Below are 187552 nucleotides of genomic sequence, written 5' to 3'. Positions count from 1 at the left end.
CGGAAAACAACGCCGTATTCCCACCGATTCAGTGACAAACCACACGCCGGCGTCTTCGCAAACCGCCGCATTTTCAATCACAGCCCGCTCAGGCTGGTTGATTCTTACGCTTCTTTGGCAAGCGCAGGGCCAGCAGCCCCAGAATCACGGCCAGATAGATCAAGGGCTCAAGCTCCCAGACCTTCTTGACCATGATGAAATGCACCGCGCCAAGCACGACCGCGACATAGGCCAGTTTGTGCAGCTTGTGCCATCTGGCCCCAAGCCGCCGCACGAACCAGTTGTTGGATGTGATTGCCAGCGGCACCAACAGCAGGAAACCAATCATGCCGATGGTGATATAGGGACGCTTTAGAATGTCCGCCCAGATCTGGCTGATGATGCCGACATCGAGAACGAGCCAGACCAGCAGGTGCAGGGCGACATATATAAAGGCAAGCAACCCGAAGGTGCGGCGGAACCGGATCAGGTTCACACCAAGGTATCGCCGCAGCGGCGAGATGCACAGGCCGATGATCAGCAGCTGCAACGCAATCTCGCCCAGCTCATGTTCCAGCGCCTTGATCGGTTCGCGCCCAAGGCCACCCGTTTGCGCCAGATACAGCAGCCAGGGCACCGGCAACAGGTACAGTATATAGACCGCCCAAACCGGAACCTTGCGGGCAAAGCCGTTTATGCGATCAGTGAGCGGCATGCTGGATACTATATACTACAGTCTTTGCTCAGTAGAACTTGGTCAGATCCATACCGGCATAAAGGCCTGCGACCTCTTCTTCGTAGCCGTTGAACATGAGCGTCGGGATACGCGGGGAAAACAAACCACCGCCGATCACACGTTCCGTCGCCTGCGACCACCGCGGATGGTCAACCTCGGGATTCACATTTGCGTAAAACCCGTATTCGCTGGGCTGCAATTGCTGCCACGTATTCACCGGCTCTTCATCCGTCAGTGTAATACGCACGATCGACTTGATCGATTTGAAGCCATATTTCCACGGCACCACCAGACGCATCGGCGCGCCGTTCTGATTGGGAATGTCCCGCCCATATATCCCGGTGGCCATGATGGTCAGCGGATGCATCGCCTCATCAAGGCGCAGCCCTTCGACATAGGGCCAGTCGATGAAATTGCTGCTTTGGCCCCGCATCTCGGAAGGCCGGTAGAGGGTTTCGAAACGCACATATTTCGCCCCCGCCTGCACCCCCGCGAATTCCAGCAGGTCCGCCAGTTCAAAACCATTCCACGGGATCACCATCGACCACGCCTCAACACAGCGGAAGCGGTAGATGCGCTCTTCCACGGTCATCGCCTTCATGATGTCTTCGAAATCGTAATCCGCCGGACGATCCACCATCCCGTCGATCTTCACCGTCCAGGGAGAGGTCGTCAGCGCGCCGGCATATCGGACCGGATCATCCTTGCCCGTGCCGAATTCATAAAAGTTGTTGTATTGTGTAATGTCTTCCCACGAGGTGGGCTCCAGCGTCTCATCCGCCGCGACAGCCTGACTGCTCAGGGCGAAACCGGCACCCGCCGCGGCACCCTTCATAAGTTGCCGCCTGTTCAGGAACAACGCCTCATCCGTCACGTCGCGATCTTTAAGGGTATTCTTCCAGCGAAAGGCCATTTTGTGCTCCGGTTTTTTGCGTGTTGCAGCAGTTGTAGGCGCGCGAGCACGCGCGACCAAATGAATTGCGGAGAGATTTCACGCAGATCACCAGAATGTTTGACGCTGTAATAGTGGACAAACCGCCGTCAGAGACCCAAAAGCCCCGGCAGATCACCCATTGCATAAAAGACATCGTCGCACACCGGTGCCAACAGGGCCGCATCGGTTTCCGCCGCAAACCCAAGGCACCACATGCCCGCCGCCTGCCCGGCGCGCGCGCCATTGGGGCTGTCTTCAATCACGACACAGCGCTCCGGCGCGACCCCCGCATCTGCCGCCGCCTTCAGATAGACATCGGGCGCGGGTTTCGGCTGCGCAACATCTTCGCGTGAATAGATGCGCCCGGCCAGCCGGTCCATCAGGCCCGTTTTTGTCAGGGTAATCTGCATCTTTCGATGCGGGCCATTCGAGCCGACCGCATAAAGAATGCCCGCAGCATCCAGTGCATCAAGCACCGCATGCACACCGGGAATGATCGGGACGGAGGTCCCGAGCGTTTCAAAAATCTCGGCGTAAATCTGATCTACCCAGTCCCTGGGCAGGTCGGCGCCCAGTTCCAGCGCTTTTGCTTCCACCCCCATGATCGTGCCGCCCAGAAACATCGCGCCAAGCTCTGCATGGGTCAGGGCCAGCCCATGCCGCCGCAGATTCGCACATAACACATCCGCCGTCAGCGCTTCGCTATCGACCAATACGCCGTCGCAATCAAACAGAACCATTTCGGGGGGCATCTTCATGGGGTTCGTAGTGCACCTCAGCCCGCCCGTCGTCAATGCTCAGGCGGGAAATAGCGGCAGATCACTCACAGCTTCTGACAAATTCGTTATTGGAAATATTCCCGCACCGGTGCTTAGCGCATGGGCCGCCCCGATCAATGCCAAACCGTTGAAAAACAGGGTGATCCAGATGGCGATCTCATGCGTTTCCCTCTCAATGCCAACGACGGCAGACCTTAACGAAATCAAACAAGTGGGAGAATTCCATGCTTCGTAAAACACTCTTTGCCCTGACTGCCGCAACCGCTCTGGCGGGCACCGCCGCCTTTGCAGGTGCCAAGAAAGACATCGTCGACACAGCCGTCAACGCCGGCACATTCGAAACACTTGTCGCAGCCGTCAGCGCTGCGGAACTTGTGGACACGCTCAAAGGTGACGGCCCCTTCACCGTATTTGCCCCCACGGATGAAGCATTCGCCGCTCTGCCCGAAGGCACGGTCGAAAACCTGCTGAAGCCGGAGAACAAGGACCAGCTTGTTGCGATCCTGACCTATCACGTTGTCGCGGGCAAAGTCATGTCCACCGATCTGACCGACGACATGACAGCAGCGACAGTGAATGGCAGCGACATCATGATTGATCTCGACGATGGCGTGAAAGTCAATGAAGCCAGCGTGGTCACAGCGGACATCGAAACATCGAACGGCGTGATCCACGTCATTGATGCGGTGATCCTGCCCCCACAAAGCTAAAGCGTCCTGTGAAAAACCTGACTCACGTAACGCTGCCTGAAAACAACGGTTTCAACGCGTTACGTGATGTTTGATGTTTCAGGCATTTCGTCACACGCTTTAATTCACAATTGCGCAAAACAATGGCCCGGCAAAACTGATTTGCCGGGCCATTTCAATTTTCAAGGTGGGTCAGTGTACGACCGCTTCATCCGGCTTGGGCCTGTTGGTGGCCGCGACGCGGTCTCCGATCAGCAGCCCTTCGCTGCCGACACTGACCTGAATGACATCACCGTCCTTGACGTCCCCTGCCAGAATCATCTCGGCAAGCGGGTCCTGCAAGGCGCGCTGTATCACACGTTTCAACGGCCTTGCGCCGAACACGGGGTCATACCCTTCATCCGCAAGCCACATGCGCGCCGCGTCATCCAGTTCCAGCGCGATCTTGCGCCCGGCCAGCCGCTTGAGCAGACGCGCCATCTGAATTTCCACGATTCCGTCCATGTCGGCCCGACCAAGGCGATCAAAGATGATCGTCTCGTCCAGACGGTTCAGGAACTCAGGCCGGAAATGGGCGCGCACGGCATCCATCACATCGCGCTTGGCCGCAGAGGCATCCGCCCCGTCGGGCAGCTGGCTGAGCGCCTGCGCCCCAAGGTTTGACGTCAGCACGATCAAGGTTTGCTTGAAATCCACCGTGCGACCCTGACCGTCGGTCAAGACCCCGTCGTCCAGCACCTGCAACAGCACGTTGAAGACATCCGGATGGGCCTTTTCAACCTCATCGAACAGAACCACCTGATAGGGTCTGCGCCGCACAGCTTCGGTCAGCACACCGCCCTCATCATAGCCGACATATCCGGGAGGCGCCCCGATCAGTCGGGCAACCGCGTGTTTTTCCATGAACTCCGACATGTCGATGCGCACCATCGCATTGTCATCGTCAAACAGGAATTCCGCGACCGCCTTGGTCAATTCGGTTTTACCAACACCGGTTGGCCCGAGGAACAGGAACGAACCCAAAGGCCGGTTCTCATCGTTCAGACCCGCGCGGGCACGCCGCACCGCGTTGGAAATCGCCCGCACCGCGGAATTCTGCCCGATCACGCGGCCATGCAACTGATCTTCCATGCGCAGCAGTTTATCGCGTTCGCCTTCCAGCATCTTGCCCGCCGGGATACCGGTCCAACGCTCCACCACGCTGGCGATCTGCTCAGGGCGCACGGCCTCTTCGACCATCACGTCGCCGTCGTCCCGCCCCTCGGCAGCCTCCAGTTGCTTTTCCAGTTGTGGGATCACACCATAGGACAATTCGCCCGCCCGGCCGAGGTTCCCCTCGCGCTTGGCGATTTCCAGCTCCGCGCGGGCGTGATCAAGCTGCTCCTTGAGGTCGCGCGCACCCGCCATCTTGTCCCGCTCTGCCTGCCATTTCGCGGTCATCGCATCACTGCGCTCCTGCAATTCGGCCAACTCCTTTTCGAGCGTTTCAAGACGGTCCTTGCTCGCCGCGTCATCCTCAAGCCGAAGCGCTTCGGCCTCGATCTGCATCTGCAGGATCTGACGGTCGATCGCATCCAGCTCTTCGGGCTTGCTGTCCACTTCCATGCGCAACCGCGACGCCGCCTCATCCATCAGGTCAATCGCCTTATCCGGCAAAAACCGGTCCGTGATATACCGATGGCTCAGCGTCGCAGCGGCAACCAAAGACGAATCCGAAATCCGCACACCGTGGTGCAGTTCGTATTTCTCCTTGATGCCGCGCAGGATCGAAACGGTATCCTCGACCGTTGGCTCCTGAACCATCACAGGCTGGAACCGACGGGCCAGTGCCGCGTCTTTCTCGACGTATTTGCGGTATTCATCCAGCGTGGTTGCGCCGACACAATGCAGTTCACCGCGCGCAAGGGCAGGTTTGATGAGGTTGGCCGCGTCCATCGCGCCATCCGCCTTGCCCGCGCCGACAAGCGTGTGCATCTCGTCAATGAACAGGATGATCTCCCCCGCCGCCTCGGTGACTTCGGTCAGCACCGCCTTAAGACGCTCTTCGAATTCACCGCGGAATTTGGCACCGGCGATCAACGCGCCCATGTCCAGCGCCAACAGTTTCTTGTTGCGCAGGGATTCAGGCACATCGCCGTTCACGATCCGCAGGGCCAATCCTTCGGCAATCGCGGTTTTACCGACACCCGGCTCCCCGATCAGCACCGGGTTGTTCTTGGTCCGGCGGCTCAGAACCTGCATGGCGCGGCGGATTTCCTCGTCCCGCCCGATAATCGGGTCGATCTTGCCCGCCTCGGCCCGCTCCGTCAGGTCCATCGCGTATTTCTTCAACGCGTCATAGCCTTCTTCGGCAGTGGCCGTGTCCGCTGTGCGCCCCTTGCGCACATCATTGATCGCACCGTTCAACGCCTGCGCAGTTACATTTCCTGCATCCAAGGCCGTTTTGGCCCCCGATTTCACCATGCACAGCGCCATCAATATACGTTCGACGGGGACAAAGCTGTCACCGGCCTTCTTGGCCAGTTGCTCCGCCTCGGCGAGAACCTTGGTCGTGGTGCCATCCACATATACCTGTGCCGCATCGCCTGTCACCTTGGGCATTTTACCCAGTGCCAGATCAACAGACTCCAGAACCCGCGCCGGTTGCCCGCCCGCGGCCGAGATCAGATTGCTGGCCAGCCCCTGATCATCGTCCATCAATGCTTTCAGTAAGTGTTCGGCGGCCAGCCTCTGATGGCTTTCGCGCGCCGCTATCGTCTGTGCCGCCTGGATGAAACCGCGCGACCGTTCCGTGAACTTGCTCAAGTCCATGGCTATCTCCTTTTCGTTAAGCGTCCCTTTTGCGCTGCGCCCGGCTTGGCGGCACGTCAGCGTCCTGGACCTTTCCAATTACTTGGGAAGCGGAACCCGACGCTTCAAGAGCGAAGCAGTACCACCTCCGCCTTTCTTCTACTTTAACGCGCCGCAAAACGCCGTGATCCATATCAAAAACCGCAGAGGGAATAGGCCGCCGCCTTTCCCCGTTACCCCTGTCGCGTACTCGCGTAAATTGGCTTCAAGAGGTTTGTGTAGCGCGTGTTCTGTTGAATGGTTTGCCTCTTACGTACGAATAGTGACGAGTTGGCATGGTACGCCACTAACGCATAACAACGCCTGCGCGTCAAAGCGGCCTGCACCGATGAACGACCTGAGGTGGTTTATCCCTGCGCATCATCCTTCCCCCGGATGGGCCGCTTTGGCTGCGCGCAGGCAGTAAATTGATCCTATGCCCGAGCATCGTCCGCCGACTGTGTTCGGGCTTTTTCACACGCATGCTACCGCACCACATAGACAGGATGCACCGCAGCGCATAAAGCATCGCCTGACCCACAGGAGAATGCCCGATGACTGACACCACAACACCCGACGACCGCCTGATCGTGGCACTGGATGTCCCGAACGCCCTCGCCGGGCAAGAGCTTGCCGCGCAGATCGGGGATGCGGTTGGGTTTTACAAGATTGGCCTTGGCATGTTGACGGGCGGCGGGCTGGCCCTGGCCAATGAGCTCAAGCAAGAGCATGGCAAGCGCATCTTTCTGGACATGAAACTCTTTGACATCGGTGCGACGGTCGAAGCCGCCGTGCGGGGCCTTGCGCAATTCGAGCTGGATTTCCTGACGGTGCACGGTGATCCCCATGTGGTGCGCGCCGCGCGCGAGGGTGCTGCCGATTCCGACATGAAAATCCTCGCCGTGACGATCCTGACGTCGCTGGATCGCGGCGATCTGGATCATTGTCTGATCAGGGATGGGGAACTGTCCGATCTGGTGCAGATGCGCGCGGACCGCGCCTTTGAGGCCGGGGCCGATGGCGTCATCGCCTCCCCCCATGAGGCGGCACTGATCCGGGCACTGCCCTCTGCCACCGGACGGTTGATCGTAACCCCCGGTGTGCGCCCTGCGGGTGCTGATCTGGGCGATCAAAAGCGAGTCGCCACGCCCGCAAATGCGATCGCCGATGGCGCGGACCACATTGTTGTGGGTCGCCCGGTCTGGAAATCGCCAAATCCACGTGCAGCGGCGCAAGCCATCCTGAGCGAGTTGCAAAGCCCACAAGCCCACAGTCCAAATCGCTGAAAATCCACTGGAATCCAGATTTATCCACAACCTGAGGGGGAGCATCGCAGCGCCCCTGCGACGCTAAAGACTGTGGCACACAGACAACAGACAACAGGATGTAGCAGAATAACGGTGCCACGGCTTAGGTAAATTCACTCACAAGTGGTAGGGTTAACAGGAGTGATACTCCCCGACGAACCGTTTCTTCCTGAGGTTCGTTACCTCCCCCCGCTTCACGCAGCGGGGGGCTTTTCGATCTGACGGTCGAACAGTCGCTCCGCCGCCGATGCGAATGTAGCATTTTCATGGGTTCCGATCTGACCTATCCTGCCCCTCAAGCGTTCTCCACATAGCTGCGATATGCCAACACTCTGCCGCGACTGTTTTTCCCTATTCGACCACGGGCAACGTTGCCCCGCGTGCAACAGCCCGCGCCGGATCGCGCATGCCGAACTGAACGAACTGTCCATCGCCCATATGGACTGCGACGCCTTTTACGCCTCGGTGGAAAAGCGCGACAATCCTGAACTTGAAGGCAAGCCCGTGATCATCGGCGGGGGACGGCGCGGCGTTGTCTCAACCGCCTGTTATGTCGCGCGCATTCGCGGTGTGCGTTCCGCAATGCCCATGTTTCAGGCCCTGAAACTCTGCCCCGACGCGGTCATCATCAAACCCCGGATGCAGGCCTATGTGGAGGCCTCACGCGCGATCCGCGCGATGATGGAAGAACTGACACCTGCCATCGAGCCGCTGTCGCTGGACGAAGCTTTCATGGATTTGTCCGGCACCGCGCGGCTGCACGGGGCACCTCCGGCGGTCATGCTGGCCAGACTGGTCAAGCGGATGCATCAGGAACTGGGTCTGACCGGGTCAATCGGACTGTCACATAACAAGTTTCTGGCCAAGGTGGCGTCTGACCTCGACAAACCGCATGGTTTTTCGATCATCGGCAAGGCGGAAACCGCCGCCTTCCTGCGCAACAAGCCGGTGCGCATGATCTGGGGTGTGGGCGCTGCGGGGCAGGCCTCGCTTGAAAAGGCGGGGATTCGCACTTTTTCCGACCTGTTGCGCTGGGACAGGCGCGATCTGGGCGCACGGTTCGGCTCCATGGGCGACAGGCTCTGGCATCTGGCGCGGGGCGAAGATCACCGCCGCGTTTCGGCCCATGCCCCGATGAAATCCATCTCCAATGAAACAACCTTTCATGATGATACCTCTGATCCGGAGCTTCTGGACGGGCACCTGTGGCGCATGGCCGAAAAGGTCTCAGACCGGGCCAAGGCCAAACAGCTTGCAGGCCGGGTCGTCACGCTGAAACTCAAGCGCGCGGATCATTCGCTGCTGTCACGCAGGATCAGCCTGCGCGACGGGACGCAGATGGCGGATACGATCTATCGCACCGCCCGCAGCCTGTTTGATCAGGTCGGCGACGAGGGTCCCTACCGCCTGTTGGGCTGTGGTCTGTCGGACCTCATTCCCGAAGACAGTGCGGATCTGTCGGGGGACCTGCTCGACCCGCAGGCACAGCAACGAAGTGCCGCCGAACGCGCAACAGACAAGATACGGGATCGTTTTGGCGCGGATGCCATCCTGAAAGGGCGCTCGCTGCGCTGAACCTACTCGGCAGCCAGCGGCACCGGTTCCCGACCGATCTGCGCGATTTCAGAAACCGCAGCACGCAAGGCCGCGCGCACAGCTTCAAAGTTGGAATTGGGCCGAATGCGTTTCTCATCCATGTAAAGCGCGCGATCAAGCTCCACCTGCACCGCATGTTGACCGCGCTGCGGGCGCCCATATGCCTGCGCGATATAGGCCCCGGCAAAAGGCGCATTGCGCGCCACGCGAAACCCTTGTGCGACGAATGCGGCTTCGACACGCTCAACGACACTGCCTGCGGCGGCCGCGCCGAAGCGATCGCCCAACACGATATCCGGACGCGTCCCGCCGGACCGCGCGACACTTTCTACGGCTTCATGCGGCATCGAATGGCAATCAATCAACACAGCCTGTCCGTGAAACCGATGCGCATCGTCCAACAAAACCTGAAGCTTTTGGTGGTAAGGGTGCCAATACCGGTCAAGACGCTCCTGCGCATCGACCATGGCGATCTTGCCGCGATAAATTGCGCGCCCATTGGCCACGACCCGTGGAATGACGCCCAGCCCGGATGCAACCCTCGGATTGTGCCCTTGGCGGCGTACACCTTCTATCAACGCGGGGTCCAACTCATCCGGGCTGCGGTTCAGATCGACATAGGCACGCGGCGCTGCGGCCTTGATGAACCGCGCCCCAAAGGCGGGCGCGCAATCAAACAGGCGATCCACGAACGCATCTTCGGATGAGCGTATCAACTGGTCATTCAGAACGGTTTTACGCATCATGTCCTTTGGATATGCCGACCCGCTGTGGGGTGAGGCAAAAACCACGCAAGACGTGTCGCGGGCGGGCAAACAGATGTGATAGGCGGTGTGTAACATGCGTAATCCTTCGCCTCATACATAGCGCAGAAAAATTGAAAACCAAAAGCCCTTGATCCCCCGGACGACTCCTTTTATAGACGCCGCTACCGGCGCGTTTTTTCGCGCCCCATTTTTGTATGGGGCAACGGAATGCGCGGCCAAATAGTGGGTGATTAGCTCAGCGGTAGAGCACTTCGTTGACATCGAAGGGGTCACTGGTTCGATCCCAGTATCGCCCACCATGAGATACACTGGTCCGTTTCGGCGGGCTGCCCGAAACCCGGCGCCCCACCGCGCCACAACATGAGGAGAACGACCATGAAGGTTCGCAATTCGCTCCGCTCGCTCAAGAATCGGCACCGCGACTGCCGTGTTGTGCGCAGGAAGGGCCGCGTCTACGTCATCAACAAGACGCAACGCCGGTTCAAAGCCCGTCAGGGTTAAACCAAGCAAATCACGAAAAAAGGCCGCCCCACCCGGGCGGCTTTTTTTATGCGCTCAACAGGGAAATGCGCGCACCTCATAGGCGGGATCGGAAAAGTAGGGCGCGAAATCCGTTGGAATCACCGGATCATCCGTGCCGGCGGACAAGCGATCAGGTGCAAAACGGTTCGGGAATTGCACCAACTCCCCCTCCTGCGTCAACCGCGTGGCATAGCCCTCCAGATCGTCAAACGGCGGCTGTGGTCGTGCAAACTCTGCGACGCTGAACCGCTGACAAATGAACTGAGCCTTCACCATGATGGCGTCGTCACTGGCAGTGAAATCAATCACGTGCCCCAGTTTGGTCGCAAAATCCATCACGGCAAAGCGCAGCGGCCCATCCAGAACGAACAGCGTCGTTTCATCCTTGCCGAATAACTCCGCTTCGCCGCGCCACTGCGCACCGGTTGCAAATCGCACGTCATATTCCCCCGGCGGCACCAGCACCTTGAAGAATTCCCCGCCCTCGATAAAGGCCGCAAGCGCCGGGGCATGGGTTTGCGCATCCACCAGCGTCATCATGAAATCCTGACCCGGTGCTGTTTTGACCTGCAGCGGAAACACCGCGGGCAGGCCCGTCTTGTTCCACATAAGACCGGCGCGCGGTTCTTCTGCCCCGCCGGATGTCGCCAGAAGGCCCAACCACAAGGCGCTCAGGAGTGTGAATTTCAAGACCGCTTTATGCACCAGATTCCTATACCATACCTTCGGTTTTGATGCGAACCACGGCACCACAGTGCTTGCAGTGTACCGCGTCATGGTCATGTTTGGTCAATCCGCAGGACTGACAGGTATACTGTACCTTGGGCGGCTGGATGATGGCCCGCGCAAGCTGCACAAACAGGGCCACGCCCACCACCATGATCACCACAGCCAGCAGTTTGCCGCCCGTGGTGGTTGGTGTGATATCCCCATACCCGGTGGTCGTCAGCGTGGAGACGGTGAAATAAAGCGCGTTGATATAGCCCTCAAGCCCCGTCCCACGTTCGACAAACAGCGCAAAGACGACCGAGGTCGTGAAAAATACGAACACAAACAGGTTGATGGCCGCGATGACGGCCCCTTCATGTTTGACAAAGAACGGACTGACACGCCGCAGATCACGCAGCAGGTGATAGGAGTGGATGATCCGCAGGCCGCGCAGAATACGCAGAAAGGCGAGGTTTGCGTGAATGAAAGGCGCGATCAACAAAGACAGGATCACGATCACATCCGCAATTGTGTAGATTTTCAAAAGCATCTCCCTGCGGTCGCTCGCAATCCAGAGCCGCGCGGTAAAATCCGCCAGAATCAACAGGCCAAGCACAAACCCAAGGGCTTCCAACCCCACTGTCGCCTGGAGAGGCGCAATGGCGATGAACAGGATGATCGTGAACACATCGAATAGTATCAGGCCAAACCGGAACCGCCGAGAACGCTGCTGTGAGCCTGTGTAAAGCTCCGTCATGGTTTGTTTCAGGTCACGCATCATGGCGCACATCAACTCAAAACCCGGCTGGCTTGGCAAGGACAATCAGGGGGCAGAACGTATGACCTCGCGAAACCGTGCGCGCAGAACGGGCTTGCGCTCCGGGCTTCAAGACATAGGTTCACCTGCATACTCGCAAATGGAAGAGGCTCCCATGACCATCGCAACGGAATACACCCCGCCCAAAGTCTGGACGTGGGACGCAGAAAACGGTGGCAAATTCGCCAGCACCAACCGCCCCATCGCAGGCCCGACACATGACAAGGACCTGCCGGTCGGCAAACACTCTTTGCAGCTTTATTCGCTTGCCACGCCGAACGGCGTCAAGGTCACGGTGTTGCTCGAAGAGTTGCTGGCACTTGGCATTACCGACGCCGAATATGATGCATGGCTCATCAAGATCGGCGATGGCGACCAATTCGGCAGCGGTTTCGTCGAGGTGAACCCGAATTCGAAAATCCCCGCCCTGATGGACCGCTCAGGCGATACGCCGCAGCGCGTTTTCGAATCCGGTGCCATCCTTCTCTATCTGGCTGAAAAATTCGGCCACTTCATCCCGGATGATGCCGCCGGGCGCGCCGAAACGCTGTCATGGCTCTTTTGGCAAATGGGCTCCGCGCCTTATCTGGGTGGTGGTTTTGGCCACTTCTACGCCTATGCTCCCGAAAAGATGGAATACCCGATCAACCGCTTTTCGATGGAGACAAAGCGTCAACTCGACGTGCTTGACCGGCAACTCGCCGAACGTGACTTCATCGCAGGTGACACCTACACGATCGCCGATATGGCAATCTGGGCGTGGTACGGGCAACTCGTGCTCGACCGGTTCTATGATGCTGCCGAATTTCTGGACGTGACCAGCTACACGCATGTGCTGAACTGGGCTGAAAAGATCGACGCCCGCCCCGCCGTTCAGCGGGGGACGCATGGTAAACCGCATGTCGGGTGCCCCGGAAACGCAACTGCATGAACGCCATGACGCGTCAGATTTCGAGACACAGACGCAGGACAAGATCGGCGAAAAGTCCTGAGGATTGCGGACCGGGGGCGCGATGGATCACGTCGCGCCCTCGGAACAGGCCGCGCATTACAGGCCCGCGCCGCCCCCTTCGCCGGGCTCTCGCCCTTCGAAAAACGCGAAAACATCGTCAAACACTGGCAAATGTGACGCAAACATCAGATGGCCCTGTCCCTCGTATCCGGTGACGGGAACGCCACCGAGTTGCGCGGCAAAACGCCGGATCTGTTCAGGTGAAAACACCGGGTCCTCCAGCCCATGGAAAAACCGGATGCGCCCCTCTTCAAAGGCAATATCCCTGGGCAGGCGCCAGCGTCGCAAATCGGCCATATGCGCCCGTGGCAAGCCGCCTTCGGGGAAAACAATCCGATCCGCACGCGCTGCGATGATCTGCGCCGCACGGGTGCTGAGCGCCTGATCAGACAGCACCGGCGTGCCAAAGAGCAACAGCCGGTAATACGCAAGCCAGACCCTACGCAGGCGAACCGATCTGACCCGCCACGCAGCATTCAGGATCAATCGCGTGGTGCGGATGGCCGTTTCCGCCCCGCCGCCACACTCAACGGCCGGGGACAATCCGGCCACTTTCACCTCGTTGCGCATCCGCGCGGCAGCCGAGATCGCGATGGGCGCACCTGTCGAAAAGCCAAGCAGGCGAAACGGCGTATCCGGATATGCCGCAGCCAGCCCTGCGATATCACCCGCCGCCTGTTCGATCCTGAGCGCCGGAGACAGCGCGCGACCGTCCAGTCCGGGAAAGCGATAGGTCGCCACCCCATACCCCGCCTCCTGCCAGGGCAGGGCCGGGGCAAAAATATCCCCGCGTGACAAGGCCCCGGGAATCAGAACCGCTATGACGCGCGCCTGCGACAGTGCTTTCGCGTCATAGCTGAGATGCGTCATATTAGTCGTAGCTGCGCTGATCTTCTATGACCACACCGTCCTTGGGCAGGCTGCCCATGGGGACAATTTCCACCGTCGCTTTCAGCTTGAGCGTTTCGACCACCGTTGACGCATAGCGCGTTGCATCCGCGCTGTCGTCTGCCTCGACCTTGACGGTCATCGCGTCCTGCTCATTCGCACGGGTGATGACAACACGGGCCTTTGCGACCTCCTCATGGTGGTCAACAAAGGATGCCACCTGTTCGGGGCGCACGAACATCCCCTTGACCTTGGCGGTCTGATCCGCGCGCCCCATCCATCCCTTGATGCGGCGGTTTGTACGACCACACGGGCTTTCGCCGTCCATGAAGGCGCTCAGATCACCGGTGGAAAAACGGATCAGCGGGTAATCGGGGTTCAGCGTGGTGACAATGACCTCGCCAACTTCCCCCTCTGGCACAGGTGTGCCGGTGCCGGGTGTGACAATCTCAACGACCACCTGTTCATCGAGAATAAGCCCCTCCATCGCGGGCGATTCATAGGCCACGTTGCCGAGATCCGCCGTCGCGTAGCATTGCAGACACAGAACCCCCCTATCGGCATATTCCTTGCGCAACGACGGAAACAGCGCACCACCGCCCACTGCCGCCTTGGTAATGTTCAGCGCAACGCCCATGGCATCGGCCTTATCAAGGATCACCTTGAGGAAATCGGGCGTGCCCGCATAGGCGGTGGTGCCAACGTCCCGCGCGGCGGTGATCTGCAATTCGGTCTGTCCCGTGCCCGCTGGCAACACAGTCGCCCCTACCGCATGCGCGCCGCTTTCAAAAATCGCACCCGCCGGTGTCAGATGATAGCCAAAACAGTTCTGGACAATATCCCCCTTGCCAATGCCGACCGCATGCAGGAAGCGGCCCATGCGAAACCAGTCATGGTTCACGTCAAAGGGTTCGTAGATCGGGCCCGGCGACTGAAAGATATGGCTGAATCCCGTGGCCGGTTTCGTGGTGAAGTTGCCGAACGGCATATGCATTGATTGCGCATCTCCCAGATCGGATTTGCGCAGCACCGGCAGTTTCGCCAATGCCGCCACATCGGTAATGTCGCCTGCGGTATACCCGTTCAGCCGCCCCGCATATCCTTGCAACGCCTGCGCTCTGGCGATCTGTTGCGGCAATATCCGGCTCAGATGCGCGGCACGCTCATCCGCTGAGCGCACTTCCAAGCCGTCAAAAAATAAATCTGAATGCTTTTTCATTGGTTCAAATGATCCCGAGGCCGCTCTTGAAAGCGGCTATAATGTATTCTGGTCAAAAACTGTCATATCCTGCACGGCACGCCTCGCTGCAAATCCGCAGCGGGCTTTTGCAATCGCCAGCGATGGCTGCTTTGTCGTGGGGCCGCGCACTTTGTTCCTCCTTCAGCTGAGCCAACGCTTGCGTCGGCGGTAACTACGCACATCGCGAAAGGACTTTCGCCCCTGTTCAGACATACCCAGATAAAATTCCTTTACGTCCGGGTTTTCCCGCAAATCCGCTGCGGGTCCATCCATCACAACACGTCCGGATTCCAAAATATACCCGTAATGCGCGAAGCGTAGCGCCACATTCGTGTTCTGCTCCGCCAACAAAAAAGTTACCCCCTCGTTTTCATTGACAGATTTCACGATCTCAAAAATTTGCTCAACCAGCTGCGGCGCAAGACCCATCGAGGGTTCATCGAGCAGAATCGTTTCCGGTTTTGACATCAGCGCCCGCCCGATGGCAGTCATCTGCTGCTCTCCGCCCGAGGTATAGCCCGCCTGGCTTTTGCGCCGCTCTTTCAGGCGCGGGAAATAGTCATAGACCATCTCCAGATCACGTTGGATCGCGGCCTTGCCCTCGCGCCGCGTATAGGCACCGGTCAGCAGGTTTTCCTCGACCGTGAGGTGTTCAAAGCAGTGCCGCCCTTCCATCACCTGCACGACACCGGATTTCACGATATCGGCGGGGTCCTGATGCTGGATGACGGTGCCGCGATATTTGATGGAGCCTTTCGTCACCTCGCCGCGCTCAGAGGCCAAAAGGCCCGAAATCGCCTTGAGGGTCGTCGTCTTGCCCGCGCCATTCCCACCGAGCAAGGCGGTGATGCCCCCCTGCGGCACATTCAGGCTCACGCCTTTCAGCACGAGAATAACGTGGTTGTAGATCACCTCGATGTTGTTCACTTCGAGAACGTTCTCGGTCTGGCCCTCTGCTGCGTCGAACATTTCCATCGCTCCTGATCTGTGCGCCGGGCCGCCCCTGTCTGCCCGTTGAACGCCCGCTGGATGCAGGACGTCCGGCCTGTCTCGTGGTGCGTTCCCCGGCGACAGATCCGCCGCCGGGAAACGCGTCAGTGTTTAGTCACACCCCGGTGTGATGTTGTTTTCGGCTGCAAAGGCTGCGGCATCCTCGGCGATCAATGGCCCGATGACATCCTGATCCGACTGTTCGTAATCGGAAATCAGCGTCCACTGGTCATTTGTCCCGCTCCACTGCGCCATGGCGACGAAGCCACCACCGCCGTGGTTTTCGCAGGATACTTCAAACGCAGGACCAAAGCCCGGCAGACCCAGAGCCGCCATCTTCTCTTCGGTGATCTTGAGCGCCTCCATGCCATCGCGCATCATAGGTGCCGTAATCTCGGCCACGCCGTGGATTTCCTGCGCGGTCCTGGCCGCTTCTGCCGCCAACATCGCCGCATAAAGGCCGCGGTTATACAGAACCGTACCGATCTGATCCCCGGCACCTGCGGCCTTGCCTGCATCAACAACGTATTTCTGGATGTCGTCAAACACCGGGAAATCACTGCCGACATTGTGGAAGGCCAACGCTTTGTACCCATCAGCAGCAGCGCCAGCAGGACGCACGTCATTTTCAGAGCCAGACCACCAGATGCCGATGAAATTCTCCATCGGGAAACGGATGTTCGCGGCTTCCTGAATGGCGACCTGATTCATCACCCCCCAGCCGTACATGATGACATTATCAGGGCGTTCGCGACGAATCTGCAACCACTGCGATTTCTGTTCCTGCCCGGGGTGATCCACGGCCAGCAACATCAACTCGAACCCGTGCTTTTCCGACAGTTCTTCGAGGGTGCGGATCGGCTCCTTGCCATAGGCGGAGTTGTGATAGACCAGCGCGATCTTCTTGCCCTCAAGCGATCCGTCGTTCACGTCCAGCAGATGCTTGATCGCAAAGGACGCACCATCCCAATAGTTCGCAGGGTAGTTAAAGATGTTGCGAAACACCGTGCCATCCTTGGCAGAGGTACGGCCATAGCCCATCGAATGAACCGGGATGCCATCCGCCGTCGCCTTGGGGATCAGCTGATAGGTGATGCCGGTCGACAGGGGTTGATAGACCAGCGCGCCCTCCCCCTTGGTGCTCTCGTAACACTCAACCCCTTTTTCCGTGTTATACCCGGTTTCGCATTCCGGCACCCGCGTCATGACACCGCCGATCCCGCCGTCGCGTTCATTCAGCAGCGTGAAGTAATCCGCATAGCCATCCGCAAAGGGGATGCCGTTCGCCGCATATGGGCCCGTGCGGTAGCTCAGCGACGGAAAGACAAGGTCCGCCATCACCGGACTTGCCGCCATCACGGCCGCAACGGCCCAGGTTCCTATTTTGTGTTTCATCGGTATTTCCTCCCTAAATTGTTGTCCGATGCGCCGGCGATCCGGCGTCTTATCAGCAGGCTGCCCCGCCTTTCGTTTTTATGCCTCACCCTAGTGCGGGAAAGGCCACAAGCGTAGCTTTTCCTTGGCCAGTCGCCAAAGCTGTGCAAGGCCGTGCGGCTCAACGATCAAAAACACGATGATCAACGCGCCCACGATCACCAGATTGAGGTGCGCCACGATATCCGTGGGCCAGCCAAACCAATCAACGCCGATCACCTTGAGCAACACCGGCAACAGCACCAGAAATGCCGCCCCCGCGAAAGAGCCAAAGATCGACCCGAGGCCCCCGATGATGATCATGAAGAGCACAAGGAAGGATTTGGTGATCCCAAAGACCTCGCCAACCTCCACAGCGCCCAGATAGATCGCGAAAAACAACGCACCTGAAATGCCCACAAAGAACGAACTGACCGCAAAGGCCGTCAGCTTGGCCTTGAGCGGGTTCACCCCGATGATCTCGGCGGCGATGTCCATATCCCGGATCGCCATCCACTGCCGTCCCATCGACCCGCGCGTCAGATTGCGCGCAATAATGGCGCTTGCAATGGTGAAAATCAGGCAGAACACATAGGCCGCCCATGCGTCCGTATTGGGGCCTGTGATGATGATTCCAAAGGTGTCCCGCTCGGGCGCGTTGATCTGACCCGAGGCCGAATAGTTATAAAACCAGGAAACACGGTTAAACATCCAGACCAGAAAAAACTGCGCAGCCAGCGTCGCAACGGCCAGATAAAACCCCTTGATCCGCAGGGATGGCAGGCCAAACAACACCCCGACCCCGGCCGTGATAACCCCTGACAGAAGAACATGAATGAACATGCTGACCTCCGGAAAAGCGGTCATCAGCTTGTAACAGGCATAGGCCCCCACGGCCATGAAACCGCCCGTGCCAAGGCTCACCTGCCCGCAATATCCAACCAGAATATTCAGCCCGATCGCCGCGATCGAATAGATCAAAAAGGGCATGAAGATCGAATTGACCCAATAATCATTGATTACAAAGGGGATGATGACAATCGCGATGAACAACACCGCATAATAGCGATAGCGGTCAAACCGGATTGGAAAGGTCTGGCTGTCCTCGGGGTAGGTTGTGCTGAAATCACCTGCTTCACGATAGAGCATTACGACCCTCCCTGCGCATTATCAGATGGTTGCTCGCGCCGGATACCCGTCACGGCATCGGCAGTTGTCTTAGTGGTTTTATGCCGCTCAAACATGGCGCTGCTCCGCCCTTGAGAAGTTAACCACGTTACAGAAATTCTCACGATTTCCTAATTTTGCCCCAATTGCACCGGCACAACGTCTTTGGTGGGACGGAGTGGGTGACATGACGGCGGTACTGAACGAAATCAGAAATCTGGATGCGCGGCTGGACCGGGGGGAGATCACCCCGGCGGAGTATGAAGCGGCACGCGGGCAGCTTCTGCAGGACATCGAAGACGCAGAAAGCGATTTCATCGACATCACCCCGGCACCCACGGCCCGCAAGGCGCGACGGCAGGGGTCCTCCGCATTGGGTCTCGGTCTGGTGGTCTGCCTGTTGGTGATGAGCCTGTGCATCAGCCTGACCTTGCTGTTCCTGCCCGATCTCAATCTGGCGCTGACCCTGGGCGTGACGATCCTCGCAGCGCTCAGCGTGGCCTTGTTGCAGGTCAAGGACGACTGACGCTGCGCGCCCCGGTGCGCCCCCATGACGTCAAACGCGCTCAATGATCTTCTCCCCAAAGAGGCCCTGAGGCCGGAACAGCAAGAATACCAGCGCCAACATATAGGCAAACCAGTTTTCCGTGGCGCCGCCAAGGTACGGCTGACCAATCAGAAACTCGAACAGTTTTTCACCAACCCCGATGATCAGACCGCCAACGATCGCGCCGGGGATCGAGGTGAAACCGCCAAGCATCAGCACCGGCAGCGCTTTGAGCGCAATAAGGGACAGCGAAAACTGCACACCCGATTTCGCCCCCCACATGATACCGGCAACAAGGGCCACGAAACCCGCCAGCGACCACACCAGAATCCAGATGAAATTGAGCGAAACACCCACGGACAAGGCCGCCTGATGATCATCCGCCACCGCCCGCATGGCCCGGCCCTGCTTGGTGTATTGCGCAAACAACACGAGGCCCAGCACCAGAATGGCGGCCACGACCGAGGCCACAATATCCAGATTATCGATGAAAAACCCGTACCCAAAGGCCTCGAAAGTCACGGCGTCAATGGTTTCGTTGATGCCCTGCGGCAGGCCGACTTCAAGCGTTTTGATGTCTGAGCCCCACATCAAATCCCCAACGCCTTCGAGGAAATAGGCCAGCCCGATGGTCGCCATGAACAGGATGATCGGCTCCTGCCCGACCAAAAACCGGAAGATGTATCGCTGCACCAGCCAACTGAACAGCACCATGACGCACATCGTCAGGAAAATTGCCGCCAGCGCCGGTACATTCCAGCCGAAATAATGGATCTCCGTGCCGAAAATCGCATTGATCAGATGCGCAAAGGGCACCTGACCATTCATGATGCCGTAAAGCGTCATCGCCGCGAAAAGCGCCATGACGCCTTGGGCAAAGTTGAAAATTCCGCTGGCCTTGTAGATCAGCACAAAGCCCAGCGCCACGAGCGCATAAAGGACGCCCGCCATCAGCCCGTTCAGAAAAACCTCGGCGGTCCAAAGCAGTTGTTCAGGCATCGGAAGTCTCCCTGCGTGAGCGAATGAGAGCGGGCTTGCCGGTTGAAGCGCCGCACCGACGCAATACCGACGTCATACCGACGTGATACCGACGCCCCAAATCAGTCATGCGCCACCCCCAGATAGGCGTCGATCACCGCCTGATTGTTGCGCACCTCGTCCGGCGTGCCGTCGCCGATCTTTTTGCCGTAATCCATCACAACCACCCGGTCTGAAAGGTCCATGACCACGCCCATGTCATGCTCGATCAGCGCAATCGTCGTGCCGAATTCATCGTTCACATCAAGGATAAAGCGGCTCATATCCTCCTTTTCCTCCACGTTCATGCCCGCCATCGGCTCATCCAGCAGCAACAAAGACGGCTCCGCCGCCAAGGCCCGCGCCAGTTCCACACGCTTCTTCAACCCATAGGGCAGCCGGGATACCGGCGTTTTGCGGATCGCCTGAATTTCGAGGAAATCAATAATCTTTTCAGCAACTTCCCGGTTTTCAGTCTCTTCGGCTTCGGCTTTGCCACGCCAGATCGCCTGCCGCCAGATGTTGGTTTTCATATGCGTCAGACGCCCAGTCATCACATTGTCGAGCACTGACATGCCTTCGAACAAGGCGATGTTCTGGAACGTGCGCGCAATGCCCTGACGCGCCACCTGATAGGGTTTCATCGCCGGACGCTGCGCACCTTTGTAAAACACCTGCCCCTCTTGCGGGACATAGAACCCGGAAATCACGTTCAGCATCGAAGACTTCCCGGCCCCGTTCGGCCCGATGATGGCCCGGATTTCGCCCTCCCGGATGTCGAACGAGATGTCCTTGATCGCCTCCACCCCACCAAAGCGCAGGGTGATGTTCTTCATCTCCATCACCACCGGACCGATCCGGCGGCCATCTTCGGTCACGTAGCCGTCAATAGTATCTTTCATTCATACCTCTGATAAACGAGGGGGCACGCCGCGTGCATCATTGCGCTGCCATCCTTGCGCCAACCGGGTGCACCGCTGCCACCCGAACTTCCAGCGTTGCGGAGATTGAGCCCTTGCGCCCGTCTTCATAGGTCACTTCGGTCACAGTCGAGACCTCGGGCGACCCATCATAGAGTGCTGCAATGATATCGGCGTATTTCTCTTCGATGATCCGACGGCGCACCTTGCGGGTGCGGGTCAGCTCGCCATCATCCGCGTCCAGTTCCTTGTGCAGCACCACAAAACGATGAACCTGACAGCCCGACAGCATCACATCCTCGGCGACGGATGCGTTCACTTCTTCGACGTGTTCCTGAATCATGCCCATCACCTGCGGGTGACGCGCCAGTTCCTGATAGGACGCGTAGCCAATGTTGTTCCGCTCCGCCCAGTTACCTACGGCAGTCAGGTCGATGTTGATAAAGGCCGTGCATTCGTCGCGCCCGTTGCCAAACACGACCGCTTCCAGAATATTCGGGAAAAACTTGAGCTTATTCTCGGCGTATTTCGGCGCAAAGAGGGATCCGTCGGCCATTTTCCCGACATCCTTGGCGCGGTCGATGATCCTCAGGTGGCCCGTGTCCTCTTCGATAAAGCCCGCATCCCCCGTGGCCACCCAACCCTCGGCGTCCTTGGTGTCTGCCGTGCTTTCGGGGTTTTTGAAATATTCGACAAACACGCCCGGACTGCGGTAAAAGACTTCGCCATTCTCCGCGATCTTCAATTCAACACCGGGGCAGGTCACACCAACCGTGTCGGATCGCACCTCGCCATCGGGTTGCGCGGTGATGAACACGGTCGCTTCGGTCTGCCCGTAAAGCTGCTTGAGGTTGATCCCGAGTGAGCGAAAAAAGTCGAAAATCTCGGGCCCGATCGCTTCGCCAGCCGTGTACCCCACCCGAATCCGGCTGAACCCCAATGTATTCTTGAGGGGCCCGTAAATCGCCAATTCGCCAATGTTGTATTTGAAGCGGTCCCATTGGTTCACCGGTTGACCATCCAGAATATCCGGCCCGACGCGGCGCGCATGGGCCATGAAATAGTCAAACAGCCATTTTTTGAACCGGCCTGCGTCTTCCATACGGATCATCACATTGGTCAACTGCGTCTCGAAAACGCGCGGCGGTGCAAAGTAATAGGTCGGACCAATCTCACGCAGGTCGGTGTGCATTGTCTCGGCACTTTCCGGGCAGTTGGTGCAAAACCCTGTCCACAGCGCCTGACCGACGGAAAAAATGAAATCCCCGACCCATGCCATCGGCAAATAGGCAAGGATCGAATCCGTTTGCCGCAGATCATCAAATTCCGAGGATGATTTGGAAGTCTCAATCACATTGCGGTTGCTCAGCACCACCCCTTTTGGCTTGCCCGTAGTGCCGGACGTATAGAGCATGACGCAGGTGCTGTCGTAATTCAGCTTGGCCTGCCGGGCCGTGATTTCGGGCAGCAGTTCGTCCCGCTTGGCGCGGCCTGCATCCTGCACATGTGTATACTGGTGCAGTTTCGAATGATCGTATTTGCGCAGACCGCGCGGGTCGAGATAGATCATCTGCTCGAAACTGGGCAGTTGGTCACCGATTTCGATGACCTTATCGACCTGCTCCTGATCGCCCACGATCACGAAACGCGCACCACAGTGGCTCAGGACATAGGCCATCTCTTCGGCCACCGCATCCTGATAGAGCGGAACCGGCACCGCGCCGACCATCTCTGCAGCGATCATTGCCCAGTAAAGCCGGGGCCGATTGCGCCCGATGACTGCAATGAAGTCACCTTCCTGCACACCCAAGTCAACAAGCCCAAGGGCCAGCGCTTCGACCTCTTCCAAGGTCTCGGCCCATGTCCACGACTGCCAGATCCCGTACTCTTTCTCGCGATACGCAGGTGCGTCCGCGAACTCTTTGGCATTACGATGCAGCAGCGCCGGGACGGACTGTGGTCCGTCGACCTGCGTTGGAACAGTATTCAATTTTCGTCCTCCCAGACCTTGCCATTGAAAGGCAAGTGCGGTCGTTTTTTGACCGTCGTGTGCACAACAATGTAAGTTTTCAGATGAAGGTCAACTTTTTAGTTTCATTTGGCCACCGCCTGACTGCGACGGGGCCAGAATCTCGAAGACGCGCGCCAAACCATCGGGATCGAAAACGCTGTCCTCAACATCAATCGCGCGACAGTTTTCAAGCAAGCAAACCCGCAGCGTCGTTCAGCGGGAAAAGCCTGCGATGTGCATCACGCAATCCAAGTGGTCTTTCAACCCGCAACGCAGTGGCTTAATAAAAGCGATACCAAGCAGAAAGAACGCATGTCCCACATTACCCTTATTCGCCACGGTCAGGCAAATTCAGGTGCCACTGACGAGCAAAGCTACGACAAGTTGAGCACCTTGGGCCATCAGCAATCCGCGTGGCTGGGGGCACATCTGAAGGCGCAAAACCAACATCACGCACGGCTTTTCACCGGCACCTTGCGGCGGCACGTCGAAACCGAAGCGGCCATGCAAATGGGCCTGACACCGATCAGGGACGCGCGCCTGAATGAGCTGGAATACCTGACACTTGCGCGTGCCATGGAAAAAGAACACGGGGTTCCCTTTCCGACGGATCAGGCAGGTTTCACGACCCATTTGCCCATGCTCTTTGCCGCGTGGCAAAGGGATGAGATCGCCGGGGCACCGGAACGGTTTTGCGAATTTGAAGCCCGGATTTCGGACGTTCTGCGCGAAATAGCTGAGGGGGACGGACCCGCATTGGTCGTCACCTCCGGTGGGCTGATTGCCTGTGCCATGCGGCAGGTCCTGCGGCTGGACATCGGCGCCATGGCGCAACTCGCGCTCGCCATCTACAATACGTCGCAACATCGGCTGTTCCCCATTGGCGGGCAGTTGTCGCCGACCATGTTCAACGCGATTCCGCATCTGGAAGACCCAAGCCGCCACTTCGCCCAGACCCACGTCTGAAGGAGCTTCCATGCGTCTCTATTATTCGCCCGGTTCGATCGCGGTTGCCGTCGCAATCACCCTTTACGAAGCACAACTGCCATTTGAGCCTGTCAAAGTGAGTTTTGCGGATGCAGAGCAGACAAAGGCACCCTACCTCGGCCTCAACCCCAAAGGCCGCGTCCCGACACTCGACACAGGTGGCAACCTTCTAACCGAAACCGGCGCGATCCTTGAATACATCGCAGCCCTCGCCCCGCAGGCCGCCCTTGTGCCGCAGGACCCGCTGAAGGCTGCACATATGCGCGCCGTGATGTATTATCTTGCCTCGACCATGCATGTGAACCACGCGCACCGCCTGCGCGGCAACCGCTGGGCAGATCACCCCGAAAGCCTCGCGGATATGGCCGCCAGGGCGACGCTGAATATGACGCAAAATGCACGATACGTTGAGGACCATTGCCTGAAGGGCGATTTTGTCACCGGGGATCGTCTGTCCCTCGCGGACCCTTACCTGTTTGTCGTCTGTTCGTGGCTGGAGGGGGACGGAGTGCGTTTGGATGATTTTCCCAAGATCACCGCGTTTGACAAACGGATGCGGGCGCGCGATGGCGTGCGTCAGGCAGTAAAGGCGGGGATGCTACCGGCATGACACATCTTTGGGTACGCGCTGAACAACGCGACAATGAAACGCGCGTCGGGTTGACGCCTGATGGGGCACGCCAGCTGATTGCATCGGGCATCACCCTCACGGTTGAACAAAGCCCGACGCGCGTCATTCCCGATGCCGCCTACGCCGCGACAGGCTGCACGATGGCCCCCGCGCACAGCTGGCCCGATGCGCCGAAAGACGCGATCATCTTCGGCCTGAAAGAGCTGCCCGAGGATGGAACGCCCCTGCCGCACCGTCACATCATGTTTGGTCACGCGTTCAAGGGGCAACCAGCGGGACGCGTTCTGTTGCAACGCTTCAAAGCGGGCGGTGGCACGCTGCTGGATCTGGAATATCTGGTGGATGATCAGAACCGACGGGTTGCCGCCTTTGGATACTGGGCAGGCTACGCCGGGGCGGCGGTCGCGCTGAAATGCTGGGCCGCGCAACAAAGGGGCAGTATCGCAGGCCCGGTCACGCCTCATGACAGTTCCACGCATCTGCTGGCCGATCTGCAAAGCGATCTGCTGGCAACGGGCACGCACCGCCCGACGGCCCTGATCATCGGTGCGCTGGGGCGCGTCGGAACGGGTGTTTTCGATCTGTGCACGGCGATGGGTGTTGCCTGCACGAAATGGGATATGGCCGAAACCACAGGTGGCGGCCCTTTCCCCGAGGTGCTGGCGCATGATCTGTTTTTCAACTGTGTGCTGGCGCGTCCCGGCACGCCGGTTTTCGTCCCTGCACAGACCGCAGACGCTGCGCGACGGCTATCGGTCATCGCGGATATTGCCTGCGACCCGGACAGCGATTTTTCCCCGATCAAGGTCTATGACCGGACGACGACATGGGCAGAACCGGCGCGACGCGTGCATGATCAACCGATGCTCGATGTGACGGCCATCGACAACCTGCCCTCGCTGTTGCCGCTCGAAAGCAGTCAGGATTATGCCGCGCAATTGCTGCCGACGCTGATGTCCCTGAAGGACAATAGCGCTATCTGGCAACGCGCTGCGACGACCTACAGGACGCACCGCGACAGGCTTTAGCGCTCAGGAAAAGATACGGAAATAAAGCCAGTCCGGCAGGAATTGGCTGCCCCGAAACACCCATGAAAACAGCGTCGGAAAACTGTTCTTGAAACGCTTGGTGTTCATGTGACGGAACATGTGATCCGCTGCCTCATCCGGTGTCATGATGAAGGGCATGGAAAAGTCGTTCTTGTCCGTCAATTGCGTCTTGATAAAGCCGGGGTTTGACACCTGCACGTCCACACCGCTGCCGCGCAGGTCCGCATACATGCATTCCGCCAGCGACATCGTACCGGCCTTTGATGCCGTGTATCCGATCGAACCGGGAAGCCCGCGAAACCCCGACAGACTGCCGGTGATCACCACATGGCCCGCGCCTCTGGACACGAATTGCGGCACGATCCGCCCCATCACACGCACCAGGCCGGTGAAATTGATATCCGCCATCGCGGTCGCTTTTTCGGCATCCCACTCCTGTGCCGCAAATGGCCAGTAGACGCCCGCCAGATAGACGACGCCATCTATCTGCCCGATTGCGTTTGCGGCCTGATCGACACTTGCATCATCCGACACGTCAACCACCTGAACCGAAGCCTCATTCGGCAGGTTTTCCGCAACGGCGGCCAGTTTATCCGCGGACCGGGCGGACAGGATGACATGCGCGCCGGCGCGGCTCATCTTCAGCGCGAGCGCCGCGCCCAAACCGTCACTTGCGCCAACAAGCCAGTATCGTTTGCCTTTCCAGTCACGCATTATGCTTCCTTAGGCCGCATCGTCGCGACAAGCTCCGCAACCTTGATGCCGAATTTTCTGAACTGCGAGCGGTTCATGATCGTACCATTCGGCGTCAGATACATCCAGTCAACGGTATTGAGAACATGACCGCCTGACGCCTCCGGAAGGCGAATGTCGTATTTCAACAGCACGGTTGAACCGGATTGCCTGCCTTGTCCTTCCCCGACAACATCGGACGCCAAGGCGCGGATTTTACCGTCATTTCCGAGCGTCAGATGCCATTCGCGATCCTGAACGGTGCCATCGTCATAGACGAACCGTTCTTTCATAACACCCGTGTTGCCTTCCCACGAGGCATCGAAATCAGCGACAAAACGGCTGCTGACACGGCCCAGTGGGCCATAGATCACACCTTCGCACAGGATCGGGCCATTGAGGTGTTCGCGCACGTCGAATGCGGGGTTTTCATCTTCGTAATCCTCCGGGGTCTGCGCGGTGAAACTCCAGAAGGTACGCCGCATCCAGACAAGGGTGAACGCGAGAAGCGCACCGATCAGGATATAGAACCACATATTCACTCTTCAGGCCTCCTTCAGGTCGGTCATCACCAGCAAGGCGATGGCGATTAGTTTCAAGGCACACGGCACCGCCGCGTAAAGCAGCGTCAGCAGTGCCAAGGCCTCCGGCGGGTTTTGCAATGACCCGCTTTGAAAGCCTGCCCGTTCAAGCAGGGGCAACAAAGTGACTGCCGCAAAGGCAAGGGTCAGTTTCGAAACAAACGACCAAAGCCCAAAGCCCTCTGATGCCGATGGCGAGATTTGCGCCATACGGGACGCAAAAATCGCCGGTAACAATGTCAGATCAGCCCCCAGAGTCGCACCGGACGCCAAGCAGATCAGAGCAAACAGCACCCAATCGCCGGGACCGAGCGTTAAGGTAAGTCCAAAAGCCGCGATGGCCAGACCCATCGCAAGCAAAAGTACATTGCGCGGCCCAAAACGCTCTGCCAGAGCGCTCCAGACCGGGGCGGCAAGCGCTGCGGACAAGAAGAAGAGCAACAGCAGTGGCCCCTCGAAACCCGGGGCGGCCAGCTTGCTTTCCACAAAGAACAAAAACAGCGTGGAACTGACGGCAACGGGGGCGGCGTTGACCATGGCGATCAACAACAAACGCCGCGCCAGCGGGTCTTTGAGCACCGTGGCAAACCCGGTGGACGCCGCGACGCCGGCCGTGCTCCATTCCTCTCTCATCGCCCAGACGGCCGCGAGGCCCAGTACACAAAACCCGATGGCAAACCCCGCAAAAGGCGCATTCATCGCCGCCCCCAGGGCAACCGGCGCGACCGAAGCCACGCATACGCCAGTGAGCGCACCGCTTTCGCGCCAACGGGCAAGACGCAGATGCCCTTGCCCGGGCATCGCATCCGCCTTGATCACGCCCTGTGCGTAAAAGTTGATGGTCAGAAAGCTGAACGCTGAAAACACGAACGTCAGGCACAGACCGAACCACACCAGCGGGGGCAGCAAAGGCGGCACCGCAAAAAGCGCAACCATGGCAACAGCCATGATCAGCGCAGCAATGGAGACATAGGTGCGGCGCTGCGTGCGGGTTTTTTCCGCCAGTTTGCCCAGCAGCGGGTCCTGAACCACATCAAGCAGGCGCAGCCCGAACAGCACCGCGCCCAAGGCCGCAAGCGACACACCATATTCATCCAGATAGAATTTCGGCGCGTGGATGTATATCGGCAAACCCGCCGCTGCCAGCAGAGCCGCAAAAAGCGAATAGGCGGGTAACCTCTGCGTCTTTTGCACTATCTTGACACTTCTTTTGATGGCGGTTTGGGACGTCCGCGATAGATGGCCCCCTTGATCCAGAGCTTGAGCGCCTGCCAGTGGATGAGCGCCAGAACGCGGCGCGCGCCAAGAGGTCGGCGAAACGCCGCGCGCAGGATTGCGCCGTTGGTCAATGGTTTGCGATGGCCCGTCAGCGTGGCGATCAAACCGCCATCCGGGCGCGCGTAATCAATCCAGATGCCGATGCGCGCATCCGTCACATCAAAGCGGAACTTGTACCCGCCTTCCACCGGCTGAAAGGGTGAGACATGGAAAATCTTGGTCGCCTGAAGCGTGTCACTCGGTTCAATCGGGCGCTGATCAGAATGCGCGCACAGATAACTGTGCCGGTCCCCGAAGGTGTTCGAAACTTCTGCGATCACCGTGATCAAGGCCCCGTCAGAGCGACGGCACAACCAGAAACTCACGGGGTTGAACACATGCCCCAACACCCGCGGCTGTGCCAGAAGTTCAATCGTTTCCACATCGCGGATCTGATGCTGGCCAAGCACCTCGCGCACCCAAGAGGCACCGCGCCCCTGCCCGGGTGCGCCGCCGTGATCAAGGTCTTTCAGACCGGTGAACCCGCGCCCGTTTCGCGAGAACAACCATGGGGTCTTTACCTCCGCTTCGGCGTCCAGCAGCACGTAATCCACCGAATAGCGAAACGCGTTGCTGATCGCACCCTTGCGGCCATGATACGTCAGCCCGGAGATATGATCGATGCCTAAGGTCACTCGGCCGCGACTTTCATCTGCTCATTGCTGCGCAGCTTGCGCACGACGTCGACCGCGCTGGACAGTCCGTCTTCATGAAAGCCGTTTTTCATCCATGCCCCGCAGAACCACGTGTTTTGTGCCCCGTTAAAATCCGCAACCTCCTTCTGTGCCGTCAAGGCCGCGAGATCATAGACCGGATGGCGCAGCGTGGCCTGATCGTAGATCAACTCTTCGCGGATCGTGCGTTTCGTGTTCAACGTCACGAAATGCGGGTCATCATGCGGGATGGGCTGCAGCGAATTCATCCAATAGGTCAGATCAATCCGGTCGGACAGGGCATCCTTGTCCTCTGTGTAGACCCAGCTCGCCCATGTCTTTTTACGCTTCGGCATGATGCTTGCATCCGCGTGCAGCACAATGTCATTTGGCTGATAGGCGACGGCATCCAATGCGGCAGTTTCCTGCGCGCTGGGGTCAGCCAGCATCTTGAGGGAATCATCCGAATGGGTCGCCATGATCACATGATCGAACGCCTCCTCTTCACCGCCCCACGGACGGATGAACACCTTGCCCCCCACACGACGCACCGATTGAACAGCCGCCCCGAGGCGCATCTCGACACCCTGCGCCAGCAGGGCATTTTCCAGCCGCCGCACATATTGCGTCGACCCGCCCTGCACCGTGTACCATTGATGCTGTCCAGTGGTATTCAACAGCGCATGGTTTTCGAAGAACCGGATCAGCGCATAGGCCGGGAAATCCATGATTTTCTCAACCGGAGTGGACCAGATGGCCCCGGACAGCGGCAACAGATAGTAATCGCGAAACCACGGACCCGTGCCCATCTTGTCAAGGAATTCCCCCAGCGTCAGGCTTTCGTCCTGCGCGACAGTGATGGCATGTTTGTTGAATTTGAAGATGTCCCGCACCATGCGCAAAAACGCAGGATGAACCGCATTTCGCCGTTGCGCAAAAAGCGCATCAAGAGAGGTCAGCGCATATTCCAGCGCACCCCCGTCGATGGATGCGCCAAAGCTCATGTTCGATTTTACGACCGGCACATCCAGTTGTTCGAACAGCGCGGCCATATAGGGATAATTGGCATAATTAAAGACGATGAAGCCGGTATCCACCGGCTGATCCCCCCGCTTGCCCGCCATCTTGGTGCGCGCGTGACCGCCCAGACGATCCTCGGCTTCGAACAGGGTGACCTTGTGGGTCTTGGACAGCATATGCGCGGCCCCCAACCCGGAGATTCCAGCGCCAATGATCGCAACTTTGGTTTGATTTTGAGGAGGTGTGTACGCTGGCAACTCGCCCAGCGTGAGAGCTTCAAACGGCATTGATGTCTTTCTACCTTGGTGACAGTCTTGCAGAGGTATACGCGGCATATTGGTCGCTGGATGAATTGAAAACCATCCTTAAATAAGAGTGATCCAAATTCTGTCGCATGGCGTATCCTTGGTATGTGTGCAAATCTGACCATCCAACCGGACACGGCATCGCCATTCCAGCTCGTCGGGCCGGGTACTTCTGGGCATTTGAAAGTAGTGAAAACGGGACGTGAGCAAGTGACGTCAAGTGAACCATCGAAACGGATGCTCTGGGTATCTCACATGACGCGTATCCGGGATGATCAGGACCGCGCCGCATTCGCGGAGTTGTTTGATCACTTCGCGCCGCGCGTCAAAGGGTTCCTGATCAAATCCGGTGCGGATTCGACCCTGGCCGAGGAATGCACACAGGACGTGATGGCCACGCTCTGGCACAAGTCGCATCAGTTCGACCCCTCGCGGGCCTCTGTCGCAACGTGGATTTTCACCATCGCGCGAAACCGCAAGATTGACCTGCTGCGTCGCAACAGACGCCCGGAGCCGGAAGACCTGACCTGGGGTCCCGAAGCGGAACCGGATCAGGCGGAAGTACTGGGCCTGCAGCAGGAGTCAGAGATATTGGTTTCGGCCCTCGCGGCGCTGCCGCCCGCGCAAAGAGAATTGATAGAAAAGGCATATTTCGGGGACCTGACCCACAGCGAGATTGCCGCACAAACCGGTCTGCCGCTTGGCACGATCAAATCGAGAATAAGACTGGCGTTGGACAGATTACGCCACGCAATGAAGTGATGAAACGATGACTGATACCATTAAACACCATCTCAATGACGCCATTCTCATGGCCTATTCTGCCGGAACGCTACCTGAAGCCTTCAACCTGATGGTCGCGGCACATCTGTCGCTCTGCGACAGCTGCCGTGCGCAGGCGGAGAGCTTTGACGCGCTCGGCGGTGCTCTGCTTGAGCAAAGCGCCGATACCGAAATGGACAACAACAGTTTTGCGAACACCATGGATCTGATCGCGGGTGGCGATATCGATGTGACCATGCCTGCGGCGAAAACGACACCAGGCGTGCTGCCCAAGCCGATACAGGATTACGTGGGCGGCGATCTTGACAGCATCAAGTGGAAGCCAATTGGCATGGGCGTGAAGCAAGCGATTTTGCCGACATCGAAAGACGCAACCGCACGTTTGTTGCTGATCCCGGCGGGCACCGCGATGCCGGATCACGGACACAAGGGCACCGAAATGACCATGGTGCTCAAAGGCGCGTTTCAGGACGATGACGGATATTTCGCACGTGGCGACGTGGAAATCGCCGACAGTGACCTGCACCACACGCCGGTTGCGGACATCCACGAGGATTGCATCTGCCTTGCAGTTGCGGATGCGCCGCTGGAATTCGACCGCCTGCTGCCGAAGATCGCGCAACGGTTCCTCAGGATTTAAGCTGGTTGCACGACCTCAAAGGCCTGCAACCTTTGCCAATCGAACGTCACGCCGATCCCGGATTCATCCGGCGCAACCGCGCGTGCGTCCTCAATCACCAGCGGACGCATCGTGTATCGGTCGATTGGAAAGCTGTGCACTTCGATCCAGCCGGCGTGCGCCTGAGCGGAAACAAGGCTCACGTGCAATTCCTGCATGCCATGCGAACATAGTGCGATGCCGCTTTGTTCGGTCAGCGCCGCAACCTGCAACCACCCCGTGATACCACCGCAATTAGATGCATCGGGCTGGATGAAGCCCAGATCTGACTGCGCCACGGCCATTTCAAACTCGTGGATCGTGTGCAGGTTTTCGCCCTGCGCCACGGCCATGCCCGTCGCTTTGGTGATCTGCGCATATCCGGGGTAATTGTCCGGGATGATCGGCTCTTCAAACCATAGGATATTCTGGTCCTTCACCGCATTGGCGAGGGTGATCGCCTGCTCCACCGTCAACGCATAATTCGCGTCGATCATGAAATCGGCGTCGGGACCGATATGGCGACGCACGGCACGGATACGGGCAATATCGTCTGCCATATCTGGCTGGCCGACCTTGATTTTGACCGCATTCAGGCCCGCATCGAGATAGCCCTGCACATGCGTGAGCAGTTTGGGCAGCGGAAAGGCAAGATCAATGCCGCCGCCATAGGCTTTGCAACTGTTATCCACGCCACCCGCCAGTTGCCAGAGGGGCGCGCCATGCGCCTTGCAGCGCAAATCCCACAGGGCGATATCGACCGCCGAGATCGCAAAGCTGACGATGCCGCCACGCCCCACGTAATGCATATGCCATTGCATCGCATCGTTCAGCGCTTCGACGTCCTGCGCGTACTTGCCGATGAGAAAGGGCGCCAGATCATGCGTGATCATCGCCGCCGTCGCATGCCCGCCGCGCCCGCCGTTATAGGTATAACCCGTGCCCTGACGCCCGTCTTCCAGCGTTATGGTCGCCGTGATGAGGTGAAAGTGGCTGTGACTGCCGTGTTTGGCATCCACCAACACCTCATCCAAGGGCACATTGAAAAGCCGGGCCTGAACCGTGGCGATCCGGCTCATGTCACATATCCGCGCATTCCGGCACCGGGGATACGGTGCTACCATCGGAGAGGTGCTGCAACAGGTTGTCGACGGTCAAAGCCCCCATCGCGGCGCGCGTTTCAACCGTAGCGCTGCCGACATGGGGTAACAGAACGACATTGGGCAGATCGCGCAGGGCCTGCGGCACCTTGGGTTCCGCCTCAAAGACGTCCAGCCCAGCCCAACCAAGGCGTTTTTCCTGCAAGGCTGCAATCATCGCGGCCTCATCCACGACCGACCCGCGGCTCACATTGATCAGCGTTCCCTTGGGCCCCAAGGCGTCCAGAACGTCTTTGTTGACGATCTTGTTGGTCGCTGGCCCACCCGGTGTGATGCAGATCAGACAATCCACGTTGGCCGCCATTTCCGTCAGATCAGCGTAGTATTGATAGGCCACGTCTTTCTGCGTGCGGGAATGATACACGATCGTCGTGCCAAAGGGCGCGAGCTTGTCAGCAATCGCCTGGCCAATGCGTCCAAGGCCCAGAATTCCAACCGTCTGATTGTCCACCGAACGGGTCAGCGGCGCATTGCCTTTCGCCTCCCAATCGCCGGAACGGACCCAGGCATCATCGCGCAACAGTTCACGATAACAGGCCATCATCAGCATCACCGCCGTGGTGGCAACTTCACCGTTCAACACATTCGGCGTATGCGTCACGACGATGCCACGCGCCTTTGCTACCGTGACGTCCACCGCGTCATAGCCAACGCCATAGCAGCTGATCATCTTGAGGTTGGGCAACGCGCTCATCACATCGGCGGGCACACCGTCATGCCCATTGGTGGCAATATGCGTGATCGCCTCCGCCGGGTAGGCGCCGTCGGCCAGCTTGTGGATGGTAAACGCCGCCTCCAGCCTTTCGCGCATGACATCGGTGACACCGCCGATTTGCAACAGGTCCGGCATCTATGCGTCCTCCGTCACGGTCTGCCGCTGCGTCCCCAACCCTTCGATCCACAACTCCATCACATCGCCTTTTTTCAGATAGACGGGTTCGGGCTTTATCCCCATGCCGACACCGGGAGGCGTGCCGGTGGTGATCACATCACCCGGATGCAGCGTCATCAGCCCCGAGAGGTGTTCGATGATCTCGGCCACGGTAAAGATCATGGTACTGGTCGTGCCGGTCTGCATCCGCTTGCCGTTCACGTCCAGCCACATGTCCAGGGCTTGCGGGTCCGCCACCTCGTCACGCGTCACCAGCCAAGGCCCGGTCGGCCCGAAGGTGTCGCAGGATTTACCCTTGGTCCACTGCCCCGTCAGCTGCGTCTGGAAATGCCGCTCGGAGACGTCGTTGATCACGCAATAGCCTGCCACGTGATCCAATGCGTTCTCTTTGGACACATATTTGGCCGTGGTCCCGATCACGACGCCCAGTTCGACCTCCCAATCGGTGTGGGTGGAGCCGCGCGGCATGGACACATCGTCATTCGGCCCCACGACCGCAGAATTGGCCTTGAAGAACAGGATCGGATGCTCGGGGATGGCGGCACCTGTTTCGGCGGCATGATCGGAATAGTTCAGCCCGATGCACATGAATTTACCGATATTGCCAACGCAAGGACCAATGCGCGGGCTGCCATCCACAACGGGCAGGCTGGTCGGATCAATCGCGCGCAGCTTATCAAGGCCCGCGTCGGACAGCACGTCGCCCGCAATGTCATCCACATGGCCCGACAGATCGCGCAACGCGCCTTCTGCATCCAGCATGCCGGGTTTTTCTGCGCCTGCGTCACCGTATCTTACAAGTTTCATGTCTTCTTCCTTTTCGTCTGTGCGCCGCAGCGCCTAGTGGTTGTCGCGCGGCATGAACCGACGCGAGATGTCCTGATATTTGTCGGCATCTTCGAGGATCATTCCCTCGTCAAAACGGCCGACTTTTTCGCGGAAATATTGCTGCCAGGGCGACTGGCTTTCGGGGGCGTCGTAGCCGCCATTAGCCTCGAACAAGCGGGCGCGTTCCGCCAGTTCATCCAGCGGCACGAGGCTGTTGGCGGTGCATTTTTGCAAATCGATGCGCACAGGGTCCCCGTTTTGCAACAGCGCAAGACCACCACCCGCCGCCGCCTCAGGGGAGGCGTTCAGGATCGATGGGCTGCCCGAGGTTCCCGATTGCCGCCCGTCACCCACGCAGGGCAAGGCTTCAACACCCTGTTTGATCAGATAGGACGGGGGGCGCATGTTCACCACCTCAGCCCCACCGGGATACCCCTTTGGGCCTGCACCGCGCATGAAGAGGATGCAGTTTTCGTCGATCGCCTCGGCGGGATCGTCGATGCGGTTGTGAAAATCCTCCGGCCCGTCAAAGACAACCGCACGCCCCTCAAAAGCATTCGGATCCTCAGGGTTCGACAGATATTTGGCGCGAAAACTCTCGCTGATCACGCTGGTCTTCATGATCGCACTGTCAAAAAGATTGCCGGTCAGGTTGATAAAACCCGCCTGCGCTTTCAATGGATCCGCAACGGTCTTGATCACCTTGGTATCCGCGCTGCGCATATCGGCGCAGTTCTCGCCCATGGTTTTGCCATTCACGGTGATCACGTCGGGATGCGGCAACATGCCCTCTGCCATCAACTCACCCACGACGGCAGGCACCCCGCCCGCATGGCTGTAGTCTTCGCCAAGGTATTCACCCGCCGGCTGCAAGTTGACCAACAACGGCACATCATGGCCCAGCTTCTGCCAATCGTTATTGTCCAGCGGAACACCCAGATGGCGCGCGATCCCGTTCAGGTGGATCGGCGCATTCGTCGACCCCCCAATGGCGGAATTGATGACAATCGCGTTCTCGAAAGCCTCGCGCGTCATGATCTGCGAGGGGCGCAGGTCTTCCCAGACCATGTCCACAATGCGCCGCCCGGTTTCATAGCTGATCTGTCCCCGCTCGCGGTAGGGTGCCGGGATCGCCGCGGAACCGGGCAGTTGCATGCCCAAGGCCTCCGCCAGTGAATTCATCGTGGTCGCGGTGCCCATCGTGTTGCAATAGCCCACCGACGGCGCGGAAGAGGCAACAAGCTCCATGAAACCGTCGTCATCAATCTCTCCGGCGGCCAGCATTTCGCGCGCCTTCCAGACGATTGTCCCGGACCCTGTCCGCTCACCCTTGAACCAGCCGTTCAGCATTGGCCCCACCGACAGGGCAATCGCAGGAATGTTCACCGTCGCAGCCGCCATCAAAAGCGCAGGCGTGGTCTTGTCACAGCCGATATTCAGCACAACACCATCCAGCGGGTAGCCAAACAGCGTCTCAACCAGCGACAGATAGGCAAGGTTGCGATCCAGCATCGCCGTAGGGCGTTTGCCGGTTTCCTGAATGGGGTGCACGGGCACCTCGATGCAGGTGCCGCCTGCCGCAATGATCCCGTCGCGTACGCGCTTGGTCAACTCGAGGTGATGGCGGTTACAGGGGCTGAGGTCACTGCCGGTTTGCGCAATACCGATGATCGGCTTGCCCGATTGTAACTCGCCCCGCGTCAGCCCGTAATTGAGATAGCGCTCAAGATAAAGCGCGGTCATTTCCGGATTGTCCGGGTTCATGAACCACTTGCGCGACCGCAAGTCTTCGATACCGATTTTCTTTGTCATTGGCCTGACCAGCCTCCGTCAATGATATGGGGATGCCCTGTGGTGAACGCGCTTTCATCGCTGGCAAGATAGACGACGAGCGAGGCGATCTCATCGGCACTGGCAACGCGCCCCATGGGTTGCCGGGCCACGAATTGCGCCAGCGCTTCCTCCCGGCTGCCCAACTGTTTGCCCAGAGCGTCCACGCGTTCAAGCCAGCTTGGGCTTTCCACCGTGCCCGGGCAGATCGCATTGCAGCGGATGCCCTTGTCGATGAAATCCAGCGCAACCGATTTGGTCAGCCCGATCACCGCAGCCTTGGTCGTGCCATAGATAAACCGGTTTGGCGCACCCATGACCGAAGAGCAGGCAGACGACATATTGACGATCGACCCGACACCGCGATTCAGCATGCCGGGCAGTGCCGCCTTGATGGTGCGCAACATGGAGCGCACGTTCAGATCAAAGGCAAAGTCCCAATCACCATCCGTTGCATCCAGAATTGTGCCGTGATGCACAAAGCCTGCACAGTTGAACAAAACGTCCGGTCTGGCCCGTTCGACACCGGCGGCCACGCTGTCATCGCTGCGGGCATCAAGTTCGAAAATTTCGATATTTTCGTGATTCGCCTCCCGAATCGTTGAAAGCGCATCCATGTCTATGTCTGTCGCAAAGACCTGCGCCCCCTCTTCAGCCATCGCCAATGCACTGGCGCGGCCAATCCCCTGACCGGCGGCGGTTACAAGCGCGCGTTTTCCTTTAAGTCTTTGCCCAGGCATAATATTCTCTCCCTTTATCAGCATGTGTGTTGTCGGCGGATGGCAGGTTTCGACCCGCCTCGCCTTGCACATTTTTTGCTGACTTTCATCAAAAAACCACCGGACGGGCTGGTCCAATGGCTGCTTTAGGTTAGCGTATGACAGCGCAGCCGCTTTGGCTACTGCATAGAAGATCAACCACGACGGGGAAACAGGGCCGATGGCACAATCCAGAAAAATCACACTTATCGGAACCGGCCTGATGGGTGTTCCCATGGCGCGGAACCTTTTGAAAGCCGGGCATGACGTGACCGTCTGGAACCGGACCGCTGCGCGTGCTCAACCGCTTGTCGCCGATGGTGCGAAGCTGGCAGCCGACGCGGTGCAGGCTGTGCAGGGCGCAGAATTCGTGATCACCATGCTGTCGGATGGCTATGCCACCGGCGCGCTCGTGGATGACCCGGCCATTCAGGCCGCGTTAAGCCCCGGCGCGATCTGGATCGACATGTCGAGCACCAAGCCCGAGCACGCCCGCGCGCAGCATGCCACCCTCACAGCGCTCGGTTTTGGCCATCTGGATGCGCCCGTCTCAGGTGGTACCAAAGGCGCGCAGGATGCAACACTGGCCATCATGGTCGGCGGCAAAGCCGAGACATTCGAAGCGGCCCGTGCCGTGTTTGAGGCCATGGGTCGCCCGGTGCATGTCGGCCCCTCGGGCACGGGGCAGTTGTCAAAACTGGCGAACCAGACAATCGTCGCCGTCACAATTTCCGCCGTCGCCGAAGCGATGCTGCTGGTGGAGCAGGGTGGTGCGGACCCCGCAGCCGTGCGCGCTGCCCTCAAAGGTGGGTTTGCCGATAGCACTATTCTTCAACAGCATGGGGAGCGGATGACGAAGGGCGATTTTGAACCCGGCGGGCTGACCAAGTTCCAGATCAAGGACCTGAACAATACCCTGGACGAAGCCGCGAGCCTTGGTCTGACCCTGCCCGCCACCGAAACCGTGCGCGACCGTTTCCAGCATTTCAGTGACGCCATGGGGGGCGCGGAAAAAGACCACTCGGGCCTTTATCTGGAGCTGAAACAGCGCAATGGGCTGGCGACATGACCCGCGTTTTGATCATCGGCGGCGGTGGCATGGTCGGCCAGAAACTGGCACACCGCTTGGCAACATCAGGCCTCGCGGGTGCTCAGGACCTTGATGTGACGCTTTTCGATATGGGCTTTCCACCGACCAGCGCGCCGGGCGTGCAGATCACAGGGAACCTGACGGACGCAGCGGCGATACAGACCCTCGCCACACAGCGTTTCGAGGTGATCTTTCATCTCGCCGCCATCGTGTCGGGCGAGGCGGAAACCGATTTTGACAAAGGCTGGGCCGTCAACATGATGTCCATGTGGCATCTGCTCAAAGCGTTGCGGTCCGAGCATAATGCCACCGGCGGGGCTTATGTTCCGCGGGTGGTGTTCACCTCGTCCATCGCGGTCTTTGGCGGCCCGTTCCCGGACAGGATTGACGACGAATTCCTCTCCGCCCCGCAAACGAGCTACGGCGCGCAGAAGGCAAGCTGCGAGTTGATGCTGAGCGATTTCAGCCGAAAGGGTTTTGTCGATGGCATGTCGCTGCGCTTCCCGACCATTTGCGTACGCCCGGGCAAGGCGAACCTCGCGGCCTCTTCGTTTTTCTCAGGCATCATACGTGAACCGCTGAACGGGCAGGAAGCCATTTTGCCCGTGCCTGATACGGTGCGCCACTGGCACGCATCGCCGCGATCTGCCGCCGGGTTTCTGGTGCATGCCGCAGGCCTTGATACGAACCGTTTAGGCGGTCGTCGCGCGCTCAACCTGCCGGGGATCAGCTGCACCGTTGCCGAACAGATCGAAGCCTTGCGCCGCGTGGCAGGCCAAAAGGTTGTGGACCTGATCGTGCCACGGCCGAACGCGGATATTGCCAAGATCGTCGAAGGCTGGCCGCGCGATTTCAATCCTGCCCGCGCAGAGGCACTCGGGTTCAAGGCCGAAGCCAGTTTTGACGAGATCATCGAAATCTACATTGCGGAGGATTTGAACCGCTGAGCGGCTTGCGCGCTGAATGCACCGCCAAGATGCCGTGCCAGATGGTCGTGGATTTTCTGGCGCGTCAGATCCTCATTGCCATCAAGGGCGGCGACCATGATCGCGTGATGATGCTGGATGTTCTTTGAAATGAAATCAAAACTGCGATCGGCAATCATCAACTGCTGCCGGAAGCGTCGGTAGACCTGCACATGCATCGCCTTGAGCGTGGCAGAGTCGCAGGCCGAAATCAGCGTCTGGTGAAACTCCAGTTCAGCCTGAAACCACAACGGCACCAGATCGGTCGGGTCTTCGCTGGCGTGGATTCGCTTTTCGATATGGCTGAGTTGATGGTGCGCCGCTGTCAGCCGCGCCTCCCAGGCCACCCCGCCCTGCCGGATCGACAGCACCGTGCCCTCGCCCTCAAGCAGGATTCGGATGTGCGTCAGTTCAGCCAGAACCGCAGCCGATTTTTCCGGCACGCGAAAACCGCGCTGTTCCTGAAAATCGACCAGCCCTTCCGTCGATAGCCGAAAGAGCGCCTCACGCACGGTACTGGCGGAGCAGCCGTAGTCACGTTTCAATTGTTCTGCACGCAGTTTTTCGCCATGATCGAAATCATTGGTGATGAGGCGATGCTGCAAATCTGAGTAAATGTCGCGGTCGAACATCCACGTACCTCACGTACTACTTACCCCGACCGTACCAAGATAATTTCAATAATCCATATAAATCTCAAAATTTTCAGAAATATGAAAATTCTATTGCGGGAATGGTCAGCCCCGCATAACGTTCTGCCAGCGTATTCAAAATGAGCGGCCAGCGGCGGCTCAGCAATAACAACGCTTCAACGTCTGGGAGGACAACATGAACCTACTGAAGAAAGCGGCAAGCGTTGCCGCAGTCGCTGCATTGGCGGCAACAACGGCGATGACCGCATCGGCACAAACAACAACGCTGCGCATTCAGACGCATTTTTCGCCTGAACAACTGTCGGGTCAACTGGCGGCGAAATTCATCGACGACGTGACAACCATGTCCAACGGCGAAATCCAGATCGAGATGTTTTACAGCTCATCCGTGGTCAAATCCGTTGAGACGTTCGATGCGGCAGCCACAGGTATCCTTGATTGCGACATGACGGGCGGCGCCTATCAGACCGGTAAGAACCCTGCGTTCCAATTCGCGGGCGACTTGATGGGCGGCTATCAGAATCCCTATCAGCAGATGGCATGGCTTTTGCACGGTGATGGCAAGGCGGCGCTGAACGAGCTTTACAACCCCTATGGCATGGAATTCATCGGCTGGTGGATCCCCGGTCCGGAATCGCTGTCCTCGACCAAACCCATTCGCAACGTCGCAGACTTCAAGGACTGGAAATTCCGCTCCCCTCCCGGTCTGGCCACAAAGGTTTTCGCGAACCTCGGCGCGTCACCCATCGTGATGGATTTCACCGAAATCTTCACAGCGCTTGAAACCGGTATCATCGACGGTGCAGATGCCGCGAACCTGACCAACAACGTGGGCTTGGGTCTTTATGACATCGCCGAGCACACCAACTACCCCGGCTTCCACTCCATGCCTGCCGATCACCTGGCCTGCAACAAGGACGTGTGGGACGCGATGCCCGATCACCACAAGCGCATCATGGAAGTCGCCATGGACAGCCTCGCGCTGCACAACGCGACAATCAACGAAGTGCAAAACGCGCAAACCGCGAAAGACCTTCGCGCCAAGGGTGTGAACCTTTATGAGTGGTCCGCTGAAGATCTGCAGGTCTACCGTGATGCGGTTCAAAAGGGCTGGACAGAGTTTGCCACGACACCCGAAGCACAAGCGCTTTTGGCAAGCCACATCAGCTTCCTTCAAGACATGGGCGCGATGAAGTAAGCCACGCATCCGCGTTATCGACATAGTGGCAGGGCTAGAAATGGCCCTGCCTCTTTTCCCTCAGGCAGCTCATGAAAATCACCCGCATCATCAGCCATGTATTGCAGTATGAAATGCCCGAGCAGCTTGGGTATTCGCAGCAGTATTATGACCGGCGCACGGCGCATCTGGTCGAGGTGGAGACGGATGAGGGTATCACTGGCTGGGGCGAGTGTTTCGGGCCGGGCAACATCGCGCTGGCCAATAAGGGCATCGTCGAAAAGGTGATCCAGCCCATGGTGCTCGGCATGGATCCGATGGACCGCGACGTGATCTGGCACAAGGTTTACAATCTCATGCGCGACCACGGGCAAAAGGGGATGCCGATGCAGTCCCTGTCCGGGGTGGATATCGCCCTGTGGGATATTGCTGGCAAAGTCGCAGGCTTGCCGCTCCATAAAATGATCGGCGGCGCACATCGCACGTCGGTGCCCTGTTACGGGTACGGCATGATGCTCCGGGATGAACCCGTTGACGCGCTCGCCGCCCGTTTCACCGATGAAGCCGCCGCAATCAGGGACATGGGTTTCGTCGCCACCAAGATGAAAACAGGTTTCGGCCCCAAACCGGATGTGGCCCTTTGCACCGCCGTGCGCAAAGGCGTCGGCGATGGGTATCCTTTCATGGTGGATGCCAATCACGCCTACACCACCTCTGACGCATTTTACGTGGGCCGGGCGTTGGACGAACTGGACGCCTATTGGTTCGAAGAGCCCATCGCGCCCGAGGACCATGCCGGGTATGCCGAACTGCGGCGCGGGCTGTCGGTCAATATCTCGGGTGGGGAGGCAGAATTCGGCCGTTGGGGTTGGCGCGCGATCCTTGAAAACCGCGGGCTGGATATCGCCCAACCCGAAGTTTGCGCCCTTGGTGGCATCAGCGAATACCTGCGGGTTCTCGCCCTGTGTCATGCGCATTTCACCCCCGTGGTGAACCACGTTTGGGGATCCGCTATTGCTGTTGCTGCGAACCTGCAACTGCTCGCCGCCATGCCCCCCCTGCCCGGTGGCCTGCACCCGTGGGAGCCGATGCTGGAGTTTGACACCACCGACAACAAATTCCGCGACGACCTGCTGACGCAGCCCCTGAACATTCAGGCGCAGGTCAAGGCCAACGCAGGTCGCGTCACCATTCCAGACGGCCCCGGTATCGGGGTCGAACCAGATCGGGACTTTATCGCCCATTACGCTTTAGCCGCGTAACCACGCCAAAAACGAAGGAGCAAAATGATGCAGAGAACTTCAGGCAGCCTCATAGAATGGCTGATCCCGCTGGCCTTCATCTTTTGTGCCGGCTGGGCGATCTGGCACATGCCGGCCTATATCCTGACATGGTTCCCCCATGAGAACGAATCCATGTTCGGTCAGGTCAGTGCGATTTTTGACCGCAATGATGTGACGCCCAACCTCACGCCGCTGTTCGGCAAGATCGACATCGTCGATCTGGTGACGCTGCTGTTGGTCCCGGTCTTGTTCATTGCTGGTGCCATGACCGTCCGGCGCGCGAACATGGAATTCGAACACTGGCGCAGCGTAGACCGCGCCGCCATGTTCATCGGGCGGGTCACCATGATGCTGGTCGTGCTTTTGACGAGCGTCATGCTCTATGAGGTATTTTTGCGCTACGTGCTGGAACGCCCGACGCTCTGGGCAAATGAGCTGTCGCTCTGGCTGGCCGGGTTTGTCTTCCTTATGGCCGGGCTTTATGCGATGCAGCAACGCAGCCATATCCGCATCTTTCTGCTCTACGATGTCTGCCCCCGCTGGGTGCAGCGTCTCTTTGACTGCATCACAACGGTTTTGATCGTGATGTTTGCCTTCTTTCTGGTCTACGGCAGCTACAAGCAGGTCTTTGAGAACAAGCTCTACAAATGGGAAACATTCGGCACGGCCTTTGACCCGCCGATCCCCGCAACCCTGCAACCGCTTGTGCTGATCATGATTTCGCTGGTGGCGGTACAGGCGGTGCTCAACCTGATTTCCGACTGGAACGCAGAACCTGAGATACATGACGACACGCCGGATGAAGACGAAATTCAGGCCCTTAAACGCGCGGTAGGACAAGACTGATGGATATTGGAACGATCTCTTTGGTGCTGATGCTGGCACTGATCCTGCTGCTGGCCATCGGCATGCCACTGGGGCTGGCCTCGGCGTCACTGGCGGTTCTTGTGCTGGTGATGAAGTTCGAACCCACGCTTCTGTCCAACCCGATGAGCTTTGGCGAGGGTATCCTGACCTCACGACCGGGGACGGGGCCGTTATATATTCTAACGCAGAAAATATACGGGCTTTTAACGGACTACGTGCTCATATCCATTCCGCTGTTCATCTTCATGGCCGCCCTTCTGGAGCGCTCAGGCGTGGCCAAGGACATGTATTCCTCGCTCAACGTCTGGCTGTCGGGCACGCGGGGGGGCATCGCCATCGTGACCTCAATCATGGCCGTGATCATGGCGGCCATGTCGGGTATTATCGGGGGCGAAGTGGTCTTGCTTGGCCTCATTGCGCTGCCGCAGATGCTCAGGCTGGGGTATAATCAGAACCTTGCGATCGGGGTCATATGCGCCTCGGGCAGTCTCGGAACGATGATCCCGCCGTCCATCGTTCTGATCATCTACGGCCTGATCACCGAAACCTCGATCAAGGCGCTGTTCACCGCGTCCTTCCTGCCGGGTTTCATGCTGGCCACGTTCATCATCATCTACATCATCATCCGCACGCAGATGCACCCCGAGGATGCGCCCCTGCCTGATCCGGTCCCCGGTGATCCACAGGGCCGCGAAAAGGGCATGCTCTTTGCGGCTTTCCTCGCCGTGGTGACGGCAGGTTTCACCGTGGCGCTCTTCCTGCGCGCGGCGTTCTTCGAATTCACCGGAGCCAATGCCGCGAACGAAGGCGACCCCTTTGCCCTTGGCACCGCCGACTGGCTGCCTTGGTTTGCGGGCGTGTTCCTGTTGATGCTGGCCCTGATGCAATTCGTCTTTGGCTGGGCAAACACGAGGACCGGCTGGAACATGGGTAAGGGTCTGGTGGCCCCCATTGTCGTCATCGGCGTTGTCATGGGGTCAATCTATGGCGGCATCACGGGCATTACCGAAGCCGCAGGCATGGGTGCCTTCGCCGTTCTGGTCATCGCCATTCTGCGCGGTGAGGCATCGTGGGATCTGATCTGGGACAGCCTGATGCGCACGCTGAAATCCACCGGCACCATCATCTGGGTGACCATCGGGGCCGCAGCGCTCGCGGGCGCCTACACCATCGCGGGCGGCCCAACTTACGTGGCGGATTTCATCGTCGGCACCGATCTGCCCACCATGGGGATCATTCTGGCGATGATGCTGATCCTGCTGTTCATGGGGGCCTTCATGGATTGGGTCGGTATCGTGCTGCTGATTATCCCCGTGTTCCTGCCCATCATCCGCCGCCTGCCCATCGAGGAAATCGGCTTCATCGGTCAGTTGGAGCCGCAGCACATCGCCATCTGGTTCGGCGTTGTCTTCTGTATGAACATGCAGGTCAGCTTTCTGTCGCCCCCCTTTGGCCCGGCGGCGTTCTACCTGAAATCGGTGGCCCCGCCGCATATCAGCCTGACGGATATTTTCCGTGGGTTCCTGCCTTTCATCGGCATCCAGCTTTGCGCCCTGTCGGTGCTGCTGATCTGGCCAAACATCGTAACCCTGCTTTTGTAGAGATGGGAGGATTTCATGCTGACGCCTGAGCAAATCGAGACCTTCGAAACCCGCGGCTATCTGGTCGTACCGGACGTGATCCCGACTGACGTGCTGAACCGTGTCAAAACCGAATACGCCGCCCGTCTGGACGATCTATATACAGGCTGGTTCGAACAGGGGCGTGTCAGCACGCCCCCCGGCAGACTCGATTTCTGGGGCAAGCTGATCGAAGCGTATCGCGCCAAATGCGATTGGTTCCAGCCGCTGGACATCAGCCTGCCGGGCGACAAGATCAAAGCGGACACACCGTTTCATTTTGGCCCGGCCGTGTTCGATTTGCTGCGCGAGCCGCGCCTGCTGGATGTGGTTGAAAGCCTGCTGGGGCCGGAGCTGACGTCCAACCCCATCCAACACGTCAGGTTGAAGCCGCCTGCTACCGATCTGCAATCAGATGAGATCCGCGCCCATATCACCGCCACCGACTGGCATCAGGACCGCGCCGTCGCGCTGGAAGAAGCGGATGAAACCCGCATGGTTACCGTCTGGATCGCGGTCACGGATGCCACCATTGAAAACGGCTGCCTGCAGGTTCAGGCAAAATCGCCGGATCAGGGTATCCTGCCCCATTGCGCGCGCACGCAGACCGGCATCGCGGATGGGTTCGTCGATGAAGCCGCCGCCATCCCGCTGCCCATCAAGGCGGGGGGTGTTGTGCTGTTTCATCCGCTCACGCCCCATGCTTCGCTCACAAATCAGACGGATGCGTTCCGCTGGTCCTTCGACATCCGCTACAATGTCACGGGTGAGCCGACAGGGCGCAGTCATTTCCCCGATTTTGTCGCCCGCTCGCGCGCCAACCCGGACAGCGAATTGCGCGACTGGCGGGTATGGAAAGCGATGTGGGAAGACGCCCGCGCACGGCTTTCCGACGCGCCGCATATTCCGATTCACCGCTGGACATCAGATGCGCCTTTCTGCGCGTAAAAGGACCTCTCATGGAAATTGTTCGCCTTGATCCCTCAGATAATGTCGTGACTGCCACCCGCGCGCTCGAAGTCGGCGTTGAAATCGGCGGCGCAACCACGAACGCGTTGATCCCCTCAGGGCATAAGATCGCAACGCAAGCGATCCCCAAGGGCGATGCTATCCGCAAATATGCACAGATCATTGGCTATGCCATTGAGGATATCGCCGCAGGTGATCACGTACACACGCAAAACGTCGAGTTTCGCAATACAGATGCCGACTATGAATTCTCAACCGATCAACGGCCCGTCACACCTGTGCCAGAGGCGGAGCGCGACACCTTTATGGGCTTTCGGCGCGAGAACGGCGCGGTGGGCACGCGCAACTACATCGCGATTGTCACCTCGGTAAACTGCTCGGCCACGGCGGCGCGGATGATTGCCAACCACTTCACCCCCGAGGTGATGGCCGCCTATCCCAACGTCGACGGTGTGGCGGCTTTCGTGCATGGCACGGGCTGCGGTATGGCAGGTGATGGCGATGGGTTTGAGGCCCTGCAACGGGTGATGTGGGGCTATGCGCGCCATCCGAACCATGCTGGCGTTTTGATGGTCGGTCTTGGGTGCGAAATGAACCAGATCGACTGGCTCCTCGAAGCCTATGGCCTGAAGCAAAGCAAAACCTTTCAGGTCATGAACATCCAGTCGGTTGCGGGCCTGCGCAAGACCATCGAAATGGGCATCCAGAAGATCGAGGCGATGCTGCCCATCGCCAATCAGGCGACACGCACGCAGTGCCCCGCGTCCGAGTTAATGGTCGCCTTGCAATGCGGCGGATCAGACGCATGGTCGGGCATCACGGCGAACCCTGCGCTGGGTCATGCCTGTGATCTGCTGGCAGCACAGGGCGGCACCGGCGTTTTGGCGGAAACACCCGAGATTTATGGCGCTGAGCACTTGCTAACGCGTCGCGCCATAGACCGCGCAACCGGTGAACAGCTTGTCGGCCTGATCAAGTGGTGGGAGGATTACACCGCCCGCAACAAAGGCACGATGGACAACAACCCGTCGCCCGGCAACAAGGCAGGCGGCTTGACCACGATCCTTGAAAAATCGCTCGGTGCTGCGGCCAAGGGCGGCACCTCACCGCTGATGGGGGTCTACAAATACGCCGAACCTGTACGCGCGCGCGGCTTCACCTTCATGGACAGCCCCGGCTATGATCCGGCTTCCGTCACGGGCCAGATCGCTGGGGGCTGCAATCTGGTTTGTTTCACCACGGGGCGCGGCTCCGCATTTGGGTCAAAACCCAGCCCGACCATCAAGGTGGCGACCAATTCGGCCATGGCAAAGCGCATGAGCGAGGACATGGATGTTGATGCCGGCACCATCCTGACCGAGGGCATAAGCGTCGAAGAGAAGGGGCGCGAGATTTACGAGATGTTTTTGCGCGTCGCCTCAGGCGAGGCAACAAAATCCGAAGCGCAAGGCCTTGGCGATTACGAATTCGTGCCATGGCAAATCGGGGCTGTGATGTGAAAAAAGTCCTCATCGTGGGTGGAGGGTTGATTGGTGCACGTCACGTGCAGACAGTGAAAGACCACCCACGCTGCACGCTGGTTGGCCTCGTTGATCCGAACCCTGATATCAAAACTGGCGAAGGCATCCCACGCTTTGAAGACATGGCGCAGGTGACAACACCCGTGGACGGTGTGATCCTCGCGACACCGACGGATTTACACAGCGCACAGGGTCAGTATGCCGCCGAACATGGCTGGCATATGCTGATCGAAAAACCTGTCGCGGGCGATATGGGCGCCGCGCGCGCGCTCGGCGATGCGGTGCAACAGGCTGGTGTCGGTTCGCTGGTCGGACATCATCGCCGCTATCACGCGTCGGTCCAGCAATTGAAACACCTGCTGACCGAGGGCGCTATTGGGACGCCGGTCACGCTCAGCATGATCTGGGCCATGCGCAAGCCGGATGCTTATTTTGACGGGAATTGGCGCACGGCAGGCGGCAGTCCTGTTCTTATCAACCTCGTGCATGACATTGACACTTTGCGTTTCGTGGTCGGTGAGATCGTTGCAACAGCAGCCTTGCGCGGGCGCGGCCTGCGCGGGGAGACGCGGATCGAATCCGGTGCCATCGCGCTGGCCTTTGAAGATGGGGCGACAGGCACCATCAGCTTTGCCGATACCACGCCCAGCCCCTGGGGGTTCGAAGCAGCCACCGGCGAGAACCCCAATATCGGCACAACCGGTCAGGATATGCTGCGGATTTCCGGCACGGATGGCGCGGTCAGTTTTCCCTCCATGACGCTGTGGCAGGGAACAGACTGGGGGAAATCCGCGCGCCAAAAACCTTTGGTCCGCGCGGACAACACGAAACCACCCCTCGACGCACAGCTGGATCATTTCCTTGACGTGATGGACGGGGCCGCGCCACTGATTGATGTTGCGGATGCGACCCGAACGCTTGAAATCGCACTGGCCATCGAAGACCAACTGGCAGCTCAGACGACAGGAGACGGCCATGCCCGAAGTGCTCTCGCCTGAACAGGTCACGCGATACAATGACCGTGGCTATCTGGTTGTGGAAAACCAGATACCGCCCGAATGGATCACGCAACTCCGCGACGAGATCACCCGGTTTGAGACCGAAGCCGCTGGCATGACGCAGTCGAACGACCGCCTGGACCTTGAGGATACCCATACGCCAGCCGAGCCACGTCTGAGGCGTGTGAAACTGCCGCATATGATATCGGATGTGGTGCGCGACTTGATGGTTTCAGACCACATTCTCGGCCCGGCACGCGATCTGATCGGGCCTGACCTGCGTCTGCACACGACCAAACTGAATATGAAATCGGCGGGCTATGGCGCGGCGGTCGAATGGCATCAGGACTATGCCTTTTACCCCCATACCAACGATGACATTCTGGCCATCGGGGTATTGATCGACGATATGGCCGCTGAAAACGGGCCGCTTATGGTCTACCCGGAAAGCCATAAGGGGCCGGTCTATGATCATCATGTGGATGGCGTCTTTGCGGGTGCGATGCTGCCCGAGGACAATGGGCTGAACCCTGACGACGCGGTTCAACTGACCGGCCCGGCGGGGTCTATCAGCATCCATCACGGCCGCATTGTGCATGGCTCGGCGCTGAATACCTCTGACCGGCCACGCCGTATCCTGTTTTTCGAAATGATGGCGGCGGATGCCTTTCCGATCATGGGGTCCATGACGCGCTGGGACGGGATCGAGGATTACGATACCCGTATGCTTTGCGGGCAGCCCACGAAAAACCCACGCCTGAAAAACATCCCTGTGCGGATCCCGCAACCGCAGCCGGACGTGCCGATATCAATCTACGAAATCCAGAAAGGCATGAAAAAACGTGCCTTTGATACCGCGAAATAGGAGACACCTCGCATGACAAAACCAACGATCGGATTCATCGGCCTTGGGCTTATGGGCGGGGCCATGGTCGGCCGCCTGCAGGATCAGGGATACACGCTGACAGTCTTGGGCAACCGCGACCGTACCCATCTGGACGCTGCCATCGCCCGCGGGGCAACGGAAGCCGCCAGCGCCAAAGAGGTGGCCGCAGCCAGCGACATTATCATGCTGTGCATGGGCACATCAGACCACGTGGAAAGCCGGATGCGCGGCGAGGATGGCGTGATTGCCGGTCTCAAACCCGGCGCTGTGGTGATTGATTTCGGCACATCGCTGCCAGCATCCACCCGTGCGCTCGGCACAGAGGTCGCAGAAGCAGACGGCACCTATCTGGATGCTCCCCTTGGCCGCACCCCCAGCCACGCCAAGGACGGATTGCTCAACATCATGTGTTCGGGCGACAAGACGGCCTTTGACAAGGTCGAAGGTGTCTTGAAAGATCTGGGCGAAAACGTGTTTCACCTCGGTGCCCTCGGGTCCGGGCATACGATCAAGCTGATCAACAACTTCTTTGGCATGACCGTGGCCAATGCCATGGCCGAAGCCTTTGCCATGGCCGACATCGCCGGTGTGAACCGCAAGGAACTTTATGACGTGATGGCCGCCGGACCGCTGCACAGCGGGATGATGGATTTCGTCAAAGGGTACGGCGTGGACGGCGATCCGAACCTGCTGGCTTTTGCGATCAAGAACGCGGCCAAGGACGTCGGGTACTATTCGAAGATGGCGGATGACGCAGGCGTCAAAAGCATGATGTCGCAATGCGCCCTCTCCGCTTTGACAGAGGCGCGCGATACCGGGCGTGGCGATGACATGGTCAGCCAGATGGTTGATTTCTTTGCCGTTAAATACAGCGGCTAAATGGCGGTCGCAGCGCGAGCCATAGAAGACCGGCCCCAGCTTGGCATTCTCATGATGCTGGTGGCCTGGTACTTCTTTGCGATGGTCGATGTTTCGGCCAAATGGCTTGCGCTGGCGGGCTATCCGGCGTTTCAACTGGTGTTCATGCGCTACGCCGGGCATCTGGTGATTTCGGTGGGCATGATTGCCAAGGATGGCATGGCCCTCGATCGGTTTCGCACCGATCACATCTGGCTGGTACTGAGCCGGGCCTTGCTGCTGATATCCGCGACATTGGGTAATTTCTATGCGCTGAGCTATCTGCCACTGACGATCATTTCGGCGATCATGTTTTCCAGCCCGATCATCGTGTGCTTTTTGTCGATGACCATCCTGAAAGAACAAATCGGGCCGTGGCGCTGGGGGGCGATCCTGTTGGGGTTTGCCGGCGTTCTGATCGTGATCCGCCCGTTTGGCGAGACGTTCCATCCGGCCATGATCCTCCCACTGTATAACGCGACTGCACTGGCGCTGTACTCCCTGATGACCCGCAGACTCGCCGGAATTGTCGCAACCGAAACGCAGCAACTCTACCTCGGCGCTTTGGGAACCATGCTGACCCTGCCCTTTGCCCTCTGGTTCTGGATTCCGCCGCAAAGTCTATTGGACACAGCATTGCTGGTCGGGCTGGGCGTGATGGGCTGGGGCGGGCATCAGTTGCTCACCAATGCGCACCGCTTTGCGCCCGCCAATACGCTGATGCCTTATACCTATTCGTTCATGATCTATATCGCCGCCTTCAGTTGGTTGATCTTTGGCGATGTGCCTGATTTCTGGGTCGTCGTCGGCGCCTTGGTGATCGTGGCGTCCGGCCTCGTCATCTGGAAAAGGGAACAGCGTAAATGACCCGTATCGCCTGCGTCGGAGAAGCGATGATCGAACTGTCCATTCTGGGGCAGACCTCCCAAGTTGGTGTGGCGGGCGACACGTTGAATACGGCGATTTACCTCAAACGGAACGCGCCGCAATTCAGCGTCGACTACGTGACTTGCCTCGGTGATGATCCGTTTTCGGACCAGATCGAGGACTTCATCGCAGCACAAGCAATCGGCACCGGTGCTGTGACCCGCCTGACCGGGAAATCCCCCGGCCTTTATGCGATCACAACCACGGAGGATGGCGAACGCTCCTTCACCTATTGGCGCAGTGCTGCCGCTGCGCGGGATCTGTTCCAGACCGGTGCCGGTTATGATTTCGCGATCCTTGAGGCCTATGACCTTGTGTACCTCTCGGGCATCAGTGTGGCGATCCTGCCTGATGCGGCGCGCAGTGCTTTGGTTGAGTGGCTGGGCAGAACACCCATCAAACTGGCCTATGACAGCAATTATCGACCCCGCCTGTGGGAGGATAAACCGACCGCACAGCGCGTGACATCTGCGCTGTGGGAACGTGCAGACATCTGCCTGCCCTCCATTGATGATGAAATGCTGCTCTTTGATGAGGATGCCGCAGCGGTTGAGGCGCGATTTACCCGATATCACGGCACCGGTGCGTTGAAACGCGGGGCTGACGGGCCAATCAGTCTGGGCGATGCAGTCTCGCAAGCCTACGGTGCCGCGCCCCATGTGCTGGATACCACGGCGGCGGGCGACAGCTTCAACGGTGCCTATCTCGCCGCGCTTTTGGCAGGCGGATCGCAGGCGCAGGCTTTGCGTGCCGGACATGATTGCGCGGCACAGGTCGTACAATATCGGGGGGCAATCATACCCAAGGCGGCGCCATGAAAAACGCCGTTCTGATCGGGCTTGGCATGGTGGCGGATACACATCTTACGGCCTTTCGGGATGCTGAAACCGTTTATCTATCCGGCATCATGGGGCGCGACCCGGAAAAGGCTCGCGCCTATGGCAGACATGCTGCTGAGGTGCTTGGCCGCGCAGTGAAAACCTATCAAAACGCGGATGAGGTTGCCGCCGACCCTGGGGTCGATTTCGTTGTCATTGCAACGCCCCCGGATGCACGGCGCGACTTGATTGCGCCTTTGGTGCGAGCGGGCAAACCAATCCTGATGGAAAAACCCGTTGAGCGGACCCTTGAAGCCGCACAAGACATTGTCACGCTCTGCGCAGATCATGCTGTGCCGCTTGGTATCGTCTTCCAGCACCGCGCGCGCGCCGCGTCACAGGCGTTGAAACAGGCGCTTGATCAAGGCAAGCTGGGCGATATCACCAATGCCGAAATTCGCGTTCCGTGGTGGCGGGATCAGGACTATTACGATGCCCCGGGGCGCGGCACCTATGCCCGCGATGGCGGTGGCGTGATGATGTCGCAGGCGATCCATACACTTGACCTTGCGCTGTGGTTACTGGGACCGTTTTCCAAGGTCTGCGCGCATATGCACCAAACCGCCCTGCACAGGCTGGAGGCTGAAAACTGGGCCGGTGCCTTGTTTGAAACCGCCGGGGGCTGTGTGGGTACACTGACGGCCACAACTTCGGCTTTTCCGGGAACGGCGGAAACCATCAGCCTGCACGGCACCAAGGCCAGCGCGCATCTGGAAAGCGGCGTGCTCACGATTGCCCATCTGGACGGGGAGACAGAAACACATGGCGCCAGCGCCACGACTGGCGGCGGCGCGGACCCCATGGCCTTTACCCACGCGTGGCATCAAAGCGTGATCGAAGACTTCGCGCTGGCCATCACCGATCAGCGCGCCCCGATGGCCACCGGGAAACAGGCCCTAATGGCGCATGCGGTCATTGATGCAATGGAACGATCCGGCAAGTTACGGTCTTGGGAAAAGGTGGCACAGGTTTGAGCGTCAAATTCGTCGCAATCGGTCTCGATCACCGGCATATTTTCGGCATGACGCAAAACATGCTGGACGCCGGGGCGCAATGCCTTGGCTTCTGGACCGAAGGCACGCTACACAGCCTTGAGGGGTTTCGCAAACGCTTTCCCCATCTGACCCGATTTGAAACACTCGATGCTGCACTGGCGTCTGGCGCAGATCTGGCCTTGATCGCTGCAATCCCGGCGGATCGTGCAGCACTGGCGATCCAATGCATGCAGCGCGGCATGGATGTGATGACCGACAAACCCGGCTGCACGACCATGGCGCAGCTGGACGATCTGCGCAGCACTGTGCGTGACACCGGGCGGATCTGGTCGATCAACTTTTCCGAACGGTTCGAAGTCCCCGCCGTGACGCGCGCCAGCACATTGGTGGCCGAGGGCGCGATCGGTCGGGTCGTGCACACCGCCGGGCTGGGACCGCACCGGCTGAACAAGGAAACCAGGCCGGATTGGTTTTTTGACCGCGGCCGATATGGCGGTATCCTCACGGATATCGCCTCGCATCAGATCGACCAGTTCCTGCATTTCACCGGCTCCACAGAGGCCGAGGTGACCCATGCTTTCGTGGCCAACCACGCGAACCCGGCCCACCCCGGGCTTCAGGATTTTGGTGAGATCACCTTGAAAAGCGATCAGGGCACGGGGTCCATCAGGGTAGATTGGTACACGCCCCACGCGCTGCCTACATGGGGCGATGGGCGGCTGACCATTCTGGGCACCGAAGGCTATATCGAGTTGCGCAAATACGTGGATGTCGGGGGCAGCGCAGGGACGGATCACCTGATCCTAGTCACCGGAGACAGATGTGAAAAGATCGACGCGTCAGACGCTGGCTTGCCCTATTTCGGCCAGTTGCTCAATGACATCGAAAACCGCACGGAAACGGCGATGACACAAGCGCATTGTTTTAAGGTGATGGAGCTTGCCTTGCAAGCGCAAGCGCTGGCCGAAGGGGCGTAACATGTTGAATGTCGCCATTCTGGGGGCCGGAATCGGCGCGCAACATCTTGCCGCCTATCAGGCGCTGCCGCATCTGTTCCGGGTTGTGGCCCTTGTGGACAAGGATCAAACCCGTGCCGAGGCGCTGCGCGGCACGCATGATTTCCTGATCACACCAGATTGGAACGGCGTTTTTGCAAGGCCCGACATTGACCTGATCGACATTTGCCTGCCCCCGCACCTGCATCTGCCCGTCACGCTGGAAGCACTGGCTGCGGGCAAAAATGCCATCTGTGAAAAACCGCTGGCCACCAGCCTCGCCGGGGTGGAACAGATTGCCCAGACCGCCAAACGCCACAACCGAAAGGTATATCCAGTTTTTCAATATCGCTGGGGTCGTTCATGTGCACAGCTGCGCCACCTGCAGCGCGCAGACCTCTTGGGCCAGCCCCTGGTGGCCGCGCTGGAAACGCATTGGTCGCGGGACAGTACCTATTATGACGTGCCATGGCGCGGCACATGGGCGGGCGAACAGGGCGGTGCGGTTCTTGGCCATGCCATCCACGCCCATGACCTGCTGACCCATTTCATGGGACCAGTCCGCGCCGTTTCAGCGGTGACGACGACCCGCGTCAATCCGATCGAAACGGAGGACTGTGCGGCACTGACCTTTGAGATGGCGAATGGGGCACTGGCAACCAGCAACATCACCCTCGGGGCGGCAACAGATGAAACGCGCCTGCGGTTCGTGTTTGAAAAGCTGACCGTCACATCGGGTTCAAATCCCTATGCGCCCGGCACATCAGACTGGTCCTTCATGGCCCGCGACCCGAATGACCAGCCAGATATTGATCACGCCCTGACAAAAACCCCGGATGAAGCGTCGGGTTTCACAGGGTTTCTGGCGGCTATTGCAGATGATCTGGCGGGGCGGCCATCTGGTGCTGTTTCGCTCGCCGATGGTGCGGCCTCTATTGAACTGGTGAGCGCGGTATATCATTCTGCCCGAAGCGGCGCGCGTGTTTCGTTGCCGCTGTCATCGGCTCACCCCTTATTCAACGGATGGATACCATGAAACAATGTTGGCGCTGGTTCGGACCCGCAGATAAGATCGCCTTGCCCGATCTGCATCAGGTCGGGGTGCAAGGCATCGTGAGCGCCCTGCATGATATCCTGCCCGGTGCGCTTTGGACGCCCGAAGCGATCCGGCAACGGCAGGATATGCTGCACCAACAGGGCTTTGACTGGACGGTTGTCGAAAGCCTTCCCGTTTCGGAAAGCATAAAGACGCAAAGCCCGCAGATGGCAGATCATCTGCTGGCCTATAAGAAAAGCCTGCGCAATCTGGCAGCGGCTGGTATCAGCACCATCTGCTATAACTTCATGCCGATCCTCGATTGGACCCGAACCGAACTGCGTGCAAAACAACCCCACGGTGGGACGGCCATGCTGTTCTGTTTTCTCGATTTTGCCGTGTTTGATCTGCATATCCTGCAACGGGACGGCGCTACCGCGGATTATTCGCAAGAGTTGCAAGAAATGGCGGCACAGCGGTTTGCCGATCTGACCGACGCGCAGCGGGTCGCACTTCAGAACAACATCGTCGCGGGCCTGCCCGGGTCCAACGACAAGTGGACGACGGATGATGTGCGGGCGCATCTGGCGACCTATCAGGACATTTCGCCCACACAACTGCGCCAGAACCTCATTGATTTCCTGTCCGAGGTGTGTCCCGTCGCCGAAGAGCTTGGCCTGCGCCTGTGTTGCCACCCGGATGATCCGCCCTTTTCACTGCTGGGTCTGCCGCGCATCATGTCGTCCACGGACGACTATGCGCATATCCTTGATGCCGTTCCCAGCCCGGCAAATGGTGCGACACTGTGCACCGGATCGCTCGGCGTGGCGGAAGGTTTCGACCCGGTCGAGTTTGTCAGCCGCCTTGGCGACAAGATCCACTTTGTGCACCTGCGCAATACCAAACGCCTGCCCGGATCAGACCGGGCGCGACCAGATTTCTTTGAGGCCGCGCATCTGGAAGGCGACACCGATATGGTCGCCACCATCAAGGCGCTGCTGGCCGAAGAACAGCGCCGTAAAGCCGCAGGCCGTGCCGATTGGGAAATCCCCATGCGCCCTGATCATGGGCAGGAACTGCTCAGCGATCTGGGCGGCGACAGCATGCCTGGCTATCCGCTGATCGGGCGCATGCGGGGCCTTGCGGAATTGCGCGGGATCATGGCGGCGTTTGACGCGGCCTAGAGCGTCTGACGCAATACCCGTAGATCACGTAACGCGTTGAAACCTTTGATGTCAGGCAGCAATGCGTGTTTCAGGTATTTCGCGCCACACTTCAAGCCTCAGTGCGGGTGAGGGGCAGGATCTTGTCATCCTCCTGCGACAACTCCTCAAAGTCGAAGTTGTCCAGTTTGACCGCGCGCTTGCCTGCGCGTTCCGCTGCTGTGCTGATTTCATGCACGTCACGCTGCGCCTGCCTGAAATGCGTGTCCAGCTTGCCGACCCGTTCCACAACCAGTTCCACATCCCGGTGCAACATCTTGAGCGTCTTGCGGATCGCACCGGCCTGTTCGCGCATTCTGGCGTCTTTCAGAATGGCCCGCATCGTGTTCAGCGTCGCCATGCATGTGGTGGGTGAAACAATCCAGACCCGCGCGTCAAACCCCTTGCGCACAAGTTCGGGGAAATTTGAATGAAGTTCAGCATAGACGGCTTCGGACGGTAGAAACATCAGCGCGCCATCCGCCGTTTCGCCCTCAATGATGTATTTTTCAGAGATATCATTGATGTGTTTCGTGACGGCCGTTTTCATTTTCGCAACCGCGTCTTTGAGGTCCCACTCCGTTTTAGCAGCGCGCAATTGTTCGTAAGCCTCCAGCGGGAATTTGCTGTCGATCACAATCGGGCCCGGTGGGTTTGGCAGATGGATCAGGCAATCCGCGCGTTTTCCATTGCTCAAAGTATGCTGCAAGGCATAGCTGTCGTTCGGCAACGCTTTGGAGACGATATCGTGCAGCTGGATTTCGCCAAAGGCACCGCGCGTTTGTTTGTTGCTGAGGATGTCCTGCAAGGACAATACGTCACCGGATAGTTTCGTGATATTGTCCTGCGCCTTGTCGATGGAGGCCAGCCGTTCCTGCAACTGGGTCAGGGACGTGGTCGTCTGCTTGCTGGAGCCATGCAGCGTTTCTTTCATGCGTTCCTGCATATCGGTCAATGCGCGCTGCGAGCGCATCGCGTTGTCCGCCAACCGATCCTGCATCTGCTGCTGCACGGCGGCAAGGCGCGCCTCAACCGTTTGTATCACCTGTGTCTGCGCATTGGCCTGCGTGTCCGACACCGTCTGCAAACCACCGCGCAACTGTTCCTGACCCGCCGAAAGATGCTGCACATGCTGCCCCAACACACCCAATTGCTGCATCAAAGGCTCGGTCGATTTCGCCGAGCGCGCCGCCGCCCGCACTGCCATCACAAGCAGCACAAGGATCAGCAGAACCACAGCACCGCCGCCCATTGCCGCCAGAACAACGGGGTCCGTGAGATCAATCGTATGTCCCGCAAACTCGATCATGTGCGGCCAAACAAGCGTTCGATGTCGGACAGTTTGAGTTCCACATATGTGGGCCGCCCATGGTTGCATTGCCCGGAATGCGGCGTCGCCTCCATCTCGCGCAGCAGGGCATTCATCTCTTCGGTTTTCATCCAGCGCCCCGAGCGGATCGACCCATGGCAGGCCACCCGGCTCAGGATCGCATCTATACGCATGCGTATGTTTTCAGACGCGTTCTGATCCGCAAGCTCATCCAGAATATCCAGTATCAGCGCGCGTGCATCCACCACCCCGAGAATGGCCGGTGTCTCACGCACCGCGATCGCATCCCCGCCAAAAGGCTCCACAACAAAACCCAACCGGGCCAGGTCATCGGAAATCTGCATCAAAGACGCGCAATCAGCGGCGGACAGTTCAACAATCTCAGGGATCAGCAAGGCTTGCGAAGCGACCCCATTCTCCGCCATCTGGCGTTTCAGCTTTTCATAGACGAGACGTTCGTGCGCGGCGTGCTGATCGACGATGACCATGCCGGTCGCGGTCTGCGCAATGATGTAGTTCTCATGCACCTGACCGCGCGCCGCACCAAGCGGATAGTCACCGGGATCACCTGCCGTTTGCTCGTCAGGGTCTGTTTCTGCCACACGCCCCCAAGGCGCGGCAACCTCCTGAAAAGCCGGTGTTTGCGGCGGCGGCGCGGACACCGGCCTTGAGGCTTGATCCATCTGGTAGACGCGCGCGCCGATGGGTTCAGGCTGCATCGCCCCAAGGGTCGCTGTGCTGACAGTCGTTGATGCACGATGGCCTGCCTCGGCCAGCGCGTGGCGCAGCGCTGAAACGATCAGGCCGCGCGCGATACCGGGGTCGCGAAACCGCACCTCTGATTTGGCCGGGTGGACATTCACATCGACCAGTTTGGGATCACAATCCAGAAACAGCGCCGCGGCCGGGTGGCGGTCCCTGCTCAGGAAATCGGAATAGGCACCCCGGAGCGCCCCAACCAGCAGCTTGTCCTTGACCGGGCGTCCGTTGACGAAAAAATACTGCGCCACAGCGGAGCCGCGCGAATAGGTCGGCAGGGCCGCAAAGCCCGTCAGATGCAACCCTTCACGTTCCGCATCAATTGCCAGCGCATTTTCTGCAAACTCACGGCCCAGAACGCGCGCAAGCCGCCCATGCAACGCGCCAAACAGATCGCCCTGCTGCGCGTCGGCGCGAAACACTTCACGGCCCGGTCCATCGCCGGAGACATCGCGCAGCACAAACTGCACGAAAGGCTCCGCCATGGCGAGGCGTTTGACCACGTCGATAATCGCCTGCGCCTCCGCCCGATCACTGCGCAGGAATTTCAGCCGCGCTGGCGTGGCGTAAAACAGATCGCGGATCGTGACCGTCGTTCCCGGGTTGCAGGCCGCTGGCTTGAGTGGCTTTTCATCCCCGCCTGAAACGCTCGCCTCGACCCCGTCATCGCCACCGGCGCGCGTGACAATCGTCAGCCGGCCAACGGCAGCCAGAGACGGCAACGCCTCCCCACGAAACCCGAATGTCTGGATGTTCAGCAAATCACTGCCGTCAATCTTGGACGTCGCATGACGCGACAAGGCCAGCGGCAAATCAGTGGCCGTCATCCCGCAGCCATCATCCTGAACCCGGATCAGTGTCTTGCCACCATCCCCGTAATCAATCGCGATCTTGCGCGCGCTTGCATCGAGTGCATTTTCGACGAGTTCCTTGATGGCAGAGGCAGGGCGTTCCACCACCTCACCTGCCGCAATGCGGTTCACGGCCCCCTCGTCCAACTGGCGGATTACGGGCCGACTTGCGCCTATATTGGGGTTCGCTACGTTCATGATACTACACTTAGCATGCTTTGGCACGATTCTGAAACCCGTAACACGCGGAGCCTCGGACATGTCAGACCGCTTGCCAAGATACATGGGTCATGCGACTTTCCGACTCTCCCGGACACAGGATGTGCATCATGGAAACAACCGATACCGCCCCCCAATCGCAAACCGCGCAGCAAGCCTTGCCGCAGGTCGTTGAGCCGCGCAATCCGGGGATGGATCTGGACATGGATTGGGTGATGCGCCTGCAGGCCAATACCTCTGCCATTGAACGCCGCGCGGCAACATTGCCCGCACGCCGCTCTGTCAAAAAGGCGCATCAGGCGGCGTGGTTGCTGCGCGCGATCACCTGTATCGACCTCACAACGCTGTCTGGCGATGATACCGAACGGCGCGTCGAACGCCTGTGCGCCAAGGCGATGCACCCGGTGTCGGACAGCTTGCTGAGCGCACTTGGCGTGGATGACATCAAAACCGGCGCGGTCTGCGTCTATCACGAAATGATCCCGGCGGCGCTGCGCGCGCTTGAGGGGTCCGGCATTCCGGTGGCGGCGGTCAGCACGGGGTTTCCCGCAGGGCTTTCCCCGCTACATCTGCGCATCGCGGAAATAGAGGAGAGCGTGGCAGCGGGTGCGGCAGAAATAGACATCGTGATTTCACGCCGCCATGTGCTGACCGGCAACTGGCAGGCCCTTTATGACGAAATGCGCGCCTTCCGCGCGGCCTGCGGGAACGCGCATGTAAAGGCCATCCTGGCTACCGGCGAATTGGGCAGCCTGCGCAACGTGGCGCGCGCCTCGATGGTGTGCATGATGGCCGGGGCGGATTTCATCAAAACCTCGACCGGCAAGGAAAGCGTCAACGCCACGCTGCCTGTCACATTGGTCATGATCCGCGCCATCCGGGACTATTACGAACGCAGCGGTTACCGCGTCGGCTACAAACCGGCAGGGGGCATTTCCAAGGCCAAGGACGCGCTCACCTATCTGGCGCTGATCAAGGAAGAGCTTGGCACAGCGTGGCTTGCGCCGAACCTGTTTCGATTTGGCGCATCCTCGCTACTCAACGACATCGAGCGGCAGTTAGAACACCATGTGACCGGCCAGTATTCCGCCGGGTATCGTCATGCCACCAGTTAAACCAACACGCCGCGCCGGGAGCCTCCAATGACCGTATCTGAAATCTTCGCTTCGATGGAATATGGCACAGCCCCTGAAAGTGCTGCGGACGCGCTGGCTTGGATTGCTGAACAGGGCGGGCAATTCGGACATTTCATCGACGGTGCATTTACGTCCCCCGGTGAAGGGTTCGAAACGCGAAACCCCGCCACGGGCGAGACGCTCGCGCGGCTCAGCCAGGCAACACAGGATGATGTGGACCGCGCAGTTGCTGCCGCTCGCCGGGCGCAACCGCGCTGGGAAAAACTGGGCGGGCATGGGCGTGCGCGGTTTCTCTATTCTCTGGCGCGCCTGTTGCAAAAACACAGCAGGCTGTTTGCGGTGCTCGAAACGCTCGACAATGGCAAACCCATTCGCGAGGCGCGCGACATTGACATCCCGCTTGCACAACGCCATTTCTATTTCCACGCAGGCATGGCGCAGCTGATGCCGACCGAACTGGCAGACCGCGCGCCGATTGGCGTTTGTGGTCAGATCATCCCCTGGAATTTCCCGCTTTTGATGCTTGCGTGGAAAATCGCGCCCGCGCTGGCGATGGGCAACACGGTGGTGTTGAAACCGGCGGAATACACCTCTCTGACCGCGTTGCTGTTTGCTGAGATTTGCACGCAGGCCGGTCTGCCCAAGGGTGTCGTAAATATCGTGATCGGCGATGGCGCGGTTGGTGAAAGGGTTGTTGCCGCCCCAGTCGACAAGATCGCTTTCACCGGCTCCACCGAGGTCGGCCGCCGCATTCGCGAACAGACCGCAGGCAGTGGCAAGGCGCTCACCTTGGAACTGGGCGGAAAATCACCCTACATCGTTTTCGACGATGCCGATATCGACAGCGCCGTCGAAGGGCTGGTGGATGCGATCTGGTTCAATCAGGGGCAGGTTTGTTGTGCCGGTTCAAGACTGCTGGTCCACGAACCGGTGGCGGATGTGTTTTACAGGAAACTGCGCGCACGGATGGACAAGCTGCGCGTGGGCGATCCGATGGACAAGAACACTGATGTGGGCGCGATTGTTGATCCGGTTCAGGTCAGTCACATTTCCGGCCTCGTCTCTGCGAACCGGTCCGGCGACACCCATGTGGCGCCGGTCACGATCCCGCAAACAGGGTCGTTTTACCCGCCCACATTGATCACCGGGCTCAACCCTGCCGATACGTTGATGCAGGAAGAGATCTTTGGCCCCGTTCTCGTCTCAACCACGTTCCGCACCCCGGCGGAGGCCGTGCAACTCGCGAACAACACGCGCTATGGCCTCGCGGCGACGGTCTGGAGCGAGAACATCAACCTTGCATTGGACATCGCACCCAAACTTGCCGCCGGGATCGTCTGGATCAATGGCACCAACATGATGGACGCCGCAGCCGGGTTCGGCGGTGTGCGCGAAAGCGGTTTCGGGCGCGAAGGCGGTTGGGAAGGTTTGGCTGCCTACACAAAACCGAAGAGCAAACCAAAACCGCTGAGGAAAATCGCCCGCGTTACGGGCAAGGCATCACCCGCCGACGCGATAGATCGCACCTCCAAACTGTACATTGGGGGGAAACAGGCACGCCCGGATGGCGGCTATTCAAGGCCCGTTTTCAATAAATCGGGCGGGCTGGCGGGTCATGTGTCACTGGCCAACCGCAAGGATGTGCGCAATGCCGTGGAGGCCGCGCGCAGCGCCGGTGCATGGTCAAAAACAACCGGGCATCTGCGCGCGCAGATCCTGTACTACATCGCCGAGAACCTGTCGGCGCGCGCCGGGGAGTTCGCCGCCCGGCTGAACGCTTTGCAGGGTGGTACGCGCGGGGCGGCAGAGGTTGAGGCAACGGTGCAGCGGCTCTTTACCTATGCGGCATGGGCGGACAAATTCGACGGTCAGATACACGGGGTCCCCCTGCGCGGCGTCGCCTTGGGGATGAAGGAACCGGTAGGCGTGATCGGTGCGATCTGTCCCGACGAGGCCCCCCTGCTTGGGCTTGTTTCCTGCATGGCGCCTGCCATTGCTATGGGAAACCGGGTCATTCTGGCAGCATCTGAGCCCTTTCCACTTGCAGCGACCGACTTCGTACAGGTGCTTGAGACCTCGGATGTCCCTGCCGGTGTCGTCAATATTCTTACCGGAGATCATGCCGATAGTGCCGCACCGCTCGCGGGGCATATGGATGTTGATGCAGTATGGTGTTTCGGTGCGGCTGGCTTGTCGGAAACGGTTGAAAAAGCCGCTGCCAGCAACCTCAAACGCACATGGGTCAACCATGGGCGGGCCCGTGACTGGAATGGCCCAGACGGTGAAGGCCGGGCCTTTCTGGAAGCCGCGACAGAAGTGAAAAACGTCTGGATTCCTTACGGGGAATAAGACCGTCTGCCCCGCGCTGGTCGGGGCAGATATGCCCACGCTTTAATTGCCGGGCGTAGTTTCGAGCCCGACGGGCTGACCGACCACGACGAAGTGCAGGTTTTCCGGTTCGAGGAGTTCGCCGGCAACGCGTTTGACGCCTTCGACAGTGACCGCCTCGACCCGCTCATTGCGCGTCGCAATATAGTCGATCGGCAGACCAAGCATTTGCATGCCCACCATGATATTCGCGATCGGACCGTTGCCATCAAAGCGCAAAGGGTACGCGCCGGTCAGGAAGGTCTTGGCGTTTTCAACCTCTTGTGCCGTTACACCTTCGGTCGCTGCCTTTTCCCATTCATCGCGGATAACCTCGATGGCCTCCGCAATGCGGTCATTTGCCGAACTGACAGAGCCGATATAAACCTCCGCCAGATCTTTGCCCGCAAGATAGGAATACACCCCGTAGGTGAGCCCGCGTTTTGCGCGCACCTCATCCATCAGGCGGCTTTCGAACGACCCACCGCCCAGGACATGGTTCAGAACAACGGCGGTGAAATAGTCAGGGTGGTCCAGCTTGATCCCCTTTTGCGCAAAGCGCGCGACGGATTGGGGTGTTTCAAAGGGAACCACAGTGATCCCACCGGAAATTTCAACGTTTGCACGTGGTGGCATTGGCGCGCCTTCTTCCGGCAATGCGCCCAACAATCCGTCGAGCAAAGCGGCGAGATCCTCCTCGGTAATATCACCGACGGCGCCGATGTAGATGCGGTCGCGTGCCAGCAGGTTTCGATGCGCCTCTACCAGATCGTCGCGCGTGAGCGCTTCAACCGACGATACGGTGCCCGAAAGGTTGGTCGCGTATGGATGATCGCCAAACATCATCTGATCCATCGCGCGGCTGGCCAGCGCATCCGGGTCTTTCGCGTCGGACTCGATGCCGCTGATCACCTGTTCGCGCACCCGTTCTATCGCATCGGCATCAAACCGTGGTTCCAGCATCGCGGCGCGCAGCAGCGCGACAGCCTCATCCCGGTTCTCGGTGAGAAAACGCGCCGAGACCGACAGCGCGTCATCGTCCACACCAAAGCTGATCGAAGCTGCCAGCCCTTCGACAGAACGTGCAAATGCGCGCGCGTCCATGTCGCCAGCGCCTTCGTCCAACAGCCCGGTCATCAGATTGGTCGCCCCACGTTTACCCGCCACATCCAGCGACGCACCGCCCCGGAACCGAATTTCCAGCGCCATGAAGGGGATCGACTGGTCTTTGACCAGCCAGGCCGTCAGCCCGCCGGGCGTGTTGACTTCCTTGATATCCACGGTCGCAGACGCCGGGAGCGCCAGACAAAGAACCGCAGCAATTGTCATCATCAATCGCATCATTGTGTCACCTCTTCGCGCATAATCCAGCCTGTTACCGATGCGCGGCGGTCAAAAACCTCACGCGCCGCGGCCATGATATCTTCTTCTGTCACAGCCTGCAGGACGTCGGGCCAGACCTGCACGTCCTCAACCGTAAGACCGGATGTCAGGGCTTGACCGTATCGGTTGGCGATCCGGTCCACATCGTCGCGGGCATAAATCTGATCAGCGCGGATCTGGAACTTGATCCGCTCAAGCTGTTCAGGATCGACACCGGTTTCCATGAATTTGGCAAGAGCGGCATCCATCGCATCTTCGGCTTCCTGCAGCGAAACGTCAGGCCGCGGCACCACGATCAGATTGAACGTGGTATCATCGAGCGAAACCGGGCGGTAAAAACTGGCCGCATAGGTCGCTAACTGATTGTTGAACTGCAACTCTTCAGCAAGGAATGAAGTCGTGCCACCGCCCAAAATCTCGCTCAGGAACACAAGTGCCGCTGCAGTTTCCTGCGCGCCGGGGTCGCGTTCCGGCGCAAGATACGAACGGCGCACATAGGGCTGTGCGACACGCGCATCGCGATAGATCAAACGCCGCTCCGCCGTTTGCGGCGGCTCCTGTGTGCGCATCCGGGTGGGCAGGTCGGGATTGCTGGGAATTGCGCCGTAGTGTTCTTCGGCCAAGGCGCGCACCTCTTCGGGCGTCACGTCACCAGACACGACCAGAACGGCATTGTTGGGCGAATAATAGATCTCGTAAAACCCAAGCGCGTCCTCCATATCAAGCGTTTCCATCTCGTGCATCCAGCCGATGATCGGCACACCGTAGCGGTGGTTGAGAAACTGTGCCGCGTTGATCTGCTCCCCGAAAAGGGCACCGGGATTGTTTTCGGTGCGTTGGTTACGCTCTTCAATGATCACGTTGCGCTCGGTCGCGATGTTTTCCTCCGTCAGGCGAATGTTTTTCATCCTGTCCGCTTCCATTTTCATCATCAACCCAAGGCGGTCTGACGCGACGCGCTGGAAGTAGGCCGTGTAGTCATAGGAGGTGAACGCATTATCGCGCCCCCCGTTTCGCGCAACTGTAGCGGACAGTTCGCCCTCGGCCAAAGTGTCGGTCGCCTTGAACAGCAAATGCTCAAGGAAATGTGCAACACCTGAAGACCCTTTGGGCTCATCCGCTGATCCGGCGCGATACCAGAGCATGTGCTGAACCACGGGGGCGCGGTGGTCTTCGACAACGACCACTTGCATGCCATTTTCGAGCTCGAAGGTCGTCACCGCCTCTTCGCCGGCACTCAGGGTGACGGGTATCAGGCTCAAAAGCGCCGCAAACGCAGTACATCGCAACATGTGCAATCCTTTCGCAAAGTAAAAACACATAGGTCTGCGCAGTTAGGTACGTTGCAAAAGCCATGGTTCAAGGCACGCTGTCACGAATGTGAGCGGCTTCCTGTTAATTTCAGGTTATCCCGGAGGCGGAAAACTGGGTGTACGGGCGCCAGCGCGACGCCATGCCTCGGCAGTTTCACGCGGGTCCAACGCCTGATCGCGATAGACTTGGTTGTAAACATCTTCGGGAAAAATCTTGAACTGCGTAAAGCGTGACTGAGTTCTGCGGAATTCCGCATCTTCAGTTGCAAGTGACTGGCGGATGTCAGGGGAAACGCCAAACCGGCTTGCCGCTGTCACGAGGGCACCATCCGAGGATGGCACCGGCGCGGATGCATCCCCCGGCCTGCCCCCTAGCGCGACCACCATCTCCGCCAGAGGGTCGGTGTCGGTGCGGTTCGCCTGTCCCGGCGTTGGTTGCGGCAGGTTGGAGAAATCAGGCGGCAGCGTCAGTTCCGCTTTCGGCTCGACAATGAATTCATCGGGGCCCCGCGATGTGGACGACAGGGTTTTCAGCCCCTGGTTCGAGCAGGCGGCCAAGGTCATGGCTAACAGAAGAAATGGCACTTTCATGCGCATGAAACATGTCTCCTCACGGTTACTTCTCAATACGCCAGAGCGACGGCGGTTGTCACTGACCTTTTTTCAACCGCCCTTGTTGGCATCGGCCTTCGGGTCCGGCGCAAGGAATACCAAGCCGATCGCGCCCATGAAAATGAAAACGTCAGCGAGGTTGAACACGAACGGATTGTCGATGCCGCAGCACGACATGTTCAGAAAATCCAGCACATAGCCATAGATCAACCGATCCAGTACATTCGCAAGCGCGCCGCCGATCAACAGGCCGGCCGCCGCCGCCGCCCATCCCGCCAGTTGCGATTTGCGCGACCAGATGTAAACGAACGTGCAGATGGCGAGCGCCACGCCGATCAGAGCCCACCGCGCTGCGTCCGACCCGCCGTCAAACAGGCCAAAATTGATACCCCGGTTCTCGCCATAGCGAAAATTCACAAAGGGCGGGAAAACATCGACCGCACGAATGCGCCACAATTCCATCATGTGAATCACGATGTATTTGCTGACCTGATCCACCAGAAACGCGATCACGGCAGCCCCATAGAGCAAACGCATGGCGGCCCCCTTGTTCAGTGCCTGAAGTGACGCATGCCGGTAAACACCATCGCGAGACCTGCCTCATCCGCGGCGGCGATAACCTCATCATCGCGCATCGATCCACCCGGCTGGATAAGCGCGGTCGCCCCGGCCTCGGCTGCTGTGATCAACCCGTCGGCAAAGGGAAAAAACGCATCAGAGGCCACGACCGACCCTTGTGTCAGTGGCGCAGGCAGACCCATCGCCTCGGCCATGTCCTGTGCCTTGCGGGCGGCGATTCTCGTGCTGTCGACCCGGCTCATCTGCCCAGCACCGACGCCGACGGTCGCGCCGTCTTTGACATAGATGATGGCATTGGATTTGACGTGTTTGGCGACGGTCCAGGCAAACATCAGATCGGCCATTTCCTGATCGCTTGGCGCACGCTTGGTGACGATTTGAAGCGCATCGGCCGACAAGCGACCGGTATCCCTGTCCTGCACCAGATACCCCCCCGACACCTGCCGGATCGCCAGACCCGGCGCTGTGGGGTCCGCCAGCCCGTCCGTGGTGAGCAGGCGCAGGTTCTTCTTTTTGGCAAAAACCTCTTGTGCCTCTGCGTCCGCACCCGGCGCGATGACAACTTCGGTAAAAATCGACGAAATCTCTTCGGCGGTCGCCCCGTCCAGCGGTTGGTTGAGCGCAATGATGCCCCCGAATGCAGAGGTGCGGTCACAATCAAAGGCGCGCCTGTACGCCTCAGTCAGTGTCTCGGCCCGCGCCACGCCGCAAGGATTTGCATGTTTGATGATGGCACAGGCAGGCCCATCCCCCTGGTCAAATTCACTGACAAGCTCAAAGGCCGCATCCGTGTCATTGATATTGTTATATGACAGCTCCTTGCCCTGAAGCTGGCGCGCGGTGGCAACGCCGGGGCTGTTCGATCCATCGAGGTAAAACGCCGCATCCTGATGTGGATTCTCGCCATACCGCAGTGTTTGCGCCAGCGTGCCCCCAAAGCTGCGTCGCCGTGGCGGTTCACCCACCTGCGCGGCCATCCATGTGCTCACCGCCGTATCATAGGCAGCGGTGCGCGCATATGCGGTCTGGGCAAGGCGCTGGCGCAGGGCATAGGTCGTGTGCCCGTCATACGCCTCCAGTTGCGCGATCAGGACATCGTAATCCTCCACATCCACCACCACGCTGACAAACCCGTGGTTCTTGGCAGCAGACCGGATCATCGCTGGCCCACCGATATCAATGTTTTCAATGACTTCGTCGTATTGCGCGCCCTTGGCGACCGTCTGCTCAAACGGATAGAGGTTCACAACCACCAGATCTATGCCCGCGATCCCATGTTCCTGCATGGCCGCGAGGTGATCGTCATTGTCGCGCAGCGCCAGCAAACCGCCGTGAACCGCCGGGTGCAGCGTCTTGACCCGCCCGTCCATCATTTCCGGAAATCCCGTGACCTCGGCCACATCCTTGACCTCAAGCCCGGCGTCGCGCAGCGCCCGCGCCGTGCCCCCGGTCGACAAAAGCTCGACACCGCGCGCGGCCAGCGCCTTCCCCAGCGCCACCAGCCCGGTCTTGTCTGAAACGGAAAGAAGCGCGCGGCGCAGCGGGGCAAGGTCGGTCATATCTGGTCCTTTGGGCGATCTAATCGGTGTAATTCAGGGTATCTCGGCTCAGGTCCCGCACCCCGATCGCAGTTTCCTGCGCCTTGGACAAAGACCACCTGACACGGGTCGCATATGACATAGCCCGACCGGCAAGCACAATCTGATTTGCCGAGCGTGGCTTTAAACGGCCCACCTCCAGATAGACCGAGGGTTCGAGTTTCAGCTTTTGACTGCCATCATGGCGAAACACCCAGATCTCACCGCTTTTCAAGGCGATGGAGATCGCCGCCCCGCCCATATCAAGTGTCGCATCCACATCCGGATGCAGATGAAAGCGGATTTCAAAGCCGATACCGGCCAATTTGGTCGCATCCAGCGCCAGATCAAATCGCCGCTTTTCGCGGTCTCCCATGGCAAGCAGCATATCCTCACCCGCAATGCCGCGCCCGTCAAACGTCATCTCAAGCGTGCGTGCATGGGTCAGACCATGGGTTGGCACAAAGCCATCATGCCCACCCTGAAACCGGATGCCGTCCGATGCATCCGTGATCTCGATGGGCACGTGGGTTGGCGCTTCGATCAGGGGCTCGCCCCCAGTTGCAGGGTCCGCCGAGCCAAGGCGCGCACTGGAATAGCCCCCCAACGCCAGTGTTGAATGGGACGGCGTTGCACGCCCGGCCCGCCGCCACTCCGGGCCAAAGGTACGCCCCGAGCCGCAATTGACGATCAGGGGGCGACGCCCGGAGGTGACCTCAAACGCAAGTGTGGAGGCATGGGCGTTGAATGACGCGCGCCCGGCCGGGGGCACGCTGGCGTCAATGATCACGCTGGTGCGCCCCGCCGAAAGGCGCGCAAAACCCATCGACAACCCATCGGGTTGTTGTGTCTTGATCCGCGCCTGCGCAAGGGCGTGATCAAGCCAGCCTTCGGCCCCGCGCCCGCCACCATGAAACCGCGCCAGACCACCATCCGCATGGCGCAGTGTGCGCAGGGTCGGGGCGATCCGCGCAATGGCTTCGAGGTGTTCTCTGGGCGGGGCATACCCGGCTTCTTTCAGCGTTGCGGCTGTCCACGTCAGCAGCGTGAACACTTCCAGAAGGTCTTCGGGATTGCGCGAGGGCAGGCCCCCTTGCGCGTCGATCTGCGTACGACACTCGCGCGCCAGACCCTTGAGAGCAGGCATCGCCATGGCCTGCATCCCCTCCAGCGACAAAGCCGCATAGATCAGACCGGTGAGCGCCTCGAACCGGGGCAGGCCACTGGCGGCACCCTGCCATCGCCGCGACAGGAAATGCGTCTGCTGGTTCAAACTGCGGTAAAACGTGTCACTGTCCGGACCGTCGCTGCCGCGCAGCAGGAATATCGCGTGGTTGATCCAGCGGATCAGACGGCGCCCGGTCAGATCGGGCGTCCAGCCGGGACCACGTCCACGCCCATACCGTTCGATCCATCCCCACAGCCACGCCTGCGCCTTGCCGCGCGCCGCCGCATCTCCGACAGCAGCCAGATCGTCAAGCCATTGAAACCCGCTGAGCTCCAGACTGAAGTCTTCATTGGGGGGCGGCAAATCCCAGATGTCCGCGTCTTTTCTCTCAAGCAGATGGCCTGCAAAGAGGAAATTCCCCGCCAGCAACTGCCGCCCGCGCGCGTAGCTGCCAATCGTGCGGGGTTCAGGCGATGACACGAATCCAACTGGCCGGGACCGCATGCGCCCGGCGCGGGTGGCGTGCCACCGGTTCAGGAAATGCACCTTTCTGGCTGCAAAACTCTTGCTTTGGGACATTGCGATCTCTGCCTGACGCGTTCTGACGACGCTTTGCGGCATGATAGCGCGCCGCCCGCTGCGAGTCACCGCTCTTTGTCGACCCGCAACCTTATATGGCCGCGATGTTACCCGGCCTTGCGCAGCACGGCGATGTAAAATCCATCCAGACCGCCCAGATCAGACCAGTAATCAGGCCGCAATCGCAGCCCCCCCTCGGAGGTGCGCCACGCGGGATCTACGCCGGGAACACCAAGGGCGTCTGCATCCGTGCGCATGTCTTCATGCCGTTCCAGCGCCTCGTCCACCTGCACTTCGCCTTCATCAGGCAGCAGGGAACAGGTGCAAAATACCAACCGTCCGCCGGGTTTCACGCGGTCCCAGGCGTGGTCGATCAGTTCAGACTGCATGGCAATCAGATCGCCAAACTCCGACCCGTCCTTGGCATGGGGCAGATCGGGATGGCGGCGGATCGTACCCGTCGCGGAACAGGGCGCATCTAGCAACACCGCGTCAAATGTCCCCGACGTGGCGCGCGCATCCTGCACCAGCACCTCGGCTTTGAGGCCCGTGCGCGCGAGGTTTTCCGCGACGCGGCCCATGCGCACCGAAGAATCATCCACCGCCGTGACCCGCGCACCGGCGGCAGCCAGTTGCATCGTCTTGCCACCGGGGGCTGCGCAGAGATCAAGCACGGTTTCGCCGGGCTGCGGCGCCAGAATCCGCACGGGCAAGGCGGCGGCGGCATCCTGCACCCACCATGTTCCGTCAGAAAACCCCGGCATGGCCGAGACCTGACCTGCATTTTCAACCCGCACGGACCCGGTTGGCAACACTGTACCACCTGTCAGCGCGGCGATAGCGGAGGCGTCGGATTTCGCGGTCAGATCAAGCGGCGCACCGGCAAAATGCGCGATCTCCATACGCGCCATCGCATCCGCGCCCCAGGCCTCAACCAGCGGGCCGCGCAGCCACTTGGGCAGACGGGGCGCGCGCAAAGCATCCCATGCCGCGGGCCCGTCCGCAGCGACCTTGCGCAGAACAGCATTCGTCAGCCCTTTAAGGTGACTGTAATGTTTGTGGCGCGATACCAGTTCCACCATTGCGTTCACCACGCCGTGCGCGGCGGTTCCGGTGCACAGTTCCACCGCTCCGACCCGCAAGGCATTGCGCACCGTCAAAGGCGGATATTTGGACAGGTGTTTTTGCAAGATGCGATCGGCGCGCTCCAACCCCCTCAGGGTGTCCTGCGCCAGTCGGGCTGCGCGCGCGCGGTCTTCGGGTTCCAGCTTGTCAAGCGTGCCCGCTGTCAGAAGCTCCGACATCAGGCGGCCTTCCCCAAGGATCTGGTCCAGCAGGTAAACAGCGCTTCTGCGCGCCGGAAGGCCTGTGTCTGCCATCTATCGGGTGCTCCTTGTCATACGGGTGCCTTGCCTGCCCCGCAGCGCGACGTATATCAAGACGCAAGCCAGAGGACAGAGCGAAATGACCCAAGACAGTGATGACACGCAAGACATCAGCGATCTGCCACCCGCCGCGCAACGCGCATTGGCCGAAGCCGAGGCCCGGCGTAAGAAAGCGAAAGACATGAACATGCCCCCGGAACTTGGCGGCAGAGAGGGGCCTGAACCCGTCCGTTACGGGGATTGGGAAAGAAAAGGCATCGCCGTCGATTTCTGACGCGATGCCTTCTTGCGTTTTACAATACAGGGCCGCTTAACCGCCCCAACACGAATGAAGCGGCATCACCGCAGACGGAACTCCGCCGAATCGCCGGCACCCCGGTCTGAGGTGAAGCGGATGCGGTCCTCGGTTGCCTGAACTTCCTGACAGTTATAGCCCAGAGGGTCCCCGCCCCAATAAATATCGCGGCAGAAATAGCCATCTCTCCACGTCCAGTTTCCCGTCACTGGCCAGGCGGCACCATATCCGTTGATAGCGCCATCGGGTGTGACTTCCAGATTGACGAAGGGGCGGCGCAATTCCTTGCCGCTGATCAACGCCACGAATTCGGATTGGTCATCGACCTTGGAAAACTCTGCAAAGGCGGGAGCCGCGATAAGTGTTGCCGCGATCGTCAGGGATGATAGAGCAATGCGCATTGTGTTCTTACTCCACTTGAATTGCTTTCTAACGGTACGCAGAACCCATCGGATCAGATCATTTTTCGTGTGAAAAAGTTCCGCGACCGATCAGCCGTCCTTCAGCCCCAGCACATCCAGCATGTCATAGGCTCCGGGCGCACGATGCCGCGCCCACAACGCCGCCTTGAGCGCACCGCGCGCAAAGACAGAACGGTCAGAGGCCACATGACGCAGGGTGATCCGCTCCCCCTGCGCTGCGAACAGAACGTCATGTTCCCCGACGATATCGCCCCCGCGGACAGAAACAAAACCGATGTCCCCCTTTTGGCGCGCGCCGGTCAGACCATCGCGCCCCCGGTCAGACACCGCATCGAGCGACACCCCTCGCCCCTCTGCCGCCGCCTCCCCCAGCATCAGCGCGGTGCCTGAGGGGGCATCGACTTTCTGATTGTGGTGAGATTCAATGACTTCAATGTCAAAATCTTCGTCCAGCGCCGCCGCCACGCGTTTGGTCAGCTGCACCAGCAGGTTCACGCCAAGGCTCATGTTTCCCGCGCGCACGATCACCGCACCCGCCGCCTGCGCATCGATCTGCGCGATCTCCTGTTCTGTCATCCCGGTGGTGCCAATAACATGAATGGCGCCAACCCGCGCTGCGGCCTGCGCAAAACGGATCGTTGCGGCGGGGCTGGTGAAATCAATCACCGCCTCACTGTCCGCCAGCGCGCTGTCGATGTCATCGCTGACCAGAACGCCGCGTTCCGTACCGCCCAGCGCCAGACCCAGATCGCGCCCGATCCAGTCATGTCCGGGTCGTTCCAATGCGGCGGACAGGGTCACGGCATCGGAGGTATCGATGGTGTCCACCAGCATCCGGCCCATGCGTCCGGACACACCTGTAATCGCAATCTTCATGGGTGTCGTCATGGCGCCCTCCTGCATCTGTCGCTCACAGGGCGTCTTAGCCTGCGTAGCTCCGCTTGGCAAAGGGCACGCAAGGGCGTAAATGAGATTTATGGGAAAGAACAAATTTCACACCGGCCCCGGCCCGTCGCAACGCCAGCTCCGCGTCGGAGAGACAATAAGGCGTGCGCTGTCGGATGTTCTGGCGCGCGGCGATGTGCATGACACTGACCTGAACCGCTTGTCCGTTACCGTGGGCGAGGTGCGCGCCTCCCCGGACCTCAAGATCGCGACTGCTTATGTCCTGCCCCTTGGCGGCCAAGGCAAGGATGAAGTCATCGCCCTGCTGGCGCGCAACAAGGGCGAGTTGCGGCGCTTGGTGGCCAAAAAGCTGACGTTGAAATTCGCGCCTGATCTGCGGTTTCAATTGGATGAAACCTTTGATCGCATGGATGAAACCCGCGAGATGCTCAACCGCGCCGAAGTCAAGCGCGACACCGGCCCCGTGCCAGCGGGAGAAAGCGACACCGAATGACCCGGCTTGGGTATATGGCTCTCTTTCTTGGTCTGGGCGCCAGCGCTTTGAGTGCTGCAACCTGCGAAGCAGTCACATATAACGGCGCGCAATACACGATCTGCGAGATCGACGCAGGCGAGGATCAGCTTGACCTGTTCCTGCGCGATGATGCAGGCGACATTTACGGCCAATTCACTTCTGTAGACCGCGCATTGTCAGAGCATGGTGAAAAGCTGGTCTTTGCCATGAACGCAGGCATGTATCACGATGATCGCTCACCCGTGGGCCACTACGTCGAAAATGGCGAAGAGATCATGCGCGTCATTCCCAACGCCGGACCCGGCAATTTTGGGCTACTGCCGAACGGTGTGCTCTGTGTGCGCGAAGGGCGCACGGATGTGTTTGAAACGCTGGCTTATATCGAAGCGGCCCCGGCCTGCAAACATGCGACCCAATCGGGACCGATGCTGGTGATTGACGGCGCGCTGCACCCGAGGTTTCTGGCGGATGGGACATCGCTCCATATTCGCAATGGCGTCGGCACATCAGCCGATGGGCAGCGTGTGGTCTTTGCCATATCGGATCAGCCGGTGAACTTTCACAGTTTTGGAACGCTGTTTCGCGATTATATCGGCGTGCCGAATGCCTTGTATTTTGACGGCAAAGTCTCGCGACTATATGCTCCCGATCTGGGCAGGCGGGATTTTGGTTTTGCCCTCGGTCCGATCATCGGCGTGGTCGCGCCCGCCGATTAGACCGTTGTGTGGTTTTGATCGCCGCCGCGTCGCATCTGTCATTTCGGGGCTGGGCAGCGGGTTTTTCTGACGCTAAGAGCGCGGCACGTATCTAAGGAGTGTATCATGGGGCGCAGGCGCAAGGGACGCGATATTTCCGGCTGGCTAATTGTGGACAAACCCGCTGGGCTCACGTCTACGGCTGTGGTCAACAAGGTCCGTTGGGCACTGGATGCCAAGAAGGCAGGCCATGCCGGTACGCTCGACCCTGATGCAACGGGCGTTCTGGCCGTGGCCTTGGGGGAGGCGACGAAAACCGTACCCTATGTGACGGGTGCCCTAAAGGCCTATGAATTTGAAATTCGCCTTGGGCAAGCGACCAATACCGATGACGCCGAGGGCGAAGTGATCGCGCAAAGCGACCTGCGCCCGACAGAGGATGAGATCAAGGAAGCGCTGAGCGCGTTCATCGGGGATATCGAACAGGTCCCGCCGCAGTTCTCCGCCGTCAAGGTCGATGGCGAGCGGGCGTATAAGCGCGCGCGCGATGGTGAGGAGATGACCCTCGCGGCGCGACCACTCTATGTGGACAGTCTGCTGCTGATCGACCGCCCGGACGCGGATCATGTGCTGCTTGAGATGGTCTGCGGCAAGGGCGGCTACGTGCGTTCGATCGCGCGCGATCTGGGTGCTGCTCTTGGATGTCTGGCGCATGTGCGGTCCTTGCGCCGGATCTGGTCCGGCCCGTTTGATGCTAAAAACGCAGCGGATCTTGAGACGATCGAAGCGCTCGCCCGGACCCCTGAGCTTGACGCGCATGTCCAGCCGCTGGAAACCGCGCTTGATGATATGCCCGAGGTCAAAGCCACTGCGGAGGGGGCGGTGCGCCTGCGCAATGGCAACCCCGGTATGGTTTTGGCAAGCGGCATCGAGTACGGCGAAACCTGCTGGGCGTCGTTTGAAAGCCGCGCAATCGCCATCGGGCGGTATAAATCCGGCGAATTGCACCCGGTACGCGTGATCAACGCCCCGGACTGACACGACCGATTGTTTCAATTCGTCGTAAATCTCGCGCCCGCGTCATCAATTCATGGCCATTGTTACATCGATTGTTACAGAAACGGCGCACCGCATCAGCGGTGCGTGAACAGCATTCACGTGGTGCCGCATGTCGCCCATATCGAGGTCAAGCGAAACAGAAATGACCCCGAAAGGACTACACGATATGAAACGTACCGCTCTTACACTCCTTACTGCCGGCGCCTTTGCAACGATTGCTTTTGATGTCTTCGGTCAAGCACTCAGCCCCCTTTTCGGCCACGCGAAACTGGCACCTGTGGGTCTGGCCGGCGCAACGATCAAATCGGTGTTCGGTACGAACCCTTCCGGTGCCGCCTACCTCTTGCACAGCCTGACCGGATTGCTGTTTTACGTCGTCGGTTATTTTGCCATCGCCCGCCCGGTGCAGATCGCCATCTTGCCCAAGCTGCATTGGAGCATCACCGCCATCGTCTATGGTGTCGCCCTGTGGGCCTTTGCCCTATACGGCATGGCGCATCTGGTGGCTGGAATGAAACCCTTCCTTGGCTTTACCGGCATCACCTGGGTCGCGCTTTGGGGTCACATCGTCTATGCGCTCGTCGCCGCTGCGATACTGGAAAGCCGCGGCGTGGTCATGGAACTGCCCAAGCGCACGCAACTCGCCCTGGGCTAAACCACCCCCTGATCAAGGCCGCTCCGATTTTCGGGGCGGTTTTTTGTTTTCAGATAGGGGTAACGGCGGGCCTTGTGACCTTTCGCTTCGGCGTAAAATGCACGAAGGTGGGGGTGGTCACAAAATCACAGGCAGATTGGGCGCATGCGCAAAGACACCCCCGCGACCCTTCATGATCCCGGCGGAAAGGTGCACCTGCGCCTTGGCGATGGCGTCACCGGCGGGGCGATCTTCTCTCCATGCGGGCGCTATCGACATGTGCTGACCCGCGACTGGACCCGACAGGGCGATCCCCCCCGCACCATCATGTTCGTAGGCCAGAACCCGTCTGTCGCCAGCGCAGAAGTATCGGACCCGACATGCAACAAGGAGGTGCGTTTTGCCAGACGCTGGGGCTTCACCCGCTATGTGAAAACAAACATTCTGGACTGGCGCGCCACGAATCCCAAGGACGTGCCGCATGACCCAGCCCTCGCCTGCAGTGCGGATAACCTGCCCAATATGATGGAAGAGGCCGCGCAGGTTGATGAGGTTCTGATGGCATATGGGAAACTTCACAAACGCTATGTGGATGTCGTTATGCGTACGGTCAGCGCGCTGCGGGGGACGGGTAAACCGCTGAACTGCCTCAAGCTGAACAAGGACGGCTCCGCCCAGCATCCGCTTTATATTCGTGACGATACCCAGAGGTTTGTGTTCCCGAGCTTTTCACACACCGACGTCTGACAAGGGCGAGGTTTGCGCAGCACAGCACGATTAACCCGGTGGTTATGTTTTAGCATTACACCGCTGTCTGAGTGATTTGTTGACGTGTTTTGTACAATCAGAGGCCGCGTATGCTGTGGTTAGCCGGTTTGATGGGTGTGATTGGTGTCAGCGCGGCCTCCTTCTTTGTGTCCCAGCCCGAAACGGACCCGGAAAACGGAGTGGTCGACGGCGACTTGGGACCGTCCGATCACTGCGATCTGATCCTTGTTTCTGGTCAGGCATACACATTGGGACCGGATTTATCCGGTGACCCGTTTCTGTTATCCCCTGACAGGGACGAAGGGCCAGAGCCGCCACGCAAAGAGGACTATGTCTTCGGTCCGACTCCGGGCGATCACCATACCGATCTGGCAGGACCCGTTTCACCCACCACGGACATGCCCGTACCCTTTGCCGTCCTGGGACAGGACAAGGATATCTTCGTCGACCGACTGCCAAGCGACAAAGGACCGCTTTTCCCCGATCGTGAAAGTGTCCCTGATCCGCTTTGGCTTCGAATGGGGCCGCTGTCCGGCGCGCTTGACAAAGAAATGCTGAATGACACCGCGCATGACCCGCACGCCAACAGCATCGCGCCTGACACAAAAGGCAGAGCGACACAAACCGTGGACGATACGGCGACCCTGCCGCAGGACCAGATGATTGAAGACACCAGCGCACCGCCATTCGCACCAAGCGATTGGAAAAAAACGGCCAAACGGGCGAAGTTTTGGATCATGAAACGGGTCAGGACACCCTGATGTTGGTCTGGAATGATACCATTGTCGACGCGTCGGCACCGGATATAGGTGTTGGAAAAGTCCCTTTCGACGCGCAGGTGGCACTGGTGCTGATGAACGGGCGCTGCGTGGCTCAAATCCACGGCGATCCGGGTTTGGACGCATCGGGTATCACAGTGATTCCCAGCAGTTCCGCGAGGCGCATTGGCCTTGAACCAGTTTAAGGCGCGCAAAGCGGCAATCGCAGCGATTCAATAATTGCCTTCCGACAAAAACCTGCCTATACGCGCCCATCGCCGGAAAGAATCCGTTCTCACGGCGAACCTCCACGGGCCTGTGCTGGACGACATCCCGGCCTGCGCCTTACTGAAACCTTTAGAATTAGGAGACCCCGATGTCGATTACAGCAGAAGAAAAAGCCCGCGTCATGAAAGAGTTCGCGACCAAGGAAGGCGATACAGGGTCGCCCGAAGTACAGGTCGCCATCCTCAGCTCGCGCATTGCGACGCTGACAGAGCACTTCAAAACGCATAAGAAAGACAACCACGGCCGCCGTGGCCTGCTCAAGATGGTGGCAACGCGCCGCAAGCTTCTGGACTACACAAAAGCCAAAGACGAAGCACGGTATCAGGACCTGATCAAACGTCTTGGACTGCGTCGTTAATCAGACCACTCCAACCCCGCGCGCAAATAGACGGCTTTGACCTGCCCGAAACCGGCTAGGTCTAATCACGCCAAAAGGGCGCAGCGCAATACCGATAAAACCGCGTCTTTTGACGCGGTTTTTTAATGGGCGGGACACCTGCACAACCGCGCCTGCTTCCGCTAGGGTTGCGACATGTATACCTTTGCCGCCGCTGTCTTTTTCCTCATCATCACCCCCGGTCCCGGCGTTTTGTCCGCTGCCGGTGTCGGCGCATCATTCGGAGCGCAGGCGGGCGTGCGCTATCTGGCCGGGCTGTTCATTGGCACCAACCTTGTGTGTCTGGCCGTCGTGAGCGGGCTGACCGCCTTTCTTCTCGCCGACCCCCGCTTGCGCATCATATTGTTTTTCGCCTCCGTCGCTTATCTGACATACCTCGCGCTGCGGATCGCATTTGCGGGCAGTAAGATCGCGTTTATCGAGAGGCAAAAACCGCCGGGCGTCATCGGCGGGATCGCCTTGCAGGCGATCAACCCCAAGGCTTACGCGGTGAATACAGCCCTGTTTTCCGGTTTCGGGTTTCTGCCGGGCAATCTGGTACTGGAAATCACGCTGAAATTTCTGATCGTGAACGCCATTTGGATACCCATTCATATCGCATGGCTTTATCTTGGGATCAGCCTGCGCAGAATGAACCTCCCAGACCGGACACAAAGGGCCATCAACATCGCCATGGCCGCCTCCATGATGGTGGTCGTTGCGCTGGCTGCGACGGCTCAATTCTGAATGACAGCGGGCAAGATATCCGCAGGCTGCGCTGCGCACCCAGACGCGCATCCTCTGTGTTTTGGTCATATTCACTGCATCAGCGGTTAATTTTGGTCAAAAACACTGCATCTTGGGAAAATGAAGGTTAACAATTCCTTGTTTTCTTCTATCATCAGTTGTGAGAGGTCGTGGAAATAAACCCGCTTACCGTTTGCGACCGGCCTGAATAACAGGACCCCCTCTCCCGGCCACAGACCCAGGTTATGGGCGGGCGGACAGGAGAAAACTCACAATGACAACAACACTGCTAGTGGGCCTTGATGGCCACAGCTCAGGCGAGCGTGCACTGGCATATGGCGAAGAATTGGCAAAACTCATCGGAAACTGCACGCTTCTGGTGGTCTATGTCATCGAATGGTCGCCCTATTCCTTCCAGACCGCCGAAGAAAACGCACAACGACACAAGCGCCGCGAAGAAGAGATTTCCACGGCAATGGCCCGCGTCGTGCAGCCCGCCTTGGACAGTTTGAAAGAAAAAGGCGTCACAGCCCAGGGCAAGGTCCGGCACGGCAATGTGTCAGACACGCTTGAATCCATCGCGTCCAGTTCATCCGCCGACCAGATTATCGTCGGTCGCTCAACCGAAACCGGTCTGTCACAACGCATTTTCGGCAGCTCCACTGCCAATCTGGTGATGCAAGCCACCGTCCCCGTCACCGTGGTCCCATAAGGAAAACACAATGCTCAAAAAGCTTAACTATCTGGCAGCCTCTGCCGCACTCGCGACGATGGCCAATCCGGTCATGGCGCAAGAGGCAAGCTCTCTTGACGCCCGCGTCAACGAAATCTTCGCAACATTTACCGGGCCGTTTGTTGGCCTGATCTTCGCGCCTTTTCCGGGCACGAGCTTCCCATGGATCGTGATGTGGCTGGTAATTGCTGCAACGATTTTCACCATCTATTTCGGTTTCGTGCAGCTTCGCTTCTTTGGTCACGCGATCTCTCTGGTCAAAGGGGACTATTCCGATCCCGATGACGCAGGCGAGGTCAGCCACTTTCAGGCCCTTGCAACCGCGCTTTCCGGTACGGTCGGCCTCGGCAATATTGCCGGTGTGGCTGTTGCGGTGGGCATCGGCGGGCCGGGGGCGACATTCTGGATGATCCTTGCGGGTCTGCTCGGCATGGCCTCGAAATTCACCGAATGTACGCTCGGCGTCAAATACCGTAACGAATACCCCGATGGCACCGTTTCCGGTGGTCCGATGTATTACATGTCCAAAGGTTTTGATGAGCTTGGCCTGCCCGGTGGCAAGATTCTGGCTGTCCTCTTCTCAGTGTTCTGTATTCTTGGCGCACTTGGTGGAGGCAACATGTTTCAGGCCAACCAAGCACATGCACAGATCACCCAGATCACCGGGGACTATCCCGGCTGGATCACGGGTATCATCTTTGCCGGTGTGGTGTTCGCCGTGATCGTCGGCGGGATCAAATCCATCGCCAAGGTGACCGAAAAAGTCGTTCCCTTCATGGGCATCATGTATGTCGGTGCCGCGCTCATCATTCTGATCGTGAACTTCGATATGATCGGCTGGGCCTTTGGTCAGATCTTTGTTGGCGCCTTTACCGGGCTTGGGGTCGCGGGCGGTTTCGTCGGTGCTTTGATCCAGGGGTTCAAGCGGGCGGCGTTTTCGAACGAGGCGGGCGTGGGTTCCGCAGCGATTGCGCACTCTGCCGTGAAAACCAAGGAACCGATCACCGAAGGGTTTGTCTCCCTGCTGGAACCTTTGATCGACACGGTGGTGATCTGCACAATGACAGCCCTGGTGATCATCATCTCGCAACAGTTGATCATTGATGAAGCAACCGGCAATTACATGCTGAACGAAGCAGGCTCTGCGATTGCGACGGTTGATGGGAATTCGGGCGTGGCGCTGACCTCGGCAGCCTTCGCATCCGGCATCAGCTGGTTCCCCTTCATTCTCGCAATTGCGGTTGTGCTCTTTGCCTTCTCGACCATGATTTCGTGGTCCTACTACGGGCTGAAAGCATGGACGTATCTGTTTGGTGAAGGCAAAACCTCTGAGCTGGTATTCAAGGTCATCTTCTGCATCTTCATCGTGATCGGTGCCGCGGCCAGCCTTGGCCCTGTCATTGACTTCTCGGATGCGGCGATCTTTGCCATGGCTGTTGTGAACATCTTTGCGCTCTACTTCCTGATGAAACTGGTACGCGCGGAACTGGCCAGCTACAGCGCCCGCCTCAAGTCGGGTGAAATCAAGAAGTTCAGCCACTAAAGCGTCATGGCAAAAACCTCGATCACGTAACGCTGCCTGAAACCAAGGGTTCAACGCGTTACGTGATACTCGATGTTTCAGGTAATTCGTCAGACGCTCTAAAACCGCAAGGCGCGCCGAAAGACGGGCGCGCTCTGCACAAGGCGACATCATGCTGGCGTGCTGTCGTTAGTTCATTATCCCTGAACAAACCTACCAAACACCAACCGCTCTGCCCGTGCCTGCGCGGGCTGTGGTTTCCCACCGGTATCTGCGACGGCGGGCAGCCACCGCAGGCCGTATCGGCCGCGGATTCCGCCCGTGCATCCATCCCTTTCCAAATGCCCGCATCTCGTGTATGCCCTCGCAATCTGAAAGCCGGCGCCCGGACCTCAGCGCCGCCAAAAGAAGATACCGGGGTCAGGGGGAATTCGCCCTCTATGAAATGGCCAATGGGCCGAAACAGGAAACGTAGATGTTCAACGAGACGAAAAAATCGATTGAGTGGGGCGAAGAGACGCTCACACTCGAAACAGGAAAAGTGGCCCGCCAAGCGGATGGGTCGGTGATTGCAACGCTGGGCGAGACCAGCGTCATGGCAAACGTCACCTTTGCCAAGAAACAAAAACCGGGTCAGGATTTCTTTCCGCTGACCGTACATTATCAGGAAAAATACTACGCGGCAGGCAAAGTCCCCGGTGGTTTCTTCAAGCGCGAAGCGCGCCCGACTGAAAAAGAGACACTGACAGCACGTCTGATTGACCGCCCGCTGCGCCCACTCTTCGTCCCCGGCTTCAAGAACGAAGTGCTGGTGATGTGCACCGTTTTGTCCCACGATCTGGTGAATGATCCCGATATGGTCGCGATGATCGCAGCCTCGGCGGCGCTGACCATCTCCGGCGCGCCCTTCATGGGGCCAATCGCTGGTGCCCGCGTCGGTTTTGAGGATGGCGAATATATCCTGAACCCGACCGTTGATGACATGCAGGATTTGCGCCTGAACCCTGAACAGCGCCTTGATCTGGTCGTTGCCGGAACCAAAGACGCGGTGATGATGGTCGAATCCGAAGCCTATGAGCTGTCCGAAGCGGAAATGCTGGGTGCGGTGAAGTTTGCCCATGACGCGATCCAGCCTGTGCTGGACCTGATCATTGATCTGGCAGAAGACTGCGCCAAGGAGCCGTTTGACTTTTCACCGCCCGATTACTCTGAGCTTTCCGCTGCGGTCAAAGCTGCCGGTGAGACAGAGATGCGCGCCGCTTTCGCGATTTCCGACAAGCAGGAACGCACCACAGCTGTTGCTGCCGCCCGTGAAACCATCATGGCCGCGCTGAGTGACGAGCAGAAAGAAGACCCCAACCTCGGCTCCGCGATGAAAGGGCTTGAAGCCTCCATCCTGCGCGGCGACGTGGTGAAAACGGGCAAGCGGATCGACGGTCGTAAAACCGATGAAATCCGTGATATCGTATGTGAAACGGGTCTTTTGCCCCGCACGCACGGCTCCGCGCTGTTCACCCGTGGTGAAACGCAGGGCCTCGTTGTGACCACTTTGGGCACCGGCGATGATGAGCAATTCATCGACGCGCTGCACGGGAATTTCAAATCGAACTTCCTGCTGCATTATAACTTCCCGCCCTATTCGGTCGGTGAAGCAGGTCGCGTGGGCCCTCCCGGACGTCGTGAAATCGGTCACGGTAAACTGGCGTGGCGTGCGTTGCAGGCGGTTCTGCCAGCGGCGACCGACTTCCCCTATACCGTGCGTGTTGTTTCCGAGATCACCGAATCCAACGGGTCATCTTCGATGGCATCGGTCTGCGGTGGTTCCTTGTCCATGATGGACGCAGGCGTTCCGCTCAAGGCACCGGTTGCCGGTGTGGCCATGGGTCTGATCCTCGAAGAGGACGGTTCCTATGCGATCCTGTCGGATATCCTGGGTGACGAAGACCACCTTGGCGACATGGACTTCAAAGTGGCCGGTACAGAAGCCGGGATCACATCGTTGCAGATGGACATCAAGATCGCAGGCATCACGCCCGAGATCATGGAGAAAGCACTGGAACAGGCCAAAGCGGGTCGCATCCACATTCTGGGCGAGATGGCCAAATCCATCACCGGCGCGCAGGATTTCTCGATCCACGCACCACGCATCGAAACCATGCAGATCCCGACGGATAAGATCCGCGAAGTGATCGGGTCAGGTGGTAAGGTGATCCGCGAGATCGTCGAAGTATCCGGTGCCAAAGTGGATATCAACGACGAAGGCATTATCAAGATTGCCAGCCCGAACGGCGAAGCGATCAAGAAAGCCTACGACATGATCCACTCCATCGTGGCCGAACCCGAAGAAGGCATGGTCTACACCGGTACGGTTGTGAAAATCGTCGACTTCGGTGCTTTCGTGAACTTCTTTGGCAAGCGCGACGGTCTGGTGCATGTCTCCCAGATCGAGAACCGCCGCCTGAACCACCCTTCCGACGTTCTGAAAGAAGGCCAGGAAGTAAAGGTCAAGCTGCTGGGCTTTGATGATCGCGGGAAGGTGCGCCTGTCGATGAAAGTCGTCGATCAGGAAACCGGCGAAGAAATCAAGAAAGAAGAAGCGCCGGCAGACTGATCCGCGCTTCACCTTAAAAAGCAAACCCCGGCGGCGACGTCGGGGTTTTTTGTTTGGCTATGACTAAAGGCGAAACACCACAAACATCGTCAGTCGCGCAGCGCAATGTGAATCAGGTTTTTCACGTGATGCTTCAGCGACGTTCATGCCGCCCCTTGAACCACGTGAGGCGGATCTGTTCTTTTGCAATAACCCGCCGCAGTCTGTTCAGGAACGACCATATCTGAAACCTCTGCCAAAGTGTCACGTCAGGCTCTCTGAAAGCACTGCGCATGGCACCGAAAGAAGGCAGCAGAAACCGTTTGAACGGTGGAATGTGATATTTCCACTTTTTCCTGGGGTCGGCGTTTCGGATTTGGGCGCCCAGAATACGCCGCCGTTTGATTGCATGTGCCTCCATCGAGGCGCGCGCAGGGTGACCAACCATGACTTCGGGCACGTAAAGCTGCTTCACACCTTGCGCATTGCATCGCCTTGCCCATTCCATATCCCCGCCGGAGAGGGCAGTGTCATCGAATAGCCCAACCGCTTCGAACGCGGCACGGCGCACGAAAATATTCGCCGTCGCGGCGCGTCCTTGACTGGCGTAATGCTCTTGCTTGAGGGACGTCATACGATCCACACGCTCCGCAATCGTCCATACCTCTCCTGCGGCCTCAAGCTCGACAGCGCCGGCAAACCGCAAGACATCCGGATGCGCCGCGAAAGCCTTGAGACCTTGCGCAATGTAGTCCGGCCGCGGCCTGCAATCGGCATCGGTAAAGAACAAAAGGTCAGTACCCGCAGCACCTATCCCCGCGTTGCGCGCTGCATATGATCCCGGCTTTGGCTCCCGGATCACACGGGCATTGGGTGGCAGATGAAAGTCATCCGGCACTTCATCGGTCGCAGCATTGTTGACGACAACGATTTCGAAATCCGACGCGGGGGTTGTTTGCGCCTCCAGAAGATCAAGGCAGCGCTGAAGATCGGGCCAGCTGTGATAGGTCGGGATAATTACGGACGCTTTCTTGTCCAATTGGATGCTCCGCATGTCGCTTTCGGCGCTGGTTGCGCTGGCCCCGTATACACAGTAATCCCTGTTCATGTCCACATTGCGCCCCCTTCGGATCACGGTTTCGACCCTCACGCGGCAACGTCCGGCCATGCTCGCCGCGCTGATTGAAAGCTGGGGCAAAATGGCTGTGCCAATTGCCTGCGAAATCACCTGTCTGGTTGTGGAAAATGACGCGGAACCCAAGAGCGTCGGCGTGGTTGACGTGGCCCGACCGCTGGCGAATGGCGTGGGGCTGGCCTATGTGCTCGAAACCGAACCGGGTATTCCCTTTGGACGCAACCGGGCGGCAAAGGAAGCGATCGCTGCCGGATCAGATTTGCTGGCCTTTGTGGACGATGATGAAATCGTGGCAGAAGACTGGCTGGTCAAACTCATCGCCGCTTACCGCCACAGCGAAGCGCTTTTGATCGGCGGGCCGTTGCGCGTCAAGGAAACGCCACGCAAATTGTCTTTTGTCGCCGCTCTCATGGATAAATGTATTGCCCGCCGTTATCTGCGCAAGGAAACGCGCGCCGCGCGCCGGGCCGATCTGACGGGCACGCCGGGCGTGACGATTGTGACCAACAACTGGCTGGCTGAAACCTCGGTTTTTGAAAAACACGGTATCTGGTTTGATGAGAAAATGCGTTTTACCGGCGGGACGGACTCCAAGCTCTGTGCCGAGGTGAAGGCCGCCGGATTGCCAACCGCATGGGCGGCTGACGCGGCCGTTTATGAAGAAATCCCGCTTGAACGGCTCGCCATCCGTTATCAGTTCAAACGGGGTCGCGATCAATCCTCGACCAACTATACCCGCAAGCTCGAAGGGCAACCCTCGGCAAAATATAACGTCCTGGTCAGCGTGCCGATCAAGATCGTCATCATTTGCGGTCTTGTGATTGCGCTGCCATTCACGGGGGGCCGCACCTTGCTGGATGTGGTGCGCACGTCGGGCTGGGTTGCCGGGCGTTTCGACGCGCTGCGCGGGCGCCGTTCTGATCTTTACAAGACCGTCACGGGCGACTAGCGCGTCTGGCGAAATTCCGTACACATCGCGTATCATGCAACGCGTTGAAATCTTTGATTTCAGGCAGCGTTACGTGCTTCAGGTTTTTCGCATGACGCTCAAGTGGCAGGCCCGCACCCTGCGTAACCCGGGGCACGGGCCAGTTTCTCAGCTTGGCGCTTTGGTTTTGCGCAAATAGGGCAGGACGGTTTCAAAGTCGCCGAATTTCGCCTTGGCGTCTTCATCCGACACCGATGGCGGAATGATCACATCCTCACCCGGAACCCAGTTTGCGGGGGTCGCAACACCTTTGCCGGTCGACATTTGCAAACCATCAAGGGCGCGCAGCACTTCGGCAAAATTACGACCAACGGTCATCGGGTATGTCATCGACAGTTTAAGCTGCTTGTCCGGCCCGATGATGAAGACCGACCGCACCGTTGCGCTGTCAGCAGGTGTGCGGCCGTCGGGCAGATAGGCCTCCGCCGGCAACATGTCAAAGGCTTTAGACACGGCGAGCCCTTCGTCAGCGATGATCGGAAAGCCAGCGGTTGTGCCCGCGACATGTTCGATATCACCTTTCCACTTCTTGTGATCCTCAACGCCATCAACCGAAACGCCGATCACCTTGGTGCCGCGTTTTTCCCACTCATCGGCCAGTTGCGCGACGGCGCCGAATTCCGTGGTGCAAACCGGTGTGAAATCCTTTGGGTGCGAGAATAAAATCGCCCAGCTGTCGCCAATCCAGTCATGAAACTGGATCGTTCCGTGGTCAGTTTCCGCTGTGAAATCGGGAACAGTATCGTTGATGCGCAAGCCCATAAAAATCCTCCGGTGCAGTGCTGTCATTCATTCTGCGCACATCTAATACTTATCTCGGCCAGTGACACCCCCTCTATTGCCGTTCACACGCGACAGTGACACAGTGCCCGCCGAACAAGGTGTACCAGATACCCTCTTAAAGGAACGAACCTCATGCTAGAAAAGCGCAATTTCTATATCAATGGCCAGTGGGTTGCCCCGGTAAAACAGAATGACTTTGCCGTGATTGATCCCTCGACCGAGGAACAATGCGCGGTCATTTCACTAGGTGGACAGGCGGATACGGATGCAGCCGTTGCCGCCGCACGTGCAGCGTTCGACGATTGGTCTCAAACCTCGAAATCGGAGCGTCAGGGCCTGCTGAAGCGGTTGCTGGAAGTCTACAACGACCGTTCTGAAGAAATGGCACAAGCCATGTCGATGGAAATGGGTGCGCCCATGGCGCTTAGCCGCGCACAGCAGGTCGGTGCAGGCAGTTGGCACCTTGAGGGCTTTCTGAAAGCCTTCGAAGACTTCAGCTTTGAACGTGATTTCACAAGCAGCGAAAAGACGCTGCTCGAACCGATCGGGGTTTGCGCGCTGATTACGCCATGGAACTGGCCGATGAACCAGATCGTGCTCAAAGCGGTGCCTGCCATGGCGACCGGCTGCACGATGATCCTCAAACCATCCGAAATCGCGCCGCTTTCCGGTTTGCTGTTTTCCGAGTTCGTTCATGAGGCAGGCTTTCCAGCGGGCGTTTTCAACATGGTCAACGGCGATGGTGCCGGAGTGGGCAGCAAGCTTTCCGCGCACCCGGAGGTCGATATGGTCAGCTTCACCGGCTCGACCCGCGCCGGAATTGCGATCTCCAAAGCGGCGGCGGATACGCTCAAACGCGTGAGCCTTGAACTTGGCGGCAAGGGTGCAAACATCATCTTTGAGGACGCACGCCCGGACGCTGCGAAATCCGGCGCGGTGCGGTGTTTCAGAAACTCGGGCCAGTCCTGCAATGCGCCAACACGCATGCTGGTGCATAAATCCCGTTACGACGAAGCGGTCGAGATGGCCGCCGATGTCGCCAGGAACACGCATGTCGGCCCGGCATCCGAAGAGGGCAAGCACATTGGCCCTGTCGTATCAGAGGCACAGTTCGACAAGATCCAGAAGCTGATCGAGGTCGGCATGGGCGAGGCGCGCCTCGTTGCGGGTGGTCTGGGGCGTCCTGACGGGCTGAACCGGGGCTACTTCGTCAAACCGACAGTATTCGCGGATGTCACCAATGAGATGACCATCGCGCGCGAAGAGATCTTTGGCCCGGTGCTGTCGATCATCCCGTTTGAAAGCGAAGAGGAAGCCATCGCCATCGCCAATGACACGCCCTACGGGCTGACCAACTACATCCAGACCGAGGATACCGACAAACGCCGCCGCGTAGCACGTCGCTTGCGCTCTGGCATGGTGGAAACGAATGGTCAGGGCTTTGCCCAGGGTTCACCTTTTGGCGGCTATAAACAATCCGGCAATGGGCGCGAAGGTGGAATCTACGGCCTTGAGGAGTTCCTCGAAGTCAAAGCTGTCTCCGGCTGGGCGGCGGAATAAACCCCGGCTACAAAAGGTAAAGCGTGGTGCGGAAAACCTGACAAACGTATCGCTGCCTGAAGCTAAGGATTTCAACGCGATACGTGATGTTTAAGGTGTCTTGTAAAACGCCCTAAAGGCACAGGCCGCCAAATCGGTGGCCTGATCTGCACCGCGGCACCAAAGGGCATCGCAAACGCGAGCACCCTTTAAACGCTACGCGGCCGCACTGTGAAAGTGCGGCCGGTTTCTGCGCAAAAAGCGTTACTCAGTTCTTGAGATAGGCTTCCATACTGTCATCCAGCGCGTCTTTCCAAGGTGTGTGATGAACCGGGGCCATCGTACCCGTCATCACCGACTTATAGCTGTTGTTGCGGAAGCCCATGATGTCTTCGGCCTTGTGCTTCTTCCACTGGAAGAACGCCTCACATGCGCCGTCGATGTCGAAATCGGGGTAATCCGTTTCCGCGACCAACTCCTTGATATAGTCAGCCTGATAGCGGATCGCATATTTGGTATCGTCATCCTCTTCTTCGCGTGCCTCACGCTCTTTGACGTCCGCCACCATCTCGGCCTTGGATACTTTGGACAGATCAATCTTGCCAAGGATCGCATCGCGCACCCACCACGCTTGGGCATCGAACATATTGAAGGTAAACCACTGATCCTGCATGCCAAGGTAGAACATCTTGGGATTATGCACAAAAGCCACACCTTTGTAGAGGTCGGCTGACGCCAGACGGTTGGCCGTCTTCAGGCGCAAATCATCGGGCAGGAAGTTGAAGAAGTGTTTGTACCCTGTGCACAGGATGATCGCGTCCACCTCTTTCGTGGTGCCATCCGCAAAGAAAACGGTATTGCCGTCGACCTTTTGCATCGCGGGCTTTTCTTCCCAGTTCTCCGGCCATTTAAAGCCCATCGGTGCGCTGCGATAGCAGGAGGTGACGGTTTTCGCGCCATACTTCCAGCACTGCGAACCGATATCCTCGGCAGAATAAGACGATCCGACGACCAGAATATCCTTGCCCGTGAATTCGCGCGCATCACGGAAATCATGTGCATGCACGACGCGCCCCTTGAAGGATTCAAACCCTTCATAATAAGGTACATTTGGCGTTGAAAAATGTCCCGATGCGCAGATTACATGGTCAAACGTCTCTTCATAGACGTAGTCCTTCTTGTGATCATGCACAGTGACCGTGAACAGGCCCGTGTCGTTGTCGTAAGACACCCAACGCACTGCCGTGCTGAAGCGGATCCAGTCCCGTACCCCTGCCTTCTTCACGCGCCCTTCGATATAGTCGAACAGGACAGCGCGCGGCGGATAAGATGCGATCTGCTTGCCGAAATGCTCCTCAAAAGAGTAATCCGCGAACTCCAGACCTTCCTTTGGGCCGTTGGACCACAGATAACGGTACATCGAGCAGTGCACAGGCTCGCCATTTTCATCAAGGCCCGTGCGCCACGTATAATTCCACAAACCACCCCAGTTGGACTGTTTTTCAAAACAGACGATTTCGGGAATTTCTTCTCCTTTTTCGGCTGCGGATTGAAAGGCGCGAAGCTGGGCAAGTCCTGATGGCCCTGCACCGATAATGGCGACACGTTTTGTGCTCATGTCTGTCTCCCTACTGGATGGTTTGAAAGTGGTACTTATTGGCTGAACCAATTGTCGCCTTCTCCAGGGGCTTGAGTCAATGGTTTTTCACCACAGAAAACAAAAATCTCTGAAGTTAAACAAAATCAGCGTTTCAAGCCACTCGAATAAGCGGTATGAATTGGTATGTTCTCTTCCAGCTTCGCCCATCGTATCGCCCTGTCTTCGCTGTTTCCCAATGATGGTGTCGGCATGGAGGAACCAATCAATATCGGCTTTCTGGCACCGCTCACCGGCCCGGTCAGTTCCTGGGGCCTGCCCGGCCTGCATGGCTGCCAGCTTTGGGCCGAATGGCTCAACCGGGCGGGCGGGCTGTTGGTCGGGGGACGACGCTACCCCTTGCGCATCCTGCCTTATGATTGCGGCTATGATCCCCAAAGCGCACTTGAAGGGGCACGCCATCTTGTCCTGTCCGAAAAGGTGAAACTCCTCATGATGCTGGGGGGGGATACCTTCACGCCGTTGCGCAGTTTCCTGATGCAGAATCGCGTTCTGACCTCGACCCTTCTGCCCAGCGATCTGTCCCCCGATACGCCTTACCTGATCGCCCCGTCAGAGGTGCATCCGGTCTATAATGTGACCGGGGTGGACTGGCTGGCTGCGAATGAACCACAGAGGCGCCGCGTCGCCATGTGCAGCCAGCGGGACGCGCTTGGCCTGCCATCCACTGCAACCTATCGCGCGGCCTTTGATGCCGCTGATCTGGCAATCGTGAAGGACATTCAATACCGCCCCGAAGACACGGATATCGCCGCCATCGTGCAACCGATGCTGGACGCCCGACCCGACATCCTGTGTTGGTGCACCAGCTACACACCTGCGGTTCATGCCATGACGGAATACGCCTTTGAACGGGGTTTCACTGGGCGTATCCTGTCCTGCACCCTGGACAACTATCCGCGCCTGATCGAACGCACGTCAGCAGGTTTCATGGAAGGCACGGTGTTTCAGTTCCCTGATTTTGATGACCCCGAACTTGCCCGCAAAGCTTTCTTCTTCAATCGCCCCAGTGCGTTTTTTGAAGAGTACAATGCGCGATACCCCGGCGCGTGGAGTGCGGTCAGTTGGGAATATGTCGCGATCCTCGAAATCTGGCATGCCGCCGTCGAAAGGGTCGCGTCGGTGTCCCCGGTTTCCGTTCTGACAACGATGAAACAGATGCAGCCCGTGACCCACGCCTTTGGCCCCGCCCGCTGGTGGGGAGAGAGCCTGTTTGGCATTGATAACGCGCTGATTGGCGACTGGCCGGTTGTTCAGATCAGGGAGGGAAAGGCACGGATCGCCGCGTTCCGCTCTATTCCCGAATGGCTGGAAAAGCACGAGGATAAGCTGCGCGAGCAGATGCGCGCCGAAGGTCAGCTTTGGCAGCAGCGCATCGAACTGGGATCCGCACCGACCCACCTGATCGCGCGCGAAGCGATGGATTGAAGCACCCGCGTTGGTGCATCAATGGTTGGGGTTGCGTTCAGGCCGCGCTCGCGGTGGCGGAAAGTGACGCCCGCACGCGGATCATTGCGATCACATTGGCCTGTTTCGACTTTGCCCATTCGGATCCGAAACGTGGGGAAATGCGCATTGAGCGCGGTGCTCAGGCCGCGCTCAACAAGATATCAAAGGCTCATGCGCATGGTGCCTGACAAGGCGCCAGACACATCGCATGTCACCCAACACCTTGAAATCCTTGATTTCAGACGGCGATGGATGAGCAAGGTCGTCGTCTGACGCTTCAGTTCACGGCCTTTGCGTCGACAACATCTTTCTCGATCTGCTTGGCCGAGGTGATCGAGATCTGACGGGGCTTGAGCGCCTCGGGCACTTCGCGCATCAGATCAATGTGCAACATGCCATCAACGTGGCTGGCACCGGTCACATGCACGTGGTCGGCAAGGTGGAAGCGGCGTTCAAACGCGCGGGTCGCAATGCCACGGTGCAGATAAGTGCGCTCCGTGTTTTCCTCGGCCTTGCGCGCAGAGACGATCAGCGCGTTTTCACGCACCTCAACGCTCAGGTCCTGATCAGAAAACCCGGCAACCGCCACCGAAATCCGATAGGCGTCATCGTCCAGTTTTTCGATGTTGTAGGGTGGATAACTCGGCTGGGCGCCCTCGTTGGTGAGCACTCGATCCATCAGATCAGCGATCTGATCAAAGCCAACAGTTGCACGGTAAAGCGGTGCAAAATCAAACGTACGCATAGGTATATCCTCTTCTTTGAGCGATAAATTCGGATGCTCTTACCCCAGACACATCCGGTTCCAGTTTTCGCAAGAACCCTCACAAAGGCGTCCTTACGATCCCGAAATGGGGATCCTTTCCGGGGTTTCAAGACCTTCAGGCGCAAAGCACACAACACAATAAAAACTGCCTCCCCAACTGCTGCGTTGCAATCGAAAGGATGCCAATGTGTTACTGCGCAGGGCGGATAAACCTGGCCCCCATGCTACTGCGGCTTTCTTCGATGGTGGTTTGCCGCAAGGCGGGCACAGCACGCACGAAGGGACGGTTTTGCCGCGCCAGCGTTTCATGCAATGCAGCAAGCGCACCGCTGAGATCCGTGCCGAGCGCGATGTTCTGCCCCTCAACCTCGGCCTTGGCGGACACCACGGATACGATGACCGCCGCGCCAGACGCAAAGGAAAAGATCGGCGCGCCAGACGATCCGAAATCGACCGCGCATGTGGTGATCAACACCCCTTCCTGACGGCCAAGCACCTCGCAAACCTCTTGCAGCGAGGGCGCTTCGGCGCGGTCACGCCCGTAGCTCACGACGCCGACCTGCGCGCCCTTTGCCGGGTGCGGGGCGGTTTCAAAGGGGGTGATCGTGGTGTTTCGGATTGGCCGCACCAGACGCAGCAGCGCCAAATCGTAACGCACCCTCTCCGGCGCGACCACGTCGCCATAGGTGTAATCTTTGTGCAAAGCTGCGTGTTTGACCTGCCGATGCGCCGCCGCGCGCCCCTTGCGCCAACCGGCCAGAAACTCGATTCCTGTCGGATCAACCTGCGCGCCACTGCGTTTGTCGAACAGACAATGCGCAGCTGTCAGCACAATGTCAGGTGCAATCAAGGCCCCCGTGCAAAAACCTCGCCCACCGATGTTCAAACGGCCCACAGCCTCCCAGGCGCCAGCGTCAACACCCGTCTCAAGGGCACGCAAGCCTTGGGGATCGGCTGCTGCCGACGTGGCAAGGCACCCCAGCAGTGCTGCTGCTCGAACCCATCTGCGCATGTGACCCCTTTCTGATCGGGCCTAGCACTACAGATCGGTTGGGGCAAAAATGAGGCCGGCGGTTTCTGTCCTGCCCCCCTTCAGCGGAGGTCAGCGCAGGATCGGCACGTCGGATTTTGGCATCGCATCGCCATCCAGCGACGGTGGCCTCGGCCCGCCCGTGGCCCAGTCCAGCAATTCAACACTGTGAACCACTGGAATCTCAGTGCCAGAGCCGATTTGCATCATGCACCCGATATTACCTGCCGCGATGACGTCCGGGTTTTTCGCCTCCAGCGTTTGCACCTTGCGCGCTTTGAGCTGTTTGGAAATCTCTGGCTGCATCAGGTTGTATGTCCCCGCAGAGCCACAGCACAGATGCGAATCGCGCGGCTCGACGACGGTAAAACCGGCGCGTTTCAACAAATCCTTTGGGAAGGTCTTGATCTGTTGACCGTGTTGCAGCGAGCAGGCCGCGTGATACCCCACGACCATCGCCTTGTCCTCACCGGCAGGCATGTCCAGATCAACCAGCACTTCGGAGACATCTTTGGCAATCGCCGAGACGCGCGCGGCATCCTCTGCCAAGGCCGGATCGTTGCGAAACATATGACCGTAGTCTTTCACGGTCGTCCCACAGCCGGATGTATTGATCACAATCGCGTCCAGACCGCCCGCATCCATTTCCCGCGCCCATGCGCGAATATTGCGCGCCGCCGTTGAGTGGCTTTCATCTGACTTGCCCATGTGATGGGTCAGAGCGCCACAACAACCCGCCCCTTTGGCCACGACAACCTCGCAGCCCAAACGCCGCAGCACGCGGATCGTCGCGTCATTGATGTCGGTATTCAGCGCCTTTTGCGCACAGCCGGTCATCAGGGCCACGCGTTTTTTACGTTCAATCTCCGGTGCAAAACTCTGCGGATCGTCATTGCGGCTGACGGGCGGGATGGTCTTGGGCGCCATCTCCAGCATGGCTTGCAACCGCGCATCCGGCATAAACCGTGCAAAAGGACGCCCGATCTTGGCACCCAGCAGGGCCAGACGGAACCGCATGGGATAGGGCAGGATACGCGCCAGAACCCAACGCAGCGCGCGGTCACTGAACGGCCGCTTGTAACGTTCTTCGATGTAGGCGCGCGCGTGATCGACCAGATGCATGTAATGCACGCCCGACGGGCAGGTGGTCATGCAGGCAAGACAGGACAGGCAGCGGTCAATATGTTTGACCGTTTTCGCATCCGGATCACGGTCGTTCTCAAGCATATCCTTGATCAGATAAATCCGCCCGCGCGGGCTGTCCAATTCATCCCCGAGCACCTGATAGGTCGGGCAGGTGGCGGTGCAGAACCCGCAATGCACGCAGGAGCGCAAAATCTCGTTGCTGCGCTGGATTTCCGGGTTTTTCATCTGCTCCGGTGTGAATGTTGTCTGCATTATGCGACCTCGGTTTCGGGGGCGTCCATCAGGCCCTTGTTGAGGATACCGCGCGGGTCAAAGCGCGCACGCAAACCTGCGCAGAGCCGTTCGATACCGGCAGACTGCGGGTGGAAAACAGGCAATCTGCGCCGCGTTTCCTCGGATGCCCGCACAAGCGTTGCATGGCCGTCAAACACTCCAAGTCTTGCGCGCAGATCGGTGTCCGGCGGGGTATTGACCCAGATCAGCCCGCCCGACCAGTCAAACGCGCAGGACAGCGCATCCGCACGCTGTGCCAGTTCCGCCGCCTGCGAGGGTTTGCAGGACACGCGCCAGACGTCCCCGGTCGCCTTCGCCATCACCGTCACATCGCGGATATCCCGCCAAACCTGCGCCGAGGCTGCAGCATCAATGACAGTGATCTGCGCGCCCGTCCCCGTGAGCAGGTCTTTCAGCGCGTTGATGCGATACGCCACAGACCCCTCGAACCCTTCAAGGCGCAGGAGGGTCACGGCGGCCTCCCCCTCGACATAGGCCCCATGCGCTGCCCCGGTAACTTCAAAAGGGGACCGCATGGCATCGGCCATCGCACGCACAGCGGCCACATCGCTCAGGCCGTGCAGCATGAGTGTGCTTTGTGTTTCAGGCACCGGCATCACCTTGAGCGACACTTCGGTCAAGACACCCAAGGTCCCAAAGGAGCCCGAAAAGAGCTTCACGAGGTCATAGCCGGTGACGTTCTTCATGACCCGGCCCCCATTTTTGACGATTGCCCCGTTGCCGTCCACAAATCGGACCCCAAGCGCATAATCGCGCGCCGCACCACCCTGTATCCGCCGCGGGCCACTCGCGTTTGTCGCCAGAACCCCGCCAATCGTGGGTTCGCCGGTGGTGCCGAGCAATTTGCGATAGTCGGTGGGTTCAAAGGCCAGGCGCTGGTTTTCCGCCGCAAGTGCCTGGTCAATGTCCCTCACCGTCGTGCCAGCAGCGGCAACCAGTGTCAGCGCACCCGGCTCATAAAGCGAAATACCGGTTATATAACGCGTCGACAGCGGCGTCCCCGGAACAACAAAGCCGCGGGTCGCGCCCCCCTGTATATGCATAGGAGCCGCAGCCGATTTTATGACGTCGGCCAGGGCCGCTTCGGTGTCAGGGGTGATCATGATTCATGGCCTGTGATGAGTTTCGAACCAAACGCAACGCCCGCATGGGCCTTACTGCGCCGCAATGGCAAGCATCCGACGGTTTTGTGAAACGGAAAGCGGAAAGACTTTGGCCGGGTTCAACAGCCATTGGGCATCGAACACGTCCTTGATGGCCATCTGCGCCTCCAGATCGTCGGGCGCGAATTGGTATTCCATCAGGTCACGCTTTTCGATCCCGACACCGTGTTCTCCGGTCAGGCATCCGCCCGCTTCGACACAGAGCTTGAGGATTTCCGCGCCAAGCGCTTCGCAGCGTTCCAGATCACCCGGCTTGTTGGCATCAAACAGGATCAACGGGTGCATGTTGCCGTCCCCCGCATGAAACACATTGCCGACCTGCAGGCCGAACTCTTTGGACATCTCGCCAATGCGGCGCAAGACGAAAGGCAGCGAAGATACCGGGATCGTCCCATCCAGACACATGTAATCGTTGATTTGCCCGATGGCCCCAAAGGCGGATTTCCGCCCCAGCCAGATCAACGCGCTTTCCTCCGCAGAGGTGCTTTGGCGCAATTCGACCGGGTCATGGCGGCGCGCGATCTCCATGATGAGGTCCAGTTGATGGTCGATCTCGGCCTCTGATCCTTCGACCTCGACGATCAGCAACGCCTCGCACATCGGATAGCCTGCCTGTGCGAAATTTTCGCTCGTCTCGATGCACAGCCGGTCCATGAATTCAATCGCAACCGGCAGGACGCCCGCCTTGATGATGTCGCTGACACAGGCGCCCGCAACCTCACTGTCGTCAAACCCCATAAGGACGGGTCGCGCGCCTTCGGGTTTGGGCAAAATCCGCAGGGTGGCTTCGGTCACGACGCCCAACTGCCCTTCGGAACCACAGATCAGACCGAGCAGATCGAGACCCGCCGAATCCATATGCGCGCCGCCCACCTCGACGATTTCGCCATCCATCATCACGAGCGTCACGCCCATCAGGTTGTTGGTGGTCACGCCATATTTCAGGCAATGCGCACCGCCTGAATTCATCGCGATGTTGCCCGCTATGGCACAGGCCAACTGGCTGGAAGGGTCGGGCGCGTAAAAGAACCCGTCTTCTTCCACGGCGCCGGTCACGCTGAGGTTCGTGCGCCCCGATTCCACGCGGATGTAGCGGTCGTCATAATTCGTTTCCAGCACGTCATTCATGCGCGCCACGCCAAGGATCACGCAATCCGCCGTGGGCAAAGCCCCCCCGGCCAGAGACGTACCAGAGCCGCGCGGCACGACGGGCACGCCATCCTCGTGACAAATGCGCAGCACATCCGACACCTCTTTGGTGGACGCCGGCAACACAACAGCCATCGGCGGGCATTTATACGCCGTCAGTGCGTCACACTCGTAAGCGCGTGTTTGGTGCGGATCATGGATGACCGCATCGGCTGGAACCACGGATTGCAGACGCTCCACCAGCCGCGCCTTGCGGGCCAGAATCGCGGCATCAGGTACAGGCATCTCCATCGACATCCTCCTTTTGGTAAATTAATATGACCAATTTTGACCATTGGCAAGAATTATCTTACCTGCCATGCGTCTGCCTATGGATATCATGGATCGTTTTGCCCTGTTTACCGTTTTTGACATGGCCGCCGTCGGGCTGCTCTTTGGCCTGTGGTTCATCATCGGCCTCTGGGTAGAGCACGCCCCCAAGTCCAAACCTTCGACATCACAGCTCATGGCGAGTTACCGCAAGGAATGGATGAAACAGATGGTCACCCGCGAACCCCGCGTCTTTGATGCGCAGATCCTGTCGGCCCTGCGGCAGGGAACTGCGTTTTTTGCCTCCACCTGTATGATCGCTCTGGGTGGCACTCTGGCCCTGATCGGCAACGCGGATCAACTCGCAGGGGTTGCCGAAGACATCACAGCGGCGAACTATCCGGCGATCGTCTGGGAAATCAAACTGGTGATGCTGGCCCTGTTCCTGACGAATGCGTTCCTGAAATTCGTCTGGTCAAACCGGCTGTTCGGGTATTGCGCGGTGCTGATGGCGGCGGTTCCTAACGATCCGGATGATGACAAGGCTTATCACCGCGCGTCGCAAGCGGCAGAAATCAACATCACGGCAGCCAAAGGGTTTAACCGCGGGTTGCGTTCCATCTATTTTGCCCTCGCCTCTGCGGCGTGGCTTTTGGGGCCACTGGCACTGGCGCTGGCGGCCTGTGTCACCTTCATCGTCGTCTGGCGGCGCGAGTTTGCATCCAATTCTCGCAAAATACTGCTGGATGGCTATGTTTAGCCCAGAAACAGAATGAGCCGGGTTCTCAACATGATTCGATACGTCATCATCTCATTGCTGCTTTCAACCTTGCCAGCACTGGCAGAACCGCCAAGGATTGATCACGTTGCCGCGCGTCAGGCGAGCGACGGAACGTGGCGGTTCAGCGTGACGATTTCCCACCCCGACACCGGTTGGGACCACTACGCGGATGCCTGGCGGGTGCTGGACATGGAAGGCAGGGAACTGGGCGTGCGTGTTCTTGCCCACCCGCATGTGGAAGAACAACCCTTCACGCGTTCGCTGTCAAACGTGCGAATCCCGGAGGGGGTCAAACGGGTGCAGGTGCAGGCACGGGACAAACCGGGCGGGTGGAATCCGGATACGCAAATCGTGACACTCAGGTAGGCAAAGCGTTACGGCGGGCTTCGGCGTGATCACCGCATGGCTTGAAGCGTCGGACAGAACGGTGCACATCCCGGTCAATCAGAACATGAGGGACACATCGTGAAAACAACTATTCTGGGCGGCATCCTGTTTTTGGCACCCCTTGCGGTACTCGCCATACTTTTGGGCAAAGTCTATCAGATTGGCCTGCTCGTCGCCGCGCCGGTTGACCGGCTTATTCCGGTCACGCAGATCGGTGGCCTTGCCTTGGTGAATATTCTGGCAATCGTCATGATCCTTCTGGTCTGTTATCTGGCGGGACTGGTCGCGCGCAGCCAATTCATGCAGGCGCGGGTGCGCCGAATTGATGATCTGCTGATTGATGTGCTGCCCACCTATGCGGTGTTCAAGGGCATGCTGGGCAGTATGAGCGGGTCAAAGGACGTCGCAACGCTTATGAAGCCCGTGGTTGCGAAATTCGACGACTACGACCAGATCGCCTTTGAGATGGAGCGGGATGAAACGCAAGCCGTTCTCTTCATTCCCGGCGCGCCTTCAGCATGGTCCGGCACGACGGTCGTTGTCACGCTGGACCGGGTACAACCATTGGATTTACCCACCCATCAGGCCGTCAAACTCATGCGCGTGATGGGCCGTGGTACGCTGGCGACACAGCGAAAGCTGGCCGGAAATCAAGCGCTGTAAACACAGCGCGGGCTCTCTTGTCAGTTACGATGATAGGGCGCGCCGGCCAGAATTGACGCTGCCCGATACAATTGTTCGGCCAGCATCACGCGCACCAGCATATGCGGCCAGACCATCTTGCCCAATGACAGCGCGAAATCTGCCTCGGCGCGCAATGCGGGGTCGATCCCATCCGCCCCGCCGATCACTAAGGCCAGATCACCCCGGCCCTGATCCCGCCAGCCTGCCAGTCTTTGTGCAAAATCCGGTGAGCTTTCGACGCGCCCGCGTTCATCAAGAACCGCGATCAGCGCGCCATCTGGAATTGCACGGCGCAGCAGCGCCGCTTCGTTGCCCATACCGCCGTTCTTGCGGTCCTCGACTTCGACAACGCGTGCGGGACCCAGGCCAAGCGCGCGACCCGACCGCGCAAAACGCGTCAGGTAATCGCCGATTAGATCTTTCTCAGGCCCGGCACGCAAGCGCCCGACCGCAATGATGTGGATACGCATCGAGGCCGTGTCGGCTCAGTTTGCCGCCGTTTCGGGGCCGCCCATGGGCTGCCACATCTTTTCAAGCTGGTAGAATTCCCGGACTTCGGGACGAAAGACATGCACGATGACATCGCCCGTGTCGATCAGCACCCAGTCACCGGTTTCCTTGCCTTCGATCTTGGAGACACGCCCGAAATCATCCTTTATCGTCTGCACGAGCTTTTCGGAAATCGAGGCGACCTGACGGGTCGACCGGCCTGAACAAATCACCATGTAGTCGCCAATTTCCGTCTTACCGCGCAGATCAATCTGAACGATATCTTCGGCCTTGTCGTCATTCAGGGAAGTCAGGATTGTCGCCAGAAGTTTTTCGCTCGTGGCATTGTCGGTTGCCGCAGACATTACCGCAGCCTCGGTGTGCGCAGCCTTTGCTGCATCAGCATGGATTGACAGGACATTGTCCTCCTTAAGATGCGCCGCCAGACCCCGGTCGCTGGGTGTATCTCAAATCTAGCAATATGATTGCGACAATTCAATAACAGCTTGGGAAACACATTGTTACGCAGCGCATGTAATGCCGGATCCCTCGGACCACAGCGCGCGCCAGGATGCATCAAGCGCTGCCAGTCCCTGCGCATCAAACCCGAAGTCTCTTTCCCAATAGCGCCCCGTGGCAACGAAATAGCCCAGATCATCCTCGCGCTTCAGCAGTGCGCCCATGCCTGTGACATCCGGCAAACCCAACACAGTGTCGCGCAGCGCATCGGGGTTTGCCCGCTGATACATCAACTTGCTCGGATCAGATGACAGGTTCACGCAGCGACAGCCCTGCGCCGCAGCAAACATGCCCAAACGCGCTGATTTTGCACCTAAATCCTGCAGGGTGATATCCGGGCGCAGCGGATCAGCGGCACCTGTTCCGTAAAAATGGGTCGGGCCAGCTTTAGGATAGACCATGTCACAGCCCAGAAACGCCATCACCTTGGGTCGCAGCGCCTGCAAGGCCCAATAGGCCGTTGTGAAAGCCATCGTGCCGCCCGCATAGACAAAACCGCCATAGGCGTTTTGCGCCGGTACGAATTGATCCGCCTGAACAAACCGCTGGGATGGCAGGATGCTTTGTGGTCGCCGGTCCTCGGGAAAATCCTCTGGAAAGACCAGATCGTCCCAGTCTTCTCTGATCCGCCATGCGTTGTTGATCGCAACAATCCGGTCGAACCAGCCGCGCGGCCACGCCTCGGCCTGTGGTGCGTTGGGCCCGCTGCCGAGGATCAATACGATGTCTGTCTGTCGCGCCATAACCGTCGCCGTCTGCCGTTGGGAAGTGCAGAAGTTAGCCCCGGATCAGGCGGTGGCAAGACGGTCTTGCCTTAATCCTGTTCCTCAAGAACCCGAACCTCGCGCTGAGGGAAGGGGATGGAGATGTTGTTCGCCTTGAAAATATCCCAGAGCGCCAGATAAACCCCGCCGCGGATGTTGGTGAGCCCGCCGGTCGGGTCCCTGATCCAGAACCTGAGAATGTAATCAACCGAACTGTCGCCAAACCCGACGATATGACACACGGGCGTCTTGGGTGGCCCCAGAACACGGGCCACGCCGCTGGCCGCCTCGACCGCCAGTTTGCGCACCACATGCGGATCGCAGCCGTAGGAGGTGCCGAAAAAGATATCGAGCCGGACATATTCATCCGAGTGGGACCAGTTCACCACCTGCCCGGTGATCAGATCCTCATTCGGGATCAAGTATTCGCGCCCGTCCCGTGTCACCACGCTGACGTAGCGCGCGCCCAGACTGTTGATCCAGCCGAATGTTTCGCCAAGGCTGATCACATCGCCGGGCTTGATCGACTTGTCGAGCAGGATGATCACACCCGACACGAGGTTGGAGACGACCTTTTGCAGACCGAACCCCAGCCCCACACCAATGGCACCGGACAGCACCGCCAGCCCGGTGAGGTCCAGACCCAGCGCATTGATCCCCATGAAAAACGCAAGCCCGTAGAAGATGACCTGCACCGCCTTGACCACAAGCACCTGCATGGAGGGGCTGATGTCTTCGTTGCTGCGGATGCGCGATGCGGTGGTGCGGCTGATGAACCGCGCGCCGGTGAACAGCACGCCAACCACCACGGCCGCAGAGAGCACGGAAAGCAGTGAAATACGGTAATCGCCAAAGTTCAGACCGACATCATCCAGAAACCCCGATGCCTCATCGCCAAGGCCGATCAGGATCAGCGTCGCATAGATCCACATCCCCCAGACCACAAACCGGCGCAGCAAACGGTTCTGGATAAAACGTCCGAGAAAACTGATCACCGCCCAGACGACCGCCAGCGTTGCAGCCAGACCGATCAAATAGGAGCGCGAGGGCCAGGTGATCTGCTGCATGATCTGATACAAAAGACCGGCCATCAGCGCAAAACAGATCAGGCCCAGACGGCGCTTGATCTGAACAATGACCCGGAGTTTCCATTTCTCCCACCCCTCGCGCGCCCGCACGCGGCGGTCGATTTCGCGGCCCAAAAGGCGGTGCAGGACCCAGGCCACAACCACAAGTGCCAGCAGGATGATGATCTGGTTTTGACGCCAGCCCGGATTCATAATGCTGACGCCAAAGCTGGTGATCAGATGCCAGATCTCATCGACTGACATCAGAACGCGATCAAAGTCCTGCGACTGGTTTTCCATAAGGGGCAGGGTTACATATCGGCCAAACACTCACAAGGCGATGTGCAATTCCCAAGGCTTGATGAAGCGCGCATTTCACGCTATCGGTTCGACGCAATGAAACAGCTGTTTGACATATCGGATCACGCACGACTGCCCGGCCGCTTTGTGTGCCTCATACGTGCTGCGAAGGCGCACCTACACGCGTAGCGCGCAGTTGAGTTTGACCATTTCCACAATACGGGAGAGGACCAATGTCCCCCAAGACACTTTACGATAAAATCTGGGATGCCCATGTGGCACATGAAGCCGATGACGGCACGACCCTGCTGTATATTGACCGCCACCTTGTGCATGAGGTGACGTCACCGCAGGCTTTCGAAGGCTTGCGCATGACGGGCCGCACGGTCCGCGCTCCCGACAAGACGATCGCCGTTCCGGATCACAACGTGCCCACGACGCTGGGGCGCGAGAAGGCCGACAACATGACCGAAGACAGCCGCATTCAGGTTGCGGCCCTTGATACCAATGCCAAGGAATTCGGCATCCATTACTACCCGGTCAGCGACATTCGTCAGGGCATCGTGCACATCGTTGGTCCCGAACAGGGCTGGACCCTGCCCGGCATGACTGTGGTGTGCGGCGACAGCCACACGGCGACACATGGGGCCTTTGGCGCTTTAGCGCATGGGATCGGCACATCCGAGGTCGAACATGTTCTGGCCACGCAGACGCTGATCCAGAAGAAATCCAAGAACATGAAGGTCGAGATTACCGGCAAACTGCGCCCGGGTGTCACGGCCAAGGACATCACCCTTTCAGTGATCGGCCATACCGGGACTGCCGGTGGCACCGGCTATGTGATCGAATACTGCGGTGAAGCGATCCGCGATCTGTCGATGGAAGGTCGCATGACCGTGTGCAACATGGCCATTGAGGGCGGCGCGCGCGCAGGCCTCATCGCGCCGGACGAAAAGACCTTTGAATACTGCATGGGCAGGCCGCACGCGCCCAAAGGCGCACAGTGGGAAGCGGCCATGTCATGGTGGAAAACGCTCTATTCGGATGATGACGCGCATTGGGACAAGGTGATCACCATCAAGGGAGACGACATTGCACCCGTGGTCACATGGGGCACATCTCCGGAGGATGTACTGCCGATCACCGCAAGCGTGCCCAAGCCCGAGGACTTCACCGGCGGCAAGGTCGGAGCCGTGCAGCGCTCGCTTGAATACATGGGGCTGACCTCCGGCACACCACTGTCCGAGGTTGAAATTGACACGGTATTTATCGGGTCCTGCACGAACGGTCGCATCGAGGATTTGCGCGCCGCAGCCGAAATCCTGAAAGGCAAGAAGAAGAAGGACGGGTTGCGCGCGATGGTCGTGCCCGGTTCCGGACTCGTGCGCGCGCAGGCCGAAGAGGAAGGGCTTGCGGATATCTTCAAGGAAGCCGGTTTTGAATGGCGGTTGGCCGGGTGCTCCATGTGCCTTGCGATGAACCCCGATCAGTTGCAACCCGGTGAGCGCTGTGCGGCCACATCAAACCGCAACTTCGAGGGCCGTCAGGGCCGGGGCGGACGCACGCATCTGATGTCCCCCGCCATGGCCGCCGCCGCCGCCATCACAGGCCGCCTGACGGACGTTCGCGACCTGATGTGACCCGGTGGCCGACTTCTGAATAAACCAGCCCGTCGTTCTTTGGATCGGCGGACTTTTTTTATGCCACAGATCAATAACACAACCTTCAGGTCGCTTTACATCCGGACGCAACCGCAAGGATTGCAAAATGCAGCGTGGCAGCGCCAAAAGTTAAGAAAGCGTTGCCAGAAAGTTTAAAGTGCAATACTTCCACCTTGATAACGCGGCGCATTTTTGAGCGTCGTCCATTTTACAAGTAACCACTGGTGAAAGGTGACTACAATGAACGTTAAGACCTTGATGGCGACGACCGCCGCTATTCTGACACTGAGTATTTCCGCAGCCAATGCTGCATCATTCAGTTTTACTGGAACCAACCAAACGCAGGTTATCGCCAAAAATGACCTTGGCCTTGGACTTAATGGCCAAACGATTGATTTTATTTCCGGTGACAAGAAATCAACATCGAACGGTTTGTCGATTACAGGCGGACCCGCTAAGGTAACCTTCACCTATCTCGGCTTCGAGGCGGGGAACACAAATTTTTCTGCCAATGTGGGTGGAACGCTGTTCACCAACAAAGGCACTGGCGCCTCCACAGTGAATGCAACCGCAACAGTGAACCAGTTGATTGACGGGTTGGTTGCATTCTCGTTCGGCACAACGATTCCTACGGCCAGCGCAGGAGAGATTTTCAACAACGCAGGCGCGAACCCTGCCTCGGCAAACTATGCCATTGGCTACAAGGCGATCAGCGCGACATCCTATTACGTGTTGTTCGACGACATTGCATCGGGCGACCGCGACTTTGATGATATGGCCATGCGGATTGATATTGCACCGGTCCCGCTGCCTGCTGCCGGGTTCATGCTGTTGGCCGGGATCGGCGGTCTTGCAGCTATGAAGCGGCGCAAGAAATCATCGTAATGGTTTGAACAGGTTTGGTTCGAATAGCGGCACTTCGGTGTCGCCATTTTCGTTTCCGACCAGTCTTTTCCTTGTTACGCGCAGTCGCAAAGACAAATCGGTAGCGGCGCGCCAGCGTTACAACATGGCCTTCAAACCAGAACGATAATCGGGATATTTCAGCACGACACCCAATTCGCGCTTGATCAGATCATTGCGCACCTTCTTGCTCTCGGCGTAGAAACTTCGCGCCATGGGCGTCATATCTGCGGTTTCAAAGTCCACCGCGGGTGGCAGGGGCAGGCCCAACAGCTCTGCGGCGTGGCCGATCACATCCTGTGGCGGGGCAGGATTATCATCGCAGACGTTATAGATCGCACCCGGGCGGGGTTGCCGGATCGAGGCTTCAAGCACCTGCGCAATATCGTCGACATGGGTGCGGGAAAAAACCTGACCCTTTTTGATGATCCGCCGGGCGGTGCCGGCGCGCACTTTGGAAAACGGGCCGCGCCCCGGACCGTAGATGCCCGCCAGCCGAAAGATATGTAAGGGCAATCCGGGGATCGCCTGCCATGCGGCCTCGGCCTCCACCCGCGCCTGTCCGCGCGCGGTCGATGGCGTCAGCGGTGTGTCCTCATCTACCCAATCGCCACCATGATCGCCATAAACACCCGTCGTCGACAAATACCCGACCCACTGAAATTGCTTGGCGTGGGATGCAATTTGCGCGTGCAACTGTCGCAACACCGGATCGCCGTCCTTGTCAGGCCCGGCAGAGATCAGCAGCGCCGTCGCGTCCTGCAAGACCGTCTCCGCATCCGCGCCGGGCCAGATCAGCGGCTCAACGCCGGTCTGCGCAATCTCAGCGGCTTTGTCTGCGCTGCGCGTTGTGCCAATCACCCGCCAGCCCGCCGGGATCAACCGGGTGGCAAGGGCCCGCGCGCTAAAGCCATGCCCGAGTGACAAAAGAGTGTTCTGCGTCATAGGCGCAACGTGACGCCTCGCCCCGCCAGAGACAACCCCCTACCGTCCTTTCCAGACCGGGTCGCGTTTCTCCGCAAAAGCGGTCGCGCCCTCAAGCTGGTCCTCGGAACTATAGAGCACGTCGATGGTTTCAAGCTGCCGCTTGGTGATCCGGTTCATGATGTCCTGAAATTTGGCGTCCTCTGCCTCTCGGACCACCTCTTTGATTGCGGCGTAGACCAGTGGCGGGCCGGAGGCCAGCAACTCCGCCAACTCCCAAGCGCGGGGCAACAGATCAGCGGCGGGCAGGATTTCATTGACCAGCCCCCAGCCTTTGGCTTCTTGCGGGTCGAACCAGCGCCCGGTCAGCAAAAGTTCCATGGCGATGTGGTAGGGGATACGTTTGGGAAGCTTGATCGAAGCCGCATCCGCAATCGTGCCAGAGCGGATTTCAGGCAGGGCAAAGCTGGCGTGATCAGCGGCCAGAATCATATCCGCGCTCAGGGCCAGTTCCAGTCCGCCCCCGCAGGCAATGCCGTTGACGGCTGCAATCACCGGCTTGTTCATCGCGCGCAATTCCTGCAGGCCGCCAAAACCACCGACACCATAATCGCCATCAACCGCATCGCCCTCTGCCGCAGCCTTGAGATCCCAGCCCGGGCAAAAGAACTTTTCACCCGCCCCGGTCAGGATCGCCACGCGCAGATCAGGGTCATCTCTGAAGCTGGCAAAGACCTCTCCCATCACGCGCGAGGTTGCCAGATCAATCGCATTGGCCTTGGGTCGGTCCAGCGTGACTTCAAGAATCATGCCTTGCTGACGGGTTTTAATCGGGTCCATGTCGCTCTCCTGCCGGGAATTGGGGAATTAGCCGTGTGATAAGGGCATCCGCCGCGATAGCTGCGTCGGGGGTGCACATCAGCGGGTTGATTTCAACCTCATGCACGTGGTCGGCGTTGTCCATAACGTAATCCTGCAGGCCCATCACCGCGTCGATGACCGCAGGCAGGCAAGCTGGCGCGGCACCGCGATAGCCGCACAGCAAGGGATAGGCCCGCAGCCCGGCCAAAGCGTCCGCCACATCCACCCGCGACGCCGGGATCAGCAATGATCTTTGATCGCCCCACAGTTCGGTCAATACACCGCCCGCCGCAAGGGTCAGCACAAACCCATGTGCGGCGTCGCGCGTCACACCGATCAACAGTTCCGCAACGGTGCCCGTGACCATTTCCTCAACGAGAAACCGGTCGCCGGGCATGTCTCGCGCCGCCGTGGCGAGGGTTTCCGCCTGTACATTCAGCCTGAGCGCGCCGGCCTCGGATTTATGCGCCAGCCCCATGGCCTTGAGGACCAAGGGCGCGTCGAGCGCAGTTGCCGCGCCTTCGAGATCAGCCCGTTTCACAACAAGCCCACGCGGGACAGGGATGCCAAATCGCGCAAGGCTCTGTTTGGCCTCCGCCTCTGACAGCATTTCGGTTTTGCCGCTGGATCCGGCGCGCAAAGGAGGGGCGTCCTGCGCAGCGCTGCACCCCGCCGCAGCCTCAACCGCGCCGAGCGCTTCGCGCAAACCATGCAAGGGCGTCACCCCCGCCGCCATCAGACATGTCGCCACATCCGTTGGCAACAATTCAGGCAGTGTCGCGACCACAGCCACAGGCCGCCCACTGCGTTGGTGCACAGCGATCGCCGCCTGTGTCGCACAGTCCCATGCGGTCGCATCCGTGTGCGGATAGTCCAGAATGATCATCACCAGATCAATATGCGGGGCGGCCATGGGCAACCACGCGGCCGCCATCTTATGCGCATCCCCCCAGATATGTGTGTGATAATCCAATGGGTTGGAGAGCGAGACCATCGGCCCCAGTACGTCGGACAAGGTGATCCTTTGTGCATCGTTTAACGCGGGGAACGAAACGGCGTGCTCAGCTGCCATATCCGCGACAAGGGACGCTTCACCGCCCGAGCAACTGATGGAAGCGAGCCTGCTGCCCGGCAGAACCCCGTGGCAGTGCAGCAGTTTGAGGGTTTCCAGAAAGGTCGGCAAATCCTGCACCCGCGCGATGCCAAGATAGCGCAGAAACGCGCAAGCCCCTGCGTCACTCCCAGCGAGGGACGCGGTATGGGACACGGTCGCCTGCTGCGCCTGATCGGACACCCCGATCTTGAGCACTATGATGGGCACGGATTTTTCAAACGCTTTGATCGCCAATGCATGCCACTGGTGCGTGTCTCCAAACCCCTCCACATGCAGACCCAGCGCCGTGACGCGCGGATCATCCAGCAAGGCCATGGCGATTTCTGCCTGCGAGGTCTGCGCCATGTTCCCGCAGGTCACCGTATAGGCAATGGGCAGGGCGCGCCGCTGCATCGTCAGATTGATCGCAATATTGGAGCTTTGCGTCAGGATCGCGACGCCGCGATCAACGCGACTACACCCCTGTTGATCAGGCCAGAGCAGTGCGCCATCCACCGCATTCACAAAACCATAGCAGTTCGGCCCGAGAATGGGCATGTCACCCGCCGCTGCCACAAGGTCTGCTTGCAAATCTGCACTTGCGGGATCCTCGGCATCTGCTTCAGCAAAGCCCGAGGCGAAACAAACGGCACCCCCTGCCCCCATCGCCGCGAGCTCTGCAACAACCTCTGTCGTGCTGTGACGGTTTATCCCCAGAAATACAGCATCAGGCACATGGGAAAGGTCGCGAACATGCGCCACCGCCCTGATCCCTTCGACAACATCCGCTTTGGGGTGCACGCGCGCGATATCCCCGGCAAAACCCATCGCACGGGACTGGCGCACGACTTGCTGGCACCAATATCCACCGCCGACAACCGCGATGGACCGGGGTCGCAGCAAGCGCGACAGATCGCGCGTTGCGCCTTTTTTGACCCTGCTGCTTTCAAGGGGCGACATCGCCGCTAGGCCCCCAAAGCGCGCAGCAGATCACGGCTGATAATGTGGCGCTGGATTTCAGACGTCCCGTCCCAGATCCGTTCAACCCGGGCATCCCGCCAGAACCGTTCCAGCGGGTAGTCATCCATCAGGCCCATGCCCCCATGAATCTGGACCGCCGCATCGGTGACCCGCGCCAGCATCTCCGAAGCATATAGCTTGGCCGACGCGATCTCGCGGTTTGCAGGCAGGTCCTTGTCCAGCCGATCCGCAGCGGCCAGCGTCAGCAGGTCTGCCGCATCAATCTCGGTCACCATATCGGCCAGTTGGAAACTCACGCCCTGAAATTTACCGATCTTTTGTCCGAACTGTTCCCGTTCCGCCGCATAGTTCAGCGCATAATCAAAGACACGCCGCGCCCGCCCCACCGACATTGTGGCCACCGTAATACGGGTCGCGTAAAGCCAGGTGTTCATGACCTCGAAACCGCCATCAACTTCGCCCAGAACCTGCGCATCCGAAAGGCGGCAATCATCGAAGTCGAGGATCATGTTTTTGTACCCCCTGTGGCTGACGGATTTATACCCGTCGCGGATGGTGAAACCCGGCGTGCCGCGATCCACCAGAAACGCTGTGATCCGCTTTTTGGGACCCTTGGGCGTCTGATCTTCGCCAGTTGCGATGAATACGATGATGAAATCCGCATGATCCGCGCCCGAGATGAAATGCTTGGTGCCATTCACGACCCAGTCACCACCTTTCCGCACCGCAGCACATTTCATGCCGCGCACATCCGATCCCGCACCCGGTTCGGTCATGGCCAGCGCGTCCATCCGCTCACCGCGCACGGCGGGCATGAGATAGCGTTCGATCTGATCCCCTTCACAGGCCATCAGGATATTCTGCGGACGGCCAAAGAAATGCGTCAGCGCCATGGAGCCGCGCCCCAATTCACGCTCGACAAGCGCAAATTCAAGATGGTTCAGCCCGGCACAACCCACACTTTCCGGAAAATTGCAGGCGTAAAAGCCCAGATCAATGGTTTTGCGTTTGATCTCATCCGCAATCTCTGCAGGCACTTCGCCTGTCCGCTCGACCAGTTCCTCGTGGGGGTAGATCTCTTTTTCAACAAAGCTGCGGACGGACTCCGCAATCATCGTATGTTCTTCGGTTAAGCCGTAAGTTGTCATGATATGTGTCTTTTGATTGGGAAAGGAACGGGCGACAGCTTGCCCTTCTTCCCAACCGGCGTGTGCTGGTCCAGCGTTTCAAGTCCTCGTAAAATACCGGTGCCATCAGGTATACATCTGCTTTTTGCGCGCCCGCGTGTCATCCGTCGCTTGCGCGGATCCGTCATGATAACTGCCAAACCAACGGTCCCAGGGCATCTCAACCGTGCCATAGTTACATTCAAAATACCGGTGATGCAGCTGGTGAAAGAACACCCCGGCCTTGGCCCGACGTTTGTCGTTCACCACGATTTCCTCAAACCCGGAATGGGAAAAGACAGGATGCGTCGATTGAACATAACCATGAAAAAGAACGTGCAACGGATGGCTGGGCACGACGAAATGGATCAGGAAGTTTGTGTAAAACAGCAGATGTTCGACCGGGTGCATCGAAATCCCGGACCACGGCCCGACATTGACGTTACGGTGGTGCAGGGAATGGGCCAGTTTATAGAGCGGCGGCCAGTGTAGCGCGCGGTGTATCCAGTAAAAATGAAAGCTCGACCAGATCGGGATCAGCACGAAAAACGCAACAAACCACAGCGGGTTGCCCGGAAACAGCATGGCGGGCGCATAGCCATTCGCCATCCCCCAGAACACCAGCACCTGCGCCGCGGTCCAGAGGGTGATGCCGCTGGCAATATGCCAGAACATATTGTCATGGACCTGATTGCCGAAGGTGAACGTCCCGTTGTCGCGCGCCTGATCGCGCGGGTCGTATTTGGTTTTATCACCCTGTCCTTTGCGCATGATCAGCCAATAATGCAGCGTGCCCGCGCAAATGACCTGCGGGATCAGATTGGCAAGCCAGACCTGTGAGACCCAACCCCATGCCAGCACCTGCATCTCGGCCAGATCCGGCAGGACGAGGAAATAGGCGATCAGTGCAAAAACCAGACAGAGCGTCGTGGTCGACACTTCAAGCCAGAACGCGGCGTACCAGCGAAAGATGGCTGCGGGTTTGGGGGGCCATTGAAACAGCGGATTCTGCGCCAGCGGTACGGGCGGGCGATAATTCCACCGCCCCGCCTCGCGCGTCTCAGCGTCATTGGGCATAGGTGGCGCCTTCTTCATCCAGAATGGCCTTGAGTTCGGCCAGATGCCGCAGATCCTGTTCGGGGTAATCTTCGATCTCGCGCGCGGTCTTTTCTGCGACATCATCGGGCAGCACCCGCAACGGCCGCCCGGTTTGCAAGGCAAGCAGATAGGTCTGGCAGGCCCGTTCGAAATAGAACATCCGGTTAAAGGTATCGGCCACCGTGTCACCGATCACCATGATGCCGTGATTGCCCATGACCATGACCTTTTTCCTTGGGTCATCAAACAGCTGCGCACAGCGCACGCCCTCTTCCTCAAAGGCCAGCCCGCCGTAGTTTTCATCAATCACGACGCGATCAAAGAACATGCAGGCGTTCTGATCCACGGGCGGCAGGCGACTGTCGGCCAGACTGGCAAGCGCCGTGGCATAGGGTGAATGCACATGCATCGCGCAGCGCGCATGCGGGCAATGCCGGTGCAACCCACCATGCAAGCCCCATGCCGTGGGATCAGGCGCATCCGGCCCCGAAAGGGTATCAGGATCATTGGCATCAACCACGATCAGGTCCGATGCCTTGATGCGGGAAAAATGCATCTGGTTGGGATTCATCAGAAACTGTGTACCGTCGTCATTGATGGCAAGGCTGAAGTGATTGGCGACCGCCTCATGCATGTTCAACCGGGCCGTCCAGCGAAACGCGGCGGCAAGGTCCACGCGTTCCTGCCAGTTTTCCATATTCGGGCGTATCTCGGTTACGGACATACGACTCTCCTGTTTTGTCGCTCAAAGCAGACCACATCCTTGGCATCATTGACCAACAAAAAAACGACGTCGATGCACTTTTTGTGAGATGGAAAACGTTGCGCGTCAGCGTTTCACCGCTGCGGCAAGGGCATGCGCGCCTTGAGGGCCGCGGCGTGGTTCACGCCTGCATCCGTGCGTGTTCAGGATCATAGGGTGACGGCGCAATGACCTCTGCTGACACCAGTTCGCCGCAGAGGTCCAATTGCATGGCGCGGCCAATTTCGGCCATTTCCGGAATGACAAAGGCATAGGCGAGGTTCAAACCGACGCGGTATCCCCACGCGCCCGATGTGATCGTACCCACCACCGCACCGTCCTGCATCAATGAAGCGCCACCGTGCGCCGGTGCCGTGGTGCAGTCGATCTTGAGGGTCACAAGTTTGCGGATCGGCCCGTTTGCCATGCGCTTTTGCAAGGCCTGCTGACCGATGAACGGTCTTTTTTCGGGTTTCACGAACCTGTCCAGCCCCGTTTCAAACGGATCAAATTCGGTAAGCAGTTCGGCTTTCCAGTGCAGGAAGCCTTTTTCCATTCGCATCGAGTCAACCGCGCGCGCGCCAAAGAGCGTGAGACAATGTGCCTGTCCAGCCTCCCGCAACGCAAGATAGACGGCATAAAGCGACGCGTTCGGTACGTGGATTTCATAGGCAAGCTCGCCGGAAAAGCTGACGCCCAGAACGGTGACAGGAGAGAAGCCGACAAAAGCTTCGCGCACCGACAACCAAGGGAAGGCCGCTTTGGACCAATCGCCGCGCGAACAGGCTGACAGCACGTCACGCGCCTTGGGACCGGCCAGTACGAGCACCGTCTGATCATTGGTCAGACTGCGGATCTGCACGTCTTCGTCCGGCTGCACATGCCGGGTCAGCCAGTCCATATCATGATACTCGGACGCCGCAGCCGAGCCATACCAAAGCCGCGCAGGTCCCCTGTCAGAAGCGGGGATATTGGCGATGGTCGCCTCGGCCTTGATCTTCCCGTGATGGTTCAGCATGTAGCCTAGGCCGACGCGGCCGTCCTTTCTGCGCACCGCACCGCAGAACATCCGATCCAGGAAGCTGTGTCGATCCGTGCCGGTGATCTCAAACCGGTTGAAGCCATTGACCTCACAGAGGCCGACATTCTGCTGCACATTGCGGACTTCGTCGCCAATGACATCAAAGGTTTCGTCAAAATTGAAGCTCAGCGACGGGTGGAAATCCGGTGCGGGCTTGATGTAATCGACCCGCTCCCAGCCATTGACGACGGTGAAGGCGGCACCCTCAGCGGCCATGACAGGCGTGAGCGGGGTCGTCTTGGCATTGCGGCCAGCCGGGCGATGTTCATGCGGGAAATGGAAGCGGAACTCGTTCTGATAGTCCTCGATCGCCTTGAGTGCTGTCAGTTCGACATTTGCGTGACCGGTGAAGCGACGCGGATCAAGGACCCAAGTGTCATACTCCGCCTCACCGTGCACGATCTGTTGCGCGAGCAGCCAGCCATGGCCACCGCCTTCGCCGACACCTGCGCGCAAGCCGATGATACAGTAGGCATTGCGTTTGCCGGGGATCGGACCGACAAGTGGCGCGCCGTCGATGGTATAGGTGATCGGGCCGTTCACCACCCGCTTGATGCCCACTTCAGACAAGGCAGGCATGCGTTCAAACGCTCCCTCCAGCACGTCCATCACACGGTCAAGATCATCCGGGCACAGGTCATTGGCAAAGCTCGGGCTGATCCCGTCCATGCCCCATGTCTTGCAATCCTGTTCGTAAAAACCCACCAGGAGGCCGTTCTTTTCCTGGCGCGCATAATAGTCAGAGATCGGGCAGCGCAGCAGAGGCATTCGGTGCCCCGCCTCGACTATCGCGGGGATGTCTTCGGTAACGAAATACTGATGCTCCATCGAGGCGACAGGGTGATGCACGCCCATCATACTGCCAACCTCGTTCACACGGTAGCCGCAGGCGTTCACAACGATATCGGCATCAATCCGGCCTTTGTCCGTCTCGACCGTCCAGGTGTCATCTGCATGCTGCGTCAGCGCCGTGACGTTGGTATGGCGGTAGACCTCCGCGCCGGCCTTGCGTGCGTGAAAGGCCAGTGCCTGACACAACTGGGCCGGATCAATATCGCCATCTTCACCATCCCACAGACCGCCCAGCAGGTTGTCCGTTGAGATCAGCGGATGGCGGCGGGCGCATTCTCTGGCATCAATCACCTCAAAGTCGGTTCCCATGCCCCGCGCCATGGATGCGAAATGCCTGTAGGCCTGCATTTGTTCGGGCGTATTGGCCAGCCGGATGCCGCCGTCGCCGTGGTGATAGCCAACAGGATAGTCGGGATCATCACGCAGTTTCTTGTAGAGCCGGATCGAATGGGTCTTGAGACCCACCATCGTCTGGTTCATCCCGAAGTTCGTCACCTGCGCCGCTGAGTGCCATGTGGTGCCCGAGGTCAACTCGTCCCGTTCGATCAGAACCACGTCTGACCAACCCTCTTCGGTCAGGTGATAAAGCGTTGAGCACCCGGCTATACCACCGCCGATGACCGCAACCTTCGTGCGTGATTTCATGTCCGCCCCCCAAGGAAACAATGCGCTGGCAAGCAAGTGCTCCTCCTCGCCGCGCAGGATTCCGGTTTTCATTCTTATATGTCTGGAAAAGTACTACATTGTTTTCGAAGGTATCGCATCACACTTGCGATCAATTCCGCTATTGGCCCATGTCCGCCGGAGCGAGCAAGCGGCACGTTTCTGCCCCCGCAAGAGGATGAACGACAACGGGTTTTGTCAGAAACTGATGGTCCCGTGGCTGGTTCCGATATGACAGGGGACGTCGCATGCGGGCATGTTTCGGGACAGACAGACAGCAAGCCTTGGGGCCATCGTGCCGTCCATATCCCCGATCATACCGAGGCGCAGACCTTCAAGCCGAATTCGCAAGGCAGGCTCAAAGCGGTCGGCTGGGCACCCATGCGTAACCGTCGTCGCACAGGATATAAGCCTCGCGCAATCCATGCGGCTTGTCTGACGGGTCTTGCAAGATCATCGCACCGCGGGCCACCGCCCGCGCAACCGCCGCATCAGGGTCCGTGTCGTAGAGCCTGATTTCAAGCCCCGCACCACGCGGCGGATTTTCGGGCAGCAGACCCAGCAAGGGGTTGGCAGAATAGGTGGCATCACTGTGGAGCTGAAATACGTCTTTCCCAAAGGTCACGATCGCGAAATCATCGCTGAGGCGATGAATGCCAGCATCAAAGACATCCTCAAGGAACGCGCTGGTCGCCCGCACGTCGCGCACCAGCAGGTTCAGCCCGATGCCGCGCAAGGATTTGCCAAAATCCTCCGCCGACACTGTTTCATAGTCCATCTTCTGGCCTCCTGCCTTGAACATTTTCATGAGCCGTGGCACGGAAGGACATGACGCACAGCCCTTTCCCCTCCTGGCCCGATACTGCGGCTGATCTGATCGCCGTTGCGACCGGCAGAATGGCTGCCGATATGCTCATTAGGGGCGGCAAATGGGTCAATGTCCATACCCGCGAAGTGCTGGATGGATATGACGTTGCCATCATCCGCGGGCGCATCGCCTGCGTGGTCCCGGATGCCACCAATTGCACCGGGCCAGACACACATATGATCCGTGCAAATGGGCGCTACATGATCCCCGGCCTGTGCGATGGTCATATGCATATCGAGTCCGGGATGCTGACACCCGCAGAATTTGCCCGCGCGGTGATCCCGCATGGCACCACATCCATGTTCACGGACCCCCATGAGATCGCCAATGTTCTAGGACTTGAAGGTGTGCGGATGATGCATGACGAGGCGCTGATGCAACCCGTCAACATTTTCACGCAGATGCCATCCTGCGCGCCCTCTGCACCGGGGTTGGAAACCACCGGGTTTGAGATCACCGCCGCCGATGTCGCCGACGCCATGGCATGGCCCGGTATCGTCGGTTTGGGTGAGATGATGAATTTTCCCGGCGTGTCGAATGCCGATCCGAAGATGCTCGCGGAAATTGCGGCGACGCAGCGCGCGGGCAAGACGGTTGGCGGGCACTACGCATCCCCCGACCTTGGGCCGGCGTTTGCAGGTTACATCGCCGGCGGCCCGGCGGATGATCACGAAGGGACCTGCGAGGCGGACGCCATCGCGCGCATGCGGCAGGGGATGCGGTCGATGATCCGGCTTGGCTCTGCATGGTATGACGTGGAAAGCCAGATCACGGCGATCACCGAAAAGGGTCTTGATCCGCGCAACATGATCCTGTGCACGGACGATTGCCATTCCGGCACGCTGGTCAATGACGGGCATATGAACCGGGTTGTGCGCCACGCGATTGAATGCGGTTGTGACCCGCTGGTGGCGCTTCAGATGGCGACGATCAACACCGCCACCCATTTCGGGCTGGAACGCGAAATCGGGTCCATCACGCCGGGGCGGCGCGCGGATATCATCCTGACCTCAGATCTGAGAACCCTGCCGATCGAAACGGTCATTGCCCGTGGACAGGTCGTGGCGGAAGACGGTCACTGCCTTGTCGAATGTCCGCACTTCGACTGGCCCGCTGCGGCCCGCCAAACCGTGCATATGGGCAAGACGCTGGGGCCGGATGACTTTACGATCAACGCGCCCAAAGGCGCCAATGCGGTGACGGCGAACGTTATCGGTGTGGTGGAAAACCAGGCCCCGACCAAGGCGTTGAAATTCGAACTGCCCGTGACCGAGGGGCGCGTGCAAGCCACCGGTGACGTCGCACAGATCGCACTGGTTGAGCGTCACCGCGCCACCGGGTCTGTGACCAATGCCTTTGTTTCGGGCTTTGGGTATCAGGGCCGGATGGCCATGGCTTCGACCGTGGCCCATGACAGCCACCACATGATCGTAGTCGGCACCGATGCTGATGATATGGCGCGCGCGGCCAACCGGCTGGGCGAGGTCGGCGGCGGCATTGTGCTGTTCAAGGACGGTGTTGAACTTGCGCTGGTCGAATTGCCCATCGCAGGTCTAATGTCAGATCGCCCCGCCGCCGAAGTCGCCGCAAAGGCCGACAAGATGATGCAGGCCATGCGCGACTGTGGCTGCACCCTGAACAACGCGTATATGCAGCACTCCCTCTTGGCGCTTGTTGTGATCCCTGAGCTTCGGATTTCCGATCTGGGCCTTGTGGATGTGCGCACCTTTGAATTCATTCCTGTGATAGAGTCCCCCACATGAGCGCGATCATTACGCCGGACAGCCCGGCCGCCGAAGTCTTTCATGACGCCGTGGCCGCCGTTGCCCGGCTCGAAGAACTTTACACGCAGGCGACCGCCTTTCTGTGCACGCATTTCGCGCAGGCCATGCGCGACGGCGCTCCGGACTGCCGCGTGCGTGCCTTTTATCCGCAGGTGGAGTTCGAAACCTCAAGTTACGCGCATGTGGACACGCGATTGTCCTTTGGTCATGTTTCTGCGCCCGGTCGCTATCGCGCGACGATCACGCGGCCCGACCTGTTTCGCAGCTATCTGACACAGCAAATCGGCCTGTTGATTGAAAACCACGGGCAGCCGGTCACGATTGGCCCATCGGAAACGGCGATGCCGGTGCATTTCGCCGTCGCCGGAGACGCGGCCATCACCGTCCCGCAAGAAGGGGCCGCCGAGTTCACGCTGCGCGATGTCTTTGATGTCCCCGACCTCAGCACCACGAACGACGATATCGTCAACGGCACGTATAGTCCGGCCGACGGGATCGCGCCGCTTGCACCCTTTACCGCGCAGCGCGTGGATTATTCGCTGGCGCGGCTGGCCCATTATACGGCCACCGATCCGGAGCATTTTCAGAACCACGTGCTGTTTACCAATTACCAGTTCTATGTCTCTGAATTCGAGGCCTACGCCCGCGCGCAGCTCAAGGATGCAACCTCCGGCTACACGGCCTTCGTATCGACGGACAATGCCGAGATCACCGATGGTGACGCTCCCCTGCCGCCCAGCAGCAAAACGCCCCAGATGCCGACCTATCACCTGAAGCGCGCGGATGGATCGGGGATCACCCTGGTCAACATCGGTGTTGGACCCTCCAACGCGAAAACCGCCACGGACCACATTGCCGTGTTGCGTCCGCATGCGTGGATCATGGTCGGGCACTGCGCGGGTTTGCGCAATTCGCAAGCGCTCGGGGATTTTGTGCTCGCCCATGCCTATCTGCGCGAGGACAAGGTGCTGGACGATGACCTGCCGGTCTGGGTCCCGGTGCCCGCGCTGGCGGAGATACAGATCGCTTTGGAGCAGGCGGTGGCCAAGGTCACCGAACTCGAAGGCTATGAGCTGAAGCGCCTGATGCGCACCGGCACCGTGGCCAGCCTTGATAACCGCAATTGGGAATTGCGCGACCAATCCGGCCCGGTGCAACGGCTCAGCCAGTCGCGCGCGGTCGCACTTGATATGGAAAGTGCCACGATTGCGGCGAACGGGTTTCGCTTTCGGGTGCCCTATGGCACGCTTTTATGTGTGTCCGACAAGCCGCTGCATGGGGAGTTGAAACTGCCCGGCATGGCGTCAGACTTCTATAAAACGCAGGTTGTGCGCCATCTGATGATCGGAATTCACGCGATGGAACAGCTGCGATCCATGCCGCTGGAACGCATTCACAGCCGGAAACTGCGCTCATTTGAGGAAACCGCGTTCCTCTGAGAGGGTCAAACCGTTAAAAACAACGAAAATCGGCATGTTTTTCGTTAATTTCACCACCTAATCGTTGTGTTCAACCACAACATACGGATAGATTCGCGAAATGAGGCCCTACTTATCGGGCAGCGAAGGAGAATAAAATGGCGAAACCAATGACAAAGACCCAACTCGTTGCCGCACTGGCAGAAGAGATGGACACAGACAAGAAATCTGCAGGCGCAGCACTGGACGCAGTTTGCAACCTCATCACTAAAGAAGTGTCCGGCGGTGGTGCTGTGACGCTGCCCGGTGTCGGCAAGATCTACTGCCGCGAGCGCCCGGAGCGTATGGTTCGCAACCCGGCAACCGGCGAACAGTTCAAGAAAGACGCTGACAAGGTGGTCAAGATGACCATTGCAAAAGCGCTCAAAGACAGTGTGAACGGCTAATCGCCAAACACGCGAACTCTTTAAGGGTCACCTGCGGGTGGCCCTTTTTTATGCCTCCAGCATCTTGCGTCCTATCTGAGGCATGAACATCGCAAGACGCGTCCGACCAAAGAAACGGGCAGCGGCTTGTCATTCAAATTCAACGCTAAGCGCCTCAGCGCTCGGCCAGAACCAGACGCAGCGCGAGTCCCAGAAACACCACACCTGCCACCCGGTTCAGCGCGACCTGCGCCCTAGGGCTGGTTGAGAGCCACGTGCCAAGAAAACCTGCCGCACCGGCAATTGTGCAAAAGACGACAAGGGCACACAGCACGAAGATTGCACCGAACAGGAAAATCTGAGCCGTGACCGCACCGCGCAGCGGGTCTGCGAATTGCGGCAGGAAAGCGAGGAAAAAGATCGCAACCTTGGGGTTCGTCAGGTTCATTACCACACCGCGCCAATACAAGCGCGCCAGAGGCGTCTTTGGTGCCTGCGTCCGATCAACAGGTGTTGCGTGGGCGCGAAAAGCCATGATCGCCAGATAGACCAGATAGCCCGCCCCTACCAACTTGAGCACGGTAAAGGCAAGCACTGACGTCTGAAAGATCACGGCAACGCCCAGTGCGACCAATGTCGTATGCACCATCACACCTGTCATCAGCCCCAACGTGACCATGACGCCCGCCATCCGCCCGTAAAGCGCGGATTGAGTCAGTACAAAGATATTATCCGGCCCCGGCGCAAGCGCGAGGGCAACGCTGGCCGCGGCAAATATCAGCATGATGTCCGGTGGTATCAGCATGGCGGTCTTTCGTTTACACGTCAGCGGTCAGACTTTCATCTGCCGGTGATGTCAAGGGGCGCTGCCCGCTTGTATCCCGGTGCATTTTCGGAAATTGTCTGCTGGAAAGTCACTCATCGGTGTAACGAACAAAAATGGACATCCGCGCAATTCTGATGGGGCTGGCTTTTTCGCTGATGTGGTCATCGGCCTTCACATCCGCACGCATCATCGTCGCCGACGCTTCGCCGCTGGCGGCCCTGACCCTGCGCTACCTGATTTCGGGCCTGCTGGGCGTGGCCATTGCCCGTGCGTTGGGCCAGTCATGGCACCTCACCCCTGCACAATGGCGCGCCACGGTCGTGTTCGGCGTGTTGCAAAACGGTGTTTATCTGGGACTGAATTTCGTGGCGATGCAAACCGTGCAAGCCTCGGTCGCGGCCATCATCGCATCCACCATGCCGCTTTTGGTTGCCATGGCGCTTTGGATCGTGCTGGGCGAACGGCTGCGTCCGCTGGGCATTGCGGGGCTGGCGGCAGGCATACTGGGCGTCGGTTTGATCATGGGCGCGCGCATCACAACCGGTGTGGACCCCTTTGGTCTGGCCTTATGTTGCATTGGCGTGATTGCCCTGACCATCGCGACCCTATCGGTGCGCGGCGCGACGTCCGGCGGCAATTTCCTGATGATCGTCGGGTTGCAGATGCTCGTCGGTTGTCTGGTGCTGGCCCTTGCGACGGCAATTTTCGAAACCCCGCATGTCACGCCAAGCTGGCGGCTTCTTGCGGCATTCAGCTACACAACACTGATCCCCGGGCTGGCGGCCACATTCGTATGGTTCTGGTTGGTGAACAGGATCGGCGCCACGCGCGCGGCGACGTTCCACTTCCTCAACCCGTTTCTGGGCGTTGCAACCGCCGCGCTGTTGCTGAGCGAACCCTTGGGCGGGCAGGATATTCTGGGTGTCGTCATCATCACGCTCGGGATTCTGGCCGTGCAGGTGTCACGCCAGCAAAAGGCATGAAGTCGTTTTAGCCAGAAGTATGTGATGCAGGTCGTTCACATGACACTCAAGTCTTGCGAAAACAGGCAATCAACCCGGCATCCAGCGTATCAGAGGACTGCGCCCCCGCGCCGTAAATCGGCACCTCTTGCAATTGGAAGTCATAGATCTGCATGCCGAGGTCACTGAATGTCGCAGCAAACCCGCGCGCCTCATAGAGTTCGGCCTTGATGGTCAGGACCAAGAGCGCCCCGCTGGCGCTCACACGCAACAACTCGTCCATCGCTTCGGGGCCGACATGCCCATGGGTAAACGTGCCTGCACTCACAACGGACGCATAGCTGCCGTCGTCAAAAGGCAGCTTTTGCGTCAGATCACCCTGAACCAGTCTGCGATAAACCCCTTTGGCCTTGGCAATCGACAGCATCGGTTCGGAGATATCGAACGCATCCATCAAACAGGTCTTGCGCGCAGCGATTGCCTCCGCCACCAACCCGGTCCCCGCGCCGGCGTCCAGCACGGGGCCATGGCCGCCTTGTTCGTGAAACACACGCGCAACCTGCTGCGGAAATATGTAATCGGACGCAGCGGCGAAACTCTCGTCATAAGTCTTGGCCCAGGCCGCATAAAGCGCCTCATTCTCCGCCGGGGTCCGGACGGAATAGGCCGCTTGCAGGTCCAGCCGTTTGTCTTCTTTCTCCTGCGTCAAAACTCAGCCCTGACTTGCTTGATCCAATAGTGTTTCAACCGCGTCGGTAATCTCACGCGACATTGGTTTTGTCTGCGAACCCCAGGTGTCAACGATTTCGCCATCCGGACCGATCAATACCTTGTTGAAATTCCAGCGCGGCACGAACCCGGTTTCCGCACGCACATCCTGATAGAACGGATGCGCGTTCTTGCCCCGGATGCGGGTGATATCCGCCATCGGCAGATCGAGTCCAAAGTTCATTTCGCAGAATTCCTTGACCTCTTCCGCGCTGCCAAGTTCCTGATTGAAATCATCCGATGGAACCGCAAAAACCACCAGACCGGCCGCGCGGTAGGTGTCATAGAGTTCCTGCAGCCCCGCATATTGGCCCGTAAAACCACATTGCGAGGCAGTGTTGACGACCAGCACGGGCTGCCCTGCCCAATCGGCCATGTCCACAAACCCGCCGTCGATGGACGCAAACTGGTGATCGCGTGCCCCCGCACAGACCGGACCTGCGACAAATGCGGCTGTGACAAGTGCCGCCACTGTTGATTTCAGAGCTTTCATTCGCGTCTCCTCCACTGTGAGGTGGAATATAGTCCGCCCCGTCAAAAAGACACATCCCACCTGTTGCGTCGGTTTGCCCCTTTTCTTTATGGGTTTTGCGCCCATTTATTAGCACAACAGGTAAAAGGAGTGGTCCATGGCCAATTATGCCAGAACGCAGGAAGCGATCGACCGGCTGTCGCCCGAGGAATATCGCGTCACCCAACAGGATGGGACAGAGCGTCCGGGCACCGGCGCGCTGCTTGAAAACAAGGAACCCGGGATCTATGTGGATATCGTGTCCGGCGAGCCACTGTTTGCCTCCGCGGACAAATACGAGAGCGGGTGCGGCTGGCCCAGTTTCACCAAACCCATTGAGCCTGCCAATATCAACGAGTTGAAAGACGTCAGCCTCGGCATGGTGCGTACCGAGGTACGCTCTCTGCATGGTGACAGCCATCTTGGCCATGTGTTTCCGGATGGGCCGCCCGATCGCGGCGGGCTTAGATATTGCATCAATTCGGCCTCCCTGCGGTTTGTGCACCGTGATGACATGGAAGCCGAGGGCTATGGGGACTACATCAATCAGGTGGAGGACGTAACATGACACAGGAACGCGCAGTATTAGCCGGTGGGTGCTTTTGGGGCATGGAGGATCTGATCCGCAAGCGGGAAGGTGTGATTTCGACCCGCGTGGGATACACCGGCGGCGATGTGGCCCATGCGACATACCGCAACCACGGCACCCACGCCGAGGGCATTGAGGTGATTTTCGACCCCGCCGTGCTGAGTTATCGTGACCTGCTGGAGTTGTTTTTTCAGATACACGACCCGACTACGCTGAACAGGCAGGGCAATGACATCGGCCTGAGCTATCGTTCGGCGATCTACTATGTGGACGAAACCCAACATCAAGTGGCGCTCGATACGATTGCAGATGTGAACGCTTCCGGCCTCTGGCCGGGGAAAGTCGTGACCGAAGTCGCCCCGGTGGGCGATTTCTGGGAAGCCGAACCCGAGCATCAGAACTATCTGGAACGCTATCCAAACGGGTATACCTGCCACTTCCCACGCGCCGATTGGGTGCTGCCAAAACGGGACAGCAAAACACAGGCAGCCGAATAACCGCATGTTGAGGCCCCCGGATGCGGGGGCCTCAGCCGTCATGTGACCCGGAAACGAACACGATCTGTTAACGATTGCCTGCCATAACCACCTCCGGGCAGGGGTGTCTGTGTGTGAGGTGTAAGCGTTATGGGTTCCATATTTTCGGCGTTTCGGTCCAAGTTTGGCCGCAAGAATGAAGCAGCGGAAAACGCGGGCCCATCGAATTCGGATCAGGTGCAACTGGACGCGCTCCAAGGTTCCGAGGCGTCGGGGAACGCGACGGCCGTTGGCGGTGCATCGGTAACGTTGGCCGCATTGAGCGGCTTCATGCGTCCACAACAGGCCGACGCCCAAGCCCCCGTGGCCGAGGTATCCGCACCGCCCGCAACGGGCACCACCGCAACCGCAATGCCCCAGCAACCGGATTTGGACCGATCATCCGGACCAAACATGCCGTTGCAAGGCCCTGCTATCGATACCGGCGAAGGGTCAACTGCCTCCGCCCGCACTGGCAGCATGCCAGCCGCACTGGAGTTGGAGCAGGTGCGGCAGAGCGCACCAAGGTCCGACATCACCGCAGATAAAATCGCCGATGCGCCCGCGCCCGTCAGGGCAAGTGGTCCAAACATATGGACCGAAGCAAATGCAGGTGAGACCGCGATGCCCACCACACAGGCGGCGGCCAGCATGCAGGAAGCGCCCACGTCTTCCAGCGACGACAACGCCGGTCCCGAAGCCCGGATTGCACAGGTCGACAACTCACCGCTCCTGTCGACAGCGGGCGGTACCGTTGACGAAAACACCTCAGGTGCCGTCGTTGGCAGTGCTATTGGCGCCGCAGCCGATCCGGGCGACACGCTTACCTATCAGGTCGATGACGCCCGTTTTGAAGTGGTTGGAAATCACGTCAAGCTCAAGGATGGCATCGATCTTGATTACGAAACTGATGGTGGCGTGATCGATGTCGCGGTAACCGCGACTGACGGGGCCGGCAATGCTACCACGCAGACCATCGAAGTCACCGTCACCGATGTGGCTGAAACCATTCAGTTGGCCGATGGCGGCACCACCTTTACAGATACCGGTGTTGCGGAAGAAGCGATCCTGGGCGGGAGCGGTGATGATGTGATCACTGCCAATGCCGAAGGTCCCGAGGCCAAGGAAGGTCCGGATGCGGTGCTGCTGATGACGTTCTCCGATACCGGAGGAACGGCAGAGGATAGCAGCGGCAATTCGCGCGATGGGTTTTACCGTGGCGATGCCACACCCGGCACAACCGGATGGGACGGAACCGGCACAGCCGTCACCCTTGGGGGGCATGGCGATTATGTCGAGGTGCCGCCCGACAACGCCTATGCGCTGGATGAAGGGACGGTTTCAATTCGGTTCAATGCGGATAATCTGAACGGTCAGCAATCCATCTTCTCACGCGATTCAAACAGTTACGATGGCGGTGGCCATCTTTCAGCATGGGTGATGTCAAATGGGTCGCTTGAGGTTCGACTGCAATCGGACAGCGGGAATACGTTCCTTCGCTCTGATCCGGGCACGATCGAAGCTGGCGACTGGTCCCATGTTGCGGTCAGCTTTGGCCCCGAAGGTGCTGCGTTGTTCCTTGATGGTGTGCAGGTAGACACGGACAGCTATACGGGCGGTCTTGCCGGAAACAATGAACCTTGGACGCTGGGCGCTTCCCAAAACCGGAGCGGTGACGGAGTTGCAACCAACCTTCGCGACTATTTCGAAGGGTCGATTGATGAATTTGTTCTCTTCGACAGCCAACTCGATGCGGCCGAAATCGCAACTCTGGAAGCGGAAGGTGCCACAGGAAGCGAACGCTACCGGATTTCCGGCGGTGCGGGCGATGACCACCTGATCGGTGGTGCGGGTGACGAACGCCTATATGGCGATGCCGGTAACGACACCATCGAAGGCGGTGCAGGCGATGACAGGCTTTTTGGCGGTGACGAAGTCGGTGCCGACGCCGTTGTTCTGATGCACTTTGAAGACGTCGGAAACATCTCGGCAGACAGCAGTGGCAACGCGCGCGATGGCATGTACCGCGGCGGCGCAACACCCGGTGCAACCGGCTGGGACGGGAATGGCACGGCCGTCACGCTTGATGGCAAAAATGGCTACGTTGAAATTCCATCCGACAACACAACCGGTCAGAGCGGCAGGTCAAGCGGAAGCACAACAAGCTGGGGCACAACAAGCTCGGGCAGTTTGTCAAACCGCGCAACAAGATCGGACAGCACAGGCACAGCAGACCCGCAGGACAACGCCTATGCGCTTGACGCAGGCACGGTTTCGATTCGGTTCAATGCGGATAACCTGGACGATAAACAGACACTTTTTTCGCGCGACTCCACACATTTTGATGGCGGTGGACATCTGACCGCGTGGCTGAATACCGATGGCTCGATAGAGGTGCGCCTGCAATCTGACAGTAGCAACACTTTCCTGCGCTCGGACTCAGGCGCGGTGGCAGCCGACGACTGGTCCCATGTCGCTTTCAGCTTTGGCCCCGAAGGTGCTGCACTCTTTGTTGATGGCTCCCGGGTCGATACAGACAGCTACACCGGTGGCATCACCGGCAACAATGAGCCATGGACGCTCGGGGCCTCTCAGTGGAAAAGCAGTGACGGTGCTGCGGACAATCTGCAGCATTTCTTTGACGGTGCCATCGATGAATTTGCCGTCTTCGACTATCAACTCGACGCATCCGAGGTGGCGACAATCGAGCGCGAGGGGATCACCATGGGCGGTCATGACAGCCTCTTCGGGGGCGATGGAAATGACCTGCTGCAAGGCGGCGGCGGGAATGATGTGCTTTCTGGCGGTGCGGGGAACGACACCATCTACGGTGACGGTGGCAACGATGTCCTGTCAGGGGGGCTTGGCGACGATGTCTTGTACGGGGGTGCCGGCGAAAACACCTTTCTGGTTGCCGCATCCGAAGGGTCCGACACTGTTGTCGGCGGTGCGTCCGGGTGGACACAAACCATCGAACTTCAGGACACCACGGGCGGCGCAAACGTCGCGGGCAACACCGTGACCGGCAATGGATGGACAATGGTTCTGGAAACGGGATCAAGCGTTGAAGGCCAAAGCGCAGATGCACTGGCGCTTTCCGAAGATGCCGCCGGGGTGATCACCTTTGATGCCGGCGGGATCGTGGAGTTCACTGAAATCGACAAGATAACCTGGTAACGGGTAACCCAAAATTATCTGTTTTTGCGTAGCGTCACCTCGTAGAATTAGGAGTGTACTGGCGCATGGAACGTGGATTGGACTTACGTCGTCTGCGACGCAACCCACATGTTGTAGTCGCCTCTTTATGCGCAAATGTGCTGGGTCTTGCGCTGCCTTTGGCGATGATTCACGTATATGACCGGATCATTCCCAGAGAAGGTTATGCGACGCTGGCTGTATTGGCCGCAGGCCTTGCGACGGCGGCACTCGCCGACTTCATGATCCGTATGGCGCGTGGCAGGTTGATGGCCGCCGCCAGCAACCGGTTCGAGACTGAGGCCTATCACCGCGCTTTCCGCAATCTTCTTGCCACGGGTACGCGCCTGAGGGATGCCAGTCCGGGCGTGCTGCACGACCATGTGGAAAGCATCGAGCGGGTGCGCAAACACCATGCGAGTGAAGCAGCCTCCGCAATGCTCGATCTGCCGTTCATTGTGCTTTTCATCGCAGTGATGGCTCTGATTTCGCCTGTTCTGGGTATAAGTGTTTGTATACTTGCGCTTTTGTCCATGGGCATCGTCTGGTTTCAGCGGCGCAAGATCCTGGAGCTCAATACTTTCCGACAAAGCAGAGACCAACAACGCCACTCTTTCCTGATGGAGGCAATTGACGGCGTAGAGATGATCAAGAGCCTCGGGATCGAGGATTTGATGCAACGCCGTTATGAGCGACTGATGTCAGTCAATGCAGCGATCACGCATGATCTGAGCCGTCGCGTGACGCTCACCCAGGGGATTACATCCGCGATCGGGCTGATGGCCCCCGTCCTTATGGCGGGAGTCGGATCGTTTCTGGTCATAGACGGCCAAATGTCTGTTGGCGGGGTCGCGGCCTCAGTTCTGCTCACCGGGCGTGTCATACAGCCAATGCTGCGCATTGAGGCGCTGCTGGCTGGTGAGGCGGATGTCAAAAGATCGGAAAAACAAGCTCATGAACTCTTGCAGGCAGATACGGCTGCTTCCGGCACCAGAAAAATAGATAGAATTGACAGCATCGTCTTCAGCAATGTTACAATTGCGCGACATCCGGACAAGAAGCCACTGTTTGAAAACATCTCGCTCCAATTGCAGCGCGGCGACTGCGTTTTACTGACAGGCGCTGATGGATGTGGGCGTAGCACTCTGTTGTCAGTCATGGCCGGCAGGGCCCGCCCCACTTCCGGCACGGTGCGCATCAACGGCTTGGCGAGCGATGATATCGATCAGGAAATTCTCTGCGACCGGATCAGCACCTTGTCTCCTGACTACACGATGCTTGACGGAACCTTGCTGGAAAACCTCACCGCATTTGATGTGCCCCGACACCAGAAGCAAGCCTTCAAACTTGCGGAAGAACTTGGAATATCAAGTTTCATTTCGCATCACTCTGACGGCCTGTCGCTACAGGTCGCGGCGCGCAATGCCAACAGCTTGCCCAAAGCGATCCATGATGGAATCGTTCTGATTTCAGGCTTGGTGCGCTGTCCCGATGTTATCCTTTTTGATGAGGCGAATGTGGGTCTGGACAGAAACATCGACCAAAACATGTTACAGGCGCTGCGGCGCCGAATACCGGAGGCAATTATCGTGATTGTCACCCACAGACCGTCCTACATGGCTTTGGCGAACCGCGTCCTGCAGATCAGAGACGGCCGCCTCATTGAAGGCGAAGTCATACCGTCAGAGAGGACAATGGCCGGATGACAAGTGCTTCCCCTCTCAACGCAACACAGGACAGACAGGGTTCCGCTTTCGACGCGGTTTCTGATCGAGCTGGGATCGCATCCGCAACCAGTGACTGGGAAAATGACAGCAATTACGATGCTTTGAGCGCCGGCCTGCGAAGCGGGCGTTTTGGCGGATTGCCCTCGCATACAAATGCTGGCGAAGCGGTCGTAGAGGTCTTGCGTCAATGCAACTGGCCGGTTGATTTTCGTGCCTTCGCCGCGGCTGTTCCGCACTTTTCGCCAGAACTCAACCTTAATGCAGCCCGTGGCATCCTGCGCAACCTTGGCTTTGAAACCGCCGAGGATAACCTGCGCGGACGCAATCTGCAGCATCTGCCGAGCGGGTCATTCGTTGTTTCCACGAGTGAGGACATCCTGTTTATCGGCGCCAATGACAACGGTCGTCTGGTTTTACGCGATCCTGTTACCGGGCAAGAACAGCCGATCCGGCAAAGACGCCTCTATCGATGTTTCCGCGTGTCGCAAGCACATTCGAAATCCGGTACCACGCCTGTATCAGGGAGTTGGATCAGCAATACATTTCACCGTTTCGCCCCTGAAAACAGGACGATACTTTTCATCATATTCCTGTCCAATACTCTGATTGTCATCGCTTCACTGTCAGTCGGATTTATTTTCGACAAGGTTCTGCCTGCCAAAGCCTTCGATACGCTCGTAGCCTTGCTCGCCGGTATATGCATATTGCTTTACGTTGATTTACGCCTGAGGCGGATCAAATCGAGAATTATTGCGCAGGTATCAGGACGCATAGAATTCATTGTCAGCAGTACCCTGTTTGAGCGACTGATGGCCTTTCCACTGGAGATGGTGACCGGATCCTCTGCGAGCGATCAAATGAACCGTCTAAAACACTTCGAAACGGTACGCGATTTCTATGCCGGTCCGTTTGTTGCGGTCATCTTTGAACTGCCATTTGTTGCAATTCTATTGGCCGCGATGTTTTTTCTAGATCCGGTGATTGGTACTATTCTACTTGGTTTTGTAGTGCTTTACGCGCTGATTGGCGCCATTTTCTACCCAAAGATATCGCGCGGTTCCAAGGAGCTCAGTCAACTGCACAACGAGTGTATGCGCCTGCAGGAAGAGACCCTGAGCCAGCGCCAGCAGATCATCGCCCGTGGTTTGGGTGCTGTATGGAGCGCGCGGGTAACACCACGTTTTACCGCATTAAGCCAAGCGCGACATCGGTTGGATGCAATCTGGCGCGTACTTAACAGCCTGATCACGGTCGCCACGCCGCTCGCCACTGGCTGCGTGATCTTCACTGGCGCATTGCGCGTGATATCTGCTGATCTAACCGCTGGCGTGCTGATCGCCTGTACAATCATATCAGCACGTCTATTGAGCCCGGTGCAGCAGGCACTGCTGCTTGCGGTTCGCGCACCAGATCTTTTGAACCTGTTCAAGCAGATTGACGTCATGATGCGGATCAAAGGTCGGAACCAGTTGGATAGATCGCAGTTTTCCATCGGATTGGACCAAGGTGATACCGCACCCGATATTCACATTGACAGCCTGGTACTAAGATATCCACAGTCGGTCACGGCGGCGCTCAAAGGGATCAGCGTGAGGTTTGACGGCGGCTCTCTTACCTGCATCACGGGGGAGGCCGGATCCGGCAAATCGTCACTCCTGCGCGCAATCACGGGACAGTATTCCGCTCAAAACGGAACCGTCATGATCGGGCAGTCGAATGTAAACCAATTTGACACACGAACGCGCGCCAGTTTGATAAGCTATCTGGGCCATCAATCCTTGCAAATACATGGCACGTTGGCTCAAAATCTGCGCCTGACAAAGCCTGATGCCACGGACGCAGAACTGCGCGCCGTTACGGAGGAATTATCACTTCTGCAGAGTATTGAAAGCTTGTCAGACGGCTTCGACACCAAGTTCAGTCACGCAGATCGGCATCAGTTTTCCCCTGCTTTCCGCACAAAATTCGCCGTCGCTCAAATTCTGCTCAATGCGCCACGAATTCTCTTGCTCGATGAGCCCGAGGCGGGACTGTCGGACGAGGATGAAACGGCCATCATGAACGCAATCAAGCGGCGGGCAGGTCACGTAACCTGCCTGCTGGTTACCCACCGCCCCAGTATCATGCGTCAGGCCGATAAGGTTTTGCTTCTCAATGCAGGCCAGATCGACTTTTTTGGCGGCCCCGAAAAACTCCAGTCCAGGAACGGCTAACATGTCGAACAGATTTTTCCGCAAAAAAAGAAAAGACAAGCAGGGCAATGCTCCACAGTCCGGCAATGTGCAATCTGCGAATATCACGGCAAGCCCTCACTTGAGCGAGGTACATGATGGTGGATATGCGAGGTCCGTGATCTGGACAGTTGTTCTCGCACTCGCCGCTTTTTTCTATTGGTCTTCTGTGACGCCTGTCTATGAGGTCGTTACGGGAGAAGGCACAATCAAACCCGAAGGTCTTTCCACCCGGATTGAACATCTTGAAGGCGGCATCGTAAACGAGATTGCTGTGCAAGACGGAGATATCGTGCAACCCGGACAACTCATCCTGCAGCTTGACACGCAAATCGTCCAATCCGAGTTGGCCAAAATCGAAACGCTTTTGACACAGGTGCAAGAGAGTATCGAGCGATATGAAACAATCAGCGCCATCAGCTTCGGCACACTTGATGACACGGAGTTAAGGCAAATGACGTCGGTGTCGATCATCAGCGACATCAACTACCGTCTTGCGCAAATTCAGACGATCCGCTCACAAAAATCAGTTGCAAGCACCGAACAGCAGGCGATTCACGCCAACATCGAAAGCCTGCGTCAAGAACTTGCGATCCAACAAGCGCAGTTGGACCGCTACCAACGCGCCGGTTTCAATGGATCAGTATCACTGAACCGACGCGAAGAGCTACAACGCGAAAACCTTCGGCTGGAGAGTAGCATCGCACAGTTATCCGGTGAGGTCAGGATTCTGGATGCGAGGATTGAACAACTGGGATCCAGCGAAAGAGAAATGATTGCACAGTTTCGCAGGGATGCAGCACTTCAACTGGACGAGAAACGCACAGAACTGGCCGGATTGTTGGAAACCCGCGCAGCACTGGATTTTCAAATCCAGCGGAGCCGAATTGTGAGCCCGGTCGCTGGTATGGTAAATGCAATTTCGGTACAGAACCTCGGCGAAGTGGTCCAGCCCGGCGAGGTGATTGTTGAGATCATCCCTTCGACAGGTGAAACATTTGCAGAGATTGAAATCGCCGCTGATCGTATTGGCGGGGTAACAACCGGCAGCACTGCCAGTGTGAAAGTTCTGACGTATGATTTCACCAGATATGGCTCGTTGGACGCTGTGGTTGAACATATCTCACCGTCCAGTTTCACAAAGGAGAACGGTCAAACTGTCTTTCGCGTCCGGCTTGGCTTTCGCTCCTTGACCATTGCGAGCGTCGGTCAGATGCCAGATGGGCGCAGGGTTACACCCGGAATGACCGTAGTTGCGGACATAAAATCAGAAGGAAGAACAATTTTGTCTTTCCTCCTCAAACCCTTGCGTGTCATTTCGGACCGCGCATTGACTGAGGCCTAAAAAATCAGTGCCAAAAATTAACACACAAGACAGCGACGCTATCATGGCCGCGTTGTACAATCATTTGGCTGAAACCGAAAATGTGTATGCTTGGCATGCGCGTTGTTCACTGCAACGGTCGACCCTTGGTGGCCGATATAATCGGATTGAGCCGGTGCTACGCCCATGCGATTGTCATCAGGTCGCTGCGCTTCTATTCAAGGCTGGCATTTGCACAACAAACGGAACGCAAGGCTCCCGCGTCGAGAAGGGCTGAAAGCGCCAATCCTCGTGTTTCTTGAAACTCCGTGAACGACCAAAGAAATTACCGCACTGGCTCAATAATGGTCCAGGCGATCATTTGCCACCTGAATGTCATGATCATGTTGGGACGCAAGACTTCATGCAGTGACGGGCGAACCAAGAAAAAGCGTTCCGGACGCTGAACATCATTGATAAAGACAAGCGGCAACTGCTCATCGGTTTCTGAAGCCATCCTTCAAATGACACAATGGCAACTCTTGCACGCATAAACCAACCGAAACACTCGGGTCGGACCGGTCACCAGGCGTGCCGCCTGTCAAAATTTGCAGCATCACCAATTACACATAAGCCACATGGTGACTTCCAACTTCCAAGTCGCGTGCTTAAAGAGCAAAGGCGTGGCTTGACGTTATCTGACGGACCGCGGCAGACGGCTTACCAATCTCACACCTTCAATGAACGCAAATGGCTGGTTTTGTTGCAAACCTCCAAGCCGATTTCTTTGCGATACCCGGCAACACTTGAACGCACGGCAATTTGTGACGGGACACAGCTCTCCCCACCTCAGATGCCGCCAAGAAGGGCGTCCGAACGATAAGATTGCCAATGAGGCCTCGCCGATTGCAATCCACACAACCGCAACGGTACCCCACCAAGTCTCAGCTATCCTTCCACAATGTCCACGGCGACCATCACAATTTGAAACGCGCTGAGAAACCGAATGGTGATCGTTTCGACCCAACGGGTCTGGCAACAGCTGGAATGCACAAAACCTGGAGGGTGCGACGTTTTGGGGTTTATACATGGTAGTCTGCTGCTTGCGCATGGCTGTTTTTGATTCAGGTGCTAAAGTGTTATGAGAAAGACCCCGATCACGTAACCCTGTCTGAAATCAAAGATTTCAACGCGTTACATCTTACTCGATGTTTCAGGTATTTCGACAGACGCTCTCATTCAAACTGTAGAATGCGCGTGGCGCAAGCAGCGCATGCCTTGTAGGTTGATCTGCCAAATGCTGGCACGGTTGCGGCCGATCCGATTGATGCGCTTGTGCATGGATGCTGTTTCAGCGCGTTCGAAAGGGAAACCGGATAGCCCACATCGGATAAGATCATTTACCTTTGCGAGGTGGTGAAGAAAACACGCGACAGCATTCCACGGCGCGCCAAAAAGCGGCATCTGATGTTTCCAGAAGGATCAAGTCACATTCATGCACATATCAAAATCGTTGTTGGACATCTCTCCGCTATGCCTGATCGAAACAGTGTTATGGGCATGCCAGATCAGATGAACCAACTGCCTGACAGTATCGAATGAAACTGCTGCGGTCTGGATACCTCAAGCTATTAGAAAAGTTGCTTAAACAACAACGTCTTGCGCGCGTTGCACCCCGACATCAAACACACGTTTATATCGTTCGATCTCAGCGGCCGGCCCCATCGCCTTGTTCGGGTTATCGGAGAGTTTGACTGTGGGCCGCCCGTTGGCTTTAACCGCTTTGCAGACCAGAGAGAACGGTGCGAGGCTGTCATGTGGTACCAGATTGCGAAAATCGTTCGTCAGCAGGGTTCCCCAACCAAAGGACGGCTGCACCCGCCCGGAAAACGTGCGATGCAGGCTGCGGATCTTGTCCACATCCAGCCCGTCGCTGAAAATAACGCGCTTCTTGCTCGGATCTTCGCCTCTTGAGCGCCACCAGTCGATTGCGTTTTCACCCGCTTGCACCGGATCGCCACTGTCTATTCTGATGCCTGTCCAACCCGCAAGCCAGTCCGGCGCTTTTTCAAGGAATCTGCTGGTGCCGAAAGTGTCGGGCAGAATGATGCGCAGGTTGCCTTCATGCTCGTCATGCCAGTCTGACAGAACGTCATATGGTGCTTGCGCCAATGCCGCGTCATCGCGTGCCAGTGCTGCGTAAACCATCGGCAATTCATGCGCATTTGTCCCAATGGCTTCCATCTCGCGGGTCATCGCAATCTTGCAGTTCGACGTGCCCGTGAAGGCAGCACCAAGCCCCTCGCGCATCGCCTGAACGCACCAGTCCTGCCAAAGAAAGCTGTGACGTCGGCGCGTGCCGAAATCCGCAATCGACAAATCAGGGATGTCGCGCAGGGCCTCGACCTTTTCCCACACCCGCGTCATCGCGCGCGCGTACAGCACTTGCAACTCGAACCTGTCCATCTGGTCGAGCACCGCGCGCCCGCGCAATTCCATGAGAACGGCGAGCGCCGGTATCTCCCAAAGCATGACTTCCGGCCAGCTGCCTTCAAATGTCAGCTCAAACTGATCGCCTATCCGTTCAAGGTGATAGGCTGGCAGGCGAAGCTGTTCGAACCACTCCATGAAATCCGAACGAAACATCTGCCGTTTGCCGTAAAAGGTATTGCCGCGCAGCCATGTGCTTTCTCCGCGCGACAAGGAAAGCGAGCGGATATGATCCAGCTGTTCGCGCAGCTCCCCCTCGTCAATGAGTTCGGCAAGCGGGATATGGGTGGACCTGTTGATCAGACTGAAGGTCACGCGCGTATCGGGTTTGTTACGGAAAACCGACTGACACATCAGAAGCTTGTAAAAATCCGTATCGATCAACGAGCGCACAATCGGGTCGATCTTCCATTTGTGGTTCCAGACGCGGGTTGCGATATCAACCATGCACTGTCTCCAGACGCACGCCCGCATTCTGCATGGCCTGACGCGCTGCATCACGGGAACCATCAAGGTCAATCGCGCGGCACAGATCTTCGCGTACTGTGACGTCGAATTCCAGTTTGGCGGCATCGAGTGCTGAATAGTTGACGCAGAAATCGAATGCCAGCCCGACCAGCGTCAGTTTTTCGATACCCCGGCTGCGAAGGTACCCTTCAAGCCCTGTTGGCGTTTTGTGATCATTTTCAAAGAACGCGGAATAGCTGTCTATGGCCGGATTATACCCTTTGCGCAGGATCAGATCTGCGCCGTCACTTTGTAGATCGGGATGGAACCGCGCGCCGTCAGCCCCCTGCACACAATGGTGCGGCCACAACACCTGCGGGCCATAATCCATGTCGATCACGTCATAAGGCGCATGCCCCTTGTGCGAAGTGGCAAAGGAGGAGTGACCCGCCGGGTGCCAATCCTGTGTCAGCACAACAGCATCCGCCTGCGGCATGAGTGCGTTGATGCCCGCGATGATCCCATCCCCATCCGGCACGGCAAGTGCGCCACCCGGACAGAAATCCAGTTGAACGTCAATGACAATCAAAGCGTGGCTCATGCGTTTTCTCCCGTCTGGGATATGGCTAAGCGCCTGCGTGCAGCCCGTCAATGCCAATGGCGGTGATGCGCTACAACACTCTTGCCTGAAAGCGCGCGCAGGCGTATCCCCTCGCCCATGTTTATCATTGCCGCACTCTATCATTTCACCCGCTTTGAAAACCCGGCGGCGCTGAAGCCCGCCTTGCTGGAGCTTTGCAAGGCCCAGGGCGTGACCGGCACGTTGTTACTCGCACCCGAAGGCGTCAATGGCACGATCACGGGATCACGCGCCGGGATTGACGCTGTGCTTGCTCACCTGAAAGCCCTGCCCGGATGTGACGGTCTGGAGTGGAAAGAAGCCCAAAGCGAGCGGGCAAACTTCGGCAAGATGAAGGTCCGCATCAAACGTGAAATCGTGACGATGAAGCAGCCGGATGTCGATCCGCGTGCGAAAACCGGGCATTATGTGACCCCGGCGGATTGGAACGCGCTGATCGCGCAACCCGATGTCGCGGTGATCGACACGCGCAATGACTATGAAGTCGAGATCGGCACATTTGAAGGTGCAATCGATCCGAAGACCCGGAGTTTTGGCGAGTTTCCCGCATGGTGGGAGGCGAACAAACACCGCTTTCACAACAAGAAGATCGCGATGTTCTGCACAGGGGGCATCAGATGTGAAAAATCCACCAATTACCTGCTTGGTCAGGGGGTTGAGGATGTGTTTCACCTGAAAGGTGGTATTCTTCAGTATCTCGAAGACATTCCGCAGGATCAAAGCACGTGGAACGGTGCCTGCTTTGTGTTCGACAACCGCGTCAGTGTGGGCCACGGCCTGCAAGAAGGCCCGCACCTTTTGTGTCATGGATGTCGTCAGCCGATCTTGCCGGCGGACAAGAAGCGCGCCGAGTACGAGGAAGGTGTGAGCTGTCACAAGTGTTTTGATCAGACAACATCCGAGGATAAAGCACGCTTTCGCGAACGTCAGAAACAAATTGAACTGGCAAGAAAACGGGCCAGGGCCTGACCTTTTTGGCAAAGCGTGTACCTGCTTTTTAGCAGCGGTACCAAAGGTTTGAGAAAATCGCTCGCCTGCGCGTGATCCATGTCTCGCCTGAAAACCCAGCCAAAGGATATCGCCGTTAAGCGAACTGAAACATCTTTTGGCGTAATACTGGCGTTGGGTGAATTAAAGAGTGGTGGAGACATGGCTGCGCAGAGCAATCTGGCACCAGTCATCATCAAGAAAAAGAAGAAAGTCGTAGGGGGTGGCCACCATGGTGGCGCCTGGAAGGTCGCTTATGCGGACTTCGTGACTGCGATGATGGCCTTTTTCATGATGATGTGGCTGTTGAATGCAACGACTGAACAACAACGTCAGGGCTTGGCGGATTACTTTGCGCCGACGATCCCGATCAACCGGATTTCCGGTGGCGGCGACGGAGCCTTTGGCGGAGACAGTATCTTTTCCGAGGAGACCTTGCCGCAAAACGGACTGGGCGCAACATCGCAGCATGCAACCCGTAAGCAGGCTGCCAGCGGCGAAAGCGGGAATGATGATGACGGCGGCGAACGGGATACCTCCGACGAAGAGCTTCAGGCTCTTGTTGAGGAGCTTATGGGCCGCGGCGGTGAATCAACGGTCATGGAAAATGCCCTTGAACATATCGTTACGCGCATCACGGACGAAGGCTTGGTCATCGAGTTGTTTGCTCTGGACGGCTTGCCGCTGTTCGAGCCGAATTCGGATGTTCCTACGCCCTTGATGACGCAACTGGTCGAACTGGTTGCAAGCGTCGCCTTCGCTGCAACAAACGACATCGCAATCGGCGCACATGTGCCGTCACGACCGATCGTTGTTGCGCAGAATCCCGTGTGGGATGCGTCGACGGACCGTGCGACGCGCACGCGGCTCATGTTGCAGGAGAACGGCCTGGAGCCAGAAAGAATGCAACGTGTGACCGGTCATGCGGATCGCGAACCGGCTCACCTCAACCCGATGGCGACGCGAAACAGCCGGGTCGAAATCGTGCTGCTACGTGAATAGTGGCAGAAATAGGGCGCATTTTATATGTTAGGTCAGTGTTAAGTCCGAGCCGCTATCTGATGATACCAAGAATGGATTATCACATCAGAAAGGCGTGCCCATGTCGATTTCATCTTCGCTCAATGCAGGCGTTGCAGGTTTGCAGACCAATTCGCAGCGATTGGCCTCCATCTCGGACAACATCGCAAACTCGTCGACCTTTGGGTACAAGCGTGTGCAAACCGACTTTGAGTCGATGGTCCTTTCCTCCGGCGGCGGCGCCTATGCAGCCGGGGGTGTTCGGGCGAATACGCAACGCCTGATCGATGAACGCGGGACGTTGGTCTCCACCTCAAACTCCACTGACCTCGCGGTTCGTGGCGGCGGGATGCTGCCGGTGGCACAGGCAGCACAGGTTCAGACTGCAGGCACTGACGCCCCGATGTTTCTGACGACGACAGGCTCATTTCGACCGGATGCTGACGGGTATCTGACCTCTCAATCCGGCCTCGTTCTCATGGGTTGGCCTGCCGCAGCGGACGGATCAATCCCTGTTTATCCACGTGACACCGCCGATGGTCTGGAGCCTATTCGAATTGCTACAGGTCAACTGGCCGGAAACCCGACCACCTCGATGTCCTTGGGTATCAACCTGCCAGCCACTGAAACAGAGGCGGATTCCGCCGGCCTGGTTGAACAGATTTCCGTCGAGTATTTTGACAACCTTGGCACTTCTCAAAGCGTCAGCATCACCTTCACGCCCGATGTGCCCGCGCCGGGAAATCCTGCGACCAATACCTGGACAATGGAGATGTTCGATTCGGTCAATCCAGCCGTGTCCATTGGATCCTATACTCTGGAGTTCAACGACTCTCGGACCGGCGGCGGTACTCTTTTTGATGTAACACCAATCGGCGCCAGCCCCGCCTACAGTGACACAACCGGGCTGATCACAATCAACGTGGCAGCCGGTCCAATCGAAGTGGACATCGGCGCGCTTGGTGATACCGAAGGTTTATCTCAGCTGTCTTACAGTTTCGCACCGATTTCGGTAACGAAAGATGGTTCTGCTATCGGCAACTTCGTCGGTGTTGACGTTGACCCCAACGGCTTTGTCCGCGCGTCTTTCGACACTGGTGAGATTCGAACGATCTATCAGATTCCGCTGATCAATGTGCCCAACCCAAACGGACTGCAGGCTTTTGACAGCCAAACTTACCTTCCTTCGAGGCAGAGTGGTGCATTCTTTCTGTGGAATGCTGGTGATGGACCAACCGGCGACATCGTTTCATTTGCGCGCGAGGAATCCACAACGGATGTCGCAGGTGAACTGACCGATATGATCAAGACGCAGCGCGCCTATTCTTCGAATGCAAAAGTCATCCAGACTGTTGATGAAATGCTTCAGGAAACAACCAACATCAAACGCTAACACGTTTTGACCATTAAGTAGTTTATCAATCCAGAGAGGCCGAGATGTCAATTTCAGGAGCACTTTCCAACGCGATGACCGGTCTGCGCGCAGCAGGTCGGACGTCAGAAGTCATTTCGGCAAACCTGGCGAATGCCATGACACCAGGCTATGGCGTTCGAAACCTGTCACTTTCTTCGTCGCAGCTTGGCGGGGTGGCCATCGACGGTGTAATGCGCAACGTTGACCCCAGCTTGTTGGCGGACCTGAGGTTGGCAGATGCAAGTTTTGGCAATGCAAACAATCGCACCAAGTTCCTGAACGATTTCGAAAACCTTCTTGGTACGCCGGAGGAGGCTAATTCCCTCGCAGGCCGCATGGCCGAGTTCGAAAGGACACTGATCACAGCCGCAAGCAGGCCTGATGCGCCTGAGCGGTTGAACAGCGTTGTAGATGCCGCTCGGGACATTGCAACCCTGATTTCGAAGGCATCGGACGGGGTCCAGCAAGCGCGCAGCGATGCAGATAGGGCAATCCAGGTACAAATTGACCGTCTGAATACATCGCTGCAAAGCGTCAAAGAGCTGAACTCGCAAATCACACGCACCATATCTACGGGCAGCGACGCATCGGCACTCTTTGACAACCGGCAAGCGATTGTAGACGAGATAAATGCGATCGTCCCTGTGCGTTTGGTTCCAAGAGACAATGGCCAAATTGCCCTTTATTCAACTGGCGGTGCCATTTTGATCGACGGCGGTGTTGCCGAGATCGAGTTTAATGCAGTCAATCAGGTCACACCATTCATGACGCTGGGCGGTGGTACACTGTCAGGACTGAGCGTAAATGGCTATCCCGTTCGAACGGACAGCGCCAGAGGCGCTTTGGGTGGCGGTACATTGGGTGCGCACTTCGAAATCCGGGATGAACTGGGGACATCCGCTCAGACGCAACTGGATGCCTTTGCACGAGACCTGATAGAACGTTTTCAAGACCCTGCAGTCGATGCCAGTCTGGCAGTGGGTGATCCTGGTATCTTTACAGATGCTGGATTGGCGTTTGATCCGGTAAATGAAATCGGCCTATCTGCACGCTTATCGGTGAACGCAGCGGTTGACGAACGCCAAGGCGGTGAATCCTGGCGCATCCGTGATGGTGTAAATGCACTTACTCCGGGCGATGTGGGCGATGCACGCCTTATTCAGGCTCTATCGGACACCTTGAGCGCAAAACGGGCACCCGCGTCAGGAGATTTTGGCGCGGGAGCCTTCTCCGCCATGAACCTTATCTCCACTTTTACTTCACAGGTCGGCGCCGACCGGAGCAGGGCAGAACAGACTTTGAGTTTTGCGTCATCTCAGTTTGACGAGTTGACGCAGCAGGTTCTGGCGAATGGCGTGGACAGCGATCAAGAACTGCAGCGACTACTGATTGTTGAACAGGCATATGCGGCAAACGCCCGCATGATCGAGGCTGCGGACGAAATGATGCAAACAATTTTGAGGATTTAAACAGTGAGTTCAGTCTCTTTAGGCGATTTATCCCAGGCATTCATGATGCAGCGACGCAGCGTTGCGCTCCGCCAGGACATGACGAGGCTCACCGACGAGCTCTCCAGCGGTCAAGTCAGCGATATCAAAGAAGTTCTCGCTGGAAACCACAATTACCTTTCTGGTTTGGAGAGGTCTTTGGAGACTTTGCAAGGCTTCTCCGTGGCAAACAGCGAAGCCAAGTATTTCACGGATGCGATGCAGTCATCTCTTGATCGTGTTCAGGATTTCAGTGGGCAACTCGGGTTGGATTTGCTTCTTGCGAGCGGTGGACCTGTAGGTGTGATTGCAGGTAGCCCTTCTGAAAACGCGAAAACACAACTGCAAGGCATTCTGAATTCACTGAATGCCGACATCGCCGGCAAAAGCCTTTTTGCCGGAGCCGCAACCGACCGCGTACCACTTGAAAATGCCGAAACCCTCCTCACAGAATTGAGTATCGCGATAGCTGGTCAAACGACACCTGACGATATCATGACTGCCGCTGAGAATTGGTTCGCCGACCCAGCAGGTTTTGATACCTTGATCTACACAGGCTCCGGAACTGCACTCGCACCTTTTTCGCTTTCCGAAACTGAGCGGGTATCACTAGATGTCAGGGCCAATGATCAAGCCCTCAAGGACGTGTTAATGAATGTTGCTGTTGCTGCATTGACGGATGACCCGGCCCTTGGGCTGACGGTGCCACAACAGGCGGAGTTATTCGGAACAGTCGGTCTGGGCCTCAAGTCGAACCAGGACCAGTTAACCGATCTGCGTTCACGAATTGGGTTCACTGAAGCGCGTATCGAAATGATTGATGCACGAAACCAAGCTGAGCAAACCAGCACGGAAGTCGCGCGCAACGCACTTTTGTTGGCGGATCCATTCGAAACCGCGACGCAGTTGGAAAACGTACAATTCCAACTGCAGGCACTTTATTCTGTCACCGTTCGAAGCTCCCAGCTTTCACTGGTGAATTTCCTATGAAACGTCTAATTCTGTTCATTGCACTGGCGTTTTCCATGGTTAGCACAGCGTATGCTGGCCCTGTACGGATCAAAGACTTGGTAGAATTCGACGGTGTCAGAGGAAACGACCTTGTTGGTTATGGGTTGGTGGTAGGTTTGAATGGCACGGGCGATGGCCTGCGAAATGCCCCATTCACCGAAGAAATAATGTCCAATATTCTGGAGCGACTGGGCGTTAACGTAAGCGGTGAACAGTTCAGGCCTAATAACGTAGCAGCGGTTTTCGTGACGGCTACGCTGCCGCCGTTTGCGCGCGGGGGCAGCCAAATTGACGTCACCGTTTCCGCGATCGGTGATGCAAATAGCCTTTTGGGTGGAACCCTGATCATGACGCCAATGAATGCAGCTGACGGGCAGATTTATGCGGTTGCACAGGGCACCATTATTGCAGGCGGAGCAGCTGTCGAAGGAGATGGTGCAAACGTTACGCGAGGTGTCCCGACATCAGGTGTTATTCCTTCCGGCGCGCGCGTAGAGCGTGAGATAGAGTTTGACTTGTCCAGCCTGAACGAATTGCGATTGGCATTGAGAGATGCTGACTTTACGACCGCCGCACGCATTGAAGCGGCCATAAACAATGATTTTGGCCGTCCTGTTGCGGTCATGCTCGATTCCGGGACCGTTAGGTTGAATGTTGATGCCACCGAAATGGCCTCAGTCGCGCACGCTTTGGGTAGAATTGAGAATATACCTGTAGAACCCGAACGAAAGGCCCGTGTGGTTGTGGATCAACGATCGGGTACCATTGTGATGGGCGAGGACGTCAGAATATCGCGGGTCGCAGTATCACAAGGCAATCTGACTTTACGCATTCAAGAAGCGCCAATCGCAATACAGCCGAATCCCTTTGCAGAAGGCGAGACAGTCGTTGTGCCCAGGACACGTGCAGAGTTGGAGGAAGAGCCTGGAATAGGCTTGGCTGAGGTTCCTGACGGTACGTCACTCTCTGAGGTCATCGCCGGTCTTAACGCGCTCGGTGTTTCGCCAAGAGACATGATCGACATACTGAAAAGCATAAAAGCTGCAGGCGCCCTGCATGCAGAATTTATCGTTCGCTAGGCCTGCCTGATCTGCTTCCCGCAATCGGGACGAAGACTTAGACTACGGTGTACTGTTTGTTTATCCTCAACGGAGAGGAGAAAAGAGACGTCGAGACGAAAGAAACTTAGCCATGGGACAAAGCCAAAGTCGCGATGGCAGCTTTGAAGGGTGAATGGGCGGTAACGAAGCTGGCCAGCCGGTTTGGCGTCAATTCCACCATGGTCCTTAGTAAAAAAAGGTGTTTTGCACGAAGGCGCACCTAGTTTGTTCGAGCGGTATGGTAAGAAAGCTGCGGCAAGTGACGAACAGCAAGTTAAAGAACTGCACGCCAAGATGAAGGAACATACAGTAGCCTACGATTTTTACCCAGAAAGCTCGGGCTCTGAGGCATGAAATGAGGCGCGGCATAGGCGGAGTCTGCATTTAACCGATCCACGCCATTGCGCATGCGAGATCGACGAAGGCTTTGAATGAACTGACAGTCCTCTCACAGCGTAGGGCGATCCTGCGGAAGCGTTTGAGCCTATTGAAGAAACACTCGATGAGGTACCTTTCCCGATAGAGTAGCCAATCGATTGGCCGGTCTTCTTGTCTGGTTGGGTTTCGTTTGATGTGCGCAGTTGCGTTTAGATCATCAGCAATGAAAGCGCGCAGATGATCCGCGTCTTGGGCGGCGTCCAGGTTTTTCGCAGGCGCAGTACCTGCCGTCTGGTTTATGATGCTACGCTTGCGCAGCCGTTGGACCCATCGACAAACCCGGCACAGTTAACCCGGCACCCGCGCGCATTTTTCCAGTGCCCCGTGCGGTTGGTTCACTGCCGCGCAGGCATTCCGGAATACCTGATATCCCGCCACTCTCTAGCGAAGTTTTTCGCGCTCCAGATAGGCGGCGCGGTTTTCTACGCGTTCGATAATGCGAATGAGATATTCGCCGATGACCCCCAGCGAAAACATGATAAGCCCGCCAAGCGTCAACGTAACCACCATCAAGGACGTCCACCCGGCCACAGTCTGCTCTTTCCAGAAGTAGGACAGCACGAGCCACCCCCCGTACAACAAGCTCAAACAAGAGATTGTCACGCCAAGCACCGCAAGAAAGCGCAAAACCAGCGATGCATTGCCAAAGATCAGATTTGAAAACTGCCGTATGCGTCGCCGCAGTCCGAAGGCAGACCGCCCGTATAGGCGGGGATGATGCGTGATCTCGACCTGCACAATATCCTGCGTGGACTGCAACATAAGCGCAGGAATGAACGGGCGGGTCGTATCGACCGCTATCATGTGCTGCACGACCCTTGCATGAAAAAGCTTGAAAGGTGACATGCGAACACCCGGCGGCACGCCCAGTACCCTCGTGTCGACATAACTCTTTATTCGGCTGGTAACACGCTGGAAAACCGAGTGTTTCTTACGCGACGCAAAGGCCCCGATGACAACATCATGGCTTTTCTTTTCAAGCAGAATGGGGATGTCTTCAGGGGCATGCTGCAAATCATCATCAATCGTGATGACCCATTCGCCTTTCGCTTGACGCAGGCCACAGAGCACGGCGCCTGCTTTTCCGAAGTTACGCATCAAGCGGGTTGCATGAACATGTTCATGCTCTTCTGCCAGCGCCTTTAGGATCGGCCAAGTCTCCGGGTTGGGTGAGCCATCGTCAACAAACACGACTTCATGCGCCGCGCCGATCTCTGTGAAAACCTGATCCAGCCGCGACACCAGTTCGCCGAGCGTTCGGGTGCTGTTGTAGACCGGAATGACGGTGCTGTAGACTGGATTTTGCATCATGTTCCGCTTGTTGTTTGGCGCGTCGTATCAGGACGGAGCTCAAGCTGCATATAGGGCATCACATTCTGAAACAACGGATACCGGAACAGCTTGGTTATGCCAGCCTTGTAGGCAACTCTGCCCAACGTGCCTATCACTTTCTGCCGCTTGCGGAACTCTGCGTCATTTCCAGTGCGCGCAATCATATCCTCGATGATGCGATGTCGCACGGTGAGGCGAAGTGACGTGCGTGCAAGCGCCTGACGAACCTGCCGGAGCTTGACGAAATTCAGACTGCGCCAAAGGCCGTGGCTTTCCTTGCGCTCTTCATGCCGGTCAATGGTCTTGCGAAAGACCGATGCCGTGATCGGCTTGTTAACGATCACCGGTATCTTGAAATGTGACTCGTAGGGAAAGCCGTAGTTGGGACATAAAATCAAACACACGCCCGTCGGCGTAAGGTGGTTTTCCACAAAATGTAGAAAGTCGCGCCAGTCGTTCAGGTGCTCGAACACATTGATGCAATAAATGACATCGTAGCGATTCTGAGTTTCGATCTGCTCATAGCCGATTTTCTGAATCTCTATCCCTTGATTGCGGATGTATCGATTGATGCTACCAAGCACGGCGAAGCCATCGCCCAAGGGCTCCACCCCCTCGACATTCAGCGTCGGGTATTGTTCTTTCAGCAGCCCCATCAGAATGCCGCTGCCGCACCCGACTTCCAGCACCTTACCGTTTTCAGGCAATTCACCAAGATACTCGGCCACATAGCGGAAGCCGAACTGCGCTTCTGCGATACTGATGTCCTTCTTGGGGAAATCCGCGCGGCGCAGTTCCTCCAGTAAGGCGGAAGACGTGGCAGGTTCGGCAGCCATAGCAGTATGTTTCACTTTCTGTTCCTTCAGAGCTTCATGGATACCACAGTTTCATGGGTTTGAACGCTTTCAGTGCAGAACGGCATGTAATCGCCGTTGCACCGAAGGGTAAATGCACCAGTTTTCCGCCTCTGCGGGATCTATGACCTGTGCGGCCAACGCAGCCAGACGATGGTATTCCGTTTGTTTGTCTTCCTGCGACAAGAATGGGGCGCCGGGCTGGAACAGGTCCTGGTAGCTTTCCAACACCGTCTTTGCGGAGTGTGCGTCATGTTCCATACCCAGCCATTGCATCTCGGCCTGACATAACGTGTCTATGAACGTGATCGTATCGGCGTCCAACAGCTTGCGAAACCTTGGGTTGCGCGCATCCGGCGCACCGAAAGATGAATTTCCACGCCATGGGCTTGCGTCTTGCGACAGCAACGCACCGGACAGAACCGCATCGGGAAAAGGATCAGCGCCGAAAGCCCGCGCTATGGGTTGCAGGCAGGCGGCCGGGTCTTGTGCCAGCCTTTCATAGGTCATCCAATGGAACCCCTGTTCACCGGAAAAGCGCATCGCATAGGCTACGGATTTCCTCCAGCAGCGCAGAATATGCAGCACGCTCAAACCCGCGTTGGCATATTCCCCGCCCCGTCCACAATGGATCGAGGCGACAACCGCACGCGGATCCCGCAAGATCAGAAGGACAGGCATGCGATGCTGGAGGAAAAGCGGAATGAACTCTTCGCAGAAGACTTCCTTGACGCCCACATGTTCCGCGGCGGGGGCATCGAACAGGGCAGGAAACTGTGTCGCGCATTGCACAAAAACCTGCTGCAACGTGCCCCCTTTCAACGGCAGGTCGAAGACGCCGGGCGTGAGTTGCCCGCTGTATCCGCGCATCTGTTCGAAAATGGCTTTTACCTCGGCGTCCGTGAAATGATGCGTTGAGGCGAAATCGAGAAACGCCTGCCTGCCATAACCTGCATCCCCGCAAAGATGTCCAAGCGGGTAACGGGGTACATCCATTCCAAGACTGCGGAAAAAAGTTTCTTTCAACGCCTTGAACAAGAAGGGGAATGGCTGCGATGCCACCACCATTTGTGGATGGTTATGCAGGTACTTTTCCAGCAGCGTCGTGCCTGAGCGCAAAAACCCGGTGATGAAGAATGGTGTCATTGCAAAACTACCGCTTGTCCGCCGGTTGCATGTATTCCAGCGTGGCCGGGCCCAAGTTCAGCAGCATATCCAGAATCGTCACCGCAGGCTCAAAAGGAGGATAGAGCTGCGGATACTTCGGGTAGCCGGCATAATCCATGAATTCCAGCGTGATGCCACGCGTGACGAACTCATCTTCCACCAGATAGCTTTTGGCAGCGGGACCGCTGACGTAATGCGTGGCGCCCACGCGCTCCAGTAGCTGCAAGACCCGTTCTCCCTTACTCGCCGTAAGATGATAACGCTCGGAATTGTCGAATTCGGTCGTGATCCCCAGAAACGCCTGACTGATGCGTTTGATGACTGTCTGGTTCAGATCAGAGAGGTATTCCCAGTTTTCCCCAAGGTAGACTTCTTCGAGAAAGGGTGCGTAGGTTTTCCAGTAAGGCGCAGCAGCGTAATGCTGTTTGAGCGTGTCGAAGTGCTTCTTTTGCCAAGACGCGTTATCAACCCGCACTTCGTTGATCAGCCTGTTCCAACTGCTTCCACAAGGGATCGTCAACCATCTCGCTCCCATAGGCGTTTTGATCTTGTTGCGGTTTCTCCAGTCATTCTTGGTGTATTGCAAATCGTCATAGAAAATAAACAAATCAACCTTTCGTATCAGGTCGAAATATCCTTTCCACGGGATGTAGTTGGACTGCAAAATGGCGACGGATTTCGGCATGGCGAAGCTAGTTTCTCATGTTTTTCCCGTACTGCGAAGCGCAGACAGTGGTAAGTTTAAACGCGTCCCTATGAGTGGTTTTCCTGCGTAGCCAGTGTGGCATTGGTTTTCGGCAGCAGGAACGAAACGCCTCCGATCCCCGCGAAGAGCAAAAAGTAAACCCGGTTCAGCAGCGCCACGGCCAATGCCGGCACATAGTCGATGCCCAACCAGACCAAAAGCCCAACAATCACGCCTTCACGCACGCCGATCCCCGCAGGGCTGAGGGGCAGTAACCAGGCCAGTGCCGCGCATAACGCAACAGAGGTGCCCAGCCACACATCCAGTTCGATTCCAAAGGCCTGCAATGTCAGCAGGAATGTGAAAATCCGCAGGATGATCATCGCGATGCTCATCGCCAGCAATCGCATCAAACGCGGCCATGTCAGTGCCGCCCACGCCTGTCGGACCCCCGCGAAACGGTTCAGAAGACGCGGCCCTGCTCGACGCCACAGCAGCCACGCCAGCACCACCGACAACAGCGCCGCGACGGTTGTTAACACCACCCCCCAAACAGGGAATGATATGACCGCGAGGACAAGAGGTTTGTAGACCTCGCGCCATTCCGGCAGCCCTAGGAACAAACCGAACGTCAGACCAAGCATCGTCAGCAGACTGAACACACGCAGACCGAACAGAATGACCGCGGGTTCCACGTATCCTTGCCCGGTGCCCCGTCCGATGGTGGCAACCCGGTAGGCATCAACGCCGATGTGCCCCGGCAAAAGCGGTGCCATCGCGTAGCTTTCGATGTGCATCCGGGCAAAGGCAAACCAACGGACCTGCGCGGCCGATGGGCTGGCCATGCGCAACCGCCACATGTCCAGCGCGCTCGTCGCGGCAAAGGCCGCGAAACCGATGAACCCATAGCCCCAATGCATCTGCCCCAGCATCACGGCCAGCGCCTGAAAGTCGGCCATGATGAAAAGAAATGCCAGCAGGGAAAGCCCGAAAGCGAGCTTCAGGATGTTTTTGAGTTTCACGTAGCCAGCCGTATCGGAAGCGCGTTGATATAGTCAATGACGTTTTGACGGCCCTCCCGTATCGCCTGCTCCTCAGGGGTCAACGCGCGCCACTGCAACGCAAGGTCTTCTTGCCCGTACCGCAGTTCCATGGCCTGCTCGGCCGCTTTACGCTCTCCGGGCTCCTCGGTCAGCGTGTAATCGTGCGCATGCATTTCGGTCGCGCAGGCCGTTTCGATATAGGCAATCTCTTCTCGTGTAAGTGCCTCGTGAAATTTCCCGGTATTGCCACCGATCAGGGGCTTTGCGAGGTTTTCCCAGTTTGCGATACGCGCAGCATTGGCTTTGGTGTCTTCCTTGTCGTGAAAGTTCAGCATTGCCGGGTCATAGGTCACTTGCAGAAAATCACAAAGCGCGGTCAAGGTTGGTACGGGCTCTTGCAGGATGTCTTCATAGCGCAACCGCATGATCTGTCCGGCGGGGGCAAGATAGCCAAATATCTGGCGGAAACGCTCCTGATCCTGCAACCAGATCTGCGTGCCGCGCCGAACGTCACCCGGATGATTTGATGATCGTTTCCAGGACAGCGCCATATCCCGCGGGTCACGCACAACCCAGACATATCGCGCATCAGGAAACGCCTGCATCAGAAAAGGCAGGAAGATATGGATGCGGTTTTCCTTGATGACGCTTCTGGTCTTGTTCTGAGCATGCGCTTCGGCTGTATAGATTGCAGAAATGACGCCGCGCACCGACCGCTCTGTAACGCGCCGCGCAAGCGCTGTTGCATCCAGGGAACACTGCCAGATACCGAGTTGGTGCTGCATGACGCGCGCGCTGATATCCAATAGCCGCTGCCACGCCTTTTCATCCTGCGCCACGTCGCCGAGCCGGGTCAGATTAAGCGCCAAAGTCCGGATCAGATGGGAGGGCGGCGGCCCACAGAACACGGGATGGCTGTCCAGAAGCCGGATAAACAAATTGCTGCCGGACCGCTCGGAACACAGCAGGAAGACCGGCTGAAATACGGGTGCAGACATACCTTCAGCCGACGGCACTGTGTGTCTCTCCGGTCAGGGCAAAGAAGGCTGTGACGGCATGCACCACCTCCGCGATCTCCTCTTGGGTGATCGCGTAGTAAAGCGGCAGACGCAGCAGCCGTTCGCTTTCACGGGTCGTGTTTATGTCCTCCCCGTGGAAGGTGCCATAAACCCTGCCAGCGGGTGCGGAATGCAGGGGAATATAGTGAAACACCGCTGCTATCCCCTGCGCTTTCAGATGCGCGATCATCGCGTCACGCTCCGGCTTACCCGCCAACTTGATCCAGAAGATATGCGCATTGTGCTGACAATCACGTGGCGGGTTCGGCAATGCGACGTGTCCGGCCTCTTCGAGCGGGCGCAGCAGTCGTTCATAGCTCTGCCAGCTTGCCAGACGCGCTTGCGTGATCTGCGCGCCCGCCTTGAGTTGCGCCAAAAGGAAGGCGGCGTTCAATTCACTCGGCACATAGGATGATCCCATGCCCACCCATTCGTAACGGGAGGTTTCACCACGGAAGAACTGCATCCGATTGGTTCCTTTCTCAAGGAGCACCTCAGCCTTCTGCACGTCTTCGGGACGGTTGAGCACCAAAGCGCCGCCCTCACCGCAGTGCATGTTCTTCGTTTCGTGAAAGCTGAAACAGCCGTAGTCCCCAAGCGTCCCGCAGGGCTTGCCATCATAAGATGCAAACAGGGCCTGTGCGGCATCCTCTACGATCTTCAATCCATGTTCATCGGCCAGCGCACGCAAGGCACGCATGTCACAGCTTACCCCGGCATAATGCAAAGCCACGATCACCTTGCTGCGCGGCGTGATCGCTGCTGCAACCGCATTCGCATCGAGGTTCATCGTCGCCGCTTCACAATCGACAAAAACCAGCTTGGCTCCGCAACGGGCGAAGGCGGTTGCTGTAGAGGTAAAAGCATAGGACGGCAGGATGACCTCATCCTGCGGCTGCAAATCACACAGCAACGCCGCCATTTCCAAAGCATGGGTGCAAGACGTCGTAATCAGAACACCGCTGGCATCGAGGTGATCCCGCAGCCACCTGTTGCACGCCTTGTTGAACGTGCCGCCGCCGGCAAATTTACCCTGCGCAAAAACCTGTTGCACTTCGCCGGATTCAGTGCCGACAAGCGCTGGTTTGTTAAACGGGATACGCCATTCCATGGATTGTCCTATCATGACATTTTACACTGTCGCCACAGTCAAACGACCGATGAGACAGGTCATAGCAAGTGTCCAGTGGCGCATTTCGCCTCAAAAGTGTATAGGAAATCGCAAAAATCATGCAAGCCGATTTAAGGGCCGGAATACCCGGGGCATATCATCCCGCCCGGGCTGCCAGAGTTTAAAGGTGTTGTGCCGCAAGGTATAGCGTCCTACGTTTCGCCCAAGCCCGCGTGCTCAGGACATACAATAATAGGCTGACGTTTGCGCCCGAACTCCCCCAACAGACGGTCCCTGACTTTGCCCCACATCCTTTTGACGGGGGCGATGTTGATCATATTGGGGCACTGGATACCTTATGTCATTATGGGCGACGGGGCCTATCTTACCATTCATGACTATCTTGACAGTTCTCTCCTGAAGGCCAAGGTGCTGGCGGATAGCGGACAGGTTTTTGCTCCTTCATCGAGCATCATTGCCCAATACGACATCCCCCGCGGCGCGTTGCGCAGCGAATTTCAGATGCCCACGCTGCTGAACATGTTTCTATCGCCTCTGGCGACCCATATCGTGCTGACACTGTTCATGCAGGCCGCGGCGTTTCTTGGTATGTATTTGCTGCTTATGCGCCGCATTTTGGGCCGGGAGGCGCGCGTTCTGTGCGTCGGTGTCGCTCTTTGTTATGCGCTGCTTCCGTTCTGGACGCCGGGCGTTTTGGGGGTCGCGGGCTTGCCGCTCGTCCTCTATGCATTTCTGGGGCTGCGCGAGGGCGAACGGGGTTGGCATCTATGGGCCATCCTCTTGCTGTTCCCTTTTTTCAGCAGCCTCGTCACGGTTGGGTTTTTCTTTCTGTGCATGGTGGCTGGGCTGTTCGTTTACGACATGCTTGTGCGGCGACGTTTCAATGTGGCCTTTCTATTCGGAATGGCGGCGATGAGCGCTGTGTATCTCGCCGTGGAATACCGTCTGGTGCTGAATTCCATAAACCCGGTGTTCACCTCGCACCGTCAGGAGGCGTCACCGGTTTTTGTGCCCCTGACTGCAGCTTTGGACCGCGCTTGGGATAACTTTTTAAATGGCCAGTATCACGCACACAGCCTGCAAAGCGAAGTCATTCTACCGACGATACTGCTGGCCCTTTTGCTAAGCCTCTGGAAACGGCAATTCAGGGATCGTCATCTGTGGCTGCTGATCGCTACGGTGTCATTTTGCGCGGCCATTTCGCTGTTTTATGGTCTGTGGTCGTCCGTGGTGCTGGAACCGATACGCACTTCTGTTCCGCTGCTGCTTAAATTCAACTTCAGCCGCTTTCACTGGCTGCACCCTTTGCTCTGGTTTGTCGCTTTTGCTTTGGCCCTGGCGCTGATCCAGCGTCAAATTCCATACCGACGCCTCGGGCTTGCGTGCGTCTGTCTGGCCATCGCCCTTCAGGCGCATTGGGCAGGTTATAAAAACCACCCCATCCTTGAGGCCAGGGAGAAACACGGAATAAGCTATGCTGCGTTTTTTGCGACACCGCTTTTCTCTGAAATCAAACGGGACATAGGTCAGCCTGTCGAAGACTACCGCGTGGTCAGCCTTGGCATACATCCGGCGATCGCTGCCTATAACGGCTTTCATACGGCGGACTGGTACCTGACCTATTACCCGTTGGAGAAGAAACGGGCGATGCGCGGGGTTATCGCGAAGGAGCTGGAAAAAAGCGCGGGTTTGAAACGCTATTTCGATGACTGGGGCAACCGGCTCTATCTTTTCAGCGCCGAACTGGACAGGGACTTTCTCGCCCGCCGCCGCACAGATGCAATCCAGATGCCGGAATATGACCTCGACCGCCTACGCGCGCTCGGCGTGACGTATATTTTCTCTCGGGTGGAACTCTACGACGCACCGCCTCTGTTCGGGGAGTATCGCCACCCCGGCAGCCATTGGGACATCAACGTCTATAAACTGACCGACTGAAGCAGTTTCGCGGCGCTGCTGTGACGTCTTGCACAAGGCGCCGTTGCTCGCCACAAAATCACCATGCGCACAAAGTCTGAAAATTCAAGACGGCCTGCGCCCTTGCACCTCTTGGGCTGACCGCTCCTTCGTTCTGCGCACCGGTTCGCAAATCGCGACCCTCACCGGCGGTGCGGTTGCAGGCAAACCGCAAAGGTACGATGGCGCAGGCGTCCAGCGCTTGCCTGACATCGAGACTCTAGGTATGCGATACTCTCGCCCGGTCCGCAAACAACACACCAAGCGCCAGAACAACAACGCCACCTGAAATCATGGCGAGAAAAACCCAGCCGAGGCTCGATACAACAAAGCCTGCGGCAAATGCGCAGATGGTCGAAACCAATGCGATAATGGTGTCGTTGGCGCCCTGAACCGTAGCCTTTTTATTTTCGCTGACGGCGGCGTCCAACATTGCCGTGGCACCGATAAAACCAAAGTTCCAACCTACCCCCAACACTATCAATGCGCCGTAAAAGTGCATTGCGGAAAGACCCAGCGTGGCGGCAACCGCCGCTGCGACGATAATGATCAGCCCGGTGATCGCTACGGTGGATGCCCCAAAACGTTTGATCAGAAAGCCCGTAAAGAAGCTGGGCGCGAACATCGCAACGATGTGCCAGCGCACAACGTCGCCCGCAGTATCCTCACTGAACCCGCATCCGACCATGGCGATCGGTGTCGGGATCATCAAAAAGACCATCACCCCTTGAGACACCGCAGCAATCCCGACCGCATGCATGATGGCTGGTCTGCGAAGTGCAGCGCGTGGCGCGAACTTGCGTGCTGGCGTATCCTGCGATGATCCCTTTGGTTGCGGCATCTGCACAGCCAAAAGCGGGACGAGGCCGAGCACTGCAATCAGACCTGTGGCCACATATGCCCCGGCAAATGGGACAGGGGCGAGTATGTCTTTCGCAGCAATAAAGAGTTGCGGACCACCGATTGCCGCGATCAAAAGCGAACTCAACATCAGTGAGATTGCCACTGGTCGCCACTTCTTCTCAACCACTTCACCCGCAGCGAAACGGAAATACTGAAACGAAGCCCAACCTGCGCCCATCAGAAAATGCGCGACGCAAAGCAGCACGAAGTTGTCAGCGTAGAGGGCTTGTGTGGCTGTTGTTGCTCCCATCAGCGTCATCAAACCGCCAAGGGCAAAACCGGCGCGTCGCCCCATACGCCCCATCAGGAGCGAAATCGGCGCAGCCGCGACCATGCCCGCCAGTGTCTGGATCGACGCGGGAAGTGTTGCCAGCGTCGGGCTGGGTGCCAGCACGAGTCCCGCCAGCCCTCCGAGGATCAACTGAATGGGAAACGCCGTGCCAAGGATTGTGTTCGCGACCAACAAGCCTGCAAAGTTTCGATTGAGAAGGATAGATCTGACCGACACAATCTTCAGGCCTTTGGATGGAGTGCACTGTGAAAGAGTATAGGGCGATAGGGAGCATCTTCAGCACTGCCGCCCGATCTGCGTTTATGCTGGCCAATCCGCGGCGCTTGGACTTCCGGTTGCTGATACGTTCAAACGATCAACCCCTTGAACGGCACAATGGGTGCATGGCACCAAAGGACAGTATTCCTTTCACAAAGACAGGCTGGTCGGTCGCACGGTTTCCTGAAACCAGCGGCGGGTTACATTCACCTTGCGCCATCAGCGTGGCGAGAATTCATGCGTAACAGTTGGTGCGCGTTTATCAGGTGCCGGGGTCAAGCTTGCGATGTTCAGTACTTCTGCGCCGAGTTTCGGAGCACGAAAGCGAATTCCGGATTGTCTTGTGCCTGTATCCAACCCGTGACGCTGGCGTTACTGCAGAAACCCAACAGCGTCGCTCACGCGACAAAGCCATCACGTCATGCGCAACACGCGGATACGCGTGTATCAGCCAGATTTCTGAGGCAAAGCGGCATGCGAAAAACCTGAAGAACCTGACGCCGCCTGAAATCAAGGATTTCAATGTGTTACGTGACATTTGATGTTTCAGATGTTTCGTCAAACGCTTTAAATTCGACCTTATGTGAACAAGATCACAGAACTCGAATCAGATGTTAGGTATTCATTAGGTATTGAAGTGACCGGTAAACAGTAGAAGACCTCGCAACAGGTGTTTCACAGGTAACAAGGGAAATTATTTCACGGTCCAGAGGGGGAATCTGGTTGGTTTTTTGAGTGGCCTAAGGCCAGCGAAGCCGACGTTTTGTGGATGCCCCTCTGATTTTAACTCTCCCCAGGGTCTGTTATTAGCCTTTATAAGAGGTGCAGACGGACAACCCCCCAAGCTGCTCGTGCTCGGGGGGTTGTTTCTTTTTAGCAGTATAGTGACGGGGTATCAGGCTGACTTATTGCCTTTGACAGGCGCCCAGATGCGCTTGTTTGTCAGATACAAGAGCACCGACAGGATCGTCAGGAACAATACGCCGACAAATCCGGCTTGCTTGCGCGCCATCATCTTGGGTTCAGCGGTCCACATCAGGAACGCGGATACGTCTGCCGACAGGTTGTGCAAGTCATTGGGGTGACCGTCCGCATACTCAACCAGTTCATCATCCAATGGCGGTGCCATCGATATCCAGCCGCCGGGGAAAGCCGTGTTCTCATACAGGATGATCCCTGCCTCTTCCTTCTCTTCACCTGTGTAACCGGTCATGAGAGACGCGATATACTCAGGTCCGCCGATACCTTTGAAGAACTGGTTGATCCCCAAACCGTAAGGCCCGTGGAACCCTGCACGCGCCTTTGCCATCAGGCTGAGGTCCGGTGCATTTTCCAAACCGGATTCTGGAAAGTGGTCCGATGGTTTTGCCGGACGGAAGTCTTCGATTTCTTCATCGTAGACTTCGAAGTTCTCTGCATAGGCCCGGACCTGGTCTTCGGGCATCGCCGGTCCACCCTCTTCGGAAAGCGAGCGGATCGCGACGAACTTCAGTCCATGGCATGCGGCACAAACTTCGGTGTAAACCTGAAGGCCACGCTGCAGCTGGTTCTGATCATAGGTCCCGAAAGGTCCTTCGAACGAGAAATCAAAATCCTCGATGTGCGTATCATAGGCGCCAGCCGCCATACTCGCCGTGGCAAACCCAAAGGTCGCCACAGCACTCAGTATAAGTCTTCTGAACATTGTACCTTGTTCCTTTACTCGGCCGGTGTGGCCAGCGGTTGCGATCCGCCGTTTGCAGCAGCTTTTTGAGCGGCGACGTCGGCTTCGATGGTTTCTGGTCGTGCCAGCGGTTTCTCGATCACACCCAGCAAGGGCAGGATGATCAGGAAGTATGCGAACCAATAGGCAGACCCAATCAAAGCGATGACTGGATAGATGCCCTCGGCAGGCATGGCGCCGACCCACATCAGAACGAAGAAGTTCACGACGAACACCCAGAACCACCACTTCAGCATGGGACGGTAGCGTGCGGAGCGAACCGACGATGTGTCGAGCCATGGTGCCAGCGCCATCACGACGATCGCGCCAAACATTGCAAGCACGCCGAAGAATTTCGCATCCACGATGCCACCGGTCAGGAAGGACACAAGCTGCACCGCCCAGACGGTATCATCGAACGCGCGCAGGATCGCATAGAACGGCAGGAAGTACCATTCAGGCACGATGTGTGCAGGCGTCGACAGCGCATTGGCTTCGATGTAGTTGTCGGGGTGACCGAGGTAGTTGGGCATGAAGCCAACGACCGCGAAGAACACCGCCAAGATCACTGCCAGCGCGAAGAGGTCCTTGATGACGAAGTAAGGCCAGAAGGGCAGTGTGTCTTTTTCGGCTTCTTCTTTGGACGTGCGGCGCACTTCAACACCGGTCGGGTTGTTGTTCCCGGTGGTGTGGAAGGCCCAGATGTGCACGATCACGAGGCCCAGAATGACGAAGGGCAGCAGATAGTGCAGCGAGAAGAACCGGTTCAGCGTCGCGTTATCGACCGCTGGTCCGCCCAGCAGCCATGTTTGCAGCGCTTCACCCACGAATGGAACCGCGCCGAACAGGCCTGTGATAACGGTCGCGCCCCAGAAGGACATCTGACCCCATGGCAAAACATAGCCCATGAAGGCCGTGCCCATCATCAGCACATAAATCAACATGCCGATGATCCATGTGATCTCGCGCGGGGCTTTGTATGAACCGTAGTAGAGACCGCGCAGAATATGCGCATAGACCGCCACAAAGAAGAGCGATGCCCCGTTTTGGTGCATGTAGCGCAGCATGTAGCCGCCGTTCACGTTGCGCATGATATGCTCAACCGAGGCGAACGCATGGTCAATATGCGGGGTATAGTGCATTGCCAGAACGATGCCCGTAACGATCTGCAAAACCAGAACGAACGTGAGGACGATGCCCCAGATCCACATCCAGTTCAGGTTTTTCGGCGTCGGGATCATCAATGTGTCGTACATCAAGCCAACAATCGGCAAACGCTTGGCGAGACTTTTCTCCCAGGCGGCCTTTGGCTCGTAGTGATCGTGAGGAATTCCACCCATTCGTTTTCTCCCTTACCCGAGTTGGATCGTGGTATCATCCACGAATACTGCTGTTGGTACCGGCAGGTTTGTTGGTGCCGGGCCTTTGCGAATACGACCCGAAGTGTCGTAATGTGACCCGTGGCAGGGGCAGAACCACCCACCATAATCACCCGCATCGCCAAGTGGAACGCAGCCAAAGTGCGTGCAAACACCCATCATGACAAGCCATTCGCCGCTTTCATCCAGCGAACGGTTTTCATCGGATGCATCCGCATCAGGCGCGATATTGGCGTTTTCCGCCAATTGGTCCGGCAGATCGGCAAGGTCCACGGCGCGCGCGGCGTCGATTTCCTCTTGGGTCCGGCGACGGACGAATACGGGTTTGCCCAACCATTTCACGGTCAATTGCGTGCCCGGCTCAAGGCCGCTCACATCAACCCGGATGGATGACAAGGCCAAAACATCCGCGGTCGGGTTCATTTGATTGACCAAAGGCCAGATCGCGGCCCCCGCGGTTACTGCACCGGCACCTGCCGTAGCGTAGTACAGGAAATCCCGCCGGGTGCCTTCGTGGTCTTCTGCATGCGACACAGGTTTACTCCTCTTCGGGGCCGATTTTCCGGCCAATAGCGATTTGGCCACGCAAGGCGCGGCAGTAGCTTGACGGGGTATGTAGCGCCGCGACCTACTTCAGTCTAGTGACCTTGCACGCGCAAACCGTCGCAGTCCCCTAATGTTTTTGACAAAAACCCGTTTTGGGCCTGTTTTTTTGAACGGTTCAGAAAGGTTCATGCCGTTCAAGGGTGAGTCGCACGCATCGAGGGGCGCGAATCAAATCCCGCGTGCCATTTCGCGAGTGCTTCGTTTCCCTGTCGCCAGTTGCGCGTGTCGTGCCGAAAATCGAGGTAGGACAAGGCACAGGCCACCGAAATCTGCCCCATCGTCAAAGGGCCTGACAAATGGCTGATCCAACGCGTGTTCAGGGCAAAAAGCGTGCGCTCGATCTTTGCCCACTGCGCGTCGATCCACGCTTGTGAGACCTGTTCGGCGTCGCGCAGGCGTGTCTCATAGACCATGGCGACACCCGAATCCATCATGCCATCCCCTGTCGCTTCCAGCGTCAGTGTTTCCCAGCGCGATGAATTCTGCGGATAAAACCCGCCGTTGAACAGATCGTTCAGATAGGCGGTAATGACGCGGCTGTCATAGAGCGTGATGCCGTCGTCCCGTTCGAGCGCAGGCAAACGCGCCAGCGGATTGGCCGTCTTGAGCGCCTCATCCGACGCAAGCGCTGTCGTCGTGACCGTTTTCAGCGTCACAGCATCGGTCTGACCAAGCTCATGCAGCAAAACGGTGACTTTGCGCACGAACGGTGACGCTGGCGAATGGTATAGTCTCATCGGATGGCCCTCACTATGTATATATGGATGGTATCAGAGCAGCTAGGTCTGTCCATCCACCGCGCGCATCAGTGCCGACAACAGTTTCAACTCGGTGCCCTGACCATAGGCGTCAACATGATCGGCAGCGCTCTGTCGCACTTCGGGCGCTTTGTTCTGATTGAGCTTCCAAGTTCCCTCAACCGCCGACAGAACCATCCGGCAAGGCACAATCGCGCGCATCATGCGGGTCATCACGCCATCCGACATCTTATCTGTCGTCCATGGTGTTTTGGGAACAAGTCGATCCTCGAAATGTGCAGATTGCCGATCCAGAATGCCGTGCAATTCCTCTTGCGGGCGCAGTTCAAGCTCTCCGGTGAGGTGCACAGCCACGTAATTCCATGTGGGCACCTGATCAATCACACCATACCAGTCGGGCGAAATGTAACTGTCGGGGCCCGACACGGCGATCTTCGCCGGGCGTTTCTCACTCAGCGCGCGCACAATCGGGTTGGAGCGTACAAGATGCAGCCAGACCGTTTTGCCGTCCTCATCCACCAGAAACGGGATATGGGACAAAAGCGGGCCATCTTCACCATTCACCGCAAGCACGCCGAACCCGCGTTCACGCGCGAAGGCAAGGTTTTCGATCTCTTGTCGCGTGTGAAAAGCCGGGTTGGGGTGCATCGTTTTGCCTTCGCAGTGTGTCGCATTTGGTCTTGCAGATTTTTGAAACTATTGGCAACCTTGGCGTATTCTCAGGGCGGGGTGAAATTCCCCACCGGCGGTATGTGGGGCGTGACCTTACGAGCCCGCGAGCGGCCTTTCCCGAACTGAAGGGTTTCAGCAGATCTGGTGAGATGCCAGAGCCGACGGTCATAGTCCGGATGAAAGAGAATGCGACCGCAAGAGGGCACGCCTGTGCCTTTTCGCGGACGTGATCGCCTTGGGTGGACGTGTCGACCGCAAAAAAGGAGATCACTATGACACACACCCGCTTCACCTTTGTCAAAGCACAATGGCACGCCGATATTGTCGACCGGGCCTTGGATGGCTTTACCGAGATAATTCCCGCAGCACAGGTCGATGTTTTCGACGTGCCCGGCGCGTTTGAAATGCCCTTGATGGCGCGTGATCTTGCAGCCACCGGGCGATATGATGCCGTGGTCTGCGCCGCATTTGTCGTGGATGGGGGTATATACAGACATGATTTCGTGGCCCAGTCGGTCGTGGATGGCCTCATGCGCGCGGGGCTGGACACGGGTGTGCCGGTGTTATCCGTATCCCTGACACCGCATCATTATCAGGAAACCGATCATCACAACGAGATCTACCGCAGTCATTTCGTCACCAAGGGGCGCGAAGCGGCACAAGCGGCCTTGGGAATCCTGAAAACCCGTCAGTCACTGAGCGCGCGCAACGCCGCCTGAAGCGTCCGACGAAATACCGGGCACAGCGCATATCACATGACGCGGTGAAATCTCTGATTTCAGACAGCACTGGGTGATCCGGGTTTTTGGCATGACGCTTTAACCAAGGTAGGCGCGCAATGCAGGCGGCGGGTTGTTCATCAGATCCGCCGCAGGTGCAGGCGCGTGCGCGCGCCCGCCTTCAACAAAGATCACATCATCTGCAATCCGCGCGACGTCTTCTGGCGCATGTGTCACCATCAGCAGCGTGGCCCCGGTTTCCCCCGCAAGCGCCGCGACCAGATCAAGCATCTCATGTCGCAAGGCAGGACCAAGCGCGGCAAAGGGTTCGTCCAACAGCACCAGCGGCTTATTCTGCACGAGAACGCGCGCCAGTGCCGCGCGGCTTTGCTGCCCACCTGACAAGGCCCCCGGCAGGCGCGCCTCAAACCCCGCGAGGCCAACCCGACGTATGGCGGCGGCAACATGCGCCTTGTCATCCGCGCTGAGCTTGAGGTTGGGGCGCAAACCAAGGCTGACGTTTTGCGCAACACTGAGATGTGGGAACAGGTTGTTGTCCTGAAACAGCATCGCGATGGGCCGATCACCGGGTGGCGCGTCGCTTACGTCCTTGTCCGCCAGATGGATACGCCCGCGGGCAAGCGGGATAAAGCCACTGATCGCGCCCAGAATGGTTGACTTCCCCGCACCAGAGGGCCCGATCACCGCAACTTTGCGCCCCTGTTGCACCGTGAAATCCGCGTCCAGCGCGAAGCTGCCTTGGGCGATTGATACGTTGTCAAGTACGAGCATACCAGCGCGCCCCTCTGTCAAAGCTCCAGAAAATACCGAGCGCCATGGCCAGCAATATCAGCGCAGCACCCGCCGCCGCTTCGGTCTTATAGGCCCCCATCAAGCGATACATCTGCAAGGGCAGCGTTGTGCGATCCGGGTCCGCAAACAATGCGATGACGCCAAGGTCCCCAATCGACAGTGCGCCCGTCAGCCCAGCGGCAAACCCGATCTGCGGCAGCGCTCGCGGCAGGATCACCCAGCGCCACGTTGTCCACCCGGTCATGTTCAGGGTCATGCACAACCGCCCATGCGACTGCAGCGCCTCACGAATCCCCGGCACCACGATGCGCAGCGCAAAGGGCAGCGCCATCAGTGCATTGACCACTGCGGTTACCAAAAGCGACAGACTGACAGGATCGGCAATCGGGTTGATCAGGATGAACCACCCGGTGCCGATCATCAATGGTGATGCAGACAGACCCAAAAGGCCGATGGCCTCAACACTGCCACGCGCATGGATGGCGATCCAGCCGGCAAGTGGCAGCGCAACGGCCAACAGAACGCATACGCTGATACCAGCCACCCAAAGCGATGTCAGCGCCGCGCGCCATACCGAGGCGGGCACCTCTGGCAGGCCGATCAGCCCTGACACCGCCACCGAGAAAAGCGGCAGCAACAAAAACCCGGCACCGAGCAGGATCGCGACGCCGTCCCCGAACCGTTGCAGACCGCCGCGCCCGTCCCATCGTTGCACGGGTCGGTCCATCCCGCCGGTCAGCGATATCTGCGGGATGATCCAAAGCGCCAGCACGGCAGCGCCGCCCGCCAGAACAAGCTGGATCACCGACAGCAAAGCCGCCTTTGACAGATCAAAGTCAAAACGGAACGCCTGATAGATAGCCAGTTCGATCGTCGTCGCGCGCGGCCCGCCCCCCAGTGTCAGAGCAACCGCAAAGCTCGTCAGACAAATCACAAAGATCAAGGCAGCCGCACCGGGCAGAATACGGGCCAACAGCGGCACCTCAATGGTGCGAAAGATCACCCATGGCGACAGGTTCAGTTGCGCGGCAAGGCGAAACCGCTCTGCCGGGATGCTCTGCCAGCCTTGCAGCAAAAGGCGTGTGGCCAGCGGCAGGTTGAAGAACACATGGGCCAATACCACTCCGTGCAAGCCATAGATCGACACCGGCGGCAGACCCAAGGTGCCAAAGGCGGCATTCACCCACCCATTGCGACCGAAGACTGCCAGCAGACCCAGAACCGCCACGATGACCGGCAGGATAAAGGGCGCACCCAGCAAGGTGATCAGCAACTGACGTCCCGGCAGGTCACGCCGCGCCAGCGCACGAGCCAGCGGAATGGCCAGCGCCACGGATATCAGCGCGGACAGGACGGACTGCACAACGGTGAAGCGGATGGCTTGCCATTCCGCCGCCCCGAAGCCCGCGCTCGCCTCGGCCCGCAAACCGATGCCAAGAAACGCCAGCAGGACCGCCGCAACCACCAAAGTGCCCGCGACGATCCCCGCGTGTCCGCTTATTGGCTGAGCGCTGCGCGCCATGTCTCGATGGCTTCTGCCTGAAGCGCGGTTGCGTCCGCTTCGGAGTAAAACAACACCTTGTCCGGCAGCGGCAGCTGCGCCCAGCCTTCGGGCCATTGATCCTGCGGCAGCGCAGATGGCAACGACCAGTTGGCCTGCGGGATCGAGGATTGGAAGCTCTCGCTCATCACATAGGCCATGAAGGCATCGGCCAGTTCGGGCTGATCCGTCGCTGCGATCTTGCCGACGGTTTCGACCATGAAATAGTGACCCTCGGGGAAAATCGCGGCCTTTCTGGTGAAATCATCCTCGGCAAACATGTGGTAGGCGGGTGAGGTCGTGTAACTCAGCACCATGTCTGCTTCGCCATCGGTGAACATGCCGTAGCTGGCCGACCAGTCCTTGGTCACCGTCAGAATGTTCGGCGCCAGCTTTTCCCAGGCCGCGCCTGCATCATCACCGAAGACCGATTGCACCCAAAGCACCAGCGCCAGACCCGACAAGGAGGTGCGCGGGTCCTGAATGACGATTTTTACATCGTCGGGCATGTCCAGCATGGCCTCGAAACTCGCGGGCGGGTTGGCAACTGTCGCTGTATTGTAAACGAAGGCCGCATGCCCGTAGTTGAATGGCAAGAAGGTGTCATCCGTCCAATCAACCGGCAGTGTCAGCGCCCCGTTGTCTTGCCCATGCGGTGCAAACAAGCCGGTCGCGCGTGCTTTGGATGTCACATCCGACGTCAGACCCATCACGACATCAGCCTTGGTGCGCGCGCCTTCCAACAGCAACCGCGGCACAAGATCACCGGTCGAAAACTGCAGATCACACCCGCAAATCTCTTCAAACCCGGTTTCGATCATCGGGCCGGGCCCCCATTCGGAGGTAAAGTAATCGCCCGCGTAGACGGTAAGCACAGGTGTTTCAGCCGCAGCCTGCGAGGCCAACACGATGCCAGCAGTTATCAGAGTTCTTCGCATGATCTATCCTTTTCAAATGCGTCGAACGGCGAAAGAGGATGATATGCTCAACCTTCCCTCCGCCGGTTCTAACCGGTTCAGGTTCTACGGGTCCGCGCGCGTGCGCATCTCAGCCGGATTGGCCCCCCGAGGTACGCAGTGAGGTAATACGCGCGGCGGGGCTTGGCAAGCGATAAGGGCTTGAGGCGCTCGGTCTGCGCGGCTAAGCACCTGTTCTAAAGGAGCACCGTCGATGTCGATGAATTCATTTGGCCATCTTTTCCGTGTCACCACGTGGGGTGAAAGCCATGGCACCGCCCTTGGTGCCACTGTGGATGGCTGCCCGCCCGGTGTCGCAATTGACGCGGGCAAAATTCAGCACTGGCTGGACAAACGCAAACCCGGGCAGAACAAATATACCACGCAAAGGCGCGAGGCGGATGAGGTCAAAATCCTCTCCGGCACCTTCGAAGGGGTCACGACCGGCACGCCGGTTCAACTGATGATCGAGAACACGGATCAACGCTCCAAGGATTACGGTGATATCAAGGATAAATTCCGCCCCGGCCATGCGGATATCACCTATTTCCAGAAATACGGTGTGCGCGATTATCGGGGTGGCGGCAGGTCCTCGGCGCGCGAAACAGCAGCCCGTGTAGCCGCCGGTGGGCTGGCGCGCGAGGCGATCAAGTCCATCGCACCGGGGATCGACATCAAAGGCTACATGACGCGTATGGGCGCGCATGAAATCGACCGCTCCCGGTTCGACTGGGATCAGATCGACGCCAACCCCTTCTGGACGCCTGATGCGCAGGCGGCGGATGAGTGGGCAAGCTACCTCGATGGGCTGCGCAAGTCGGGCAGTTCCGTCGGCGCGGTGATCGAAGTCGTCGCGCGCGGGGTCCCCGCAGGTCTGGGTGCGCCGATCTATGCAAAGCTCGACACGGATCTGGCCGCCGCGATGATGAGCATCAACGCCGTCAAGGGTGTCGAGATTGGTGAGGGTATGTCCGCCGCCATGCTGACCGGTGAATTGAACGCCGATGAAATCTCGATGGGACGTGATGGCCCACAGTATTCATCGAACCATGCCGGCGGGATACTGGGCGGTATCAGCACCGGGCAGGATATTGTGGTGCGTTTTGCCGTCAAACCGACCTCAAGCATCCTGACCACGCGCAAGACGATCACCAAAAGCGGCGAAGACACCGAGATCATCACCAAGGGCCGCCATGACCCTTGTGTCGGCATTCGTGCCGTTCCGGTCGGAGAAGCGATGATGGCCTGCGTTTTGCTCGACCATCTGCTGCTGCACCGGGGACAGGTTGGCCAAAATCAAGGCCATATCGGGTAGCAGCCATGCATTCAGCGCCGTGCCCAAACGCTTGATCTTTGCAGGACGGGCGCGCACAGAAGGACCATGGCAACCGATCTGACCCAAAACAAACCCGGCCGCGCAATCGCCCTGAAGCTCTGCGCGGTCTTTCTGTTCATGGTCATGGCGGCGCTGATCAAATCCGTATCTCCCCACGTGCCCCCCGGTCAGGCCGTGTTTTTCCGCTCCTTCTTTGCGCTGCCGGTGCTGGTGCTATGGTTGTGGCAACGGGGCCAGTTGCGACAGGGGCTGGTGCCGTCCAATCTGATGGGGCATGTCTGGCGCGGCATCTTTGGCACATCGGCGATGGGGCTGACCTTTGCCGGGCTTGGTCTGTTGCCGCTGCCTGAAGTGACCGCCATCGGGTACGCGACACCCCTCTTTGCCGTGCTCTTCGCCGCGATTTTCCTCGGCGAGCGCGTGCGCATCGTCAGGCTGTCCGCGGTTGCATTGGGTCTGATCGGCGTCATGATCGTCATCGCCCCCCGCCTGTCCGTCGGCGCGGATAATGTGACATCGGCAGCGACCATAGGTGCCATTCTGGTATTGATCGCCTCGATCCTGCGCGCGATGGTCCAGATCCATGTGCGCCGCCTTGTGCAGACTGACACGACGGCCTCCATCGTGTTTTACTTTTCCATCACCGCCTCGACGCTGGGATTGCTCACGCTGCCGTTGGGATGGGCGACGGGGCTGGATGTGCTGGCATGGACTGCACCCCCGGCATGGGTCATCTGGATGTTGATCCTGTCGGGCCTGATCGGTGGCATCGCACAGATCATGGTCACGGCCTCATACCGTTTTGGCAGCGCGTCGATGCTGGCACCTTTTGACTATGCCTCGATGATCTTTGCCAGCTTCATCGGATACATCGCCTTCGGCGAGTTGCCCACCGGACCCATCCTCATCGGCGCGAGCCTCGTGATCGCGGGTGGCGTCCTGATCATCTGGCGCGAAAGGCAACTCGGGCTGGACCGCAGCAAATCAAAACCAAACGTCCCACCCTCCGGGACGCCCTGAGTCGTCAGGTGTTAGGCGATTTTTCTTGTGCTTCGTCAGAGGCTATGGGAAGGGACCCTGTGGCAGGCCGACGCCTCAATCACCAGACCATCCGGACCAAACCGCAGTGTTTCCGCCGCCTCAACGTCGTTCTGATTGCGATAGGTGATGACAATCATCGCATGACCGATGAACACATTCGTGACGATAAAAGAAAGGCCGGGTTGTTGATCCAGCGCCTTGATCCAATAGTCGCGCAGCGCGTCGCGCCCGCGAATTTCACCCTGACCGACCAGCCGCATCGCCTTGCGCGACCGAAACACAACATCGAGCGCATAATGCGCCATGATCCGGTCGATGGCATGAGAATTCCACGCGGCCTCCCATTCAACAGCGAAGGCCGCGTAGTCCATTCGGTCAGGCCCGAACGAGGGTTTCGTAGCTTTGCGCGATGTCACGGGTCAGGTTGCCGACCTCGAAATTGTAATCGCCAATCTGACCCACGGGCGTGACTTCGGCGGCTGTGCCCGTCAGCCAGCATTGCTCAAACCCTTCAAGTTCCTCTGGCATGATGTGGCGTTCATGCACCTTGATCTGCTTCTCGCGCAGCATCCCGATCACTGTCTGCCGTGTGATCCCGTTCAGGAAACAGTCAGGGTCAGGGGTGTGTACTTCGCCGTCCTTCACGAAAAAGACGTTGGCTCCCGTCGCCTCGGCCACATAGCCACGATAGTCAAACATCATGGCGTCCGAACATCCCTTGGCCTCTGCCGCGTGTTTCGACATGGTGCAGATCATGTAAAGACCGGCCGCCTTGGCATGGCTTGGAATGGTTTCAGGGCTGGGGCGTTTCCATTTGGAGATGTCCAGCTTTGCACCCTTCATCTTGGCGTCGCCGTAATAGGCACCCCATTCCCATGCCGCAATCGCGAGCCTGACCGGGTTACGCGCCGAAGCGACCCCCATGTCCTCGCCGGCGCCGCGCCATGCGATGGCGCGCACATAGGCGTCCTGCAACCCGGATTTTTCCAGCACCTCGACCTTGGCGGCTTCGATCTCGTCAACGGTATAAGGAATTTCAAAATCAATCATCTGAGCAGACCGTTTAAGACGCTCCGAATGTTCGCGGCTTTTGAAAATCTTGCCGTTGTAGGCCCGCTCCCCTTCGAAAACGGAGGACGCGTAATGCATGGCATGGGTCAGAATATGCACATTTGCATCGCGCCAATCTACCATCTGGCCATCCATCCAGATATGTCCATCACGATCATTATAGGCACCGGCCATGGTTTTTCCTTCCCTGATTCCCCATCGCATTTTTCATAAGTTGCGCCGATTGGTCCGCATCGGACATAAAATTGCGCAAAACCTGCGATTCGATATCCCTTCGCTCTTGGAATGTCAACAACACTGACATAAGCTGAACCGGAACAAAAAGTTTATTCGAGGCATGCCATGGCAGATGGACGCGCAGGATCCGCCCATCACGGTGAAAACCTTCTGTTTTTAACCGATGAGCAACTCAGGCAGGGAATCGAGGCGATGTTTTTCGCCTACCGCGGATTTACGGCGGACCCGGACCGGATATTATCGGACATGGCATACGGGCGGGCGCATCACCGGGCGATCCATTTTATCAACCGCGCGCCGGGCACGACCGTCAACAACCTGCTCAACATTCTTGGCGTGACGAAACAATCGCTGAACCGAGTCTTGCGCACCTTGATCGAGGATGGTCTGGTTGAAAGCAGGGTCGGCAAAAATGACAAACGCGAACGCCATCTTTTCCTGACCCCGGACGGGCGCGCCCTGGAGCAAAAACTGTCTGATGCGCAGCGGGCCCGGATGAGGATGGCATTTCGTGATGCGGGGCCGGATGCGGTGGCAGGCTTTCGCAGGGTACTGGAGGCCATGATGGATCGAGAAATGCGCTATGCTTACACCCGACTGAAGGATAGCGGAACATGAGTGACTTTGACGCCCACCTGCTGATTGTTGACGACGACGAACGCATCCGCACGCTGCTACAGAAATTTCTGATGCGGAATGGCTTTCTGGTCACTGCCGCGCGCGATGCCGCCCATGCAAGGCGCATTCTGTTGGGGTTGGATTTCGATCTGATCGTGCTGGATGTCATGATGCCGGGCGAAGACGGTCTGGCCTTTACCCGCGCGCTGCGCGAGACAAACGCGGTGCCGATCCTGTTGCTCACCGCCAAAGGTGATACGGACAACCGGATCGAAGGGCTGGAAGCAGGCGCGGATGACTACCTGCCCAAACCGTTTGAACCCAAGGAATTGTTGCTGCGCATCAATGCCATATTGCGGCGCGTGCCGGAAGTGCTGGAGGATGCGACCGCCCCCAAGGTTCTGTCGCTCGGTCCCATCCGCTATGATCTGGAGCGGGGCGAGTTATGGCAGGGCGAAGACCTCGTCCGGCTGACAGCGACCGAAATGCACCTGATGAAGATCTTTTCGGCCAGTTGTAACGAGGCAATCAGCCGCGCGAAACTGGTTGAAGAACTGGGCCGTGACCGTGGGCAGGCACAGGAACGCGCCGTTGATGTGCAAATCACCCGGTTGCGGCGTAAGATCGAAAGTGACCCGAAACAACCGCGCTATCTGCAGACCGTGCGCGGGGCCGGGTATATGCTTGCACCCGATTGACGACCGGCAGCGATTTCACCGCATTGCCGGTCTGGCACCTGCCTGAATTTATGACTACTGTCGGCGCAGACACGCATGCAGGATACCGACGCAATGACAGACACACCCGTCACCGAGATGAGTTTTGAACAGGCCATGAGCGAGCTTGAAAAAGTGCTCGGCCAGTTGGAGCGGGGCGACGTGGCCTTGGATGAAAGCATCGCGCTTTATGAACGCGGTGCGGCGCTGAAAAAGCGGTGCGAGGAAAAGCTGAAAGAAGCAGAGGAAAAGGTCGCGGCTATTACACTGGACGCAGATGGCGCACCCACCGGCACAAAGCCTGTCACGGGCCTTTGACACATGTTTACACAACGGCTTGACGCTGCAGCGGCCGCTGTTCAGGCGCATTTTGACAAGGTACTGGCCGCATTTGAACCGCTCCCGATTGTTGAGGCCATGGCGCATGCCACCAGCGGGGGCAAACGCCTGCGGGGTTTTCTGGTGTTGGAAACGGCCCGGCTGCATGACATAGCCGCAGGCGAAGCCATCTGGTCTGCCACCGCGATTGAGGCCCTGCATGCCTATAGTCTGGTCCATGACGACCTGCCCTGCATGGATAATGACGACATGCGGCGCGGCCAGCCGACCGTTCACAAGAAATGGGACGACGCCACGGCTGTGCTGGCCGGCGATGCGCTTCAGACGCTGGCCTTTGAGCTGGTCACGCACCCCGGTGCCAGTGCATCCGCCGAGGTGCGCGCCGATCTCGCCCTCAGCCTTGCGCGCGCGAGCGGGGCACAGGGGATGGTTCTGGGGCAAGCGCTTGATATTGCCGCTGAAACCGCGCGTGCCCCACTGTCTCTGGATGAAATAACCCGGCTTCAGCAGGGCAAGACCGGCGCGCTGATAGGATGGTCGGCACAGGCGGGTGCGCGGCTGGCGCAGGCGGATACGGCGGCGCTCAAACGCTATGCGCAGGCCCTTGGCCTTGCCTTTCAGATCGCGGATGACATCTTGGATGTGACCGGCGACAGCGCACAGGTTGGCAAGGCCGTGGGCAAGGATGCCAGCGCGGGCAAGGCGACTTTCGTATCGCTTTTGGGTCTGGACGCTGCACGTGCACGCGCCATGTCCCTGATTGACGAGGCCTGCGACAGCCTGGCGACTTACGGTGCCAAAGCTGACACACTAAGAGAGACGGCGCGCTTTGTGGTCAGGCGCACACATTAGGGAACGACTATGACAGACATGCCCAAAACCCCGCTTTTGGATCTGGTGCACCGTCCGGCTGATATGAAGGGCCTGTCAGACCGGCAGCTGGTGCAGTTGGCGGACGAGCTGCGCAGCGAAACCGTTTCTGCGGTTTCGGTGACCGGTGGCCATCTGGGTGCGGGCCTCGGCGTGGTCGAACTGACGGTCGCGCTGCATGCTGTGTTCGACACGCCCCGCGACAAGATCATCTGGGACGTGGGGCATCAGTGTTATCCGCATAAGATTCTGACAGAACGGCGCGACCGCATCCGCACCCTGCGCATGAAAGGGGGCCTGAGCGGGTTCACCAAACGCAGCGAATCCCCCTATGACCCGTTCGGGGCCGCCCATAGTTCCACGTCGATTTCCGCCGCTCTGGGCTTTGCAGTTGCGCGTGATCTGGGCGGTGTCGTGCCCGAAGGTCTTGGCGATGCCATTGCCGTCATTGGCGACGGGTCGATGTCGGCGGGCATGGCCTATGAAGCGATGAACAACGCGGGTCATCTGAAAAAGCGTATGATCGTGATCCTGAACGACAATGAGATGTCGATCGCCCCGCCCACCGGTGCGATGTCATCTTATCTCAGCCGTCTCTATTCAGGCGAGCCCTTTCAGGATTTCAAGGCGGCGGCCAAAGGGGCTGTAAGCCTGCTGCCGGAACCGTTCCGCGAAGGGGCCAAACGGGCCAAGGATATGCTCAAGGGGATGGCCGTCGGCGGCACCCTGTTTGAAGAGCTTGGGTTTTCCTATATCGGCCCGATTGACGGGCATGATCTGGACCAGCTTTTGCCGCTGCTGCGCACTGTCAAAGCACGCGCAACCGGGCCGATCATGATCCACGCGCTGACCAAGAAGGGCAAAGGATATGCGCCCGCCGAAACCGCCCGAGACAAGGGGCACGCCACCGCGAAATTCGATGTACTGACCGGGCAACAAACCAAGGCCCCGTCAAATGCGCCCAGCTACACCAAAGTCTTTGCGCAAAGCCTGCTCGAAGAAGCAACGAAAGACGATAAAATCTGTGCCGTGACCGCCGCGATGCCGGATGGCACCGGGCTCAACCTCTTTGCGGAACGATTCCCTAGCCGCTGTTTTGACGTCGGGATTGCCGAACAACACGGGGTGACCTTTTCGGCGGCACTGGCCGCCGGCGGGATGAAGCCGTTCTGCGCGATGTATTCGACATTCCTGCAACGGGGCTACGATCAGGTTGTGCATGATGTTGCGATCCAACGGCTGCCCGTGCGCTTTGCGATTGATCGCGCAGGGTTGGTCGGGGCGGATGGCGCGACGCATGCAGGCTCCTTTGACATCGCCTATCTGGCCAACCTGCCCGGTTTCGTGGTCATGGCCGCCGCCGATGAAGCAGAACTGAAACACATGGTTGCCACCGCTGTCGCACATGATGACGGACCAATCGCGTTCCGGTTCCCACGCGGCGAAGGCAATGGCGTCGATATGCCCGAAGTCGGCGAAGTGCTGGAAATCGGCAAGGGCCGGATCATCACAGAGGGCACGCGCGTCGCCATCCTGTCCTTTGGCACCCGTCTGGCAGAGGTCCAAAAGGCAGGCGAAGCATTGGCGGCCCGCGGCATCACGCCGACGATTGCGGACGCACGGTTTGCCAAACCGCTCGACCGCGAGATGATCCTTGATCTGGTCGCCAACCATGAGGCCCTGATCACCGTCGAAGAAGGGGCCATCGGCGGTTTTGGCAGTCACGTGGCGCAATTGCTATCGGATGAAGGGGTGTTTGATACCGGCTTCAAATACCGCTCGATGGTGCTGCCCGATATCTTTATCGACCAGTCCAGCCCGGCGGATATGTACGCCGTTGCGGGCATGAACGCGGCGGATATCGAAACCAAAGTGCTGTCGGTTTTGGGTATTGCCCAGATCGGTGAGGCGCGCGCCTAAAGCGTCATGCGGAACACCTCGATCACGTAACGCTGCCCTATATCAAAGGATTCAAGGCGTTACCCGATATTTGATGTTTCACGTGTTTCGCCAGACGCTCTAAATCAGACTGTCCGGCATCTTTTGCTCCGCGGCTGTATTGGCGCGCCGGAAGACCAGCGTGACCAATGTGGCGACAATCACGATAAACAGCGAATAGAGCACGGGCACCGCAGTGACGGCCTGTTGTTCGGCCCCCGAAAAGGTAAAAACGATAATCGCAATCGCCAAGGGTCCGTTCTGAATTCCCGTTTCCAAGGCGACCGTGCGCGCATTTCTGGGGTGCAGACGCAGCGCGCGGGCAAAGATGTACCCGATGGTGATCCCGAAAACGCCCAATGCGATGGATGCGAAATAGGTCGCCGCGCTGGTTTCCAGCAGGAATTGCCAGTTGCGCGGTATCCAGCTGACGATGAGGAACAGAATAAAGAACAGCGCCAGAGCAGAGCCGAAAAACTCCGTCACAGCGCCGACATTCGCGCTGATCTTGCGCAGCACCATGCCGATCGCCACGGGAACGAGCAGCAGGACCAAAGTGGCGATGATGTTTTCGCGCGGTATCTCAAGTTCAAGCGCGGTTGCGTAAACCAGCAAAACAATCGGGATCATGATCACGCCTGTCACGGTCGACGTCACCGTCATCAACACGGACAGCGCCAGATTGCCTTTGGAAAAATAGGTAAAGATGTTCGAGGTCGTCCCCCCCGGCATGCAGGACATGATCAGAATGCCAATCGCAATAGCGGGCGGGACATTCAGCAGGGTCGCCAGCAAAAAGCCGATCAGGGGCATGAACCCATATTGCGCGACCACGCCGATGGCGAGGCCGTAGGGTCGCCGCAAGGCCAGATAAAAATCGCGCGGCGTCAGCGAGGCCCCCATCCCCAGCATGATCACGAAAATCATCAACGCGAGGATCGCCTGTTCAAATGCTCCGACCATGTCTGTTACTCCTGCGCCTGATGCGCGATTTCGCTTGCGCGCAGGTCTTTTCTGAGGATTTTCCCGACGTTGGATTTCGGCAGCTCATCGCGGAACTCAACACGTTTGGGGATTTTATAGGCGGTCAGATGCGCCTTGCAATGGGCACGCACCTCCGCCTCCGACAGGCTTGGGTCGCGTTTGACGACAAAGGCTTTGACCGCCTCCCCGGTTGCGTCATCTGGCACACCGATCACCGCCGCCTCGACAATCGCAGGGTGGGTTGCGAGGCATTCCTCGATCTCATTGGGGTAGACGTTGAAACCGGACACCACCACCATGTCCTTTTTGCGGTCTACGATGGTGAAATAGCCATCCGCATCCATGACGCCGATGTCGCCGGTCAGGAACCAGCCGTCTTTCATCACCGCCGCGGTTTCTTCGGGCTTGTTCCAATAGCCGGCCATGATCTGCGGCCCCTTTGCTGCAATCTCTCCGGATTGGCCGACGGGGACCTCGTGGCCATACTCATCCAGACAGGCCACCAAGGTGGACGGCACAGGCACGCCGATGGTGCCACTGCGCTTTTTACCCAAAGGTTCGAAGGTCAGCGCGGGTGATGTTTCGGTCAGGCCATAGCCCTGAACCACTGGTTTTCCGGTAATCTCCTGCCAGCGTTCTTCAACCGCCGTTTGCAGCGCCATACCGCCAGCAGAGGCGAATTTCAGATGTTTGGGCGGGCTGTCCGTGAACCAGACCTCATTCGTCAAGCCGTTGAACAGGGTGTTCACACCGCTCATCCACGTGATCTTGTAATTCTCCATCGCGCGTTTCAGGCTGACCAGAGGACGCGGGTTCGGGATCAGGATGTTGCGCGCGCCCAGCCAGTAGAACCCGAGCAAATTCACCGTGAAGGCAAAGATATGATACATCGGCAGGGCTGTCAGGGCGACCTCTTTGCCCTTCTCCACGCCGGAGATCAGCTCCATCACCTGTTCCATGTTCATGATCAGATTTGCATGGGTCAGCATCGCGCCCTTTGCCACGCCGGTTGTGCCACCGGTGTATTGCAGGCAGGCGATGTCATCAGGCTGCACATTGCGCCGATAGGCATAAACCTCGATCTTTTCGGACTGCATATGCACCCGACCCGCCGCAATCGCATCAGGCAGGCGGATATGCGGCACCTCAATGGCTTTCACCGATTTGTCCCAGTGCTTTTGCACCAGCCCGATGATCCACTTTGGCAGGGTCGGCAAAAACTCCGCGACACGCGTGACAATGATATTCGGGATCGGATGACCGCGCGTCGCTTGCGGGATTTTGTCGGCGAACATGTCCACGATGATCAGGGCGTGGGGTTCTGCGTCCACGAATTGTTTTGCCATCTCGTCCGCTGTGTACAGCGGGTTCACATTGACCAGAACGCACCCAGCTTTGAGAATCCCAAAGGCAGCGATTGGAAAGCTGAGGCAATTGGGCATCTGCAACGCGACGCGATCGCCCTGCTGCAACCCGGCAACCTCGCGCAGGTACACCGCAAAGGCATCGGACATCTGGTCCACCTGCTCAAACGTCAGCGTTCCATTCATGCCATTGGGCATGCAGGCGGTGAAGGCCGGGGCCTTGCCATAGGTATTGGCGACGGAATGCACCAGATCGCCAATGGTTCGGTAAGATGCCTCGGGCAGGTCCGGACGCACGCCCACACCATAAAATGCCGTCCATGGCCGCTCCTGCGCAGTCATCGAATCCTCCTCCCCAAGAAATCCTTGAACAGGACGTACCCGCAGGACGGCCCCTTGTCGAATACGACCCTACGGCCAATCCGCAGTTTGACGGGCTTTACCATGGCTTTCGTGCGTTTGTGCAAAAGCAAACACATGATATGCGTATTTCGCGCTTATTTGCACATCGTAAGACGCTATTTGAATACCAACGCAAACACATTCAGGGGACTGACATGGATAAGAAACGCATGAACGGCCTGCATCACATCACTGCAATCAGCGGCCCCCCGCAGGCGAATGCAGATTTTTTCACCAAGGTCATGCAGCAGCGTCTGGTGAAAAAGACCGTCAATTTTGACGATCCGGGCACGTATCATTTGTACTACGGCAACGAAACAGCTGATCCCGGCACGATCCTGACGTTCTTCCCCTTTGTAAACGCCGGTCCCGGGCGTGCCGGTCCCGGTATGGCATCTGCCTATGCGTACGCTGTGGGTCGCGGTGGCTTTGATACCTGGATGGAACGTCTGGCGCTTGAGACGCTGGATTTCGACGGCCCGACAGAACGGTTTGGCAGCCGCGTCATCAGGATCACGGACCCGGACGGGGCCAAGGTCGAACTGATTGAGGTGGACGGCGATGACGGCCCCACGCTGGACGGCTTTCATTCGGTGACTTTGCAACTGAATGATCTGGAACCGACACAACGCTTGCTGACGGACGTCATGGGGTATGACGAGGTCGCGCATAAAACCGGGAACGGCGAGGAGCGTCTGCGTTTGCAACTGCCCGGCGACGCGCGTGGCCGTATTGTTGATCTGATGCGCGCGGACGTGCCTTCCATCGGGCGTCAGGGTGCGGGCAGCATCCATCACGTGGCCTTTCGCGCGCTGGATGACGAGGATCAACTGGATTGGCGCGAACGCTTGCTGAGCGCGGGCATGGACGTCACACCCGTGATCGACCGGCAGTATTTCAATGCGATCTACTTTCGCGAACCCGGCGGTGTCCTCTTTGAAATCGCAACGGACCCACCCGGATTCACCCGGGATGAGGACCTCGCGCATCTGGGTCGGTCGCTGCAACTGCCCGCACAATACGAAAGCGCGCGCGACCGGATCGAGCAGGTCTTGCCGCCGCTTGTGGCCTGATCACGCAACCAGTTACAGGTCAGGGCCATGGGATCGACGAGGCCGATAACGCCGAACTGCGCAGCCAGCTAAATGTGGCACCCGGGAAAATCAGACGCCGATATACCGCGTGCTGATCTCCGGCGTGACGTCGCTCATGGCACCGGACCAGACGGTCGTGCCGCGTTCCAATATGGTTGCGCGTTCGCAAATGCGTGACAGTTCACCAAGCGACTTGTCGATCAGTATAATCGACATGCCCGTGGAGCGTTTCAGTTCCGTGAGGGCCGCCCAGATCTCTTGCCGCACAAGAGGGGCCAAGCCTTCGGTTGCCTCATCCAGAATAAGCAGCCGGGGGTTTGTCATCAGGGCGCGCGCGATCGCCACCATCTGTTGCTCGCCCCCCGACAGCGTTGCGGCTTTCTGATCCCTGCGTTCGGCGAGACGGGGGAAGAGTTTCGTTACCGTCTCGAATGTCCAGTGACCGGGGCGTGCGGCGGCAGACAGGTTTTGCGACACCGTCAGGGACGAAAAACAGCGCCGCCCCTCAGGCACCAGACCGATGCCCAGCCGCGCGGCGCGATGGCTGGGCAGGCGCGACAGATCATGCCCGTCGAACTGCAACGTGCCGCGTGTCGGCACCATCCTGCAAATCGCCTTGACGGTGGTGCTTTTGCCCATCCCGTTGCGCCCCATCAGCGCCATCACCTCGCCCGGCTGCAAACTCAGATCGACACCGAAAAGCGCGGGGCTGACCCCGTAAGATGCCTCGACATTGCGCAGCGTCAAAAGCGTCATGCCTCACCGCCCAAATACGCGTCGCGTACAGCTTTGCTGGCGCGAATCTCTGCCACGGTCCCGGTCTCGATCACCTTGCCATAGACCAGAACGCTGATCCGGTCGGCCAGCGCAAAAACCGCATCCATGTCATGCTCGACCAGTAGAATGGGCGCATCCGCGCGCAGACTGTCCAGAAAGCCGGTCAACTGCCTGGACCCTTCCGACCCCAGCCCCGCCATGGGTTCATCCATCACGAAGGCTTTGGGCTGCAGACTCAGCGCGACGGCGACTTCCAATTGGCGGCGCTGCCCGTGACTGAGTTCCGCAGTGCGTTTGGCGCGGGCATCCGTCAGGCCGACACGCGCCAAGGCCGCCTCGGCCCTGTCGCGCAGCGCATTATCCCGCAGGGCAGGTCGCAGGAATTGCCATGGCCGACCCATCGCCCCCAATGCGCCCAGCATGACGTTTTGCAACACGCTGTCTTCCATCGCCAGTGCGGAGATCTGAAACGTGCGCCCGAGCCCTGCCCGCGCGCGCAGCCGCGTCGGTTCCTGCGTCACGTCTCGACCCAAAAATTCGATGCGCCCGCGATCAGGCGTCAGCCCACCGCAGATCTGCGCAATCAACGTGGATTTCCCCGCGCCATTTGGCCCGATCACCGCATGGATTTCACCCGCGCGCAGATCAAGCGTGACATCGTCGGTCGCGGTCAAGGCGCCGAAACTCTTGCTGAGGTTATGGGTGGCAAGCACAGGGTTAGTCATGCAGCCGCCCCCGCCCGCACAACAAACCGATGATCCCACCACGGGCGAACAAGACGATGATCAGCAACAGCAGCCCGAGATAGATGTGCCAGTAGTTGCTCAGACCCCCAAGGAAATGTTCCAGAACAACGAAAAGGACGGCCCCCACCACCGGGCCAAAAAGCCGGGCAACGCCGCCCAGAATGACAAAAATCATGATCTCACCGGACATCTGCCAACTGAACATCGTCGGGCTGACAAAGCGGTTGAGGTCGGCAAAAAGCGCGCCCGCCAGACCCGTGATCACGCCGGAAATCACAAAGGCGACCAGCTTGAGGCGTACAGGGTCCATCCCCACGGTCTCAACCCGGGTCGGCACCTGACGCGCGGCGTTCAGCGCAAGCCCAAAGGGTGATTTGATCAGCCGCGCGTTGATAAAAAGCACAATGCACAGGATCACGAAACACAGGGCGAAAAAGTGGATGGGCACCAATGTGTTCAGCCCCGGAAAATCGTTCCTGACGTAGATGGACAGCCCATCCTCGCCGCCGTATTCCGCCCAGGAAATAGCGAAATAGTAGAACATCTGCCCAAAGGCGAGGGTGATCATGATGAAATAGACACCCGCCGTGCGCAGCGACAAAAGCCCGATCACGAGGGCCGCGACACCTGCGCTGATCATCGCCACCAGCCAGATCACGGGCATGGATTTCGTTCCCTCAATCAGGAACGGCCATTCCATCACGGGGGTGAATGTCTGCGCATGATGGGCAAGGATACCCATCGCATAGCCCCCGAGACCAAAGAACACCGCGTGCCCGAGGCTGACCAGACCACCCCAGCCCAGTGCGATGTTCAGACCAACCGCCGCCAGCGCGAAGATCACCGCGCGCGTGGCCAGCGTGATCGTGAAGGGTTCATCCACCAGCAGCGCCCAGATCGGCACGGCGCACAGGCCGATCAGCACGACGCTATTGACCATCCGTTCCGACATCACGCGCGCGCCCCGTAAAGACCGGTAGGCCGCCAGATCAGCACCGCCCCCATCAGGATGTATATCGCCATGGAGGCCAGCGCCGAGCCCGCCGACGTGGCGGTGGCCGCATCGGTAAAGAGCTTGAACAGTTCCGGCAGGAAAATACCGCCCAGCGTATCCGTCAGGCCCACCAGCAACGCGCCGACAAATGCCCCCTTGATGGAGCCGATACCCCCGATCACGATGACCACAAAGGCGAGGATAAGCACGGGTTCGCCCATGCCAACCTGCACGGATTGGATCGCCCCGACCAGCGCGCCCGCCAGCCCGGCCAACGCCGCGCCAAGTGCAAACACCAGCGTATAAAGGCGCGAGATATCCACCCCGAGGGCCGCGATCATCTCGCGGTCGTTTTCCCCTGCCCTTATCTGAACACCGTTGCGCGTGCGGTTGATGAGCAACGCAAGCCCCAGCCCCACGGCAAGCCCCACGGCAATCAGAACGAGCCTGTACAGCGGATATTGAATGCCACCTGGCAGGGACACAGGCCCCGATACGGCATCAGGGATGTCCAGAAACAGCGGGAAAGAACCAAAGACCCACCGCGTTCCTTCTGAAAAGATCAGGATCAGCGCAAAGGTGGCCAGCACCTGATCAAGGTGATCCGTGGCGTAAAGCCTGCGGATGACAACGGTTTCGATCAAGACGCCCGCCATCGCCGCAGCGGCCATCGCAGCGAACAGTGCAAGCAGGAACGACCCCGTTAGTCCAGCCACAGCCGCCGCCGCAAAAGCCCCGATCATATAGAGCGATCCGTGCGCAAGGTTGATCAGCCCCATGACGCCAAAGATCAGCGTCAGTCCAGCCGCCATCAAAAACAGCATCACGCCGAATTGCAGACCGTTCAGGACCTGTTCGATGATCAGAATTGTGGACATGGTTCTATTTACCGGTCCGGGGGCCAAGAGACACCCGGACCAAGGCGTTGCTTACATCTTGCACTCAGCCGCATAGGCGTCAGCGTGGTCTTCGAGGGCGACGCCGATGATCTTGTTGGTAAAGACATCGCCTTCCTTGATGACCTCGCGGGCATAGATATCCTGAATGGGGTGATGGTTGGGCCCAAAGGCAAAATCACCGCGTGTGCTGTCGAAATCCGCCGCCTTGAGTGCTGCGCGGAAGGCGTCCGCATCCGCAGGGCTGGCCGTTGCGAGCGCAGAGATCAGCAGGTTTGCCGTGTCAAACCCTTGACTGGCATAGAGTGACGGCAAACGCCCGTATTCCGCCTGAAATGTCTCGACAAAGGCGGCATTGGTCGGGTTGTCGATGTCCTTGCTCCACTGCGATGTGTTCACCACACCAAGGGCTGCATCACCGACGGCCTGCAGGATGCCCTGATCAAAGGAAAACGCAGGACCAACCACCGGGATATCAATGCCACTGTCGGCATATTGCTTGAGGAATGAAATCCCCATGCCACCGGGCAGGAAAAAGAACACGGAATCCGCCCCGGACGCGCGGATCTGCGCAATCTCGGCAGCGTAATCGGTTTGACCCAGTTTGGTGAACAACTCCCCGGCCAATTCGCCGCCAAAGGTCCGCTTGTAGCCCGTCAGCGCATCCTGACCGGCGGGATAGTTTGGCGCGAGGATGAAGCTGTTGGAATAGCCCGCAGAGGTGGCATAGGCACCAGCGGCCTCGTGCAGGTTATCGTTTTGCCACGCGACGTTGAAATAGTTCGGATGGCACCCCTTACCCGCCAGTGCGGATGGACCCGCATTGGGTGACAGATAAAACTTGCCCTGTGCGACAGTCGCCGGAACGACGGCCATGGCGAGGTTCGACCAGATTATCCCCGTCATCACATCGACCTTTTCGGACTGGATCATCTTGTCGGCCAGTTGCACGGCGATATCGGGTTTGCGCTGATCGTCTTCGATCACGACCTCGATGTCGTCACGGCCCGACTGTTTCACCGCGAGCATGAAGCCGTCGCGCACGTCGATACCTAGCCCGGCACCGCCCCCCGAAAGGGTTGTGATCATGCCGACCTTGACGCCTTCTGCCGATGCGCCGCCTGCCAAAGCAGCCAGTGCCGCAGACAGAATGAGTGATTTCACCTTCATCTTGATTTCCCCTGTTTTTCCCGGGTGGTTTTTGGTCGTCTGACGCATCGCATCCACCCCTGCAACTGCGTCGATTATTCATATCCCGCAAGACTTGATCAGAAACAACAGGGATTTGCCAGTCACCGCAGGACAGAATTGGCCAAAAACCGGGCGCAGGGCCGCCGATTTTCGGCCAAACCACACCGGCGCTGCCCGTCGACAGGCTACGTCGCGATCGCACCCGGATCATCAATCGTCGCAGACAGGCTTGCCTTGCGTGTCCGATCGCGTAAAGCTTGCGGGGATGGCGGCCCCTGAAAACGGGCCTTAATTGGGAACCGGGTGCAAGACCCGGACTGCCCCCGCAACTGTAAGCAGCGAAAACGGCCAGCGCGGCCCGAAGCTGTAAGTCAGGATACCAACCATCAATCTGCAACCGCCGGAAAATTCCGGCCATTTAAATGCGTCGGGTGGACGCGAAAGGAAGTAAACATGCACATCGAACCGGGCGTCGTGGACGGCGCAAAAATGGTATTGGCCTATGGAACGGCCGCTGCCGCTGCGGGCTATTCCCTCAAACTGATCAATGATGATCTCAAGACCCATTCCGTGGTCTCCTTTGCCCTGCGCTCCGTGATTGCGGCGATCGGGGTGTTCATCTTCTTTGAGGTCTTTCCGCATTTCGCCGTCGGCATCTCGGAGGTGCACATCATTCTGGGCACGACGCTGTTTTTGCTGCTCGGGTCTGGTCCAGCCGCGCTTGGCCTTGCGGGCGGTCTGGCGATCCAAGGGTTGTTTTTCGCACCCTCCGATGTGCCGATGTATTTCGTCAATGTCTCAACGCTGCTGTTCCCGCTGTTTGCGGTGGACGCGCTGGCCAAACGGGTCATTCCGCAGACAACGGCCTATGTCGATCTGCGCTATGTGGATGTGCTGAAAATGTCGGCTGTCTATCAGGGCGGCGTTGTTGCATGGGTGGCCTTCTGGGCGATCTACGGGCAAGGCGTTGGGGCCGACAACCTGTCCGCCGTGACAAGCTTTGGCGTGGCCTATCTGCTGGTCATCCTGATTGAACCTTTGGCCGATCTCGCAGCGCTTGCCGGTGCCAAGGGCCTGCGCGCAATGACCGACCGGGGCATCTTCACGCACCGTTTGCATAACGCGGCCACATAAGAATGCGTTTGGACCGTGGCGCAACGGCGCGCCGCGGTCCCCTCTTTGCGCTGACCTGTTGCGCGGTTTCTATCCATGTTCGGAAATGGCCAATAGCCCAAGTGCGGCTATACTCGGCGCATCCTTGATCTGCCCAGCGCGGATCATGTCATGTATCGCCTCAAGACTGAACGACGCGGTTTGCATATCCTGTTCTTCTTTGTCGCGATTTACGCGCCCCGCTTGCAGACCGGTTGCCAGAAACGCGTGAAACCCCTGATTTGAAAAACCGTATGCCTCGAAAAGATGCCCCAACCTGATGAGGGATTGCGCGCGAAAGCCGGTCTCCTCCTCCAATTCGGCGAGGGCGACCTTTTCCGGGTCCGTGCCCGGCCTCGTTTCCCATGACCCTTGCGGGAATTCCCAATAGCGCCCGCCCACCGGATAGCGAAACTGCTGCACCAGTTGAAACCGCCCATCTGCATGCTGCGGGACAATCAGAACAAAGTCTTCTTTGTCAACGACGCCGTAAATCCCGTCTGATCCATCGGGAAAAGTCACCGCATCCTCGTGCACCTTCATCCATCTGTTTTCATAAACGGTCCGGCGGAATTGCCTTTTGATTTCGCTCATCGCAACACTCCCCTTCAGGTGCACGCGCCTGTCGATGCACCGGCTCTGCGTGACGTCTTGAATGGCCTTCAAAGGCTGGCGCGATGGTCGAAGGCGGCCAACTCACCGAGAAAATCAGAAAAGTTGCGCGCCGCCGAAGACAACAGCGCCTCGCCTTTTTCGACAGTCGCCGCCGCAGCATTGCCACAAGCTCCGTCGGCGTTCAGATCGTCGATGAGCCAACCGGGCCGCGCCACCTGCCCGGTCAGCCCGATCCACTTCTGCGGCCAATCCTGCATGGCGGGGCGGAAATCCCGCGCCTTTGCCATATCGACCTTCTCCGGTGCCGCCGCCAACATCGCAGAGGTTTCGATGTCACCACCATGTACATCCATCGCCAGTGCCTGTGCATCAAAATGCGCCTGCGCTTGGGCGAACCCGAACCAGCCACAGTGCACAGCTATCATGTCATGCGTGATGCGCATGTCCCGCACGGCGACCTCCAGCAGGGCGGTGTTGCCCCCGTGGCCATTGAACAGGCACAACCGATCAATGCCGGCGCGGTGAACCGAGGCCGCGATGTCGCGCAAAACCGCCAGAAGCGTGTCGCCCGTGAGGCTCAGTGTGCCGGGGTGGCGGTCATGCTCGGCACTTTTGGTGACCCGCAGCGTCGGCAGCACCAGAACGGTACAACCATCAGCAACCTGCGTGCGCGCAAGCACGGCCTCCACCAGATCGCTGTCAACCGAAACCGCCAGATGCGGCCCATGCTGTTCGCTCGCGCCCATGGGCAAAACGGCGATTGCCCTTTCGGGCAGTGATTTGAAATCCGGCGCGCGCAGGTCTTCCCAATAGATCACACCCACCATTTGATCCGTCCCTCCTGTTGCGCTTTGACCCTGCCCGACACGGCCTGCCCAATGCAATGAATAACGATCGGGTGATCCCAATTGCAATTTCGCTGCCTCGTGGTAGGCACAGCGCCACCGCAACTGACACCGGAGCCTCCCATGGATTTGCATGCCGATTTTTCGCAACGTGTTGTTGTTCATTCTGACGAAGTCGAATGGCGCGCCTCTCCGATGCCGGGCGTTGACCGTCGGATGCTGGACCGGATCGGGGGTGAGGTCGCACGCGCCACAACAATCGTGCGGTACGCGCCCAACAGCCGTTTTTCGGAACACACCCATACGGGCGGCGAAGAATTCATCGTCCTCGACGGGGTGTTTTCGGATGAACACGGCGATTTCCCGGCGGGGTCTTATGTGCGCAACCCCCCGACATCGGCCCACTCCCCTCATTCCGACACAGGGTGCACGATTTTTGTGAAACTCTGGCAGTTCCAGCCGGAAGACCGCACCCATGTCGTCATCGACATGAACAAAATGGAATTTATCCCCGATGCGACCCGCGCAGGGGTGAGCGTCATGACCCTGTTCCACGACAATCAGGAAACGGTGCGCGCCGAAAAATGGGCTGCCGGGGCCTCAGTGGCAATGGACCTGCCGGATGGTGGCGAGTTTCTGGTGCTGGAGGGCAGCATGACCGAGGGCGGCGATCAGTTGCAACAGGGGTCATGGCTGCGCCTGCCCTGCGCAAGCACCCTGAACGCCACAGCGGGCCCGAAAGGCGTGCGCCTCTGGGCCAAACTGCGCCACATCCAACACGCAAAGCCGCCGGCCCCGTGACACCCCGGCATCGCGCCGATGTTGTGATCGTTGGCGGCGGCATCGCCGGGCTCTACCTTGCGGACCGGCTCCATCAGGCGGGCCGTGATTATCTGCTGGTTGAAAGTCGGGACAGGCTGGGCGGTCGGGTGCTGAGTGAAACGGTCAACGGTGCCGCCTATGACCTTGGGCCAGCGTGGTTCTGGGCGGGCCAGCCGCGCATTGCCGGTCTGATATCACGCTTTGCCCTGCCTGTTTTTGAACAATACGCGCAGGGTGAGTTCCGGTTTGAGGACGCGCAGGGCCGCATACAGCAAGGGCGAGGCGCAGCGTCCATGCAAGGTTCATTTCGAATTGACGGCGGAATGAGCACGCTTTGCGCCGCGCTCGCCGGTCAGATTGATCCATCGCGCATCCTGTTGAACACCAAGGTGAGGCACCTGTCGCAAGCGGATGGCAACATCCTCGTAAGCTGCGCGGCGGGTGTGGATATCGAGGCGCGGTCCGTGGTTCTGGCGATACCGCCGCGCGTGGCGGCATGCCTCGATTTTTCCCCTGCTCTGCCCACAGCGGCGACAAAAACGATGGCCGCTATTCCGACATGGATGGCAAGCCAAGCGAAAGCCGTCATTTTATACGATACGCCGTTCTGGCGTGACATGGGGCTGTCTGGTGATGCGATGAGCCACAAGGGCCCGATGGTGGAAGTTCACGATGCAAGCACCGCCTCCGGCAGCGGCGCAGCACTTTTTGGTTTCATCGGCGTGCCCCCGGACCGCCGCGATCAGCAGGTGCTGAAAGCAGCTATCGTTGATCAGCTCATCCGCCTTTTTGGATCACAAGCCGCATCCGCGCATGCGGTTCTGATCAAGGATTGGGCAGCGGACACCAACACCGCAACACCGGCGGATCACGCGCCACTGACAACACATCCGCGATACGGCCTTCCCCCTGCACTTGCCGGGCTTTGGGATGGCAGGTTGATCTTTGGAGGAAGTGAAGTCGCCGCCACATTCGGCGGATACCTCGAAGGGGCACTGGAAGCTGCGGATGCTGCCTTGGTTGAAAGCATGCCGCACCGACCATAACTGGCATGCATGGCGCTGCAAAAAGGATCACATCATGCAAAAGTTCAAGATATCTGCCGCTGATCTGGTCAGCGCCGCCCGCGCGCGGATCAAGGAGATTGAAACCCCTGACCTGATCGCCATGATGGATGACCCGGATGTGGTAATCGTCGATATTCGGGATCCGCGTGAAAGAGAGCGGTCCGGCTTCATCCCCGGCAGCTATCACGCACCGCGCGGAATGATCGAGTTCTGGGTCGATCCCGAAAGCCCGTATTTCAAGGATATCTTTGGCCAGTCAAAGACCTATGTGTTCCACTGCGCGTCGGGCTGGCGCTCCGCTCTGACGGTCGCGCAGTTGCAGGACATGGGGTTTGACGCCGCCCATCTGCGGGAGGGGTTTTCCACATGGGAGAAGCAGGGCGGGCCGGCCACCTTTGCCGATAAGAACGATTGACCGAAGGGTGAATTACTAGGCATGATCCGCCAAAGACTCTGCCCACAAAAAGGATAGACGATGCCCGCTGTTTACATGGATCAACACCCCGACGTGACGGCCTTTTTTGACGCGCAGTCCAATACCATCAGCTATCTCGTCAAGGACCCGGCAAGCACCGCCTGCGCCGTTGTCGATGCGGTTATGCAATTTGACTACGCCTCTGGCCGTCTGAGCTATGACAGTGCGGATGAGATCATCGCGGCGATCCAGGCGCAGGGGCTGACGCTTGAGTGGATCATCGAAAGCCACGTGCATGCGGATCATTTGTCGGGTGCACCCTATATTCAGCAAAAACTCGGCGGCAAGATCGGTATCGGTGAGCACATCACCGAAGTGCAGGACACCTTTGGCAAAGTGTTCAACGAGGGCACTGAGTTTGAACGTGACGGCTCGCAATTCGACAAGCTGTTCAAGGATGGCGATCGGTATCACGTGGGGGAGATGGCGTGTTTTGCCCTCCACACGCCGGGGCACACACCGGCCTGCATGGTGCATGTGATGGGCAATGCGGCCTTTACAGGCGATACGCTGTTCATGCCGGACGGTGGTTCGGCGCGGGCGGATTTCCCCGGTGGGGATGCAGGCCAGCTTTATGATTCCATCCAGCGTGTGCTGAGCCTGCCGGATGATGTACGCCTGTTTGTCTGCCATGATTACGGGCCCGGTGGCCGTGCGATTTCGTGGGAAACGACCGTGGGGGAGCAAAGGGCCAGCAACATTCATATCGGCGGTGGCACCTCGCGCGAAGAGTTCGTGAAAATGCGTGAAGCGCGCGATGCGCAACTTTCCATGCCCGCGCTGATCATTCCGTCGCTGCAGGTGAATATCAGGGCCGGTGAAGTGCCGCGGGATGCACAGGGTAACATGACGCTGAAAATACCGGTCAACAAACTTTGACGCGGCACGCGACCTAGACTTTTAGACCATTTCATTTGAAGGAAAGATATGCTCATCTACGCGTCAACAGTGGCGTGGATGAAGGACAAGACCCATGGATCTCAAAGACGAAATCGTTATCAATGCACCGAGACAAGTGGTCTATGACGCGCTCAATGACGCTGAAATCCTGAAGGAGTGCATCCCGGGCTGCGAGGAATTGCACAAGCATTCCGATACCGAACTCGAAGCCAAGGTCGTGCTGAAAATCGGACCGGTAAAGGCCAAGTTCAATGGGAATGTGACGCTCTCACCCGATGCGCCACCTGAACACTTTTCGCTCAAAGGGGAGGGCAATGGCGGGGCCGCTGGCTTTGCCAAAGGTGGGGCAGATGTCACCCTCGAAGAGCATGAAGAAGGCACGTTGCTGCGCTATGATGCGCATGCAGACATTGGCGGCAAGCTCGCACAGCTGGGCAATCGGCTGGTACAGGGGACCGCCAAGAAGCTGGCGGGAAAGTTCTTTGCCAACTTTGCCGAGCACGTGGGTGAAAAATCGTAACCGATTGATTTTTATTCATTATCGGCGTTCCGAAACCACATGTGGGTCTTCGCAGCACAATCTAAAGATGATAAAACCTCGGTTTCTCTATTTAAATTATCCGGTGATGCGTGCATGCTCACAACTGTGTGACCGCACATCACGATATAAAGGAGAAGCCTTTTGCGATTTACGAAACACTTGACCATAAAAGCACTCGCCGTCACCGCCTTGACGTTCGCGTCGAGCGCCGCGATGGCGCAAGATGAAAAACCCAACATCCTGGTCATCTGGGGTGACGACGTAGGGCAGTCCAACATCAGCGCCTACACTATGGGTCTGATGGGTTACCGCACACCAAATATTGATCGGATCGCCGAAGAAGGTATGATTTTCACCGACTATTACGGTGAACAATCCTGTACCGCTGGACGTTCTTCTTACATCATGGGTCAATCTGTGTTCCGGACGGGGCTGTCAAAAGTCGGCCTGCCCGGTGCAGAGCTTGGCATGCAGGAAGAAGACCCGACAATCGCGGGCCTGCTCAAGGCGCAAGGCTATGCAACAGGCCAGTTCGGCAAGAATCACCTTGGTGATCGCGACGAACACTTGCCCACCAACCACGGATTCGACGAGTTCTTCGGCAACCTCTACCACCTGAATGCGGAAGAAGAGCCGGAGAATTATGACTACCCGGGTGATGCAGTCATGCCCGATGGCCGGACGTTCCGCGAAACATTTGGCCCGCGTGGCGTCATCAGATCCTCTGCCGATGGCGAGATTGAAGACACCGGACCGCTGACCAAGAAGCGGATGGAAACCGTCGATGATGAAACCGTCGCCGCCGCGATTGATTTCATCAAACGCAAGGAAGCCGAAGGTACGCCGTGGTTCCTGTGGTGGTCCGGGACGCGCATGCACTTCCGCACACATGTCAGCGATGGGCGTCAGCAGGCGGCCAATGAGTTGGTGGGTAAACCCGTCGATGAATATACCGCCGGTATGATCGAACACGACATGCACATCGGCCAGTTCCTTGACGTGCTGGACGAGCTTGGCATCGCAGATAAAACCATCGTGCATTATTCGACCGACAATGGTCCGCATATGAACACGTGGCCGGATGCGGCGATGACGCCTTTCTTTGGTGAGAAGAACACCAACTGGGAAGGCGGATGGCGCGTGCCCTCCATGGTGCGCTGGCCCGGTCTGATTGAGCCGGGATCTGTGTCGAACTCCATCATGCACCACATGGACTGGTTGCCGACCTATCTGGCAGCCGCCGGACGTCCAACCATCAAGGAAGAACTGCTTGAAGGGATCACAGTGGCCGAAGTGGGCGGTGGGCGTGACTACCGCGTGCATCTGGATGGCTACAACTTCCTGCCGTACTTCTCTGGTGAAGTGGACACAGGACCCCGTCAGGAGATTTTCTACTTCTCCGATGACGGCGACCTGACGGCACTGCGCTTCAACGACTGGAAACTGATCTTCCTCGAGCAGAAGGCCTACACCACCCTGCGCGCTTGGGCGGAACCATGGACCGAACTCCGCCTGCCACTGATCTTCAACCTGCGGCGCGATCCTTACGAGCGCAGCTACCGGACATCGAACACCTATTGGGACTGGTTGATCGACCGCGCCTATATGTTGGTGCCGGCGCAGGCCTATGTGGGTCAGTTCCTTGAGACGTTCCAGGAATACCCGCCGCGCCAGAAAGCGGCGAGTTTCAGCCTCGAACAGGTCATGGAAAAGCTGACCGAAACACCGGGCACGCCATAAGAAACCGGATGTTTGCAGAAATCAGGTCGCGCAGGAAACTGCGCGGCCTTTCTTCACCTTGAAACCAGCAACAACGAGGTTACCCGCCATGCGTGGACTTCTGTTTTCAGCCGCGATTTGTCTGGCTACGTCGCCTGCTTTGTCCGACCCTTTGCCATCATGGGGATCGACGGAGAACAAATCGACTATCATCTCATTTGTGGAGTCCGTAACGGACCCGACGTCGCCCGACTATGTCACCCCTGCCGACCGGATTGCAGTTTTTGACAACGACGGCACGCTCTGGGGTGAACAACCGGTCTATTTTCAGCTTATCTATGCCCTTGATCGACTGAAGGCCAAGGCCGAAGCGGACCCGTCGATCCTGACGTCTGACATCCTGAGGGCCGGTGCCGAGGGTGATCTGGAAACCATCGCTGCGGGCGGTGTTGAAGGTTTGCTGGAAATCCTCGCGGTCAGCCATTCCGGCATGTCGGTCGAGGCGTTTCAGAACGATGTGCGGGACTGGCTGGACGAAGCGCGTCACCCGACAACCGACATGCGCTATGACGCGATGGTCTACCAGCCGATGCTGGAATTGCTTAGCTACTTGCGTGACGAAGGGTTCCAGACGTGGATTGTTTCCGGTGGCGGCGTGCATTTCATCCGTGCTTTTGCCGAAAGCGCATATAACATCCCGCCCGAACAGGTAATCGGCAGCGCGGGGCCAACGGAATATCTGGACGGTCAGGTGATGAAACTGCCCGGTATTGATTTCGTGGATGACAAAGAGGGCAAGCCCGTGGGCATCGACAACCGCATC

Annotated in this window: 175 protein-coding genes, 1 tRNA gene, 2 pseudogenes and 3 riboswitches (1 of these 181 only partly in view); of the genes and pseudogenes, 88 read left to right on the top strand and 90 right to left on the bottom strand. The window is 58.3% G+C overall.

The genetic code is table 11. The annotated features are described in order from the left end of the window. Positions 1-88 precede the first annotated feature (88 nt). From msrQ to RD1_RS03320, 3 genes are all read right to left on the bottom strand, one after another. The gene (gene msrQ, locus RD1_RS03330; RefSeq protein WP_011567038.1) at positions 89-694 is read right to left on the bottom strand and encodes a protein-methionine-sulfoxide reductase heme-binding subunit MsrQ; all 606 of its coding nucleotides are present in this window, start codon (positions 692-694) and stop codon (positions 89-91) included. A gap of 28 nt (positions 695-722) precedes the next feature. Continuing rightward, a complete protein-coding gene (gene msrP / locus RD1_RS03325; protein WP_011567037.1) occupies positions 723-1628 on the bottom strand; it encodes a protein-methionine-sulfoxide reductase catalytic subunit MsrP in 906 nt (301 codons plus the stop codon). Between the two features lie 128 nt (positions 1629-1756). Next, positions 1757-2407 carry an HAD family hydrolase gene (locus tag RD1_RS03320; protein WP_044032913.1) on the bottom strand — a complete coding sequence of 217 codons (651 nt, stop codon included), beginning with the start codon at positions 2405-2407 and terminating at the stop codon, positions 1757-1759. Here RD1_RS03320 and RD1_RS03315 point away from each other — a divergent pair. Beyond that, on the top strand, positions 2406-2663 hold the full coding sequence (locus RD1_RS03315) for a hypothetical protein (RefSeq protein WP_044032912.1): 258 nt from the start codon (positions 2406-2408) through the stop codon (positions 2661-2663). The genes RD1_RS03320 and RD1_RS03315 overlap by 2 nt on opposite strands. Beyond that, positions 2653-3138 (top strand): fasciclin domain-containing protein, encoded by a 486-nt coding sequence (locus tag RD1_RS03310; protein WP_011567035.1) that lies wholly within the window; start codon positions 2653-2655, stop codon positions 3136-3138. The genes RD1_RS03315 and RD1_RS03310 overlap by 11 nt, the downstream gene beginning before the upstream one ends. Before the next feature lie 171 nt (positions 3139-3309). Here the strand turns inward: RD1_RS03310 and clpB are convergent, their stop codons facing one another. Beyond that, positions 3310-5928 carry an ATP-dependent chaperone ClpB gene (gene clpB / locus RD1_RS03305; RefSeq protein ID WP_011567034.1) on the bottom strand — a complete coding sequence of 873 codons (2619 nt, stop codon included), beginning with the start codon at positions 5926-5928 and terminating at the stop codon, positions 3310-3312. 572 nt (positions 5929-6500) lie between these two features. Between clpB and pyrF the strand changes: the two genes are divergently transcribed. Both pyrF and RD1_RS03295 read left to right on the top strand, forming a co-directional pair. Then, positions 6501-7232, top strand: coding sequence for an orotidine-5'-phosphate decarboxylase (pyrF, locus tag RD1_RS03300; RefSeq protein WP_011567033.1), 732 nt, complete (start codon positions 6501-6503; stop codon positions 7230-7232). Positions 7233-7574: 342 nt separating this feature from the next. Beyond that, positions 7575-8828 carry a DNA polymerase IV gene (locus RD1_RS03295; RefSeq protein ID WP_011567032.1) on the top strand — a complete coding sequence of 418 codons (1254 nt, stop codon included), beginning with the start codon at positions 7575-7577 and terminating at the stop codon, positions 8826-8828. 2 nt (positions 8829-8830) lie between these two features. Here RD1_RS03295 and RD1_RS03290 read toward each other — a convergent pair whose 3' ends face one another. Next, the gene (locus RD1_RS03290; protein WP_011567031.1) at positions 8831-9691 is read right to left on the bottom strand and encodes an N-formylglutamate amidohydrolase; all 861 of its coding nucleotides are present in this window, start codon (positions 9689-9691) and stop codon (positions 8831-8833) included. A gap of 149 nt (positions 9692-9840) precedes the next feature. Here RD1_RS03290 and RD1_RS03285 point away from each other — a divergent pair. Both RD1_RS03285 and ykgO read left to right on the top strand, forming a co-directional pair. Then, a tRNA-Val gene (locus RD1_RS03285) sits at positions 9841-9915 on the top strand. Positions 9916-9991: 76 nt separating this feature from the next. Continuing rightward, complete coding sequence (ykgO, locus tag RD1_RS20610) at positions 9992-10117, top strand: type B 50S ribosomal protein L36 (protein WP_005850168.1); 126 nt, start codon at positions 9992-9994, stop codon at positions 10115-10117. A gap of 54 nt (positions 10118-10171) precedes the next feature. On the opposite strand, the gene RD1_RS03280 is transcribed toward ykgO, so the two are convergent. Further along, complete coding sequence (locus tag RD1_RS03280) at positions 10172-10828, bottom strand: hypothetical protein (protein WP_245897178.1); 657 nt, start codon at positions 10826-10828, stop codon at positions 10172-10174. A gap of 22 nt (positions 10829-10850) precedes the next feature. Beyond that, positions 10851-11624 (bottom strand): ion channel, encoded by a 774-nt coding sequence (locus RD1_RS03275; protein WP_044033319.1) that lies wholly within the window; start codon positions 11622-11624, stop codon positions 10851-10853. Between the two features lie 154 nt (positions 11625-11778). Here RD1_RS03275 and yghU point away from each other — a divergent pair. After that, positions 11779-12655, top strand: a pseudogene (yghU, locus tag RD1_RS03270) (glutathione-dependent disulfide-bond oxidoreductase). 56 nt (positions 12656-12711) lie between these two features. On the opposite strand, the gene RD1_RS03265 reads toward yghU, so the two are convergent. The 5 genes from RD1_RS03265 to RD1_RS03245 all read right to left on the bottom strand — a co-directional run bounded on the left by RD1_RS03265 (position 12712) and on the right by RD1_RS03245 (position 18355). Beyond that, the gene (locus RD1_RS03265) at positions 12712-13545 is read right to left on the bottom strand and encodes an alpha/beta hydrolase (protein ID WP_074958570.1); all 834 of its coding nucleotides are present in this window, start codon (positions 13543-13545) and stop codon (positions 12712-12714) included. A 1-nt stretch (position 13546) separates the two neighbouring features. Then, entirely contained in the window at positions 13547-14782 is a 1236-nt protein-coding gene (locus RD1_RS03260; protein ID WP_011567027.1) for a phenylacetate--CoA ligase family protein, read from the bottom strand. Positions 14783-14944: 162 nt separating this feature from the next. After that, positions 14945-15772 carry an ABC transporter ATP-binding protein gene (locus RD1_RS03255; RefSeq protein ID WP_011567026.1) on the bottom strand — a complete coding sequence of 276 codons (828 nt, stop codon included), beginning with the start codon at positions 15770-15772 and terminating at the stop codon, positions 14945-14947. Between the two features lie 132 nt (positions 15773-15904). Next, on the bottom strand, positions 15905-17188 hold the full coding sequence (locus tag RD1_RS03250; RefSeq protein ID WP_011567025.1) for an ABC transporter substrate-binding protein: 1284 nt from the start codon (positions 17186-17188) through the stop codon (positions 15905-15907). Positions 17189-17278: 90 nt separating this feature from the next. After that, complete coding sequence (locus RD1_RS03245) at positions 17279-18355, bottom strand: branched-chain amino acid ABC transporter permease (RefSeq protein ID WP_011567024.1); 1077 nt, start codon at positions 18353-18355, stop codon at positions 17279-17281. Positions 18356-18560: 205 nt separating this feature from the next. Between RD1_RS03245 and RD1_RS03240 the strand changes: the two genes are divergently transcribed. After that, on the top strand, positions 18561-18899 hold the full coding sequence (locus RD1_RS03240; protein ID WP_011567023.1) for an SHOCT domain-containing protein: 339 nt from the start codon (positions 18561-18563) through the stop codon (positions 18897-18899). A gap of 30 nt (positions 18900-18929) precedes the next feature. Here the strand turns inward: RD1_RS03240 and RD1_RS03235 are convergent, their stop codons facing one another. The 3 genes from RD1_RS03235 to RD1_RS03225 all read right to left on the bottom strand — a co-directional run bounded on the left by RD1_RS03235 (position 18930) and on the right by RD1_RS03225 (position 22847). Next, a complete protein-coding gene (locus tag RD1_RS03235; RefSeq protein WP_011567022.1) occupies positions 18930-19919 on the bottom strand; it encodes a branched-chain amino acid ABC transporter permease in 990 nt (329 codons plus the stop codon). A gap of 101 nt (positions 19920-20020) precedes the next feature. Continuing rightward, the gene (locus RD1_RS03230; protein ID WP_011567021.1) at positions 20021-20839 is read right to left on the bottom strand and encodes an ABC transporter ATP-binding protein; all 819 of its coding nucleotides are present in this window, start codon (positions 20837-20839) and stop codon (positions 20021-20023) included. A gap of 37 nt (positions 20840-20876) precedes the next feature. Continuing rightward, a complete protein-coding gene (locus RD1_RS03225; protein ID WP_011567020.1) occupies positions 20877-22847 on the bottom strand; it encodes an AMP-binding protein in 1971 nt (656 codons plus the stop codon). 333 nt (positions 22848-23180) lie between these two features. Between RD1_RS03225 and RD1_RS03220 the strand changes: the two genes are divergently transcribed. The 3 genes from RD1_RS03220 to RD1_RS03210 are packed head-to-tail and all read left to right on the top strand — an operon-like array spanning position 23181 to position 25514. Next, positions 23181-23834 (top strand): histidine phosphatase family protein, encoded by a 654-nt coding sequence (locus RD1_RS03220; protein WP_011567018.1) that lies wholly within the window; start codon positions 23181-23183, stop codon positions 23832-23834. Positions 23835-23844: 10 nt separating this feature from the next. Beyond that, complete coding sequence (locus RD1_RS03215; protein WP_011567017.1) at positions 23845-24465, top strand: glutathione S-transferase family protein; 621 nt, start codon at positions 23845-23847, stop codon at positions 24463-24465. Next, positions 24462-25514 carry a saccharopine dehydrogenase gene (locus RD1_RS03210; RefSeq protein WP_011567016.1) on the top strand — a complete coding sequence of 351 codons (1053 nt, stop codon included), beginning with the start codon at positions 24462-24464 and terminating at the stop codon, positions 25512-25514. The genes RD1_RS03215 and RD1_RS03210 overlap by 4 nt, the downstream gene beginning before the upstream one ends. Before the next feature lie 3 nt (positions 25515-25517). On the opposite strand, the gene RD1_RS03205 is transcribed toward RD1_RS03210, so the two are convergent. Genes RD1_RS03205 through RD1_RS03185 form a run of 5 tightly spaced genes read right to left on the bottom strand, consistent with a single transcriptional unit; the run spans position 25518 to position 30125 of the window. Further along, on the bottom strand, positions 25518-26249 hold the full coding sequence (locus RD1_RS03205) for an SDR family NAD(P)-dependent oxidoreductase (RefSeq protein WP_011567015.1): 732 nt from the start codon (positions 26247-26249) through the stop codon (positions 25518-25520). After that, positions 26249-26809: a DUF3833 domain-containing protein gene (locus tag RD1_RS03200; RefSeq protein WP_105880310.1), complete on the bottom strand. Its 561-nt coding sequence runs from the start codon at positions 26807-26809 to the stop codon at positions 26249-26251. The genes RD1_RS03205 and RD1_RS03200 overlap by 1 nt, the downstream gene beginning before the upstream one ends. 3 nt (positions 26810-26812) lie before the next feature. After that, positions 26813-28042, bottom strand: coding sequence for an MFS transporter (locus tag RD1_RS03195; RefSeq protein ID WP_011567013.1), 1230 nt, complete (start codon positions 28040-28042; stop codon positions 26813-26815). After that, positions 28042-28800 carry a DUF1365 domain-containing protein gene (locus tag RD1_RS03190; protein ID WP_011567012.1) on the bottom strand — a complete coding sequence of 253 codons (759 nt, stop codon included), beginning with the start codon at positions 28798-28800 and terminating at the stop codon, positions 28042-28044. Before RD1_RS03190 ends, RD1_RS03195 begins: the two co-directional genes overlap by 1 nt. Next, positions 28797-30125, bottom strand: a complete 1329-nt coding sequence (locus RD1_RS03185) for an NAD(P)/FAD-dependent oxidoreductase (protein ID WP_044032910.1) — start codon at positions 30123-30125, stop codon at positions 28797-28799. Before RD1_RS03185 ends, RD1_RS03190 begins: the two co-directional genes overlap by 4 nt. 255 nt (positions 30126-30380) lie before the next feature. Between RD1_RS03185 and RD1_RS03180 the strand changes: the two genes are divergently transcribed. Next, positions 30381-30905, top strand: a complete 525-nt coding sequence (locus RD1_RS03180) for a sigma-70 family RNA polymerase sigma factor (RefSeq protein ID WP_050759048.1) — start codon at positions 30381-30383, stop codon at positions 30903-30905. Between the two features lie 7 nt (positions 30906-30912). Beyond that, entirely contained in the window at positions 30913-31566 is a 654-nt protein-coding gene (locus tag RD1_RS03175) for a ChrR family anti-sigma-E factor (RefSeq protein WP_011567009.1), read from the top strand. On the opposite strand, the gene RD1_RS03170 is transcribed toward RD1_RS03175, so the two are convergent. Genes RD1_RS03170 through RD1_RS03150 form a run of 5 tightly spaced genes read right to left on the bottom strand, consistent with a single transcriptional unit; the run spans position 31563 to position 37034 of the window. After that, on the bottom strand, positions 31563-32663 hold the full coding sequence (locus RD1_RS03170; protein WP_011567008.1) for a mandelate racemase/muconate lactonizing enzyme family protein: 1101 nt from the start codon (positions 32661-32663) through the stop codon (positions 31563-31565). The genes RD1_RS03175 and RD1_RS03170 overlap by 4 nt on opposite strands. A gap of 1 nt (position 32664) precedes the next feature. Beyond that, positions 32665-33594, bottom strand: a complete 930-nt coding sequence (locus RD1_RS03165; RefSeq protein ID WP_011567007.1) for a 2-hydroxyacid dehydrogenase — start codon at positions 33592-33594, stop codon at positions 32665-32667. Then, positions 33595-34443: a fumarylacetoacetate hydrolase family protein gene (locus RD1_RS03160; protein WP_011567006.1), complete on the bottom strand. Its 849-nt coding sequence runs from the start codon at positions 34441-34443 to the stop codon at positions 33595-33597. 33 nt (positions 34444-34476) lie between these two features. Continuing rightward, on the bottom strand, positions 34477-36276 hold the full coding sequence (locus RD1_RS03155) for an IlvD/Edd family dehydratase (protein ID WP_011567005.1): 1800 nt from the start codon (positions 36274-36276) through the stop codon (positions 34477-34479). After that, a complete protein-coding gene (locus RD1_RS03150; protein ID WP_011567004.1) occupies positions 36273-37034 on the bottom strand; it encodes an SDR family oxidoreductase in 762 nt (253 codons plus the stop codon). The genes RD1_RS03155 and RD1_RS03150 overlap by 4 nt, the downstream gene beginning before the upstream one ends. A 199-nt stretch (positions 37035-37233) precedes the next feature. On the opposite strand from RD1_RS03150, the gene RD1_RS03145 reads away from it, so the two are divergent. Further along, positions 37234-38121 carry an NAD(P)-dependent oxidoreductase gene (locus tag RD1_RS03145; RefSeq protein WP_011567003.1) on the top strand — a complete coding sequence of 296 codons (888 nt, stop codon included), beginning with the start codon at positions 37234-37236 and terminating at the stop codon, positions 38119-38121. Continuing rightward, positions 38118-39089 (top strand): D-erythronate dehydrogenase, encoded by a 972-nt coding sequence (gene denD / locus RD1_RS03140; RefSeq protein WP_011567002.1) that lies wholly within the window; start codon positions 38118-38120, stop codon positions 39087-39089. The genes RD1_RS03145 and denD overlap by 4 nt, the downstream gene beginning before the upstream one ends. Here denD and RD1_RS03135 read toward each other — a convergent pair. Then, positions 39062-39739, bottom strand: a complete 678-nt coding sequence (locus RD1_RS03135; protein ID WP_011567001.1) for a GntR family transcriptional regulator — start codon at positions 39737-39739, stop codon at positions 39062-39064. The genes denD and RD1_RS03135 overlap by 28 nt on opposite strands. A 196-nt stretch (positions 39740-39935) precedes the next feature. Between RD1_RS03135 and RD1_RS03130 the strand changes: the two genes are divergently transcribed. The 15 genes from RD1_RS03130 to uxuA all read left to right on the top strand — a co-directional run bounded on the left by RD1_RS03130 (position 39936) and on the right by uxuA (position 55991). Next, positions 39936-40958, top strand: a complete 1023-nt coding sequence (locus RD1_RS03130) for a TRAP transporter substrate-binding protein (RefSeq protein ID WP_011566999.1) — start codon at positions 39936-39938, stop codon at positions 40956-40958. Between the two features lie 71 nt (positions 40959-41029). Further along, positions 41030-42199 carry a mandelate racemase/muconate lactonizing enzyme family protein gene (locus RD1_RS03125; protein WP_011566998.1) on the top strand — a complete coding sequence of 390 codons (1170 nt, stop codon included), beginning with the start codon at positions 41030-41032 and terminating at the stop codon, positions 42197-42199. Between the two features lie 24 nt (positions 42200-42223). Then, positions 42224-43066 carry a TRAP transporter small permease subunit gene (locus RD1_RS03120; protein ID WP_081432910.1) on the top strand — a complete coding sequence of 281 codons (843 nt, stop codon included), beginning with the start codon at positions 42224-42226 and terminating at the stop codon, positions 43064-43066. After that, positions 43066-44688 (top strand): TRAP transporter large permease, encoded by a 1623-nt coding sequence (locus RD1_RS03115; protein WP_011566996.1) that lies wholly within the window; start codon positions 43066-43068, stop codon positions 44686-44688. Before RD1_RS03120 ends, RD1_RS03115 begins: the two co-directional genes overlap by 1 nt. A 15-nt stretch (positions 44689-44703) precedes the next feature. Next, positions 44704-45654 (top strand): phytanoyl-CoA dioxygenase family protein, encoded by a 951-nt coding sequence (locus tag RD1_RS03110; RefSeq protein ID WP_011566995.1) that lies wholly within the window; start codon positions 44704-44706, stop codon positions 45652-45654. 11 nt (positions 45655-45665) lie between these two features. Next, positions 45666-47174 carry a UxaA family hydrolase gene (locus RD1_RS03105; protein ID WP_011566994.1) on the top strand — a complete coding sequence of 503 codons (1509 nt, stop codon included), beginning with the start codon at positions 45666-45668 and terminating at the stop codon, positions 47172-47174. Further along, a complete protein-coding gene (locus RD1_RS03100) occupies positions 47171-48193 on the top strand; it encodes a Gfo/Idh/MocA family protein (RefSeq protein ID WP_011566993.1) in 1023 nt (340 codons plus the stop codon). The genes RD1_RS03105 and RD1_RS03100 overlap by 4 nt, the downstream gene beginning before the upstream one ends. Continuing rightward, positions 48171-49058 carry a phytanoyl-CoA dioxygenase family protein gene (locus RD1_RS03095; protein WP_050759047.1) on the top strand — a complete coding sequence of 296 codons (888 nt, stop codon included), beginning with the start codon at positions 48171-48173 and terminating at the stop codon, positions 49056-49058. Before RD1_RS03100 ends, RD1_RS03095 begins: the two co-directional genes overlap by 23 nt. Before the next feature lie 12 nt (positions 49059-49070). Continuing rightward, positions 49071-49958 (top strand): NAD(P)-dependent oxidoreductase, encoded by an 888-nt coding sequence (locus tag RD1_RS03090; RefSeq protein ID WP_011566991.1) that lies wholly within the window; start codon positions 49071-49073, stop codon positions 49956-49958. Beyond that, positions 49959-50843 (top strand): DMT family transporter, encoded by an 885-nt coding sequence (locus tag RD1_RS03085; protein ID WP_011566990.1) that lies wholly within the window; start codon positions 49959-49961, stop codon positions 50841-50843. Beyond that, positions 50840-51721, top strand: coding sequence for a sugar kinase (locus RD1_RS03080; protein ID WP_011566989.1), 882 nt, complete (start codon positions 50840-50842; stop codon positions 51719-51721). Before RD1_RS03085 ends, RD1_RS03080 begins: the two co-directional genes overlap by 4 nt. Beyond that, complete coding sequence (locus RD1_RS03075; RefSeq protein ID WP_011566988.1) at positions 51718-52755, top strand: Gfo/Idh/MocA family protein; 1038 nt, start codon at positions 51718-51720, stop codon at positions 52753-52755. Before RD1_RS03080 ends, RD1_RS03075 begins: the two co-directional genes overlap by 4 nt. Next, entirely contained in the window at positions 52752-53753 is a 1002-nt protein-coding gene (locus tag RD1_RS03070) for a Gfo/Idh/MocA family protein (protein ID WP_011566987.1), read from the top strand. The genes RD1_RS03075 and RD1_RS03070 overlap by 4 nt, the downstream gene beginning before the upstream one ends. Position 53754: 1 nt before the next feature. Continuing rightward, positions 53755-54807, top strand: coding sequence for a Gfo/Idh/MocA family protein (locus RD1_RS03065; protein WP_011566986.1), 1053 nt, complete (start codon positions 53755-53757; stop codon positions 54805-54807). After that, the gene (uxuA, locus tag RD1_RS03060; RefSeq protein ID WP_011566985.1) at positions 54804-55991 is read left to right on the top strand and encodes a mannonate dehydratase; all 1188 of its coding nucleotides are present in this window, start codon (positions 54804-54806) and stop codon (positions 55989-55991) included. Before RD1_RS03065 ends, uxuA begins: the two co-directional genes overlap by 4 nt. Before the next feature lie 91 nt (positions 55992-56082). On the opposite strand, the gene RD1_RS03055 is transcribed toward uxuA, so the two are convergent. Together RD1_RS03055 and mutL are read right to left on the bottom strand one after the other, a co-directional pair. After that, the gene (locus RD1_RS03055; RefSeq protein WP_011566983.1) at positions 56083-57318 is read right to left on the bottom strand and encodes a DNA recombination protein RmuC; all 1236 of its coding nucleotides are present in this window, start codon (positions 57316-57318) and stop codon (positions 56083-56085) included. Further along, positions 57315-59147, bottom strand: a complete 1833-nt coding sequence (mutL, locus tag RD1_RS03050; protein WP_011566982.1) for a DNA mismatch repair endonuclease MutL — start codon at positions 59145-59147, stop codon at positions 57315-57317. Before mutL ends, RD1_RS03055 begins: the two co-directional genes overlap by 4 nt. 131 nt (positions 59148-59278) lie before the next feature. On the opposite strand from mutL, the gene deoC reads away from it, so the two are divergent. Together deoC and RD1_RS03040 are read left to right on the top strand one after the other, a co-directional pair. Next, positions 59279-60283: a deoxyribose-phosphate aldolase gene (deoC, locus tag RD1_RS03045; RefSeq protein ID WP_044033317.1), complete on the top strand. Its 1005-nt coding sequence runs from the start codon at positions 59279-59281 to the stop codon at positions 60281-60283. A gap of 27 nt (positions 60284-60310) precedes the next feature. Continuing rightward, positions 60311-62653 carry an aldehyde dehydrogenase family protein gene (locus RD1_RS03040; RefSeq protein ID WP_011566980.1) on the top strand — a complete coding sequence of 781 codons (2343 nt, stop codon included), beginning with the start codon at positions 60311-60313 and terminating at the stop codon, positions 62651-62653. 42 nt (positions 62654-62695) lie between these two features. Here the strand turns inward: RD1_RS03040 and RD1_RS03035 are convergent, their stop codons facing one another. The 7 genes from RD1_RS03035 to RD1_RS03005 form a co-directional block, all read right to left on the bottom strand. Beyond that, positions 62696-64015, bottom strand: a complete 1320-nt coding sequence (locus RD1_RS03035; protein ID WP_105880307.1) for a M16 family metallopeptidase — start codon at positions 64013-64015, stop codon at positions 62696-62698. Next, positions 64012-65346: a M16 family metallopeptidase gene (locus tag RD1_RS03030; protein ID WP_044033316.1), complete on the bottom strand. Its 1335-nt coding sequence runs from the start codon at positions 65344-65346 to the stop codon at positions 64012-64014. Before RD1_RS03030 ends, RD1_RS03035 begins: the two co-directional genes overlap by 4 nt. A gap of 114 nt (positions 65347-65460) precedes the next feature. Continuing rightward, positions 65461-65964, bottom strand: a complete 504-nt coding sequence (locus RD1_RS03025; protein WP_011566977.1) for a DUF3035 domain-containing protein — start codon at positions 65962-65964, stop codon at positions 65461-65463. Between the two features lie 66 nt (positions 65965-66030). Beyond that, the gene (lspA, locus tag RD1_RS03020; RefSeq protein WP_011566976.1) at positions 66031-66516 is read right to left on the bottom strand and encodes a signal peptidase II; all 486 of its coding nucleotides are present in this window, start codon (positions 66514-66516) and stop codon (positions 66031-66033) included. Positions 66517-66530: 14 nt separating this feature from the next. Next, positions 66531-68117, bottom strand: a complete 1587-nt coding sequence (purH, locus tag RD1_RS03015) for a bifunctional phosphoribosylaminoimidazolecarboxamide formyltransferase/IMP cyclohydrolase (protein WP_011566975.1) — start codon at positions 68115-68117, stop codon at positions 66531-66533. 19 nt (positions 68118-68136) lie between these two features. After that, positions 68137-69882 (bottom strand): heparinase II/III family protein, encoded by a 1746-nt coding sequence (locus RD1_RS03010; protein ID WP_044033315.1) that lies wholly within the window; start codon positions 69880-69882, stop codon positions 68137-68139. Positions 69883-69989: 107 nt separating this feature from the next. Continuing rightward, positions 69990-71261, bottom strand: a complete 1272-nt coding sequence (locus RD1_RS03005; protein WP_011566973.1) for an RsmB/NOP family class I SAM-dependent RNA methyltransferase — start codon at positions 71259-71261, stop codon at positions 69990-69992. Positions 71262-71346: 85 nt separating this feature from the next. Here RD1_RS03005 and RD1_RS03000 point away from each other — a divergent pair, with 85 nt between their 5' ends. Next, positions 71347-71541, top strand: coding sequence for a DUF1674 domain-containing protein (locus tag RD1_RS03000; RefSeq protein WP_011566972.1), 195 nt, complete (start codon positions 71347-71349; stop codon positions 71539-71541). Positions 71542-71606: 65 nt separating this feature from the next. Here the strand turns inward: RD1_RS03000 and RD1_RS02995 are convergent, their stop codons facing one another. Both RD1_RS02995 and dapB read right to left on the bottom strand, forming a co-directional pair. Then, a complete protein-coding gene (locus RD1_RS02995) occupies positions 71607-71963 on the bottom strand; it encodes a hypothetical protein (protein WP_011566971.1) in 357 nt (118 codons plus the stop codon). Positions 71964-72053: 90 nt separating this feature from the next. Next, a complete protein-coding gene (dapB, locus tag RD1_RS02990; protein ID WP_011566970.1) occupies positions 72054-72872 on the bottom strand; it encodes a 4-hydroxy-tetrahydrodipicolinate reductase in 819 nt (272 codons plus the stop codon). Positions 72873-72960: 88 nt separating this feature from the next. Between dapB and rbfA the strand changes: the two genes are divergently transcribed. From rbfA to pnp, 12 genes are all read left to right on the top strand, one after another. Next, entirely contained in the window at positions 72961-73383 is a 423-nt protein-coding gene (rbfA, locus tag RD1_RS02985; RefSeq protein ID WP_044032909.1) for a 30S ribosome-binding factor RbfA, read from the top strand. Beyond that, a complete protein-coding gene (locus RD1_RS02980; RefSeq protein WP_011566968.1) occupies positions 73380-74120 on the top strand; it encodes a phosphodiester glycosidase family protein in 741 nt (246 codons plus the stop codon). Before rbfA ends, RD1_RS02980 begins: the two co-directional genes overlap by 4 nt. Before the next feature lie 105 nt (positions 74121-74225). After that, on the top strand, positions 74226-75137 hold the full coding sequence (truB, locus tag RD1_RS02975; RefSeq protein ID WP_011566967.1) for a tRNA pseudouridine(55) synthase TruB: 912 nt from the start codon (positions 74226-74228) through the stop codon (positions 75135-75137). 187 nt (positions 75138-75324) lie between these two features. After that, positions 75325-75813 (top strand): hypothetical protein, encoded by a 489-nt coding sequence (locus tag RD1_RS02970; protein ID WP_074958564.1) that lies wholly within the window; start codon positions 75325-75327, stop codon positions 75811-75813. A gap of 144 nt (positions 75814-75957) precedes the next feature. Beyond that, entirely contained in the window at positions 75958-76539 is a 582-nt protein-coding gene (locus RD1_RS02965) for a DUF1643 domain-containing protein (RefSeq protein WP_011566965.1), read from the top strand. Positions 76540-76649: 110 nt separating this feature from the next. Continuing rightward, the gene (locus RD1_RS02960; RefSeq protein WP_044032907.1) at positions 76650-77321 is read left to right on the top strand and encodes a hypothetical protein; all 672 of its coding nucleotides are present in this window, start codon (positions 76650-76652) and stop codon (positions 77319-77321) included. Further along, positions 77321-77524: a hypothetical protein gene (locus RD1_RS02955; RefSeq protein ID WP_044032906.1), complete on the top strand. Its 204-nt coding sequence runs from the start codon at positions 77321-77323 to the stop codon at positions 77522-77524. The genes RD1_RS02960 and RD1_RS02955 overlap by 1 nt, the downstream gene beginning before the upstream one ends. Before the next feature lie 170 nt (positions 77525-77694). Beyond that, positions 77695-77964, top strand: a complete 270-nt coding sequence (gene rpsO, locus RD1_RS02950) for a 30S ribosomal protein S15 (protein WP_011566963.1) — start codon at positions 77695-77697, stop codon at positions 77962-77964. A 174-nt stretch (positions 77965-78138) separates the two neighbouring features. Beyond that, complete coding sequence (locus RD1_RS02945) at positions 78139-78729, top strand: LysE family translocator (protein ID WP_011566962.1); 591 nt, start codon at positions 78139-78141, stop codon at positions 78727-78729. Positions 78730-79003: 274 nt separating this feature from the next. Then, complete coding sequence (locus RD1_RS02940) at positions 79004-79441, top strand: universal stress protein (protein ID WP_011566961.1); 438 nt, start codon at positions 79004-79006, stop codon at positions 79439-79441. Positions 79442-79451: 10 nt separating this feature from the next. Beyond that, the gene (locus tag RD1_RS02935; RefSeq protein ID WP_011566960.1) at positions 79452-81005 is read left to right on the top strand and encodes an alanine/glycine:cation symporter family protein; all 1554 of its coding nucleotides are present in this window, start codon (positions 79452-79454) and stop codon (positions 81003-81005) included. A gap of 454 nt (positions 81006-81459) precedes the next feature. Further along, positions 81460-83595, top strand: coding sequence for a polyribonucleotide nucleotidyltransferase (gene pnp / locus RD1_RS02930; protein WP_011566959.1), 2136 nt, complete (start codon positions 81460-81462; stop codon positions 83593-83595). Positions 83596-83728: 133 nt separating this feature from the next. Here pnp and RD1_RS02925 read toward each other — a convergent pair whose 3' ends face one another. Beyond that, positions 83729-84682, bottom strand: coding sequence for a glycosyltransferase family 2 protein (locus tag RD1_RS02925; protein ID WP_011566958.1), 954 nt, complete (start codon positions 84680-84682; stop codon positions 83729-83731). Between RD1_RS02925 and RD1_RS02920 the strand changes: the two genes are divergently transcribed. After that, on the top strand, positions 84681-85658 hold the full coding sequence (locus RD1_RS02920) for a glycosyltransferase family 2 protein (protein WP_011566957.1): 978 nt from the start codon (positions 84681-84683) through the stop codon (positions 85656-85658). The genes RD1_RS02925 and RD1_RS02920 overlap by 2 nt on opposite strands. A gap of 147 nt (positions 85659-85805) precedes the next feature. Here the strand turns inward: RD1_RS02920 and RD1_RS02915 are convergent, their stop codons facing one another. Next, positions 85806-86459 carry a peroxiredoxin gene (locus RD1_RS02915; protein WP_011566956.1) on the bottom strand — a complete coding sequence of 218 codons (654 nt, stop codon included), beginning with the start codon at positions 86457-86459 and terminating at the stop codon, positions 85806-85808. Between the two features lie 153 nt (positions 86460-86612). Between RD1_RS02915 and RD1_RS02910 the strand changes: the two genes are divergently transcribed. Next, a complete protein-coding gene (locus RD1_RS02910; RefSeq protein ID WP_011566955.1) occupies positions 86613-88040 on the top strand; it encodes an aldehyde dehydrogenase family protein in 1428 nt (475 codons plus the stop codon). A 247-nt stretch (positions 88041-88287) separates the two neighbouring features. Here RD1_RS02910 and RD1_RS02905 read toward each other — a convergent pair whose 3' ends face one another. Further along, entirely contained in the window at positions 88288-89637 is a 1350-nt protein-coding gene (locus tag RD1_RS02905) for a flavin-containing monooxygenase (protein ID WP_044032905.1), read from the bottom strand. Positions 89638-89802: 165 nt separating this feature from the next. Here RD1_RS02905 and RD1_RS02900 point away from each other — a divergent pair, with 165 nt between their 5' ends. Further along, positions 89803-91104 carry an ABC transporter substrate-binding protein gene (locus RD1_RS02900; protein WP_011566953.1) on the top strand — a complete coding sequence of 434 codons (1302 nt, stop codon included), beginning with the start codon at positions 89803-89805 and terminating at the stop codon, positions 91102-91104. Next, the gene (locus RD1_RS02895) at positions 91101-91313 is read left to right on the top strand and encodes a hypothetical protein (RefSeq protein WP_011566952.1); all 213 of its coding nucleotides are present in this window, start codon (positions 91101-91103) and stop codon (positions 91311-91313) included. The genes RD1_RS02900 and RD1_RS02895 overlap by 4 nt, the downstream gene beginning before the upstream one ends. Before the next feature lie 89 nt (positions 91314-91402). On the opposite strand, the gene RD1_RS02890 is transcribed toward RD1_RS02895, so the two are convergent. From RD1_RS02890 to RD1_RS02870, 5 genes are all read right to left on the bottom strand, one after another. Beyond that, positions 91403-91870 carry an Hsp20 family protein gene (locus RD1_RS02890; RefSeq protein WP_011566951.1) on the bottom strand — a complete coding sequence of 156 codons (468 nt, stop codon included), beginning with the start codon at positions 91868-91870 and terminating at the stop codon, positions 91403-91405. A gap of 211 nt (positions 91871-92081) precedes the next feature. After that, positions 92082-92903, bottom strand: a complete 822-nt coding sequence (locus RD1_RS02885; protein WP_011566950.1) for a trypsin-like serine peptidase — start codon at positions 92901-92903, stop codon at positions 92082-92084. A 90-nt stretch (positions 92904-92993) separates the two neighbouring features. Next, positions 92994-94319, bottom strand: a complete 1326-nt coding sequence (gene glcF, locus RD1_RS02880) for a glycolate oxidase subunit GlcF (RefSeq protein ID WP_011566949.1) — start codon at positions 94317-94319, stop codon at positions 92994-92996. Next, positions 94319-95461 (bottom strand): FAD-binding protein, encoded by a 1143-nt coding sequence (locus RD1_RS02875; RefSeq protein ID WP_085978956.1) that lies wholly within the window; start codon positions 95459-95461, stop codon positions 94319-94321. Before RD1_RS02875 ends, glcF begins: the two co-directional genes overlap by 1 nt. A gap of 54 nt (positions 95462-95515) precedes the next feature. Next, a complete protein-coding gene (locus RD1_RS02870; protein ID WP_044033313.1) occupies positions 95516-96964 on the bottom strand; it encodes an FAD-linked oxidase C-terminal domain-containing protein in 1449 nt (482 codons plus the stop codon). A 67-nt stretch (positions 96965-97031) separates the two neighbouring features. Between RD1_RS02870 and RD1_RS02865 the strand changes: the two genes are divergently transcribed. The 3 genes from RD1_RS02865 (at position 97032) to RD1_RS02855 (ending at position 98813) form a co-directional block, all read left to right on the top strand. Beyond that, positions 97032-97742: a DUF599 domain-containing protein gene (locus tag RD1_RS02865; protein WP_253186784.1), complete on the top strand. Its 711-nt coding sequence runs from the start codon at positions 97032-97034 to the stop codon at positions 97740-97742. 30 nt (positions 97743-97772) lie between these two features. Beyond that, positions 97773-98129: a hypothetical protein gene (locus tag RD1_RS02860; protein ID WP_245897176.1), complete on the top strand. Its 357-nt coding sequence runs from the start codon at positions 97773-97775 to the stop codon at positions 98127-98129. 99 nt (positions 98130-98228) lie between these two features. Further along, entirely contained in the window at positions 98229-98813 is a 585-nt protein-coding gene (locus RD1_RS02855; RefSeq protein WP_011566944.1) for a hypothetical protein, read from the top strand. 20 nt (positions 98814-98833) lie between these two features. Here the strand turns inward: RD1_RS02855 and rlmH are convergent, their stop codons facing one another. From rlmH to RD1_RS02835, 4 genes are all read right to left on the bottom strand, one after another. Next, positions 98834-99304, bottom strand: a complete 471-nt coding sequence (gene rlmH, locus RD1_RS02850) for a 23S rRNA (pseudouridine(1915)-N(3))-methyltransferase RlmH (protein ID WP_011566943.1) — start codon at positions 99302-99304, stop codon at positions 98834-98836. 15 nt (positions 99305-99319) lie between these two features. Then, positions 99320-99688: a ribosome silencing factor gene (gene rsfS, locus RD1_RS02845; RefSeq protein ID WP_011566942.1), complete on the bottom strand. Its 369-nt coding sequence runs from the start codon at positions 99686-99688 to the stop codon at positions 99320-99322. Positions 99689-99844: 156 nt separating this feature from the next. Next, positions 99845-100585 (bottom strand): hypothetical protein, encoded by a 741-nt coding sequence (locus tag RD1_RS02840; protein WP_011566941.1) that lies wholly within the window; start codon positions 100583-100585, stop codon positions 99845-99847. 71 nt (positions 100586-100656) lie between these two features. Continuing rightward, positions 100657-101937, bottom strand: coding sequence for a mechanosensitive ion channel family protein (locus RD1_RS02835; protein ID WP_245897174.1), 1281 nt, complete (start codon positions 101935-101937; stop codon positions 100657-100659). A gap of 269 nt (positions 101938-102206) precedes the next feature. On the opposite strand from RD1_RS02835, the gene leuC reads away from it, so the two are divergent. Then, positions 102207-103613, top strand: a complete 1407-nt coding sequence (gene leuC, locus RD1_RS02830) for a 3-isopropylmalate dehydratase large subunit (protein ID WP_011566938.1) — start codon at positions 102207-102209, stop codon at positions 103611-103613. A gap of 279 nt (positions 103614-103892) precedes the next feature. After that, positions 103893-104519, top strand: a complete 627-nt coding sequence (locus RD1_RS02825) for a VPLPA-CTERM sorting domain-containing protein (RefSeq protein ID WP_245897173.1) — start codon at positions 103893-103895, stop codon at positions 104517-104519. A gap of 117 nt (positions 104520-104636) precedes the next feature. Here the strand turns inward: RD1_RS02825 and RD1_RS02820 are convergent, their stop codons facing one another. The 8 genes from RD1_RS02820 to RD1_RS02785 form a co-directional block, all read right to left on the bottom strand. Beyond that, a complete protein-coding gene (locus tag RD1_RS02820) occupies positions 104637-105482 on the bottom strand; it encodes an SDR family oxidoreductase (protein WP_011566936.1) in 846 nt (281 codons plus the stop codon). Positions 105483-105521: 39 nt separating this feature from the next. Further along, positions 105522-106301, bottom strand: coding sequence for a carnitinyl-CoA dehydratase (locus RD1_RS02815; protein ID WP_011566935.1), 780 nt, complete (start codon positions 106299-106301; stop codon positions 105522-105524). Further along, positions 106288-108375 (bottom strand): acetate--CoA ligase family protein, encoded by a 2088-nt coding sequence (locus tag RD1_RS02810; RefSeq protein ID WP_050759046.1) that lies wholly within the window; start codon positions 108373-108375, stop codon positions 106288-106290. Before RD1_RS02810 ends, RD1_RS02815 begins: the two co-directional genes overlap by 14 nt. A gap of 5 nt (positions 108376-108380) precedes the next feature. Beyond that, on the bottom strand, positions 108381-109544 hold the full coding sequence (locus RD1_RS02805; protein ID WP_011566933.1) for an acyl-CoA dehydrogenase family protein: 1164 nt from the start codon (positions 109542-109544) through the stop codon (positions 108381-108383). 105 nt (positions 109545-109649) lie between these two features. Further along, on the bottom strand, positions 109650-110639 hold the full coding sequence (locus tag RD1_RS02800) for a sterol desaturase family protein (protein ID WP_011566932.1): 990 nt from the start codon (positions 110637-110639) through the stop codon (positions 109650-109652). Further along, a complete protein-coding gene (locus RD1_RS02795) occupies positions 110629-111384 on the bottom strand; it encodes a class II aldolase and adducin N-terminal domain-containing protein (protein WP_011566931.1) in 756 nt (251 codons plus the stop codon). Before RD1_RS02795 ends, RD1_RS02800 begins: the two co-directional genes overlap by 11 nt. Before the next feature lie 160 nt (positions 111385-111544). Then, positions 111545-113980, bottom strand: a complete 2436-nt coding sequence (locus RD1_RS02790) for a GcvT family protein (RefSeq protein WP_011566929.1) — start codon at positions 113978-113980, stop codon at positions 111545-111547. 376 nt (positions 113981-114356) lie between these two features. Next, positions 114357-114776 (bottom strand): glyoxalase, encoded by a 420-nt coding sequence (locus RD1_RS02785; protein WP_011566928.1) that lies wholly within the window; start codon positions 114774-114776, stop codon positions 114357-114359. A gap of 50 nt (positions 114777-114826) precedes the next feature. Between RD1_RS02785 and ade the strand changes: the two genes are divergently transcribed. The 3 genes from ade (at position 114827) to RD1_RS02770 (ending at position 118514) form a co-directional block, all read left to right on the top strand. Beyond that, positions 114827-116629, top strand: coding sequence for an adenine deaminase (gene ade / locus RD1_RS02780; RefSeq protein ID WP_011566927.1), 1803 nt, complete (start codon positions 114827-114829; stop codon positions 116627-116629). Continuing rightward, positions 116626-118089 (top strand): AMP nucleosidase, encoded by a 1464-nt coding sequence (locus RD1_RS02775; protein ID WP_011566926.1) that lies wholly within the window; start codon positions 116626-116628, stop codon positions 118087-118089. Before ade ends, RD1_RS02775 begins: the two co-directional genes overlap by 4 nt. A gap of 137 nt (positions 118090-118226) precedes the next feature. After that, a complete protein-coding gene (locus tag RD1_RS02770; protein WP_011566925.1) occupies positions 118227-118514 on the top strand; it encodes an HU family DNA-binding protein in 288 nt (95 codons plus the stop codon). 154 nt (positions 118515-118668) lie between these two features. On the opposite strand, the gene RD1_RS02765 is transcribed toward RD1_RS02770, so the two are convergent. Continuing rightward, positions 118669-119298 (bottom strand): LysE family translocator, encoded by a 630-nt coding sequence (locus RD1_RS02765; protein ID WP_011566924.1) that lies wholly within the window; start codon positions 119296-119298, stop codon positions 118669-118671. 134 nt (positions 119299-119432) lie between these two features. Between RD1_RS02765 and RD1_RS02760 the strand changes: the two genes are divergently transcribed. Beyond that, complete coding sequence (locus RD1_RS02760) at positions 119433-120302, top strand: DMT family transporter (RefSeq protein ID WP_011566923.1); 870 nt, start codon at positions 119433-119435, stop codon at positions 120300-120302. Positions 120303-120348: 46 nt separating this feature from the next. On the opposite strand, the gene RD1_RS02755 is transcribed toward RD1_RS02760, so the two are convergent. Together RD1_RS02755 and RD1_RS02750 are read right to left on the bottom strand one after the other, a co-directional pair. Continuing rightward, the gene (locus RD1_RS02755; RefSeq protein ID WP_011566922.1) at positions 120349-120990 is read right to left on the bottom strand and encodes a class I SAM-dependent DNA methyltransferase; all 642 of its coding nucleotides are present in this window, start codon (positions 120988-120990) and stop codon (positions 120349-120351) included. 3 nt (positions 120991-120993) lie between these two features. Next, positions 120994-121542, bottom strand: a complete 549-nt coding sequence (locus tag RD1_RS02750; RefSeq protein WP_011566921.1) for a glutathione peroxidase — start codon at positions 121540-121542, stop codon at positions 120994-120996. A 136-nt stretch (positions 121543-121678) separates the two neighbouring features. Here RD1_RS02750 and msrB point away from each other — a divergent pair, with 136 nt between their 5' ends. The 6 genes from msrB to RD1_RS02720 all read left to right on the top strand — a co-directional run bounded on the left by msrB (position 121679) and on the right by RD1_RS02720 (position 131162). Further along, a complete protein-coding gene (gene msrB / locus RD1_RS02745; RefSeq protein ID WP_011566920.1) occupies positions 121679-122128 on the top strand; it encodes a peptide-methionine (R)-S-oxide reductase MsrB in 450 nt (149 codons plus the stop codon). After that, complete coding sequence (msrA, locus tag RD1_RS02740) at positions 122125-122646, top strand: peptide-methionine (S)-S-oxide reductase MsrA (protein ID WP_011566919.1); 522 nt, start codon at positions 122125-122127, stop codon at positions 122644-122646. The genes msrB and msrA overlap by 4 nt, the downstream gene beginning before the upstream one ends. 129 nt (positions 122647-122775) lie before the next feature. Next, positions 122776-125841, top strand: coding sequence for a LamG-like jellyroll fold domain-containing protein (locus RD1_RS02735; RefSeq protein WP_011566918.1), 3066 nt, complete (start codon positions 122776-122778; stop codon positions 125839-125841). A gap of 65 nt (positions 125842-125906) precedes the next feature. After that, the gene (locus RD1_RS02730; RefSeq protein WP_011566917.1) at positions 125907-127565 is read left to right on the top strand and encodes an ABC transporter transmembrane domain-containing protein; all 1659 of its coding nucleotides are present in this window, start codon (positions 125907-125909) and stop codon (positions 127563-127565) included. Then, positions 127562-129799, top strand: a complete 2238-nt coding sequence (locus RD1_RS02725) for a peptidase domain-containing ABC transporter (RefSeq protein WP_011566916.1) — start codon at positions 127562-127564, stop codon at positions 129797-129799. Before RD1_RS02730 ends, RD1_RS02725 begins: the two co-directional genes overlap by 4 nt. A 100-nt stretch (positions 129800-129899) precedes the next feature. Continuing rightward, a complete protein-coding gene (locus tag RD1_RS02720; RefSeq protein ID WP_254658789.1) occupies positions 129900-131162 on the top strand; it encodes an HlyD family type I secretion periplasmic adaptor subunit in 1263 nt (420 codons plus the stop codon). Between the two features lie 1602 nt (positions 131163-132764). Here RD1_RS02720 and pncB read toward each other — a convergent pair. Next, positions 132765-134057: a nicotinate phosphoribosyltransferase gene (gene pncB, locus RD1_RS02710; protein WP_011566910.1), complete on the bottom strand. Its 1293-nt coding sequence runs from the start codon at positions 134055-134057 to the stop codon at positions 132765-132767. Beyond that, positions 134050-134658, bottom strand: a complete 609-nt coding sequence (gene pncA / locus RD1_RS02705; protein ID WP_011566909.1) for a bifunctional nicotinamidase/pyrazinamidase — start codon at positions 134656-134658, stop codon at positions 134050-134052. The genes pncB and pncA overlap by 8 nt, the downstream gene beginning before the upstream one ends. A gap of 117 nt (positions 134659-134775) precedes the next feature. On the opposite strand from pncA, the gene RD1_RS02700 reads away from it, so the two are divergent. The 6 genes from RD1_RS02700 to RD1_RS02675 all read left to right on the top strand — a co-directional run bounded on the left by RD1_RS02700 (position 134776) and on the right by RD1_RS02675 (position 141695). Next, positions 134776-135666, top strand: a complete 891-nt coding sequence (locus tag RD1_RS02700) for a rhodanese-related sulfurtransferase (RefSeq protein WP_011566908.1) — start codon at positions 134776-134778, stop codon at positions 135664-135666. A 180-nt stretch (positions 135667-135846) separates the two neighbouring features. Next, positions 135847-136686, top strand: a complete 840-nt coding sequence (locus RD1_RS02695) for a flagellar motor protein MotB (RefSeq protein WP_011566907.1) — start codon at positions 135847-135849, stop codon at positions 136684-136686. 100 nt (positions 136687-136786) lie between these two features. Then, positions 136787-138097 carry a flagellar hook protein FlgE gene (locus RD1_RS02690; RefSeq protein WP_011566906.1) on the top strand — a complete coding sequence of 437 codons (1311 nt, stop codon included), beginning with the start codon at positions 136787-136789 and terminating at the stop codon, positions 138095-138097. Between the two features lie 44 nt (positions 138098-138141). Then, positions 138142-139587: a flagellar hook-associated protein FlgK gene (gene flgK, locus RD1_RS02685; protein ID WP_011566905.1), complete on the top strand. Its 1446-nt coding sequence runs from the start codon at positions 138142-138144 to the stop codon at positions 139585-139587. Between the two features lie 3 nt (positions 139588-139590). Beyond that, positions 139591-140595 carry a flagellin gene (locus tag RD1_RS02680; RefSeq protein WP_011566904.1) on the top strand — a complete coding sequence of 335 codons (1005 nt, stop codon included), beginning with the start codon at positions 139591-139593 and terminating at the stop codon, positions 140593-140595. After that, positions 140592-141695 (top strand): flagellar basal body P-ring protein FlgI, encoded by a 1104-nt coding sequence (locus tag RD1_RS02675; protein WP_011566903.1) that lies wholly within the window; start codon positions 140592-140594, stop codon positions 141693-141695. Before RD1_RS02680 ends, RD1_RS02675 begins: the two co-directional genes overlap by 4 nt. Positions 141696-142100: 405 nt before the next feature. Here RD1_RS02675 and RD1_RS20600 read toward each other — a convergent pair. The 8 genes and pseudogenes from RD1_RS20600 to rffA form a co-directional block, all read right to left on the bottom strand. Next, positions 142101-142355 (bottom strand): annotated as a pseudogene (locus RD1_RS20600) (transposase); the annotation flags it as partial. A 180-nt stretch (positions 142356-142535) separates the two neighbouring features. Further along, complete coding sequence (locus RD1_RS02670; protein ID WP_245897169.1) at positions 142536-143465, bottom strand: glycosyltransferase family 2 protein; 930 nt, start codon at positions 143463-143465, stop codon at positions 142536-142538. Next, entirely contained in the window at positions 143462-144337 is an 876-nt protein-coding gene (locus tag RD1_RS02665; RefSeq protein WP_011566900.1) for a class I SAM-dependent methyltransferase, read from the bottom strand. Before RD1_RS02665 ends, RD1_RS02670 begins: the two co-directional genes overlap by 4 nt. 54 nt (positions 144338-144391) lie before the next feature. Next, positions 144392-145486: a sulfotransferase gene (locus RD1_RS02660; RefSeq protein WP_011566899.1), complete on the bottom strand. Its 1095-nt coding sequence runs from the start codon at positions 145484-145486 to the stop codon at positions 144392-144394. Between the two features lie 7 nt (positions 145487-145493). Beyond that, positions 145494-146192: a WbqC family protein gene (locus RD1_RS02655; RefSeq protein ID WP_011566898.1), complete on the bottom strand. Its 699-nt coding sequence runs from the start codon at positions 146190-146192 to the stop codon at positions 145494-145496. Positions 146193-146260: 68 nt separating this feature from the next. Continuing rightward, positions 146261-147214, bottom strand: a complete 954-nt coding sequence (locus RD1_RS02650; protein WP_245897167.1) for a lysylphosphatidylglycerol synthase transmembrane domain-containing protein — start codon at positions 147212-147214, stop codon at positions 146261-146263. Further along, a complete protein-coding gene (locus RD1_RS02645) occupies positions 147211-148233 on the bottom strand; it encodes a sulfotransferase family protein (RefSeq protein WP_011566896.1) in 1023 nt (340 codons plus the stop codon). Before RD1_RS02645 ends, RD1_RS02650 begins: the two co-directional genes overlap by 4 nt. 4 nt (positions 148234-148237) lie before the next feature. Next, on the bottom strand, positions 148238-149404 hold the full coding sequence (gene rffA / locus RD1_RS02640) for a dTDP-4-amino-4,6-dideoxygalactose transaminase (protein WP_011566895.1): 1167 nt from the start codon (positions 149402-149404) through the stop codon (positions 148238-148240). 327 nt (positions 149405-149731) lie between these two features. Between rffA and RD1_RS02635 the strand changes: the two genes are divergently transcribed. After that, entirely contained in the window at positions 149732-151363 is a 1632-nt protein-coding gene (locus tag RD1_RS02635; protein WP_011566894.1) for a DUF6044 family protein, read from the top strand. A gap of 238 nt (positions 151364-151601) precedes the next feature. On the opposite strand, the gene RD1_RS02630 is transcribed toward RD1_RS02635, so the two are convergent. The 6 genes from RD1_RS02630 to RD1_RS02605 all read right to left on the bottom strand — a co-directional run bounded on the left by RD1_RS02630 (position 151602) and on the right by RD1_RS02605 (position 157927). Continuing rightward, positions 151602-152792 carry an MFS transporter gene (locus RD1_RS02630; RefSeq protein ID WP_143090238.1) on the bottom strand — a complete coding sequence of 397 codons (1191 nt, stop codon included), beginning with the start codon at positions 152790-152792 and terminating at the stop codon, positions 151602-151604. A 937-nt stretch (positions 152793-153729) separates the two neighbouring features. Beyond that, positions 153730-154461 carry a cytochrome c1 gene (locus tag RD1_RS02625; protein WP_050759044.1) on the bottom strand — a complete coding sequence of 244 codons (732 nt, stop codon included), beginning with the start codon at positions 154459-154461 and terminating at the stop codon, positions 153730-153732. A 71-nt stretch (positions 154462-154532) separates the two neighbouring features. Next, positions 154533-155876: a cytochrome b gene (locus RD1_RS02620; protein ID WP_011566891.1), complete on the bottom strand. Its 1344-nt coding sequence runs from the start codon at positions 155874-155876 to the stop codon at positions 154533-154535. Positions 155877-155888: 12 nt separating this feature from the next. Then, the gene (gene petA / locus RD1_RS02615) at positions 155889-156449 is read right to left on the bottom strand and encodes a ubiquinol-cytochrome c reductase iron-sulfur subunit (RefSeq protein WP_011566890.1); all 561 of its coding nucleotides are present in this window, start codon (positions 156447-156449) and stop codon (positions 155889-155891) included. Between the two features lie 206 nt (positions 156450-156655). Next, positions 156656-157258 (bottom strand): glutathione S-transferase, encoded by a 603-nt coding sequence (locus tag RD1_RS02610; protein ID WP_011566889.1) that lies wholly within the window; start codon positions 157256-157258, stop codon positions 156656-156658. A gap of 42 nt (positions 157259-157300) precedes the next feature. Next, positions 157301-157927, bottom strand: a complete 627-nt coding sequence (locus RD1_RS02605) for an FMN-binding negative transcriptional regulator (protein WP_011566888.1) — start codon at positions 157925-157927, stop codon at positions 157301-157303. 63 nt (positions 157928-157990) lie between these two features. Next, positions 157991-158143: riboswitch (FMN riboswitch) on the top strand. A gap of 80 nt (positions 158144-158223) precedes the next feature. On the opposite strand from RD1_RS02605, the gene RD1_RS02600 reads away from it, so the two are divergent. After that, positions 158224-158670 carry a 6,7-dimethyl-8-ribityllumazine synthase gene (locus RD1_RS02600; protein ID WP_011566887.1) on the top strand — a complete coding sequence of 149 codons (447 nt, stop codon included), beginning with the start codon at positions 158224-158226 and terminating at the stop codon, positions 158668-158670. A 99-nt stretch (positions 158671-158769) separates the two neighbouring features. Here the strand turns inward: RD1_RS02600 and thiQ are convergent, their stop codons facing one another. Genes thiQ through RD1_RS02585 form a run of 3 tightly spaced genes read right to left on the bottom strand, consistent with a single transcriptional unit; the run spans position 158770 to position 161961 of the window. Further along, positions 158770-159462 carry a thiamine ABC transporter ATP-binding protein gene (thiQ, locus tag RD1_RS02595; RefSeq protein WP_044032902.1) on the bottom strand — a complete coding sequence of 231 codons (693 nt, stop codon included), beginning with the start codon at positions 159460-159462 and terminating at the stop codon, positions 158770-158772. Further along, positions 159449-161005: a thiamine/thiamine pyrophosphate ABC transporter permease ThiP gene (locus RD1_RS02590; RefSeq protein ID WP_011566885.1), complete on the bottom strand. Its 1557-nt coding sequence runs from the start codon at positions 161003-161005 to the stop codon at positions 159449-159451. Before RD1_RS02590 ends, thiQ begins: the two co-directional genes overlap by 14 nt. Beyond that, on the bottom strand, positions 160981-161961 hold the full coding sequence (locus RD1_RS02585) for a thiamine ABC transporter substrate-binding protein (protein ID WP_011566884.1): 981 nt from the start codon (positions 161959-161961) through the stop codon (positions 160981-160983). Before RD1_RS02585 ends, RD1_RS02590 begins: the two co-directional genes overlap by 25 nt. Before the next feature lie 37 nt (positions 161962-161998). Further along, positions 161999-162100: riboswitch (TPP riboswitch) on the bottom strand. Between the two features lie 93 nt (positions 162101-162193). Here RD1_RS02585 and aroC point away from each other — a divergent pair. Beyond that, a complete protein-coding gene (gene aroC, locus RD1_RS02580; RefSeq protein ID WP_011566883.1) occupies positions 162194-163294 on the top strand; it encodes a chorismate synthase in 1101 nt (366 codons plus the stop codon). Between the two features lie 66 nt (positions 163295-163360). Beyond that, positions 163361-164335, top strand: coding sequence for a DMT family transporter (locus tag RD1_RS02575; RefSeq protein WP_011566882.1), 975 nt, complete (start codon positions 163361-163363; stop codon positions 164333-164335). Between the two features lie 35 nt (positions 164336-164370). On the opposite strand, the gene RD1_RS02570 is transcribed toward RD1_RS02575, so the two are convergent. Beyond that, positions 164371-164727, bottom strand: coding sequence for a YybH family protein (locus tag RD1_RS02570; protein ID WP_044032901.1), 357 nt, complete (start codon positions 164725-164727; stop codon positions 164371-164373). A gap of 4 nt (positions 164728-164731) precedes the next feature. Beyond that, positions 164732-165601 (bottom strand): branched-chain amino acid aminotransferase, encoded by an 870-nt coding sequence (locus tag RD1_RS02565; protein WP_011566880.1) that lies wholly within the window; start codon positions 165599-165601, stop codon positions 164732-164734. 168 nt (positions 165602-165769) lie between these two features. Here RD1_RS02565 and RD1_RS02560 point away from each other — a divergent pair, with 168 nt between their 5' ends. The 5 genes from RD1_RS02560 (at position 165770) to dxs (ending at position 170127) form a co-directional block, all read left to right on the top strand. After that, positions 165770-166282, top strand: coding sequence for a MarR family winged helix-turn-helix transcriptional regulator (locus RD1_RS02560; RefSeq protein WP_011566879.1), 513 nt, complete (start codon positions 165770-165772; stop codon positions 166280-166282). Beyond that, positions 166279-166980, top strand: coding sequence for a response regulator (locus RD1_RS02555; protein WP_011566878.1), 702 nt, complete (start codon positions 166279-166281; stop codon positions 166978-166980). Before RD1_RS02560 ends, RD1_RS02555 begins: the two co-directional genes overlap by 4 nt. A 93-nt stretch (positions 166981-167073) precedes the next feature. Further along, positions 167074-167316 carry an exodeoxyribonuclease VII small subunit gene (locus tag RD1_RS02550; protein WP_013963832.1) on the top strand — a complete coding sequence of 81 codons (243 nt, stop codon included), beginning with the start codon at positions 167074-167076 and terminating at the stop codon, positions 167314-167316. A 3-nt stretch (positions 167317-167319) separates the two neighbouring features. Next, complete coding sequence (locus RD1_RS02545; RefSeq protein WP_011566876.1) at positions 167320-168189, top strand: polyprenyl synthetase family protein; 870 nt, start codon at positions 167320-167322, stop codon at positions 168187-168189. Positions 168190-168198: 9 nt separating this feature from the next. Continuing rightward, positions 168199-170127, top strand: coding sequence for a 1-deoxy-D-xylulose-5-phosphate synthase (gene dxs, locus RD1_RS02540; RefSeq protein ID WP_011566875.1), 1929 nt, complete (start codon positions 168199-168201; stop codon positions 170125-170127). Between the two features lie 99 nt (positions 170128-170226). Here dxs and RD1_RS02535 read toward each other — a convergent pair whose 3' ends face one another. Further along, on the bottom strand, positions 170227-171108 hold the full coding sequence (locus RD1_RS02535; protein ID WP_011566874.1) for a bile acid:sodium symporter: 882 nt from the start codon (positions 171106-171108) through the stop codon (positions 170227-170229). A 5-nt stretch (positions 171109-171113) separates the two neighbouring features. Further along, positions 171114-172835 (bottom strand): AMP-binding protein, encoded by a 1722-nt coding sequence (locus RD1_RS02530; protein WP_011566873.1) that lies wholly within the window; start codon positions 172833-172835, stop codon positions 171114-171116. A gap of 215 nt (positions 172836-173050) precedes the next feature. On the opposite strand from RD1_RS02530, the gene RD1_RS02525 reads away from it, so the two are divergent. Next, positions 173051-173968 carry a ring-cleaving dioxygenase gene (locus tag RD1_RS02525; RefSeq protein ID WP_011566872.1) on the top strand — a complete coding sequence of 306 codons (918 nt, stop codon included), beginning with the start codon at positions 173051-173053 and terminating at the stop codon, positions 173966-173968. A 90-nt stretch (positions 173969-174058) separates the two neighbouring features. Here the strand turns inward: RD1_RS02525 and RD1_RS02520 are convergent, their stop codons facing one another. The 5 genes from RD1_RS02520 to RD1_RS02500 are packed head-to-tail and all read right to left on the bottom strand — an operon-like array spanning position 174059 to position 178572. Further along, positions 174059-174745 carry an ABC transporter ATP-binding protein gene (locus RD1_RS02520; RefSeq protein WP_011566871.1) on the bottom strand — a complete coding sequence of 229 codons (687 nt, stop codon included), beginning with the start codon at positions 174743-174745 and terminating at the stop codon, positions 174059-174061. Further along, positions 174742-175491, bottom strand: a complete 750-nt coding sequence (locus tag RD1_RS02515) for an ABC transporter ATP-binding protein (protein ID WP_011566870.1) — start codon at positions 175489-175491, stop codon at positions 174742-174744. The genes RD1_RS02520 and RD1_RS02515 overlap by 4 nt, the downstream gene beginning before the upstream one ends. Then, positions 175484-176467, bottom strand: a complete 984-nt coding sequence (locus RD1_RS02510) for a branched-chain amino acid ABC transporter permease (protein WP_085978940.1) — start codon at positions 176465-176467, stop codon at positions 175484-175486. The genes RD1_RS02515 and RD1_RS02510 overlap by 8 nt, the downstream gene beginning before the upstream one ends. Next, the gene (locus RD1_RS02505) at positions 176464-177384 is read right to left on the bottom strand and encodes a branched-chain amino acid ABC transporter permease (RefSeq protein ID WP_011566868.1); all 921 of its coding nucleotides are present in this window, start codon (positions 177382-177384) and stop codon (positions 176464-176466) included. The genes RD1_RS02510 and RD1_RS02505 overlap by 4 nt, the downstream gene beginning before the upstream one ends. Positions 177385-177435: 51 nt before the next feature. Then, positions 177436-178572: an ABC transporter substrate-binding protein gene (locus tag RD1_RS02500; RefSeq protein ID WP_044033311.1), complete on the bottom strand. Its 1137-nt coding sequence runs from the start codon at positions 178570-178572 to the stop codon at positions 177436-177438. Between the two features lie 270 nt (positions 178573-178842). Beyond that, a riboswitch (cobalamin riboswitch) is annotated at positions 178843-178996 on the top strand. A gap of 50 nt (positions 178997-179046) precedes the next feature. Here RD1_RS02500 and RD1_RS02495 point away from each other — a divergent pair. Further along, entirely contained in the window at positions 179047-179727 is a 681-nt protein-coding gene (locus tag RD1_RS02495; protein WP_044032900.1) for an energy-coupling factor ABC transporter permease, read from the top strand. A gap of 69 nt (positions 179728-179796) precedes the next feature. Here RD1_RS02495 and RD1_RS02490 read toward each other — a convergent pair whose 3' ends face one another. Both RD1_RS02490 and RD1_RS02485 read right to left on the bottom strand, forming a co-directional pair. Beyond that, positions 179797-180339 carry an NUDIX domain-containing protein gene (locus RD1_RS02490; protein WP_011566865.1) on the bottom strand — a complete coding sequence of 181 codons (543 nt, stop codon included), beginning with the start codon at positions 180337-180339 and terminating at the stop codon, positions 179797-179799. A gap of 68 nt (positions 180340-180407) precedes the next feature. After that, positions 180408-181187 carry a creatininase family protein gene (locus RD1_RS02485; RefSeq protein WP_011566864.1) on the bottom strand — a complete coding sequence of 260 codons (780 nt, stop codon included), beginning with the start codon at positions 181185-181187 and terminating at the stop codon, positions 180408-180410. Positions 181188-181328: 141 nt separating this feature from the next. On the opposite strand from RD1_RS02485, the gene RD1_RS02480 reads away from it, so the two are divergent. The 7 genes from RD1_RS02480 to RD1_RS02450 all read left to right on the top strand — a co-directional run. Next, a complete protein-coding gene (locus RD1_RS02480; protein WP_011566863.1) occupies positions 181329-182006 on the top strand; it encodes a cupin domain-containing protein in 678 nt (225 codons plus the stop codon). Further along, complete coding sequence (locus RD1_RS02475) at positions 182003-183073, top strand: flavin monoamine oxidase family protein (RefSeq protein WP_011566862.1); 1071 nt, start codon at positions 182003-182005, stop codon at positions 183071-183073. Before RD1_RS02480 ends, RD1_RS02475 begins: the two co-directional genes overlap by 4 nt. A gap of 34 nt (positions 183074-183107) precedes the next feature. Next, positions 183108-183509 (top strand): rhodanese-like domain-containing protein, encoded by a 402-nt coding sequence (locus RD1_RS02470; RefSeq protein WP_011566861.1) that lies wholly within the window; start codon positions 183108-183110, stop codon positions 183507-183509. A gap of 60 nt (positions 183510-183569) precedes the next feature. Then, positions 183570-184448 carry an MBL fold metallo-hydrolase gene (locus tag RD1_RS02465; protein ID WP_011566860.1) on the top strand — a complete coding sequence of 293 codons (879 nt, stop codon included), beginning with the start codon at positions 183570-183572 and terminating at the stop codon, positions 184446-184448. Positions 184449-184542: 94 nt separating this feature from the next. Further along, entirely contained in the window at positions 184543-184989 is a 447-nt protein-coding gene (locus tag RD1_RS02460) for an SRPBCC family protein (RefSeq protein WP_011566859.1), read from the top strand. 234 nt (positions 184990-185223) lie between these two features. Next, positions 185224-186750 (top strand): arylsulfatase, encoded by a 1527-nt coding sequence (locus RD1_RS02455; RefSeq protein WP_245897348.1) that lies wholly within the window; start codon positions 185224-185226, stop codon positions 186748-186750. An 88-nt stretch (positions 186751-186838) separates the two neighbouring features. Continuing rightward, a protein-coding gene (locus tag RD1_RS02450; RefSeq protein WP_011566857.1) for an HAD family hydrolase crosses the window boundary here: on the top strand, positions 186839-187552 show its 5' portion. Its footprint extends 243 nt past the window's final position; 714 of the gene's 957 nt are visible here — the first part of the coding sequence; it begins with the start codon at positions 186839-186841; its stop codon lies beyond the right edge, outside the window.

Source organism: Roseobacter denitrificans OCh 114, from assembly GCF_000014045.1.
In the GTDB taxonomy this organism is placed as follows: Bacteria; Pseudomonadota; Alphaproteobacteria; order Rhodobacterales; family Rhodobacteraceae; genus Roseobacter; species Roseobacter denitrificans.
The sequence above is the reverse complement of the archived record's forward strand: the minus strand, read 5'-3'. Positions and strand labels throughout refer to the sequence as shown.

What these genes read in the sequence shown, in the direction of transcription:
- RD1_RS03145 (WP_011567003.1), top strand. Translation starts at nt 37,234, where the DNA reads ATGGCACAATCCAGAAAAATCACACTTATCGGAACCGGCCTGATGGGT.
- RD1_RS02815 (WP_011566935.1), bottom strand. Translation starts at nt 106,301, where the DNA reads ATGGACCCGATTAAAACCCGTCAGCAAGGCATGATTCTTGAAGTCACG.
- RD1_RS03010 (WP_044033315.1), bottom strand. Translation starts at nt 69,882, where the DNA reads ATGTCCCAAAGCAAGAGTTTTGCAGCCAGAAAGGTGCATTTCCTGAAC.
- RD1_RS03160 (WP_011567006.1), bottom strand. Translation starts at nt 34,443, where the DNA reads ATGAAACTTGTAAGATACGGTGACGCAGGCGCAGAAAAACCCGGCATG.
- ade (WP_011566927.1), top strand. Translation starts at nt 114,827, where the DNA reads ATGACGCACAGCCCTTTCCCCTCCTGGCCCGATACTGCGGCTGATCTG.
- glcF (WP_011566949.1), bottom strand. Translation starts at nt 94,319, where the DNA reads ATGCAGACAACATTCACACCGGAGCAGATGAAAAACCCGGAAATCCAG.
- RD1_RS02900 (WP_011566953.1), top strand. Translation starts at nt 89,803, where the DNA reads ATGTTCTCTTCCAGCTTCGCCCATCGTATCGCCCTGTCTTCGCTGTTT.
- RD1_RS03115 (WP_011566996.1), top strand. Translation starts at nt 43,066, where the DNA reads ATGGATATTGGAACGATCTCTTTGGTGCTGATGCTGGCACTGATCCTG.
- RD1_RS03000 (WP_011566972.1), top strand. Translation starts at nt 71,347, where the DNA reads ATGACCCAAGACAGTGATGACACGCAAGACATCAGCGATCTGCCACCC.
- RD1_RS03005 (WP_011566973.1), bottom strand. Translation starts at nt 71,261, where the DNA reads ATGGCAGACACAGGCCTTCCGGCGCGCAGAAGCGCTGTTTACCTGCTG.
- RD1_RS02775 (WP_011566926.1), top strand. Translation starts at nt 116,626, where the DNA reads ATGAGCGCGATCATTACGCCGGACAGCCCGGCCGCCGAAGTCTTTCAT.
- RD1_RS02470 (WP_011566861.1), top strand. Translation starts at nt 183,108, where the DNA reads ATGCAAAAGTTCAAGATATCTGCCGCTGATCTGGTCAGCGCCGCCCGC.
- RD1_RS03250 (WP_011567025.1), bottom strand. Translation starts at nt 17,188, where the DNA reads ATGAAACACAAAATAGGAACCTGGGCCGTTGCGGCCGTGATGGCGGCA.
- RD1_RS02660 (WP_011566899.1), bottom strand. Translation starts at nt 145,486, where the DNA reads ATGACACCATTCTTCATCACCGGGTTTTTGCGCTCAGGCACGACGCTG.
- RD1_RS03220 (WP_011567018.1), top strand. Translation starts at nt 23,181, where the DNA reads ATGTCCCACATTACCCTTATTCGCCACGGTCAGGCAAATTCAGGTGCC.
- RD1_RS03295 (WP_011567032.1), top strand. Translation starts at nt 7,575, where the DNA reads ATGCCAACACTCTGCCGCGACTGTTTTTCCCTATTCGACCACGGGCAA.
- RD1_RS02605 (WP_011566888.1), bottom strand. Translation starts at nt 157,927, where the DNA reads ATGCACCCCAACCCGGCTTTTCACACGCGACAAGAGATCGAAAACCTT.
- RD1_RS03180 (WP_050759048.1), top strand. Translation starts at nt 30,381, where the DNA reads ATGCTCTGGGTATCTCACATGACGCGTATCCGGGATGATCAGGACCGC.
- RD1_RS02790 (WP_011566929.1), bottom strand. Translation starts at nt 113,980, where the DNA reads ATGAAATCACGCACGAAGGTTGCGGTCATCGGCGGTGGTATAGCCGGG.
- flgK (WP_011566905.1), top strand. Translation starts at nt 138,142, where the DNA reads ATGTCAATTTCAGGAGCACTTTCCAACGCGATGACCGGTCTGCGCGCA.
- RD1_RS03135 (WP_011567001.1), bottom strand. Translation starts at nt 39,739, where the DNA reads ATGTTCGACCGCGACATTTACTCAGATTTGCAGCATCGCCTCATCACC.
- RD1_RS03310 (WP_011567035.1), top strand. Translation starts at nt 2,653, where the DNA reads ATGCTTCGTAAAACACTCTTTGCCCTGACTGCCGCAACCGCTCTGGCG.
- RD1_RS02480 (WP_011566863.1), top strand. Translation starts at nt 181,329, where the DNA reads ATGGATTTGCATGCCGATTTTTCGCAACGTGTTGTTGTTCATTCTGAC.
- deoC (WP_044033317.1), top strand. Translation starts at nt 59,279, where the DNA reads ATGGAAACAACCGATACCGCCCCCCAATCGCAAACCGCGCAGCAAGCC.
- pyrF (WP_011567033.1), top strand. Translation starts at nt 6,501, where the DNA reads ATGACTGACACCACAACACCCGACGACCGCCTGATCGTGGCACTGGAT.
- RD1_RS02500 (WP_044033311.1), bottom strand. Translation starts at nt 178,572, where the DNA reads ATGAAGGTGAAATCACTCATTCTGTCTGCGGCACTGGCTGCTTTGGCA.
- RD1_RS02585 (WP_011566884.1), bottom strand. Translation starts at nt 161,961, where the DNA reads ATGCGAAGAACTCTGATAACTGCTGGCATCGTGTTGGCCTCGCAGGCT.
- RD1_RS02935 (WP_011566960.1), top strand. Translation starts at nt 79,452, where the DNA reads ATGCTCAAAAAGCTTAACTATCTGGCAGCCTCTGCCGCACTCGCGACG.
- RD1_RS02505 (WP_011566868.1), bottom strand. Translation starts at nt 177,384, where the DNA reads ATGTCCACAATTCTGATCATCGAACAGGTCCTGAACGGTCTGCAATTC.
- RD1_RS03120 (WP_081432910.1), top strand. Translation starts at nt 42,224, where the DNA reads ATGATGCAGAGAACTTCAGGCAGCCTCATAGAATGGCTGATCCCGCTG.
- RD1_RS02980 (WP_011566968.1), top strand. Translation starts at nt 73,380, where the DNA reads ATGACCCGGCTTGGGTATATGGCTCTCTTTCTTGGTCTGGGCGCCAGC.
- RD1_RS02995 (WP_011566971.1), bottom strand. Translation starts at nt 71,963, where the DNA reads ATGCGCATTGCTCTATCATCCCTGACGATCGCGGCAACACTTATCGCG.
- RD1_RS03055 (WP_011566983.1), bottom strand. Translation starts at nt 57,318, where the DNA reads ATGATCGAGTTTGCGGGACATACGATTGATCTCACGGACCCCGTTGTT.
- RD1_RS02520 (WP_011566871.1), bottom strand. Translation starts at nt 174,745, where the DNA reads ATGACGCTTTTGACGCTGCGCAATGTCGAGGCATCTTACGGGGTCAGC.
- RD1_RS03130 (WP_011566999.1), top strand. Translation starts at nt 39,936, where the DNA reads ATGAACCTACTGAAGAAAGCGGCAAGCGTTGCCGCAGTCGCTGCATTG.
- RD1_RS03255 (WP_011567026.1), bottom strand. Translation starts at nt 15,772, where the DNA reads ATGTTCGACGCAGCAGAGGGCCAGACCGAGAACGTTCTCGAAGTGAAC.
- rffA (WP_011566895.1), bottom strand. Translation starts at nt 149,404, where the DNA reads ATGGAATGGCGTATCCCGTTTAACAAACCAGCGCTTGTCGGCACTGAA.
- RD1_RS02610 (WP_011566889.1), bottom strand. Translation starts at nt 157,258, where the DNA reads ATGAGACTATACCATTCGCCAGCGTCACCGTTCGTGCGCAAAGTCACC.
- rlmH (WP_011566943.1), bottom strand. Translation starts at nt 99,304, where the DNA reads ATGCGTATCCACATCATTGCGGTCGGGCGCTTGCGTGCCGGGCCTGAG.
- dxs (WP_011566875.1), top strand. Translation starts at nt 168,199, where the DNA reads ATGACAGACATGCCCAAAACCCCGCTTTTGGATCTGGTGCACCGTCCG.
- RD1_RS02635 (WP_011566894.1), top strand. Translation starts at nt 149,732, where the DNA reads ATGTTGATCATATTGGGGCACTGGATACCTTATGTCATTATGGGCGAC.
- RD1_RS03185 (WP_044032910.1), bottom strand. Translation starts at nt 30,125, where the DNA reads ATGCCGTTTGAAGCTCTCACGCTGGGCGAGTTGCCAGCGTACACACCT.
- RD1_RS03205 (WP_011567015.1), bottom strand. Translation starts at nt 26,249, where the DNA reads ATGCGTGACTGGAAAGGCAAACGATACTGGCTTGTTGGCGCAAGTGAC.
- RD1_RS02970 (WP_074958564.1), top strand. Translation starts at nt 75,325, where the DNA reads ATGAAACGTACCGCTCTTACACTCCTTACTGCCGGCGCCTTTGCAACG.
- dapB (WP_011566970.1), bottom strand. Translation starts at nt 72,872, where the DNA reads ATGACGACACCCATGAAGATTGCGATTACAGGTGTGTCCGGACGCATG.
- RD1_RS02590 (WP_011566885.1), bottom strand. Translation starts at nt 161,005, where the DNA reads ATGGCGCGCAGCGCTCAGCCAATAAGCGGACACGCGGGGATCGTCGCG.
- RD1_RS02885 (WP_011566950.1), bottom strand. Translation starts at nt 92,903, where the DNA reads ATGCGCAGATGGGTTCGAGCAGCAGCACTGCTGGGGTGCCTTGCCACG.
- RD1_RS03065 (WP_011566986.1), top strand. Translation starts at nt 53,755, where the DNA reads ATGTTGAATGTCGCCATTCTGGGGGCCGGAATCGGCGCGCAACATCTT.
- RD1_RS03080 (WP_011566989.1), top strand. Translation starts at nt 50,840, where the DNA reads ATGACCCGTATCGCCTGCGTCGGAGAAGCGATGATCGAACTGTCCATT.
- RD1_RS02555 (WP_011566878.1), top strand. Translation starts at nt 166,279, where the DNA reads ATGAGTGACTTTGACGCCCACCTGCTGATTGTTGACGACGACGAACGC.
- RD1_RS03290 (WP_011567031.1), bottom strand. Translation starts at nt 9,691, where the DNA reads ATGTTACACACCGCCTATCACATCTGTTTGCCCGCCCGCGACACGTCT.
- RD1_RS03235 (WP_011567022.1), bottom strand. Translation starts at nt 19,919, where the DNA reads ATGCCTGAACAACTGCTTTGGACCGCCGAGGTTTTTCTGAACGGGCTG.
- purH (WP_011566975.1), bottom strand. Translation starts at nt 68,117, where the DNA reads ATGACCGACCTTGCCCCGCTGCGCCGCGCGCTTCTTTCCGTTTCAGAC.
- RD1_RS02535 (WP_011566874.1), bottom strand. Translation starts at nt 171,108, where the DNA reads ATGGTCGGAGCATTTGAACAGGCGATCCTCGCGTTGATGATTTTCGTG.
- thiQ (WP_044032902.1), bottom strand. Translation starts at nt 159,462, where the DNA reads ATGCTCGTACTTGACAACGTATCAATCGCCCAAGGCAGCTTCGCGCTG.
- RD1_RS03230 (WP_011567021.1), bottom strand. Translation starts at nt 20,839, where the DNA reads ATGAAAGATACTATTGACGGCTACGTGACCGAAGATGGCCGCCGGATC.
- RD1_RS03245 (WP_011567024.1), bottom strand. Translation starts at nt 18,355, where the DNA reads ATGCTCTATCGTGAAGCAGGTGATTTCAGCACAACCTACCCCGAGGAC.
- RD1_RS02565 (WP_011566880.1), bottom strand. Translation starts at nt 165,601, where the DNA reads ATGGCCGGTGCCTATAATGATCGTGATGGACATATCTGGATGGATGGC.
- RD1_RS02620 (WP_011566891.1), bottom strand. Translation starts at nt 155,876, where the DNA reads ATGGGTGGAATTCCTCACGATCACTACGAGCCAAAGGCCGCCTGGGAG.
- RD1_RS03095 (WP_050759047.1), top strand. Translation starts at nt 48,171, where the DNA reads ATGCCCGAAGTGCTCTCGCCTGAACAGGTCACGCGATACAATGACCGT.
- RD1_RS02695 (WP_011566907.1), top strand. Translation starts at nt 135,847, where the DNA reads ATGGCTGCGCAGAGCAATCTGGCACCAGTCATCATCAAGAAAAAGAAG.
- RD1_RS02515 (WP_011566870.1), bottom strand. Translation starts at nt 175,491, where the DNA reads ATGACTAACCCTGTGCTTGCCACCCATAACCTCAGCAAGAGTTTCGGC.
- RD1_RS02870 (WP_044033313.1), bottom strand. Translation starts at nt 96,964, where the DNA reads ATGGAGATGCCTGTACCTGATGCCGCGATTCTGGCCCGCAAGGCGCGG.
- msrQ (WP_011567038.1), bottom strand. Translation starts at nt 694, where the DNA reads ATGCCGCTCACTGATCGCATAAACGGCTTTGCCCGCAAGGTTCCGGTT.
- RD1_RS02760 (WP_011566923.1), top strand. Translation starts at nt 119,433, where the DNA reads ATGGACATCCGCGCAATTCTGATGGGGCTGGCTTTTTCGCTGATGTGG.
- RD1_RS02575 (WP_011566882.1), top strand. Translation starts at nt 163,361, where the DNA reads ATGGCAACCGATCTGACCCAAAACAAACCCGGCCGCGCAATCGCCCTG.
- pncA (WP_011566909.1), bottom strand. Translation starts at nt 134,658, where the DNA reads ATGAGCCACGCTTTGATTGTCATTGACGTTCAACTGGATTTCTGTCCG.
- lspA (WP_011566976.1), bottom strand. Translation starts at nt 66,516, where the DNA reads ATGCGTTTGCTCTATGGGGCTGCCGTGATCGCGTTTCTGGTGGATCAG.
- RD1_RS02905 (WP_044032905.1), bottom strand. Translation starts at nt 89,637, where the DNA reads ATGAGCACAAAACGTGTCGCCATTATCGGTGCAGGGCCATCAGGACTT.
- RD1_RS02860 (WP_245897176.1), top strand. Translation starts at nt 97,773, where the DNA reads ATGATTCGATACGTCATCATCTCATTGCTGCTTTCAACCTTGCCAGCA.
- RD1_RS03075 (WP_011566988.1), top strand. Translation starts at nt 51,718, where the DNA reads ATGAAAAACGCCGTTCTGATCGGGCTTGGCATGGTGGCGGATACACAT.
- RD1_RS03165 (WP_011567007.1), bottom strand. Translation starts at nt 33,594, where the DNA reads ATGCCGGACCTGTTGCAAATCGGCGGTGTCACCGATGTCATGCGCGAA.
- RD1_RS02545 (WP_011566876.1), top strand. Translation starts at nt 167,320, where the DNA reads ATGTTTACACAACGGCTTGACGCTGCAGCGGCCGCTGTTCAGGCGCAT.
- RD1_RS02465 (WP_011566860.1), top strand. Translation starts at nt 183,570, where the DNA reads ATGCCCGCTGTTTACATGGATCAACACCCCGACGTGACGGCCTTTTTT.
- RD1_RS02955 (WP_044032906.1), top strand. Translation starts at nt 77,321, where the DNA reads ATGTTGGTCTGGAATGATACCATTGTCGACGCGTCGGCACCGGATATA.
- rpsO (WP_011566963.1), top strand. Translation starts at nt 77,695, where the DNA reads ATGTCGATTACAGCAGAAGAAAAAGCCCGCGTCATGAAAGAGTTCGCG.
- RD1_RS02750 (WP_011566921.1), bottom strand. Translation starts at nt 121,542, where the DNA reads ATGAAAGCTCTGAAATCAACAGTGGCGGCACTTGTCACAGCCGCATTT.
- msrB (WP_011566920.1), top strand. Translation starts at nt 121,679, where the DNA reads ATGGCCAATTATGCCAGAACGCAGGAAGCGATCGACCGGCTGTCGCCC.
- pnp (WP_011566959.1), top strand. Translation starts at nt 81,460, where the DNA reads ATGTTCAACGAGACGAAAAAATCGATTGAGTGGGGCGAAGAGACGCTC.
- RD1_RS02800 (WP_011566932.1), bottom strand. Translation starts at nt 110,639, where the DNA reads ATGCCCAATGACGCTGAGACGCGCGAGGCGGGGCGGTGGAATTATCGC.
- RD1_RS03035 (WP_105880307.1), bottom strand. Translation starts at nt 64,015, where the DNA reads ATGATGCGATTGATGATGACAATTGCTGCGGTTCTTTGTCTGGCGCTC.
- rbfA (WP_044032909.1), top strand. Translation starts at nt 72,961, where the DNA reads ATGGGAAAGAACAAATTTCACACCGGCCCCGGCCCGTCGCAACGCCAG.
- RD1_RS02560 (WP_011566879.1), top strand. Translation starts at nt 165,770, where the DNA reads ATGGCAGATGGACGCGCAGGATCCGCCCATCACGGTGAAAACCTTCTG.
- clpB (WP_011567034.1), bottom strand. Translation starts at nt 5,928, where the DNA reads ATGGACTTGAGCAAGTTCACGGAACGGTCGCGCGGTTTCATCCAGGCG.
- RD1_RS02965 (WP_011566965.1), top strand. Translation starts at nt 75,958, where the DNA reads ATGCGCAAAGACACCCCCGCGACCCTTCATGATCCCGGCGGAAAGGTG.
- RD1_RS02600 (WP_011566887.1), top strand. Translation starts at nt 158,224, where the DNA reads ATGACACACACCCGCTTCACCTTTGTCAAAGCACAATGGCACGCCGAT.
- RD1_RS02925 (WP_011566958.1), bottom strand. Translation starts at nt 84,682, where the DNA reads ATGAACAGGGATTACTGTGTATACGGGGCCAGCGCAACCAGCGCCGAA.
- RD1_RS02655 (WP_011566898.1), bottom strand. Translation starts at nt 146,192, where the DNA reads ATGCCGAAATCCGTCGCCATTTTGCAGTCCAACTACATCCCGTGGAAA.
- RD1_RS02530 (WP_011566873.1), bottom strand. Translation starts at nt 172,835, where the DNA reads ATGACTGCGCAGGAGCGGCCATGGACGGCATTTTATGGTGTGGGCGTG.
- RD1_RS02820 (WP_011566936.1), bottom strand. Translation starts at nt 105,482, where the DNA reads ATGACGCAGAACACTCTTTTGTCACTCGGGCATGGCTTTAGCGCGCGG.
- leuC (WP_011566938.1), top strand. Translation starts at nt 102,207, where the DNA reads ATGTCCCCCAAGACACTTTACGATAAAATCTGGGATGCCCATGTGGCA.
- msrP (WP_011567037.1), bottom strand. Translation starts at nt 1,628, where the DNA reads ATGGCCTTTCGCTGGAAGAATACCCTTAAAGATCGCGACGTGACGGAT.
- RD1_RS02765 (WP_011566924.1), bottom strand. Translation starts at nt 119,298, where the DNA reads ATGCTGATACCACCGGACATCATGCTGATATTTGCCGCGGCCAGCGTT.
- RD1_RS02960 (WP_044032907.1), top strand. Translation starts at nt 76,650, where the DNA reads ATGCTGTGGTTAGCCGGTTTGATGGGTGTGATTGGTGTCAGCGCGGCC.
- RD1_RS02835 (WP_245897174.1), bottom strand. Translation starts at nt 101,937, where the DNA reads ATGTCAGTCGATGAGATCTGGCATCTGATCACCAGCTTTGGCGTCAGC.
- RD1_RS02700 (WP_011566908.1), top strand. Translation starts at nt 134,776, where the DNA reads ATGTTTATCATTGCCGCACTCTATCATTTCACCCGCTTTGAAAACCCG.
- RD1_RS03320 (WP_044032913.1), bottom strand. Translation starts at nt 2,407, where the DNA reads ATGAAGATGCCCCCCGAAATGGTTCTGTTTGATTGCGACGGCGTATTG.
- RD1_RS03105 (WP_011566994.1), top strand. Translation starts at nt 45,666, where the DNA reads ATGGAAATTGTTCGCCTTGATCCCTCAGATAATGTCGTGACTGCCACC.
- RD1_RS02810 (WP_050759046.1), bottom strand. Translation starts at nt 108,375, where the DNA reads ATGTCGCCCCTTGAAAGCAGCAGGGTCAAAAAAGGCGCAACGCGCGAT.
- RD1_RS02495 (WP_044032900.1), top strand. Translation starts at nt 179,047, where the DNA reads ATGCACATCGAACCGGGCGTCGTGGACGGCGCAAAAATGGTATTGGCC.
- RD1_RS03025 (WP_011566977.1), bottom strand. Translation starts at nt 65,964, where the DNA reads ATGCGCATGAAAGTGCCATTTCTTCTGTTAGCCATGACCTTGGCCGCC.
- RD1_RS02805 (WP_011566933.1), bottom strand. Translation starts at nt 109,544, where the DNA reads ATGACAACTTACGGCTTAACCGAAGAACATACGATGATTGCGGAGTCC.
- RD1_RS02645 (WP_011566896.1), bottom strand. Translation starts at nt 148,233, where the DNA reads ATGTCTGCACCCGTATTTCAGCCGGTCTTCCTGCTGTGTTCCGAGCGG.
- RD1_RS03155 (WP_011567005.1), bottom strand. Translation starts at nt 36,276, where the DNA reads ATGACAAAGAAAATCGGTATCGAAGACTTGCGGTCGCGCAAGTGGTTC.
- RD1_RS02940 (WP_011566961.1), top strand. Translation starts at nt 79,004, where the DNA reads ATGACAACAACACTGCTAGTGGGCCTTGATGGCCACAGCTCAGGCGAG.
- RD1_RS02795 (WP_011566931.1), bottom strand. Translation starts at nt 111,384, where the DNA reads ATGTCCGTAACCGAGATACGCCCGAATATGGAAAACTGGCAGGAACGC.
- RD1_RS03210 (WP_011567016.1), top strand. Translation starts at nt 24,462, where the DNA reads ATGACACATCTTTGGGTACGCGCTGAACAACGCGACAATGAAACGCGC.
- mutL (WP_011566982.1), bottom strand. Translation starts at nt 59,147, where the DNA reads ATGAACGTAGCGAACCCCAATATAGGCGCAAGTCGGCCCGTAATCCGC.
- RD1_RS03110 (WP_011566995.1), top strand. Translation starts at nt 44,704, where the DNA reads ATGCTGACGCCTGAGCAAATCGAGACCTTCGAAACCCGCGGCTATCTG.
- RD1_RS03265 (WP_074958570.1), bottom strand. Translation starts at nt 13,545, where the DNA reads ATGACGCATCTCAGCTATGACGCGAAAGCACTGTCGCAGGCGCGCGTC.
- RD1_RS03315 (WP_044032912.1), top strand. Translation starts at nt 2,406, where the DNA reads ATGGGGTTCGTAGTGCACCTCAGCCCGCCCGTCGTCAATGCTCAGGCG.
- RD1_RS03040 (WP_011566980.1), top strand. Translation starts at nt 60,311, where the DNA reads ATGACCGTATCTGAAATCTTCGCTTCGATGGAATATGGCACAGCCCCT.
- RD1_RS02840 (WP_011566941.1), bottom strand. Translation starts at nt 100,585, where the DNA reads ATGGCGCGACAGACAGACATCGTATTGATCCTCGGCAGCGGGCCCAAC.
- uxuA (WP_011566985.1), top strand. Translation starts at nt 54,804, where the DNA reads ATGAAACAATGTTGGCGCTGGTTCGGACCCGCAGATAAGATCGCCTTG.
- RD1_RS02770 (WP_011566925.1), top strand. Translation starts at nt 118,227, where the DNA reads ATGGCGAAACCAATGACAAAGACCCAACTCGTTGCCGCACTGGCAGAA.
- RD1_RS02625 (WP_050759044.1), bottom strand. Translation starts at nt 154,461, where the DNA reads ATGGCGGCTGGCGCCTATGATACGCACATCGAGGATTTTGATTTCTCG.
- msrA (WP_011566919.1), top strand. Translation starts at nt 122,125, where the DNA reads ATGACACAGGAACGCGCAGTATTAGCCGGTGGGTGCTTTTGGGGCATG.
- RD1_RS03260 (WP_011567027.1), bottom strand. Translation starts at nt 14,782, where the DNA reads ATGAAAAAGCATTCAGATTTATTTTTTGACGGCTTGGAAGTGCGCTCA.
- RD1_RS02920 (WP_011566957.1), top strand. Translation starts at nt 84,681, where the DNA reads ATGTCCACATTGCGCCCCCTTCGGATCACGGTTTCGACCCTCACGCGG.
- RD1_RS03170 (WP_011567008.1), bottom strand. Translation starts at nt 32,663, where the DNA reads ATGAGCCGGATCGCCACGGTTCAGGCCCGGCTTTTCAATGTGCCCTTG.
- RD1_RS02910 (WP_011566955.1), top strand. Translation starts at nt 86,613, where the DNA reads ATGCTAGAAAAGCGCAATTTCTATATCAATGGCCAGTGGGTTGCCCCG.
- RD1_RS02485 (WP_011566864.1), bottom strand. Translation starts at nt 181,187, where the DNA reads ATGGTGGGTGTGATCTATTGGGAAGACCTGCGCGCGCCGGATTTCAAA.
- RD1_RS02460 (WP_011566859.1), top strand. Translation starts at nt 184,543, where the DNA reads ATGGATCTCAAAGACGAAATCGTTATCAATGCACCGAGACAAGTGGTC.
- RD1_RS03125 (WP_011566998.1), top strand. Translation starts at nt 41,030, where the DNA reads ATGAAAATCACCCGCATCATCAGCCATGTATTGCAGTATGAAATGCCC.
- ykgO (WP_005850168.1), top strand. Translation starts at nt 9,992, where the DNA reads ATGAAGGTTCGCAATTCGCTCCGCTCGCTCAAGAATCGGCACCGCGAC.
- aroC (WP_011566883.1), top strand. Translation starts at nt 162,194, where the DNA reads ATGTCGATGAATTCATTTGGCCATCTTTTCCGTGTCACCACGTGGGGT.
- RD1_RS02455 (WP_245897348.1), top strand. Translation starts at nt 185,224, where the DNA reads ATGGCGCAAGATGAAAAACCCAACATCCTGGTCATCTGGGGTGACGAC.
- RD1_RS02525 (WP_011566872.1), top strand. Translation starts at nt 173,051, where the DNA reads ATGGATAAGAAACGCATGAACGGCCTGCATCACATCACTGCAATCAGC.
- rsfS (WP_011566942.1), bottom strand. Translation starts at nt 99,688, where the DNA reads ATGTCTGCGGCAACCGACAATGCCACGAGCGAAAAACTTCTGGCGACA.
- RD1_RS03150 (WP_011567004.1), bottom strand. Translation starts at nt 37,034, where the DNA reads ATGCCTGGGCAAAGACTTAAAGGAAAACGCGCGCTTGTAACCGCCGCC.
- RD1_RS03175 (WP_011567009.1), top strand. Translation starts at nt 30,913, where the DNA reads ATGACTGATACCATTAAACACCATCTCAATGACGCCATTCTCATGGCC.
- RD1_RS02785 (WP_011566928.1), bottom strand. Translation starts at nt 114,776, where the DNA reads ATGGACTATGAAACAGTGTCGGCGGAGGATTTTGGCAAATCCTTGCGC.
- RD1_RS03215 (WP_011567017.1), top strand. Translation starts at nt 23,845, where the DNA reads ATGCGTCTCTATTATTCGCCCGGTTCGATCGCGGTTGCCGTCGCAATC.
- denD (WP_011567002.1), top strand. Translation starts at nt 38,118, where the DNA reads ATGACCCGCGTTTTGATCATCGGCGGCGGTGGCATGGTCGGCCAGAAA.
- RD1_RS02725 (WP_011566916.1), top strand. Translation starts at nt 127,562, where the DNA reads ATGACAAGTGCTTCCCCTCTCAACGCAACACAGGACAGACAGGGTTCC.
- RD1_RS03275 (WP_044033319.1), bottom strand. Translation starts at nt 11,624, where the DNA reads ATGCGTGACCTGAAACAAACCATGACGGAGCTTTACACAGGCTCACAG.
- RD1_RS03090 (WP_011566991.1), top strand. Translation starts at nt 49,071, where the DNA reads ATGACAAAACCAACGATCGGATTCATCGGCCTTGGGCTTATGGGCGGG.
- RD1_RS02570 (WP_044032901.1), bottom strand. Translation starts at nt 164,727, where the DNA reads ATGGACTACGCGGCCTTCGCTGTTGAATGGGAGGCCGCGTGGAATTCT.
- RD1_RS02675 (WP_011566903.1), top strand. Translation starts at nt 140,592, where the DNA reads ATGAAACGTCTAATTCTGTTCATTGCACTGGCGTTTTCCATGGTTAGC.
- RD1_RS02735 (WP_011566918.1), top strand. Translation starts at nt 122,776, where the DNA reads ATGGGTTCCATATTTTCGGCGTTTCGGTCCAAGTTTGGCCGCAAGAAT.
- RD1_RS02490 (WP_011566865.1), bottom strand. Translation starts at nt 180,339, where the DNA reads ATGAGCGAAATCAAAAGGCAATTCCGCCGGACCGTTTATGAAAACAGA.
- RD1_RS02670 (WP_245897169.1), bottom strand. Translation starts at nt 143,465, where the DNA reads ATGATGCAAAATCCAGTCTACAGCACCGTCATTCCGGTCTACAACAGC.
- RD1_RS02915 (WP_011566956.1), bottom strand. Translation starts at nt 86,459, where the DNA reads ATGGGCTTGCGCATCAACGATACTGTTCCCGATTTCACAGCGGAAACT.
- pncB (WP_011566910.1), bottom strand. Translation starts at nt 134,057, where the DNA reads ATGGTTGATATCGCAACCCGCGTCTGGAACCACAAATGGAAGATCGAC.
- RD1_RS03030 (WP_044033316.1), bottom strand. Translation starts at nt 65,346, where the DNA reads ATGTTGCGATGTACTGCGTTTGCGGCGCTTTTGAGCCTGATACCCGTC.
- RD1_RS03085 (WP_011566990.1), top strand. Translation starts at nt 49,959, where the DNA reads ATGGCGGTCGCAGCGCGAGCCATAGAAGACCGGCCCCAGCTTGGCATT.
- RD1_RS02865 (WP_253186784.1), top strand. Translation starts at nt 97,032, where the DNA reads ATGCGTCTGCCTATGGATATCATGGATCGTTTTGCCCTGTTTACCGTT.
- RD1_RS03240 (WP_011567023.1), top strand. Translation starts at nt 18,561, where the DNA reads ATGACGGCGGTACTGAACGAAATCAGAAATCTGGATGCGCGGCTGGAC.
- RD1_RS02825 (WP_245897173.1), top strand. Translation starts at nt 103,893, where the DNA reads ATGGCGACGACCGCCGCTATTCTGACACTGAGTATTTCCGCAGCCAAT.
- RD1_RS02690 (WP_011566906.1), top strand. Translation starts at nt 136,787, where the DNA reads ATGTCGATTTCATCTTCGCTCAATGCAGGCGTTGCAGGTTTGCAGACC.
- RD1_RS02945 (WP_011566962.1), top strand. Translation starts at nt 78,139, where the DNA reads ATGTATACCTTTGCCGCCGCTGTCTTTTTCCTCATCATCACCCCCGGT.
- RD1_RS02730 (WP_011566917.1), top strand. Translation starts at nt 125,907, where the DNA reads ATGGAACGTGGATTGGACTTACGTCGTCTGCGACGCAACCCACATGTT.
- truB (WP_011566967.1), top strand. Translation starts at nt 74,226, where the DNA reads ATGGGGCGCAGGCGCAAGGGACGCGATATTTCCGGCTGGCTAATTGTG.
- RD1_RS02890 (WP_011566951.1), bottom strand. Translation starts at nt 91,870, where the DNA reads ATGCGTACGTTTGATTTTGCACCGCTTTACCGTGCAACTGTTGGCTTT.
- RD1_RS02550 (WP_013963832.1), top strand. Translation starts at nt 167,074, where the DNA reads ATGACAGACACACCCGTCACCGAGATGAGTTTTGAACAGGCCATGAGC.